208 protein-coding genes and 2 rRNA genes (2 of these 210 only partly in view) are annotated in these 230,686 nt (G+C 39.3%); 84 read left to right on the forward strand and 126 right to left on the reverse strand.

Features of this window, described 5'->3' with window-relative positions; translation table 11 throughout:
* The 6 genes in view from LEP1GSC195_RS09830 to LEP1GSC195_RS09855 are tightly spaced (at most 7 nt apart) and all read left to right on the forward strand, a layout consistent with a single transcriptional unit that may run on beyond the window.
* Positions 1 to 1,812: the 3' portion of a chemotaxis protein CheA gene (locus LEP1GSC195_RS09830; RefSeq protein ID WP_015682525.1), read on the forward strand. 69 nt of this gene lie to the left of the window's left edge; only the last 1,812 of its 1,881 coding nucleotides appear in the window; its start codon lies beyond the left edge, outside the window; its stop codon occupies positions 1,810 to 1,812.
* The gene (locus tag LEP1GSC195_RS09835; protein ID WP_015680720.1) at positions 1,809 to 2,852 is read left to right on the forward strand and encodes a protein-glutamate methylesterase/protein-glutamine glutaminase; all 1,044 of its coding nucleotides are present in this window, start codon (positions 1,809 to 1,811) and stop codon (positions 2,850 to 2,852) included. Before LEP1GSC195_RS09830 ends, LEP1GSC195_RS09835 begins: the two co-directional genes overlap by 4 nt.
* Positions 2,849 to 4,105 (forward strand): sensor histidine kinase, encoded by a 1,257-nt coding sequence (locus LEP1GSC195_RS09840; protein ID WP_015682229.1) that lies wholly within the window; start codon positions 2,849 to 2,851, stop codon positions 4,103 to 4,105. The genes LEP1GSC195_RS09835 and LEP1GSC195_RS09840 overlap by 4 nt, the downstream gene beginning before the upstream one ends.
* A 1-nt stretch (position 4,106) precedes the next feature.
* Positions 4,107 to 4,466: a response regulator gene (locus LEP1GSC195_RS09845; RefSeq protein WP_015682684.1), complete on the forward strand. Its 360-nt coding sequence runs from the start codon at positions 4,107 to 4,109 to the stop codon at positions 4,464 to 4,466.
* A 7-nt stretch (positions 4,467 to 4,473) separates the two neighbouring features.
* Positions 4,474 to 4,854: a response regulator gene (locus LEP1GSC195_RS09850; RefSeq protein WP_015682172.1), complete on the forward strand. Its 381-nt coding sequence runs from the start codon at positions 4,474 to 4,476 to the stop codon at positions 4,852 to 4,854.
* Positions 4,841 to 7,327: a PAS domain-containing sensor histidine kinase gene (locus LEP1GSC195_RS09855; RefSeq protein ID WP_015680894.1), complete on the forward strand. Its 2,487-nt coding sequence runs from the start codon at positions 4,841 to 4,843 to the stop codon at positions 7,325 to 7,327. The genes LEP1GSC195_RS09850 and LEP1GSC195_RS09855 overlap by 14 nt, the downstream gene beginning before the upstream one ends.
* Here LEP1GSC195_RS09855 and purM read toward each other — a convergent pair.
* The 4 genes from purM to LEP1GSC195_RS09875 are packed head-to-tail and all read right to left on the reverse strand — an operon-like array spanning position 7,320 to position 11,582.
* Positions 7,320 to 8,345, reverse strand: coding sequence for a phosphoribosylformylglycinamidine cyclo-ligase (gene purM / locus LEP1GSC195_RS09860; RefSeq protein WP_015681372.1), 1,026 nt, complete (start codon positions 8,343 to 8,345; stop codon positions 7,320 to 7,322). The genes LEP1GSC195_RS09855 and purM overlap by 8 nt on opposite strands.
* Positions 8,338 to 9,147: a glutamate racemase gene (murI, locus tag LEP1GSC195_RS09865; RefSeq protein WP_015682421.1), complete on the reverse strand. Its 810-nt coding sequence runs from the start codon at positions 9,145 to 9,147 to the stop codon at positions 8,338 to 8,340. The genes purM and murI overlap by 8 nt, the downstream gene beginning before the upstream one ends.
* Positions 9,148 to 10,449 carry a pyridoxal phosphate-dependent aminotransferase gene (locus LEP1GSC195_RS09870; protein WP_015681906.1) on the reverse strand — a complete coding sequence of 434 codons (1,302 nt, stop codon included), beginning with the start codon at positions 10,447 to 10,449 and terminating at the stop codon, positions 9,148 to 9,150.
* Between the two features lie 5 nt (positions 10,450 to 10,454).
* Positions 10,455 to 11,582, reverse strand: a complete 1,128-nt coding sequence (locus LEP1GSC195_RS09875) for a S1C family serine protease (RefSeq protein WP_002989378.1) — start codon at positions 11,580 to 11,582, stop codon at positions 10,455 to 10,457.
* Between the two features lie 3 nt (positions 11,583 to 11,585).
* Between LEP1GSC195_RS09875 and LEP1GSC195_RS09880 the strand changes: the two genes are divergently transcribed.
* Positions 11,586 to 12,671 (forward strand): aminopeptidase, encoded by a 1,086-nt coding sequence (locus LEP1GSC195_RS09880; RefSeq protein WP_015681833.1) that lies wholly within the window; start codon positions 11,586 to 11,588, stop codon positions 12,669 to 12,671.
* Here the strand turns inward: LEP1GSC195_RS09880 and LEP1GSC195_RS09885 are convergent.
* The 17 genes from LEP1GSC195_RS09885 to LEP1GSC195_RS09960 form a co-directional block, all read right to left on the reverse strand.
* Entirely contained in the window at positions 12,668 to 20,617 is a 7,950-nt protein-coding gene (locus LEP1GSC195_RS09885) for a PD40 domain-containing protein (protein WP_015682171.1), read from the reverse strand. The two genes, LEP1GSC195_RS09880 and LEP1GSC195_RS09885, sit on opposite strands and share 4 nt — an antisense overlap.
* On the reverse strand, positions 20,614 to 21,201 hold the full coding sequence (locus LEP1GSC195_RS09890) for a DUF1318 domain-containing protein (protein ID WP_015682133.1): 588 nt from the start codon (positions 21,199 to 21,201) through the stop codon (positions 20,614 to 20,616). Before LEP1GSC195_RS09890 ends, LEP1GSC195_RS09885 begins: the two co-directional genes overlap by 4 nt.
* Before the next feature lie 7 nt (positions 21,202 to 21,208).
* Positions 21,209 to 24,241 (reverse strand): LIC_11026 family protein, encoded by a 3,033-nt coding sequence (locus LEP1GSC195_RS09895; RefSeq protein ID WP_015681311.1) that lies wholly within the window; start codon positions 24,239 to 24,241, stop codon positions 21,209 to 21,211.
* Between the two features lie 21 nt (positions 24,242 to 24,262).
* The gene (locus tag LEP1GSC195_RS09900) at positions 24,263 to 24,604 is read right to left on the reverse strand and encodes an STAS domain-containing protein (protein WP_002989181.1); all 342 of its coding nucleotides are present in this window, start codon (positions 24,602 to 24,604) and stop codon (positions 24,263 to 24,265) included.
* 63 nt (positions 24,605 to 24,667) lie between these two features.
* The gene (locus tag LEP1GSC195_RS09905) at positions 24,668 to 25,486 is read right to left on the reverse strand and encodes a DNA-directed RNA polymerase sigma-70 factor (RefSeq protein WP_015682239.1); all 819 of its coding nucleotides are present in this window, start codon (positions 25,484 to 25,486) and stop codon (positions 24,668 to 24,670) included.
* A gap of 85 nt (positions 25,487 to 25,571) precedes the next feature.
* Complete coding sequence (locus LEP1GSC195_RS09910) at positions 25,572 to 26,957, reverse strand: Na+/H+ antiporter NhaC family protein (RefSeq protein ID WP_015681088.1); 1,386 nt, start codon at positions 26,955 to 26,957, stop codon at positions 25,572 to 25,574.
* A gap of 81 nt (positions 26,958 to 27,038) precedes the next feature.
* A complete protein-coding gene (locus LEP1GSC195_RS09915) occupies positions 27,039 to 28,208 on the reverse strand; it encodes an NRAMP family divalent metal transporter (protein ID WP_232227755.1) in 1,170 nt (389 codons plus the stop codon).
* A gap of 50 nt (positions 28,209 to 28,258) precedes the next feature.
* On the reverse strand, positions 28,259 to 30,217 hold the full coding sequence (locus tag LEP1GSC195_RS09920) for a PAS domain-containing hybrid sensor histidine kinase/response regulator (RefSeq protein ID WP_015682406.1): 1,959 nt from the start codon (positions 30,215 to 30,217) through the stop codon (positions 28,259 to 28,261).
* Between the two features lie 159 nt (positions 30,218 to 30,376).
* Positions 30,377 to 33,553, reverse strand: a complete 3,177-nt coding sequence (locus tag LEP1GSC195_RS09925) for an efflux RND transporter permease subunit (protein WP_015682195.1) — start codon at positions 33,551 to 33,553, stop codon at positions 30,377 to 30,379.
* The gene (locus tag LEP1GSC195_RS09930; RefSeq protein ID WP_015682328.1) at positions 33,534 to 34,532 is read right to left on the reverse strand and encodes an efflux RND transporter periplasmic adaptor subunit; all 999 of its coding nucleotides are present in this window, start codon (positions 34,530 to 34,532) and stop codon (positions 33,534 to 33,536) included. The genes LEP1GSC195_RS09925 and LEP1GSC195_RS09930 overlap by 20 nt, the downstream gene beginning before the upstream one ends.
* Complete coding sequence (locus LEP1GSC195_RS09935) at positions 34,522 to 35,433, reverse strand: TolC family protein (RefSeq protein WP_015680496.1); 912 nt, start codon at positions 35,431 to 35,433, stop codon at positions 34,522 to 34,524. The genes LEP1GSC195_RS09930 and LEP1GSC195_RS09935 overlap by 11 nt, the downstream gene beginning before the upstream one ends.
* Before the next feature lie 54 nt (positions 35,434 to 35,487).
* Positions 35,488 to 35,901, reverse strand: coding sequence for a hypothetical protein (locus tag LEP1GSC195_RS19535; RefSeq protein WP_015681343.1), 414 nt, complete (start codon positions 35,899 to 35,901; stop codon positions 35,488 to 35,490).
* Between the two features lie 36 nt (positions 35,902 to 35,937).
* Positions 35,938 to 36,339 carry a hypothetical protein gene (locus tag LEP1GSC195_RS09940; RefSeq protein ID WP_040506634.1) on the reverse strand — a complete coding sequence of 134 codons (402 nt, stop codon included), beginning with the start codon at positions 36,337 to 36,339 and terminating at the stop codon, positions 35,938 to 35,940.
* A gap of 331 nt (positions 36,340 to 36,670) precedes the next feature.
* Positions 36,671 to 36,787: ribosomal RNA gene (gene rrf, locus LEP1GSC195_RS09945) — 5S ribosomal RNA — on the reverse strand.
* A 56-nt stretch (positions 36,788 to 36,843) separates the two neighbouring features.
* The gene (locus tag LEP1GSC195_RS09950) at positions 36,844 to 37,791 is read right to left on the reverse strand and encodes a hypothetical protein (protein WP_015680696.1); all 948 of its coding nucleotides are present in this window, start codon (positions 37,789 to 37,791) and stop codon (positions 36,844 to 36,846) included.
* Positions 37,792 to 37,941: 150 nt separating this feature from the next.
* Positions 37,942 to 39,123: an FAD-binding oxidoreductase gene (locus LEP1GSC195_RS09955; protein ID WP_015680950.1), complete on the reverse strand. Its 1,182-nt coding sequence runs from the start codon at positions 39,121 to 39,123 to the stop codon at positions 37,942 to 37,944.
* A gap of 61 nt (positions 39,124 to 39,184) precedes the next feature.
* Positions 39,185 to 40,714: a phytoene desaturase family protein gene (locus LEP1GSC195_RS09960; RefSeq protein WP_015681597.1), complete on the reverse strand. Its 1,530-nt coding sequence runs from the start codon at positions 40,712 to 40,714 to the stop codon at positions 39,185 to 39,187.
* Between the two features lie 186 nt (positions 40,715 to 40,900).
* Here LEP1GSC195_RS09960 and LEP1GSC195_RS09965 point away from each other — a divergent pair, with 186 nt between their 5' ends.
* The 4 genes from LEP1GSC195_RS09965 (at position 40,901) to vapC (ending at position 42,871) form a co-directional block, all read left to right on the forward strand.
* On the forward strand, positions 40,901 to 41,530 hold the full coding sequence (locus tag LEP1GSC195_RS09965) for a TetR/AcrR family transcriptional regulator (RefSeq protein WP_015681700.1): 630 nt from the start codon (positions 40,901 to 40,903) through the stop codon (positions 41,528 to 41,530).
* 135 nt (positions 41,531 to 41,665) lie between these two features.
* Complete coding sequence (locus LEP1GSC195_RS09970) at positions 41,666 to 42,145, forward strand: VOC family protein (protein ID WP_015681017.1); 480 nt, start codon at positions 41,666 to 41,668, stop codon at positions 42,143 to 42,145.
* A gap of 97 nt (positions 42,146 to 42,242) precedes the next feature.
* Positions 42,243 to 42,473, forward strand: coding sequence for a type II toxin-antitoxin system antitoxin VapB (vapB, locus tag LEP1GSC195_RS09975; RefSeq protein ID WP_015682617.1), 231 nt, complete (start codon positions 42,243 to 42,245; stop codon positions 42,471 to 42,473).
* Positions 42,473 to 42,871 carry a type II toxin-antitoxin system tRNA(fMet)-specific endonuclease VapC gene (gene vapC, locus LEP1GSC195_RS09980; RefSeq protein ID WP_015681953.1) on the forward strand — a complete coding sequence of 133 codons (399 nt, stop codon included), beginning with the start codon at positions 42,473 to 42,475 and terminating at the stop codon, positions 42,869 to 42,871. Before vapB ends, vapC begins: the two co-directional genes overlap by 1 nt.
* A gap of 157 nt (positions 42,872 to 43,028) precedes the next feature.
* Here the strand turns inward: vapC and LEP1GSC195_RS19370 are convergent, their stop codons facing one another.
* On the reverse strand, positions 43,029 to 43,724 hold the full coding sequence (locus tag LEP1GSC195_RS19370; RefSeq protein WP_015681328.1) for a toxin-antitoxin system YwqK family antitoxin: 696 nt from the start codon (positions 43,722 to 43,724) through the stop codon (positions 43,029 to 43,031).
* 561 nt (positions 43,725 to 44,285) lie between these two features.
* Positions 44,286 to 44,402: ribosomal RNA gene (rrf, locus tag LEP1GSC195_RS09990) — 5S ribosomal RNA — on the reverse strand.
* Between the two features lie 91 nt (positions 44,403 to 44,493).
* Between rrf (LEP1GSC195_RS09990) and LEP1GSC195_RS09995 the strand changes: the two genes are divergently transcribed.
* Entirely contained in the window at positions 44,494 to 44,958 is a 465-nt protein-coding gene (locus LEP1GSC195_RS09995; RefSeq protein WP_015682339.1) for a GyrI-like domain-containing protein, read from the forward strand.
* 41 nt (positions 44,959 to 44,999) lie between these two features.
* Here the strand turns inward: LEP1GSC195_RS09995 and LEP1GSC195_RS10000 are convergent, their stop codons facing one another.
* Positions 45,000 to 45,758 carry a PrsW family glutamic-type intramembrane protease gene (locus LEP1GSC195_RS10000; protein WP_015681710.1) on the reverse strand — a complete coding sequence of 253 codons (759 nt, stop codon included), beginning with the start codon at positions 45,756 to 45,758 and terminating at the stop codon, positions 45,000 to 45,002.
* Positions 45,755 to 47,563, reverse strand: a complete 1,809-nt coding sequence (locus LEP1GSC195_RS10005; RefSeq protein WP_015682130.1) for an energy transducer TonB family protein — start codon at positions 47,561 to 47,563, stop codon at positions 45,755 to 45,757. Before LEP1GSC195_RS10005 ends, LEP1GSC195_RS10000 begins: the two co-directional genes overlap by 4 nt.
* Before the next feature lie 63 nt (positions 47,564 to 47,626).
* On the opposite strand from LEP1GSC195_RS10005, the gene LEP1GSC195_RS10010 reads away from it, so the two are divergent.
* Together LEP1GSC195_RS10010 and LEP1GSC195_RS10015 are read left to right on the forward strand one after the other, a co-directional pair.
* On the forward strand, positions 47,627 to 49,027 hold the full coding sequence (locus tag LEP1GSC195_RS10010) for a glycine--tRNA ligase (RefSeq protein ID WP_040507071.1): 1,401 nt from the start codon (positions 47,627 to 47,629) through the stop codon (positions 49,025 to 49,027).
* Positions 49,028 to 49,495, forward strand: coding sequence for a hypothetical protein (locus LEP1GSC195_RS10015; protein ID WP_015680877.1), 468 nt, complete (start codon positions 49,028 to 49,030; stop codon positions 49,493 to 49,495).
* A gap of 114 nt (positions 49,496 to 49,609) precedes the next feature.
* Here the strand turns inward: LEP1GSC195_RS10015 and LEP1GSC195_RS10020 are convergent, their stop codons facing one another.
* On the reverse strand, positions 49,610 to 50,323 hold the full coding sequence (locus tag LEP1GSC195_RS10020) for a TetR/AcrR family transcriptional regulator (RefSeq protein ID WP_015682786.1): 714 nt from the start codon (positions 50,321 to 50,323) through the stop codon (positions 49,610 to 49,612).
* Positions 50,324 to 50,510: 187 nt separating this feature from the next.
* Here LEP1GSC195_RS10020 and LEP1GSC195_RS10025 point away from each other — a divergent pair, with 187 nt between their 5' ends.
* The 4 genes from LEP1GSC195_RS10025 (at position 50,511) to LEP1GSC195_RS10040 (ending at position 54,496) form a co-directional block, all read left to right on the forward strand.
* A complete protein-coding gene (locus tag LEP1GSC195_RS10025; RefSeq protein WP_456297492.1) occupies positions 50,511 to 51,437 on the forward strand; it encodes an esterase/lipase family protein in 927 nt (308 codons plus the stop codon).
* Between the two features lie 96 nt (positions 51,438 to 51,533).
* Entirely contained in the window at positions 51,534 to 52,583 is a 1,050-nt protein-coding gene (locus tag LEP1GSC195_RS10030) for a lipase secretion chaperone (protein ID WP_015681441.1), read from the forward strand.
* Positions 52,552 to 54,174, forward strand: coding sequence for an apolipoprotein N-acyltransferase (gene lnt, locus LEP1GSC195_RS10035; protein ID WP_015682040.1), 1,623 nt, complete (start codon positions 52,552 to 52,554; stop codon positions 54,172 to 54,174). Before LEP1GSC195_RS10030 ends, lnt begins: the two co-directional genes overlap by 32 nt.
* A gap of 25 nt (positions 54,175 to 54,199) precedes the next feature.
* A complete protein-coding gene (locus LEP1GSC195_RS10040) occupies positions 54,200 to 54,496 on the forward strand; it encodes a hypothetical protein (protein ID WP_002984046.1) in 297 nt (98 codons plus the stop codon).
* 82 nt (positions 54,497 to 54,578) lie between these two features.
* On the opposite strand, the gene LEP1GSC195_RS10045 is transcribed toward LEP1GSC195_RS10040, so the two are convergent.
* Positions 54,579 to 56,579: a hypothetical protein gene (locus tag LEP1GSC195_RS10045; RefSeq protein WP_002975144.1), complete on the reverse strand. Its 2,001-nt coding sequence runs from the start codon at positions 56,577 to 56,579 to the stop codon at positions 54,579 to 54,581.
* A gap of 115 nt (positions 56,580 to 56,694) precedes the next feature.
* Here LEP1GSC195_RS10045 and LEP1GSC195_RS10050 point away from each other — a divergent pair, with 115 nt between their 5' ends.
* Genes LEP1GSC195_RS10050 through LEP1GSC195_RS10065 form a run of 4 tightly spaced genes read left to right on the forward strand, consistent with a single transcriptional unit; the run spans position 56,695 to position 61,331 of the window.
* Positions 56,695 to 57,993, forward strand: a complete 1,299-nt coding sequence (locus LEP1GSC195_RS10050) for an ABC1 kinase family protein (protein WP_015681781.1) — start codon at positions 56,695 to 56,697, stop codon at positions 57,991 to 57,993.
* A gap of 9 nt (positions 57,994 to 58,002) precedes the next feature.
* Entirely contained in the window at positions 58,003 to 58,242 is a 240-nt protein-coding gene (locus LEP1GSC195_RS10055) for a FeoA family protein (RefSeq protein WP_015681780.1), read from the forward strand.
* A complete protein-coding gene (feoB, locus tag LEP1GSC195_RS10060) occupies positions 58,239 to 60,308 on the forward strand; it encodes a ferrous iron transport protein B (RefSeq protein ID WP_015681216.1) in 2,070 nt (689 codons plus the stop codon). The genes LEP1GSC195_RS10055 and feoB overlap by 4 nt, the downstream gene beginning before the upstream one ends.
* Positions 60,309 to 60,338: 30 nt before the next feature.
* On the forward strand, positions 60,339 to 61,331 hold the full coding sequence (locus LEP1GSC195_RS10065) for an N-acetylneuraminate synthase family protein (RefSeq protein WP_015680707.1): 993 nt from the start codon (positions 60,339 to 60,341) through the stop codon (positions 61,329 to 61,331).
* Between the two features lie 14 nt (positions 61,332 to 61,345).
* Here the strand turns inward: LEP1GSC195_RS10065 and LEP1GSC195_RS10070 are convergent, their stop codons facing one another.
* The 9 genes from LEP1GSC195_RS10070 to LEP1GSC195_RS10110 all read right to left on the reverse strand — a co-directional run bounded on the left by LEP1GSC195_RS10070 (position 61,346) and on the right by LEP1GSC195_RS10110 (position 68,534).
* Entirely contained in the window at positions 61,346 to 62,578 is a 1,233-nt protein-coding gene (locus tag LEP1GSC195_RS10070) for a vitamin K epoxide reductase/DsbA family protein (RefSeq protein ID WP_015682477.1), read from the reverse strand.
* Positions 62,578 to 63,324, reverse strand: coding sequence for a 1-(5-phosphoribosyl)-5-[(5-phosphoribosylamino)methylideneamino]imidazole-4-carboxamide isomerase (gene hisA, locus LEP1GSC195_RS10075; RefSeq protein WP_015682157.1), 747 nt, complete (start codon positions 63,322 to 63,324; stop codon positions 62,578 to 62,580). The genes LEP1GSC195_RS10070 and hisA overlap by 1 nt, the downstream gene beginning before the upstream one ends.
* A 1-nt stretch (position 63,325) precedes the next feature.
* A complete protein-coding gene (hisH, locus tag LEP1GSC195_RS10080) occupies positions 63,326 to 63,952 on the reverse strand; it encodes an imidazole glycerol phosphate synthase subunit HisH (protein ID WP_015681124.1) in 627 nt (208 codons plus the stop codon).
* Complete coding sequence (hisB, locus tag LEP1GSC195_RS10085; protein ID WP_040506636.1) at positions 63,949 to 64,530, reverse strand: imidazoleglycerol-phosphate dehydratase HisB; 582 nt, start codon at positions 64,528 to 64,530, stop codon at positions 63,949 to 63,951. The genes hisH and hisB overlap by 4 nt, the downstream gene beginning before the upstream one ends.
* A gap of 261 nt (positions 64,531 to 64,791) precedes the next feature.
* Positions 64,792 to 65,259 (reverse strand): LIC11177 family protein, encoded by a 468-nt coding sequence (locus tag LEP1GSC195_RS10090; RefSeq protein WP_015681339.1) that lies wholly within the window; start codon positions 65,257 to 65,259, stop codon positions 64,792 to 64,794.
* Between the two features lie 50 nt (positions 65,260 to 65,309).
* A complete protein-coding gene (locus tag LEP1GSC195_RS10095) occupies positions 65,310 to 66,257 on the reverse strand; it encodes a rhomboid family intramembrane serine protease (RefSeq protein WP_015680530.1) in 948 nt (315 codons plus the stop codon).
* A gap of 182 nt (positions 66,258 to 66,439) precedes the next feature.
* Complete coding sequence (locus tag LEP1GSC195_RS10100; RefSeq protein WP_002984204.1) at positions 66,440 to 67,138, reverse strand: Crp/Fnr family transcriptional regulator; 699 nt, start codon at positions 67,136 to 67,138, stop codon at positions 66,440 to 66,442.
* 66 nt (positions 67,139 to 67,204) lie between these two features.
* The gene (locus tag LEP1GSC195_RS10105) at positions 67,205 to 68,023 is read right to left on the reverse strand and encodes an enoyl-CoA hydratase/isomerase family protein (protein WP_015681796.1); all 819 of its coding nucleotides are present in this window, start codon (positions 68,021 to 68,023) and stop codon (positions 67,205 to 67,207) included.
* On the reverse strand, positions 68,007 to 68,534 hold the full coding sequence (locus LEP1GSC195_RS10110; protein WP_015681557.1) for a hypothetical protein: 528 nt from the start codon (positions 68,532 to 68,534) through the stop codon (positions 68,007 to 68,009). Before LEP1GSC195_RS10110 ends, LEP1GSC195_RS10105 begins: the two co-directional genes overlap by 17 nt.
* A 92-nt stretch (positions 68,535 to 68,626) precedes the next feature.
* Here LEP1GSC195_RS10110 and LEP1GSC195_RS10115 point away from each other — a divergent pair, with 92 nt between their 5' ends.
* On the forward strand, positions 68,627 to 69,916 hold the full coding sequence (locus LEP1GSC195_RS10115) for a PilZ domain-containing protein (RefSeq protein WP_015682576.1): 1,290 nt from the start codon (positions 68,627 to 68,629) through the stop codon (positions 69,914 to 69,916).
* Here LEP1GSC195_RS10115 and LEP1GSC195_RS10120 read toward each other — a convergent pair.
* The 4 genes from LEP1GSC195_RS10120 to LEP1GSC195_RS10135 all read right to left on the reverse strand — a co-directional run bounded on the left by LEP1GSC195_RS10120 (position 69,908) and on the right by LEP1GSC195_RS10135 (position 75,566).
* Positions 69,908 to 71,071: a tetratricopeptide repeat protein gene (locus tag LEP1GSC195_RS10120; RefSeq protein ID WP_015681705.1), complete on the reverse strand. Its 1,164-nt coding sequence runs from the start codon at positions 71,069 to 71,071 to the stop codon at positions 69,908 to 69,910. The genes LEP1GSC195_RS10115 and LEP1GSC195_RS10120 overlap by 9 nt on opposite strands.
* A gap of 84 nt (positions 71,072 to 71,155) precedes the next feature.
* Positions 71,156 to 73,633 carry a penicillin acylase family protein gene (locus LEP1GSC195_RS10125; RefSeq protein WP_015680914.1) on the reverse strand — a complete coding sequence of 826 codons (2,478 nt, stop codon included), beginning with the start codon at positions 73,631 to 73,633 and terminating at the stop codon, positions 71,156 to 71,158.
* Between the two features lie 3 nt (positions 73,634 to 73,636).
* Positions 73,637 to 74,839: a hypothetical protein gene (locus LEP1GSC195_RS10130; protein ID WP_015682799.1), complete on the reverse strand. Its 1,203-nt coding sequence runs from the start codon at positions 74,837 to 74,839 to the stop codon at positions 73,637 to 73,639.
* A 70-nt stretch (positions 74,840 to 74,909) separates the two neighbouring features.
* Positions 74,910 to 75,566, reverse strand: coding sequence for a transglycosylase SLT domain-containing protein (locus tag LEP1GSC195_RS10135; protein WP_015680566.1), 657 nt, complete (start codon positions 75,564 to 75,566; stop codon positions 74,910 to 74,912).
* 163 nt (positions 75,567 to 75,729) lie between these two features.
* On the opposite strand from LEP1GSC195_RS10135, the gene LEP1GSC195_RS10140 reads away from it, so the two are divergent.
* The 4 genes from LEP1GSC195_RS10140 (at position 75,730) to LEP1GSC195_RS10155 (ending at position 80,848) form a co-directional block, all read left to right on the forward strand.
* The gene (locus tag LEP1GSC195_RS10140) at positions 75,730 to 78,111 is read left to right on the forward strand and encodes a HAMP domain-containing sensor histidine kinase (protein WP_015681461.1); all 2,382 of its coding nucleotides are present in this window, start codon (positions 75,730 to 75,732) and stop codon (positions 78,109 to 78,111) included.
* Positions 78,112 to 78,257: 146 nt separating this feature from the next.
* Complete coding sequence (locus LEP1GSC195_RS10145) at positions 78,258 to 79,064, forward strand: hypothetical protein (RefSeq protein ID WP_015682087.1); 807 nt, start codon at positions 78,258 to 78,260, stop codon at positions 79,062 to 79,064.
* 39 nt (positions 79,065 to 79,103) lie between these two features.
* On the forward strand, positions 79,104 to 79,910 hold the full coding sequence (locus tag LEP1GSC195_RS10150; protein WP_015682648.1) for a hypothetical protein: 807 nt from the start codon (positions 79,104 to 79,106) through the stop codon (positions 79,908 to 79,910).
* A 155-nt stretch (positions 79,911 to 80,065) separates the two neighbouring features.
* A complete protein-coding gene (locus tag LEP1GSC195_RS10155; RefSeq protein WP_015681333.1) occupies positions 80,066 to 80,848 on the forward strand; it encodes a hypothetical protein in 783 nt (260 codons plus the stop codon).
* A 116-nt stretch (positions 80,849 to 80,964) separates the two neighbouring features.
* Here LEP1GSC195_RS10155 and LEP1GSC195_RS10160 read toward each other — a convergent pair whose 3' ends face one another.
* From LEP1GSC195_RS10160 to LEP1GSC195_RS10175, 4 genes are all read right to left on the reverse strand, one after another.
* Positions 80,965 to 84,144, reverse strand: a complete 3,180-nt coding sequence (locus LEP1GSC195_RS10160) for an efflux RND transporter permease subunit (protein ID WP_015682028.1) — start codon at positions 84,142 to 84,144, stop codon at positions 80,965 to 80,967.
* A complete protein-coding gene (locus tag LEP1GSC195_RS10165) occupies positions 84,122 to 85,534 on the reverse strand; it encodes a TolC family protein (protein WP_015681502.1) in 1,413 nt (470 codons plus the stop codon). The genes LEP1GSC195_RS10160 and LEP1GSC195_RS10165 overlap by 23 nt, the downstream gene beginning before the upstream one ends.
* 4 nt (positions 85,535 to 85,538) lie before the next feature.
* On the reverse strand, positions 85,539 to 85,763 hold the full coding sequence (locus LEP1GSC195_RS10170; RefSeq protein ID WP_015681008.1) for a YgaP-like transmembrane domain: 225 nt from the start codon (positions 85,761 to 85,763) through the stop codon (positions 85,539 to 85,541).
* A gap of 99 nt (positions 85,764 to 85,862) precedes the next feature.
* On the reverse strand, positions 85,863 to 86,129 hold the full coding sequence (locus LEP1GSC195_RS10175; protein ID WP_015681013.1) for a metal-sensitive transcriptional regulator: 267 nt from the start codon (positions 86,127 to 86,129) through the stop codon (positions 85,863 to 85,865).
* Between the two features lie 42 nt (positions 86,130 to 86,171).
* On the opposite strand from LEP1GSC195_RS10175, the gene LEP1GSC195_RS10180 reads away from it, so the two are divergent.
* Positions 86,172 to 86,927: an SAM-dependent methyltransferase gene (locus tag LEP1GSC195_RS10180; RefSeq protein WP_015681674.1), complete on the forward strand. Its 756-nt coding sequence runs from the start codon at positions 86,172 to 86,174 to the stop codon at positions 86,925 to 86,927.
* 13 nt (positions 86,928 to 86,940) lie between these two features.
* Here the strand turns inward: LEP1GSC195_RS10180 and LEP1GSC195_RS10185 are convergent, their stop codons facing one another.
* A complete protein-coding gene (locus LEP1GSC195_RS10185) occupies positions 86,941 to 88,194 on the reverse strand; it encodes an FAD-dependent oxidoreductase (protein ID WP_015681158.1) in 1,254 nt (417 codons plus the stop codon).
* The gene (locus LEP1GSC195_RS10190; protein ID WP_040507073.1) at positions 88,191 to 89,693 is read right to left on the reverse strand and encodes a succinate CoA transferase; all 1,503 of its coding nucleotides are present in this window, start codon (positions 89,691 to 89,693) and stop codon (positions 88,191 to 88,193) included. The genes LEP1GSC195_RS10185 and LEP1GSC195_RS10190 overlap by 4 nt, the downstream gene beginning before the upstream one ends.
* Before the next feature lie 71 nt (positions 89,694 to 89,764).
* On the opposite strand from LEP1GSC195_RS10190, the gene LEP1GSC195_RS10195 reads away from it, so the two are divergent.
* Complete coding sequence (locus LEP1GSC195_RS10195) at positions 89,765 to 90,175, forward strand: zinc ribbon domain-containing protein (protein WP_015681657.1); 411 nt, start codon at positions 89,765 to 89,767, stop codon at positions 90,173 to 90,175.
* Between the two features lie 10 nt (positions 90,176 to 90,185).
* On the opposite strand, the gene LEP1GSC195_RS10200 is transcribed toward LEP1GSC195_RS10195, so the two are convergent.
* The gene (locus LEP1GSC195_RS10200; RefSeq protein ID WP_040506638.1) at positions 90,186 to 92,069 is read right to left on the reverse strand and encodes an ABC transporter ATP-binding protein; all 1,884 of its coding nucleotides are present in this window, start codon (positions 92,067 to 92,069) and stop codon (positions 90,186 to 90,188) included.
* A 2-nt stretch (positions 92,070 to 92,071) separates the two neighbouring features.
* On the opposite strand from LEP1GSC195_RS10200, the gene LEP1GSC195_RS10205 reads away from it, so the two are divergent.
* Positions 92,072 to 93,496, forward strand: a complete 1,425-nt coding sequence (locus LEP1GSC195_RS10205; protein WP_015681346.1) for an ABC transporter substrate-binding protein — start codon at positions 92,072 to 92,074, stop codon at positions 93,494 to 93,496.
* Here the strand turns inward: LEP1GSC195_RS10205 and LEP1GSC195_RS10210 are convergent.
* The 7 genes from LEP1GSC195_RS10210 to LEP1GSC195_RS10240 are packed head-to-tail and all read right to left on the reverse strand — an operon-like array spanning position 93,453 to position 104,046.
* Complete coding sequence (locus LEP1GSC195_RS10210) at positions 93,453 to 95,936, reverse strand: transglycosylase domain-containing protein (protein WP_015680761.1); 2,484 nt, start codon at positions 95,934 to 95,936, stop codon at positions 93,453 to 93,455. The genes LEP1GSC195_RS10205 and LEP1GSC195_RS10210 overlap by 44 nt on opposite strands.
* Positions 95,933 to 98,305, reverse strand: coding sequence for an endopeptidase La (gene lon / locus LEP1GSC195_RS10215; RefSeq protein ID WP_015680684.1), 2,373 nt, complete (start codon positions 98,303 to 98,305; stop codon positions 95,933 to 95,935). The genes LEP1GSC195_RS10210 and lon overlap by 4 nt, the downstream gene beginning before the upstream one ends.
* Positions 98,306 to 98,318: 13 nt before the next feature.
* Complete coding sequence (uvrB, locus tag LEP1GSC195_RS10220; RefSeq protein WP_040506639.1) at positions 98,319 to 100,313, reverse strand: excinuclease ABC subunit UvrB; 1,995 nt, start codon at positions 100,311 to 100,313, stop codon at positions 98,319 to 98,321.
* 6 nt (positions 100,314 to 100,319) lie between these two features.
* Complete coding sequence (locus LEP1GSC195_RS10225; protein WP_015681125.1) at positions 100,320 to 100,988, reverse strand: ATP-binding protein; 669 nt, start codon at positions 100,986 to 100,988, stop codon at positions 100,320 to 100,322.
* Between the two features lie 48 nt (positions 100,989 to 101,036).
* Positions 101,037 to 101,504, reverse strand: a complete 468-nt coding sequence (locus tag LEP1GSC195_RS10230; protein ID WP_015681048.1) for a tRNA (cytidine(34)-2'-O)-methyltransferase — start codon at positions 101,502 to 101,504, stop codon at positions 101,037 to 101,039.
* 8 nt (positions 101,505 to 101,512) lie between these two features.
* Entirely contained in the window at positions 101,513 to 102,667 is a 1,155-nt protein-coding gene (locus LEP1GSC195_RS10235) for a S1 RNA-binding domain-containing protein (RefSeq protein WP_015682733.1), read from the reverse strand.
* Positions 102,664 to 104,046: a hypothetical protein gene (locus LEP1GSC195_RS10240; RefSeq protein WP_015682068.1), complete on the reverse strand. Its 1,383-nt coding sequence runs from the start codon at positions 104,044 to 104,046 to the stop codon at positions 102,664 to 102,666. Before LEP1GSC195_RS10240 ends, LEP1GSC195_RS10235 begins: the two co-directional genes overlap by 4 nt.
* 37 nt (positions 104,047 to 104,083) lie before the next feature.
* Here LEP1GSC195_RS10240 and LEP1GSC195_RS10245 point away from each other — a divergent pair, with 37 nt between their 5' ends.
* Together LEP1GSC195_RS10245 and LEP1GSC195_RS10250 are read left to right on the forward strand one after the other, a co-directional pair.
* Complete coding sequence (locus tag LEP1GSC195_RS10245) at positions 104,084 to 104,788, forward strand: hypothetical protein (protein WP_015682269.1); 705 nt, start codon at positions 104,084 to 104,086, stop codon at positions 104,786 to 104,788.
* 2 nt (positions 104,789 to 104,790) lie between these two features.
* Positions 104,791 to 105,633, forward strand: coding sequence for a glycosyltransferase family 2 protein (locus LEP1GSC195_RS10250; protein ID WP_015681931.1), 843 nt, complete (start codon positions 104,791 to 104,793; stop codon positions 105,631 to 105,633).
* Here LEP1GSC195_RS10250 and LEP1GSC195_RS19540 read toward each other — a convergent pair.
* Complete coding sequence (locus tag LEP1GSC195_RS19540) at positions 105,538 to 105,882, reverse strand: hypothetical protein (protein WP_084597405.1); 345 nt, start codon at positions 105,880 to 105,882, stop codon at positions 105,538 to 105,540. The two genes, LEP1GSC195_RS10250 and LEP1GSC195_RS19540, sit on opposite strands and share 96 nt — an antisense overlap.
* Before the next feature lie 74 nt (positions 105,883 to 105,956).
* Here LEP1GSC195_RS19540 and LEP1GSC195_RS10255 point away from each other — a divergent pair, with 74 nt between their 5' ends.
* The 5 genes from LEP1GSC195_RS10255 to mutS all read left to right on the forward strand — a co-directional run bounded on the left by LEP1GSC195_RS10255 (position 105,957) and on the right by mutS (position 111,900).
* Positions 105,957 to 106,847 (forward strand): shikimate dehydrogenase family protein, encoded by an 891-nt coding sequence (locus tag LEP1GSC195_RS10255; protein WP_015681282.1) that lies wholly within the window; start codon positions 105,957 to 105,959, stop codon positions 106,845 to 106,847.
* A 6-nt stretch (positions 106,848 to 106,853) separates the two neighbouring features.
* The gene (locus LEP1GSC195_RS10260) at positions 106,854 to 108,053 is read left to right on the forward strand and encodes a Mur ligase family protein (RefSeq protein WP_015682375.1); all 1,200 of its coding nucleotides are present in this window, start codon (positions 106,854 to 106,856) and stop codon (positions 108,051 to 108,053) included.
* Between the two features lie 62 nt (positions 108,054 to 108,115).
* Positions 108,116 to 108,736, forward strand: a complete 621-nt coding sequence (locus LEP1GSC195_RS10265) for a TetR/AcrR family transcriptional regulator (RefSeq protein WP_015680596.1) — start codon at positions 108,116 to 108,118, stop codon at positions 108,734 to 108,736.
* Positions 108,737 to 108,752: 16 nt separating this feature from the next.
* Positions 108,753 to 109,385, forward strand: coding sequence for a phosphoribosylanthranilate isomerase (locus tag LEP1GSC195_RS10270; protein ID WP_015681205.1), 633 nt, complete (start codon positions 108,753 to 108,755; stop codon positions 109,383 to 109,385).
* A complete protein-coding gene (mutS, locus tag LEP1GSC195_RS10275; protein ID WP_015682380.1) occupies positions 109,369 to 111,900 on the forward strand; it encodes a DNA mismatch repair protein MutS in 2,532 nt (843 codons plus the stop codon). The genes LEP1GSC195_RS10270 and mutS overlap by 17 nt, the downstream gene beginning before the upstream one ends.
* Here the strand turns inward: mutS and serB are convergent.
* From serB to bioD, 7 genes are all read right to left on the reverse strand, one after another.
* On the reverse strand, positions 111,862 to 112,779 hold the full coding sequence (gene serB / locus LEP1GSC195_RS10280; protein ID WP_015681926.1) for a phosphoserine phosphatase SerB: 918 nt from the start codon (positions 112,777 to 112,779) through the stop codon (positions 111,862 to 111,864). The genes mutS and serB overlap by 39 nt on opposite strands.
* 2 nt (positions 112,780 to 112,781) lie before the next feature.
* The gene (locus tag LEP1GSC195_RS10285; protein ID WP_015680607.1) at positions 112,782 to 113,507 is read right to left on the reverse strand and encodes a GDSL-type esterase/lipase family protein; all 726 of its coding nucleotides are present in this window, start codon (positions 113,505 to 113,507) and stop codon (positions 112,782 to 112,784) included.
* A gap of 19 nt (positions 113,508 to 113,526) precedes the next feature.
* On the reverse strand, positions 113,527 to 113,706 hold the full coding sequence (locus tag LEP1GSC195_RS10290; protein WP_002984132.1) for a hypothetical protein: 180 nt from the start codon (positions 113,704 to 113,706) through the stop codon (positions 113,527 to 113,529).
* A 24-nt stretch (positions 113,707 to 113,730) separates the two neighbouring features.
* On the reverse strand, positions 113,731 to 115,245 hold the full coding sequence (locus LEP1GSC195_RS10295; protein ID WP_015682098.1) for an MFS transporter: 1,515 nt from the start codon (positions 115,243 to 115,245) through the stop codon (positions 113,731 to 113,733).
* Positions 115,246 to 115,337: 92 nt separating this feature from the next.
* Positions 115,338 to 116,393 (reverse strand): biotin synthase BioB, encoded by a 1,056-nt coding sequence (gene bioB, locus LEP1GSC195_RS10300; protein ID WP_015681753.1) that lies wholly within the window; start codon positions 116,391 to 116,393, stop codon positions 115,338 to 115,340.
* 63 nt (positions 116,394 to 116,456) lie between these two features.
* Positions 116,457 to 117,779 carry an adenosylmethionine--8-amino-7-oxononanoate transaminase gene (bioA, locus tag LEP1GSC195_RS10305; RefSeq protein WP_040506640.1) on the reverse strand — a complete coding sequence of 441 codons (1,323 nt, stop codon included), beginning with the start codon at positions 117,777 to 117,779 and terminating at the stop codon, positions 116,457 to 116,459.
* On the reverse strand, positions 117,769 to 118,461 hold the full coding sequence (gene bioD / locus LEP1GSC195_RS10310; protein ID WP_015681880.1) for a dethiobiotin synthase: 693 nt from the start codon (positions 118,459 to 118,461) through the stop codon (positions 117,769 to 117,771). Before bioD ends, bioA begins: the two co-directional genes overlap by 11 nt.
* 59 nt (positions 118,462 to 118,520) lie before the next feature.
* Between bioD and LEP1GSC195_RS20285 the strand changes: the two genes are divergently transcribed.
* From LEP1GSC195_RS20285 to LEP1GSC195_RS10320, 3 genes are all read left to right on the forward strand, one after another.
* Complete coding sequence (locus LEP1GSC195_RS20285) at positions 118,521 to 118,652, forward strand: hypothetical protein (RefSeq protein ID WP_015682052.1); 132 nt, start codon at positions 118,521 to 118,523, stop codon at positions 118,650 to 118,652.
* A gap of 62 nt (positions 118,653 to 118,714) precedes the next feature.
* Positions 118,715 to 119,041 carry a cyclic nucleotide-binding domain-containing protein gene (locus tag LEP1GSC195_RS20290; protein WP_015680687.1) on the forward strand — a complete coding sequence of 109 codons (327 nt, stop codon included), beginning with the start codon at positions 118,715 to 118,717 and terminating at the stop codon, positions 119,039 to 119,041.
* Positions 119,038 to 120,096 carry an AI-2E family transporter gene (locus LEP1GSC195_RS10320; RefSeq protein WP_015680623.1) on the forward strand — a complete coding sequence of 353 codons (1,059 nt, stop codon included), beginning with the start codon at positions 119,038 to 119,040 and terminating at the stop codon, positions 120,094 to 120,096. Before LEP1GSC195_RS20290 ends, LEP1GSC195_RS10320 begins: the two co-directional genes overlap by 4 nt.
* A 38-nt stretch (positions 120,097 to 120,134) precedes the next feature.
* Here the strand turns inward: LEP1GSC195_RS10320 and LEP1GSC195_RS10325 are convergent, their stop codons facing one another.
* Entirely contained in the window at positions 120,135 to 121,049 is a 915-nt protein-coding gene (locus LEP1GSC195_RS10325) for a DMT family transporter (RefSeq protein WP_015681114.1), read from the reverse strand.
* 42 nt (positions 121,050 to 121,091) lie between these two features.
* Between LEP1GSC195_RS10325 and LEP1GSC195_RS10330 the strand changes: the two genes are divergently transcribed.
* From LEP1GSC195_RS10330 to LEP1GSC195_RS10345, 4 genes are read left to right on the forward strand one after another with little or no spacing between them, the layout of a single operon-like run.
* Positions 121,092 to 122,303 (forward strand): hypothetical protein, encoded by a 1,212-nt coding sequence (locus LEP1GSC195_RS10330; RefSeq protein WP_015681392.1) that lies wholly within the window; start codon positions 121,092 to 121,094, stop codon positions 122,301 to 122,303.
* The gene (gene ung, locus LEP1GSC195_RS10335) at positions 122,284 to 122,949 is read left to right on the forward strand and encodes a uracil-DNA glycosylase (protein WP_015682213.1); all 666 of its coding nucleotides are present in this window, start codon (positions 122,284 to 122,286) and stop codon (positions 122,947 to 122,949) included. The genes LEP1GSC195_RS10330 and ung overlap by 20 nt, the downstream gene beginning before the upstream one ends.
* The gene (locus tag LEP1GSC195_RS10340) at positions 122,939 to 123,826 is read left to right on the forward strand and encodes a DMT family transporter (protein WP_015682399.1); all 888 of its coding nucleotides are present in this window, start codon (positions 122,939 to 122,941) and stop codon (positions 123,824 to 123,826) included. The genes ung and LEP1GSC195_RS10340 overlap by 11 nt, the downstream gene beginning before the upstream one ends.
* The gene (locus LEP1GSC195_RS10345) at positions 123,823 to 124,203 is read left to right on the forward strand and encodes a 4a-hydroxytetrahydrobiopterin dehydratase (RefSeq protein WP_015680855.1); all 381 of its coding nucleotides are present in this window, start codon (positions 123,823 to 123,825) and stop codon (positions 124,201 to 124,203) included. Before LEP1GSC195_RS10340 ends, LEP1GSC195_RS10345 begins: the two co-directional genes overlap by 4 nt.
* Here LEP1GSC195_RS10345 and LEP1GSC195_RS10350 read toward each other — a convergent pair whose 3' ends face one another.
* Entirely contained in the window at positions 124,204 to 125,127 is a 924-nt protein-coding gene (locus LEP1GSC195_RS10350; RefSeq protein ID WP_015681089.1) for a porin OmpL1, read from the reverse strand.
* A 224-nt stretch (positions 125,128 to 125,351) separates the two neighbouring features.
* Here LEP1GSC195_RS10350 and LEP1GSC195_RS10355 point away from each other — a divergent pair, with 224 nt between their 5' ends.
* The 3 genes from LEP1GSC195_RS10355 (at position 125,352) to LEP1GSC195_RS10365 (ending at position 127,218) form a co-directional block, all read left to right on the forward strand.
* Positions 125,352 to 125,873 carry a hypothetical protein gene (locus tag LEP1GSC195_RS10355; protein WP_015682284.1) on the forward strand — a complete coding sequence of 174 codons (522 nt, stop codon included), beginning with the start codon at positions 125,352 to 125,354 and terminating at the stop codon, positions 125,871 to 125,873.
* A 7-nt stretch (positions 125,874 to 125,880) separates the two neighbouring features.
* The gene (gene carA / locus LEP1GSC195_RS10360; RefSeq protein WP_269571289.1) at positions 125,881 to 126,885 is read left to right on the forward strand and encodes a glutamine-hydrolyzing carbamoyl-phosphate synthase small subunit; all 1,005 of its coding nucleotides are present in this window, start codon (positions 125,881 to 125,883) and stop codon (positions 126,883 to 126,885) included.
* A gap of 147 nt (positions 126,886 to 127,032) precedes the next feature.
* On the forward strand, positions 127,033 to 127,218 hold the full coding sequence (locus LEP1GSC195_RS10365) for a DUF5808 domain-containing protein (protein WP_002984314.1): 186 nt from the start codon (positions 127,033 to 127,035) through the stop codon (positions 127,216 to 127,218).
* On the opposite strand, the gene LEP1GSC195_RS10370 is transcribed toward LEP1GSC195_RS10365, so the two are convergent.
* From LEP1GSC195_RS10370 to LEP1GSC195_RS10450, 17 genes are all read right to left on the reverse strand, one after another.
* Positions 127,180 to 128,223, reverse strand: a complete 1,044-nt coding sequence (locus tag LEP1GSC195_RS10370) for a hypothetical protein (protein ID WP_015681244.1) — start codon at positions 128,221 to 128,223, stop codon at positions 127,180 to 127,182. The two genes, LEP1GSC195_RS10365 and LEP1GSC195_RS10370, sit on opposite strands and share 39 nt — an antisense overlap.
* Positions 128,224 to 128,232: 9 nt before the next feature.
* On the reverse strand, positions 128,233 to 129,630 hold the full coding sequence (locus tag LEP1GSC195_RS10375) for an MBOAT family O-acyltransferase (protein WP_015682627.1): 1,398 nt from the start codon (positions 129,628 to 129,630) through the stop codon (positions 128,233 to 128,235).
* Between the two features lie 10 nt (positions 129,631 to 129,640).
* Positions 129,641 to 131,878: a GAF domain-containing protein gene (locus LEP1GSC195_RS10380; RefSeq protein WP_015680973.1), complete on the reverse strand. Its 2,238-nt coding sequence runs from the start codon at positions 131,876 to 131,878 to the stop codon at positions 129,641 to 129,643.
* Between the two features lies 1 nt (position 131,879).
* Positions 131,880 to 134,123, reverse strand: coding sequence for a hypothetical protein (locus LEP1GSC195_RS10385; RefSeq protein WP_015681507.1), 2,244 nt, complete (start codon positions 134,121 to 134,123; stop codon positions 131,880 to 131,882).
* A 9-nt stretch (positions 134,124 to 134,132) separates the two neighbouring features.
* The gene (locus tag LEP1GSC195_RS10390; protein ID WP_015682127.1) at positions 134,133 to 134,429 is read right to left on the reverse strand and encodes an SLBB domain protein; all 297 of its coding nucleotides are present in this window, start codon (positions 134,427 to 134,429) and stop codon (positions 134,133 to 134,135) included.
* A 47-nt stretch (positions 134,430 to 134,476) separates the two neighbouring features.
* A complete protein-coding gene (gene atpC / locus LEP1GSC195_RS10395) occupies positions 134,477 to 134,857 on the reverse strand; it encodes an ATP synthase F1 subunit epsilon (RefSeq protein ID WP_015682541.1) in 381 nt (126 codons plus the stop codon).
* Positions 134,858 to 134,862: 5 nt separating this feature from the next.
* Positions 134,863 to 136,269 carry a F0F1 ATP synthase subunit beta gene (atpD, locus tag LEP1GSC195_RS10400; RefSeq protein ID WP_015682268.1) on the reverse strand — a complete coding sequence of 469 codons (1,407 nt, stop codon included), beginning with the start codon at positions 136,267 to 136,269 and terminating at the stop codon, positions 134,863 to 134,865.
* Positions 136,270 to 136,291: 22 nt separating this feature from the next.
* Positions 136,292 to 137,161, reverse strand: a complete 870-nt coding sequence (gene atpG, locus LEP1GSC195_RS10405; protein WP_040506641.1) for an ATP synthase F1 subunit gamma — start codon at positions 137,159 to 137,161, stop codon at positions 136,292 to 136,294.
* Positions 137,162 to 137,172: 11 nt separating this feature from the next.
* Entirely contained in the window at positions 137,173 to 138,687 is a 1,515-nt protein-coding gene (gene atpA / locus LEP1GSC195_RS10410) for a F0F1 ATP synthase subunit alpha (protein WP_015681961.1), read from the reverse strand.
* Positions 138,684 to 139,247 carry an ATP synthase F1 subunit delta gene (gene atpH, locus LEP1GSC195_RS10415; RefSeq protein WP_015682655.1) on the reverse strand — a complete coding sequence of 188 codons (564 nt, stop codon included), beginning with the start codon at positions 139,245 to 139,247 and terminating at the stop codon, positions 138,684 to 138,686. Before atpH ends, atpA begins: the two co-directional genes overlap by 4 nt.
* Positions 139,244 to 139,768 carry a F0F1 ATP synthase subunit B gene (locus LEP1GSC195_RS10420; RefSeq protein ID WP_015680809.1) on the reverse strand — a complete coding sequence of 175 codons (525 nt, stop codon included), beginning with the start codon at positions 139,766 to 139,768 and terminating at the stop codon, positions 139,244 to 139,246. The genes atpH and LEP1GSC195_RS10420 overlap by 4 nt, the downstream gene beginning before the upstream one ends.
* Before the next feature lie 2 nt (positions 139,769 to 139,770).
* Positions 139,771 to 140,055, reverse strand: coding sequence for an ATP synthase F0 subunit C (gene atpE / locus LEP1GSC195_RS10425; protein WP_002975055.1), 285 nt, complete (start codon positions 140,053 to 140,055; stop codon positions 139,771 to 139,773).
* Between the two features lie 48 nt (positions 140,056 to 140,103).
* Positions 140,104 to 141,183 (reverse strand): F0F1 ATP synthase subunit A, encoded by a 1,080-nt coding sequence (gene atpB, locus LEP1GSC195_RS10430; protein WP_408605939.1) that lies wholly within the window; start codon positions 141,181 to 141,183, stop codon positions 140,104 to 140,106.
* Positions 141,152 to 141,532: a hypothetical protein gene (locus tag LEP1GSC195_RS10435; protein WP_015681232.1), complete on the reverse strand. Its 381-nt coding sequence runs from the start codon at positions 141,530 to 141,532 to the stop codon at positions 141,152 to 141,154. Before LEP1GSC195_RS10435 ends, atpB begins: the two co-directional genes overlap by 32 nt.
* Positions 141,533 to 141,770: 238 nt before the next feature.
* Positions 141,771 to 142,784: a DUF5018 domain-containing protein gene (locus LEP1GSC195_RS10440; RefSeq protein ID WP_040506645.1), complete on the reverse strand. Its 1,014-nt coding sequence runs from the start codon at positions 142,782 to 142,784 to the stop codon at positions 141,771 to 141,773.
* A 246-nt stretch (positions 142,785 to 143,030) separates the two neighbouring features.
* The gene (locus LEP1GSC195_RS10445) at positions 143,031 to 143,384 is read right to left on the reverse strand and encodes a MarR family winged helix-turn-helix transcriptional regulator (protein WP_015680804.1); all 354 of its coding nucleotides are present in this window, start codon (positions 143,382 to 143,384) and stop codon (positions 143,031 to 143,033) included.
* A gap of 73 nt (positions 143,385 to 143,457) precedes the next feature.
* Entirely contained in the window at positions 143,458 to 143,943 is a 486-nt protein-coding gene (locus LEP1GSC195_RS10450; protein WP_015680651.1) for a glutathione peroxidase, read from the reverse strand.
* A 326-nt stretch (positions 143,944 to 144,269) separates the two neighbouring features.
* Between LEP1GSC195_RS10450 and LEP1GSC195_RS10455 the strand changes: the two genes are divergently transcribed.
* Positions 144,270 to 145,559, forward strand: coding sequence for an ammonium transporter (locus tag LEP1GSC195_RS10455; RefSeq protein WP_040506649.1), 1,290 nt, complete (start codon positions 144,270 to 144,272; stop codon positions 145,557 to 145,559).
* A 5-nt stretch (positions 145,560 to 145,564) separates the two neighbouring features.
* A complete protein-coding gene (locus LEP1GSC195_RS10460) occupies positions 145,565 to 145,912 on the forward strand; it encodes a P-II family nitrogen regulator (RefSeq protein ID WP_015681402.1) in 348 nt (115 codons plus the stop codon).
* 44 nt (positions 145,913 to 145,956) lie between these two features.
* Here the strand turns inward: LEP1GSC195_RS10460 and ilvB are convergent, their stop codons facing one another.
* The 3 genes from ilvB to lepB all read right to left on the reverse strand — a co-directional run bounded on the left by ilvB (position 145,957) and on the right by lepB (position 149,240).
* Positions 145,957 to 147,648 (reverse strand): biosynthetic-type acetolactate synthase large subunit, encoded by a 1,692-nt coding sequence (gene ilvB / locus LEP1GSC195_RS10465; RefSeq protein ID WP_015680749.1) that lies wholly within the window; start codon positions 147,646 to 147,648, stop codon positions 145,957 to 145,959.
* Positions 147,649 to 147,978: 330 nt separating this feature from the next.
* Positions 147,979 to 148,206 (reverse strand): AtpZ/AtpI family protein, encoded by a 228-nt coding sequence (locus LEP1GSC195_RS10470; protein ID WP_015682438.1) that lies wholly within the window; start codon positions 148,204 to 148,206, stop codon positions 147,979 to 147,981.
* Positions 148,203 to 149,240 (reverse strand): signal peptidase I, encoded by a 1,038-nt coding sequence (gene lepB / locus LEP1GSC195_RS10475; protein WP_040506651.1) that lies wholly within the window; start codon positions 149,238 to 149,240, stop codon positions 148,203 to 148,205. The genes LEP1GSC195_RS10470 and lepB overlap by 4 nt, the downstream gene beginning before the upstream one ends.
* A 112-nt stretch (positions 149,241 to 149,352) precedes the next feature.
* Here lepB and LEP1GSC195_RS10480 point away from each other — a divergent pair, with 112 nt between their 5' ends.
* A complete protein-coding gene (locus LEP1GSC195_RS10480) occupies positions 149,353 to 150,144 on the forward strand; it encodes a hypothetical protein (RefSeq protein WP_015681664.1) in 792 nt (263 codons plus the stop codon).
* Entirely contained in the window at positions 150,145 to 151,938 is a 1,794-nt protein-coding gene (locus LEP1GSC195_RS10485) for a DUF2079 domain-containing protein (protein WP_015681047.1), read from the forward strand.
* 2 nt (positions 151,939 to 151,940) lie between these two features.
* On the opposite strand, the gene LEP1GSC195_RS10490 is transcribed toward LEP1GSC195_RS10485, so the two are convergent.
* The 3 genes from LEP1GSC195_RS10490 to LEP1GSC195_RS10500 form a co-directional block, all read right to left on the reverse strand.
* Entirely contained in the window at positions 151,941 to 152,963 is a 1,023-nt protein-coding gene (locus tag LEP1GSC195_RS10490; RefSeq protein ID WP_015682729.1) for an MBL fold metallo-hydrolase, read from the reverse strand.
* Between the two features lie 9 nt (positions 152,964 to 152,972).
* On the reverse strand, positions 152,973 to 154,151 hold the full coding sequence (locus LEP1GSC195_RS10495) for a MaoC family dehydratase (RefSeq protein ID WP_015681082.1): 1,179 nt from the start codon (positions 154,149 to 154,151) through the stop codon (positions 152,973 to 152,975).
* Positions 154,152 to 154,222: 71 nt separating this feature from the next.
* Positions 154,223 to 154,405 carry a hypothetical protein gene (locus LEP1GSC195_RS10500; RefSeq protein ID WP_002984288.1) on the reverse strand — a complete coding sequence of 61 codons (183 nt, stop codon included), beginning with the start codon at positions 154,403 to 154,405 and terminating at the stop codon, positions 154,223 to 154,225.
* An 83-nt stretch (positions 154,406 to 154,488) separates the two neighbouring features.
* On the opposite strand from LEP1GSC195_RS10500, the gene LEP1GSC195_RS10505 reads away from it, so the two are divergent.
* The 3 genes from LEP1GSC195_RS10505 (at position 154,489) to LEP1GSC195_RS10515 (ending at position 158,810) form a co-directional block, all read left to right on the forward strand.
* A complete protein-coding gene (locus tag LEP1GSC195_RS10505; protein ID WP_015681815.1) occupies positions 154,489 to 156,093 on the forward strand; it encodes an NADP-dependent glyceraldehyde-3-phosphate dehydrogenase in 1,605 nt (534 codons plus the stop codon).
* 71 nt (positions 156,094 to 156,164) lie between these two features.
* Positions 156,165 to 157,430, forward strand: a complete 1,266-nt coding sequence (locus tag LEP1GSC195_RS10510) for a DUF1554 domain-containing protein (RefSeq protein ID WP_015682485.1) — start codon at positions 156,165 to 156,167, stop codon at positions 157,428 to 157,430.
* Positions 157,431 to 157,532: 102 nt separating this feature from the next.
* Positions 157,533 to 158,810, forward strand: coding sequence for an esterase/lipase family protein (locus LEP1GSC195_RS10515; RefSeq protein ID WP_015682670.1), 1,278 nt, complete (start codon positions 157,533 to 157,535; stop codon positions 158,808 to 158,810).
* 9 nt (positions 158,811 to 158,819) lie between these two features.
* Here LEP1GSC195_RS10515 and LEP1GSC195_RS10520 read toward each other — a convergent pair whose 3' ends face one another.
* Positions 158,820 to 159,761 (reverse strand): histone deacetylase family protein, encoded by a 942-nt coding sequence (locus LEP1GSC195_RS10520; RefSeq protein WP_015680970.1) that lies wholly within the window; start codon positions 159,759 to 159,761, stop codon positions 158,820 to 158,822.
* A gap of 19 nt (positions 159,762 to 159,780) precedes the next feature.
* Complete coding sequence (locus LEP1GSC195_RS10525) at positions 159,781 to 160,344, reverse strand: hypothetical protein (RefSeq protein WP_015682131.1); 564 nt, start codon at positions 160,342 to 160,344, stop codon at positions 159,781 to 159,783.
* A gap of 86 nt (positions 160,345 to 160,430) precedes the next feature.
* Here LEP1GSC195_RS10525 and LEP1GSC195_RS10530 point away from each other — a divergent pair, with 86 nt between their 5' ends.
* The gene (locus tag LEP1GSC195_RS10530; RefSeq protein ID WP_015682796.1) at positions 160,431 to 161,393 is read left to right on the forward strand and encodes a putative glycoside hydrolase; all 963 of its coding nucleotides are present in this window, start codon (positions 160,431 to 160,433) and stop codon (positions 161,391 to 161,393) included.
* A 46-nt stretch (positions 161,394 to 161,439) separates the two neighbouring features.
* Here LEP1GSC195_RS10530 and LEP1GSC195_RS10535 read toward each other — a convergent pair whose 3' ends face one another.
* The 4 genes from LEP1GSC195_RS10535 to LEP1GSC195_RS10550 form a co-directional block, all read right to left on the reverse strand.
* On the reverse strand, positions 161,440 to 162,462 hold the full coding sequence (locus LEP1GSC195_RS10535; protein ID WP_015680533.1) for a lipase secretion chaperone: 1,023 nt from the start codon (positions 162,460 to 162,462) through the stop codon (positions 161,440 to 161,442).
* A gap of 93 nt (positions 162,463 to 162,555) precedes the next feature.
* Positions 162,556 to 163,467: an esterase/lipase family protein gene (locus tag LEP1GSC195_RS10540; RefSeq protein WP_015681173.1), complete on the reverse strand. Its 912-nt coding sequence runs from the start codon at positions 163,465 to 163,467 to the stop codon at positions 162,556 to 162,558.
* A 223-nt stretch (positions 163,468 to 163,690) separates the two neighbouring features.
* Positions 163,691 to 165,058, reverse strand: a complete 1,368-nt coding sequence (gene radA, locus LEP1GSC195_RS10545) for a DNA repair protein RadA (RefSeq protein WP_015681080.1) — start codon at positions 165,056 to 165,058, stop codon at positions 163,691 to 163,693.
* Positions 165,058 to 165,696 (reverse strand): ribonuclease D, encoded by a 639-nt coding sequence (locus tag LEP1GSC195_RS10550; protein WP_015680921.1) that lies wholly within the window; start codon positions 165,694 to 165,696, stop codon positions 165,058 to 165,060. The genes radA and LEP1GSC195_RS10550 overlap by 1 nt, the downstream gene beginning before the upstream one ends.
* A 54-nt stretch (positions 165,697 to 165,750) precedes the next feature.
* Between LEP1GSC195_RS10550 and LEP1GSC195_RS10555 the strand changes: the two genes are divergently transcribed.
* The 4 genes from LEP1GSC195_RS10555 to LEP1GSC195_RS10570 all read left to right on the forward strand — a co-directional run bounded on the left by LEP1GSC195_RS10555 (position 165,751) and on the right by LEP1GSC195_RS10570 (position 171,631).
* On the forward strand, positions 165,751 to 167,637 hold the full coding sequence (locus tag LEP1GSC195_RS10555) for a glycoside hydrolase family 36 protein (RefSeq protein ID WP_015682331.1): 1,887 nt from the start codon (positions 165,751 to 165,753) through the stop codon (positions 167,635 to 167,637).
* 75 nt (positions 167,638 to 167,712) lie between these two features.
* Positions 167,713 to 168,171: a putative lipoprotein gene (locus LEP1GSC195_RS10560; protein WP_015681716.1), complete on the forward strand. Its 459-nt coding sequence runs from the start codon at positions 167,713 to 167,715 to the stop codon at positions 168,169 to 168,171.
* A gap of 35 nt (positions 168,172 to 168,206) precedes the next feature.
* Positions 168,207 to 170,012: a hypothetical protein gene (locus LEP1GSC195_RS10565; RefSeq protein ID WP_015680782.1), complete on the forward strand. Its 1,806-nt coding sequence runs from the start codon at positions 168,207 to 168,209 to the stop codon at positions 170,010 to 170,012.
* Positions 170,009 to 171,631, forward strand: coding sequence for a glycosyltransferase family 39 protein (locus LEP1GSC195_RS10570; RefSeq protein ID WP_015682101.1), 1,623 nt, complete (start codon positions 170,009 to 170,011; stop codon positions 171,629 to 171,631). Before LEP1GSC195_RS10565 ends, LEP1GSC195_RS10570 begins: the two co-directional genes overlap by 4 nt.
* Here the strand turns inward: LEP1GSC195_RS10570 and LEP1GSC195_RS10575 are convergent.
* From LEP1GSC195_RS10575 to LEP1GSC195_RS10585, 3 genes are read right to left on the reverse strand one after another with little or no spacing between them, the layout of a single operon-like run.
* The gene (locus LEP1GSC195_RS10575) at positions 171,588 to 172,700 is read right to left on the reverse strand and encodes a SpoIIE family protein phosphatase (protein ID WP_015680706.1); all 1,113 of its coding nucleotides are present in this window, start codon (positions 172,698 to 172,700) and stop codon (positions 171,588 to 171,590) included. The two genes, LEP1GSC195_RS10570 and LEP1GSC195_RS10575, sit on opposite strands and share 44 nt — an antisense overlap.
* A gap of 28 nt (positions 172,701 to 172,728) precedes the next feature.
* On the reverse strand, positions 172,729 to 173,544 hold the full coding sequence (locus tag LEP1GSC195_RS10580; protein ID WP_015681460.1) for a hypothetical protein: 816 nt from the start codon (positions 173,542 to 173,544) through the stop codon (positions 172,729 to 172,731).
* Positions 173,544 to 174,443 carry a histone deacetylase family protein gene (locus LEP1GSC195_RS10585; RefSeq protein WP_015680532.1) on the reverse strand — a complete coding sequence of 300 codons (900 nt, stop codon included), beginning with the start codon at positions 174,441 to 174,443 and terminating at the stop codon, positions 173,544 to 173,546. The genes LEP1GSC195_RS10580 and LEP1GSC195_RS10585 overlap by 1 nt, the downstream gene beginning before the upstream one ends.
* Positions 174,444 to 174,534: 91 nt before the next feature.
* Between LEP1GSC195_RS10585 and pyk the strand changes: the two genes are divergently transcribed.
* On the forward strand, positions 174,535 to 175,971 hold the full coding sequence (gene pyk / locus LEP1GSC195_RS10590) for a pyruvate kinase (RefSeq protein WP_015682652.1): 1,437 nt from the start codon (positions 174,535 to 174,537) through the stop codon (positions 175,969 to 175,971).
* On the opposite strand, the gene LEP1GSC195_RS10595 is transcribed toward pyk, so the two are convergent.
* The 7 genes from LEP1GSC195_RS10595 to LEP1GSC195_RS10625 form a co-directional block, all read right to left on the reverse strand.
* Positions 175,964 to 177,214, reverse strand: a complete 1,251-nt coding sequence (locus LEP1GSC195_RS10595) for an aminoacetone oxidase family FAD-binding enzyme (protein WP_015682344.1) — start codon at positions 177,212 to 177,214, stop codon at positions 175,964 to 175,966. The two genes, pyk and LEP1GSC195_RS10595, sit on opposite strands and share 8 nt — an antisense overlap.
* A 3-nt stretch (positions 177,215 to 177,217) precedes the next feature.
* Positions 177,218 to 177,640, reverse strand: a complete 423-nt coding sequence (locus LEP1GSC195_RS10600; RefSeq protein WP_040507081.1) for a VOC family protein — start codon at positions 177,638 to 177,640, stop codon at positions 177,218 to 177,220.
* A gap of 8 nt (positions 177,641 to 177,648) precedes the next feature.
* Positions 177,649 to 178,833 carry a sterol desaturase family protein gene (locus tag LEP1GSC195_RS10605; protein ID WP_015681972.1) on the reverse strand — a complete coding sequence of 395 codons (1,185 nt, stop codon included), beginning with the start codon at positions 178,831 to 178,833 and terminating at the stop codon, positions 177,649 to 177,651.
* A gap of 141 nt (positions 178,834 to 178,974) precedes the next feature.
* A complete protein-coding gene (locus tag LEP1GSC195_RS10610; protein WP_015682659.1) occupies positions 178,975 to 179,586 on the reverse strand; it encodes an ABC-type transport auxiliary lipoprotein, LBF_0736 family in 612 nt (203 codons plus the stop codon).
* 5 nt (positions 179,587 to 179,591) lie between these two features.
* Positions 179,592 to 180,539, reverse strand: coding sequence for an MlaD family protein (locus tag LEP1GSC195_RS10615; RefSeq protein WP_015682640.1), 948 nt, complete (start codon positions 180,537 to 180,539; stop codon positions 179,592 to 179,594).
* A complete protein-coding gene (locus LEP1GSC195_RS10620) occupies positions 180,536 to 181,303 on the reverse strand; it encodes an ABC transporter ATP-binding protein (RefSeq protein ID WP_015681967.1) in 768 nt (255 codons plus the stop codon). Before LEP1GSC195_RS10620 ends, LEP1GSC195_RS10615 begins: the two co-directional genes overlap by 4 nt.
* Positions 181,300 to 182,424 carry an MlaE family ABC transporter permease gene (locus LEP1GSC195_RS10625; RefSeq protein ID WP_015682308.1) on the reverse strand — a complete coding sequence of 375 codons (1,125 nt, stop codon included), beginning with the start codon at positions 182,422 to 182,424 and terminating at the stop codon, positions 181,300 to 181,302. Before LEP1GSC195_RS10625 ends, LEP1GSC195_RS10620 begins: the two co-directional genes overlap by 4 nt.
* Before the next feature lie 87 nt (positions 182,425 to 182,511).
* Here LEP1GSC195_RS10625 and LEP1GSC195_RS10630 point away from each other — a divergent pair, with 87 nt between their 5' ends.
* From LEP1GSC195_RS10630 to fliE, 8 genes are all read left to right on the forward strand, one after another.
* The gene (locus tag LEP1GSC195_RS10630; protein WP_015680647.1) at positions 182,512 to 183,600 is read left to right on the forward strand and encodes an AraC family transcriptional regulator; all 1,089 of its coding nucleotides are present in this window, start codon (positions 182,512 to 182,514) and stop codon (positions 183,598 to 183,600) included.
* A 115-nt stretch (positions 183,601 to 183,715) separates the two neighbouring features.
* The gene (locus LEP1GSC195_RS10635) at positions 183,716 to 184,579 is read left to right on the forward strand and encodes a sterol desaturase family protein (RefSeq protein ID WP_015680939.1); all 864 of its coding nucleotides are present in this window, start codon (positions 183,716 to 183,718) and stop codon (positions 184,577 to 184,579) included.
* A gap of 142 nt (positions 184,580 to 184,721) precedes the next feature.
* The gene (locus LEP1GSC195_RS10640) at positions 184,722 to 185,078 is read left to right on the forward strand and encodes a YciI family protein (RefSeq protein ID WP_040507083.1); all 357 of its coding nucleotides are present in this window, start codon (positions 184,722 to 184,724) and stop codon (positions 185,076 to 185,078) included.
* Positions 185,065 to 186,309, forward strand: a complete 1,245-nt coding sequence (locus tag LEP1GSC195_RS10645) for an RNA polymerase sigma factor (RefSeq protein ID WP_015680539.1) — start codon at positions 185,065 to 185,067, stop codon at positions 186,307 to 186,309. The genes LEP1GSC195_RS10640 and LEP1GSC195_RS10645 overlap by 14 nt, the downstream gene beginning before the upstream one ends.
* A gap of 179 nt (positions 186,310 to 186,488) precedes the next feature.
* Positions 186,489 to 187,340, forward strand: a complete 852-nt coding sequence (locus LEP1GSC195_RS10650; protein WP_015681996.1) for an SDR family NAD(P)-dependent oxidoreductase — start codon at positions 186,489 to 186,491, stop codon at positions 187,338 to 187,340.
* Between the two features lie 264 nt (positions 187,341 to 187,604).
* Positions 187,605 to 188,036 carry a flagellar basal body rod protein FlgB gene (flgB, locus tag LEP1GSC195_RS10655; protein ID WP_015680998.1) on the forward strand — a complete coding sequence of 144 codons (432 nt, stop codon included), beginning with the start codon at positions 187,605 to 187,607 and terminating at the stop codon, positions 188,034 to 188,036.
* Positions 188,037 to 188,046: 10 nt separating this feature from the next.
* Positions 188,047 to 188,508: a flagellar basal body rod protein FlgC gene (gene flgC, locus LEP1GSC195_RS10660; protein ID WP_002975027.1), complete on the forward strand. Its 462-nt coding sequence runs from the start codon at positions 188,047 to 188,049 to the stop codon at positions 188,506 to 188,508.
* A 102-nt stretch (positions 188,509 to 188,610) separates the two neighbouring features.
* Positions 188,611 to 188,976 (forward strand): flagellar hook-basal body complex protein FliE, encoded by a 366-nt coding sequence (gene fliE, locus LEP1GSC195_RS10665; protein WP_015682354.1) that lies wholly within the window; start codon positions 188,611 to 188,613, stop codon positions 188,974 to 188,976.
* A 72-nt stretch (positions 188,977 to 189,048) separates the two neighbouring features.
* On the opposite strand, the gene LEP1GSC195_RS10670 is transcribed toward fliE, so the two are convergent.
* From LEP1GSC195_RS10670 to LEP1GSC195_RS10690, 5 genes are all read right to left on the reverse strand, one after another.
* Entirely contained in the window at positions 189,049 to 189,495 is a 447-nt protein-coding gene (locus LEP1GSC195_RS10670) for a hypothetical protein (RefSeq protein WP_156827674.1), read from the reverse strand.
* A gap of 13 nt (positions 189,496 to 189,508) precedes the next feature.
* On the reverse strand, positions 189,509 to 190,441 hold the full coding sequence (locus LEP1GSC195_RS10675) for an MBL fold metallo-hydrolase (RefSeq protein ID WP_015681284.1): 933 nt from the start codon (positions 190,439 to 190,441) through the stop codon (positions 189,509 to 189,511).
* A 62-nt stretch (positions 190,442 to 190,503) separates the two neighbouring features.
* Positions 190,504 to 192,108 (reverse strand): glycerol-3-phosphate dehydrogenase/oxidase, encoded by a 1,605-nt coding sequence (locus LEP1GSC195_RS10680; RefSeq protein WP_015681954.1) that lies wholly within the window; start codon positions 192,106 to 192,108, stop codon positions 190,504 to 190,506.
* A complete protein-coding gene (locus LEP1GSC195_RS10685; RefSeq protein ID WP_015682180.1) occupies positions 192,105 to 192,956 on the reverse strand; it encodes an aminoglycoside phosphotransferase family protein in 852 nt (283 codons plus the stop codon). The genes LEP1GSC195_RS10680 and LEP1GSC195_RS10685 overlap by 4 nt, the downstream gene beginning before the upstream one ends.
* A 15-nt stretch (positions 192,957 to 192,971) precedes the next feature.
* On the reverse strand, positions 192,972 to 194,570 hold the full coding sequence (locus LEP1GSC195_RS10690; RefSeq protein WP_015682696.1) for a xylulokinase: 1,599 nt from the start codon (positions 194,568 to 194,570) through the stop codon (positions 192,972 to 192,974).
* Positions 194,571 to 194,666: 96 nt separating this feature from the next.
* On the opposite strand from LEP1GSC195_RS10690, the gene LEP1GSC195_RS19735 reads away from it, so the two are divergent.
* Positions 194,667 to 194,804, forward strand: coding sequence for a hypothetical protein (locus tag LEP1GSC195_RS19735; RefSeq protein WP_015681253.1), 138 nt, complete (start codon positions 194,667 to 194,669; stop codon positions 194,802 to 194,804).
* Complete coding sequence (locus LEP1GSC195_RS10695; protein ID WP_015680803.1) at positions 194,801 to 196,006, forward strand: MFS transporter; 1,206 nt, start codon at positions 194,801 to 194,803, stop codon at positions 196,004 to 196,006. The genes LEP1GSC195_RS19735 and LEP1GSC195_RS10695 overlap by 4 nt, the downstream gene beginning before the upstream one ends.
* 97 nt (positions 196,007 to 196,103) lie before the next feature.
* Here LEP1GSC195_RS10695 and LEP1GSC195_RS10700 read toward each other — a convergent pair whose 3' ends face one another.
* The 5 genes from LEP1GSC195_RS10700 to LEP1GSC195_RS10720 form a co-directional block, all read right to left on the reverse strand.
* The gene (locus tag LEP1GSC195_RS10700; protein ID WP_015682614.1) at positions 196,104 to 196,532 is read right to left on the reverse strand and encodes a hypothetical protein; all 429 of its coding nucleotides are present in this window, start codon (positions 196,530 to 196,532) and stop codon (positions 196,104 to 196,106) included.
* 32 nt (positions 196,533 to 196,564) lie between these two features.
* A complete protein-coding gene (locus LEP1GSC195_RS10705; RefSeq protein ID WP_015682094.1) occupies positions 196,565 to 196,759 on the reverse strand; it encodes an AbrB/MazE/SpoVT family DNA-binding domain-containing protein in 195 nt (64 codons plus the stop codon).
* Between the two features lie 139 nt (positions 196,760 to 196,898).
* Positions 196,899 to 197,393: a DUF7000 family protein gene (locus LEP1GSC195_RS10710; protein ID WP_015681556.1), complete on the reverse strand. Its 495-nt coding sequence runs from the start codon at positions 197,391 to 197,393 to the stop codon at positions 196,899 to 196,901.
* A gap of 3 nt (positions 197,394 to 197,396) precedes the next feature.
* Complete coding sequence (locus LEP1GSC195_RS10715) at positions 197,397 to 198,044, reverse strand: HAD family hydrolase (RefSeq protein ID WP_015681026.1); 648 nt, start codon at positions 198,042 to 198,044, stop codon at positions 197,397 to 197,399.
* A gap of 72 nt (positions 198,045 to 198,116) precedes the next feature.
* Positions 198,117 to 198,767: a TetR/AcrR family transcriptional regulator gene (locus LEP1GSC195_RS10720; protein ID WP_015681704.1), complete on the reverse strand. Its 651-nt coding sequence runs from the start codon at positions 198,765 to 198,767 to the stop codon at positions 198,117 to 198,119.
* A 162-nt stretch (positions 198,768 to 198,929) separates the two neighbouring features.
* On the opposite strand from LEP1GSC195_RS10720, the gene LEP1GSC195_RS10725 reads away from it, so the two are divergent.
* On the forward strand, positions 198,930 to 200,399 hold the full coding sequence (locus tag LEP1GSC195_RS10725) for an aspartate aminotransferase family protein (RefSeq protein ID WP_015681218.1): 1,470 nt from the start codon (positions 198,930 to 198,932) through the stop codon (positions 200,397 to 200,399).
* Between the two features lie 56 nt (positions 200,400 to 200,455).
* On the opposite strand, the gene LEP1GSC195_RS10730 is transcribed toward LEP1GSC195_RS10725, so the two are convergent.
* Both LEP1GSC195_RS10730 and LEP1GSC195_RS10735 read right to left on the reverse strand, forming a co-directional pair.
* Positions 200,456 to 200,779: a type II toxin-antitoxin system PemK/MazF family toxin gene (locus LEP1GSC195_RS10730; protein ID WP_015681123.1), complete on the reverse strand. Its 324-nt coding sequence runs from the start codon at positions 200,777 to 200,779 to the stop codon at positions 200,456 to 200,458.
* On the reverse strand, positions 200,773 to 201,021 hold the full coding sequence (locus tag LEP1GSC195_RS10735) for an AbrB/MazE/SpoVT family DNA-binding domain-containing protein (protein ID WP_015680639.1): 249 nt from the start codon (positions 201,019 to 201,021) through the stop codon (positions 200,773 to 200,775). The genes LEP1GSC195_RS10730 and LEP1GSC195_RS10735 overlap by 7 nt, the downstream gene beginning before the upstream one ends.
* Before the next feature lie 146 nt (positions 201,022 to 201,167).
* Between LEP1GSC195_RS10735 and fliF the strand changes: the two genes are divergently transcribed.
* Complete coding sequence (gene fliF, locus LEP1GSC195_RS10740; protein WP_002975108.1) at positions 201,168 to 202,868, forward strand: flagellar basal-body MS-ring/collar protein FliF; 1,701 nt, start codon at positions 201,168 to 201,170, stop codon at positions 202,866 to 202,868.
* Position 202,869: 1 nt separating this feature from the next.
* Here the strand turns inward: fliF and LEP1GSC195_RS10745 are convergent, their stop codons facing one another.
* Positions 202,870 to 205,431, reverse strand: a complete 2,562-nt coding sequence (locus LEP1GSC195_RS10745; protein WP_015681112.1) for an adenylate/guanylate cyclase domain-containing protein — start codon at positions 205,429 to 205,431, stop codon at positions 202,870 to 202,872.
* An 86-nt stretch (positions 205,432 to 205,517) separates the two neighbouring features.
* On the opposite strand from LEP1GSC195_RS10745, the gene LEP1GSC195_RS10750 reads away from it, so the two are divergent.
* The gene (locus LEP1GSC195_RS10750) at positions 205,518 to 206,405 is read left to right on the forward strand and encodes an alpha/beta fold hydrolase (RefSeq protein WP_232227760.1); all 888 of its coding nucleotides are present in this window, start codon (positions 205,518 to 205,520) and stop codon (positions 206,403 to 206,405) included.
* Between the two features lie 99 nt (positions 206,406 to 206,504).
* Here LEP1GSC195_RS10750 and LEP1GSC195_RS10755 read toward each other — a convergent pair whose 3' ends face one another.
* From LEP1GSC195_RS10755 to dapA, 4 genes are read right to left on the reverse strand one after another with little or no spacing between them, the layout of a single operon-like run.
* The gene (locus LEP1GSC195_RS10755) at positions 206,505 to 207,551 is read right to left on the reverse strand and encodes a CdaR family protein (protein WP_015680884.1); all 1,047 of its coding nucleotides are present in this window, start codon (positions 207,549 to 207,551) and stop codon (positions 206,505 to 206,507) included.
* Complete coding sequence (gene cdaA / locus LEP1GSC195_RS10760) at positions 207,548 to 208,378, reverse strand: diadenylate cyclase CdaA (RefSeq protein WP_015682571.1); 831 nt, start codon at positions 208,376 to 208,378, stop codon at positions 207,548 to 207,550. The genes LEP1GSC195_RS10755 and cdaA overlap by 4 nt, the downstream gene beginning before the upstream one ends.
* Before the next feature lies 1 nt (position 208,379).
* Positions 208,380 to 209,183, reverse strand: a complete 804-nt coding sequence (dapB, locus tag LEP1GSC195_RS10765) for a 4-hydroxy-tetrahydrodipicolinate reductase (protein WP_015680728.1) — start codon at positions 209,181 to 209,183, stop codon at positions 208,380 to 208,382.
* On the reverse strand, positions 209,176 to 210,060 hold the full coding sequence (dapA, locus tag LEP1GSC195_RS10770; RefSeq protein WP_015681567.1) for a 4-hydroxy-tetrahydrodipicolinate synthase: 885 nt from the start codon (positions 210,058 to 210,060) through the stop codon (positions 209,176 to 209,178). Before dapA ends, dapB begins: the two co-directional genes overlap by 8 nt.
* A gap of 77 nt (positions 210,061 to 210,137) precedes the next feature.
* On the opposite strand from dapA, the gene LEP1GSC195_RS10775 reads away from it, so the two are divergent.
* On the forward strand, positions 210,138 to 211,205 hold the full coding sequence (locus tag LEP1GSC195_RS10775) for an MraY family glycosyltransferase (RefSeq protein ID WP_015682056.1): 1,068 nt from the start codon (positions 210,138 to 210,140) through the stop codon (positions 211,203 to 211,205).
* 27 nt (positions 211,206 to 211,232) lie between these two features.
* Complete coding sequence (locus tag LEP1GSC195_RS10780; RefSeq protein WP_015681345.1) at positions 211,233 to 212,216, forward strand: DUF368 domain-containing protein; 984 nt, start codon at positions 211,233 to 211,235, stop codon at positions 212,214 to 212,216.
* Positions 212,217 to 212,426: 210 nt separating this feature from the next.
* Here the strand turns inward: LEP1GSC195_RS10780 and LEP1GSC195_RS10785 are convergent, their stop codons facing one another.
* Positions 212,427 to 213,893, reverse strand: coding sequence for a sodium:proton antiporter (locus LEP1GSC195_RS10785; RefSeq protein ID WP_198012797.1), 1,467 nt, complete (start codon positions 213,891 to 213,893; stop codon positions 212,427 to 212,429).
* 339 nt (positions 213,894 to 214,232) lie between these two features.
* Here LEP1GSC195_RS10785 and LEP1GSC195_RS10790 point away from each other — a divergent pair, with 339 nt between their 5' ends.
* The 5 genes from LEP1GSC195_RS10790 (at position 214,233) to LEP1GSC195_RS10810 (ending at position 218,752) form a co-directional block, all read left to right on the forward strand.
* Entirely contained in the window at positions 214,233 to 214,634 is a 402-nt protein-coding gene (locus LEP1GSC195_RS10790; RefSeq protein WP_015681612.1) for a hypothetical protein, read from the forward strand.
* 29 nt (positions 214,635 to 214,663) lie between these two features.
* Complete coding sequence (locus tag LEP1GSC195_RS10795; RefSeq protein WP_015681722.1) at positions 214,664 to 215,440, forward strand: YdcF family protein; 777 nt, start codon at positions 214,664 to 214,666, stop codon at positions 215,438 to 215,440.
* Positions 215,441 to 215,540: 100 nt separating this feature from the next.
* Positions 215,541 to 215,933, forward strand: coding sequence for a cytochrome c maturation protein CcmE domain-containing protein (locus tag LEP1GSC195_RS10800; RefSeq protein WP_002975114.1), 393 nt, complete (start codon positions 215,541 to 215,543; stop codon positions 215,931 to 215,933).
* Entirely contained in the window at positions 215,930 to 218,128 is a 2,199-nt protein-coding gene (locus LEP1GSC195_RS10805; RefSeq protein WP_015680770.1) for a heme lyase CcmF/NrfE family subunit, read from the forward strand. Before LEP1GSC195_RS10800 ends, LEP1GSC195_RS10805 begins: the two co-directional genes overlap by 4 nt.
* Before the next feature lie 72 nt (positions 218,129 to 218,200).
* Entirely contained in the window at positions 218,201 to 218,752 is a 552-nt protein-coding gene (locus LEP1GSC195_RS10810) for a cytochrome c-type biogenesis protein CcmH (protein ID WP_015681291.1), read from the forward strand.
* Positions 218,753 to 218,823: 71 nt separating this feature from the next.
* Here LEP1GSC195_RS10810 and LEP1GSC195_RS10815 read toward each other — a convergent pair whose 3' ends face one another.
* Positions 218,824 to 219,981 carry an aminotransferase class I/II-fold pyridoxal phosphate-dependent enzyme gene (locus LEP1GSC195_RS10815; protein WP_015682695.1) on the reverse strand — a complete coding sequence of 386 codons (1,158 nt, stop codon included), beginning with the start codon at positions 219,979 to 219,981 and terminating at the stop codon, positions 218,824 to 218,826.
* A gap of 73 nt (positions 219,982 to 220,054) precedes the next feature.
* On the opposite strand from LEP1GSC195_RS10815, the gene LEP1GSC195_RS10820 reads away from it, so the two are divergent.
* Both LEP1GSC195_RS10820 and LEP1GSC195_RS10825 read left to right on the forward strand, forming a co-directional pair.
* Positions 220,055 to 220,810 (forward strand): SIR2 family NAD-dependent protein deacylase, encoded by a 756-nt coding sequence (locus LEP1GSC195_RS10820; RefSeq protein ID WP_015680858.1) that lies wholly within the window; start codon positions 220,055 to 220,057, stop codon positions 220,808 to 220,810.
* Between the two features lie 79 nt (positions 220,811 to 220,889).
* On the forward strand, positions 220,890 to 221,246 hold the full coding sequence (locus LEP1GSC195_RS10825; protein WP_015680593.1) for a DMT family protein: 357 nt from the start codon (positions 220,890 to 220,892) through the stop codon (positions 221,244 to 221,246).
* Here the strand turns inward: LEP1GSC195_RS10825 and LEP1GSC195_RS10830 are convergent.
* From LEP1GSC195_RS10830 to LEP1GSC195_RS10845, 4 genes are all read right to left on the reverse strand, one after another.
* Positions 221,232 to 221,909: a phosphopantothenoylcysteine decarboxylase domain-containing protein gene (locus LEP1GSC195_RS10830; RefSeq protein WP_015681074.1), complete on the reverse strand. Its 678-nt coding sequence runs from the start codon at positions 221,907 to 221,909 to the stop codon at positions 221,232 to 221,234. The genes LEP1GSC195_RS10825 and LEP1GSC195_RS10830 overlap by 15 nt on opposite strands.
* A complete protein-coding gene (locus LEP1GSC195_RS10835) occupies positions 221,906 to 222,436 on the reverse strand; it encodes a phosphopantothenoylcysteine decarboxylase (protein WP_015682066.1) in 531 nt (176 codons plus the stop codon). The genes LEP1GSC195_RS10830 and LEP1GSC195_RS10835 overlap by 4 nt, the downstream gene beginning before the upstream one ends.
* Positions 222,437 to 223,807, reverse strand: a complete 1,371-nt coding sequence (locus LEP1GSC195_RS10840) for a hemolysin family protein (RefSeq protein WP_002978997.1) — start codon at positions 223,805 to 223,807, stop codon at positions 222,437 to 222,439.
* 172 nt (positions 223,808 to 223,979) lie between these two features.
* Positions 223,980 to 226,589, reverse strand: coding sequence for a hypothetical protein (locus tag LEP1GSC195_RS10845; protein WP_015681046.1), 2,610 nt, complete (start codon positions 226,587 to 226,589; stop codon positions 223,980 to 223,982).
* Between the two features lie 56 nt (positions 226,590 to 226,645).
* Here LEP1GSC195_RS10845 and LEP1GSC195_RS10850 point away from each other — a divergent pair, with 56 nt between their 5' ends.
* Positions 226,646 to 230,140 (forward strand): PAS domain-containing hybrid sensor histidine kinase/response regulator, encoded by a 3,495-nt coding sequence (locus tag LEP1GSC195_RS10850; protein WP_015681535.1) that lies wholly within the window; start codon positions 226,646 to 226,648, stop codon positions 230,138 to 230,140.
* A 136-nt stretch (positions 230,141 to 230,276) separates the two neighbouring features.
* Positions 230,277 to 230,686, forward strand: the beginning of a protein-coding gene (locus LEP1GSC195_RS10855; protein WP_015681727.1) for a family 2A encapsulin nanocompartment shell protein. Its footprint extends 526 nt past the window's final position; only the first 410 of its 936 coding nucleotides appear in the window; its start codon is at positions 230,277 to 230,279; its stop codon lies beyond the right edge, outside the window.

A 230,686-nucleotide genomic window follows, 5' to 3' on the forward strand; every position in this document is an offset into this window, starting at 1 on the left:
TTACTTCATTTCGAGAAATCAACATTAGATGGTAGTCGAGTAGACAGAGATCTCCTTGATACCCTATTTAGACATTTCCATACCATCAAAGGAAGTTCTGGTTTTTTTGGACTTACTGCCATTGTAAAAATGGCACATGCAGCAGAAAATCTTCTGGATTATTTACGAAAAAACCCAGAAGACCAAGATGAAGATACTCTTGAATTTCTAATCACTGCCCTTGATTATTTAAATGAATTAGTGGAACATGAAGAATCCTCTCCATCGGGTGGGGATTTTTTTTCCGAAGAACAAATCCTTTTTCTGAATAAGTTAAATCAAAAGAATGATTCCATCCGATTACGGTATATGCAAACGCCTGAAGAAGTGCCCGCCTCACAAGCAAATGCCGAATTTGGTTTGTTTGGTGATGATTCAGCCAATGAAAATCCTAAAGAAGAATTTGGTTTGTTTACGAATATAGATGAACCCACAATAGCAAAGGAATTCGGTCTATTTATAAACGACTCCCCTCCAAAACCAAACGAAGAATTCGGTTTGTTTCTAAAACCAGATCTTAATACAACAAAAGAAAGAATTCCAAAACCAGAAGAGAACCTAAAAAACGAAAAGAAAACCATCACAAAAAAAGACATACGAATCGATACTGATAAGTTAGATTCGCTTTTAGATATTGTGGGAGAAATTGTTATCACTGAACCTATGGTTACTGACCATCCGGATATCAGTAAACTTAAGTTAGAGAGTTTTCAAAAAACTGCATTACAATTAAAAAAGCTAATCAGAAATCTCCAAGAAATCACCCTCAGCCTTCGAATGGTTCCTATTGCGGGAGTCTTTTCCCGAATGGAACGCCTTGTGAGAGACACAGCAAAAAAAACAGGAAAACAAGTAAAACTTATCATCTCTGGCGAAGACACAGAAATTGATAAGTCCATCATCGAAGAAATGTATGATCCTCTTGTGCACATCATTCGAAATGCGATCGATCATGGATTAGAAACTCTCGAAGAAAGAAAAGAAGCCGGGAAACAACCGCAAGGAACCATCCAACTAACAGCAACTCAGTCGGGGAAAGAAGTTTGGATTGAAGTGCGTGATGATGGCAAAGGACTCAGTCGAGAGAGAATCTCAAACAAAGCAATTTCTCTTGGCCTCATTGGTCATTCTGATGCAGAAACTCTTGAGGACAAAGAGGTTTGGGAATTTTTATTCTATCCAGGATTTTCTACAGCGAAAGAAGTAACCGATCTTTCTGGAAGGGGTGTGGGATTGGATGTTGTGAGAAAAAATGTTACAACTCTAAAAGGTTTTGTGGATGTATTTTCTGTTTTTGGGCAAGGAACTACCTTTCTGATTCGTGTTCCCTTAACTCTAGCCATCATCGAAGGACTAGTGGTTCGCAAAGCAGATACTTATTTTATTTTGCCTTCTATAGATGTAAAAGAATCTATATATATCTCAAATGAGCCAATTAATGAATTGTACAAAAACAATCATAGTATACAATACAGAACCAACCAAATTTCTCTTGTTGATATTAATTTGTTATTTGGAAAAGATTCTGATTTAAATGATCAGAGAACATTAAAAGAAAAATACGTCATCGTCACTGAGTCACACGAAAAACAAATGGGGATTGTCTTTGACGAAATTCTTGGTAGCCAATCGATTGTGATTAAACCTATTTCTCCCATTTTTAAAAACATCAATGGACTTGCTGGTTGTACTATTTTAGGGAATGGTCATGCAGGTTTAATTCTTGATGTTAGAAAATTGATCAGCCAACATCTATCCTCGGTTACAATATGAAAAAACATACAGTAATTGTTGTCGATGACCAAAGGTCTGTGAGAAGTATGATCAAACGTTGGATTGAATCCGATCCGAACTGGGAAGTGATTGGTGAAGCAGCAAATCCTTATGAAGCTAGGGATTTAATTATAGAAAAACTTCCAGAAGTGATGACATTAGATGTTCACATGCCAGGTATGGACGGGATTGTTTTCCTAAAAAAACTCCTCCCTCAATATCCAATGCCAGTTATCATGTTTAGTTCTTCCACAACAGAAGGTGCCAATATCACTTTAGAGGCTTTAGAAGCTGGTGCCTTTGACTATGTAACAAAACCCATCGGTACTCCCGAAAGTTTAGTCGAAGCAAAAGAAGATTTACTTTCCAAACTATATGAAAGTTTAAATTACAATCTCGCAAAACTAAGTTTTCCTTCGAAGTCGGAAGCACTATCCCCTAAAAAGACAAATGCAAAAACAACGTTCAAACGAAAATTTATTTTGATTGGATCTTCAACGGGAGGAACTACCGCCTTGCGAATGTTACTCAATGACGTAGACGAGACTTTTCCGCCTATTCTCATCGCACAACATATGCCAGAGAACTTCACCACCTTGTTTGCACAAAGACTCAATTCTGATCTCAAAATCCATGTAAAAGAAGCAAAAGATAAAGAAATATTACAATCCGGGCATGTCTACATTGCTCCAGGGAATTACCATTTAGGAATTCAAAAAATTGGCTCAGAATACTATACACAAATCCTACAAACTGATAAAAAAAATGGACATAGGCCGTCAGTGGATGTATTGTTTGAATCTGCAATCGAACAAGATATAGGTGGGAGCAGCATAGGCATTATACTTACAGGTATGGGAAGCGATGGGGCTTCTGGACTTCTAAAACTTAAAAATCAAGGTTGCCTTACGATTGGCCAAGACAAGGAAACTAGCGTTGTTTACGGAATGCCAAAAGTAGCCCACGAATTAGGAGCTGTAACCTACCAAGTCCCTTTAAATGGGATGGTAGATAAAATTAAGGAAATTGCATCATTATGATTCCGCACTGTTTGATACTCGAAAGTGATAGCACAAGATTAATAGCAGATCTATTGAAAGATATTGGTTATACATTTGAAAGAGTAAACCTTTTGGATGAGATATCTCCAAGATTAGAAGAAGGAAAATTTCATTTCTTAATCTTTCACGTAAATGATGTAGAACAAATTGTTTCCAGGGAAAAACTTTCCGAATTTACGAAGCATTTTCCACAAACACTTATAATCTTAATTACTGACACTTCAAAATGGGATATCACCGCTTCTCTATTAAAACAACATTCCGTTTACGATTATATCCAAACACCACTTTCTTCAAGCCATATCCAATTCACATTGGACCGATCACTTCAATTCTTATTAACAAAACTTAAGTCTCAGTTCATCCATGAAGCAGAAAACCATTTATACAAACGTATGGTGGAAATCTTCGATTGGAAAAAGTCCCTTTCACATAAAGAAAACGAAAACATTGCCGCCGACATCATCCATCAAATGAACATCAACTTATTCCAAGGAAGTGGAATAGGCACACTCATGAGTGTTGTCAGCATATTGATTTCAAAAAGTAAATTAGACCAAGAAGGAAAAAATTATTCTATACCCAAACCCGTAATGGATCTGCTATCAGAGAACTATGAAGCTGCAAAAAGTATGTTCGACAGTATGTCTATTTCGCAATCAGTAATAGACGACGAAAGTATAATTGATAACAAAGAATCTCCAAAAAAATTACTTACCATCATAAATCAAGAAATGGAAACCTTGAGCGAAGCTCTTGCAATCAAATCCCAAAAAATCAATCTAAGCCAGATTCCGATATCTGCTATCGGGAAAAAAATCCGTCTTGATGAAACAAAACTGTCTTACGTAATTCGTGAAATATTCTTAAATGCAATCAAGTATTCAAAGGAAAAAGATGTAATTTATCTAATCTTCTTTCATAAAGAAAATTTTTTAGAATTAAAAGTCATTAATCCTGCTTATCAAAATAGCGACGGAACGAGTGGTATCCCCGAAAAATTTGAATCCTTTGTATTCGAACCTTTTTTTCGGATTTCCTCCGTTGTAGATGATAGTTATGCGAAATTCGAACAATTTAGATTTGGACTCGGCTTATCACTTGTCAAAAAGATTATGGACCAACACCAATCCAATGTTCAAATCTATAATATTGAAAATAATTTTAGAAATGAAAATACAAAAGATATATGTTTAACAATTCGGTTCCCATTACTAGACGAGGAGAAATAAAATGGCAAGAATATTAACGGTAGATGATGCACCCGCAGTTTTAAAAATACTAAACTTGGTATTAACAACAGAAGGTCACGAAGTGACTTCGGCGACAAATGGAATGGAAGCGCTCCAAAAATTAGAAACCTCAAGTTTTGATATTGGTATCTTTGATGTAAATATGCCAGGGATGACTGGGATTGAGTTAACTGAGAAAACATTAAAATCAGAAAATGGCAAATCTATGAAAATTGTCATGTTGACCACAGAATCAAGCGATGAAATGAAAAACAAGGGTAAGGCTGCTGGTGCCGTTGGATGGCTCGTAAAACCATTTGCAAACGAGTCACTTATCAAATTGATCTCTCAGCTAGTTTAAAAACAATATGGCTTCGATTCTTGTAGTAGATGATTCTTCTGCTGTTTTAAAAATTGTTAGGTTAGCCTTAAGCAGCCAGGGCCATACGGTGATTACTTGTAATACGGGTGACAAGGCCCTAGAAATACTAAAATCAGATCAATCCGTTCATTTAGGAATTTTTGATTTTAATATGCCTGGAATTAGTGGAATCAACTTAATCCGAGAAACAAAGAAGATCATACAAAATAAAAAATTTAAACTACTCGTTCTCTCGGTTGAAGATAAACCCGAAATCATTTCTAACGCATTATTCAACGGCGCAGACGCATGGATGATAAAACCGTTTAACAACGAACAATTAATCAAACAGGTAACGGAGCTTCTCGACACCGATGCTTCCCTTTGAAGTAAATGTAATTTTTGCAATCACTGTTATTTCCGTAGTTTTTAACGCTACGATGGCATTCATTATTTACTTTCTATCTAAACATTCCAAATCAGAAGTTAAACTTGGTTATACGGCAATTTTTCTAACGATTCTGGTATTTCGCAACTTAGCCCTTTATATGTTTGGGACAGAGAACGAAAAAATCTTTTTTTTCTTTTCTGAAAGTTGTGCTATTTTTGGTTCTTTCCTTTTGATTGCGGCTGTTTCTCCCATCATCACAAAGAGAATTAGTTTACCTTTTTTATTTTCTCTTTGTATCTTTATATATGTTTTATTTGTATCTCTACTCTTAACAGAAATTCCTTTTTTTTGGATGGCTTTACCCTCTTCCATTTTTAACGCAGGAGCCCTCGTTCTATTTGGGCTTATAGTATTTAAATTAAATACTTACCCTCGGGCGTTTAGATTATATTTTTTGGCAATCTGTTTAATCATAGCTCTCCAAAGGATCACCTTTCCCTACCTGTTTGGTTTAGAATGGTATAGACCTCTGGGTTATATCATCAATACACTATTTATGTTTTTATTTGGAGTCGGATGTATTCTCTTCAACTTTAACATACAAACCAAAAAGCTAAACTTATCCCTAGAAGAACTGGAACTATTACAAAAAACAATCAAAGATGTAAACGTTCGCTTACTTATCATGTACAACCAACTTCCAGCGATTATTTATAATATCGAATTCTTACCAGAGCCAAGAATTTCTTATATAAGTCCAAAAATGGAAGAAATTACTGGTTACGGATTGAATTTCTTTTATGAGAATTCTGAATTTTTCAAAGATATTGTGATTCCAGAAGATCAACATAAAATTTCTGAATTATATGCTGGCCATTCCCCTATTATACTTAGGATGATTCATGCCAATGGATGGTTAATTTGGACAGAACATTATGTGAATGTTTCTTTTGATATACTGGGCATTGAAAAACGGATCGATGTAGTTGCACTGGATATTACAAAATCAAAAAAAACCGAAATCTCATTATTACAGGAAAAAAATCTAAACACTACTGTTTTTGATAATGCTGCGAACTTAATTTTGTTAACAGATGCAAATGGAATGATCGAAAGTATCAATTCTGCTGCGCAAGCAATTTTAGGCCTTAGAAAAAATGAAGTCATCGGGAAATACATTCAGGATGTCATTCTACTTCCAGAAGATAGGGAATACTTGAAAGATGTTTTGGACGACGTAACCGAAATTCAAAAAATTGCCGAGAGCCTAATTTTACGATGTGTTACAAATTCCAATCAGGTCCTTTTTTTAGAATGGCGACTTGGCATCATTCGTGATAACAAAAACGAACCGTTAAAGATTATTTGGATTGGTATCGACCAAACATCAAAACGAGCTGCCGAAATTGAACTCAAAGAGTTAAACAAATCTTTGGAAGAAAAAGTAAAAGCAAGAACCAAAGAACTCCAATCCAGTAACTTTGAACTCAACTCTGCACTTTATGCTTTGAGAGAAGCACAACAGAAGTTAATTCAAAATGAAAAGATGGTTTCTTTGGGACAGCTTGTATCTGGCCTTGCACATGAAATCAACAATCCGATTGGAATGATCAAATCATCTGTGGAAACACTAATTTCCGAATGGGACGAAGAAAAAATTCATGAATCAAACAGTCGAATTAGTGAATTAATCCAATCTATCCTTGAGACAGATTCAGGTGGCCTGCGGATCTTAACTGGACTATCCAATAGGCAAGCCCGTAAATCTCTGACTGAAAGTCTCAAACAGCATTCAGTTCCATTTGAAGAAGAACTTGCTGAACTTTTTGTTGATTCGGGGATACGGAATCTCACACACCCAATCATTTCTAAAATTAAATCAGTAATTCGAAACAAAGAAAACTTTCAAACATTACGTAGATTATTACTCGTTAAACAGTCATCCGAACATATATTATACTCAGTAAGAAGGCTTTCAAAAATTACTTACACGCTTAAAAACTTTGCTGGTTTACAATCCAATTTAGAACTCACCGATTATTCATTAACCGATACAATTCATTCTGCAATTTCACTTTATAAGGAGCATTTTTTAAGAGATATAAACTTGATTCTTAATTTAGAATATAGTGGCAATGTTCGGTGCATACAAGGCGATCTTATCCAACTATGGAGTCAAATCATTTGGAATTCCATCCAGGCGGTTGCTTCCAAAGGAACTATACAGATTAGAAGTTATAAAAAATTGGATACTGTGTATGTAGAAATTGAAGACTCGGGGGGCGGAATACCACCTGACAATCATTCAAAAATCTTTATGCCCTTTTTCTCAACAAAAACAACAGGAGATGGTTTAGGACTTGGCCTTTATCTAGTAAAAGAAATCGCAAATCGGCACAATGCAAACGTTGATTTTGAATCTAACCAAGGAAGGACAATTTTTAAGGTCGGGTTCCCTTTAACTACTTAATTAAAATTTTTCCAGTAGAATCAGTTTTACCAATCAAATGCGCTTCTTCACCTAGAGATTGTAGTTCACTCATCACAACATCGACTTGAGAAGGTTCTACCACGAGTATGTAACCAATCCCCATATTGAAGGTTCCATACATATCATGACGATCCAAAGAATGGTCCTTTTCTAGTTTAGAAAAAACATAATTTTCCGGCAGATTACTTATCTCTGCACCAATCCCCGAAGGTAAAACTCGAGGAATGTTTTCATAAAACCCACCTCCAGTAATATGAACCATCCCCTTGATAGAAAACTTTTCGATTAAAGATAATATCGTTTTTACATAAATTCTAGTCGGTTGAAACACATGATTTTTCAAAAATTCTAAATCACTTGAGGAAGAAGGTAATTTGCCATCTTTTAATAACAATTTGCGAATGAGCGAAAAACCGTTGCTATGTGGACCAGAGGAACCAAGTCCAATAATAGAATCGCCAGCTTTTATAGTACGTCCATCAATCATCTTTTGTTTTTCAACAACACCCACCACAAATCCAGCCAAATCGTATTCATCATCAGGCATTACTCCTGGATGTTCAGCGGTTTCTCCACCAACAAGGGCACAATCAGCTAATGTACAACCTTTCACAATACCTGAAACGATAGCTTCCATTCTTGGCAAAAAGAGTTTACCACAAGCAATGTAATCTTGAAAGAACAAAGGTTTTCCACCGTTCACAAGAATATCATTCACACACATGGCGACCAAATCAATACCAACTGTATCATGAATGTCTAACAAACGAGCTATTTGAAGTTTGGTTCCAACACCATCAGTTCCAGACAAAAGAATTGGTTCGTTATATGATTTCAAAAAACTAACATCGTAACAGGCCGCAAAACCACCAAGCCCACCCAAAACATTTTTGTTATGAGTTGATGCTACATTAGATTTGATTCTTTGTACAAACTCTTGTCCTTTTTCGGTATCAACACCTGCTTCTTTGTATGTAACTTTGTTTGAATCAGACATGGAGTTTTCCTGTGGTAGTATTGATAAGAGAAAGAGTATGGTTCGGCGTGATTGTTTTGGCAATCCTGCCTGCTAAATGAACGTAATCAGAGTCAGAAGTGTTTAGAAGTATATCTAATTGGTTTTTGTTTTCTTGGAAGTCAGGCAAATTTAAAACTCGTTTTATATGCTGTGTAGTTCCCAAATTCCCATCATATACTTTTACCTTGGGATAATTATAAAGTATTCTTTCTTTGAGAAATACATAATGTGTACAACCTAAAACAAAAACATCGCAGTCTTTAACTACAGTTCTGATCTTAGAATCAAATAAATTCCAGGCATCTTCCCAAAGATCTTTATCAATGAGTTTGGCTAAACCTTCGCAAGCAACAGGAAGAATCTCTGTACCTATAGGAAAACCAGATACTAAATTTTTAAATTTATCTTCTTTTAAAGTAAGCTCTGTGGCAAACACCGCAATTTTGACTCCAGGATTTTGATTTACCGCTGGTTTCAATGCAGGTTCCATTCCGAAAATCGGGATAGAATGTTTTGCGCGAAGAAAATCGGCAGCCGCTGATGTTGCCGTATTACAAGCAAACAAAACAGCTTCGCAATCTTTCTCTAATAAATACTCAAAAGCATTTTTAGAAAGCTCCAAAACTTCCGCTTTAGATTTTTGGCCATAAGGAGAATTTACTAAATCACCAAAATAGATATAATCGATATTAGATGTTTCTTTCCAAAGCGTTCGAAGAACCGATAGTCCCCCAAGACCCGAATCAAAAATCCCGATTTTATACCTTCCACGAGAATTCATTTAGGATGCTAAATACTTCCTGATATTTTCTGCGAGAGTTTTATAAATCCATTCAAACTTTGTTTCGTCTTCTTCGAGTAAGGTGACTCGGAATCCATTCCGATTACAACAGAAGGAACTGAGTGGAACCACACAGATCCCAGCGGAAGCTAACAGGTGCAAAACGAATCTTCTATCAAGAGCCGCTTTTTCCATTAGTGGGGCCACGAAGTCGCGAACTTTCGTATTGGAGATGGGAAGTGTCATCTGTGGCTTCAAGGCACCATCTTCAAACAGAACGGTTAAATAAAACGCACCCTTTGGTTGTATGACTTTCACTCCAGGAATTCCTGTAAGTATAGAAGTAGCTTTCTCTGCACGTTTTTTGAATTTCTCGTTTCTAAATTTTAGATGATTTAAAAACTCAGGATGAGAGTAAACCAGTGGAATGGAAAGTTGAGGAAGAGTAGTAGAACAAACTTCCAACATTTTTGCATCTAACAAAGACTTGATGTATCTTTCGAAAGTTGGATCATTTTTACGATTAAAAACTTCAAGCCAACCACAACGAGCACCGGGCCATGGAAATTCTTTGGAGATTGATCTTAAAGCAAACCCACAAACTTTATCACCAATGACTTCAGATAAATGAATGCTACCCCATTCCGAATAATTTACATGCGCATAAGTTTCATCACAAATTAAGATGATATCATATTTTTCGCAGATTTTGACAATCTCTCGCATCACTTCCTTAGGATATACAGCTCCTGTAGGATTGTCTGGATTGATAAGAAGAATTCCTGCAATGGAATCGTTGTATTTTACTTTATTCTCAATGTCTTCTAAATCGGGCATCCAATCATTGTCGGGATTTAGTTCATAAGTTAGGTGTTCGTAACCTGAATGGGCAGCTTCTGCAGAAGATAACGTAGAGTAGGCGGGAGATGGTCCAAGTATCCTTGCTTCTCGTCTCATAAATCCAAATATTTTTGCAACCGCATCCCCAAGACCATTGAAAAAAAGGATGTCCTCAGAAGTGATTTGTGCCCCACCTCTTTCATTCACTTTGGAGGCTAAAAATTTGCGAGTGGTTTCATCCCCTTGGGTTGCCGTATAGGCCCAAGATTTGTTTTGGGCGACAAGTCCACTAACAATATCCTTCATCCAATTAGGGACGGATTCTCCCTTCTGGATGGGATCACCAATATTTTCCCAGGTGATCGCAATTCCCATTGCCTCAATCTGTTTGGCAAGGGCGACAATCTGGCGGATTTCATAAATGAGTGCATCAGCACCCGAGTGGACTATATTTCTTCTCATAAAATTTACTGGCCTTTTTTATAGGCGGCCTCGACCAAAGGGATCGATAATTCCATCTCTTGGGTATCCCGTAATATCTTCAACCGTAAGACGCCTCCCAGACCAACAAGTCCCACTTGTTCGCGTAAATCGTTGATATGGCGGATTTGTAGGCCGTTTGCCCCCTCAATAAAGTCATAACGACGCAGTCCCCCTTTTTCCGCAGAGGAATTGGGTTCGATATCATAGACCAAAACACCCACAGTTTCCCCGGGAATTCCAAGTGATTTCCTGTGGTCTGGGAGGGGTGCTGTCGCCATCACACCGAGGGTCGCAGGACGAATGTTTTGGCCGACATTTTGTTCGATTTGGCGAAGCACCCGTTTGGCATAATTGATGGGAATGGCAAACCCGATTCCAGCACTGGCGCCAGAAGACGAACGGATCATACGGTTGATCCCCACCACTTCCCCGTAAATATTGAGCAGCGGACCACCACTAGATCCAGGATTGATGGCTGTATCCGTTTGGATATGAGTTTGGCCCGTTTCATCCAAATCCTCCCGAGACTTGGCGGAGACCACACCCACAGTAAATGTTTTTTCTAGTCCATAAGGCGAACCTACAGCAATCGCCCAATCCCCCACTTCAATTTCATCGGAGTTACCAAGAAAGGCAGGAGTAAAACGGTCGTTACTTGGGATTTTTAAAAGAGCAATGTCTGCGCGCTCATGGCTTCCTACGTAACGTGCCGGGAAAATGCGACCATCTGACATGATGATTTCAATGATCTCTGCATTTTTGATAACGTGGTAGTTTGTGACAACAAATCCCCTTTCATCAATGATGAATCCACTCCCAATGGAAGAAATCCGATCTTCTCTACTTTCTCCAAATGCATAAGGATGGAAAATCATCTCAGTTTTTTTCGTACGAATAGAAACTACAAATTGTTGTGCCTCTCGGTAAACGTTGCGAAAACTAGTTTGGATTTGAATGGCTTGGCTTTGTTTGCTGGAAGAAATAGGTTTTGGGGAAGCAAACAATTTTGTTACAGCCGATCGAATCTCCGGAAAGAAGATCGCAAACAAAAGTACAAAAACTAAAGCAAAGTTAATGTAGACGACTGGCGGAATCGAAGTTTTTCTTTCCATAGAATGCCAAAACCCCTTCCACTTTTGTCGATTCCCCTTCCTTGTCTAACCAAAAAGATTCCAAGAATATTTACGGTTTTACTGTTTCCCATTATTCTTTCTGGGTGTTTGCCGTATTTATTTCACTTAGGCAAGGAACAATCTTCCATTATCTTGGGTCGCGAAAAAATCGAAGATATTCTAAACCTACCAGGCTTGGATTTAAAAACAAAACAAAAATTAAATTTAATTCAAGATGCCAGAAATTTCGCCATCGGGGAACTAGCGCTAAATGAAAAAGGAGGATTTGAATACTATACAAAATTAGATAGGGAAGAAATCGGTTGGAATGTCAGTGCTTCAGAAGCATTAGAATTAAAATCCTATACCTGGTGGTTTCCCATAGCAGGTACGGTTCCCTACAAAGGATTCTTTGATAAACAAATGGCAATCGCATTGGAAAAAGAATTACAATCAGAAGGATATGATACTCGCATCCGTGCTATTGGCGGATACTCGACACTTGGTTGGTTTTCTGATCCAGTATTATCACCTCAGCTCAGTTGGCCTGATCATAGACTTGTTGGTCTCGTCTTCCACGAAATGGCCCACGCCACAGCCTATTTACCTGGAGATTCTACACTAAATGAATCTTATGCAAGTTATGTGGAAGAAAAAGGTATAGAAATTTATTATATAAAAAAAGAGGGCGAAGCCAGCATCCATTTGCAAAAATTTAAAAAAGAAAAAGTTCGTAGAGAAGTAACATTAAATCTTTTGAAAAAATATGCAGAGGAACTAAAAACTCTCTATTCATCTGCATTGGATAAAGAACAGAAATGGATTCAAAAAAAATCCATTACGGCTAAATTCAAAGAAGAAGTGATTGAGAAAAAATTAGTTCCAGAAGAAAAATCTAAAGAGTTTTTGGCACGCGAATGGAATAACGAAGATTTTTTAGGGGCTCTTCGTTACCATTCTGGAGAGGTCAGCTTTGAGTCTTTGTTTATAAAATCGGGAAAAAACTTCCGGCAGTTTCATAAAGAAGTAAAAAATCTCTTTGATTTACCAGAAGAAGACCGTAAACAATTCTTAAATAAAAATCTTTAATCTTCGATCATTGCAGATGTATAAAGTTTATACCCAATCCAAAAGCGATCATCGATTGCAGAGTTTCTCGCTGCTTCTTTTCCTTCTACCAAACGAACATGTAAAGGTTTTGGTAAATCATAGCCTTGCAAAAATTGTTTCAAAAAGAATAAATTATGAACCCCTGTTTGAACTCCAGAGTGTAACACGAAGAGTCCAGTGTTCTCCCTTGCTAGATAATAGGCTACTCCGCTAAAATCATTGGTATATTGAGCCGAATTGCCGATCCTTTGGTTTGCATAAATTTTGGTAGTATTTACACCCTTACTTGCTGCATCAAATAAAGGAACCTCTGAACTACATAAATAATTATTTTGACACCATCCAATTTCCGTAAAATCAACATTAAACGGCGCATAACCATCTTTTTTTCCATTCGTTTCCCAAACCATGAGACCTGCATTTATTTCGTTTTCCAATGAAGAATTCCAACCCACTACGGAAACATCTGGTTTTTTAGGTGTTATCGAATTAAACTTTAAAGCAGGATTCGAAAGAAAATCGGAAACAGAAGCTACCGAATAGTATTCCGTATCTGGTAAAACAATAGGAACAACCGCATGTAAACCTGAGCTATAAATATAATGTCTATTTGTTTTATTTAATCTGAAACTAGTTCGGTATTTATCGGCTAGCGACTCTCTCAAAATTACTTCTTGGCTACCTGATTCTGCAGAACGGAAGTATTTCACAGACTCTCTATAAATGGATTTATTATCAGAAAACATCTCTCGACCCAGCGACTTCCCAGAAGCAAAACTTAATAAATATGTTTTTTTTCCAAGATCAAATAGACCGTGAAATTCCTGTTTACCAACCATCTTCTTTTTCAATCGATCTGAATAAATTTCAAAATTGGGAATATGTTTCACATATAGTTCGTTATTTGAAAATCGACTGGAAGTAAAACGAAAGATTTCCCTTGCAACTGCTAAGTCAAAAAAACTCTCGGAACTATTCTTTTCCAAGCTCTGTTGCAAAAGAAAATGGAACAGAAACTCATACTCTTCCCGAAGTTCTGGACTCAAGAACTCTCCGCGGTATTTTTTATTAAATTCATTCAAAAGCGAAATATATTCATCCGGTTTTTTGGACTTAGCTATCTGAAAGAATTTTAAAAACGGATTTGAAAGAGATGCAGTCGAAGATTGATTTTTAAGATAATCGCGCTTCCATTTAAAATCATTCCATCTTTCCTGCCAAAAGCGATTCCCGTCACCTAACTCTTTGTCCATGGATTGTATTTTTGACACTAATGAATCTGCCATTTCCCATTCCCCGCGAAGTAACAATGCTTTTGCGAGTTCCAATCTAAAGAATAAAGTGCGGTAATTACGTCCCTCTTTCAATTCTTCAGAAACCAAAAGTTCAATCAAAGAATTTACTTCTTGGTTTTTTTGAAAAGGAACAGAACTCAATAGTAAATGAAAGAACAATGTCCGATTTAAGTGAGATAGTTTTGTAAGCACCGACTCACCACTTGTCAAGTATTCAGGAGTTAATGACATTGACTCAAAGTAACCAGTTTGGAGTTGCTCTTTCCAGGCGGAGTACAATCTCAATCGATAGGAATCATAAATAGAATCCGAATACCCAAATTTCGTAAAATCGCGCGAAAGCACTTTATCATCGAAATTTTTCCAATCTTTTTTAAACCCATAATTGTATGCAGAAGTAGAGGTAAGTGGCGTTAAGTAAATCTCCTTATCACCTAATAAAAATCCTTTATGAAAGTACAATTCCAAAACACGATTTTTAACGACAGTTTTCTCTTTCGGAGTTTTTGCGAGTCGAGTGAGTTTATTTGTTTCCGCTTCTGCTTCATAAAACAAATAATTCTGAATGTACAAAGAACCCAATCGATATGCTTGCAAAAAAGGATCTTCCTTTGTTTCCACTTTGGATCGGAGATCGTTTTTTGCGGCGATATCTTTTACATTTCCATTACGTAGTTGGAAATAAAAATCCAATGCACCTAAATAAGAATCTCCATCGTCGCCGATAAAATCAGAAGAATTATATTTACAATCCTCTCTGTCCTTTGAAGAAAGACAGGAAACCAAATACTCATAACGGATTTGATTTTGAAAAGAAGACTTCGCATACTTTGTCCAAAGCGGTTTAAAAATAGATTTCCGTGGAACATTTGGGAATATTTCCGTTTTTAACTTTGCTAACTTCAACTCAAGGGCTGGCAATGGATCATCTTCATCATCTAACAAAGTCGATGCTGTATAATAATTTTCGTATGCATCTATAAATTCTTTGGATTTTTCCTTTTGAAAACCAACACTAATAAACTCGTTTGCTTTTTCCCTTAATCCATTTTTTGAAACAGAAAACTCTTTCCAATTACCAATCAACAAACGATCCTGATCCCCTGCAAAAAGATCTAATCGCATCGAAGAATAATCTTCCTTTTTTTGGGATTGATAAGAAACAATATTCTGGATTCGTTTAGATCGCAGAACTTCATACAATTTGCTGATCAAATTCCATTGTTTTTGTGTATTGAAGTTGGAATCTTCCAACCCTATCACTGAAATTTCAGATCCGCTTCCTTGAAAAATTTCTCGAAGTGGGAAAATATAAGATTTTTCATCCCCAAACAAACTGGTTTGTTTGTCGAGAGAACGATTCGTTACCAAATAATCTGTATCATACAGATAAACACCCAAGTTTCCAGCAGGTAGTGTGCGAACATTTTTATCTTGTTTATTTTTCTCATTTTCTCCATAAACCGTTACCCACTTTAACCGGCGTTCATTTCTTTCGGGAAACAACTCATTATGGTTTCTATCAAAAAGAAGGACAGGCGAAGAATTTTTTTTATGATATTCTTTAACAACAGATCTAACCAAACCGCCGCTAACTTTAGGCCCGATGATTTGTATTGTAGGGGAAAGTCCGGTAAGTTTCGGTATACAATCACTAATTTCATTAATGGATTTACAAGTTGCTGTTTGAAGTTTACCTTGTTGGAGATGAAAGAAAAATAAAGATTCATTGGTCGGGTATAACCCAATCCATCCATCGGAAAACTCATCTTTTGTAGGTCTTTTAGGTTCTAAAAAAGCCGAACGTTCCGGTGATACATTCTTAAGTTTCTCTATAATTCCATCCAAATTCTGAATCTCATTTATCTGCTGTTTTAGTGAAGTAGTTACTGGCTCACGTTTCAAAGCTTTTTCAGAAATAACGTTTGTCAGTTTACGATACCCCTTTACCCACTTCATTAAATCCTGGTAATATAAATTTGATTTCGAATCTTCAAATTCAAACTGAGCAGATATCAAATCACGAAACAGCTCCAAACTTCTGAAATTTTCCCAATGATTGACAAGATTCTTTGTCTGATTGGATGTTAAGTGGACTTCCGAATACGATTCTAAAAAATCAACCAATCGATGTTTCGGAGAAAAAAGTCGGACACTAAGATTAGTTTGATAGGTTTGAATTGCCTCTTTACCGTAAGTTAAGTAATTTGCATTTTTTTCTGACCTACTTTGAAGTTGTCCCCATTTAAATCTCTGCGCATTGGCCCAGAACATCTCTTCATCCAAACGGAATTCATAAGCAAGTTCCGATGCTTCTTTCCATTTTTTTTCAGCCATGTAACTGTCGCCTAGCTTCATATAAACGGTATACAAATTCAGCTGGATTCTAACTCTCATTTGGCGAGAAATCGGGTCACTAGAAAGACCAATAACTCGGGGATCGACAAGACCTGGGTTTTCCAATATTTCAGCCGCTTTTGCTAGAGTTAAGTGATAGTCTTTCTCTTCTTTTTCCAAAAGAAGAGAGGAATAATACAGGGCTGTTCCGTAGACAATATCAAACTTTGGATTTTCGATTCTAAAACGATTATCACAAGAATCTTTAGTTTCGGAGCAATTAGATGTTCCCTTTTTTTTCCAAAGGTCTAACTGCTCGAAAAATTGTTTCAATAAGATTTGTTTGGTATCAAATTGAAATTCAGAAGACTCTTGCAGCGAAAATATAGAATATGCATAGTTTTGAAATAAATTTTCAAGACCTTTGTTTGAAGGGTTTTCCAAAAGAATGTCAGCTAATTCTTTATAATGGTTAACTGCTTCCACTGGTAATAGGCTTCTTTGGTAAATTTGTGCTTCTACTTGTCTGGACTTTGCTAGAATGTTTTTACCAATGATGGTATCATCCAAATCTTTCGAGGTGATCAATTTATTTCTTGCCTGTATCTCAGATAATGCTGCCGAATACTCTTCTTGTTCAATATGGTTTTCAATCCGTATTCCCAATGTTAGGAGGTATTTAAAATCATTTGGAAACTCACCAGGGAATCGACCGTCTCCAATAACCCGTAAATTATCTCCAAAAATAATGTTCCAAAAACTCCATTTTCTGTATCGTTGCAAAATCGAATCTGGGTTGGACTTATATTCTGCTTCTGCCGAATTTAGCATTTGATAGGAATCGCGGAAACGACCACTTTTCTGAAATGCAATCGCTAGATAATTTGCTAAATTCACAGGACTTATAAATTTTACATCTTTGTTGTAAGCTATTGCCGTTTGAAAAGACGAAATTGCTTCTTCAAAATTTCCAAATTCTAATTCCGAAAGGCCTTTCAAAGAGAACAATAATGCCAATTTAGAACGTATTTCATTCAACTTACTCGAAGAAATCGAATTCGGATCAGAAGCATATTCATTTACAGATTGGTAATATTCATTTTTAAAATATATATCGATGGATTTTGAAAATTGTTCTGATGCCTTTTTATATTGGCCTTGATAAATCAAAGATTTACCATAATTAAAACGATAGATAGCTTCCTGTTTATATCCTTCAAATTGATTTTTAACGGAAAGATAAACTGAAACATCTTCTACTTTACGATAACTTTCATTGGCTTTCGGGAAATTACTTAATAGGAAGTAGTTATTTCCTAAATTCAGATTCAAATCAGATATTACTTTACGATCTCGGTAATCTTCTCCTAAAAATACCAGGATTTGATTATAAAGCTCAATATTAGCCTCTAAGTTTTTATCAGGAAAATATTTTTTATAAAGATCTTCATAAACTTCAGAATCAATTTTTCCAGATTTTGTATTTTTCTGCATTTTGATTAAATCAACATACTGATACAACCATCCAAGTAACTGATAAGCATCGTAATGAGTTGGATCAGCATAAATAATCCAACGAAGTTCCAATTCGGCTCTCTTAAAATTTTCTAAAATTTCTGTCTTACGTGCATCTGTCATTGTGCCTGTAGAATAATAATAAGACTCGAAAGTTACATATTTATTGATGAGATAATAAGAGTATCCATAGAGTGTTGCAAGGTCCAAATATGGCCTCGCACGAGGAACTGCTTGTTTATAATAAAGTTCGGTCCAACTAAGAGCTTTTTCAGACAACACTTCGATTTTTTCAAAATCTTTAATATCAACGACACCACGGAGAAGTTCGTTGTCAGTGATGATAGAAGTTACACCTGATAAATTTCCAACAACATTCAATTTATCCTTACTCAAGATGTTTAGTTGATTTAAAAGTGCACGTTCTTCCTCTTCACGAATCTTTTTTCCAAAACGAAAAATTGTATCAACCATCTTACGTTGGTAGTAGATTGCGTATTCTTTATAAAGAGAGTCTAAATATAAGTTCCTTGTTTTCACTAGGAACATGTTTTGGTTGTTAAAAAAATAATGAAAAGACGATTGTAACAAGTCGCCAATCCGTTCAAACTCAACCGCTTTATTTTCAAAATAAAAAAATGCGCTCTGGATATCTTCTTCACCCAAATCAACACCGAGTATGGGATCATAAAATTCCAAATAGATTTTTAAATTACGAAGTGCATCTGTAGTATTGCCAGTTGACTTTTGATTATAATACTTCAATAAATTTGCACGTAACAAAATGGGAGTTTTATATTCCGCAATAAACGTTGGAGTTTCGAAAACTGAAGGTTTTCCAGGAGGTTCCAAATCGATGTTAATCGGGATAGGGATTATTGAATCGAGGATTTCATTGGATTCGTTAAATTTGCGTAGGTCTGATAGCGCCTTTGCTTTCAGGTACTTCAAAGTGATTGTAAACTGTGGAACCTGCTTAGCAGCCGAATCTGACAAGATAACGTTTAAGTGCGAAACAAGAGTTTCGCTATTCCGGTTTTCTGAGACTTTTTGAATTACATCTTCCAAAAGGTAGCGAAGATCTCTTTTGTGATCATTTGAAAATGTAACAGACGGATTAGACAAATATCTACTTTTTTCCTTTTCCCATCCTTCAATCATTTCCTGGTATAATGATGATAGTTTCAAAGAATCCGACTTAAATTCATAGCCACCTAATCTTCGTTTAATTTCATCAATCTGGTGGTAGTCCGGAAACCTTTGGTAAATTAGCCTTAATGACTCAAAAGCAAGTGTATCTTTTTTTTCTTTTTCTAACTCATCCACATAGAGATGATACAACATTGCTTCTGCATCTTTTGTCCATTTGGTCGGTGGGACCGATTGTATTTCATATATAAAATTAAACTTTTTATCCGATCGTTTTGATTCTTCCCACTGCGCCAATAGCAGTGCAAAATAATTTTTATTACCTTCTGCTCTCAGTCGATTTCGATAGGATTCTAAAAATGTCCTTGCTTCCTCTCGTTTTCCAACTCGCAGAAGCGACGAATACTTCAAAACAGAAACTCTTGCAGAGTAAATCGGAAACAAAGGATCCTCCGAATAAAACAACTCTACTGAATCTAAAGCCAAAAAGTATGCCTCTAAACTTTGTCCACTAGTAAAGGTTTTTGCATATTGATACTGCTCTCGGATGTTTGGTTGTTTGGGGATAGCTCCGTTTTCGGGAATAAAATAGATATTAATTGCATTGAAATACGAGGCAGAAAAAAGTATTGAACCCCCGTTAAAGTGAGAGTAACGAACATCGAAATTAGACGTTTCACCAGAGGATAAAATCCTCTCCTCACCAGACTCCATATTCATCATAACAAGTATGCTATGATCCCTTTCATCTAATTTTCCATTTTGGTTTGTGTCTTTTCGGATCGAAGCATAATACAAATTCTTCGATTTTGAATCAACCGTAGGAGAATAATCAAGATAGGTATTTGTTGTTATCCTTTGAATTACGGAACTAGTGAGATTAATACTATAAATTTCTCCCTTGGGCTCTTCAAAGTAAGAAATAAAATATACTGTCTTCCCGTCTGAAGAAACATACGGTGACGTAGCACCCTTAGAAGTAATCTGAACCACTTGATTTGGATTTTCCAATTTCAATGCACAAAGATTTGGCAAACCCGGTGTAAACCTATCAGAAATAAAATAAATTGTTTCGCCGTCTGCAGACCAAACTGGATCAGTATCAATAATTCCTTTTGTATATTCACCTTTTTTATCTGGTTTGTTTGTCAAATTGATAAACTCATCATCAATAAAACGATTCCCTTTGAGTAACTCGCGAGTCCATTCCTCGATATCCATTGGCAAAAGAATCAAATCACCTTCTGAATCAAATTCTTCAGATACAAAAACCAAATATTTTCCATTAGGAGAAATGGAAGGTTTTGTTTCTGAAAATGGATGATTGGTTACCGGTACTACAACCGAACTTTTTAAATCACGAAACCAAATATCAAAATTTCCTTTTTGGTCAGTAGCATAAAATAAATACCTCCCATCTTTAGTCGTCGAGTTATAGATATTATTTCCACGTTGAACAGTTAGAGGAAAAGGCTTCGATTGAGTTGGAGAAAAATAATTTTTTGAAATTGCCGAATAGTCAAAATCGACATTCGTCATTTTAACATTTTTCTGAAACAAAACGCACTGGAAGAAAACAAATGGGAAGAGAATGATGAAGGAAAAAGGAAACCGCATGGAAGGTTTCATTGTAACTTCTCCCATCTGCCAGCGGTCGTTTCAAAATATTCTCCTGCGGATACCGATTTATAATATTCTTCAATTAAAGACTGTTTGTATTTGAGTATTTCTTCGTCTTTTTTACCTTTTTTCTTTTGATTCAAAGCCTCTTTTTCCCAAATTGTCTTTCTTGATTCATTCAAATAAACAATTACATCTTCCACCCGTTTTCGTTTGGCAGGGATTTCATACTGAGCAAAGGTAGGCAATCCAAATGCTAATGGATTTAGTTTAATAAAACCAACCGGAGTTTCTCCAACAATCCCGTGCATTTTGTACTGTTTAACTTCAGGCATTAAATAATTTAAACGAATTCTATGCGCCCTAATTTCAGGATCCTGATCATCTGATGCTGATTTTTCACGATTGGATCTTCCATTTGATGAAGACTGAATGGACGCGATCATCCAACCCTCTTTCTCCAACTCCCTATCTTCACCTACCATTTGTTTTTCGGCTGCTGTCTGCGCATTGGTAATTGTAATCGGCGGAACCTTTAAATCGACGATGGATTTACATCCCATTACTAGGAATAAAAATATAAGACGTTTCATAAATACCTCACTCTTGGTATGTTTGGATTTCGCTTTGCGCACGTTTCAAAAAATTGGCAAGTGGCATTCGTTGTTGTGAAATTTTACCATCTTCTAAGTTAATCAACAAAGACAATAATGATCGGTTAAAATATACATCTGCATAAACTAGACCCTTGGACAAAGAAACGTCTATTTTATTAATCGAGTAGCTATCTGTTATGCGATCAATTAGAAAGTTTTGAGGAGATATAACATTCAAAGCGCTTTTCCCAAAATCACGGCCTATCTGGAAGATCGAAAAGAAAAGATCCAAATTGGCAACAGGTTCACTCAAATCTCGAACGGAAATATTTAGATCCGCTTTTAATTTTCCATCATCAATTTTATCTCTGACTTTTGGAGCCATCAATTGTTTTAAATCAATATCTCTGATGAGAAAGTTTCCACGAAACTCCATAGATTTAGGATCCAAATTTCCTAAATTAAAAATCATATTTTTCCCTAAAACCAATCCATCCAAAGAATAAGATCGTAAGGATTCAATGTTCGCATAATTTTCTTTATACTCGATAAACGCAGTAAGACCCGGTGTGTCTTTTTGTCGTTTTACATACTCAAAAGGTAGGTTAGGAATATTAGGATGAGTTCCAAGGACTTGTCCAATGGTTAAGTTAGGCGGGTTGTTTCGGCCGTAGTTTTTTATAAATATGGATTTATCACCCACTATCAAACTATCTTCGCTTTCCCGCGCTAAATTGTGTTGGATGGGAATTTTTGCAATGACTTCCTCCAAAAGATATGCCTGGCAATGTTCCCCAGGACACTTCTGGTTGTTATACGATATCACGGGAACTTTTGAATGGAATTCACCATTGATATCATAATCACGAATTGATAAGTTTAAACCCAAGTCGCCTTGAAAACTAAGCCCCTTGGCCAAATACTGTTTCGTTGCAGATACCAAACCAAATGTTAGATCCAAATTTCCAAAATAAGGACCTAACGGTGGTTTCGGCTTTCCATTTTTATTCAACTGTCCATTTATTGCTAAGTTGAATATCCCACCAAAGGCATTCATTTTCAGAGTTCTGATTATAATTTCATTTGTCTCTGCACCGGATAACGAAAGATCTGCTGACAATTTTAGATCTTTCATTTCCAAACCAGGTAACTCGGCATTCACCTCTGCATTAATTTTTTTGGAATTGCCCGAAGCAGAATAACGAGCATTCAATTTTAATATTGGATGGTTCCCAAGAAGATTCTGGATTGGAGAAATTTTTTCTTTTAATACTAGAGGAAGCACAAGCAAAAGATTTGGAGTGTAAATATTTAAACCTAACGGTCGTACGTTTGCAACGAGGTTTGACCCTGGTTGAACATTCCCTTTTAAATCTAACTCTAATGCTTTATTTCCCGTAATTGTCTTTTGATCTAATTTCAGATCGGAAATTTTGACTTCTGAAAGTCCGAAGGGACGATCAAATAATAAAACAGCATTTAGATCCAACCCAAGCAAAGAGGAAGGTGACCTGGAACGATCCAATTGGTATCTGAACCCATCAATTTTTGCTTTTGTTTGCAGAGACAATGTTGCAAATGATTCACCCAATACCCCGAGATCCATCTGTAACTTTCCACCAAGTCCAGGAACATAATCACCTAATTGAAGCTTATCGACATTTAAATGAATATCCAAACCCTTGGATTCTAGATACTCACCTGATAAAGACAATGAAGCCCCATTATAATCAATATGTGAAGGCGAAATCGTTAGAGATTTTATATAAGGAAATGGTTTTTCCGCACTTAAAGGTTTAGTATCTGCTAAATTTAAATGAGAAGAGATGTCTAGTAAAGCAGAAGGAAGGGAATGGGCTTTCGATTTTCCCATCTTTAAATACAACTGCGAAGCCTTTAATTTTAAATTAGCATTTGCATTTTTCCAGTCTCCACTTACCCCCGTTCCTTCAAGAGAAAGATCACCTGATAACTTCATTTCAGGAACAATTCCATGAAGTTGATCGATCGACCTTTGAAATGAAGTCAACTGCATATTAGACTTTCCTACAACAATAGCAACCGTGGATGTATCTTTAGAAACATTTTGAATGGAACCGGCTAAACTCAGCCAAGATTGACCTAATACTCGAAGGTCTAGTTGATTGATACCAATTTGATCCAATTGATTATCATAATGGATATCAGATAACAGACGTAAGCCGAGTTGAACAGGTTTATCTCGAACTTCAAGCAGGATATCATCCTTTCCAATGTCCGTGGTAAACAAAAACATCTCTGGTGAAACAGTTCTATCCCATTCGAATCGTAAAGACATAGGAATCGTTTGTTTCCACCTTAGCTCCTTTGAATCCAAATCCAATGGAATTGGTTTGGTTGCGTTAAGAGAAAGAAGGATATGATCGATCTGGTTGACTGCTGAAAAATCAAAAGGGATGGATGTAAACCGGTTAGTCTCCAGTTCCGTTTGTAAGGATAGATCTTGGATGGAAAAAAAATGTAGGGAACCTGTATCACGTTTCAATTGAAACTCGACCGCATCCAAGTTGATATAAGCACTGGCCTGTAAGGGAAGGTAGGTTTTGATTTCCGTTAGTGGTGGTTTTGGCTCTGGAATTGGTTCCGGTATGGGGGGTTCTGACTTTTTTAAAAGGGAAGCAAAGTTCCACCGACCAGAACGTTCTTCGATTTGAAACTTAGCATTTTGGAGACCAATTTCAGAAATTTTGATTTTTCCGAAAACTAGGAGAGGAAGGTTGTAACGAAGACGAATCTGTTTTGCTTCTGCCAAAGGAACCTTTTCAAAAGGAAACCCTGGGTAGAGCCGAAAGTCATTGATCTCAATTCCAAAAAAAAGAGAGAAAGACCCAAAATTTCCCTCCATTCTTCCCATAGTAAAATGAGATACTAGTTTGGGAACCAGTAGGTCTGCGGTAAATGCATTGAATACAGATTTATAAAGTAGAAAAAGGACTAGGAGTCCGCGAAAGGTTTTTGTTTTGGCGACTCCTAAACTTACCTTCAGGATTGGATTCATTAGTAGAATCGCCTCGAGCGATTAATATTCGAAGGAGTCTTCAGCCTCTTCTAGAGTTTTATATATCTCGAAAACGCTAGAAAGTTTTGTGATTTCCATTAGGTTCTCGATATCGGAATTTAAGTTCGCAAATACAAGTCTACCATTCAGGCCATCAATATGTTTATAAATATTGAGAAACGTTCCTAAACCAGCTGAGTTGATGAAGGGAACCTTTTTCAAATCAATAATAAATTTAGGGACTTGGCCTTTTTTGATGTACTGTTCAATCTTTTCAGATAGCTCGAACTCATTTCCGGCTTTGATGGCACCTTCAATTTTAATGATGTGCACGTCGTTTTTACTAGTAACTTTGATTTTCATAACCCTTCGGAAGGTGGTGTTGCCATTAAAATCCTTCGATTTTGCCGAATGTAAAGCAAATTTTTATGCATAGTGCAATAAATCTTTGCCGACTCTACGAAGTTCATGTTTTCCCTGTGACAAATGGTTGCGAACTGCCTTTCTGGAAATACCTAAGAGTTTTGCGATCTCGCGTTCGGAAAAAAAACTTCGATCCGTGGCTCTTGTCCTTCGTAAAATCCAGATTTTCTTTTGTTTGAGATACCATTTCCTCCGATTCGGATCGCTAGCTTCATAAAGTTTTCTGGTATACCGAGTGATCATACCCGAGAGGCGCGATAACAATTGACGTTGGCGAAAACGTTTTTCTTCCCAGTCCCGAAAGAAACCTTCCACATCATGATTGGTTTCACGTAACTTCCATAGAAGGAGTTGGTTTAAATTCTGCTTCATCGGTAAATCAAACTGCAAGGACAAAACCAACGCGGTTAGAGTTGGTAGTTTTTCCAATTCTGCTTTCACTGGATTTATCTCTTCCCAAAGTTTAGTAGGAACCTCCTCGTTTGCTGGTTGGTCATAATTCCACAATTGCAAATACAGTTCACCGGACTCAGAAATCTCTGTTCGGCGAAAACGATTCCGATACTGGTTAAAAGCATAAGTGACAAAAAACCCAAGAACATTGGTTATATGATAATTCAGACTAAGTGCCCACATCTTTGAAAAAACTTCCAAAATAGTTACCACCATCTCACAACTTTCATCATCAGTAATTTTTCTTTTTTTAGCCAAACGATCCACCATCCAGATCGGCAAATGTTCTTTTACAATATTGGGATCATTATTGGAGCGAGCTTCTTCAATGAGAGGTAGAATTTTTTCATCTAGTATTTTTGGTAACATGGATGGAATTTATATTTCATCCAGAAAGGAAAGAAACTCTATTATCAATTACAGTCAGATCCGTTTTTCGATTCTATGAACTTGGTTAGTTCAAGTATGAACTTTTGGATTTATTTTTTGCAATCAGTAAGAGTGATACAGATAGGATGATATGAAATATATTAAAGAAGGCAAATGGAAAAAAGGATAACACTGAAACACCAAGCGATGTAGACATAAAGGCTCCACAACTATTCCAAGGAATCAGTGGGGAGGAAATTGTACCAGAGTCTTCTAAGGAACGAGAGATGTCTTTCTCGGGAATTCCTTTTTCTTCCGCAAGACTTCGAAAAGCCCGCGCTGGAATGACTAACGATAGATATTGGTCTGCCGTTACCAAATTAAGAAGAAACGAAGTCCCCATCGTGGAGAGTAAAATATCCCACCTGTCTTTAGCCCAATTTTTAACATGAATTAAAATTTCGTTTAGGTATCCATATCCCTCTACAACAGCACCAAACCAAACAGCTGCGAGAATAAGAATTTCTGTAGGTAAAATGGCAACTATTCCTCCTCCACTTAAAAAACGATCCAACACATCATTGCCAGAATGGGATTCAAACCCAAAAAACAAGGTCTTTCCAATCGCAAGTTGAAATCCTAATTCACTCACACTAAACCCAATGGCAGAAACAATCCCGAGTAACAAGGACAATCTGATATGTAGTTTAAATACAGAAGATCCAAATACCAAAATAACAGGGATGAATTTCATCCAAGAGATTTGATTAGTAGGACCAGACAAAAGAGCTCCCGATTGCAAAGACAAATCTGTGATTCTGTTAGAATCCCAAACATAAATATTTAAAATGTAAAATCCAAGGATGGCAACCCCGAAGCTAATACACGTTGTCTTTAACATATGTCGAATATGAGTCCATATAGGAACATGTGTTAAACTGGAAGCTAAGTTGGTTGTATCAGAAAGTGGCGAAAGTTTATCTCCAAAGTAACACCCACTGACAATGGCACCTGCAGCCATGGTTTGCGGAAAAGAAATCACTTCTGCAACACCCATAAGGGCCACACCGAGAGTTCCTGCAGTGGTCCAAGAAGAACCAGAAACCATAGCTGCGATGGCGGCGACAAGTGCCAAAGAAGGTAAAAAATAATCCGGCTGCAAAAACAAAATACCTGTTTGGATCATTGCCAAAAGTACTCCCGAATAAGCCCAAGAGGCGATGAGCATTCCTACAAAAAAAAGGATTTCCATCGCTGGTAATACAGAGAGAAAGTTTTTACGAAAGGACGATTTCAGAAATACAAACTTTCTATTCCTTCGTTGTAAAAACGAAAGAAGTCCTGCCACAAACAAAGCCACCGGATGCGGGTATGGAATCACCCAAACAAAACGAAAAAAAAGAATGGATAGGATTAAATAGAAAAGTGGAGAAAGAGAGAAAAAAATAGAGTGTGTTTTTTCTCTCTCCATACTTTAAAGAAATGTAATATTGATATAATAAATCGAAAATCCAAAAAGAAATAAAATACCAAACCAAGAAAGTAAATTCATTCAAGGTTTAGGCCTTTGTTCTTTCGGAATTTCTTTTCCAAATAAAATCAAATGATGAATGAGAGCAAGAACTGGCGCATTTAAAAACGAAACGGTGGTCGCAAAGTCTACCAAACTCTTCATATTAGTTCTAAAAAAAAGCAAAATGAGAATGGATCCCACACCTACAATGACAATCCAGTACCAATAGAGTTTTTCTGTCGGAATTTTTTCTAGTGGTTTGAACAAACGACGACTGGCATTGGAAACAACTCTTGGATAAGCATCAAAACATGTTAAAGTTGTGGAGAACATAGTAAAAAATGCAGCAATGAGAATGATAGGATAAGACCAAGACCCAATGGCAGATGTGTATAACTTAACTAGTTCAGATGCAAAACTCACTGCTTGTGAAGAAAACTCGGCTCCGGTATTGTACATCATATTAGCACCTAACGCCAAGAAACATACGGCAAGCAAAGTAGTTCCAATATAACCAATGTTAAAATCGATCATCGCGTATTTCATCGGTGGAAGTTTGCCATCGGGAGTTTTTTTTGCAAGTGTCCAATCCGATTGCCAAACAGCAGCTTCAATCGGGATGGGCATCCAACCCATAAGGGCTATTAGAAAAGCAACGTCACCCAAGTTGGAAATGGAAAAAGACTTCCCTTCGGTTTCTAATTTAGGAATGGCCGCGTAAAAAGAAAGGATCATAGCAACGATTGTTGAGACGGTTAACAAAACCACGATCCACTTCATCAGTCCGTCGAGGGCTGCAAATTTTCCAATTGCGAGTAAAAGAAAACAAAATACCAAAATAATCGCACAAAGTAACCATGGTTCCATAGTAATTCCCAGGAGATTGGAAAAGAGTCCTGAAGTGACAAGAGTTACTGTGGCCACGATAATACACATCGTTCCAATCGATATGAAGAAAAAAATCCATACAGGCAAACGGCCCAATGCCTCATAGCCATCTAACAATGATTTACCGGTAATGATTGTATACCTGGTTCCAACAACAAAAAATGGATATTTAATCAAATTGGCAAATAACACAACTAAGAGGAGTCCATAACCATAGACAGCTCCTGCGCGAGTCGATTGCACAAGATGAGAAACACCAACGGCGGCACCGGCATACAAAAGTCCAGGACCAAGATAAGCTAAAAAAGGAAATCGTCTCATTTTGGACAAAATGCATTCATTCGAAAGTTTTTGCTACTCTATTCGAAGGATTATCGATTCAAATAACGAAATAGAATTTGATTGAGTGCTAAAATATCGATCGGTTTGGTCAAAAATTGATCCATTCCTACATCAAAACATTTTTTTCGCTCTTCATATAAGGCACCTGCAGTGAGGGCAATAATCGGAACTTGATTGCCCGATGGTTGTTTGCGAATCTCCGTAGCTGCTTCCAATCCATCCATATTGGGCATTTGAACATCCATAAACACCAAATCAGGTTTCGATTCCCGAAAAAAACGAACGCCCTCTAACCCATCGACAGCTTCTTTAATTTTAGCTTTGGGAATATATTTTTGGATCATTCGTTTTAGGAGTTCACGGTTCATTTCATTATCTTCTACGACTAATATCTTGGGAGAGATCTTAGTCAATGTAGATTGACTGAAGTTTAATAACACTTCTTTTTGAATTTCATCTTCGTCTTGTGAGATTTGTTCTGAATGATCGCTTGCAGAGTTACATTCGATCATAAAACGAAACTCCGACCCAACACCCGCCTCGGATTCGACTTCTATTTTTCCTCCCATCAAATCTAACAATGATTTAGTGATTCTAAGCCCAAGTCCAGTACCTCCATACCTACGTGTGGAGTTGGATTCGCCTTGCCAAAACGATTGGAATAAATGCGATTTATGTTTTTCTGCGATTCCAATTCCAGTATCTTTGATAGTAAATTCTAGTTTAGTTTTTTGATGGAAGGACCCTAAAGTCTTTACCTTCAATACAACTCCCCCAACTTCCGTGAATTTTACTGCGTTCCCCAGTAGGTTGATGAGAATTTGACGAAGCCTAGTCGCATCTACCAAAATGATTTCCGGTATTCCGGGTTCCTCTTCAAGTCTGAGTTCGATTCCCTTCTCGTTTGCCTTCCATTTCAATACACCTAACGAATCGTTTATGATCTGTTTTAAATTGGAAGTGACTTCGTTTAATACTAGTTTCCCGGCTTCAATCTTGGAGATATCTAAAACATCATTAATAATACCAAGAAGTCCGTGCGCACTGCTAATGGCGTTTCGTACATATTCCCTTTGGTCAGAATCTAGGTTTGTAGTTAATAACAATTCATTAAAACCAATGACCCCATTCAGTGGAGTTCGAATTTCATGGCTCATATTGGCTACAAATTCTGATTTGGCCTGATTGGCTCTTTCGGCTTCTTTGATAGCATTGAGTAAATGAAACTCAGCATTTTTGCGACCAGTTATATCATTCATGTGGACTACAAAATACGAAGGACTGCCGTTTCTATCCTTGACCAAAGTATTGGATATTTCAACCCATAGAATGCTTTTGTCTTTTGAGAAAAATCGTTTCTCATATATCATATTTTCTTTCGAACCGCTAAGTGCTGACTCCCGGAACGAATCAAATAGTATTTTATCTTCCTCATAAGCGAACTCATTTGTTCGTCTTCCAGTGAGTTCAACTCCACTATACCCCAACATAGATTCTAGTTTTTTGTTAACTCGAATAAACCTTCCATCCAAGTCTAAAATACAAACTCCTACTCCTGCGTTATCAAAACTCATTCGAAAACGCTCTTCACTATCGGTAAGTTCTTCCTTGATTTTATTTTCTTCAGTAATATCGCGATTGATTGCGATGACGCCGATGGTGTTTCCTGATTTATCTTTCAGAAGACTGGCTGCTGATCGAATTTTTAACTTTTTGGATTCTTTATTGTATTGGAATACTTCTCCCTGCCAAATCCCTTTGCTCTGAAGTTCTGATATACGATTGTCTCTTGTTGAATTGTATTGTTCCGTTTTTAAAATGGAAATTGTGGACTCACCGATCACCTCTTCTGCGGTGAACCCATAAATACGTTCCGCCGCTAAATTCCAACTAGTGATTCGGAATTCCAGATCTGTAACGATCACCGCATCATATAAGTATTGTAGAATGAGAGAAGAATAAACTTCACTCGGGATCAAGTTTTGCATTACTTCCTAGAACTAAAACGGTTACAAAAAAAAGCGCAAGCGAATACCAATCGGCAGACCTGACTAAAAGTTTTCGCTATCGCCCCTTTTATGGCTTCATTTTCTATATTAGTGAATCTACTTATTTTCTGGAAATAAAATACAAAAAAAAATATTAGATTATTTTGATATACTAGTTTTTTGTTTCCAAAGCAAATAGATGGCGGGGTAAACTGCTAGTTCCATTACAAAACTTGTTCCAAGACCTCCCACCATAGGAGCTGCAATTCGTTTCATCAAATCGGCCCCAGATCCCGTTGCCCACATAATTGGCAATAATCCAATGAATCCAGACATCACTGTCATCATCTTGGGGCGAATCCTCTGAACAGCGCCCTCCATGATTGCTTGTTTCAAAATAGGGATTGTCATCACTTCGTTATCCTTTCGGTGTTTTTCATAAGACAGATCCAAATACATTAACATAAAAACACCCGTTTCTGCATCCAGACCTAACAAGGCAATCATCCCGACCCAAACAGCGATGGAGACTTGATACCCTAAAAAATAAATAAGCCAGATGGCACCAATTAAAGAAAAAGGAACTGCTGTTAGCACGATCAATGCCTTCACGATAGATCCTGTACTCCAATAAAGAAGTAGACATATCAATACGAGAGTGATAGGTAAAACGATCTTCATACGATTCCTAACACGGATTATATTCTCATACTGACCACTCCATTCGAGAAAAATCCCTTTCGGAATTTTCACATTCAACTCAACAATCTTTTGCATTCTCGATACAAATCCCAACAAGTCTGTTTCGGTAGTATCCAAATAAACGTATCCAGTTAGAAATCCATTTTCATCTCTGATCATTGCGGCGCCCGTCACAAATTCAACAGTAGCAATAGAACTTAATGGTATATGAGCCCCATTACTAATCGGAATCAAGACTTTCATAATTCGTTCTAAATTATCACGATATTCTCTTGGATACCGAATCTGAATGGAATACCTTTCTCTCTTCTCTATAGAAGTGGAAATTGTTTCTCCTCCCAATGCAGAAAGTATCGTCTTTTGGATTCCTTCAATGGTCAGCCCATATTTGGCAGCTAACTCCCTTTTAATGTTAATATCTAAATAATATCCACTAGAAGTCCTTTCTGCAAAAACCGAACGCACACCCGATTCATTCTTTAAAGTCTCCTCTATAGCGATTCCAATTTTTTGTATTTCTTCACTGCTCTCACCTTGCACCTTAATTCCAATAGGAGTTCTTATCCCTGTCGAAAGCATATCGATTCTTGCGCGGATGGGCTGAGTCCAAGCATTGGTAAACCCGGGAAAATCCAAGGAGAGATTCATTTCTTCTAATAACTTATCCTTCGTCATTCCCTCTCTCCACTCCGACTCAGGTTTTAAATTGATAATCACTTCAAACATGGAAAGTGGAGAAGGATCTGTTGACGATTCCGCACGACCAGCTTTCCCATATACGGACTCAACTTCCGGAAATTCTTTTAGTTTGATATCCATTAGGTTTAAGATACGTTCAGCTTCTCCAATGGACAATCCAGGAAGTGTTGTTGGCATATAAAGAATACTTCCTTCGTTCAAAGGAGGTAAAAACTCCGTGCCAATTTTATAAAACACTGGCAAAGTCAGAACAACTAGGACAAAGGCAGCCAAAACCGTACGACGAGGATATTCTAAAACCTTTTTTACTACCGGTTCATAAAAACCAAAGAGTCTTTTACTGATCGGATGTTTTTCTTCTGGTAAGTATTTACCAACAAACACAGAGGTTAGAATTTTATTTATAGACGGAGTAAATCCAACGATTGGATCCATTCTTGTAAACATCATACGAAATGCTGGATCTAAAGTGATGGCAAGGATTGCCGCAATGGCCATTGTTAGGTTCTTAGACAAAGCAAGTGGCCGAAAAAGTCGCCCTTCTTGATCCACCAAAGTAAATATTGGTAAAAATGCAACGGCGATGATGAGTAGAGAATAAAAGACGGAAGGTCCTACTTCCAAAAGAGCTTCTAACCTAACTGCATGAAAATCCCCGATCCTTCCCCCCGATTCCCATTCTTCCAATTTTTTATAGGCATTCTCTACTTCCACGATCGCTCCATCCACAAGAACTCCAATCGACAAAGCAATTCCTGCAAGTGACATCAAGTTAGAACCGATGTCCGCAAGATACATCGGTATAAAAGATAATAACACGGCAATAGGTATGGTCAAAATTGGCACAATCGCAGATGGGATATGCCAAAGAAAGATAAGGATGATGATAGAAACAACGATCATCTCTTCTAAGAGTTTCTCTTTTAATAGCTGAATTGTTTTGTGAATCAAAACAGACCTGTCGTATACTGGAATGATTTTGACTCCTTCCGGTAAAGAAGATTGAATGGATTCCATTTTTAATTTAACATCTTCGATCACTCGTAAGGCATTTTCTCCGTGTCGCATAACAACAATTCCAGAGACTCTATCTCCCGAACCATTATAATCGCCAACCCCTCGTCTTAAATTGGGACCAGTGATGACTTTCGCAATATTATATAGAAAAATGGGAGTTCCATTTCGATCCGAACCGATAGAAACTCTCTCTAGATCTTCAATCGATTTTGCATATCCCTTCACTCGAATCATAAATTCAGCGCCACCAATTTCTAATAGGCGCGCACCTACTTCATCGTTCGACTCACGAACACGATCAATCACCGTATCCATATCAATTCCGTAAATTTGCAACTTTAAGGGATCAATTTGTATCTGGTATTGTTTACGAAAACCGCCGATGCTCGCAACTTCGGAAACACCTGGAACAGAAGTAAATAGATACTTTAATTTAAAATCCTGTAACGATCTAAGTTCTGATAGATCCATTTTCCCAGTTTCATCCACAAGAACGTATTGAAACACCCAACCAACACCTGTTGCATCGGGACCAAGGTTCAAAGTCACATCCTTAGGAAGATTACTTTGCAATTGAGATAAAAATTCATTCACTCTAGATCTTGCCCAATACAAATCCGTTCCATCTTCAAAGATAACATAAACAAATGAATATCCAAAATCAGAAAACCCACGAACAGATTTAACTTTCGGTGCCCCAAGTAAAGAGGTAACAATCGGATAGGTTACTTGGTCTTCTATGATATCAGGACTACGGTCCCATTTCGAATAGATAATCACCTGAGTATCTGACATATCAGGTAAAGCATCCATTGCGATGTTCTTAACTGAAAAGTAAGATACAAATAAAAGCAATGCTGTGATAAAAAGGATTAAGTATTTATTTTCTGCTGAAAATTTAATGATTGTGCGTATCATGAATTCCACCTAACTTTAGTTTTGCCTCAGAATCTAATAGAAAGTTTGCTTTTGATACGATCTCTTCTCCTTCTATCAAACCTTCCAATACCTCAACCCATTCCGTAGAAACAAATCCCGTTTGAATACTTCTCGGACTAAAATGATTTTCCGATTGTTTCACATAAACAATCTCCCGTTTTCCTGTGGGGAAGACCGCTTCTCTTGGGATTCGAAGGACATTTTTCTTTTCTATCTTTGCGGATGATTGCACATACATTTGCGGTTTCAATCGATTGCCTGGATCTGTCACCTCGCACCAAACGGAAAGGGTTCTCGTTGTTTCATCCACTAAATTTCCAGAAGCAACAACTTTCCCTGGAAACGAAAAATTGGGAATCGAATCTGCTTTTATCTCCATTGCTGTTCCATTGACTATCTGATTGATTTCTCCCTCATATACTTGTACAAAAATCAAAACTTGATTTTTTGATCTTCCTGTAAGAAGGATATCTTCTGACTTACGATTCAGGTATTGGATCTGTGATTCGCTCAAACCTAATTTTGTTAATTTCAATCTCGCACTTTTTCGAATGAAGGCTTCCGGACCAACACTACCCGAAAGCGATCGGTATTCGCTGTAAGTGGAATACAAATCCGAATCATAAGAAACTTTCCCACTAAAGGAAACATTTCTGATAACATCTCCTTTAGCGACTGAACTCGTTTCTATACCGATTAACCTTTGTTTATCTTCCGAAAGTGAAAACGATTCCGCATTCTCCTTCTGTAGAATACTGCCAGTTTTTTCAGGAGGAATCCATGGCTCTTTTTTCACTAATGTCATTCCACAGATAGGGCACTCCCCTTCATGATCCATTTCGATCTGTGGGTGCATGGGGCAAGTGTATATATCTTTCGTTACTGTAGCCTTATCTGCACAAGAAAGTCCCAAAACAACGAATCCACAAATGATTGCATTTAATATTTTATTTTTCATGATTATTCTCCTCTGGTAGTATACTATTTGTGATCTCCAAGACTTTTAAGAGAGACAACCAACGATTCAAATTCACTTCATGAAATGTTGCTTTCATTTCAATGGACTCATTTAAAAACTGATAGGTGTCGACCAAACTAATATCGCCTTTTGTATAAGCCGAAGCAGAAGTGGTGATACTCCTACTCAGCGTAGGGAGCAAAGATGTTTGAAAATTTTCGACTCTTTGTTTGTTCCCCATCCAAGCCTGAATCGAAGTTTTCAGTTCTGTTTCCAATAAATAAGTTTGTTTTCTTTTCTCCAACTGCATCCGATTCACTTTGAGTAAGTTGGCTCGATTTAACTCTCCTGATTTTCCTAGTGACCAAACAGGAATTCGTAATGTAATTCCTGCACTCCACAAATCACCAGAAAACTCAGGGTTGTCCATAACCGATACATTCAGAGGTCCACTATCCAATAAAAAAGGTTTTCGCCTCCTTTGCATGTAACTGATAAAGACTTCTGTTTCAGGGTAATGTAATATTTCTTCTTTCTTTGCTTCGGCTACGGCTTTTTCAGTATTAACTTCCGCATACTTCAAGTAAGGTGAATTACCAATCAATTCATCAGAGTAACTTTTTATAAGGTCACCCTCTTTTACTTTTAAATAACTTAAAATTTCTTCTTCTGAAATCAAAAAAGAAGAATTATCTAAAGAGAAGTAGGATGTTTTTGCATTTAACTCCGATAGCTGAGTATTCCGAGTAAACAGACGATCCTTTATCTTTTCTTTAAGGTTTAAAGCTCGCAGTGTTCCCGTGATATTACTTTTACCCGCAGAATACTGACTCGACTCTAACTTACCGCCAGAAGTGATACTTTTTTCTAATGACTCAAGATCTCTGATCTCTCTGGACAAAGCAGATTTAATGAGGATAGTTTCAAAGTAATTGCGAATGAATTGGTTTTTGATTCACTCAGCATTCCACCTGTCTAATTCTGAATCTTTTTGGACTATTTGTTTTTCTAAATCGAGTTTGCCAGGGAAGGGAATCTCTTGCGAGATCGAATATTCATTCCCTGTCATTCCAGGTGTATCAGGCCGACTACGTTCACGGGTCACATCGCCACGATAGGGATAGGACCGATAGGCAAATCCGAATTTAGGATCTGGATAAACATCGGCATGTTCCGACCGATGGTGTTTCTCTTTTGATTCCAAATATTTCACAAGTAACTCGGGATGAGAACCGAGTAACATTTGTATTTTTGATTCCATCGATTCCGATTTTTCAATCGCAAACAAAATTTGCGGCAAAACAAAAATACAGACAGCCGCTATATTATTATATAATTTATTTCTAAAGTAATTTTTTCCTAAAAACATAAATACTCCTATTCGTAAGTTGAAACGAAGAGGAGTTTATATGAGTAGGCGTACGGAATCTGAAAAAAAATCGTTTGTATCGGTTACAAAAGAAAGATTACGACAGGTAACAAAGTCAATAATGGCATGAAGAGGAAGGTAAGATAAGTAAAACAACAAATCACTTTTTAATGGTGCCACACCCACGGAGTTTGAAAGATTATAGGAATCATTTCCCAATCCAATTTCGGAACAACGGCAATCCGTTTCTTCCTTAGTTTCACTGGTATGGCAAGGAAAAGATTCTAACTCATCCGAACTCAAATTCTGGTCACCGGAAAAAGATTTGGGACAGGAAATCAATCCCGCAGTACAAACAGTGGCAACCAGCAAAGAACAAATAACAGCCAAAGTAAAAAAACGGGCGGCCCTTTGATTAGTTCTGATACTATTACCCATACCACTTCTTAGACGAAAAAAAGAGCAAACGTTTTGGTTAAAAGCGGAATATTGAGAGTTTGACTAAAGGATTAAATTTTATATCAACCTTAACCCAGCAAAACAACGCGTTACAAATAAAAAAAGCCAACCTTTCGATTAGCTTTCCATTTCATAAATTCAAACCGGCAAAGCTGCGCAGTGACCCATAGGGAACGAGCAGGCGACATTCGCGGAGCAAACTTTGTTTGCCTAGCGAATAGTCGCGGACGGCAGCCGGCTCACACAAACCGTCCAGAAATAAAAAAAGCGTGAACCTAAGTCCACGCTTTCGTATGAGTTATTAGTGCTAACCCGGCAATGTCCTACTCTCCCATTGAGCGAACCCAATAGTACCATCGGCGATGAGAAGCTTGACTTCCGTGTTCGGAATGGGAACGGGTATGGCCTTCTCTCCATAATCACCAGGAGTAATTACCATTACTTCCAAGTGCATCGGATTTGCAAGTACTTTTAGTAGAAAAGTTACAAATTTAAATCGTAAGTAACTCCGAATTTGACACCCGACAATGAGATATCGTGTGCAGCGGTAGCGGAAACAAACTCCATCAAAGTTCCAACTCTATCTAAGTTGTCTCCAGCAAAACTGAGAGCAACAGGACTCTTCGATTTTGCAGTCATATTTTCTCTTTCAAAACTCACAAAAAGTCGAAGTTTAGGCAGCACAACAATACTTCCACCAACACTTATTTTTTCAGAATAGAAGGTGTAACCACCGTTAGCATAATTAAATCCTAAACCATTGTTATAAACTCTGAACTGTTCTGAGTTGTAAGTTCCTGAAGAATTCAAGAGGAAAGGTCCAAAGAGCAAGAAGTCTGCAAATAGTGTTGCTCGATCGTTCAGATCAAATTCAAAACCAACACCAACGAGCCCAGACGTACCAGAAGTAGTTTTTGTATCTTGCCCTAGGTAAGATGGGCCACCAATGCCGAGATAATTTCCTTCGAAGGACTGGCTCATACTCCTAATCACATATTTGGGAAGGATTCTAAAGTTGGAACTAGGCGAAAGAGTAAATCCTAAATTGATATCGGAATAGAGTAATCGATAATCGCCCTCTTTGATACCAAGGCCCGAAGCATAATAGGAATTCCATTCATAACCGCGAGTGAATCGATTTAAATGTAAACCTAAAAATACATTACTCAAGATTCCTGCGTTCAAAGAGTGGAAGTAATCAAACCCCAGATCATTGATGAGTGTCATTCCTCGATTGTTTTGCCAATCTTGATTGTATTCCAATCCAACAATATCGCCGTAAAAGTTTCTTTTTTCCAAGTCAGTGCGAAGGCTACCAGCGAACAAGGCACCCTTCAAGCGTAATGCGTTTCCTTCCACTTTACCTTGAGCATACACTGAGCTAGTAAACAGGGAGATGACGATCAGAAAAAAAACGAGACTACGTTTCATTATTTGAATTACCTCTACCATCCAATAACAAATGAAATAAGGTTGGCTCAAGGAAAATTTAAAAACTATTTGTTCTTTTTTAAGGTAAGGTATGTCCAAATCCCTGAAAGGAACGTAAAGAGGGAAAATCTATAGAATATATGCCAATACTTATAACTGAATTTCTACATCTGTTACTGGAAACGCAACACAGGAATGGATCCAACCAAACTTACGATCTGACTTGCGAATTTTGGCTTCCGGTGGACTAAATACTTCTCCTGATTTTAGTTTCACACGACAAAGGCTACACTCCCCCGAACGACAGGCATTCTCTGTAAAAAATCCATTCCGTTCTAAACTATTCAAAAGAGGTTCACCCACCTTGGCTTGAAAAGAAATGTTTCCTACTTTGATGTTCACGATATCCTCAGGACGAACTGTTTTGGGCCAATCGGACATACTTTCAGGCATTTTCGGTGGCCCATTACTTTCGATTAAAATACGACCTGGTTTAACACCAAGTTCGGAAAGTAGTGCCGCAGAATTTTCATTGAAGGGAGTGGGCCCACAAACATAATACATCTTAGAGGTAGCATCTGGAAGTAACTCTTGTAATACGGTTAGAGTGAGCCTTCCACGGTATCCTATGAAATTGGGACTGGACTCACGGGATAAAAACTCAGTCAAAAGAAAATTCTTATGAACCTCTGCAAGTTTACGGAGTTCTTCAATAAAAATAACATCCTCTTCAAAACTGTTCGAATAAATGATATGAAATCGAAATGGTTCGGATGATGCCAAAATGGATTTTAACATACTGATAGCGGGAGCAATACCAGAACCACCAGCAATAAAAACTAAATCATTACCATGGAATAATGGATTATGGTGAAAGGAACCCATGGGTCCAGAACTTTCGAACTCTTGGCCAATGTTTACATCATCGAGTAAATAAGGGCTCACAAACCCACCTTCAGCTCGTTTGATGGTCAACTCATAAGAGCTAAGATCTTTCGGTGAAGAGGAAATAGAATAAGGTCTCGCTGTGGAAACTCCAGAAAGGGACACAAACAAATTAATATACTGGCCTGCCTGAAACGGAGGCAAACTCCTCCCATCTACCGAAACCATCTCCAAAGTTTTTGTGGATGGGGTATCTACTCGAATGTTTTTTACTCGAAGACGAAGCCTTTTGGGATGGAGACTATCAATGGTTCGGCGGACATTCCCTTTCTGTTCCTGAAAGTTAGAACCCTTACTTTCCATCTCTTCTTTTTTTGTGACTGCTTCTCGAAATCCTACAACGGAATTGAAAACGTTTGATTCTACTTCTAAATTATTACCGGACATGTTTTTATTTTCCTTCCCTTGGGGGTGATCATTATTTGAGTAAAACACTTTGTTTGTTATTTTAATTAGAGCGACTTACTGATTTGCGCTGGGTTTTGAATCGTTTGAGAATCTTTCGTGCTGTATTATAACCATTCAAATAAGTAGGTTGGAATCCGCCCATACTTGTCCAACTACTTGCTGAGTAAAGGCAATCTATCGCATCAAGAGATTCACGCATAAGGGATCCATCTTGTAACGTCTGTTTGAATCCATAAATGGCACCTCCAGGAGTATTCAAATAGCGCATCATTGTCATAGGTGTTGCCACTTCTGCTTTTTCGATATGTTCTCTAATCTTCGGATAAGCTTTTTCCACAAGTGCAATAAGTTTGTCACCAAACTCATACTTGGTGGAAATGTAACCTTCCGGGGGAATCTCCTTCCAAGCTTCTCCATATTGTAAGGCAACAAGAGTGACAACTGCTTTCCCTTTTGGTGCAAGTTCCTCATCAATGAAGTTATAACAAGTGACCATTCCCCAATCTGGTGCATCCAGAGTATACATTCGATCTTCTGTGACTTCTGCATTGGAAGTGGTCATGACAAAGGTGGATGCTGTTGTAAACCCAAGTTCTTCGGGAGAACAATCTAATCCAAGATAAAGACAAACAGCAGATACACCCATCCTCCTAGATTTAAAATCCTGGAGAACCGATGGTGGTGGGGTATCCAAATCAAGCATTTCATGATAAGTAATGAGAGGACTTGCGTTAGAGACAACAGCATCACAAGTGACTGTTTCTCCAGTTTCCAGAAGAACCGCACGTACTGCACCATTCTCAGTTAAGATTTTTTCGGCTGCGCAGTGGAAACGCACCTCTCCCCCGGCTTCCTCAAAGGAAGAAAGAAGAGCGCTCGATAACATTTGAGACCCACCTTTAATATGCCAAGGTTTATATACACAGTAAAAATATAACATCCCGATAAATTCAGCAAAAACCAGATCAGTCGTCGGGATTCCCACATAACTCCAGTATGGTGTTATGACATTCATTAAGTCATCATTAGAAAAAAACTCATTCAAGACATCACTTGTAGAACGAAGACCATAAGCTGTAAAATTCGGACATTTGGTTCGGAGTTTTTCTTCATCGTTGGATAGCCGGATTCGGGGTAAAATAAAATAATACTCATTGACCACAGCTTCACTCAATGTGAAAAACCGATTTATCGAATCAGCTTCCTCAGGAAAAAGTTTTTTTAGATGCTCTTGTAATTCCACCCAGTCTGCAGGTAAGGTAACATCTAACCTACCTGGCATAATGATACGATATAGTTCTTCTTCTTGTACGAGCTCTATCTTATTTAAGACACCAAGTTCTTCAAAAACTCGGCGCATGATAAACGGACTGGATTCTGTGCCTACACCACTGAGTTGGTGGAGAGCGACTTCAAATTCAAAATCGCCGCGCACAAAGGAAGTAGCACACCCCCCAGGAACATTATGCCTTTCCAATAACAAAGTTTTTGAACCTTCGCGTTGTAGCCGAGTGGCCGCCATCAAACCAGCGTTACCAGCACCAATGACCACCGTGTCATAATGAGACATTCTGTTCTCCCAAAAGGAATTCCTTTGTTACCAAGCCAATCTTTACACTGTAAAGATTGCAATCACTTTTTCTACCGCTTTCTCTAAAAATAGGGCTTCTGTCATGTTGGTGGATTTAGGCCGGATCTTTTGGAATCTCTTTCGAAAAGGCTTTACCGGTTTGCTAAGCAGGTCTTATAGGTTGTAATGGCCGAGAAGAAACAGAGTCAGGAGAAAGAATCCAGTTCCTACCATCATGGGGACCTTCGTCCCGCACTCATAACCGCAGCACGCACCCTCTTACAAAACCAAGGAACAGAAGCACTTTCCCTTCGTTCCATTGCCTCTGCCATCGGTGTGACCCACATGGCACCTTATGCTCATTTCAAAGGAAAACAGGAATTACTCCAGGCAGTGGCGGCTTCCGGTTATGATGAGTTGGCAGACAACATGCTTGTCGCACAGAAGGAAAATCCGAAAACCCGTGGGCGTTCCCTCGCCTATCACTATGGTGTGGAATACATTCGTTTTGCGATGAAACATCCAAACCTTTACCGCTTGATGTTAAACCAAATCGATCTAGGTATAAAATCTGGTCCGGAAACAGCTAACAAAGAAATATGGATGAGTTCTCAACGTCCCTTTCGTTTGCTCTTTGCTGCCTTTGCCAGTGAACGAGTGAGTAAAGAGTTGGCTCATGCCAAAGCCCTTGGTGCTTGGGCAATTGTTCATGGAATTGCCTCTCTTGCCATTGACGGCCATTTGGTTCTTCCCGAAGGAATGGATGTGTATCAATTATTCAAAGTTACTGTGAGTTCCTCGGTGGATCTGGGGTGAACTTTTCCCCGAACATGCTCAGGCTTCTTATGAAAAGCCTCACCCATTCCGCAACCAATAAGCTATTTACATTTCCAAAATGGAAACACCAATAAATCATCTTGATCAAATTCAACTTCATTAGAAAAGAAGGCCATGGCAAAAAGTAAATTATTGGAAATGCACAATGTCGGAATCGTAGTTGAATCCCTCGATTCGGCAATTTCTTTTTTCGAAGAGATAGGGCTGACATTAGAAGGTCGCATGGCAGTGGAAGGAGAATGGGCGGGACGAGTTACAGGACTTGCAAATCAAAAAGTTGAGATTGCGATGATGGTGACTCCTGATGGACACACCCGACTTGAACTTTCGCAATTTCTTTCCCCTAATACGATAGCTGACCATAGAATCGCTCCTGTTAACTCACTTGGCTACCTTCGGATCCTGTTCCGAGTGGACAACCTTGACGAATTGTTATCTCGACTAACAAAGTTTGGTGCTGAACTTGTTGGTGAAGTCGTTAATTTTCAGAATATCTATCGGCTCTGTTACATTCGTGGGGTGGAAGGAATTCTGATTGGACTCGCAGAACAATTGGGAAGTCAAACAGCGACAGACATTCTCGAAAATGAATGAATTGGAAATTTCGCTAATAAGATGGTGATCTATAAAAATTTAAACATACTCAAAAAGAATATTGACCAGGAATATATCACGGTATATACCATAATTCATGCAAACAGCAAAAATATTTATTAACGGTAGAAGCCAAGCAGTCAGAATTCCAAAAGAATTTCAATTCAAGGGAGAAGAAGTTTTTATACAGAAAGTGGGAGATGCTGTTATTCTAGTTCCCAAAAACAAGGCATGGAATACCTTTCTTGATGGTTTGAATGGTTTCACTACAGACTTCCTTAAAGAAGGGAGAATTGATTTACCTGAATCAGAAAGAGAGAGTTTTTGATGTTCCTTCTCGATACAAATATTTGTATTTTTCTAATTAAAAAGAAAAACCAACTACTTTTAGATAAATTAAAAAGAAATCATAACAAAGGTATTTCTATCTCATCTTTAACATTAGCGGAGCTTGAATTTGGCGTCGAAAATAGTGCCCATAAGGAGAAAAATCGACTCTCTCTCATTGAATTCCTAACTATTTTTGAGATATTACCTTTCGAACAAAAAGACACTGAAGCTTTTGGAAAAATTAAAGCCGATTTAAAAAAATCAGGGAAAATCATTGGATCTATCGATGCTCTTTTAGCTGCTCAAGCGATTTCTCGAAACCTAATCTTTGTAACAAACAATACTAAAGAATTTGAAAGAGTCAAAAATTTAAGAATCGAAGACTGGACTTTATAAATCGATCACTTTGTATAAAATGAGTTAGTAGCTACGCGGCTTGGCTTACCTTCAACAACTTCGGAACAAGCACTCACTTTCTTGGATAAGAAATCTATCTCTTACAGTCCGTCTTCTGATTTATCGACTAGTTCAAGGTTCAAAATAAAGCAAACTACTACTTCGATTCATTTATGAATTTTCCCTTAATAAATTTATCAATATAGACCAAATTCCCTTTTTCATCATAAGTATTTCTAATACCATCAAGTTGACCATCCCGATACAGAGACTCCTGAAAAATGCTTCCATTTGGAAAGTAGCTTAAACAGACTCCGTTTCTTTTTCTGTTCAAATAGCTGCATTTAAGATGTTTCTTTCCATCTTCATATCCAATTTCTACATCACCATTTAAGTTATCATTGAGATAAACTGCATTTCCAGCAAATTCTCCATCTGCCCAGTATAAATTCCATATTCCCTCTTTTTTTCCTTCTATATAGTTACCGCTTTCCCATTTGGATAGCTCTAAGTTAAATACAGCATCTGCCGGAATTTTTTTAGGTTTATACTCTGGTGGTAGATATTTTTTTACTCTATTGGTCCTATTATTTTGGAATCTTTGATAAAATTTCCCGTGATAGTAAAGAGTATCATAACTAATACCTGAATGCTTTTTATCAATTTTACTTTCCGATTGAATAACTCCTTCTAGATCCCAAATTTTAATTAGTCGAAAATCATCATTTTCTTTTACAAGTTTGTAGCATTTTTCGTCAATACATCTCTCTGCATTAGTCGGTAAATTACTTGGTCTGGCAAATAATCCAACAACAATAAAAAATGAAATAAGAACTTTTAAGTTTCTTTTCATACACTATTACTTTTAGTCCTATTCCCTGTGGGATTGATGAAAAAAATTGTTATATCCTTCTTTAGTATTCACAAGCTGAATTTGTAGAGAAATTTTTATAACTCATCATTCTTTCTTTACCCCTAATACTTGTTATCAGATCCTTCTCTTCACTTAATCTTCAGAATACTACTTGATGATTATCAAAAATCAAATCTTCTAATATTTTCTGGAGCTAATATCAAATTTCATAAAACTATAAAACTCCTGGCTCTGAGGTCTGCTCCTTGAAGAATACCTCGCCCATTTCGCAAACCATTTGTTCCTTGCGGCTATTGACTTCCCTCATGGGGATTTAACACGTATATAAAAAAAGCCAACCTTTCGATTAGCTTTCCATTTCATAAAATTCAAACCGGCAAAGCTGCGCAGTGACCCGTAGGGAACGAGCAGGCGACATTCGCGGAGCAAACTATGTTTGCCTAGCGAATAGTCGCGGACGGCAGCCGGCTCACACAAACCGTCCAGAAATAAAAAAAGCGTGAACCTAAGTCCACGCTTTCGTATGAGTTATTAGTGCTAACCCGGCAATGTCCTACTCTCCCATTGAGCGAACCCAATAGTACCATCGGCGATGAGAAGCTTGACTTCCGTGTTCGGAATGGGAACGGGTATGGCCTTCTCTCCATAATCACCAGGAGTAATTACCATAAGTACAGGGAGGTGCAGTAAGTCAAACACTTCACCAAGAAAAGGTTGCGTTTTTTTGCGAAACTGAAACTTTTTCTATATGTCGGAAGTGACGGAACCACTAGTAAAAACGGAAAAATTCACGGTGATGGGACTTCGTATCCGAACTTCCAACGCGCCGGGGGATGCTGATATTAAAATACCTGCCGTATATTCTCGGTTTTATAAAGAAGACATTCCCAAACAAATGGAAATCTTGCGAAAATTTGATCCACTCTTTGGTGTGTATTTTAATTATGCATCGGATGAAAATGGGGCTTACGATTTTTTGTTAGGTTATGCTGTGGAACCAAACGCAGAAGTGCTCGCTGGAATGGAAAAGGTTCAGATCACTCCACAAAACGGTCGTTACTTTCAAATCCAACCAGGGGCTCCCGAGGAAGTTGTTCCGAAATTTTGGGCAGAAATTTGGAGCCATCCAGAAATTCCAAAAATCAGAACCTACCAGATGGATTGGGAAGAATATTCGGAAGCGGGTATCAGAGTTTTTTTATCTACAAAGTAGAAGTAGAAAGCTGTATGTAATCCACAATCCGAATCGATTGGTTATTCGGTGATTGCGGTGGCCAGATTCTTTGTTTCCTCTTTTCTTTCTTGCACTAGTTCTCGCCAATCATTGACAACCCAAACCCAAATTCCCACAAACAAAGATGTGGCGATCCAAAGCCCAATGGTGGAACCAGGAATCAAAAGAAAATCAACAACCCCATGTTGCATAACCGCTAACAAAAACCCAAAACCAATATAGAGTCTTTTATTTGCTGATTCCAATTTAGCATTACTCTTTAACAAAAACAAAGAGAAACAAAGATTAATGAGTAAATGGATATTGGAAGAATGAACGGTTCTAGCAAAAAACAGATCTAATTTTTTTTCCTCTGGTTCCCTGGCAATGTAATGTGTGTTTTCGATAAAGGAAAATCCCATGGCTACGAAAGAGCCAAACAAAACTACATTGGGAGAAAAAGTTTTTGTTTTTTTATCATAACCCAATACAAAAGATAAAATCATAATAAAAAATATTTTGAAAGTTTCTTCAGTGATTCCCGCTTGAATGAACGCTAGGTGGGCTGTTTGGGAAAGGAGACTAATTTTTTTCTTCGGCATAAAATCGGTTTCAGGCCAAAGGATGGGGTGGAGACGTAGAATAAGATCTGTAGACAACCACCCAAAAACCAAAGCCAAAAGAATTCCTAAAACTTCCTGCCATCCTTTCTTCGGTTTGTATGCTTTCCAAATGACTATGGCCCAAGGAAGAACCGTAAGTGATCCAATTAAATAATCAAAAAACCCAACTTCTTTCATTCTGATAACTCTTCCATATAACGGCCGTCAAATAAGTTGATCATTTCTTTTTGTAAAGGTGTGGGAACAAATTCAGGGTCAATGGGACCATTCCAGAATAACTCAGTTACTCGGATGTCATTTTTGGTTCCAGGTGGTGGCATGAGTGGACCCAAACTCTCTACAAGTTGTAAGGTTCGTAAATCTTGGTCCGGATAATCGGAGGCTTCGACAAGTTCCACATCGATCACATCCCCATCTTGAGTGATGGTATAAGCAACTACAGAAGAATAAGGATGAGGAGCTTTTGCCCAATAATCCATATAACTTTCAGGAATCCGCATCTTTGCTGAGATATAATTAGAGTAAGTGGGTGGGACTTTTTTCCCGCGAATTTTTTTTATATAACCTTTAACCGGGCCATTGTCCGCTACTTTTTCGTTGGAGATTTTTTCCCCTTTCTCTTTGTTTTCGGTTTCATTTCCTGTGACAATTCCACCATTGAGTCCCTTGGTATCGTCAGGAACATTTGGATCGATAAAATAGAATTCCATTTTTTCAGGCCGAAAATGTTCATTTTTTTGTGAAGACTGGTCTTTCTTTTTATTCCGCTGGAGTGTGATCGGAATAAGAAAAACAAGTGAAATCAAAATCAAATGAAAGAGTAACGACAGTGGCAAAACATTTCGAAATCCTTTGCGTAAACCCGGTTTAAAAAATGGTTCTGACTCACCAACTTTGTCTTCTTTAACTCCTAAGTTCTCCAAACTAAAAGATTTTTCGAGTAAGTAAGAGGAATAAAAGTATATTCCGACAAGGGCTAAAACGGAGAATCCCGCATAAGCTACGTTTTGTGCTGAGATAAAAAAATCTTTATCGGGAACTCCAGGTTTTAATCCAAACCCTGCTAAAAATTGAATTCCAAAGATAGGACTTAAATAAGAAAAAACCCAGACTGCTGAAAACAAAAACAAAAGGAGAGTTAAAAATAAAATCGGAAATCCGCGCCAGTATTCATAAACATAGACATGTCCAAAACCAGGAAGGATCCGATCTCGAAATTTTGCCTTTTCTTTTACCACTAGTTCCAACCGAAATGGGAAGCGACTTTGGGATACAACTGCTGCTTTCCATCTCTCTCGAATACGAATTCCTTCCATATAACGCAAATAAGGTTTTGCAATGAGGGAAGGGATTTTGTTTCGATTAAAACTAAAAAGCAAAATACAAAGGGAGATCGAATAATTAAATACAAATTGGTAAACATCCACAAGTGGGGCCAGTGGCGAAAGTGATTTGTTCGGATGTAATTTTTCGGAGAAGTATTGAAATCCCAAATTAAGAAGAAGAGCAAGGAATAAGACTAGTAGAAGTGTATCAAATTTTGCATCACGGATTCGCATCTCAGTACGAATTGTGGAATGGGGATTTTCTGTTTGTAGTTTTGTTTTTCGAACTGTCTCTCTTTTTTGGTTACGGCTTCGGCTGTGGAGATAGTTCGTTAGGAGTAATAAAAAACAAAGGATTACAAATCCAAACTTCAACTGAAGGCTTCTGGAATCTTTGGCAAGGAATTCGTTGATCACTCCTTCCCATTCCAATCCGGACCTATGGAGAAGTTCCACGGGATAGAATACAATCCAAGAAAGGATATAAACTGCAATGACGGCTAAGGCACGGAGGCGTAGCCTAAATTCACCTGGGAAGGCAAAGAGGATACCAAAGGCCAGAAATGGTCCCAAAGAAAACAAGGGGGACATCCAAAGGAAGAAGGTTAAGGATTTTTTAGCCCAGGGAGAGAGTGTTTTTACGTTTGCCGAATCCATTCTTTAGTCTTATCTCAAGGAAAATACTTTGAATTTTCATGGAAAACAAAAAATTTGGCGGATATGGCACAGCCGAAAGAGAAAGAAGAGCAGTCGCTCAAACCCATAGTAGCAGTCTCCAAACGAAGAGGCTTTGTTTTCCCAGGATCCGAAATTTACGGAGGCCTCTCCAACACATTTGACTATGGCCCGAACGGAATCGAAGTATTAAACAATCTAAAAAGACTTTGGTGGGAATACTTTGTTCATAGACGGGACGATGTTTTGGGGCTTGATTCCTCCATCCTCCTCCACCCACGCGTTTGGGAAGCATCTGGCCATATTTCCAACTTCAATGATCCCCTTATGGATTGTAAAAAATGCAAAACACGAATCCGAGTGGATAAGTTTTTGGAAGATAAAGAAGGGGAAGGTGCCGCTACCGGAAAAAGTTTAGAAGAACTCACAAATACCATAAGAGACAAAGCTTATGCCTGCCCTACCTGTGGGACGGTCGGAAGTTTTACGGATGCCCGCCAATTCAATTTGATGTTCAAAACATCCCACGGTGCCTCCGAAGAAGGAGCCACAGACATTTACCTTCGCCCGGAAACGGCCCAAGGGATTTTTATCAATTTTAAAAACGTAACCCAAATTGCTCGAAAGAAAGTTCCTTTTGGAATTGCCCAAATCGGGAAGTCCTTTCGAAACGAAATCATGGCTCGCCAATTTATCTTTCGTACTCGCGAGTTCGAACAAATGGAGATGGAATTTTTCTGCGAACCAGGAACCCAAAAAGAATGGTTTAAGTATTGGGTCGACTATTGCATGGACTGGCTCGTAAATGTAGTCGGACTTAAAAAAGAAAACCTACGTGTCCGCGAACATGAAAAGGAAGAACTTTCTTTTTATAGTGATTCCACAAGTGACATTGAATACAAATATCCCTTTGGTTGGGGAGAACTTTGGGGTGTTGCTTCCAGGACCGATTACGACCTTACCCAACATGAAACCTTTTCTTCTGAAGATTTGAAGTATCATGATCTGGATGCTAAGAAAAAATACCTTCCTTATGTGGTAGAACCAGCCCTTGGTCTCAACAGACTTTTCCTTGCCGTCCTTTGTGATGCGTATGAAGAAGAAAAATTAGAAAAGGATGAAATTCGCACCGTCCTTCGTTTTGGAAAACGAGTGAGCCCAATGAAGGTGGCGATCTTTCCTTTGATGAAAAAAGACGGACTGGATGCCAAAGCTAAAGAAATTTATGCGGACCTACGAAACCACTGGTATGTAGATTATGATGACAGTGGTGCTATTGGAAAAAGGTACCGCCGCCATGACGAAATTGGAACTCCGTTTTGTATCACTGTGGACTACGACACAATGAGTGATGGAACGGTCACCATTCGGGAAAGAGATTCGATGAAACAAGAGCGAATCCCAGTGGCTGAACTAAAAACTTACCTCATCAATCGAATGGTTTAGGTGATTAGAGACCTAAACGAATCCGATAGAAACCAGACCATCGAACTCGTAAATCAGTTTTATCGTAAGGTAAACGAACTCGAGTTAGATGGTCTTTTTCGCATCCGCCCACGGGCCGCAACCAAATTCACCGATATCTACTTCAAACTCATTGGAACTGGCAAAGTGTATATGCGTGGGTTCTTTGAAGAGGCGGAACTTGTATCTTTACTCATTGGTCGGGTGGAAGAAAAACCCCATTTAGAAGAAGAAAGAAGCCTATTTATCGATCTTGCCGTCACCAAACTCGGCAAAAAGAAAAAAGGATATATGTCTTCTCTTCTAGAAGATGTAGACCTTTGGTGCAAAGAAAAATGCATCCCGGCGATTGAGCTTAGGGCCATTTTACAAAACGAAGAAGCAGTGAAGTTCTGGGACAAATCTTCCTTTGAACGGTTTTATATTCGTTACCGCAAACGAGTTTTATAAAAAGATAAAATAGACCATTTGGTTTTGGACGCAAACCAAAGGGAAACCAATTCTTTCGGGCTATTTTCATGCGACAGATATTACCGAACTATTTTAGCTTTGGCAAGTATAGTTTTAGCGATTTTTTGTTAGAGGGTTTCCTTTTACCAAACGATACATCCGAAAGATAGGGCCCATTACGTTTTTAAACAAAGGAAAATTGGAAAGTTTGATGAGTTTGAATGTCAATTCTAAGGAATCATTCATTAGAAGTTTTGTATTGATATAAGACTTTGAAAAATCAGACAACCAAAAGTAAATTAACCCCATTTGTTCCATCCAAAGTAATTCTGGCAAAATCGCAGCAAGGTCATCTCGAATCTTTAAATTCGATGTCTCTAAGGCATCACGGATGAGGCCCACAGTCTCTTCTCGAATGAGTAATGTCTCAGGACTGAATGGGGAAAGGGAATGATTTGGATCTCCCGCATGTCTAGCCAATACTTGCAAAAAAATTTTATAATCAGAAAAACTTTCCAATTGAGTTAGAATGATGAATTTGAGTCTGGACTTAAAGTCCCTTGTTGTTTTAAAAAAATTTGTGGCTCGTTGTTTGACTTCAATTTGAGTCTCTCTATAAAAATGAAGAACTATCTCTTCTTTCGTTTTGAAATGGTAGTAAGTAAGGCCTAAAGAAACTCGAGCCTCTTTTGCAATCCGACGCATGGTAGCGAGTTCATAACCTTCTTTTCGAAACAAGGTAATCGCAGAATTATAAATCCTCTCCTTTGTCACTTCTCGTTTACTCAATGTTTGGTTGGATATTTTTTTTGGCAACGTGTTTGGCATAAAACTAAAAAACTACTTCCCTTCAAATGGAAACGAGAACCGATCGAACCACAAGTATTTTTTGAACGCGTTCAATTGTTACAAAAATACCGTTTTTTTTTCAAATCTGTAGCGAAATTATCCTTGCCTTAAGTAAGGCAAATTGACACAGTTTTATCTTAGAAAATTCAAAGGTGAAAATTTTATGATAAAGAAAGGTCTTTTAGCCATTTTTATAACAGTCGCTTTAGCAACTCCCGTTCTCGCTAGCTCCGGTTCTTCCTCGAAGCCACTTGCTGGTACCTACCCAATCATCCTATCCCATGGCCTTTTTGGTTGGGGCGAAAACTCTGGCGGAATCATCAGCATCGTAAACTATTGGGGTGGAACTGACGATTACCTCCGAAGCCAAGGAGCTACCGTATTTGCTCCAGGAAAAACTGCAGCAAACTCGAACGAAGTTCGCGCTCAGGAATTAAAGGCTGCCATTCTTACTTACTCGGCTGCCACAAACTACACGGGAAAATTCCACATCCTCGGTCACTCCCAAGGTGGACTCGATAGCCGTTATATGGTTTCGAACCTTGGACTTTCTGGACGCACAGCTTCCCTCACCACATTGAATACGCCACACTACGGTTCACCGATTGCAGACATTATCAAAACTGTGCTTCCTGGATGGATCCAACCATTTGTAGCAAGCGTTGTAGAAACTCTTGTAAAAGTAGTTTACGGTGGAACCAACCAACAAAACGCTTTAGCGGCTTTGTCTTCTTTGACCAAAGAAGGACTCACTTCTTTTAACTCTTACACTCCTAACAAATCAGGTGTGAAGTATTTCTCTTATGGATCTTACATCACACTTCCCGACCTCATCCAACACCCACTTATGGGAATTCTTCACCCGGCTTGTGCTGCTGGTGGGCTTTTCCAAGGACAAGGAGCTACTAACGATGGTCTCGTTCCGCTTTCTTCTCAAAAATGGGGAACTTGGAAAGGCGGACCTTCTTACGGAATCTTCACTACAGGTGTAGACCACTTACAAGCATCCAACACTCTTCGTTCTGGAAGTCTTTGGTATGATGTAGAAGGTTACTATTTGAATATGGCTTCCAACATGAAGGCTAATCAGTAATTCAATTCCGAAGTTTTTTCGAAAAACCCAAGCACACGCTTGGGTTTTTTTGTTTGCAGAAGTTTCTATCCATCCTTTACTACGATACCATCTCCCATGAATTTTAAATATTTACGTTACCTTAGTTACGGCATTGGAGTCTTACTCCTATTATACATTGCCTTTCGGATCCTCAGTCCCAACCAAATGGAAAACACAAACGATGAAAATCCAAATGACAAAGCCGAATCTTACTTTCGCACACAAAGTGATGGATTCTCAGTAGATCCATTTTATTTAGAATCAGCAAAGACCATCTTCACTGCTGATGGACAGTTTTTGCGTTTCGAGGAAATCCTTACCCGTGCAAAATCAGGAGAGCTAAATTTTATATCGGAACTTTGGAACTTACGTAGGCAATGTCCGGAAGGCAGCACACGCGAACAATGCCACGAATACATCAAAGCCTTCCTCCAAAATGAATACAATGGAGAAGATGCGAAACGATTGATTGGCATGTTATCCAATTATTTAAAGTATGAAGAAGCAATGGTTCAATTAGATCCTTCTAGCAAATCCTACACCAACCAAGAACGATACGAACAGATCAAACAACTCAGAAGGAAATATTTTGCCAAAGAAGATGCGGAACTCATTTTCGGATTAGAAGAAGCAACCGCTGATTTTAGTTTTAACCGAAAGAATTTTTTAGATGAAACCAAAAACTTAAAAGCAGACGAAAGAATTCGTTTATACGAAGACTACCGTAAAAAATCCTTTGGTTCCTTTTATAATGCAGTGGCTGCAAGAGAACCTAAGTTTGATAAGTTTGAAACAGAAATGGACCTAAGGCAAAACGAACTCTCTAAGTTATCTGGTTCAGAGAGAGAGGCCAAAGAAAAAGAAGTTAGGATTCGTTATTTTGGTAAAGATGGAAACGATCGGATGGAAAAAGTATTGAAAGAAATGAAGGAAGAAGAGGAAAAAATTTCAAAACTCCAAACAGAAGAAAAAAACTTACTAAAAAACTATCCCAACCTTTCGGAATCCGAACGTGAAAAAAAATTAATGGAAATTAGAATCCAAACCTTAGGCAGTAAGGAATTAGCAGAGGAATATTCAAGAAGAATGGAATATGAGAAAACACTCAAAAATTCCGAAAATTAAATATCCACTTTTATTACTCATACCAGCAGCAATTTTATTTGCGTTGGCCCTAGAACCCTTCGGATTCACTTCCGCAGGGTTTCTTTGTATCTTCCTACTTCTTTATTTCACCAAACAACTCACAACCACTTCCAATTGGAAACAAACGCTCACTTCGACTCTTCTTTTCTCCAGTCTTGTGACTCTTACCAGTTTCTATTGGATCTGGAATGCCATCCGAAATATTTCAGGACAGGGAGTGATCCTATCTTCACTCCTATTTTTGATTTATGCTCTTGTTTCATTTTACAAGATTGGAATTATTTTTTTTGGTTCTGTCTTTTTTACAAAACAACGAAAGATAAAAGACACCTATTTCTTTTTGCTTGTCCTCCCCTCTCTTTTTTTAATCTCCGATTGGATTTGCCCCATGGTTTTTCCAGTGTATTGGGGGGATTTATTTCGAAACAATATCATTTGGCGGCAGATGGCTCGATTGGGAACGGAAGTATTAGGGTTTGTTTCCGTTATCTCTGCCTCCCTTTTATATCTGATGATTCTTAAATCCGACAAAGGGATTCGTGGTTATCTTCCCTATCTTCTTCCAATCGTTTGTTTTTTCACCATTAACTTATACTTCCTAGCAGAAACCATCCCTCAAGGTCCAACCATACATCTAACATTACTACAACCAAATACAGAGTATGCGAAAAGGGAAGTTCAGGAAAACCAAGTATGGATGACTAAAACCATACAATCGGTTTATGATATTGGTCTAGAAGCCATTCGAAATTCTCCTAAACCTATTGATTTAATTGTAATTCCCGAATCAGCTATTCCGTTTCTTGGAACCCTCGATTCTAAGGATCAAAACTCAACGTATAGCAAAAGTTTTGTGGAAATTACAGAAAGTCTCGTGCGAAATAGCAATGCCCCTCTTGTATTTAATGAGCTCGTTTCAGACGAAGGTTCTAGAAATTCATTCACTCTTCTCCATCCCATCTCTATGTTGTCAGAAAGAAGGTACAAACAAATACTTCTACCTTTCGGAGAATATTTACCGGGAGAAAAGCAAATGCCCTGGCTACGTTCCCTCTTTCCGGAAACGAGTCGCCACATGCCAGGAAAACTAACAGATGCTTTGAGGTTCCAAACCAAAACAGGAGAGACTGTTACATTTAGTCCACTGATCTGTTATGAAATTCTCTATCCCGACTTAGTTCGTAAGATGATTGAACATTCTCCGCCGGAATTCATTCTCAATCTCACTAATGATTCTTGGTTTGAAAGCCAAACAGAAACCATGCAACATGCAGGTGCTGGTAGACTAAGGTCAATAGAATCGGGAAGACCCATTGTTCGAGTTGCAGTCACTGGCCTTACCACGGCCTTTGATCCATGGGGACGTGAAATGATGGGTGAATTACAAACATTCCAAAAAGGCATTGGGTATTTGGATTTACCGACGGTATTAGAGGAAAGAACAACTCCGTATATCCAATTCGGCCCAAGTCCATGGCGATTCATGGCTGTTTTTCTTATATTTTTTGTTTTTTTCCGTAGTCCACGTCGTATACTCTCGAATAAAATGAAAAATGAAATTGAAATTTAGGTAAGGAAAGAAAGGCTATTCGAATATGGAATGGGAAAAAATACTTCGCGACGCAGTAAAAGAAAACTCGATTAAGGAATTGTATCTCCGAAAGGTACCTTCTTTAAAGACCTGCGAAGATTGGAATAAGGTCGTAGAAGTGGGAATGGTAGACCATAAGACGAAGTATGCTTATTATAAGGGTGGGCTTGTTAAATACGGAGAAAGGTTATTCTTTGTAAGCCAAGAACGTTTGGATGCAGTCTCTCCCTTTCGTAAATGGGATTTTAAAAACAAAATCAAAGTTACAGATCCGGAACTTACAGTCGGCGAAAAAAAATAAGCCTATCTCTTCGAATCGGCTCGTTTCAAAAAAAAGACCAACAGTTGTTGGTCTTTTTTCATTTAAGGGTGTTTTTTACAAACTAACGATTCAACCGGATGATCATATTTAATTTTTCTGAGATGGCTATCACTTCCATCACCTTCGATTTTTCAATGATGATACCTGTGGGACTCACCTCTTCTAATACAAACTTTTTGCCTTTAATTTGACCGAGAAGGAGTTCCATCACTTGTGAGTCTTTGGTTCTAAGAAGAACCGAATCTTCGGTAATGGTTACGATTGGTAAGTTATTACCCCAATCATCCAATAAGAAGAGTAAGTTTTGTGCCAGTTCCGCTTTCGATGATTCACGAAGGAAATGAATGAAGGTTTCTTTGTCGTAACCAAGTAGGATACCCAATTGGAAACTATCTTTTGTGAGTAAAAAAGTGTAAACTCTGTCGTAATCTTTCAATTCGCAGAATGCTTTTAATAAATGAATACCATGTAAAGACACTCGATCGGGGAAAGCAATGATCGAGAAGTCAGGGTTAATGGTGATTCCACCTTTTTCTGTCACTGTAACAAGGGCTTCGTGGTTGAAGTAATGGGCACCAAGTTCAGAAAGGCTCAAGTTTCGTTGTGGGTATTCCACTTCGATGAGCCCAAAAAGTTGTAAGTAGAAAATAGCAGAAATGATTTCTTTTCGTAAGTCTGCCAGATCTTCTTCGTAAGTTTTGATTTGGAAGGTTGGTGAAAAAACCAAATGATCACGAATGATATGAGAAAAGATAACGGATGTGTTGATCTTTCCATGTGCCATAATGAGTTTTACAGTTTTGTCCAAAATTCCTTTTTCATAGAAAGGAACTTCTGTTGCCGTAAATACTTCCGCTGGATTCAAACGACGAGTTCTTGCTTCATTCACTTCATGAATGACAAGTTTCATGATTTCAAAAATATCTTTCTTTAGAAATTCATCTGTATCCTGAACAAGAATTACATTCTCACCTTTGATATCTACATAACCCAAAAGTTTTAAGATGGGAAGAATGAGCTCAATTTGGTAAACCTGGCTCTTTTCAGGGAAAATTTCAATATCAGGAGATAAAAGTTCAGTTTCTGTTCTTTTATGATCTGCTTGTTTGATTTTTCCTGATTTTGCAAGGTTCAAACCTTTACGTGAAATATACGAAATGAGTTTTTTTACGTTTAAGAAAAAATCGAGACCATTGGCAGAAATTTTTTCCTGACGAACTCGAGTTCCTTTTTTTACCGGAGGTAAAATAGGAGAAAATTGTAAGTGATCTAAAATCTCTTTCGGAATGACAATGACCCGAATAAATTTATCTTCTACATAATATAAATCACGTACAAGATAAAGAGAAGTTAGATGAGGAATGGTTTGTTCAAACCTACCTCGGTTCACAGTGATATAGTTTCGGATTGTATCCGCTTCTATCACACCACCGTGGATATAAATTTGATGAAGGACGTCTTTGTCAAAATCAGAAAGTTCATCGATTAACTTTTGGAGGAATTCTGCATCGAGAGCATTCTTTAAGAATGTTTCAATGTGTTCGCCTTTTTTAGCACCAACCGCTTCTTTCCATTCCTCTGGGAGTTCAGCAAGAGTAGCTTTGTGTAAAGCCTTCTCAATCGAGAATTTAAACTTCTCACCTTTTGGATTTGTCTCTACCTTGATGAGTCTTAAGTATTCATCATAAGTATGGTATTTGTCTAAATTGTTTGTTAGGCGTTCGCGATTTTTTCTTTGGTAAAGAAGGTAGTATTTGCGGAGAACGTTGAGTTCCATCTCCACGTTGATTGGTGGAATGTTGACCTTTCTCGAAATTTCTCCGAGTGTCATCACTCCTTTGTTCTTTAAAATGGATGTGAGAATATTGACTTGTAAAGGGGTGAACTTTTCCAGGATCCCTTTTAGGTAAAACTCGTTCTGGAAAGTCTCCATGAGGCCCAAAATTGTCGATTTTTTGTCCTTTCCCGGGATCTTTTGGATGTTCCAAAGGCTTGCGATTTTTTTGATCTCGTTGAGATCGAGTTTCTCTAACTCTTGGTACAGGACAGTTTCTTGGCTCATGGGTGCGATTTGATAAGTTTTTGTTTGAGACCTATTCCTGCAACTCTATTTCAATTGCAGAAGCGAAGGGGATTTTCTCGTTTCCAATCCGGATTTAGGTCTCAAACTAGGGCGTATGGATTCCCTTTCTGAACTAGTTTCTTTTGGTTGGCAATCAAGCCTTCGAGTCGCTCATTCCAGTTTTGTGTTTACCTCCAAGGCAATCGGGATTCTCGCCCAACTGGCAAAGGGACATCCCAACCACCGAGAAATCGCCATCACCCTCAGAGAAGCGTTTTCTAACCTCGGAGCCACCTATATCAAACTCGGCCAGTTCATTGCGAGCGCCCCTTCCCTCTTCCCCAAAGAATATGTAGAGGAAATGCAGGCCTGTTTGGATTCCGTCCGCCCCGTCGCCTTCCGAGACATTCGTTCCTCCGTAGAACGAGAATTGGGTGGGAAACTAGAATCGTTATTCCATAGTTTCGAAGAAACTCCCTTAGCCTCAGCTTCAATAGCACAAGTCCATGCTGCCGTAACCAAAGAAGGATTGGATGTGGTTGTCAAAGTCCAAAGGCCGGACGTCCACCTAACATTAAAAACCGACATGCAGATTTTAGGAATCCTAACTAAAATTTTAGAGTTCATAGCTCCTGAATTTAAAAAATCAGGACTCACTGCTATGTTTGATGAATTTCAAATTTCTATCTTACAGGAAATCGATTTTATCCAAGAAGCAAAAAACATAGAAGAGTTCGAAGAGTATCTTTTACGTGTGAAAGAATCAAGAGCCAGAGTTCCCAGAGTTTACCACACTCTCTCCTCAAAAAAGGTTTTAACTATGGAACGATTCTATGGTGTTCCCATTACCGATGAAGTTGGGCTTCGTAAGTTCACAAACAATCCAAGAAAGGTTTTAAGTGATGCTTTAGAGATTTGGTTCTCTTCCTTAGCCAACCAAGGATTTTTCCATGCAGATGTCCATGCTGGAAACTTAATGATTCTAAAAGATGGAACTATCGGTTTTATTGATTTTGGAATTGTAGGAAGGATCTCTCCTAAAATCTGGAAGGGGCTTATGTTATTTACCCAAGGGATTGGAATTGGTGAACCTACGTTAGTTGCACAAGGTTTGGTTGAAATGGATTCCACTGATAGTGGAGTAAATCCTACCCTCCTTGCAAAAGAATTAGATGCAGTTTTTAATGAATTAGAATCAGTTTATGTTCATTTAACCGATAATGAGATGTTTGACGAATCTAGGGTAAATCGAATCATGTACGACATGAAGGAAATTGCCGAAAAAAATGGATTAAAAATTCCAAGGGAGTTTGCACTTCTAATGAAACAAATGTTATACTTTGATCGCTATGTTAAATCAATGGCTCCAGAAATCAACTTATTCCGTGATACACAAAAATTTGCAATTTCATAAACCAAACAAATGACAATACAAGATTTAAAAATTGGAGAAACGGCAGAGATTGTTTCTTTAGATTCCGAACAACTTCCGAAACCCATGTTAACCGAATTATTGGAACTTGGTTTTTTCCCCGGTGCAGAAATTACGTTAAAAGATAAATCTCTATTACTCGGGAAAATGATCTGCAATTTGAGTGGAACCACAATTGCTCTAAGGATCCATGATGGGAATGCCATAAAAATTAAATTAAGACAAACATGAAAGAAAAACGAATTTATTTAGTTGGAAATCCCAATTGTGGGAAGTCAACACTCTTCAATCAACTCACCGGCCTTAAACAAAAAACAGGAAACTTCAGCGGGGTCACTGTAGAAAAAAGAGAAGGAACCCTTACTTTAGATGATTCCGAATGGATCATCACCGACTTACCGGGAACATACGGTCTTGGTGGCATTGCAGAAGACAAAAAAATTGCTTACGAAGTGTTACTTTCTAGAAAACCAGAGGAACAAGTCATTTATGTTTTGGACGCTCTAAACTTGGAACGGGGTCTTCAATTTTTACTTCAAATCATTGATATGGGAGTTCCCACTCTTGTGGTCCTTACCATGAAAGATGTGCTCGAGAAAAAAAGAATCCAACTGAATTTAGAAAAACTAAAAAAATCCATTGGTCTCCAGTTTGTTTTAGTTAACGCAAAATCGGGAGAAGGAATCGATACTCTAAAAGAAGTTCTAAAAAACCCAAATAGTTTTCAAAAACGTCCGCGGATCTGGACTTGGGGAACAAAAGAAGAGTCTTTTTTAACCACTGCAAAACGAAAACTGGGAATCACCACAAACGAAGCCGAATTCTTTTTATCACAATCTTTGAAGTATTTAAACAAAGATCCCCATTTGAGTGAAGAACGTTATTTCGCTAAGTTTCCAGAGGAAACAAAAACCTGGTTACGATCTGCTGTAGAGGGGAAAGGATATCATTTTTATTACCAAGAAGAAATGATCTACCGATCCTTCTTGATTAAAAAAGTTTTGGCTGATGTAATCACTTACCCAAAATCCGTTCCTGGCAGTTGGGAAGAAAAGTTAGATCGGATCTTATTACACCCTATTCTGGGGTTTGTATGTTTTTTTCTTTTGATGGGGCTTCTTTTCCAGAGTTTATTTAGTTTTGCCGAACTCCCTATGGACCTAATTGAATCAGGAATTGCAAACTTACAATCGTTTGTTGAGTCTTTCTTAAGTGAAGGTCTCTTTAAATCCTTAGTTACAGAAGGGATCATTGGTGGAGTGGGCAGTGTAATTGTTTTTATTCCACAGATTGCCCTTCTATTTTTATTCATTGGAATTTTAGAAGAATCTGGGTATTTAGCACGTGCTAGTTTTTTAATGGATCGCATTATGGGAAAATTTGGGCTCTCTGGAAAATCTTTTATCCCCCTACTATCCTCTGCGGCCTGCGCCGTTCCTGCAATCCTTGGAACAAGGACCATCGAAAACAAATCCGATCGTTTTACAACGATTATGGTGTCACCCCTTGTTATGTGTTCTGCCAGGTATCCGGTTTACATTCTCATTGTAGGAACTGTTTTTAGTTTTCCCCCTATCTTTGGGATTTTTAATGTCCAAGGATTTGTATTATTTTCTATGTTTTTTCTCGGGATGATTGCCAGTTTCGGATTTGCATTACTCTTTCGCAAAACAGTATTTAAAGAAGACGCATCGTATTTCGTGATGGAACTTCCAAGATACAATGTCCCTTCTATAAAAAGTTTATTTCATACAGTGTATGGAAAGGTAAAATCGTTTTTATCCACCGCCGGTCAGATCATTTTGTATATTTCTGTCCTTCTTTGGTTTCTAAGTCACTTTCCAGCAGAGTATAAAAATAACGAATGGAAAACAAGTCCCATTGAAAGCTCTTATATTGGAACCATAGGAAAGGTCATGGAACCCGCCATTGAACCACTCGGTTTTGATTGGAAAATTGGTATTTCTATTCTCACTTCCTTTGCCGCAAGAGAAGTGATGGTTTCCACCTTAGCAGTATTATACGGCTCGGAGGAAAACGAGGAAGGGGAATCCTTACGATCCACACTTCGCACAGAAACAAGGGCCGACGGAAGTCTTGTTTGGACTCCACTTTCTGGGTTATCGCTCCTGGTATTTTTTGCCTTTGCAAGCCAATGTATGTCAACCCTTGCCGTTACCAAAAAAGAAACGGGAACTATCTTTTGGCCGATTGTACAGTTTTTATATATGACAATCCTTGCCATTACCTCCTCCTTTCTCATTTTCCAATTGGGAAAAATTTTAGGATTTTCTTAATTTGCCGACAATGAAGGAAACGAGGGCAACTTGGATTTTAAAATTGGAAGAAAAACTCTAACTAGAAAATCAGAGCCATATTTGGTCGCTGAAATTGGCCTAAACCACAATGCTGATTTAGAAATAGGCAAAAGAACTATCGCGAAGGCCAAAGAGGCAGGAGCGCACGCAGTCAAATTCCAAACCTATAGAACCGAAGAGTTTGTTGATAAGTCCAATCCCGATGTGAAGTTTCTTTTCGATATATTTAAACAATACGAATTGAATGAAACTCAACATCGAGAATTTCAGAAAACTGCTTTAGATTTAGGCCTCGATTTTTTTTCGACTCCACTTTGTGAATCCGCCGTAGATTTGTTATGTGGACTAAATGTTCCTGTTTTAAAAATTGCCTCTGGTGATATAGTCAATCTCCCGTTGCTCAAAAAATCTGTCCAATCGGGAAAACCACTGATTGTATCCACCGGTGCAGCTTTACCAGAAGAAGTAACAAGAGCCATTTCCTTTTTTGAAACCAACCAAACAGAGGTTTGTTTACTTCATTGCGTTTCTATGTATCCCACTCCCCTAAATAAAGTAAACCTTCAGTCCATTCCCTTTTATTTGGATACAACAGATTATGTGGTGGGGTTTAGCGACCATTCGGATGGAACTCTGGCATCCTCTGTCGCTTGTGCGTTAGGAGCTGTTGTCTTTGAAAAACATTTCACCTTAGATCGAAATTTAGAAGGCCCAGATCATGGAATTTCTATGGATCCTATAATGTTTTCGAAACTTGCCAATGACTTAAAACAAAGTTTTGAAATGAGTGGGAAGTATGGGAAAAACACACATCCGGAAGAGACCAGTGGTTGGTTCTATGGTAGACGTTCTTTATACAAAAAAGGAAATTCCGTTCTTAGTCTACGGCCCGCAGTTCACACAAAAGATAAAAATGTTTTGGATTCTTGGGAGATCGAAAGAGTGGGAGATCCTTCTGGATTCCCAGAAGGACCGGTCCGATTATCACCTACTGTCAAGTAGGTGATAAAATTAAATTACATCTTTTGGATGATTTGTTCCAGAAGTGTTTTTAGAAAGATTGGATTCGGTGTTCCACTCTCTATTTTTCTATCATTGATATAGAGGGAAGGTGTAGATTGGATATTTAACTTTTCTGCTTCATCAATTTCAGCATTTAATTGATTTTGGGCTTCTTTTGAGGCCATACATGCTTTTAAAGAATTAACATTAAGCCCAATCGCATTTCCTAAATTCACAACACTTGATCCTGAGTGCGCCACGCCCTTTTCTAAATTATCATAAAGTCCGCGATACATAGGTTCAAACTTTCCTTGTTTGTCTGCACATATTGCAGCAATGGCAGCCACACAAGAAGTGGCTCCTGGCCTCGGTTGTTGCATCAGACGATTACAAGTTCCATCGAGAGGAAAGTTTTTATAAACCACACGAACCATTCCATCGTATTCAGAAAGAACAGTATGTAAAATATGGCTTGTATGCAAACAATGCCCGCAGTTATAGTCTGCGTATTTAACGATTGTTATTGGGGCATCTTTTTTACCAATAAATGGGGAGCCGGCTACTTGGATTCCAAGTGTTGGTTCTTGGAAGTACGCTGCAATTTTGGATTGCATTTCTGCGGAATCCATACCTTTAGAAGTAGCTAAAGTATTGGAATTGGATCCACTCACCCACATTTTGCTTGAGGCATATCCTAAAGAAAAACTGAAAAAATAAACAAGCGCTAAAGTTGTAATTCCTTCTTTGATGGCCACAGGAAAATTGAGAGTTGGTTTTCCTTCTGTTTTCCAAAGTAGAAATAAAATACCAAGAAGCGCAATGGTAACGATGTAAGTAACAAAACAAAGTTGGCAAATGGTTCCGATAATCCCCACAGAAATTCCAAAAAGAACCAAATCAAAAATCAGTCCCAAGGCCAAAACAGGAAACAGGAGAGAAATAAACTTTGAGACTTCTTCGTTTGATCGGGCTCTCGTTATCAAAAAGAAAGAATACGTAAGTAATCCATAAAAACCAAATCCAAGTAAGGCGATCGGGACATTGCCCAGAAAAGGAACTCCTGGAATTGCCGAATAAGAACTCTCTGCTACTTTTAAGCAGGAATCACCACCACCTAATGCGGAACATGCGGAATTGGCTATGTTTTCTGTACCAAGGCCAAAGTATTCAATTGCCAATAGGAAAGAGACAATGAGTCCAATAACTCCACCGACCACTCCTGCTAATGCTAAATTCTTACGATTCATCAATTTTCATTCCTCTTCTTACTTAGAATCCTGATACTTTCTTTTAGGTCTAATTTTCCTTCATAAATGGCTTTCCCGGTAATAGCTCCAAAGAGTTTTCCATGGGAGGCGTCATACAAATCCACTAAATCTTGCATTGAGGAGACCCCACCCGATGCCACAAGTTGTAAATCGGGAAACAAAGATAACAGCTCCAAATACACAGCAGTGTTTGGCCCTGCCATCATTCCATCTTTAGATATGTCTGTAAAGATCACATGGCGGATCCCCATTCCATACATAGTTTTTAAAAATTCAGTGTATTTGATTCCGGAATTCGTTTCCCAACCTTTAGTGCGGACATAACCGTCTTTGGCATCCACACCAATCACAATGCGATCTGGGCCATACTTTTTTAAGCCCTCTTCCACAACTTTTGAGTCTTCGACGGCAACAGTCCCCAGAATAAACCGAGATACACCGAGTCCGTCATAGAATTTCATATTTTCCAAGGAACGAATTCCACCACCTAACTCTAGTTCCACAGAACAATTATCCTTGATTTTACGGATGGCTTTTTCGTTTTCTGACTTGCCTGTTTTGGCAGCGTTTAAGTCCACAATGTGGATGAGAGTGGCACCTTGTTCTTCAAATACTCGGATCATCTTCTCCGGTTCAGAAGAATACACAGTTTTTTTAGAATAATCCCCTTGGAGTAATCGTACAGCTTCGTTGTCTAAAAGATCAATGGCAGGTAAAACTAACATATTAAAGCTCTATAAAATTTTTAAGGATTCCAAGGCCCGTAGTATCTGATTTTTCAGGATGGAACTGGGTTCCAAACACAGTTTCTTTTTCCACAACCGCAGGAAAAGATTCCCCGTAATAATGACAGTTAGCTGTGATATCCAACCTGTCGACACCCACGGGTCTGTAGGAATGGATAAAATACATATAGGATTCGTTTGGAATCCCTTTGAGTATTTTTGTATTTTTAGATTTGATATCAAAGAGTTTGTTCCAACCCATGTGGGGAACTTTGAGGTTTTGTTTCCCCTCAAACTTTCTGATTTTTCCACGAATGAGACCAAGACCGGGAATGGTTGTTCCTGTTTTAGAAGTTTCATCCGAATCTTCAAATAACACTTGATATCCGATGCAAATTCCTAGTAGTGATTTTTTAGCATCCACATGTTCTTTCAAAACAGAAGAAAATCCAGCTTCGTTTAAATTCTGCATGGCTTTATCAAAATGCCCGTCTCCAGGCAAAATGATTTTATCTGCTTTTTTGACTGTTTCTATATCACTTGTAAATTGGAAATCACTTGTGTATAAAGAAACTGCCTTGAGTAAGGAATGGATATTCCCCATTCCAAAATCTAAAACTGCAATCACTCGAGCATTCCTTTGGTAGAAGGAATTTGGTCTTTGGCAAGAGAGTCGATGGCTATTGCTTGACGCAAAGCTTTACCCAGTCCTTTGAATATAGACTCGTGAATGTGGTGGCGGTTTTCACCGTAGTGCACCACTACATGTAAATTCATCTTGGCATTGAGCGCAAATTTTTGAAGGAACTCGAGAGTGAGTTCGGCATCATAAATTCCAAACTTCCCATCGATGGGAGGGCCGGTGTATTTAAAATAAAACCTTCCCCCTAAATCCACAGCAACTGTAGTCAGAACTTCATCCATTGGCAAAGTAAAATGACCATACCGAAAGATACCTTTTTTGTCACCTAACTGGGTGTGGATCATTTGTCCCATAAGGATGGCGGTGTCTTCCACCGAGTGGTGGCAATCGATCCCAATATCCCCCCGAAGTTTGAGGTCCATATCAATCAGACCATGTTTGGAGATATGGGAGAGCATGTGCTCAAAAAACGGGATTTCTGTATCAAACTGGTAGACCCCGGTTCCTCGGACGTTTAGGTCGAGTCGGATGTCTGTTTCGGATGTCTTTCTTGATTCCACCATATTCCTAGCATGTTTGGTAGAAAACCCAGGTGTCAAGAGAGAATGTGGGGAACCTTAGGATGCGAGACTGAGAACCCCTGCTAAATCATACCCAACAAAAACCCAAAAAAGATAAACCATGGCAATCAGCGAAAAGATAAGAATGCGTTTCCAATGTTCCTTCAAAAAAAATCCCTCTATGGGAACCAACAAGTGGTAGGGAAATTCTTCTCAGTTTTTTAGGGAAATCCCATGTTTTTTTCAGGAACCCGCCCAGCTGGATTATTTCCCGAAACGCTGGTTGAACATACGTACAAGCTCCAAAATGGAATCTTCCACATACTTATAGTGTTTGGGCTTCATTGGGTCTAGAGGCAACATATCATGGATTTTTTTATAACGATCAAAAGACTCTCGAACGTATTCCAAATATTTTTGGTTCGTGATCCCATACCGTTTGAATATAGATTCGTTCTCTTCGAACATCCTCTTAAAATCATCAGCATAGGTTCCATCATTTAGGAAATAGAAACGAATGTCGGTTTTTGCCTGCGAAAACGCAATATCGATATTGGTTATGAATTTAGAAGTTTTGGCTGTATCTGTTGTTTCTGGGCTCTGGGCGGATAACTTAGCTGCTGCTTGTTCGATCGCTTTTTGCTCCGAAGTACGTTTTTCTCTTTCGAATTCTTTTGCTAATTTTTCGCGTTTTAAAACCTCTTCTACTGAGGATTTCTTTTCTACAGGCATGGTTTTCATTATCCCCATCTTAAGAGACTGTCAAGGAATTAGACGAAAAATTATTCTTTTGCCTTTCGTAACGCACAATTTGCTAACCATTCACAACGCAAACAAATCGGATCCTCGGTGTTATACGTAGGTGGAGGACAAATATTGGCATCCGCCACTTGCAATCCTTGTAAATAATTTATTACTGAGGTCTTGTCTTTTTTAGAATGAATCTGATTTAGAAGGTTTTCGTTGATTTTCTTTTGGTTTAAGAAGAGGTCTTCTACTTCTGTTGGTTTGGCTTTGGATTGGATTTTTGTTTCCTTCGGACCTTCCCATTCCAAACCAGGGATGTAGGGAAGACTTCCTGGTTTGATTTGTTTTTGGAAAATTTTGTAGAGGAGCAAAGCTGTGAGTGCCCCACCCAAATGGCAGGTATTGGAGATGGCTCCATTTCCGATTTGAGAGATTAGGTATCCAATCACTAGAGAAACCCAAACCGCATTTTTTGCCTTCACGGGAAAAATAAATAGAAGCAGTTCTGCGTTGGGATAAAAGATTCCAAAGAGAGCAAGGAGTCCAAAAAGTGCACCGGAAGCACCGATGGTTTGGGTAGTCATAGATTCTAAAAATGGAATATTCCCACCTAACACTTCGTTCAGATAGGCAGAGAGAACCACAAAGATTCCTGCCCCAATTTGGGAGGCAAAATACAAAATGGTAAATTTAGTTTTTCCAATGATAGGAATGATATTTGTTCCCAACATGTACATACCATACATATTCACTAGTAAGTGAAATGGAATGAGTTCAACAGCATGTAAAAAACCATAAGTGAAAACTTGCCAAACAGCACCACCTAACACGAAGTCAGGTGTTAAACCAAATCGATAAATTAACTGTTGGTTGGCAAAGTATTGGAGAAAAAAAATAAGACAATTAATGATGAGAATTACATTCAGGGGATGAAGGATGGGATTCCCAAATAAACTAGGACTCTGGCCTCGATTTCTAGACATGTAACCTCCAGATTTTAGATGGCTTGGAAAGAAACAAGGGAAATAAAAAAAGGGGGAATCCTTTCGGAAGCCCCCCCGGGAGTGACTTAAGGTAAAATCAGGCAACAGACCCTACCTTGATTATCAATCATTTCTACCATCGGAATTCCGAAGCAGGGGCTTAATAGACCTGTGAAAAAAATTTAGGCGATTTTTGAAAGGGAATACAAAGCTTCCCTGTTCAGAATATCAATGCGGTTTTTGTCTACGGAAATGAATTCCCTGGCTTTGAGGTCAGAGAGAGCACGAACCAATGTTTCAGTTTTGGTTCCAATGAAAGTAGCTAGGACATCACGTGTCACTTTTAGTTCCACTTGATTTTTACGACCTTGGGCATTGTCTAAAACGATGAGAATTTCTGCTAATTTTTCATGGACCTGTTTGGTTCCTAGAGAAACAACATGTTCCTCCATTTCCTGCCATTCCTTTGCCATTTGCCGGAAAACTTCTTTTTGGAAGTTGATATCATCATTCACTAAGGCTTCGATGAGGGCACCTGTGATGTAACATGCATGGGTGTCTTCTACCGCGACTACATTGTGATGAGATGTGGAATCGGAAATACAATCCCGAAAGCCAACCCAGTCTCCCGGCCCACTCAGACGTAAGGTTTGTTCCTTTCCGCTAGCAAGTTGGACATAACTGCGAACAAGGCCTGATTTGATGAAGAAAAAACCCGCTGCTTTAACCCCGGAAGTTACTAAGTGTTTTCCCCTAGGAAAGATAGTGAAGTCCTTACCCTCATTAATCCTTTCGATGGTTTCATGTGCAGCGCAGTGCAGAACATTGTGATTTTTATAATCACAGGCAAAACAATCAGGATTGAGAGGAAGATCCGCCATTCAGTTTTGATGTAACCTCTTAAAGAATCCTTGTCGAGTCATAAATTTAGAAACCTTCTAAATTTTTCATTTGCCAGTAAACTTTGGTTCCCGCTTTTCTAAGATACTTTTTATCGTCTCCTTAAAGTCGTCCGAAATAAAGTTTCGGGCTTGAGATTCTGCTTCTTTTTTTAGGGCTCCATCGAGCTGTTTCCAAGAGTATAAATTCCTCTTTAATTCCTGTAAGGCGAGTGGTGCGGCTTTAGATAAAGATAAAGCAAGTTCCATAGCACGAGAATACACTTCCGTTTTGGGAACACTGTCAAGAGCTAAGCCAATTGTTTTTGCAAACTTACCATCAAAGGTTTCCCCAGTAAGTAAAAGTCTACCGCCTAAACTTTTTCCAAGTAGTTCCGGAGAAAGAAAACTAGAACCCATTCCAGGATGAATCCCTAGTCTTACAAAATTAAAGGAATACTTACCCTCTTCTGCAAAAATTCTGAGATCACAACCAAAGGTTAAGGAAAGACCGGCTCCAATGGCATGTCCATTGACGGCAGCAATAACAGGAATAGGGAGTTTACGAACGGATAAAAAGAAACCGTAGAATTTTCTCATATCACGCCTGTTTTGCGAGAATGATTTTTCAGAAAAAGATCGCAACAGATTTAAATCGCCACCAGCGCAAAACACATCTTTACGACCAGAGATGATAACTGCTCTTGGTAGGACTTTTTCTTTTTTAATGGAATGGATTACATCTGCAAACTCTTCCCCCATTTTCCAGGTCATGGAGTTGCGGGAAGTAGGATTGTTTAAGAAGATGGAAACGATTTTTCCATCTTCGGTTTCACGGGATTCAATTTCTAGGAATTCATACTCTTTGGATTCAAATCGCGATTTCATCTATCTGAAAGGATTCGTACCAGGCTTTATCTTGTAAAGATAAAGGTTTGTTTCCGATCTCCATATTTTCAAAGTAGTTGAGTAGTATTTCTAGGTGTTGAGATTCCAAATCTTGATTGGGAAGAGCTGCATCAATCCCTTTACTCACCAAAACTTCAGCTCTAATTTTGTCTTTGTAATGGTCTGGTTTTCCGCTGAAGATCAAATGAGCAGAGATTAGGTCAAAACGGATGGTATCTATGATTCTCTGAAGAGACTCCTCAGATTCTAAGAAATAACGCGAGGCCACTTCGGTTTGGAAATAATCTCCCCAAGTGATGAGATCTGGAATAGATCCTGTGCGTTCCAAAATTTTCTTTTGGGTTTCCTCATCCGTATACAGAGAACCCGCAAATCGTTCCACAATGGCATGCAATTCGGTTAGGATGGCTAATTTCTCCGGACTGAGAAGGCCTTGTCGGATCATTGGCATAAGTTCAGGATTTACATGTTTTGGGAGAGTTAGTTCCATATACTTCCCATTTCGGCGAATTCTGGCATTTCCTAGCACATTTTCCTCACTTGAAAATCGATTTTCGCCTTTCAAAAATCGATAATTTTAGTATGGCGATCGGCAGAACAGATTCGATGCAGGAACTCATAACGATCTTAGAATCGTTATTTGAAGAAACCATCATTGGGTCGGATGTCAATATCGTAAAACATCTCTTTTACTACCTAAAAGCCGATAACAGAGAATTTGAATTTATCTACGAAGAAGAGACACTCGTTGCTGCCGTAGAAGAAATCGAATCTCATACAGTCACTCTCATGATTCCCGATTTAGTGGAACAAGGGTCAAGGCGAGCTCGGGTTCGTTTTGAAGTCATGAATATCAACTACCAATTTGAGGTAGTGATTCTCGATATCCAAAAAGAAAAAACAGTCATTAAAACTCCTACCGAGTTACAGTCCTACCAATTAAGGACAAACAAACGTATTCCCGTAGATGATTTGTTTATGAACTTTATCATTTTGTTCAGGAGTTTGACAGGTGGATCTCGTGAGGTAGGAAAAAATCTCTACGCAGAAAGCCGGTTCCCTCACCTAATGAAAGAAGTACGAAAGGATAGACCCGATAGCAAACTCATTAACGTAATGTTAACAGAAGCTATTGAACGTATTTCCAAAGACTATGAGATTCATTTTTTTCAACCAGAGGAAAAACTAAATGAATATGAAGACTTTGTAAAAAAAACTATCCTCCGAACTGGTAAATCAATTTATATCCCTGATTGCAATCGAATCACTTCTTATATCAATGATCCGCAAGATGAGGTTCTCTTCAACTACCATAATGAACACAAAGAAATGACAAAGGAATTTGGGGCAGAGTTTGCTTTGGATTTTTTTGAATCCATGCGTAAACACGAATCTCGCGACTTTTATGTTTCTTATGTAATCACACCCATTCGATTGTATGAGGATGTGGTAGGATACATCAAAGTATATTCTACGGCCATGGAACGGTTTACCATCTCACAAAACCAAGCGGTATATATTTTTGAACTAGCAGAGATTATTAGTTATGTGTTTACAAAAATTGCTATCCAACATGGAAGTTATGAAACCATGCAATCGACTACAAAGGTTGTGGATATATCTCTCGATGGTCTTCTTTTTGAAATCTACGACAAACGTCTGTTTCAATATCTAAAACGACACAATATCATTAAAATGTTTATTCCATTAAATAAGGAACGTACCATGATCATCAGAGGAGAAATCATTCGATTTTTAGATAGAGGAGATCATTACCATCTAGGGGTAAACTATTTCAGTTCGGCCCCAGATGATATGTTACATTTAGAATCTTATCTTTTCGAAAAGAGTATGAAAATTCTCTCAGAATGATCCCGATTGTTTTTCTGCGAGTCGGATGGCATTCAATAAATCTTCTGATAAAGTAGTTTCCCCAGTATAGTAGAGGCGTAATAATTTCCCGTGTTCTACAAGTTTGTCTCTATATTCTGTTTCTTTGATAGAACCACGTGTTTCTTTCCATTTTAAGTGATAAAACTCACAAGCAAGTTTATGAAGGTAATAATCGGATTTTCTTAAAGAGTAGGCTTTCTTTAAATATTCCTCAGAACGTTCGGCCCACTCCTCTCTTTTTTTCCTTCCATCAACGCCGGTATCTGCCATATTCGAATGAAGAAGATTTAAAAAGGAAGTTTCAAAACTATACAACCAAACTTCATAATTTTTTGGATAAAGATTACGTGCCTCTTTGGCAACTTGCGGCATCAGATCCAATTGTTTTTTATTTTCTTTACCTTCTACTTTGAAATAGAAAGTCAAAAATCGCAAATAATCTACTAGGAATAACAATCGTTCTTGGGCATTTGAAAATCGTTCTCTGTTTTTCCAAGCCATAGAATATTCAAAGGCAGTAGACACATACCCTTCTCCATCTTTCCAGTGGGCCTTCCCAAGTGCATAATGAGAATCAGGGGAACCTTGATCAAGAGATACCGAATGTTTGTACATTCGAAGTGCTTCTTCCATTTGACCTTTCGCAAAATAATGATCACCTTGTTTTTTTGCCATAAAGGCTTCATCGTATTTGGTTGTATCAAGTAGTCTTGCAGCTGTTACTGGACGGTCTTCAATCAACCTTAGATATCCTTCTCCCCGGACTTGCCACCCAAAAAAAGTGGTTTGGTATACGGACTTCACAGTGATCATCCCCACAATGTTCCCATCTCGGAATGTTTTGTGGTCTTGGTTCTTTTCTAGTAGATATAAAATTTGTCCAACGCGAATTCCCTTAGGATCGGCGACTTTGATTGTGACCGTATCCGGTCTTGTATCCACTTCTAATTCTTGGGAAAGTGTATCCACTTCATAATAACTAGCTTTTTCGATTCCCACAACCTCACCTACAACAATCATACGCAGTGGGTCAAGAGAGGCTTGACTACGGAAGGCAAAGGCCATTCGATCCGACGAGGACTGAGCCAGGATTGCCGTTACAAAAAATATACTGAGCAGAAAGGATCGGAACATCTGGTTTAAAGATCGACCAAAAGAGATTGTCTCGTAGCAGAAAAAAGGAAAATCCCCACCGAGGAGGTGGGGAAATTTAGAAATTTAACGTGGTCGAAATTCCAATCGGAACCTACCCTCTCCCACTTGTTCTTTCGAATAGAGAATTTTTCTATGAACCCCATTGATATAATCGTCTACCAAGTTTCCATAAAAAGGACTGGCTAGGTTTCCACTATTGCCAATGGGAAGTTGAGTGACAGACTCTTCAAAACGACCATAATCTATCACACGTCTTTTGGAAGGTCCAGAAAAGGCAGTCCAATCTTCCTTCATCAATTTGTATTTCAAATTGTTCACAACCTCAGCTCCCCCAGAAGAAGGAAGAGGACCGATATCAAATATCCCACCTATCACTGGCAATACGCCAAGTGGATGTGGGTGTTTGATTTTATACAAATTTTTCCAAGTCCAAAGACTTGGGGAGGCAGATAGATGTTTTTCCAAATACCTTCCCGTTTCTTCGATCGATCTTTTCAAAATATCTTCCCTTGATTCAGTGATCCCTTCTGTTCGTAGGTCGTCCCAAAAAGTCGAGTCAGGGTTCCGCACAAAACGACGGTAAGCATTCCAATATTCAGCAATATCTCCGTATAACTCAAAATTGGTGGGTCCCATTTCGTCGATTAATAACTCACGAAGAGTGATGTAAAAAAATACATCGTAAACAGCAGCACCTTGCGATTCTGGGAAATGTTCAAAGTTCCAAGTTTTTAAGATCCCTAATACTTTTTTTCCATTCGGCGTTTTGGCATCCTTTACAGAGGACAAAATAAGATCCAAATATTCTGGTGCAAAGGAAGATACGGTATCGTTCTGAATGGCCGCAAGTTCCTCCATACTCCACTTTTCTTTGGTTTCTAAAATCCCAACTAACCTCTGGAAACGATCCGGTGGTTGCCAGTTCCCTTCTGGTTTTCCAAGGCCAGGAAGAGCCTTATTCGTAACTTGGTTATTGGCAGTGACAATGATTCCATTTTTAGGATTGATAATCTTTGGATTGTTTTTTGCTGGAACATATCCAATTACATCGTTTTCTCCCGTAGAACCTTCTAAAATTTTACGTGGGTTTCCGGACTTTAGAATCGGGAACCTTCCTACAGCATAGTAAGCAATGTTTCCACTTTTGTCCGCATAACTAAAATTAAGACCAGGAGCACCAATCATGGAAGATGCGGCATCTAGTTCTGTGAATGATTTTGATTTTCCCATTTGAAAGAGAACATCAAGGAGTGGGTTTTGTAAATGGTGGTGGGCCCAATACAAACTGACAGGCCGACCTTTGTATCCTACGATATGTTCTGTGATGAGTGGGCCATGGTTTGTGATTCCTACTTCAAATGGAATTTCTGCTCCATCTTTTTTTCGAATGGAGTCACGATAATAAGTCAGATCCTTCCAGCCAGTTCCAGTTTTGAATTTGTTCCCATCAATAGTTTCCATGTACAAATTCACATCGTCTTGTTCCAACATAGTCAGTCCCCATGCCTTGTCCCTGTTATGTGCAATTAGGGGGAAGGGAATGATGGACAAAAAGTATCCGTAGTTTTCATATCCTGGATACTCGATATAAGCTTCGTACCAAGCACCGGGATTGGATAGCGCGATGTGTGGGTCATTGGCAAGAACGGCCCCACCACTTTCGGATCGACTCGGACCCACAAGCCAAGAATTACTTCCCTCCAAAGGTTCAATTGGCAACTGGAGTTGATTAACAAAAGAGACAAGTTGTTTAAGATTGAGAACATCGGATCCACCGGAATGATTTTGAATTGGATTTAATTTTTCAAAATTCCGGTTTTCTGCCAACTTTTGAACACCAGGTTGTGTTTCCAAAATGGTGGCATTCGTTTCAAAATCATACCGAGGGAAAAGTTCGTTTGCCGAACGACCCTTTAACTCTGATTCCATGATGCTGTACAAACTGTCCGATTTAATTCCTTCGGCAAAGGAAAAACCCATATAAAATAGGAAGGAAATGGCATCGATCCTATCAAATGGTTTGGGTTTGATTCCAAGAATTGTGTATTCGATTGGTAGATTGTCTTCAGAAAGAAAATGATTCACACCATCCAAAAACCAATCTAACTGATTCCATGCTTCTGGATAAATATGTTCCTTTTGGTCGGCATATTCTTCTGCCGTTTTTTTCAAAAGAAGAGACTTTAGAAACTGATCGGTAGGAATCAGTTTATCACCAAAAATTTCCGTGAGTTCTCCTTTTCCTATCCGCCTTTGTAATTCCATTTGGAAAATCCGATCTTGCGCCATGGTATAACCTAATGCAAAGTAGGCGGATTTGGCATCACCAGCAACAATATGAGGAATCCCAGCACCGTCCCGGATCACAGTCACTTTGGATGTAAGTTTGTCTGAAACAATCTCACCTTGGTAGTTCGGAGCTTTTAAGGATACAAGTCCCCAAAACAAAAGATGTAGGGTGACAGGAAGGGTTAGGATAAAAAGTAGAAAGAGACTTAAAATAGGTCTCTTTCTTATAAAGGTTTTGGTTTTTTCTAACATAGTTTACTGCAATGATTTAATTTGACGAATGCGATTTTGTTTGTCGGCCGAATCCCAAGCTGCATTCGAGAAGGATTCCACTTTATAAAACTTTGTTTTGTATTCATCCTTATAAGGGATGACAAGCTCTCGGTCCGGTTCTGTTGTTTTTGCCGCCTGGATTTTACGAAGCCCTTCGGCACCTTGATTGAACCACTCTGGATCAATTGGTAAATTCACACGGTGGCCTCTAAAAGATGTGGCGAGAAATGGACCGTCCAAATCTTTATCACGAAGGATTTTACCATAAAAAGTAAATTCTACTTCATTGGAACCAGAAACTAAATCACCATCATACATAGCATAGGCGACGTATTCTCCGTTCTTTTCGTCCTTTAAATTCGCCTCCAAATGGTATTTCCCTTTTTTATACACATTCACAACAGCACGTACAATGAGGGAACCATCTTGTAAGGAATCAGAAAAAACTCCGTTAAATTCAGCAGGGATAGATGGACTGGAAAAAAAACTAGAGGTGAGAGTGGTTTTAAGATTCTCAGGTCCATAGGTAATTTCTGCAACGAGAGACATTTGGCCCCAATCTGGTTTTTGCGGCTTCCAAGAAAAAGTAAAAATATTATCTCCTCTTGTTTGGTCTCCATCTGTTCCATTGTCATTGACTGATGCACTAACAACTCCAAACCTTTGGCCTTCCCATTCTTTAAATACTTGGTGAGAATCGATGGATACTTTCACACGATTCCTTGCTTTGTCGCGACATTCTAAAGTCACGTACATCATGTCTTTATTTCCAATGACGGCCCAAGTTTTTGGTTGGAATAAACATACGTAACCAGTTGGTTCGTTCGTTTTTGGATCAATGGAATAATCAGGTGAGGTTTCAATGATAAAGGGAAATGCTAAGTCATGATTTAAAATAGACATAGGCCTGGAAAACGGAGGGTATTCTGACCATTCTAAATACTTTTCGAGAATATATTCGGGAGTGGCTCCATCATCGGGAATCCCACTGGATCCATCAGAACCACTTCCAGAAGTATCATCACCTTGCGTTGGATCAGAGCTGCTTGCCATCCGTTCTTGTCTGGCTTTTTCTCTAGCATCTTGATCAGAACCCGCATTATCCTTAAATAAAAAGAAGATAAGGCCAATCACAACCAATATAACAACTGCTAGATACACACCGTATCTACGAATTAAATCCATACGCTCCCATCCTTTTGTTTTGTAAAACGGATAAGAGCCTTGTCGGTTTTGGAACTATGTAAAGTAAAATTTAAATAGAAAGAAGACTGGCAACGGTTTCAGAAATCATACTTTGTGTTGGGACTGGCATAGATTTCCAATCTTCATAGTAACGGTACACTGATCGTGAATACTCTGGAATGCCTCCAAACCGTTTATAACCACCCAGTCCTGCGTTATAAGATAATAGTGCCGCCTCCACCGAATCAGTTCTTTCCAAAAGATAATTCATATACAAAACACCGAGATACAAATTAGTTTCTGGATCATATAAATCTTTTTCAGAGGAAAAAGGAATTCCTTCTTTTTTAGCCAACCACTTTGCTGTGGCCGGCATCACTTGCATCAGGCCGAGAGCTCCTTTATGAGACTTGGCTCGTTTGTGAAATTGAGATTCTGTATGCACAAGACCTACCAAAAATCCTAATTTATCATAACGTTCTTGTTTTTTCCCTGCCGGAAAACGCAGGTTCAGAGAGGCCCGCTCCATAAGAGAAACAAGTTCCGATCTCTCCTGGGAAGAAAGGTTTGGGCGGTATTTGGAAATATAAACTTCCAATTTTCTTTTGGAAGATTCGTTTCGAACCGTGAGTCCTGCCGAACTAATCTTTCCATAAGATTCTGTAAGAAAGACTAAGACCAGAAGGCTGGTTCCTAGGATTTGGATGAGTGGGTTTCTTTTTCGCATTGGGTCCTCTTGGGGGAGACTTTTATTTGTGCATCGCACAATAAGTCCAGAATTTCCCAGCGACCTGCACAGGCAAGCCAAATTTTGTGCATCGCACCAAAGGGAAACGACAGAAAAAACGAAATGCTTGCCTAAAGTCAAACATCAAGGATTTCTGGATTGCTTGGTCCCCTTACTGAATCTCTATAGTTTTTTCTATTTTGGGCTCTGTTTGGTGAGTGGGATTGCCTTTGTCTATTTTATATCCCGTAAAGAGGACCTAACTCCTACCTTTCGCGGACTACTCATCCCTTTAATCTGTCTTTTTTTCTGGTCTGTGGCCTGGTCGATTTGTAATTCGTTTGTGGCACCCTGGACCGCCTATATATTTGTTTTTTTGAAAAACCCATTCATTTTGATTTTGGGAGTAGCGTCTTCGAACCTTGCCTTCGGATTTCAGGAAAATAGTTTTCCCAGGTGGAAAAAGTGGAGCCTTCGGATCCACATCGCACTGGCAACCGCTGCCATCCTCGCCAATGGGACAGGATTCTTTTACAGGGAGATCCATTTTGATCCTAAAATGGAATTTTACGTTCCCGATCAAAATTCACCCTCAACGATTGTTCAACTTTCAATACTTTCGATTGCAGGTGTGTTGTGTTTGGTTCTTGGGAATACGATCACAGTGCTAACAGCTAAGTTCCTTCGTTTCCAGGGATCTCAAAAACGAAATACAGGCGGATTTCTTTTAGCCATACTCGGAATACTCTTGTTAGCATTTGCAGATATTTTAGTTGATCTAAACTACTTTAGTAAACCCACTTTTTTATTTTTGCTCACCAACCTAACAATCATTATCATGACCATCCTTGTGTTGGTGTCACTCAACCAAGAGACAATCCCCTCCACTGTTGGATTCAAAATCATGACATTCAACTTAACAGTTTTGTATTTGATACTTTCCATTGTTGCAAATTTCCTCTTCAATCGATTTCGAATTGACTTTCAAAATGAAATGAGTCGGGAAAAACATAGTGTCAAAACACAATTGGAATTAGGGGTAACTTTTCCTTTTGTATATCTATCCGATCTTGTCATCGATATGCAGAACCAATCTTTTCGTATCAACAAAATTAATTTCACAAAGGAAAACATAAACCAAATCCAAAACAGGCCGAATTCTTTTGAATCCTTTACCGTTGAGTCATTTTCTAATGACCCCAAAGGGATTTACTGGACATCGGAATTCTATGCAAAAAACCATCACTTTCTAATCGCAATTCCATATATCGAATATAGAAACACAGTCCACCAAACTGTAGTTTGGCTAATCGTAACCCTATTATTTTCGCTATTTACAATCTTTATGTTATATCCAGTTTTACATAAAACTAGTATTGTATATCCACTAACAAGATTACTTGCTGGAATCCGAAAGATGCATTCTGGTGATTTGTTTGTTACTGTAAAAGTATCGAGTCGAGATGAAATCGGAGAGTTATCGAATAGTTTTAATGAAATGATCTCGATTGTTCGGGATGCAAGGCTTCAATTGGAACAAAAAATTGAAGAACGAACAGAATCACTAAACCAAACTATCTTGGAACTAAGAGAAACCCAAGAACAACTTTTACAAGCAGAAAGGATGTCTACTCTTGGGAAAATTGCAGCAAGTGTTGCCCACGAAATCAACAACCCACTAGCAGCCATTAAAGGAAGCATTCAGTTTATTAAAGATGGACAAACCAATGTTCCCAATCCTGACAAATCAGAAAATTTTCTTTTAGCGGAACAGTTTATCGCAGAATTCAAAAATCAAAAACGTTCCGATGTTACCTCTCGGTTTAAAAGAAAAAAAGAACTCATTGCTTTCTTCAAAGCAAAATCCATTCCCGATCCCATTTCCCTGGCAGATACCTGTTTTGATTTTAAGATCGAAGTGGTTCCCGAAGAATACCAAAAACTTTTCGAAACAGAAGAAGGAAGAACCATTTTCCAATCTCAACTCAATGACTTTGTCATTGGATTTCATTTGGGGATTATTGAAACCGCTGTGGAACGAGCTTCCAAAATTGTCTTCGCCCTCAAACACCATTCCTACTCCGGCCCAAGAGAGTCTCAAAAACTCCTCTCCCTCAAAGAAGGAATCGATTCGGTTCTCTCCATGTATTCTACCAGTTGGAAACAAAACATTGAAATCGATTGGAAGGTAAGTGGGGATCCCGTGATCCTCGGCCATGCAGACGAACTCGTCCAAGTATGGACCAACCTCATCTACAATTCCATCCAGGCCTGCCCCAAGGAGGGAGGGAAAATCCGGATCTTTTTGAAAGAAGAATCAACAGAGGCCCTCATTACCATTGAAGACAACGGAAAAGGAATCCCGGAAGACATCCTTCCCCGTATTTTTGAACCCTTCTTCACCACAAAAGAACTGGGTATGGGAACGGGACTTGGCCTTTCCATCGTTCAAAAGATCATCCAAAACCACAACGGAAGCATCCAAGTCGAAAGCCAACCAGGGAAAACCCTCTTTTCCATCCACATCCCCCTAGCAAAATCCTAGGAACCTCTCCTAAACATTGTCAGAGAATCCCTGACAGTGGCAAAAATATGTTAAAATTTTGTCTAAATTTGGAAAAAAATTTCTTGTCAATCTTTTGCCAAACTTATAAAACAAAGAGAACATACCTTCAGAAATAGGAAAACCAAATGCGAACCATACTAGCCACGATTACAGCCTTTCTCTTAGCGGGATCCCTAAGCGCTCAAACATACACAGTCTTCATTCATGGAAAATCAGACAAAAACCACAACGGTGTCGGAACTACTGACGTAAATGGCTACTGGGGTTCCTCAGTAAACTCTGTTGGTGGAACAAGAATCTTCATCGGTTACGATGGAACCTCTGATCCTAGAAGTTACGGATCATCTCGTGCACAAACAAATATTGCCACAGGGCTCACAAACTACTGCAAGGGATCTAACTCTTGTAAAATTGTCTGCCATTCTGCGGGATGTTATGCTATTGAATATTGGTTGTCTAACCTCGGTTCTACGGCTTCGGCGAAGGGTTTTAACCTTACAAAAGTAACTGCTCTCGCAGCGGCTTCTGGTGGATCGGAACTTGCAAACGCACTTAATGGAATCACTTTTGGTTTCGGTGGAAACGCAATGGACAAGTCACTCATTGTAACCACAGCTCGCGGTGCTTTCAATCATAACAACACAGCAGGAGTTGCTGTAAACCATGTCCCTGGTTACAAAGGAATGTTTGGTGCTTCTGTGATTCTTCCTGGGGAAGATGATTATGCTGTTGCTTACCACTCTTCTTGCGGATACAACCGTGCCGGTGGACTTAACAAATGCCAGTCTTCTCTCACTCAGTATGAAGGTCTTTGGCCTTTTGGATCCAATAAAACATACAACCAATACAGTGGTCACTACCGTGCTCCTTCTGTATCATCCACAGGACTCTATCTAGACCACGGTCAAATCAAAACCGAAGGTTGGAGATAGGTAGTCGGAATCATTTAAAGAAAGGAAAAGGAAAAAGAGATGCGTAGCTCAATCACAACAATACTTGCGATGCTGTTTGCAGGATCGCTCAGTGCCCAAACTTACACTGTGTTCATTCACGGTAAGTCAGACAAAAACCACAATGGTGTGGGAACAACAGATGTAAACGGATACTGGGGATCTTCCACTAACACCGTTTCTGGATCTAAAATTTTCATCGGTTACGATGGAACTTCTGATCCTAGAACTTACGGAACTTCCCGTGCACAAACAAACATTGCCACAGGACTAACAAACTATTGCAAAGGAACAAACACTTGCAAGGTAGTTTGTCACTCGGCAGGATGTTATGCAATCGAGTATTGGCTGTCTAACCTTGGTTCTACGGCTTCGGCAAAAGGGTTTAACCTTACAAAAGTAACTGCTCTCGCAGCGGCTTCTGGTGGATCGGAACTTGCTTCTGCATTGAACGGAATTAGCTTTGGGTTTGCTGGAAATGCGATGGACAAATCTCTTATCGTAGGAACTGCTCGTGGTGCCTTCAACCATAACAACACTGCTGGCGTTTCTGTGAATCATGTGCCAGGATACAAAGGAATGTTCGGAGCTTCTGCCATCCTTCCTGGTGAAGATGATTATGCTGTTGCCTACCACTCTTCTTGTGGTTACAACAAAGCGGGTGGTTTAAACAAATGCCAATCTTCTCTCACACAAAGTGAAGGAATCTGGCCATTCAATTCCAACGTAACTTACACACAATACAGCGGACACTACCGTGCTCCTTCCGTAACTTCTACTGGTCTTTACCTAGACCACAGTGAAATCAAATCAGAAGGATACCGATAGGATTCAAAAGACTCCGAACCTTCTCTAGAAGGAAAAGGACAAAGGTCAGCCCAAACGGCTGGCCTTTTTTTTGCCTTCACTATATATAATTTGACACATTTGACTTAATTATGTAATTTGTGCCGTAATATAGAAAATCAGGAAAGGGAAAAAAAATGCGAAAGACCACCACTACTGTACTTGCGATGCTATTTGCGGGATCGCTCAGTGCACAAACATACACCGTGTTCATTCACGGAAAATCAGACAAAAACCACAACGGTGTGGGAACGACAGACGTAAATTCGTATTGGGGAACCTCTGCGAATACAGTTTCTGGATCTAAAATTTTCATCGGTTACGATGGGACTTCGGATCCTAGAACTTACGGAACCGCACGTGCACAAACAAATATTGCGACAGGACTTACAAACTATTGTAAAGGGGCAAACTCTTGCAAAATCGTTTGTCACTCTGCAGGATGTTATGCGATCGAATTTTGGTTGTCAAACCTGGGTTCGACTGCATCAGCGAAAGGTTTTAATCTAACAAAAGTTACGGCTCTTGCTGCAGCTTCTGGTGGATCGGAACTGGCTTCGGCTCTCAACGGCGCAACATTTGGATTTGGCGGTAACGCGATGGACAAATCTCTCATCGTATCTACGGCACGTGGGGCATTCAATCACAACAATACGGGCGGAATTCAGATCCACCATGTACCTGGTTATAAAGGTGCATTTGGAGCTTCTGCAATTCTACCAGGAGAAGATGACTATGCAGTGGCATACCATTCTTCTTGTGGATACAACCGTTCTGGTGGGCTTGACAAATGCCAATCCTCTATCGTGAGTGGTAGCACTACTTATACACAATACACAGGTCATGTGAGAGCACCTTCTCTTACAGCAACTGGATTGTATAAGAATCATAGTGAAATTAAAAACGAGGGAACTCGTTAATTAGACGTTTGATAAAAAATACCCCTTGGTATTTTACACCAAAGGGTATTTAGCTTAAAGGCTGAAATGTTTTCAGCCTTTTTTATTTTAGAATCCAATCCAAAAATTATATTCTTTTATCCATGTTTGATCACACCCTGTCTTGATTTTCCGATAAACCAGTAGTATAAAACGGGAACGGCAAACCGGCTAAGAATTGTTGCGGCAATTTCACCAAACATCAGTGAGATGGCAAGCCCCTGAAAAATTGGATCGAATAACATCACAAAGGATCCTACCACAACCGCAGAGGCTGTGAGTAACATAGGTCGAAATCGAACTACCCCCGCATGAACTACTGCTTCTTTCAGTGGAACACCCTTCCTAATTTCCCCTTCGATAAAATCGACTAGGATAATCGAGTTTCGCACTATGATCCCAGCTCCTGCAATAAACCCAATCATGGATGTGGCGGTGAAGTAAGCTCCCATCACAAAATGGCCAGGCAAAATTCCAATAAGTGAAATAGGAATGGGTGCCATGATGATAAGAGGAACTGTATAACTTTTAAACCAACCCAAAACCAAAACATAAATCAGTAAAATCACAACAGCAAATGCACCTCCAAGATCACGGAACACCTCATAGGTAATAAACCATTCCCCGTCCCATTTAATCACAGGTTCTCTTGTATTCCAAGGAACTTCGGCTGTTTGTGTTTGGTATTTGATTTTCGGTGCGAGTTTCAGCATTCCATAAACGGGAGCTTCTTCGGCCCCGGAAAGTTCACTCATCACATAGTTCACTGGTTTTAGATTTTTACGAAATAAAGCCCTATCTTCTTCCTTGTATGGATTTCCTAAAACCCGTTCTGAAGAAACAACACCCGATTCCATAGACATGATGTTTTGGTTTTGGAATGGATTTTTGGAACCACGAGCACTTTGGATCATTGAAAGATTCACTGTCACTTCCTCTGGTTCCAGAGCCGTTGCTAAACTGACCAAAGGAGATTCAGAGAAGAGAATCGAACCTGTATAAGCCAAGGCAGAAGTTTTAATTCCATAGAGTCCAGATTTTTCAAAATCAATCGGATATACCATCTTTGGACGGCCATTCCGAAGTGATGTATCTAAATCCACAACACTTGGTTCTTCCCGAAATACGTTGTAGATATCCTCGGTGACTTGTTTTCGCACTGAAGCGGAAGGACCATACACTTCTGCTACCATGGTTGCCATCACCGGTGGGCCTGGAGGAATTTCTAACACCTTGGTTACAACTCCATAACGATCACCAAACTTTCGTATGTCGGCTCTAAGTGATTCGATAATTTCATGACTTGATTCTTTACGGTCGTTTTTGTTCTTTAGAATGACTTGTAAATCATTCATAGAATCTAGATTTCGAAGAAAGGAATGTTTTACCATACCAGAGAAGGAAAAAGGAGCTGCCTCACCGGCAAAGATTTGAATTTTTTCAACATTGGGATTTTTTAGAAGAATCTTTGTCAGTTCTTCGGAGTGGGCCATACTTTGGGCCAGTGTTGTCTTTGATTCGTAATCAAGTAAAATCTGAAACTCTTCTTTGTTGTCAAAAGGTAACATCTTTACCTTTACCCACTTAAATCCCACAAAGGCCATGGAAACAAACAACAAACCGATCGTAACGGCTCCAAAGATCGTTGCATTCTTTTTGAAACCAAGTAACCAATTCATAAATCGAATATAAATTTGGTCTAGTTTGGAAATTTTAGGTTCACTGGTTCCACTCTCCGCATGAGCATGATTTTCTTTCAAAAGTCGAATGGAAGCCCAAGGAGTGATGACAAAAGCAACGATGAGAGAAAGGATCATTGCGAGACTTGCCCCAACAGGAATGGGTTTCATATAAGGACCCATAAGTCCCCTAACAAAAGCCATAGGCAAAATAGCTGCAATCACAGTAAAGGTAGCAAGGATGGTCGGATTTCCTACTTCGGATACAGCAACTAGCGTGGCACGAATGATTCCTAACTTTGGATTCTCCTCCAAATGCCTTTCAATGTTTTCTACCACCACAATCGCATCATCCACTAAGATCCCAATAGAAAAAATCAAAGCAAACAAAGTCACACGGTTGAGTGTATAACCTAAAAAATAGTAGATTGCTAACGTAAGTGCCAAAGTGACAGGGATAGCAATGGCCACAACCAGTGCGGAACGCCAACCCATCCATAATGCGATAAGAACTGTTACAGAGATGGTCGCAATGAGAAGGTGTTCAATCAATTCATGTGATTTGTCTTCAGCTGTACTTCCATAATCACGGATCACACTCAACGGAATTTCCTTAGGTAAATCTTTTTGGAAAAGGTTGGCCCTCTCCAATAAATCCTTAGATAAATTGACAACGTTTGTGCCTTTGCGTTTGGCAAATACAATGGTTACAGCATTTCGTTTTGTTTCCCCAAGTGATTTGTCAAAGAGAGCAGAAGAGCGAGTTCTTTCTTCAGGCCCCTCTTCTACTACAGCTAGGTCTTGGATACGAACCACTCGCCCCCCGCGTTGTGCTACAGGGAGGCGTTTGACATCCGAGTTTTTTTTAAGCACACCACCTACTTCGATATCCATCACAGAATCACTGGACCAATTTTTCCCAGCAGGGATAAGGGCATCGTTTTGTTTTAAACTCATCGCCACTTCCATGGCTGTAACTCCATAACGGTTGAGAAGGTTTGGATCCACTTTGACTCGAACCACTTTCTTAAGACCGCCTAACATTTGCACACTGGCTAAATCAGGAGTGGAGGACAGTTCACGAGCTAGCGGGGCGACCAGTTGGCGTAATTCATAATCGTTCATCGTTTCTGCACTGAAACTCAAGGCTAAGAACGGAACATCATCAATGGAATATGACTTAACAATGGGACTTAAGGTGGTCTGAGGAAGGGAATTCTTTACCTCCATCAATTTATGGTGGATTTTTACAAGCGATGGTTCAATGGGTTCTCCCACTTTGAATCGAACCGTGATATAACTTCCATGCCACTTACTTGTGGAATAAACATATTCAACTCCTTCCAAACCCCATACGGCTCGTTCTACAAACTCTGTGACTTTACGTTCCGTTTCTTCCGGAGAAAATCCAGGTGCAGGAATTTGGATATCAATCATTGGAACAGAAATTTGAGGTTCTTCTTCTTTTGGTGTTAGGTAGACAGCAAACAAACCGAGAACCAGACTCGCAACTGCAATGACGGGAGTGAGACGCGAATGCAGGAAGGTTTCAGCAAGCCTTCCTGCAAATCCTTTTCTAATTTCTTCCAATGGATTCATTTGATTCTTCCTTATTTGAAAATAATGATGTTTCAGTTCTGACTTGTAAAAGAGCGATCTCCGTTTCCATCAAAACACGAGAGAGGTCTAAAGATTTATTGAGTGTTTCTGCAAATTGGATAGCATTGATCGCACCACTTTGAAACAATCTCTGCATATTCAAAATCTGTTCGTCTTGGTATTTGACTGTTTCCTTTACCAGCTCAAGACTTTCCTTAAGAGAGGTTTCTTTTTGGAAAAGAGATTTTACATGAGCTTCTTCTTCTTTTGTTTTCTCTTCTATTTTTTTTAAGGCTGCTTCCGCATTGAGTTTTGATTCTTCCACAACTCCCATATCTTTGGGATTATAAAGATTCATTTGTAAATATACTCCCGCCTGGTAGGCGTTAGCTGTATTACGACTTCCCTGATACCCGTAAGCTTCCGAATACGCACCGACCTTTGGTAAAAACTTAGCCATTTCCATTTCGCTTTTGAGTTTTTCCCCTTCGGCATATTTGATTTGGGCATTCATTTGATTGGATCTTTCATATCCAATGGGGCGTTTGAAATGAGTATCCAAAAAGACATTCAAATCCGATTCGATAATCTCTATATCAGAAGGAGGAAGGTCTGATAGAACATATAAGGTTTCTTTGTAATCACTGATTTGCAAATCTGATTGTTTTTCAAGGACTGCAATTTGATTTTTTATAGATTTTAATGCCAAATAACCTGCATACCCAACTGGATTTCCTTTGTTCCCAAGGGAGTAGTTGGATTGAAATTTAGACTCAATTTTTCTAATCTGTTCCAACCTACGTTTGTATTCGTTTAATGTTTGGATGGCCCTGTAATAAAATCCTGATTGTGCAAATTCTCTATCGCGAACAGCGAGCCATTCAAACTTAAGACCCACAGATCTTTTTTCATTCATTGCCGCAAGTGTCTTTCCAGAGCCACCTTCATAGAGTGGCAAATCCATACCGAGGGTTCCACGAGAATAGGTATGACTTCCTGGATAGTTGAGTGTATCTTTGGCAAATAGATTCATTGTATCTGAGTTCAACGTAGAATAAGGTTGGTTATTCGAATCTAAAAAGTTTCCTGGTCTGTATCTTGTCGATGCTGTAGAAAAATCAGAGTCGGTAGCACTTCTTTGGCTTAGTTTTCCCATAAAGTTGAGAGTGGGGTCATTTGTTTGGAAGGTACGTAAGTCTGTGTAAACTCTAGGTAACCAGTGTTTGTCGGACCTGTCTTTTGCAATTTCGCCAGCTTTCCATTCTAAATATTTGGATTTTCTTGCTGAGGAATTTTCTTCAATTCGTTTCCACAAGTTATCAAATCCGACGCCCTCCGCAAAGAGAGCCATCGGACCGACCAAAAGCAGAATGCTAATGATGGATTTCATATTCTTAATCCTTAACCTTAGGTTGAAAACCAAGTTTGTTCAAAAGAATTGCCATCGGACAAAAACCTATGGTAGAAAAAACAACCAAGTTCACACCCACAAGCAGGTTCAAAAGATACCCCCAAGGTGAGACAAAGAATCCGAGCGAAACTCCCACCAAACTAAATAGTCCAGCGACGAAATAAACCACTCGTTCCAAATACCAAGTTTTTGTTGAAGCTAAAAACATTACCATACCCCCTATAGTATGCAGATTCTGAATCCACATATACCCTGCGGGGTATATGTGGCAAGCGATTTTATAGATTTTTTTAAAGGAAAAGTGGGATTAAAGAGAGAAGGCAGCAGTAATGGCTTTTTTTACGTCAGTTTCGATGCTTTGGGTGGATTTTTTTTCTTTAAAACATGTGTCCATATATTCGTGAATGTATGCCTCTCCAAATTTTTTCATAGCTTGGTGGGCAGCTTTTAAGAGTAGGATTGCTTTTTCGCAGTCTTTTTCTTCGGTTGTGATCGTATTCTTGATTGCTTCCAGCTGCCCCTGGATTCGATTGATACGGTGGATCAGTTTGGTTTGGTTTTCCGAAAGGCTCATACTACATACCCGGCAGGGTATAAAGAATCCATCAAGTAAAAAATGACCCCCTTCCCCTTTTCTAAATCCCCCGTATCCGTCCTACCCCAATCGCCTCCCTACTATGTTTCCAACTTTGGCTATTGGGATGGAGAAACCTCGTATCAAACTGCGGGACTTCGGTTTGTCTCTGAGTTTGCCAAGGAATGCCAACTGTTTCCCCAGGCAAAGATTTTGGAGGTAGGGTCTGGGCTCGGAGGAAGTTTGGTTTATTGGAAAGAGAAGTTTCATCCAAAACTTCTTTCGGCAATCAATCTTCCTGGCGAACAATCAGATTTCGCAGAACAGTTGTTTGTTTCCACTCAAGTCACGGTCCAACCCTTTTTAAAAGGAAGTTGGGAAATAATGGAATCGTTACCGAATGTAAAGTATGATTATGTATTCTCTTTAGATGCTGCTTATCACTTCCAAAACCTTCCTGCCTTTTATCGAGAAAGTTACCGCGTTTTAAGACCCGGAGGCAGGTTTGTATTTACTCAATTCCAAGTTAGCGATAAAAAGTTTAAAAACTATTGGTGGCTTTATCTGCCCTTCCTCATTCCGAAAGGAAATCTAAAACAAACCGAAGAGACTATTGCCGATTTAGAAACCATTGGTTTCAAATTAGTTCAAAATCTAGATTGGACAAAACCTGTCCTCCAAGGGTTTACCAATGATTCCAAAAACTTACCATCTTCCTTAAGAACATTCGCCAAGGTTTTAAATTGGTTTGTGAATCGGTTGGGACTTACTTACCATTATTACGTTTTTGAAAAGTAAAACCGGTAACCGATTAATGTTGAATCAAATCATCAATACTCTGATTGGTTAACTTTGAGGCAACTAGGAGTCCTGACTTTGCGCCTGCTTCCAAAAGAGGAATCCCATATAAAGAGTAGGAACCGCATAACCAAAGATTACATTCGGGGTTAGAGTGTAATGTTGCAATTCTCCCAATAGCTTTGGCGGTTCTTTCATCCATCACAGGTCTTTCAAACTTTGCCAATTTTAAGGTGTCACTTTCTTTGGGAAGTTTGTGAGGATTCCATGTTTGAAAGATTTTTTTACCTTTTAGCTCTGGGATGATTCTACCCAAGTCCAAAGTCACTTCTGGTTTGTCATAAGTATTTCTAATTTTAAAAACTAACGAAACCGATGGATTCGAAAAATAGGATTCATCCGTATGTAAGACCACGTCACTTGATTCGTAACGGAACTCATTTAGAATTTCTTTTTCTAAATCGAATCCTTCACCTAACAAATCTTTTGCTTGATTTGCTTGTGTCGAAAGGATTACATGTTCAAACTCTTTTTCTTGGTTTGCAAATTGAATGATGGTTTTACCGGCTTTTTTATAAATCTTTTGGATCCCAGCATTCAATTGTAAATTATCTAAACCAGTAGTAAGACGATTCACGATATCTCTTGTTCCAAAACTAGCTGTTTCTTGCGGAGTATAGGAATAACCTCTGGAATGGTATCCGATGATGGTTTCTGCAGGATAAGCCCCCACAGTCTCCGTCTTACAAGTGTTTACGAGGGCAAAGGTTGGGAGCAGAAAATCATAAATAAATTCCCTGGAGTATCCATACTTTATAAGAAAATCTAAAATAGAAATGGAGGGGTTCTCTCGTTTCCAATCTTCTTTTGCATTGGCATAAAACTTTAATAAGTCGGAAAAAATCCTCCGACCTTTCGACGATACAAAAGAATCCATCGTGGGAACACCAAAAGGAATTCCAAACAATTGGTGGGAACGAAATCCAAAAATTGCCTCTTCATTCGATTCTACTCGAAAAGAATAATCAACGGCCCTTGTTTGGATCCCAGCCTTATCATAAATCTGAAAAAGAGTGGGATAGTAGTCACGTTTGATAGTTCTAAATGGAATATCAAATTCCACTTCTACCCCATTTACTATTTGTTTGGCGCCAAAGGCAGCCATCCCTATCTCCGGGTATTTTTCAAATAAAGTTACATCTTTAAATTTCTTTAAAACCCATGCTGCGGTAAGTCCAGTAATTCCAGAGCCGACAATTGCGATCACTTCATACTTCCGGTTTTTAAGAACTGGACATGCCAAGAAAGTGCTTTTTCTAAATCATGGGGAGTATGTTTTCCCTTGGAAACACGAAGAGCATTTTCATAGTATTCCCGGAGTTTGTCTCGATAAATAGGATGAGCACAATTGTTAATGATGAGTTCAGCTCGTTTTTTTGGAGGACATCCCCTTAGATCAGCTAACCCTTGTTCGGTAACAAAAATCATTGTGGAATGTTCATTATGATCTGTATGAGATACCATTGGAACCACTGCAGAAATATTCCCTTCTTTTGCAAGAGAAGGAGTCATAAAAATACACAAATGAGAGTTCCTTGTAAAGTCACCCGAACCACCGATTCCATTCATCATGGAAGTTCCCATCACATGTGTAGAATTTACGTTTCCATAAATATCCACTTCGATAGCGGTATTCATAGCAATAAGTCCCATACGCCTGATGACTTCTGGATGGTTTGAAATCTCTTGTGGACGAATGACAAACTTCGATTTCCATTCGCTAATGTTCTCATGAAAACGTTTCAGTCCCTTTTCAGAAAATGTTAAAGCGGATGTAGATGCAATCTCTAGTTTTCCGGCGTCAATCAAATCAAATACAGAGTCTTGGACCACTTCGGTATACATTTGAATGGAATGGAAGTTTGGATCTTTGGCCATACTCGCAAGCACGGCATTAGCAATATTCCCAACTCCATTTTGAAACGGGAGGTACTCTTTTGGAATCCTGCCCATTTTGATTTCATGTTGGATAAAAGACAATACATGGGCTGCAATGTTTTGGCAGTCTTCATCAGGAGTTTTGAAAACAGTGGCTGCATCAGGTCTATTCGAACGCACGATTCCTTTGATTTTATCAGGAGGAACTTGGATATAAGGAAGGCCTATTCTGTCGCCTGGCGTGAGAATATTGATCGGTAGTCCCTTTTCATGATGATTCGGAAGATAAATGTCGTGATAGCCTTTTAACTCCAAAGGATGGGTATCGGTTAACTCAGTATAGACGGAATCCGCATTTTGAATGTAAGTGGCACTCATTCCAGAAGAAGTGGAAAGATAGATTTTACCATCGGTGGTAACGTCAATGGCTTCCACAATGGCAGCATCAATTTTTGGTAATATTCCGTGTTCGATGTATTTCACAACATGCGATAAATGCATATCGATGAAATCCGTTTCTCCTTGGTTGATCAGGTTACGAAGGTGGGAGTTTGATTGGTACGGAATTCTTAGTTTAAGAGCGCCCGTTTTTGCCAAAGCTCCATCCAATTCTTCGCCTGTAGAGGCGCCGGCATACAGATTGATTGAGAATTCTTTTCCCAACTTTTTTTCATCTTCGATTCGTTTGGCAAATGCAACAGGAATGAGTTTTGGGTAGCCAGCAGGTGTAAATCCAGAACATCCTAGAGTCACATGTCTAGGCAATAATGCTGCCACTTCTTCTGCTGTTTTAATTTTTTGTTCAATTAATGAGTTGGTAACGGCCATAAGTGTAAATTCTCTTCTTTGACCAAAGATAAAGAGATTGCCTAAAAATAAAAAGTCCAAATTCTGAACGTATGGATTTTCTCTTATATCTGTATTGCCTGCTCTTTGGAATCATTCTGATCGCTCCTTTTGTCTTATTTTATTACCGATTTCGACTGGATGAATCCCCTTTTGGAAAGGAAGAAGGCGCTTACCTTAAACCCATTACTGAAAAGAAAAGTAACCTCCTCGATTCACTCAAAGACATCCGATCTGATTTTGATTCAGGAAAATTAACAGAAGAAGAATTCCAAACCCAATCTCTTCCTTACATAGAAGCTTTGGATTCCGTTGAAGCAGAACTAAAAGAAAAGAAAGCCAACATTGCGATTCTTCCTTCTCCAAAAATTAACGAAAACTGGACCTGTGCCAACTGTGGTTCGTTTGTTGCTGTTCCTAATGCAAAGTTCTGCCCCAATTGTGGAACAGGTCGCCTAGCTTAAATATTCTTTTTTAAGTAGAACTAGAAAACTGCATATCATACAAACGTTTGTATTTGGAATTTTGATTTTTTAATAAATCTGTGTGACTTCCACTTTCAACGATTTCGCCATTTTCTAAATAATAAATTGTATCAGCAATTTTTACTGTGGATAAACGGTGAGCAATGATGATTACAGTTTTGTTTTCATACAACCGAACAAACGCTTGTTGGATGAGCCGTTCGGACTCTGTATCCAAAGCAGATGTGGCTTCATCCAAAATCAATACTTCTGGATTGGCGAGCAGTGTCCGAGCAATGGAGATTCTTTGCCTTTGCCCGCCGGACAACATGACTCCACGTTCACCAACGATGGTATCATAACCTTCCTCAAAAGCTTCAATGAATTCGGATGCAAAGGCATCTTCAGCAGCACGGCGAATTTCTTCTTCGGAGGCATCGGGTTTCCCAAAAGCAATGTTTTCTCGAACAGAGCCATTAAATAGAAAAATATTTTGAGAAACAACACCGATTCTTTTTCGCAAGTTGTCCAAACTCAAATCTTTTGCATTCACATCATCCCAAAAAATCCCACCTTCGCTGGGGTCAATCAGTCTTGGCAAAAGATCAACTAACGTAGATTTGCCTGCCCCAGAAGATCCAACGATGGCGATAGTTCCACCGCGAGGTAATGTCAGATTGATATTTTTAAGTGCATAAATATCTGTATTAGGATATAAGTAAGATACACCTTTGTATTCAATTGCTTTTGATAATTGGCCAAGTGGGTTCGGGACTTTTGGTTCCTTAATATCCACATCTCTACCTAAAATTTCAAATACACGATCGCTTGCAATCACAGAGGCTTGGATTAGGTTCACAAGAATACTCATCTGCTTTAAGGGACGCATAAGAAAAATTAAGGTAAGAAAAAAAGCAATGAACATCCCTTTAGAAAAGCTAGCATCTTCTAATAAATAAGCCCCTATCCCTAAAAAAACCATAGTCACAACGGAACCAGATAACTCGGTTAAGGCGGGACCTATTTGGTGATAAAAATGTGTTTTGAATGTTTTATCTGAGAGGTTTTGATTTACTTTAAAAAAACGATCAGCTTCTTTGTCTTCCATCGAAAAAGCACGTATAACCCGAATTCCAGAAATCACTTCCTGAAGGTCTCCATTCAATTCCGACAATTGTTCTTGTTGGTTTTTGGTGGTTCGCCTGATTCGATCGGCAAATGTACTCACAGGCCCCACAATCAATGGAATCACAATAAATAATAAAAAGAATAATTTCCAGCTTAACACGAGTAAAATGATCAAATGTGTAACAATATAAAAGAAATCATTAATGGCATCTTTTAGATCATTCGAGACAACTTTTCCCATAATATCGACATCGTTAATGACACGACTCATAAGAACGCCTGTCTTTTCACGATAGAACTCGTTTAACGGTAACACTTGGAGTTTTTTATATAGGGCTTGCCTAAGATCACTGACAGCAAGTAGACCTGCCGAGTTCACAAAATACACAGTACCTGCCAGGCAGATGAGTTTTAAAAAGTAGATAGGAAGGATGATGAGACAAAACAGATACACCAAATCATCGGGTTTTTTATCTGCTAGTTCCTCGTTTGTATTTTGTTTGAGGTTAGCAAATTGCCATTCCCAATAAGTCAGTCCTTGTAGGTGGTCAGGTTTTTTGTGTTCGGTAAGAAGTGTTTGGTCTTTTTTTGTCAGAGCAATTTGGAACTTGTAATTTTCACCAGTCCCCAAAGAATCAAAGATAGGAATGAGAGACGTGAGGGATGCCCCATTGAAAATGGAAACAAATATAGACAAGAAAACACCGAGGCTAAGTCTGTATTTGTATTTTGCCAAGTATGGCCAGAGTTTTCGGTAAATCTTCACGTATGAGAACCTTATCCCTTATTTTCTTTCTCTTGTCCCTCACTTTTTGCCGGAAGGAAAGTCCCGATTTTGACTTAAAAATGGCCCTTCCCTCGGATCCTGCCCATTTGGATCCCCTCTACATTACTGATTTGTCTGGCCAGAAATTGGCTAAATTTCTTCACCAAGGTCTCTTTATTTCAAATGGACAAGGGTTCCATTCTCCTTGGATCCTCTCTTACAAAAAAATCCCCCATCCGAAAAACGAACTTTGGCGGTTCCAGCTGGATTCCTCGGCCCCGTCGGTTCATGATATAGAATATAGTTTATCCCGTTTGCTCTTAGAGACTTATCCCAGAAAGGGAGATTACCAGTTTTTACTTGGAGTTCGGTCCCTATCCGAAACTCAATTAGAATTAGAATTCAAACAAGGCACGAGGGAAACGGAATGGAAAGAGAAACTCAGTTTACCTTTTGCATCCATCATCGGAAAAGAAGAATGGAAACAGAATGTCTTAAAGCCTTATGGAAAGTACAGTCTAGTCTCTTGGAAAAAAAATGAATACATCGACTTGAACTTCCAGAGGGAAGCAGATCCAAATTATCCAAAAAAAATTCGGTTTCTCATTTTACCTCAATCTTCGACCTCTTTATTTTTATACCGCAAACACCAGTTAGATGCTTTTAAGTTAACAGACTTCCTTCTTTCTCTGCCGGAAGCAAATTCAGAATTCACCCTCACTAAAAAAGGAAGGTCGGTTCAATATGTGGCAATCAACCAAAACAATCCTTGTTTCGACAAACACTTTCGAAATGCACTCAACCTATCGATCCCGCGTGATTTGATCATTCGTAAATTACTAGAAAATCATGCAGACCTTACCTACGGACCTATTCCTTTGAACTATATGGAAAAAATGACAAAAGGAAAAAATGGGGATGGGAAATTATACAATAAAGAATTAGCGATAGAAGAATTGAAACATTCTACTTGTTACCCGAAAATCTTAATCACAAGTTTAGAATTTCGGATGCGAGGTGATGATGAAAACCAAACCAAGGGACGAGCCATCAAACAAGCATTAGAAGAAATTGGACTTACTATTAAACTTCGGCCAATGGAAAAAGCTCCTTTATATAAAGAGAACGGAGAAGGAAAAGGAGATCTTACACTTCTCACTTGGTATTCTGATTTTGATTCTGTTTGGAATTTTTTAGACCCACTCTTTCATCCAGAGAAAGTCGGCAACGGGGGAAATCGTTCTTTCTATAGAAACACTGAGGTGGGAAAAATTTTAAATAAACCTTTTAAAAACGATCAAGATGCCCTTCAAGTCATTGAAAAAGTCAGAGAAGATAAACCCTGGATTTTTCTTTGGTCCATCCAGGAGAATTATTTAGTCTCTAAGGATTTTCTTCGTTATAACGCGCTCGCCGATTTTCTATAAGTGGTGGTTCCAATTCCACTGAGTCTACGGCTGTTGGTTGGATCCGACTACCTTGTGCATCATAAGTGGAAATTTCAGAATCATCATCGATGAGTTCCGGTTTAGGCATTGTATTTTGAATGGGAGGTTCTTGTTTCACAAAGCCAGCACGTTTGGGTGGTAAGTCACCTATATAATAATACTGAGCGTAAAGTGGCACCTTACAAACGTAATCTGGCGTAGTTTCAATAATGGTTCCATCGTCTGCACAAACATCCACCTTTACAAAATCTCCCACAAAATTAGAAATCAACTGATTCCCCATTCCCAATTTTGATTTTACATTCTGTGTATATCTGTACCAAATCCCACCAGAAACACCGGATCCCGAACCGGGGAAGGGAGCTCCTTCGTCATGACCTACCCAAACTACTGTTACGTTTCTTGGAGTAAGTCCTGCAAACCAGACATCACGCACACCCTTCAGGCCTTTCCATCTTGATGCTTTTAATTTCGGTGATTGAACCGTTCCTGTTTTTCCAGCATACAAAAATGGTTCTCCTTCCTTCTTCTTTAGAGTCATGGTTCCTTCTTCTGTAAGAACAGACTGCAAAGTATTGATCGCCATAGCACAAGCCACTGGATCTAATATTTGTTCGGCGGCCTCATTGGCAACAGTGCTATAAAATTCGTTCCCGTCTAAATCGGTTACTTTTATAATCTTTCTTGGTGTCACTCGCCTTCCCCCATTCATAAGGGTAGCATAAATGACGGAAAGTTCCATTGGGCTTAGTTCCCCAGAACCAAGAGCTAAAGATAAATTTCTTTGGAACCGGATCTCCGCTTCTTCTTCGGGAATGGAAAGGATAGCACTTAACTTTTGGATAAAGAACGAAATTCCAATTTCATGTAATAACTTTACAGAAACGGTATTTACTGACTGGGCAAGAGCTTGCCTAACAGTGATATCACCTTTATATCCCTTATACCAATTTTTTGGTGAATAACCAGAAATGTCTAATTTTTCATCTTTGATTTTGGAAGAAGGATTTACGATTCGCTTTTCAAAGGCAAGAGCATAAACAAGAGCTTTGATCGTGGATCCGGGTTGGCGTCTGGCATCTTCTGCACGATTGAATCGAAATACATTGGATATTTTATATCCACCCACCATGGCCTCAATATCACCTGTTTCAGGATCAAGTGAAATCATAGACCCACTAAGTTGTGGCAAAATGGCTCGAGTGACCTCTGCTAAATCCGCCTTACCTTTGTTTTGGTATTCGGCTTCTTGTTTAGTCAAATCGGCTCTGACAGAATCCACTCCAACACGTAACGCCTCTTCGGCGAGCCTTTGTTTTTCTAAATCCAAAGTAGTGTAAACGAGCAAACCCCTCTCTTCTAAGTCTTCGTTAGAAAATCGTTCTAAAATGAATCTTCGAATTTCCGAATTAAAATCAGGAGCTAAGTTGACCCGGAAATCCTTATCTGCCCCATATTTTCCAATTTCGCTAGAGTATTTGGGATTTCCTTCTTCATCTTTGGATTCTTTCACTTTATAAATGGTTCGGAATTTTTTTAAGTTCAGTTCGATCGAGTCAGAAAACTTATGTGGAATTTCCTTTTGGGAGGGATGTAGCTCCGGATTTCTTGCCATGTCATATAACACGCGTTTTTGTCTAGAAAGAGAAATTCCTAAATTACGAACTGGGTTGTACACACTAGGTGCCGGAATGATTCCTACAAGAAGGGCAGCTTCCTCTGGGCTAAGTTCCGAGGCGGGTTTACGAAAATAATATCTTGCGGCCTCTTCTACACCGGTATTGCCTTCACCTAAAAAAATTTGGTTTAAATACATAGCCAAAATTTCTTCTTTCGAATATTGGCTTTCTATATAAAAAGTACAATAGAGTTCTGTTAGTTTGTTAAATAAATTACGTTTTCCTAAATTCAAAGTGAGTTTGGCTAACTGCTGTGAGATGGTAGATCCACCTTGCGACAAACGAAATTGTATTAAATTAGTCACAACCGCCCGACCAATAGCAGTATAATTCAATCCGGAATGAGCAAAAAACTCACGATCTTCAGAAGATAATACTGCCCAAACGATCACATTATGTTTAGCTAAATTGTCTGTACGGATGGGCCGAAAGTTTCGGCGATAGAACTCTCCCATCACCTTTCCACTGCGATCTAAGATTTTTACAGACTTCGGTTGGAAACTGTCATAAAAATTGGAGACTTCGGATCGGTATTTTTCGAGTGATTTATGGACACGAGCTTCCTCACCCGACCAAACCACATAGGCCCCACCCAAAAAGAAAAACGACAAGAAGATTCCAAGAAAAATTCCAAGTGTTAAAAATCGCACACGGCGGATCCAAAAAAAACGCAAAAGATCCGTTAGGTGACCGTACAACACTTCCAGAATGAGGACAAAGGAATTGGTTTGTTGATTCATTTCTTTTTACCTTTGGATTTTGGAAAAACAAGATTTTCCACTTCTTCAAAACGAGTGACTGGATAAAATGTGACCCCACGTTTTACATAGTCAGGAATTTCTTGGAATGCCTTTTCATTGTCTTTAGGGAAAATGATTTTTTTCACCCCAACTCGTTTCGCAGCTACAATTTTTTCTCGAAGTCCCCCAATGGCAAGGACTTCACCAGTTAACGTAAGTTCACCGGTCATACCAAAACCTGGAGCAATCACTTGATTGGTTACAAGAGACAAAATAGCCGTAGCCATCGTAATTCCCGCACTTGGACCATCCTTGGGAGTCGCACCGTCGGGAACATGTAAGTGGATGGCTTTCTTTTCAAATAAAACATCATTGTTTATATAATTTTTTACAAAGGAGAGGGCAATGTTCGCGGACTCTTCCATCATCTTTCCCATTTGTCCCGTAAGAGTAAGCCCACCTTTTCCTGGAATGAGCACAGCTTCGATAAGGAGAGTGGATCCTCCCGCATTGGTCCAAGCAAGACCAAGTGCTGTACCTGGAACTTTAGGAATAGTCATTCGATCATCGACAAACGGAGGTGGACCTAAATATTCCACCAAATCCTTTTCTCTGATTTCTTTGGAATATTTTTCCTTTAACACTTGTTTTAAGGCAATCTTTCTGACTAGTTTATCAAACGTTTTTTCTAGTCCACGTAACCCCGACTCCCTTGAATACGAATTGATGAGAATGGTTACTGTTTCTTTTTTCATAGAAAAGGAATTAGGATTTAATCCATTTTTTTCAAAAATCTTTTTCCAAAGATATTTTTGAAAGATCTGCACTTTTTCTTCTGTGATGTATCCAGAAAGTTGAATCACTTCCATACGATCCAATAACACACGAGGGATCGGCTCAAACGTGTTAGCTGTTGCAATGAACAAAACATCAGACAAATCAAAAGGTAAATCTAGGTAGTGGTCTCTAAAATTGGAATTCTGTTCGGGATCTAAAACTTCGAGCAGTGCTGCTTGCGGGTCCCCTTGGTATCCTTGCGACATTTTATCAATTTCATCCAATAAAATCACTGTGTCTCGTTCTTTAGTGATCTTCAAGGCACTGATGAGTTTTCCAGGCATAGCACCGATGTAGGTTCGTCTATGGCCTTTGATTTCTGCTTCATCCCTCACTCCACCAACGGAGAACCGGTAGAACTTTCTCCCCAATGCTTCTGCCACAGATTTTGCAATCGAAGTTTTACCCACACCCGGCGGTCCCACCAAACAAAGGATTGAGCCTTTACTTTTTGGATTCAGTTTATGAACTGCTAAAAATTCTAAAATCCTTTCCTTTACATCTTCTAGTTTGTGATGGTCCCGGTTGAGTATTTTTTTGGCATGAAGAAGATTGACATCTTTCTCTTCTGGTTTTTCCCAAGGAAGTGCATCGACCAAATCTAAATAATTTCGAATGACATTGTAATCGCTGGAAATTGGATCCGAGTTTTTAAATTTATCAATCTCCCTTTCTACTTCCACGATGATTTCATCACTCACAGGAACCGCTTTCAATCGTTCCAAAAGTTTTTCGTATTTGAGTTCTGTTTTATCTTCACCAACACCTAACTCTTGCTGAATGGCCTTCAATTGTTCACGTAGAAAAAATTGGCGTTGTTGGTTATCAATTTTATCGTTGATTTGCTCTTGGATCTTCTTTTGGAGAACCACTAACTCAATTTCTTTTTTAAGAAACAATAATACCTTTTCTAAACGATCATTGATTTGGACCGCTTCAATGACAGACTGGTATTCCTCTTTTTCTAAGTTCAGAATAGAACAAACAAAATCAGCCATTTTCGCTGGTTCATTCACATTCATCATTGTGAGTTTCATATCTTCTGTGAACAGAGGATTGTTTTGCGCGAGTTCCTTAGTTAAAATCAGTAAGGTTCTCATAAGAGCTTTAATATTATTTTTACTGGTACCTAGTTCCTCTTCCGGATACCTTACATTGGCTACAAGAACAGGCTCTTTTGTGTGAATGGAATGAATTTTGAATCTTTGGATGGTGTTTACCAAAATATTCATCCCACCATCGGGCAAATTGATTCGTTTTAAAATACGAGCAACGACTCCGATTTGAAATATATTGTCTTCTGAGGGAAGGTCGGACTCATCTTCTTTTAAAAGGATAAGACCTAAAAATCCTGCTCCCTTTGATGACTCTTCAATGGATTGAATGAACCGACCCGGGGGAACGATTAAGGGAGTGATGATTCCCGGGAATACAGGCCGCACCTTAATCGGGAGAAGGAAAATTTGTTTCGGGAGAGAATCTTCCAATCTCGCCAATTTTGTTGGGTTTTCCCAAAATTCATTTGTTTCCAATCCGTATCCTACCTTATGATTCTATTTTATCGGGCCCGAGTGCTAACATTTTATCGCGAAACATAGCAGCTTTTTCAAAATCCAAATCTGATGCGAAACGTAACATTTCTCGTTTTAATGCATCACGTAACTTGTCTTTGGTTTTGTATTTCTTCAAGGTAAATTCTTTTTCCATTTCCTTGAGAGCTTCTTCCTTACTATCTTCTTCCGCCATCTCTCGTGGTAAAATATCATGAATTTCTTTAATGATACTTTGCGGAGTGATCCCCATCTTCGTGTTGTGAGCTTCCTGGATTAGACGGCGGCGTTCGGTTTCGCTGATTGCTTTTTTAATCGAATCCGTCATTCGATCTGCATACAAAATGGCCTTACCATTTACATTCCTTGCGGCACGTCCAATGGTCTGAACAAGAGATTTATAATTTCGAAGGAAACCTTCTTTGTCCGCATCCAAAATGGCAACGAGCGAGACCTCTGGAATATCTAGTCCTTCCCGAAGTAAATTGATCCCCACAATACAATCATAAACTCCCTTTCGTAAGTCTCTGATGATTTCCGTTCTCTCTATGGTATCTATTTCGGAATGGAGGTAGGCGATCTTCAATCCCACTTCTTTATAATAATCGGTTAAGTCTTCTGACATCTTTTTTGTCAGAGTGGTGATTAGAATTCTTTCCTTTTGTTCAATTCGAAGTCTGATTTCGTTTAACAAATCTTCAATTTGGTTTGTGGTGGGACGAACCTCCACCACCGGATCCAGAAGTCCCGTAGGGCGAATGATTTGTTCAATCACCGCCTCACTTTTGTTAATTTCGTTTTGGTCAGGTGTTGCCGAAACATACAAAGTCATTGGCGTGAGCGTTTCGAATTCTTGAAAATTCAAAGGCCTGTTGTCAAGGGCACTGGGAAGTCTAAATCCAAAATCAACTAACGTTAGTTTTCTGGATCTATCCCCGGCATACATACCACCAATTTGCGGTAATGTTACGTGAGATTCGTCAATAATGAGTAAAAAATCCATGTTGGGAAAATAATCGAGTAAACAAGCGGGCCTTTCGCCTTCCTCTCTTCCCGTTAGGTGGCGGGAATAATTTTCAATCCCGCTACAGTACCCAAGTTCCACAAGCATTTCCATATCGTAATTGGTTCTGGATTCAATGCGTTCTGCTTCTAAATGTTTCCCTTGTTTGAGAAATTTTTCCTTCTGCTCTGCCATCTCACTCTTAATTTTTTCGATGGCGTCTTTGATTTTAGGACCAGAGGTGATAAAGTGTTTTGCAGGATAAACAACCACCCGATCAAGTTTGGTTTTTACCTTTCCTGTGAGTGGATCAATTTTGGATAGTCCATCAATTTCATCGCCAAAAAGTTCAATTCGGATTCCTTCCTCTTGGTAAGAAGGCATAATCTCAATCGTATCCCCACGAACCCGGAAATTTCCCCGACTAAAATCGATATCATTACGAGCATATTGGATATGTAAAAACTTTCGGATGATTTGGTCTCGATCGATTTTATCCCCGACATGCAACATCACTACAGAGTTCATATAGTCTTCGGGAGATCCCAAACCATAAATACAGGAAACAGAACTCACAATGATCACATCGTCGCGTTCGAGTAAACTCGATGTGGCACGTAACCTAAGTTTATCGATTTCTTCATTCATTGACATATCTTTTTCAATGAATGTATCGGATGAGGGAACGTAAGCTTCTGGTTGGTAATAGTCGTAATACGAAACAAAGTATTCAACGGCATTTTCTGGGAAAAAATCTTTAAACTCTCGAAAGAGCTGAGCTGCGAGTGTTTTGTTATGCGATAAAATGAGCGTTGGTTTTTTAACTCGAGTGATGACCTCGGCCATGGTAAAGGTTTTTCCAGAACCCGTGACACCAACTAAAGTAATTTTATTTTTACCCTCGCCGAAGGACTTCGCAATATTTTCGATTGCTTCGACCTGGTCTCCGGCAGCCTTAAAAGGAGAAACCATTTTGAAATTTGCCATAGGGACCTATGTTAGTTTACGAGTTGCTTTCAGTATAGCTTGTTTTCGATTGTCGCTGATCTCTAGATCCACAGAATCGAAAAGTTTTTGCATGACCATCATACCACGCATGAGTGTTGCTGTGGAAGAAAACTTACCTCTCTGAATATCATCTTCTAGATTAAAGTCTTTTACTGTATTGATCATTTCTATGGTAAAGGTTTTGTGTTTGTCGATTTGGAAAATGACTTCCACACCACCACCGTCACCATACTTGGCTGCATTCTCCACTGCTTCTACAGTGGCAATACAAAGGTCCATTCGCAATTCTCCTGCTATCCCATTCCGTTTCAGAAAATAATCAAGCCTGGCTCTGACATACTGCATGGGGTTGTAAGGAAGTGCACCGAGAATTACAAACTGTTCGTTTGTTCCCATCTTACGAATGATAGGAGAAGTATCGGGAAGTAAGTACTCACGCGGATCGATTGGGTTTGTAATGATGATTCCGTCTTTGATTAAATCTTCAAGGAGAGAAGTGATCCCTTCCAAAGTGGTATTGGGATGGTCCTTAAATTTCCTTTGGGTTTCCATAAACACCCAAGAGTAAAAATCGTTCACATTCCCCGAGAGGCCATTGGAGAACAAAGTTTTCACTTCTTTCTCTAACTCAGTTCTGGAGAGAGGGAACGGCATATATTCCCATTTCAATGGGAACGGACGAGTTGTAAATTGTTTTATCCTTTAGGGATTAGTCCGTGTTTTCTCTTGGCGCAGTGCTTCATAAAGTACTATGGCCACAGCGTTGGAAAGATTGATGGAACGACTCACCTCTGCCATAGGTAAGGAAATAATATGTTCGGGAGGGCAAGACTTGTGAATTTCTTCCGGTAGGCCCGAGGTTTCCCGCCCAAATAAGAAGACATCGGTTGTCTGAAAGTCCACATCCCAGTACACTTTGGTCCCAAATTTGGAAACCAGAAAAATTCGGCTCCCTTCGGCTTCTTTTTGGGATCGAAATTCTTCGAAGTCCGCAAACCGCCGAAGATCCAAATCCTTCCAATAGTCAAGACCCGCACGCCGGACCGCCTTTTCCGAAAGGTCAAAAGACGGCTCCCCCACAATAGAAAGGGGGACTCCGACATTCACACAAAGCCTAGCAATATTACCCGTGTTAGGCGGGATTTCTGGTCTAAAAAGTGCGATTTCCAAATCGTGAATTACTTTTTATTCTTTTTTTCCAAAGATTTTTGAAGTGCCAGTCCAAAACTAGAGACGGATCCAGAAGTTTCTTCCTTGGACATATACTCTTGGTATTCCATTCGATCTTTCGCTTCGGATGCTTTGGATATCGACACAGCAATTTGTCTTTTTTCTGGATTGATCTCCATGACAAAAACTTCCAACTTCTGGCCCGGGTTAAATACCGTATTTAAAGGAGTGCGCGAAGGAACTCCCGTTTCTTTATTCGGAACAAGGCCCGAAAAATCATCACCTAACCGAACAAAGAGACCAAACGGTTTGATAGACTCTAAAGTTCCAGTGACAATGTCAGATTCTTTAAAAGGAAGTTTTCCAGACCATGGGTCTGACAAAAAATCTTTTACACTGAGTGAGATTTTGTTTGTGGACCAATCCAAAGTGAGGATTTTTGCACGAAGGGTTTCACCCACTCTAAATTCTGTTGTGAGATCAGCATTTTTTTTGTAAGTTGCTTCCGACTGCGGAACCAAGGCATCAAATCCGTCCATGTCGACAATGAGCCCAAATTTATGAATGCTTTTGACAGTACAGGAAACAAAGATTCCCACTTTCAACTCTTCACGTAACAGTTGTTTTTTGGTTTCTCTTTCTTTATCAGCAATTTTTTTCTGAGATAAAACAATTTTATTTTGTTTTTTGCCAATTTCCGAAATCACAAATCTGATTCGTTTTCCAGCGATGTTTGTTCCTTTTAGAGAACCATCCAATTGGCTAAAGGGAACAAACGCTGCGTGACTACCCAGTTTGACATCCCAACCGCCGTTTGCTTCTACAAGCATTTGACCGAGGACAGGAATTTCATACTGTGCCGCCAGCTCTATATGTTCTTCTGTTAGGTTGTCTCCAGAAAGACAGGTAGTAAAATAAAAATCTCCCGAGTTTTCTTTTAAAAAATAAACAACAAGAGTATCACCAACCTTCGGCAATACTTCTTCTCTCCATTCTTCAATAGGGATATTTCCAGTGATTTTATTTTCTACTGTGCGAATGAATACGTAATCATTCTTAACAGCTGTTACCTTGGCTTCATGGCGGGAACCAGGTTCGATGGATTGTCTTTTTTTAAAACTTTCTTCTAATAAACGTTCAAATTCTGAGGATGGGCCTTTCATTTTGCGGTTCCTTCCTTGGTGGGTTTGGGGGTATAGACCAATTTTCCTCCTAATACCATGGATTCAATTGGAAATATTCCGGAAGCGCGTTTCAAAGGATTTTCGTCATGTACGGAAAAATGGGCGGGACCACCGATTCGGATCTTTCCCTCATGGTCGGCCCCCATAAAGGAACAAGTCCTTAGGGTCAAAGTTTGGATAATATCTCGGCGTATTTGCGGTAAGGTCTCTGGGTCCGCATTTGTGGAAAGTAGCTCCAAGGAAAAGGAACCAAAAAGCGAGGCCCAAAACCCCGTTCTGCCAGAAGGAGAGTCTGCCTTCCTTGCCCTTGGTTTTGCCAAAAGGGTTTCCCAAAGCTGCACTTCCACAATGGCCGCCTGCCCTGGAAAAAGTCCCCAGTGCCCAGACCCACTGGCAAAAAGGAGATTCTTTCTAGCCTCGGCTTCCGATTGGAAGGTGGACTTGTACTGCGAAAAAGAGCCTCCCGAAAGGCTCCCCCCCTCTTCTCCACCTTCCGACTCCAGAGATAAAGAATCCTTCCAACGGGAGCCAAAGACGGAATGGAGGCGAGACCAGATTTGGATTTGTTCTTTCCAAAGTTCTGGTTTTGTCTTTAGGTCCTGGAGATACAAAATCGATAACATGGGGGCCCAACGAAAGTCTCGTTTTTGGGCTCGGTAGAGGTTTGTTCCTTCGGGCATAGGATGAAAAATCACTGGAAAACCGGTATCCAAAGCATCTTCCCAACTGGTTTTGTCGGCAAAGGTATAAGCAACAGGAAGATAACCCTTTTCCTCTCCTTCTCTCCGTTTGGCAAAAAGTTCTGTTTGAGAAAACCCTCGGTTTTCCACTTCTTTTAAGAAAATGGGAAGGTGGCGATTTCGTTTGGAGTCGGGTGTGAGGCTAAGCCCCGAAGCATAAAGCACCTCTTTTCCCGAAGCGAGTTCCGAATACAAAGCAGGTTTTTGGGATTGGGTGAGGATGGGGGCAAGCCACTTCGATTTTAAAATTTCATTTTGTAAGTGTGTAAGATTCGGATCCCCCACTGATTCAATGTGGCTAAATCCCGCTGCTAAATACCCGGAAAGATAAGTAGGAATTTCCTCGCGACTTGTCTTCCCCCCGCGTGCATTGGATCCCAAAGTGACAGAAGCATCACAAAATCCAGGCAATAAGTACTTAGGATGTACAGTTGGTGTTCCTTCTTTTAAGGAAATGATTTTCCCTTGCACCACCTCTAAATCGACAAATCCGCCAAAATTGGCTTTTTCACTCTCCCAGATCCGAACCGATTTCATTTTCAAATTTTGAGACAAAAGGTTGGAGGGGGCAAAAGCCGATAAAAATAAGGAGAGGAATAGAAGCCTGCGGTTTTTCATACTAGCGGTCTTAGTTACCTTGACAGTAAGGACTAGAATGGAAAAGATTTCGGGTATGGGAAAGGAAACAAGCGAGATTTCTGATCACATCAAATTACACATCGAAAATGGGAAAATTCTCTCGCTAAAGACTCACCGGGTCTCCAAATCCGTTGAGGAACACATCAAGGAAGCCGTAGGCCTTATCTTAGATCGTCTCACCTATCCCACTCTTGTCCCTACACTCTATACCATCATCAAAGAACTGGCGATCAATGCCTGTAAAGCCAACCAAAAACGTGTCTTTTTTGAAGAACGCGGATACAGTATGTTAAACCCTTCCGAATATGCGAGGGGAGTCAGAGAGTATCGTGAAATGTTTTCCGAAGAGATGTCCAACGAATTTGGAATGAAAGCCAAAAAGAAAGGATACTATTGTTTAATTAACTTCCAATTCAATGACGATGGAATCACCATCGAAGTCATCAACAACACACCCATTGCCAAAGAAGAAGAAAAAGCAATCAGAGAACGATTGGAGAAAGGAATGGTGTATGATGACATCGCTCAATTCTATATGGACAATGCCGACACCACAGAAGGTGCAGGCCTTGGACTTGCCCTCATTCTCATTATGCTCAAAGGGGAAGGTATTGATCCCAATTTCTTTCGCATCATCATCGGAGAAGATTCCACCATCGCAAGATTGGAAATTCCTCTCTCCGATAAGTTTATCTCTGTCCGAGATCCCAATCAAATTTAAATATGCCGCTTCCTTTATCCTGTGCCATCATTACCCTCAACGAAGAGGATAATATTTCCCGCACTCTCGTTGCCCTCTCTTTTATTGAAGATATCGTAGTGATTGATTCTGGTTCCACAGACAAAACAGTAACCATTGCGAAGTCATTCGGTGCCCGAGTATTTTATCGTAAATTTGCCAACTACGCAGATCAAAAAAACTATGCCATCGAACAAACTAAGTTTGATTGGGTACTTGCCATTGATGCCGACGAAGTGGTATCCAGTGGTCTACAATCTGAAATTTCCGATTTATTTACGAACCACAAACTAAACTCCGTAGGTTATCTTGTTCCACGTTTGACTTATTATTTAGGAAAGTGGATTCGTTTTGGCGGATACTATCCCAACTACCAAATCCGATTGTTCAAAAAAACTGCTGGGGAATTTAGCGGTGGTTTGGTGCATGAAAGAGTAAAACTCTCGGGCAAACCGATCAAACTTAAAAATCCACTCTATCATTATTCTTATAAAAATATATCCGACCATTTACAATTCATTGATCGTTATTCCAGTTTGTTTGCAGAAGAAGAATTTAGAAAAGGAAAAACCAGTTCTGTATTTTGGGCGTTTTTAAAAGCGTGTTTTAAAGGATTTTATATGTATTGGATTCGGTTGGGGATCCTAGATGGGAAACAAGGATTTGTTCTCGCCCTTCTAGGGTTTTATTATAACTTTCTTAAGTATTTAAAGTTATATGAAAAATCGAATTCAATCTCTTCTTTCTTTGTTATGGTTGATTCGGTTCATGATGTAAAGAGCAATAAATCCACCAAGAAAGATAGCAACCAAGTTCACATTGGATAGTTGTGTGGATCCAATTTTTGGGGACATGAGCCACATAATGATATCACGAATGTAAGTTTGGAAAGTGGCAAACACGATGAGAGCGCCGATCCCTGCAACAAAAGTGGAACCCCAAAATTTCCCAAGTAAGTCTTTACGTTTATAATAATAAAAATAATAGGCACAGGCTGCGGATGCGAGAAAAAAGAATAAAATATCTACTAGAATTGTCCATGGTTCCGATGGTGCGGCAAGCGGTAATGAAATCATTGTTCTTGTACCTGTCTAATACCTATTTTCGGTAAGCCATTGTTTAGTCCATAAGATAAAAAAAGAGGTTTTCCTTGTATTCAAAACACACCGAGATATTTGGGATCTTGGGATATCCCTTAGGCCATACCCTATCCCCTTGGATTCATAATACACTATTCCAACTCTCCGGATATGATGGAGTTTATTTGGTCTTTGAAAACGAAAAGTGGAAAGAGATCGGTCTAAGCCCTCTCCTTGATTTAGGTGTAAAGGGTGTATCTGTTACCATCCCCTTTAAAGAATGGGCCTATTCACAAGCGGATACGGTTTGTAATGCATCCAAGACTATGGGCTCTTCCAATACCCTACTCTTTCGTGACGGAATCCAAGCAGTCAATACGGATGGAACTGGGGCTGTCCTTGCGATCACCAAATCCAACCCCGATCTTTTAGATCCTATGTTTGAAAAACAAATTTTAATCCTCGGAAGTGGAGGCAGTGCCAAAGGAATCGTTTTTTCATTGGCGGAGACTCTTAAAAATAACGCCGGTGATAAAAAGATCCAAAGAAAGATAAAGATCCTCGCAAGAAATGAAACCGCATCAAGAGAAATCCAGACAGCATTAGGAAATCCTGATTGGTTGGCTGTCACGCCGAAAGAAGAGTGCCTAAAAGAAGCAGAGTTGTATGACCTTATCATTCACACAACTCCCGTGGGAATGAAGGGATACGGCGGTGAACCGCTACTGGACTCCCAATTCTTTACCAAAAAACACACGTTATTCGATATTGTGTATAATCCTTTGGAAACTGATTTGGTAAAACAAGCAAAGAAAAAAAAAGCAGAAATCATTCCTGGGTATTCTATGTTACTCTACCAAGGAATCAGACAATTTGAGTTGTTTACAAATTCAAAAGCAAAATCGAAATGGATCGAAAAAGTAGAATCTTTACTTTTAAAACAACTGAAAAGTAGATCCTAAATAAACATGCAGTTTTTAGATTTTTTACATAGCCTACAAAATATAGAAAAAACAAGAAACTTCAATGTCTTCCAAACATATTCTCTTGATGCACTCAGAGAACTTTTCGAATTTGTAATCACCAAACACAGCATTCACAAACCCATTCGAATCAGCGTTGTAGGAACCAATGGGAAAGGCTCCACCTCACATTACTTAGCCTCTCTCCTATCAACTTTGGGATATAAAACTGGGCTTTATACTTCTCCCCACCTACTTAGCCCCTTGGAACGATTCCAAGTTTTTGAAAAAGGCAAGGCCAATCTTCCCAAAGAAGAGGAAGTAGAAAACTTCTTCACAAAAATGATTCTTCCCGATCTCCAACGATTTTCCTCTCTTTCTTATTTTGAATTTTTAACGGTTTTTTCGTATCTCTTCTTTGTATCTCAAAAAACAGAATTTGAAATTTGGGAAGCAGGGCTTGGGGGAAGGCTCGATGCCACAAAACTTGTGCAAGCCGACTATGTTGTATTAACAAAGCTAGGAATGGATCATTCTGAAATTTTAGGGGATACCAAAGAAAAAATCTGTTTAGAGAAGCTCGGAATCCTAACCGATGTTTGCCGAAAACTTTTGGTGATGGATCCAAACGACACCTCACTTCGAAGCATCATCGAAAATTTTCCAAAAAACCAAATCCCCGTTCGGATCCTCCCTCTCGAGGATAAGCCAAGTTATTTAGAAACTAACTTTCTTTTTGCAAAGGTTACACTCGCAGAGTTTGTTCCCGACAAAAAAGGCGAGATTGAATCCATTTCCTGGGACAGAACCGAGCGTCCCCGTGGAAGGATGGAAGTCTTAAAATCCTCTCCTGAAATTGTTTTTGATCCTGCCCACAATCCAGAAGCGATTGCCACCACTACAGATGAGTTCGGGAGGACCCATACTTCTTTCTCTTTGGTTTTGGGAAGCCTTCCCGACAAAGACCGTGAAGGAATTCTAAAAGAACTGGTTGGCTTACCGCTTGTGTCTCTCTTTCTTTGGGAAGGAGCCGGATTTGGAACCTTTCCTGAACTACCTAGTCCTTTAAAACCCATCACAAGAAGGCTCCAAAACGAAGAGGAGCTGAAAGCCCTATTCCAAGGCAGATTTCCGGTATTGGTGTTAGGAAGTTTTCGCCTCTATGGAATTGTGGCAAAATTAATACAAAATACAACAAACATGTAAAATTGGACTTTACAAATGAATCCTGAACGACATTGTTCTTTTAGGAAACATCGTTCAGGACCATGCAAACTCCCAAAGAACATACACGAAAAGAAATCTTACAAGCGGCTCGAGAGGAATTCATCCAACTCGGTTTTGAGAAGGCAAGTATGCGAACCATTGCAAAAAAAGCAAAGGTCTCGACGAGTAATATCTACAATTACTTCGAAAACAAAGAACACCTGCTCACAGAAATCCTACAGCCAGTTCTATCTGGAATGGAGAAAGCCTTTGCTTACGTTTCTCATCCCGATTACTTTGAAAAAAGATTTAACGACAGTTATGAGGCCTGGCAGGAAAGATTTCATATTGCTCTTGAATATGTAGATGCAAATCGAGATGACTTTATCCTTTTGCTTACCAAGTCACAAGGTTCACATCTAGAAGAATTCCCTGATACAGTTCTCACTCGCCTTACAAAAATCAACTTCGACCAATACAGCACTTTCAAAGAAAAAAACCCTTCTTACAAAGGGGAAGTAAGTGAATTTGTAGTGAGAAACATCCTTTCTTTCTTTCTCAACATTTTCGTCCAGATGGTGAGGCAAGGAATCTCCAAACAAGATATGTTGGTATATCAGGATAGTTTCCTTAAATTTTTGCACTTCGGATACAAAGGATCGATTGCCTCTGATCTGAGTTGAATCAATCTGGTTCTCGATGGGAACTGGATACAAAATTAAAATCTGCGGAATCAAAGACCTGGCGACACTCGAACTCTGTGTGGATCTCCAGGTCGATTTTGTAGGACTAAACTTCTCCCCTCGTTCTCCACGTTGTATTACGGCAGAAATCGCTGAAAACTTACTCCAATTAAGGAAGAGAGACGGATTTCCCAAACTTGTATTTTTATTCTTTGAAAACTCTGTTTCCGAAATTCAAAACCTAAACACACGATTCCAACCAGATCTTGTCCAACTGATTCGCGGGGACAGGTTTCTCACAAAAGAACTATGGGACAACCTGACAGAAAAAAAATCACTCCTTCCTGCCATTCGGATCCAAGAGAAAGTTGTTTCTGACGCAGACTTAGAACCAAAATCAGATTTAGTAATTTTAGATAGTTATAATAAAAATTTGGGTGGCGGGACTGGGCATAGTTTCCCCTGGGAGTATGTAACATCCGTAAAACGACCTTTTTTACTCGCTGGTGGAATCACTCCTGAAAATGTAAAAACTGCCTTAGAAACTGTCCATCCTTATGGTATTGATGTGGCCAGCGGTGTGGAAACAGGCGGCAAAAAAGATCCAAAGAAAATACAAGAATTGGTACAAAATGTCCGAACACTATGAAGCATTAAATACTCCCGTGATGCGGCAGTACATGGAAGTGAAAGAACAACATCCCGATGGAATTGTATTTTTTCGTATGGGTGACTTTTACGAAATGTTTTTGGACGATGCAAAAATTGCCGCACAAATTTTAGACATTACTCTCACCAAACGCCAAAACCAAATTCCAATGGCGGGGATCCCTTACCATGCCACAGAAAGTTATATATCAAGACTGATTGCCGCCGGAAAAAAAGTTGTGGTTTGTGAACAAACAAAACCGGACGATCCCAAGGCAAAAATTATGTCAAGGGAAGTGGTGCGAATCATCACCCCAGGAACTGTGGTAGAAGACAATTTACTCGGTGGATACCAAAACAATTATTTATCTTTGTATTATAAAGAAAAAACTTCCGTATATCTAGCGTTTGCTGACGTTTCCACTTCCGAACTTTTATATTTCTTTTTTTCCGAAAACGAAACAGAAAGAATCAATGATACCATCAAACGATTCTCACCAAAGGAAATCATATTTACAGATGAAGTTCCCCCTTTAGCCAAAGAGTCCAAAATCATTCTATCAAAAATTCCCCCAGACTATCTCCCCAAAAAAAAGGGAGCAGGAATTGATACAGTAGTTCATGTATTAGATGCCTACCTCCAATACAATTACCGCAAACAAAACTTTGTATTCCAATCACCAAGACGAATCGATGAAAGCGAATATTTAGTGTTAGATGAACAAACCGTATCCCATTTAGAACTCGTTGAAAATACCAATGACAAAAACCATACTCTCTTTGGTGTTTTAAATCGTTGTATCACTGCCACGGGCAAACGGTATCTAAAACAAAGAATTCTTTTCCCCACAAGGGATGAAAATAAAATCAAAGCCCATTGGGATAAAATTGAAATACTCTCCGCCAATAAAAAAGAAAGATTCCAAATCAAAGAACTCTTAGGTGATCTAATTGATTTAGAACGAGTGCTCACTCGGTTTCGTGTAGGAAAAGCCCTACCCCGGGACTTTCGTGGAATCGATAAAAGTTTAGAATCCACAGCCAATACCAAAACCATTTTAGATGGAATTGGTTATGACTTTTCAAAACTACCCAAAGAACTAACCAACCTTTCCCAATTATTTTTCGATACTCTCTACGAAGGAGAGTTACCCGTTTTCCTTGGAAATTCTCCCTTTTTAAAATCGGGATTCAATAAAGAATACGATGATGCCATCCTTGCCCGCGAAAAGGGGAAGGATTGGATTTTGGAATTAGAAGAGAAGGAAAAAAAAGCATCTGGTATTTCCTCACTCAAAATTCGTTACAACAAAATCCTTGGTTACTTTATTGAAATTTCTAAAGCGCAAGCTAAAGAAGTGCCGGCCCATTTTCTAAAAAAACAAACTTTGGTTACAGGAGAAAGATTCACATCTCCAGAGTTGGAAGAATTAGAGAGAGCCATCTTACAGGCTGATGAAATCATCGAACGAATTGAAAAAGAAAAATTTGAAGAGTTAGTGGTCCATTGCATTTCTCTCTATGAAGAATTTCTAACTCTCTCCAATGAAGTGGCCTCACTAGATTATCATTTATCACTTACAGAAACCAAAGAAGAATACCAATGGACAAGACCTGAAATTCGTAATGATGGAATCTTAAACTATTCCGAATCGCGTCATCCCGTTGTTGAGACATTTTTGCCCATTGGCGAACGTTTTGTACCTAACAGTTTAGAACTGAATCCCAAAGACAATGCCATCGCGGTGTTAACTGGTCCCAATATGGCCGGTAAATCCACCTTTATGCGCCAAATTGCTATCAACCAAATTCTATTCCAAATGGGCTCTTATGTTCCTGCAAAAAAAGCATCGCTTTCTGTTGTGGATCGGATCTTCACGCGAATTGGTTCCGGAGACAACCTAACCAAAGGAGAGTCTACTTTTTTTGTAGAGATGAAAGAAACCGCAACCATTCTGAATCAATTTTCAGAGAACAGTCTCATTCTATTTGATGAAGTGGGTAGAGGAACTTCCACCTATGATGGGTTATCGATTGCATGGGCGATTTTAGAATTTTTAACAGTCAAATTTCCGAAACCTAAAACCATCTTTGCGACTCACTACCATGAACTCACGGAACTCGAAAAAGGAAATGGAATCTTTAATTTGTATTTGGATACTTTTGAAAAAGAAGGTGAAATTCTATTTCTAAAAAAAGTCAAACGTGGGAAATCCAAACAATCTTTTGGAATTTATGTAGCAAAACTAGCAGGGATTCCCGAAGCCGTTTCCGATCGTGCCAAAGAAATTCTTTCCGGTTTGGAATCAAAAAAAAGGGAAATTAAAATCAAAAACGAAGAACCAAGTCTGTTTACAGGTCTTATGGACAATCATACATCCAATATGACACCAAACGAAGAAAAGGTTTTAAAAAGACTCAAACAAATAGATCCGAACCAGATCCCACCACTGGAAGCCTTGTCAATTTTAGATGAATTAAAACGAATCCTCAAAGAGAAAGACGAGAGCCGATAAATCTGTAAAATCAATCCAATTGGTAATTTTGTCTTTTAACCCTTGTTTGGCGTGAATTCCAATTCCTATTCCTGCGGCATTTAACATTAAAGCATCGTTGGCTCCGTCCCCTACTGCTACCACTTGTTCTAGGGGAATCGAAAGATCCTTTGCATACTTTTTTAGATAAAATTCTTTTTTTTCTCTGTTGATGATCTCACCAAAAATCTCGCCGGTGAAGTTTCCATTCACCTCTTCCAATCCATTGGCCCTATAAAAACTCACAGGATACTTTTCAGAAAATAATTGCAAAACAGGTGTAAACCCGCCACTTAGGATTCCCAATTTAGATCCGTTAGCCTGCACAAACTGAAAGACCTTTTCCATTCCCTCATTCAATGTTAGTAGATCATACACTTCTCTGAAACTCTCTTTAGAAAGCCCAGCCAAGTGTTTCACTCGCAAACGGAGGGCTTCATCAAACCCCATTCCACCTTCCATCGCTTGTTTGGTAACAGTGGCAACTTCTTCATAGACTCCATGTTTTCTTGCCAATTCATCAATGACCTCTTCTTTGATGACTGTGGAATCCATATCAAATACAAAAAGAGATTCTTTCTTCTTAGGTAACAAAGAACCAATAGACAAAAAGTCTATTTGGTGATTTGCCAAGTGGTTACGAATTGTCACCACTTGGTCCCTAGTTAAAGATTCCTTTTGTAGAATTTGAACACAGTATAACCCAAATTTTTCTCTGCGGAATAGTTGGGATTGAGAACCAGAAACATCAAAAGTTTTGTCGATTGATGGATTTACACCATCAGACTTTAGGTTTGGGAAGTTTTTTGAGAGAAGAGAATCAGCAATAGGAGAACGAGAAATTAAAAGCGAAGAATTCATTTTTACTTTTGCAGATAGGGCCTTAATTTTTTACCCCAAACTTCATATCCTTTTTCATTAAAATGCAGGCTGTCTCCATTAGGGCGGATTAATTCTTCACGAAGAGTGGGTGAATCGATTTTTCTCATGCTATCCCAAACTTCAATGTATTCTACGTTGGTTGTCGTCCTTGCCACTTGGTTCAAAAACAAATTGAATACAGGCACAATTTGATTCAGTTCCTTAACTCTTGTTGGGGGAACCGCAATGAGAAAGATCTTTGTGTTTCTATTTTTGGATTGGATTTTTTGGATGATAGCGAGTAGGTTATTTTGAACCAAACTCAAACACTTTCCTTGGATAAAATCGTTTCCACCAATTTCGATTACGATTTTTTCTGGATGGAGGACGAGAATATCTTCTTCCATTCTTGTGAGAAGAGTTTCTGTCATATCCCCACCAATCCCACGATTGGTGACCGACTGACCTGGAAATTCTTTAGCCATAAGGTCCGGTAAAAACAAATGTACCAAACTATCACCGGCAAAAACAACATTAGATCTTTTGATTTTCAAATTGTCTTGTGCGTATAACAAGCGTGTGGGGAGCCAAGCCTTCTCTATATACTTTTTGAAGTTAGAGTCATCTCGCCATCCCGGCTCTGCAAAACATTGGAAACTGGTATCGAAATAGTCACGTTTCGAGGAGGATTTACAATCGGTAACACTCAAAACCAGGGCAAGAACCATGCCCCAACGGAGGAGGAATTTATTCCTGTTCTTGCGGTTCATTCATTCGGAAGCGCTTTTGCCAATCTTTGATTTGGGCCTGCGCATATTCTTCCGTGTCACAAATCCGAAACTCGATCGGGTTATTTGTGGTTGTCTCGATGAGTTTGGCTTCGATATACCCGTTCTTTAACTTGGTTGTCTCAATGCGATATCTCATCTGAATAGCTCCAAAAACCAGGATTTAATTTCCACGTATCTTTGCAATCTCTTCTAAAGTTTCATCTTCTTTGTATTTTCCAAAGAGAATGATGGCGAGTAGACAGAATGCAGAAGCCAGAGGACCAGTCAAGCGAACACCTAGCTCCCCTCCCGCTTCTACTTCTTCGACTTTACAAATGGTAGATTCCATACTTATTTTTGTCTCTCCCTTTAGATTTTTTTCAGATTCGGACTTCGGTTCGGACACAGAAGGAGCAAGGATTCCTGTCACAGTGGGTGACACATTTTTCTTTGTTTCACGATCAAGTCCGAGAAGAATGACCGTACTAAAGATAAGAACGGCCAGTGTTTGCCCCAGCTTTTGCATAAAGGTTCTGCCGGCATAAAACAATCCTTCCCGTTTGGAACCTGTTTTTAAAGAATCAAGTTCAGCAATATCAGCTAAGATAGCATTTGGCAAGATACCTAGGATTGCAATCGGAATGGCTGCCACAGCAACGATCAAATAACCTTGAATATACGGTGGCAATGGTAATTCATCTTTTCCGATAAAATAGAGAGAAAGAAACAAGGCCAGAAATACATAGAATCCAAATAAAACTGTCTTTTTCTTACCGATCTTTCTTGCGATCCAGTTGACAACGGGATAAAAAGCAAAAGAAACAAGCAACATCACTGTGAGTAGTTGTGTTACAAACTCGCGTTCCAATTCCAAAAGGACCGTTACATAGTAAGAGATCCCCGTTGTGAGTATGGTGAGGGCAAGAAAGTAACAAAGATCCGATAAAGCAAAGTATAGAAAATTCTTATTTTTGAATGTAAGGAAGATCGCCTCTTTAAAAGGAACACTCGATGCTTCTGACTCACAATAGGTTTTTTCATGGATAGAAATAACAGGGAAATACATACAAATCGCAGCGAATACACAGAGAATTCCTATAGCATATTGACGAGAGACTAAAGTCTGAACGGACAAGTCAGTATCAAAAACAAAGTTCGATTGCAACACATTAGCAATCATCGGTTCTGTCGATGCCACAATGATCCCCAAAGCGTAAGTAACGGAGATATAAGTAGAAAGATTCAATCGTTCTTCAGGAGAATGTCCAAGCTCAGGAATGAGAGCAAAGAAAGGAGTCACATACACCGTTAAAAATAGATAAAAAAGCAACATACACCCTGTCATCCAAACTAGGTTTGTAGAAGAGACAAAGTTGTGAGGAGGCACAAAAATTAGCCAACAAAAGACGGCTGCTGGCACACCACCAAGAAAAAGAAAGGGAATGCGCCGACCAAACCGAGAAGAAAACCGATCCGAAGAATTAGCAATGATAGGATCTGTAAATGCATCCCACAAACGACCGACCGCAGCAACAACACCAATCGTAGAAAGGCCCCAAAAGGCCATTTTTTCAATGAGGTCAGGAAAACAATCCTGACCAGGTTTCGGTGCAGGAGGAAGATAAAAATAAACTTGATGGAGACCAATGATATTGATGAGAGTCGACCAACCTAATTGGCCGATCGCATAACTCATCTGCTTTCGAAATGGTAAAGACGGTTTTCGCATGTTTTTCACTAGAGGCGGTAAAGTAGAAGCATGATACCGCCAAAAGTAAAAAAGGCAAACTACTTTTTATGTTTGTAGAGTTCCGGAAAATTTTTCTCGTCGTAGAGGGATTGTGTTTCGTATTCATCCCAACCTTCTGGTACTCCTTCAGTAAATTCAGGTACCATAGAACAATCCCGAATCAAGTTCATTGTTTGAACCATCTCACTCCCTTTTACGTTTAAGTACCCTTCAGCAAACAATGAATTGGCTACAAATAAAGCCATGGACTGTAAAGAACCCAAGTGTCCTTCTCTTCCTGCACCAATACGAATTTCTGAATCTGGATTGACCAAACGGAATACAGACAAAACACGAATACAAAACTCAGGTGTGAGTGATGACTTCTGAATGGCGTGGCCTTTGATCGGAATAAAAAAGTTAATGGGGATAGAAATCACACCTAGTCGTTTGAGTTCAAATGCAACTTGAATTAGATCTTTAAGCTCTTCTCCCATCCCAACGATGATTCCAGAACATAATCCAATATCGGCCTCTCTTGCCGCCTCAAGCGTTGTTAGTCGGTCTTTGAAAGTATGTGTGGAACAGATTTCATTGTATTTGGATTCAGATGTATTGAGGTTATGATTGTATCTGTCAAGACCTGCATCTTTAAGAACTCTGGCTTTTTTTGCATCCAAAATTCCAGCAGACAAACAAACCTTCATCCCCAACTCTCCGTTGATTTTGGCGATAGTCTCTGCAAGTTTATCCACAGCTTTGTCAGTAGGACCTCGACCTGAGGTTACCATACAAAACCGGTAAGCACCGTTGTCTTTTGCACGTTTGGCATCATCCCAAATCTCTTCGGGAGTCTTCAAAGAATACTCTTGGATTCCCGAATCTCCGCCTTTTCTTTGGGCACAATATCCACAATCTTCAGGGCAATAACCATTTTTGATATTATCTAATATATGAATGCGAACACGATTGGTATAATAACGACTTCTTTCCTCTGACGCCCGAGCGACAACCGACAGCAAAGGAATTTTTCCTTCTAGGATTTCAAGGGCTTCCGCTTCCGTAATTAAGGATGGAGCTGAAGATACTGTTTTTTCTTGGACTTCTGCAATCATGAGAACAGGTTTCGGCGTGCGGGAACCTGTGTAAACGAAGAAAATCTCTTCGTATATTTAGTCTCAATCTGATTCTGGAATACTAAGGAGAGTCTGTTCCAAAGCCAAAAAAATTTGATCGAGAGAGTTCTCTGAAATGGTATAGGGTGGAGTGATATAAATAGTTCTGCCGAGGGGTCGAAGGAGAACACGAAATTCTTTCATTTTTTCACGAATCTGTTTTCCGATTGGGTTCAAATATTCATCCTCGGCGATGGTTTCCTTATATTCGAAGGCAAAGATTCCACCCATCACTCGAACATTTTCAATTCGGTTTCCCAAGATTTTTTGGAATGGTTCTACTCGTTTCTGTAAGGAGTCTTCCAGTTTTTTGACTTGAGTAAGTCCCATCTCTTGCAAAAGTTTAACAGACGCATAACCAACGCTACACGCCAGTGGATTCCCCGTCATCGTGTGTGCATGAAAAAAAGCACGATAAGGATCTTTGGATAAAAACTGTTTGTAAATGAATTCAGAAACTAGAGTGGCCCCAAGGGGCAACATTCCTCCTGTTAGTCCCTTTGCCATCACAAGAAGGTCCGGTTTTGTTTCTGCCATTTGGTAAGCAAATGCGGAACCAAGCCGTCCCATCCCCGTAAAAACTTCATCGAAGATGAGAAGGGTATGAGTTTTTGTTGCAAGCTCTCTTAATTTAACGAGAACCTTTTTATCATAAAACAACATTCCATTGGCTCCAAAGACTAATGGTTCAATCACAATTCCCACATAGTCCTTTTGTTTGATTTCCAACTCTAAATTATCTAAACATTCCGTAGAACAAGTATTTGGTTTTTTTCCCCAAGGACAATGGTTACAATTTGGAGCTGGAAATTCTTTGGTAGGGAATCTTAGATCAGAAAAGATCCGATTGAAGTAATTTTTTCCAGATACGTTCATAGCACCAATGCTATCGCCATGATAGGAATTGGAAAAAACAAGAAATTCTGATCTAGAGGTTAGGTCTGGATGGTTTTGGTAGTATTGGATTGCAAGTTTCAAAGCAATCTCAATCGCATTCGATCCATTATCCGAATAAAACACTTTATGAAAGTCGAAATTTGTTAGTTCTAATAAAGATTTAGACAATGACTCGGCTGCTGGATGGATATGACCCGCGAGCATGATATGATCGAGTTCTGCTATTTGTGTTTTGAGTGCAGCAACTAACGCAGGATGGCGGTGGCCAAAAATTATAGTCCACCAACTAGCGATGGCATCAATCCAAGTTTTTCCTTCGGAATCGGTAACAAACTCTCCTTCCGCTTTAACAATATGGATCAAGTCCTCCCCTTCTTCTTGGAGAGTCAAGGGAACCCATGTAAAAGTTTGGAGTGGATTAAATTTCATCTTCAGGGTTGAGTAAAGTATCGATCACATTTCGATGGGTATCAAAATGTTCGTTAGCAAACGAAATAAATGCTCCCGGTGATAATTTCTGTTCTGGAAAATTGGTAATTCCCAAACAAGGAGCACCACCTAACCTTTGAATGATTTCCGCATTATCCTTTTGTAATGAATTGTTTGGTCCAACTAAATAAAATCCAATTACGGGAATAAAACGTGCTGTCAGCACATCTAAAGTTAACAATGTATGATTGATCGTTCCAAGTTCTGTGGATCCAATCACAACCACAGGTAAGTTACTTTCTTGGATCCCTTTGATGGCAAGGTAATCCTCTGTCCAAGGGACAAAAACCCCACCTGCCCCTTCGATCAATGTGTTGGTTTTTCTTTCTTTAGCAATGACGCCGAGAAGAGATTTGGGATCCAAATTTTTCCCTTCCTGTTTGGAGGCATAATGCGGACTTGCAGGAGTCAAAAACTCGTAAACAGGTTTTAGAAAGAATAAATCAGATAAATTCGTTGTTTTCTGGACAAACTCGGTATCACTCGCACTAGAAAGCCCGGTTTGGATGGGTTTCCAATACCGGAACCCAAAGCTCTCAGCATATTTAGCCATAAATAGACAGGAAAAAAATGTTTTCCCGATATCCGTTCCGGTTCCCGCTACATAAAAAGCTTGGCCCATACGGATCAAGTTTTATCAATTCTTGACCCCGTCTATCCGATTTATATAGGAGAGGCTCTATGCAACTTCCCCTTTGGAAATCCATTCTCAAACGTGACGAAAACCCGATAACGGAGATTTCACATTTTTTACGCGAAACCGCTATCTTCGAAGGTATGTCTCGTAGGACCTTACGTGAAGTCGCAAGCTGATTCACAAACGTAAGTATTATGCTGGGGAAACCATCTTCTACCAAGGCCAAGCAGGAACCGGTGTGTATTTGATCTTACAAGGGAAGGTGGAAATTTTTTCAGAAAGAGAAGGTGTCACTTTAAAGCTCGCAGAACTAGAGAAAGGTGCTTTTTTTGGAGAACTTGCACTGTTTCAAGATTTTCCTAGATCTGCCACTGCAGTTGCTCTTGTGGATTCCATTCTACTGGGATTTTTTCAACCAGAACTAAAAACTCTTTTAGAAACTAAACCAAGAGTGGGAAACGATCTACTTCTCAGTTTTGCGTCAATCATTGCCGATAGACTTCGCAAAACAAATGATACATTAGAAGCGGCCTACTTCAAAAGCAAAAAAAATAAAGCCAAATGAATTTAAAAGAATTCAATATATCATCGCTTATCTTACGAAGTGCTTTTTTTGGGCTGATTGCACTTACCATTTTGATTGGGATAGTGGGAGTTAAGTTCTTAGCCATTCCACTTCTCATTTCAGGAATCCATTTTTATATTTTCCATGGAATTGTAGATTATTTTGAATCAAGGGGAGTTCATAGAGCGATTACAACCATCCTTATCTTCTCGGTTTTGATTGCCGTGGCTTATTGGTTTTTAGCTTTTTACCTGCCAAATCTTTTCGAAAAGGTGCAACCAATCGTTTCCGAATGGTCAACCAAGATGGATGATCCCAATTTTCAGTTACTAGATTTTAATAAACTTCCTGTTGTTTCCCAAAATCCTGAGTTGTGGAAAAAAATCATTAACCCGGAAGAAGTTGCAAAAATGGCAACAACCAATTTGGAAGAATTTTTACGCAGTCTTGTTGTAATGATCCCAACGTTTATCAGTTGGATGATTATCATTCCCATCATTAGTTTCTTTTTATTATTGGATGCAAATCTAATCTATAAAACTGTGATCAGTTTTATCCCCAATCGATTTTTCGAGATGTTCCTGATGGTATTCTATCGAATGAACCAGCAGATCACTAGTTACTTAAAGAGTTTGGTAATCCAATGTGGAATTATGGCAATCGTTGCTTCCATTGGTTTTTATATTGTAGGAGTTAAGTTTTTTATTCTCTTTGGAGTGTTTTTGGGTATCGCCAATTCCATTCCTTACCTTGGGCCCCTGATAGGTGCAGTTCCTCCCATTTTATTCTCTATCATCTTCCCAGAAATGTCACCTTCTATTGGTTCCATTGCTTCTGTAGTCGTGGTAGCTCAATTAGTGGATAATGCCATTGTCCAACCAGTGGTGATTGCTAATGCAGTTTCTCTCCATCCGCTTGCGATTATGATTGGAATTGCTGTAGGAGGAAACTTCTTTGGAATCTTTGGAATGTTACTCGCTATTCCAGTGTTATCCATTCTTAAAGTAACGATTGGAATTTTATACCATGCGTTAAAAGAACACCAAATCATCTAATTGAATTCGTTCATTAAAGGTTAGGCTGTTTTTTCGATTTATTCTTCGCGTTTATTCCACTTACCCATTTCGGAAAACACAATACCGAATAGGGTAAGGCCGGAGCCAATCATTCCCACCGTTTCCAATCGCTCACCTAATACTAAATAAGCGAGAAAGAAAGAAAAAACTGGTTCCATACTGTAAAGCAGTCCGGCTCTCGCAGGCGGAACTGCTTTCTGGTACCTGGTTTGGATCTGTGTTGTGAATATTGTCGCAAAGATAGAAGTATAAATGATCCCAATCCAGAATTTCAAATCAAATTGAATAGAGACAGATTGGTTTAAAAATATGGATTCAACCGGAAACAAAGTGGTGGAAACGATCGCAATCAGAAGAATCTCAAAAGAAACAAGTATTTGAGCAGGAATTTTTTTACTAAAGATATCGATGAGTATGATGTAGATAGCAAAGAAAAAAGCACCGATCAGTGTCAGTCCGTCACCTAATCCAAAACCCGTGGACTGAAGGATTTCTTCATACGTTTTTCCGTTTTGTGAAATCAAAAATAATCCTGCAACCACAATCAAAACAGCAACCCATGTGCGTAAGGATGGCAACTTTCGTTCGATTATAATTTGTAACAAAGGTACAAAAATAACATAAGCACCGGTCATAAACCCAGACTGTGTAGCTGTCGTATAAACAAGGCCAATGGTTTGGAAGGCATAACCTAATAGAGCAGAACATGCCACTAAAAATGCGGGAAAAATATAGTCCCACCTGCGATTTGCTTTTGCAAACAAAGTCTTTCGGTAGAGCAGTAAGGTGACAATTCCTGCGAGCCAAAATCGAACGGCTAAAAATAGGAAGGGGGGCACCGAATCCAGTGCAAGTTTGATGACCACAAAGGTTCCACCCCAAAGAATGGCCGCAATCACCAAAAAGAGTTCCGGAGTTAAGATCCTGGACATATAAGTCAATCTCTTGAATGAAAGGTCCAGAGCAAGGAAAAGATGAATTGGAAATTTAGAATCCGAAAACCGCAGACCGGAACCACTTTAAGTTGGGAAGTGTATTTCCCGCCCGGCACGGCAACACAAGTTGGGGAAAAAATCAAAGAAATTCTGAGTTCTGTACCCTTACCAAACCAACCAGAACCGAATGTTCGAATTTTTTCGGAAAAAATCAAATTAGAAAATACCAATTCACACCAAATCACCTATCTCTTGTTTCATGGGCTTTGTTTTCGAGACATCCGACTAGTGATCGCACGAACAACGGATTGGGATAGTTCGGCCGAGGTGAGAGAAGAAGAATGGGATCGCATTTTAACAGAAGCAGTTGGAATCGCAAAACCATTGTTTACTGAACCGAATATAAAGTTTTATGAAATTAAAGAAAATCTCCATATCAGTTACTTCGAAGATGAAATTACAGTTTCTCTCTCGGTCATGGGAGAACCTGGATACAAACGGGGCATCAAAGCCACCTTCCCAACCAGTGCCCCAGTCCCCGAGGACTTGAGCCAAATTTTAATCCAACAATGTTTTGAAATCTTTTTAGTTTCTAAAGAGGATGTGGCAGCGTTATACATTCCATTTGCTGGCACTTTGACTTTTGCCACCGAATGGGCGTTACAATCAGAAAAAATCCCTCTCTTATCTTTACCAAGAGAATTTCTCTTCAAACGAATGGTTTTGTTCCCAGAAAAATCTTTAGATCATTATAAGAAAAAACTCAAAAGTTCATTACCTTCCACTTCTTACTCCACACCCATTGTCATCCAAGACACCGACCCCGCTTTAGAAAGTTATTGGTTAGAAGAATTCAATCGATGGAGACAATTAATACAAGTGAAGAATTGGGATCATAGTATCTCAGATTTTTTTAGGACCTTTCCTGTTTTGCCAGAAGCAGAATCAGAAACTTCTCATTACTTTTTACCACTAAACCCACCTTATGGACTTCGGAAAAATGAAAGAACAGAAACCGAAGAAAAACTCTATCAAAAAATCGGCAAACGATTAGAAGATCTTTTAAAACTCACGAAAAATCGCCCCAAACTCATTGGATTTATACTATGCCCTACAGAAGAAAAATGGAGCGATTGTATGCGAGAGCTAAGAAATTTTTCTAAAAAAACAATCCATGTCACACATGGAGGAATCGACTTACGAGTATTATACTTTCATTCGGAGGGAAGAGTTGAAAGACGTACAAATTGAACCTGGATGGAAGGAAGTCCTACAATCAGAGTTTGAGAAACCGTATTTTTCTAACTTACGGGAATGGGTAAGGGAAGAATACAAATCCAAAACTGTTTATCCTCCGGCAAAATTAATTTTCAATACCTTCGACTCTTGTCCCTTTGAGAAAGTAAAAGTCGTTATCCTCGGCCAAGACCCTTACCATGGTCCGGGACAAGCCCATGGCCTTTGTTTTTCTGTAAATGATGGTGTTCCTTTCCCACCTTCCTTACAGAATATTTTCAAAGAAATTGCGGATGATCTGAAAAAACCAATCCCAAAATCGGGAGACTTAACTCGTTTGGCAAACCAAGGAGTCCTTCTTCTAAATGCCACACTCACTGTCCAAAAAGACAAAGCAGGATCCCATCAGAACAAAGGTTGGGAAGAGTTTACCGATGCTGCTATTCATATTTTGGCAGAGAAAAAATCCAATATTGTTTTTTTATTATGGGGATCATTTGCTGGAAAAAAAGAATCCTTAATTCCACCAAACAAACATTTGGTTTTAAAATCAGCGCATCCTTCCCCCCTCTCCGCCTACCGAGGCTTTTTAGGAAACAAACATTTTTCCAAAACCAATGAATACTTAGTCTCTCAAGGAAAAGAGCCCATTGACTGGTAATGAAAAAAAGGGATATTTCTTTGTTTTTTTGACAGGAGTTTTTTTTGCCCTTGAAGTCATTGGATTTAAAGAAATTTTCCGAAACTATAATACAGAACCAGAGATTGCCGCACTCTTTGGAGTAGGTTTTGCTTTTTTCATCGTAACTCCCTATTTTCTCATCTCAAAAAAACGAAGGATAAAAGTTGTAACAACAATAAAGCGAGATGGAATTATCCTTACCTTAGGAACCATCTCTAATGCGATTGGAATTGTTTTGTATTACTATGCTCTCAAACAAACAGATTTGGGTCCAGCAGCGATTCTAATCAAAACAACAGTTTTGTATAATGTAATGCTCGGAGTTTTGTTTCTGGGAGAACGCCTAAAGAGGATGGAAGTTTTTGGCATCGCCATGGCAATTTTGGGAATTTATATGATCTCCACATTAGAAGGACAAATCAAGATTGTATCTGCCTTTTGTATTTTACTTAGTGCCTTTCTCTTTGCGATCCAAAGTTATATGATTAAAAAATATGTGCCTGAAATATTAGGCCTGGAATATGCTTACCTCCGACTTTTACTTTTGAGTATATTTTTCTTTCTCTATTCGGTTTCTATTGGCTCGTTTCAAATTCCAAAATTATCAATCATAATCATCCTTGGGTTATTCTCCCTGCTCGGCTATTTTTTAGGGAGGGCATTTTATTTCGAAGCACACAACTATTTACCCATCAGCAAACTGAATGCGACACTTCTAATCGAACCCATTTTCCTAATGTTTGTGGGGATTTTGTTTATGAATGAACCCATTGACAGTCAAAAACTGGTTGGTGCAGGACTCATTCTCGCAGGATTGTATCTGATTGTATTTCACAAACAAAAGGTAAAACAATGAGAGAACTTCCGAAAAACCTCAATGATTCAGAAATCCAAGATATCCTTCAATCCTACAAAGACTGGAAATTCGAGACCAAGGATGGTATTTCTTTTTTTATATTTATCAGGGAATTCAAAAATTTTAAAGAGGCATTTGGATTTCTCACAAAACTAGCGTTAGTTTCTGAAAAACTAGATCACCATGCGGAAATTTGGAATGAATACAATAAAGTGCGATTAAAACTTTTTACCCATGAAACAAATTCCATCACCACAAGAGATAAGGATTTCATCACAAAGCTGATGGATAATCAAAATAGGTTTCGATCTGTGAGTATAAAAAAAGCCGGGGTTGGAAACCAACTCCGGCTTTTTGATTTTTCAGTAAAGAACTGATTAAATCTCGATTTTGTAACCTACGCGGTAAGTTTGTCCACCCACTACTACTGGGTAAGCAGACCAAGGAGCAAGTGCAGTAGCACCACCAACAGATGTTACACCGGCAACACCCATTCCTGCAGAAAGGATAGTTTCCAATTCGAAGAAAACGTGACCTTTATCAGTTACTTTTGTTTGAGCTCCCACGATCCAGTTGAAACCGAATCCACTAGCACCAAATTTTGCATTTTCTTTTGCAACACCAGGGCTTGGAACATCACCCAAAAGAGCACCACCACGACCAAGTAGTGGAGATCCGCCTGAACCAAGTCCAGCAGTCATTAACTCTAAACCAGGAGCGTTGATAGTTCCTGATACGTTCCACATACCTTTAAAGTAGTTCACACCACCACCGATATAAACAGCAGTGTCGTTAGCTGCATTGTACAATTTAACCCCAATGTAAGTGGGAACAGTTACAGCAGTATAATTCCACTCTTGGTCTAACCATTTGTAACCCATGACAGTGGAAGTAGTATCCCCACCAGCAATTTTAGTTGTATAGTTAGCATTGATACGGAAGAAAAGATTATTGAATCCGAAGATTCCTTCTTTTTCGTAACCGATGTTGATGTTACCACCAGTCATAGCTCCGCTGTTTTTCCCACCAATGACTCCACCAGTAGTTCTTTTTAAGCTGAGCAATGTGTTTTCAGCATAAATCGCTTTTTGTTGTCCACCAGTCAAAACCCCTGCATTGTTAGTTACAGGAAGGCGAGAATCGAGACCATCTTTTGTGATGGTTCCACCGAGTTGAGCTAGGTCGAATTGCATACCTAGACCGACCATAAAATACGAACGAGGACCAGTTTGTGCGCTTAAGCTACCTGCTAAGCACAAAAGTAAGAACCCCATCATTCCAAAGCGAAGAGATTTAAGCATGTGATGATTACTCCTTAGTGAGTGTTTCCTGAATTTTTTTTCGTACCTGTGGACAAACGAATGCAAGTGAGCAGCCATTCATACCGACAATTGCAATGAAACTAGTCGTTCTTCTAGGATTTGTCAAATAAAATTGTTAAATCTAAACGAAAATTGTGTTAAATGTGGTATTTCGAATGAGTCTAATGCCGTCTAAACAACTTTTCCTTATTTGCAGATTGTTCTTGCTTTTTGTTCTGTTTTCGAGCGATCGCTTTGCAACAGAACGCAAAATCATTCGTTTTTCAGGCGAATTGGTGCATTGGGATGCAAAAGGACCAGAACCACAGTTTCGTTACCTCGATCCTACCAATCTCCGGGAAAAAACCATCTATTGCGATGCGGAGACCATGCGATTGGTCCTTGGAAACCAATCCTTCGAAAAACACCATATCGAAGGAAAAGCCACCCAACTGAATCCCACTTCCGATGTTTGGCTTTGTGTCGGAAGGCCCCATGTTTTTCAAAAGTTCCAGGTTTCCGTGAGTTCAACGACTCCTCAGTCCAAAAATATCCAAGGACAGGTGGTAGAAGCCGACGGGAAAACAGGGCAAATTGTCTACTTAGTCCGAGGGAAACGTTCCTATCTAACCATCGAACCCGCTTTGGCTAAGGAGATGGAGGAATCCCTTTCCCAACTGCAAACTGTTGAAATCAACGGGGATTACCGTTATGATAGGATAAAACGCTATTACATAAAAGATTGATGAATTTTTGTTCGTCATTAGCGCTCGATTCTTTGGAATGGATTTGATGCAGGCTTTTTTGGTTTTAGCAAACGGAACGGTCATGAAGGGCCGATCCTTCGGTGCAAATAAGAATTCGATAGGCGAGGTAGTATTTAACACCTCTATGGCGGGCTATCAGGAAATCATCACTGACCCCTCCTACAAAGGCCAACTCGTGACCCTAACTTACCCCATGATTGGGAACTATGGAATCAATCCAGACGATATGGAATCCGACCGGATCCAGGCGTCAGGGCTGATCGTCAAAGAATACGTAAAACGACCTTCCAATTTTCAATCCAAAGAAACTCTCAGTGAGTTTCTCATCCGATTTGGTGTCCCTGCCATTGAAGGAATCGACACACGCAAACTAACACGTATGATCCGAAATTCGGGCGCCATGTCTTGCGGTATTTTTATCAGTGAAACTTATGAAGATTCCTTCTTAGAAGCAGTCAAAAATGCCCCTTCCATGGAAGGCCAAGACCTGGCCCAAGTTGTCACTTGCGAAAAACCCTACGTGTTTGGAGCCCACTCTCCAAGTAAGTTCAAACTAGCAGTCTACGACTTTGGAATCAAACGCAATATTCTCAAACTCCTAGATACAGCTGGGTTCAATGTCCATGTTTTTCCTGCAAAAACAAAGGCTGAAGATTTATTGAACGATGGATATGATGCCTACTTCCTATCTAATGGTCCAGGGGATCCAGCTCCGTTAGATTATGCGATTGCTTCGGCGAAAACAATTATGGATGCCAAAAAACCTCTCTTTGGGATTTGTTTAGGCCATCAAATCATAGGCCTTGCCCTTGGGAAAAAGACAGCCAAACTCAAGTTTGGTCACCGTGGTGGAAACCATCCGGTTGTAACGAAGAAACAGGTAAAATCGAAATCACATCACAAAACCATGGTTTCCATGTTCTTGGTGAATCATCTAGTGAGATGCCGATTACAAGGATCAACCTGTTTGACAATACCGTGGCTGGACTGAAAGTCGCGAGCCTTCCTGTTTGGAGGCATAATGCGGACTCCGGAAGCCTGTCCTGGTCCTCATGACTCGGCCTATCATTTCAAAGAATTTTATACTATGGTAGAATCCTCTAAATCGTAAGCTTTGGTAAATTACGGAGGTTAGTTTATGCCATACAATGAAGATAAAAATTTCTGGGGTATTCCTTACGGAACCGAAATCACAGCAGAAGCATTTGTGAAAGATATTTGGGATCCTAGCACTGAGGAAATCCTCACACCAAAACAATTTTTTGGTCTTGGTTGGGGAATCAACCTACATGCCCTCGGACGACGAGTGGGTGTGATCAAATAATTTCTTCTTCAAAATCTTTGACAACGCATCTCTTCCTTTTTGGTTGAGGTGTGTCAAATCTCCAAAATACTGATAATCCTCTAAAAACACCGATTTAAAATCAAACACTGTCACTTTCGTCTGGTTTGTATCAGATGTGATTGTTTTGAAAAACTCATCTGCAACTAAGTTAGCCTTTGTTTTCAAAATATCTTTTTCCATCTTTGGAGAAAAAGGAATCCGGAGAAAAATTACTTCTACATTCTGCTGATTCCACAATTGAAGAAAATCTAACCATATCCGAATCGAAAGATCTCGTCTCCCAGCAAGGATTTGAGAACTGTTACTTGGAAATTCCTCCAGCTCATCTAAAGTGGGATCATCACCTATTGATTTCCAAACCCAAGAACCCTGACTTGTTTCCATACTTTCTTTTATATATCGAAACTCTTGTTTCCTTCGCGGGATATCCGATTGTGCAATGGGATCGTAAACTAAACGGTTTAGATTAGAACTGAGCCCAAAAAAAGGAAATATCTCAATGATCCATTTCCAACTTAAATCTGTTAGGTTAGAAAAGTATGCTTTGCGTAATAACGGATGAGTAAGAGTATTTAAGGAAAAGTTTCCAAAGGAAAAGAACAATTGCCGGTTAGCATCAGTCACCGAATTTTTGCTGGTATTCAAAGGAGAAAGGTTTACGTATACCCTATTCAATTTCGGGAACTCACGAACAACTTCTAATGAATCGGCAAGAATCCCCTCCGGTTGTTGGCTGGGTTTAGGAAAATATAAAACCTCATCCGCTTTTACACCTTCTATTTCCGCAATTAAGTCAGGAGTAACTCCGCTAACAATTTGACTATCACCTAACACCAGAACCTTCGCATTAGAGGAAATTTTTCGTTTGTTTGCAAAATACCAATACGAAGAAGTAGTTTCACAAAATGGAATGATCCACTGCACAGAGAGGTGCATAAAAAGGGAAAGAAGTAGAATTGTGGATAAAAAATATCGTATTTTCATAAGCAAAATTCAAAATTGAAAATAAAAAAAATCCTGTTTCCCAAATGGAGAAAATAACGAAAACCAAAGGAAAAAAAAGAAAAACATAATCATAAAGGAAAAAGGTTTTGTAGATATAAAAAAGTTAGGACGATCTGTGTCTTTCCATTCCTGCCATAAATCAAATACCAATAAAGGTAAGGTGGTGATGAGTATCATCAGCGGAATAGAAGACAGGTTTGGCAAATGAGATAAATTCCTTAAAATCAAATATGTTTCAGAAGGAGACTGGATACGAAACAATAGGAGGCCCAAAGAAAAACTATAAAAGGTTAAAAAAGTTCCGAGTAGGGATTGGAAACGGCTCTTAGTTTTTACCAAACCATAGTGTTTCAAACATCGATATAAAACCAAACAAAGTCCTAAATACACTCCCCAAATCACAAATCCGTAACCTGCACCATGCCAAATCCCTGCGAGAAACCAAACAACCATTAAGTTTGCATTCTCGCGGAAAAAACCATGCCGATTACCGCCTAACTTAATGTAAACATAATCGCGCAACCAAGTGGAAAGGGAAATATGCCATTTAGACCAAAACTCCGATGGATTAGAAGAAAAGAAAGGTCGTTTGAAATTATTCATTAACCGAAACCCCATCATTTCCGCAAGACCCATGGCACAGAGAGAATAACCAAAAAAGTCCGCATAAACTTGAAAGGCAATTACCGGGGCAACGATCCACAAAATTCCTGGTTCTAACGATTCGAAGGATTGGGCATGAATTTCTACATACCGAGAGAATGGATCGGCAATCGTAGATTTAATAAAAACACCCCAGATAAAAAGAGAAATTCCATTCCAAATATTTTCTCTCGTTATTATTTGTTTGGATTCGATTTGTGGAATGAGGTTTCCCGGCCTTTCGATCGGGCCTAGTAACAATAAAGGAAAAAACAAATCATAGATGGCAAAAGTAAAAAAGTTTTTACAAGGACGAATCCTTTCATCATATACTTCGATCAAATAACTGATATTATGGAATGTATAAAAAGAAATTCCAATGGGCAAAAGGATTTCTGGTTTCCAAACCAAGCCGGGAAATCCGAAACCCATCTTTAAATCAGAAAACAATTCCCAAACAAAGATAAAATATTTAAACACACCAAGGTAAAGTAAATTGGAAGTAATTCCGAAAATAAAAAGGGTCCTTCGAGTTTTCCCAGAGAGATGAGGGATGTACCTCGCCAAACTATAATTAAATATCACAGAAAAGAGTAGTAAAACCGTAGCATTAATATTCCATTGCGAATAAAAATAAATACCGAATGATAAAAGTAGGTACTTCCGAATTCGATCCGATACATGATAATAGATTAAATAGAAAAATAGGAAATGCGACAGAAAGGAAATAGAGTTAAATAACACCAGTCGTTACTTAGGCTTCTTCAACCATTTCCAAAAATTGATTTTTGTCCTTGGTATCATGAGGATAAGATAAATTTAACACTCTATAAGTTGCCCGAAAAGATCCAATGATCGCATCTTCCTTTTTCGCAAATGAAGATTTGATTTTTTTAATCACAACATCTGTTTCTTCTTTATCCTTTCCATGAAGGACCATAGCAAACTTTCCCTGCCCAACTCTTGTAAAAAAATCCAATTCTCCAATATGATCCATCATAGTTTTACGGAGAGCATCCGCATAACGAGCGAAAGTTCCAGTTCCTACTAAATGGACCATTCTGGAAACATTTTGAATTTTGAACAAGGAAACTGTGAAGTTAGTATTCATCTGAGATGCTTTTTCAATTTCTGCTAAGATTCTAGTTTCTAATGGATTGAATGGATTTCTAAACAAAGCCTCTTTCTCTTGTAAGATAAGAAGATTGGCAAATACAGGGGCCGAAGTTTCAAGAAGAGTTACAGCTACATCCCGAGTTGTATCCGTCCATGCAGAACCGGTGGAATGGACAATGACCATACCTACAAGCCAATTCAAATTGATGATCGGTAGAATTGTAAACTCACTCATAATTCCCAATTCATCATTGGTAAAAATGGATTTAAGTTCTGCATCCTCTCTAAAGTTTTCTAACTTATAAACTCCAGCTACGTTAGAAACCATCCCAACGATATCGGAATCTTTACTGAGCCTAAAGTCTTTTGCGCGTTCTGGTAGTATAAAATTAGAACCGAATACAATGTAATCAGAGCGAGTTTCAGAATCTAACACTAAAAAGGAAAATTGTTTTACACCTAACTTCTGCTTAATGTTATCAATAAGAAGATCGTAAGCTTCGTCCATTTTGCGAACACGAGCAAATTCACGAGCAAATCGCAAAACAGATTCATTGATTTCAATGACATCTTTCGCCTGAACCAAATGATCATTCATCGATTCAAATTCAGATACTCTTTCAAAAACAGAACCAGCAATATCACCAACGATTTTTGCAAATTCCAAATCATCGGTGATGTATTCTTCCCCATTGATTAGTTTTCCAAGGGATAATACCCCGAAACATTTTTCGCCGTGACGAATGGGGACGAGGATTTCAGATCCCATTTCATTTAATAATCTGAGTTCTCGATCAGGCAACCTTGAGGATTTAAATTCACCGGCATAGATGACTGTTTCTGAATCGGAAATACGAGAATAAATTTCATCACTTGGAGAAAGATACCAGGAATCTTTGGATTGAATTCCTTGAGCCGCCACTGCTTCCCATTTTGGATTTTTTGGATTCGTAGAAGTGAGAACCACAACAGAGTTACATCCCACTTGTCCAATTAAACTATAAACTAAGTTGTCGAAATAATCAGAAAATTCTTTGGAAGATGCAATTTCTTTTGTAATTTCAAAAATAGCTTGGTAGTTTTCGATCCGTTTCTTTGAAGCGAGATGGTAAGACATGGGAGCTGTGCCAAAATCTGATTCATCATCAAAGAGCACATCTTCGCCTATAGGTGCTGGATCCTCTTTTGTAGGCCTAAGTGGTTGTTTTGCTGCTTCTTTTTTAGCATCGTTCTCCCACTCGTCAAATATATTGACTTCAGGTAGAGGGGCATCTGGCTCAGATGTATCCTCATGATAATCCCGATCTATTAGATCATCACCAAAGTCTGGTTCGCTTGCAGGAGTGGGTTTGGATTCAGCTACTGGTTCTGAATTAGATTCTTGTGGTTCCGTCTCTTCTTCGATTAAATTGGAAGAAGGCTCTTCATCGAAAGAGGGCAAATCAAAATCTAACTCAGGTTCTGCCTGAGTTTCTGGGTCCGAATCTTCATCCGAGATGGGTTGGTAGTCGCTCGGGCCATCATCTAAATCATTCTCTAATTGTGGAAGTGGATCTTCATTCCAGACTTCATCAGCTAACTCACCAAAGTCGGCGTCTGAAAGTTCTGGTATATCGCTTAAATCAAATTCTTCTTCTCCGTCCGGACTCGGGAGGTCTCCAATTTCTGTGGCAAGGGTATCAGAAAAACTATCGTCTAACCATTCCGAGTCGGAATCTGCTATAGGTACTGAGTCTTTTTTTACGGGATCTGTTCCTTCCCGAAACAACTCTGCCTTTTTTAATAAAGACGGCTTTTCCTGAATTTTTGAAGGAGGTTTTGGAGTTGAGGCCCCCGAAGCTTTTTTGATCTCTTCGGCTCTATCGAGGAGTCCCACTTTATAACTCCAATTCTTTCATCATTTTTTTGTATAATTCGAAGTATTGAGATTTTGAAAATTCCTGAATTACATCATCAGGAAGATTTCCAAGGAGGTTATCTAAATAACCCAAAACTTTTTTGCGTTCGCCAACTGATAGATTTTCTTCGCCTATATTTGCAAATGCTTCGGTTGAGGATTGTTTTGCATCTGGAGCAGATACGTCTGATTTACGAAGCTCTTCCAATGGAGAGAGTTTTCCTTCCATTGCATACTCGTCTAAATCAACTTCGTATTCTTCTGAATCATCGGATGCTAAGGTTGGGACTCTTGTATCTTTAGATTCCTTTGTTGTAAGATCAAAACTATCGTCAGCTGCGGAATCGGAAGTTAAATCTCCAAAATCCATCTCATGTTCATGTTCAACTAAGTCATGTTCATCGATAGAAGTTAAATCAAAATCAGATGGTTCTTCGTCACCTGTTTGTTCCGATAAAGAGAACTCCTCTTCAAGAGGAAGATCAGCAATATCCTCTAAACCTTCACCCGGAAGTTCCTCACCCAAAATTTCATCCAGGCTTTCAGGAGATAAAGTCACATCTTCTTGTTCAATGTCCTCTTCCTCAGAAGCAGTGATGTTTTCTAACTCTTCCATTGACAAGGCAATGGATTCATCTTCTTCCTCTTCAGCCAGCACGTCCGATTTAGGAGTTAGTTCCTCTTCGTAAGGGAGTGGAGCACGATCAAAACTATCCACCAATTCTTCTTCAGAACTTTCTTCCGCATCTGAGGCAATGGATTCTAATTCTTCCATGGAAAGGGCAATAGGACCTTCGTCTTCTTCATCCGAAGATTCAAAACCTTCCATTTGACCTTCGAGACCTTCTTCAGAATTTTCAGATTCTTCCAGATCTGATTCAGCTTCTCCCAAATCAAAACCAAAGTCATCACCCAAATCTGTTTCTAGTTCGTGAGTTTCTTCCAGTTCGGAATCTTCAGATTCTTCAATTGGATCGCCTGCAATGATATTACCAAGTTCGTCAGGGCTTAAGGTAATGGACTCATCTTCCAATTCCTCATTTAAGATATCAGCAGTTGGCTCTTCAAAGTCTTCTTCGATTGCTCCACCAGAGATATTTTCCAATTCTTCTAAAGATAGAGTGAGAGGACCCTCGTCCTCTTCTTCATTTGAAGGTTCTTCTTCTGGCAATTCAAGATTACCACCTAACAAATCGAAAGAGTTATCTTCTTCATCAGAAAAACTAGGGAGGTCAGATTCATCATCAGATGTTAAAAATTCTTCTTCAGAGCCAAGAGTTTCTTCTAAACTTGCTTCGCCACCAGCACCAAGAATACTTCCCAGCTCTTCATCGGAAAGTGTGAGGTTCTCATCTTCTTTGGTTTTGCCAAAAAGTTCTTCTTCTTCAGGATCCACAAGCGGTTTAAAACCAGTGTCTTCTTCTGCTGTCCCAGGTCCTAAATCATCTTTAGGTATAAAAGAATCTTCTGCATCATGATCTGTTAAATCAAATTGAGGTTTTCCTTCTTCATCGAAGGCAAGGTTTGTATCAATTTCGGAATCATCCAAATCTAAATCAAGATCGGAATCCTCATCGATAAGAGCATGTTCTTCTTCATCAAAATGAGAACGTTCAACTTCTCCTGAATGGTCTTCCTCTTCTAAATCACCGGTTATATTCTCGAGCTCTTCCAAAGAGAGAGAAATTGGACCTTCCTCTTCTTCTTCTAAATCTTGTTTTGATTTTTTAGAAGTCAAAATTCCATCTTCGCCGTTTAGAATCGATTCGATTTCTTTATCAAGATCGATCAGATCATCATCAAATTCTAATTCAAGATCATCGTCATCAGCATCGTTAGATTTGTTATAAGATTGTTTGGTTTTATTAGGAGTTTTGTTTTGTTCTTTTTCTGATTCTTCTTCGTAATCAGAAAAATCTGCATGAATGTCTTCATCATGTAAAATGGGATCTTCTTCCCCAAGTAAATTAAGATCAGAATCTAAATCTATATCTAATAAATCATCATAAGTATCATCGGAGGAGGCAACCATATCCGAAATAGAATCATCTTCGTCATCAAAAGCAGAGATATCTTCTAGGTTTGGGGCTTCAATCCCTGGCGATACATCCATATCATCATCGCCCATATCAAAATCATCCAAATCCAAGGAAAACGAGTCTTCATCGAGCACAGGTTCGATGTTTTCTAGATCTTCGTTTTTATTCTTTTCTTGATCCGCCATTCGCCTCGATTACCGTTTTCCCAAATTTAGCACCTGGCCATCCTCTAACGGCTGTTCCAAGATACTGTCCTCCGTTTTGATTTGCGCTCCGGGTAAGTATCCACCCGCCAATTCAATCAAATCCTTCCCATTCGAACCCGCATCCAATGAATAAAATCCGGGATTCAATACTGGCCCCTCAATTTTAACACGAATCGGTTCTTCAGAATAGATTCTTTTTCGCAAATCAGGGTTTTCCTTTAAGTAATAGAATCCGGCAAAAAGTATCGATACCAATACAAAACGTCGAATCCAATCTACAGCCAAAGGAAATCCCCCTCTGGTATATTTTCGGCAAGAAGGGGGGAAAAAAATTAACGTTCGTGCAGTAAAATGCGAACTTTTGCTTTCTTTAGAAGAATTTCTTTGTCTTTGGAGACAGGAAGGGCTTCTGCTTCCTCAAGGAGTTCCACTGCGTGGTCATGGGACAAATCATCCTCGGAATCCCCACCTTCGGTAAGGACACGGATTTGGTCATTTCTCACTTCGCAGAATCCCCCATCGATCGCAATCCGGAACTCTTTCCCTGCGGTATGCAATTTGATAAGCCCAAAATCCAGCTGGGACACAAGGGTTGCGTGCCCCGGTAAAATTCCAAAATATCCCACAGCACCAGGCAGAATCACAGACTCTGCCTTACCTTGGTAAAGGATTTTGTCAGGAGAGATGACTGTTAAAGTCAGTTCTTTACTCATCCTGATTAACCTTTGAGTTGTTTCGCCGCTTCGATTACTTCGTCAATCGATCCGACCATGTAGAATGCTTGCTCTGGAAGTGTGTCATATTTACCTTCAATGATTCCTTTGAAGGATCGGATGGTATCTTCCAATTTCACATACTTTCCAGGTCGACCAGTAAACTGCTCTGCTACGTGGAACGGTTGAGAGAGGAACTTCTCTAAACGACGAGCGCGAGACACAAGAATTTTGTCGTCTTCAGAAAGTTCGTCCATACCAAGGATCGCAATGATATCTTGAAGGTCTTTGTATCTTTGAAGGATTCTTTGTACTTCACGCGCGGTGTTGTAATGTTCTTCTCCCACGATTTGCGGGTTCATGATTCGAGAAGTAGAATCCAGTGGATCTACCGCAGGATAAATTCCTTTTTCTGAAATCGCACGAGAGAGTGTAGTCGTTGCATCTAAGTGAGCAAAGGCTGTCGCAGGTGCCGGGTCAGTTAAGTCGTCGGCAGGAACGTAGATCGCTTGCACCGAAGTGATGGATCCGCGAACTGTTGATGTAATACGCTCTTGTAATCCACCCATTTCAGTAGAAAGAGTTGGTTGGTAACCTACCGCAGAAGGCATACGACCAAGGAGAGCTGATACTTCAGAACCCGCTTGAGAGAAACGGAAGATGTTATCTACGAAAAGAAGGATGTCAGATCCGGATTCATCACGGAAGTTTTCCGCCATAGTGAGTGCCGAAAGTGCAATACGAAGACGAGCACCAGGAGGTTCGTTCATCTGGCCAAAACAAAGAACTGTTTTGTCAATAACTCCCGATTCCTTCATCTCATTCCAAAGGTCATTTCCTTCACGAGTTCTTTCACCCACACCAGCGAACACAGAGTAACCACCATGTTGTTTTGCGATGTTGTTGATAAGCTCTTGGATAAGAACGGTTTTTCCTACTCCGGCACCACCGAATAGTCCCGTTTTTCCCCCTTTGATATAAGGAGCAAGTAAGTCGATGACCTTGATCCCTGTTTCAAAGATTTCCGTTTTAGGTTTAATTTCATCATAAGAAGGTGCGTTTCTGTGGATTGGCATTCTTTTTACGTCTTTTGGAAGGTCACCTAACTCATCGATAACCTCACCTAACACGTTAAAAATACGGCCAAGCGTTTTTGTTCCTACTGGAACAGAGATCGGTATTCCTGTATCAATTACTTCGAGTCCTCTTTTTAATCCGTCTGTGGATTGAAGGGAGATGGCACGAACTGTGTTGTCTCCGATGTGCTGTTGCACTTCGGCAGTAATCGTAACATCTTTGCCGTTTACTTTAGATTGAATCTCTACGGCATTGTAGATTTCAGGCATATTCCCGGAATCAAAACTGATGTCCAATACCGAACCGATGATTTGTTTAATTTTACCTTTATTCATATATACTCCGAAAGACCTTTTGTTAGGAGATGGCTTCCGCTCCCCCTACGATTTCTGAAATTTCCTGCGTGATTTTTGCCTGACGAACTCGGTTGTAACCGCGGGTAAGAAGTTTAATCATCTCACCGGCTGCATCAGTTGCCGCCTTCATAGCAACTCTACGTGCAATGTGTTCGGATGCTACCGACTCCAAAATGATCTTAACAAAAGTTGTTTTGATCACCATAGGAAGAAGGTTTTCCAAAATTGTTTTTGGATCTGGCTCATACAATACATCAGGCCCGGTAGAACCTTTTGACCCAGTTTCTTCCATTTTCAAAGGAAGAACCGTAGTGATCTCAGGTTTTTGGTTGGCTGCCGAATAGTAATGAGTGGAAATAATTTCAACAGAATCCACTGATTCATTTGCAAAACGTTCCATAAAATACGAAGCAAGATCATTCGCTTCTTTGCTTCCCGCTTTATCATCGATATTGGTATGTGTTGTTACCAAATCTACTTTTGCAAATTTAAAGAAGGCGATCGCTTTTTTTCCAGCTGCATGGACTTCTACTTCCACACCTTTGGACTTCAACTCTTCGATACGATTTTTTACCATACGAAGAAGGTTGGAGTTAAAACCACCGCATAACCCACGGTTAGCGGCAATTGCAAGGATAGCAACTTTACGGATTTTGTCCGGCTTCCTTAAGTAAGGGCTGTGGATGATCGACGCAAGGCTAGACAAAGAAGAAACTAACTGACGAGTTAAGTCGGCGTATGGTTTCGCCGCGTTAACTTTGTTAGTCGCTTTTTTTGCCTTTGCCGTGGAGACCATCTCCATGGTTCGAGTGATTTTTCTCGTGTTTTTAACCGAGTTAATCCTCTTTTTTATCTCACGCGGTGTCGCCAAGATCTTTCCCCTTAATTATTCTTTGTCAGAAAATGTTCGACAATCGATTTGATTGTTTTTTGCAGAGCTGCTTCTTGTTTTACTTCTTTTGCAGTTCTGATTTCTTCTAAAATTTCTGGGTGTTGTTCTCTCATGGTTCTTAGCAGGAAAGTTTCGAATTCACGAACCTTTGCTGTTGGGATTGTATCCATAAAACCTTTAGAAACCGCAAAAATAGAGATTACTTGTTCTTCTACTGGAGTCGGTGAGTTGTTTGGTTGTTTAAGAATTTCAAGAACTCGGTAACCGCGATCAAGCTGTGCTTGAGTCACTGGATCGAGTTCTGTTCCTAACTGCGCAAATGCTTCCAAGTCACGGAACTGAGCCAAATCTGACTTCAAAGTTCCTGCTACTTTTTTCATCGCTTTGATTTGCGCTGCCGATCCCACCCTTGATACAGAAATTCCCACGTCCACCGCAGGGCGAAGGCCCGATGCAAAAAGGTTGGACTGGAGGTAGATCTGACCATCAGTGATGGAGATTACGTTAGTAGGAATGTAAGCTGATACTTCCCCTTCTTGTGTTTCGATGATCGGAAGTGCAGTCATTGACCCACCACCAAATTTATCATCGAGTTTCGCTGCTCTTTCAAGAAGGCGAGAGTGAAGGTAGAATACGTCCCCAGGATATGCTTCACGACCTGGTGGGCGGCGAAGTAAAAGGCACATTTGTCTGTAAGCTACAGCTTGTTTGGAAAGGTCATCATACACTACAAGTGTTGCTTTTCCTTCTTCATACATAAAGTATTCAGCCATAGTTGCGCCGGAATACGGAGCAATGAATAACATGGGAGCAGGTTCTGATGCGTTTGCCGATACGATGATAGTATACTCAAGAGCACCTTTTTCACGTAACATTTCGATAGTGGAAGCAACAGTAGATGCTTTTTGTCCAATCGCTACGTAAACACAGATCACACCTTTTCCTTTTTGGTTGATGATGGTATCGATCGCGATGGAAGTTTTTCCCGTTCCGCGGTCACCAATGATAAGTTCTCGTTGTCCACGACCAATTGGGATCATGGCATCGATTGCTTTGATTCCTGTTTGCATTGGTTCATGAACGGACTTTCTCATCGCAATCCCTGGAGCTGGTGACTCAACAGGTCTTGTTTTTTTTGCGTTCAGTGGTCCTTTCCCGTCGATCACTTCCCCAAGAGGGTTCAGCACTCGGCCAAGGAGCTCCGGTCCTACCGGAACTTCGAAGATCTTTCCTACACGTTTAACGGAAAAACCTTCTTCAATTTTAATATAATCACCAAAGATTACAACCCCTACGGAGTTTTCTTCTAAGTTGAAGGCCTGTCCTCGAACTCCGTTTTGGAATTCAACAAGCTCTCCTGACATTACGTTAGTGAGTCCGTAAACTCTCGCAATCCCGTCCCCTACTTCGAGAACCGTTCCAACTTCTTCAACTTGAAGGTCTTTTTTGAAGTTTTTAATTTCTTGTTTTAGTACCGACGTTACTTCGTCTGTTTTAATTTTCATTCAAATGCTCCGACTGGGATTTTCTTTTGGAGGAGAGCCTCTTCAATTCCGGCAAGTTTTGCACGGATCGAGGCGTCGATTAAAAAGTCGTCTATATAGATTTTGAATCCACCGATGAGGTTAAGATCCGTATGTTCAGTGACACGAACTTCGCGTCCGAACTTGGAAGAGATAGACTTGATGATTCGATCTACAGCTTCTTTGCCAAGAGAATCTTTGGAAACAATGCGGAGAGAACTACGATTTTTAAGTCGGTCCACTCCTGTTCTATAATCTTCCAAAATATCCTTGAGGTATAGAAATCGATTCTTACGAACCACAAGTGTAATGAAGTTGGCAACGATTTCCGATGCCTTCCCTTGAACTGACTTTTCAGCAGTTCTTACTTTCTCAGAAGGATCAACTAACGGAGAAAGGAAATAATGGCGGATTGACTCATCGGAAAAGAAAATATCAACTAAAGTTGAAAGTTCCTCTTCCGTTGACTCAAGCGAGTTAGCTTCCTGAGCTAACTCCAAAAGTGCCGTTGCGTAAACCTTTGAAATTTGGTTCAGACTCATTTGATTTTAAGTTTATCGAGTTTTGCGATCTCTTTTTCGACAAAGGAAGCATAGTCTTCCTTCTTTAATTGTTTCTCCAAGATCTCACTCGCGATGAGAACGGACATTTCCACAATTTGGTTTTGCATTTCTGATAAGGCTCTGCCTTTCGCTAGTTCGATTTCTCGAATTGCGCTATCTTTAATGCCTTTTACTTCGTTGTGTGCTTCATCCGTCAAACGAGTGCGGAGAGCAACTGCATCCTTTTTAGCTTCATCTACAATTTTATGCGCTTCTTCCGTTGCTTTGAAGAGTTGGTCTTTGTATTCTTTTAAAGACTTTTCTGCTTCAACACGAAGGGTTTCTGCTTTGTTGATATCGCCTTGAATGCCGGAAGCACGTTCTTCGAGAGCATGAAGGATCTTGTCCCATGCAAATTTTTTAAGAACTAAGACAACAACCCCGAAAGTGACCAGGGTCCAGATGACCAGACCCGGATTGACTTTCAGCAAATTGAAGCCGGAAGCCGCGAGGATAGCCAAGACTATTGTCCTTGTTCTACTTTAGTGGCACCAGCACCAATTGTTTTATCAATTGAGCCATTGAGTTTGAGCGCGATAAGAAGAGCGATCACCACTGCGAAAAGTGCTGCCCCTTCAATCATACCTGCTGCTACGTAAAGAACGAGTTGGATCTTTCCCGCTGCTTCTGGTTGGCGGCTAATGCTTTCTGCCACTGATCCACCAATTCTACCAATACCGATTCCTGCACCAAGTAATGCAAGTCCTGCTGCGAGTCCTACTGCGATGTATCCTAAACCGAATTCCATTGTTTTCGTTTCACTCCTGTGTGTTTTATAATATAAATAAAACCAATGTTAATGTCTATGCATCACAGTCCCGATGAAGACGGACGTGAGCAGAGAGAAAATGAACGCTTGTAAAAAGGCTACAAGAAGTTCTAAAAAGTAAATGAGCACCGAACTGAGTACAGAGACTGGTGCAATGAACCAACTTTCACTCATAAAGATAAACCCAAGTAATGCAAGGATCATAACGTGTCCCGCAGTCATGTTAGCAAGTAACCTCATGGTTAACGCAAAAGAGCGCGCAACGTGAGTGACTACAAACTCTAAAACCCACATGAGTGGCCAGAGTGGGAGGGGAACTCCCTTGGGTACGGCATGTGCTACGAAGGAAATTCCTTGGTAGGAGAATGCGGTTCCATAAATAGTAAGTAAAGTTAAAGATGCTAAGGAAAGTGTGACACTGATGTCACCTGTAGGAGTGATTCCTGACCATACTTGACCGAAAGTATGGAGTGCATGCGGAGTGTGTTCAAACAATCCTACAGCAACTAGTGCATCCGATGCTGCGACCGTAAGCTCACCCACAGAAGGAACGAGTCCAAAGAGGTTACAAAAAAGGATAAAGAAAAACAAAGAGAAGATGTAATGGTAGTAAGAATGTCCGTGGTGATCGAGAGATGCATCCACAACATTTTCTTTTAGGTAAGAAACAAAAGCCTCTACACCAGAAGTGAATTTGTTATGAACCTTTTTTGGATTCCTGGAAATCAAATTGGCTGCGGGAATAAAAACGATGAACATAAAAAAACAAGCGATCCACATCATGGTCACTCGTTTGGTAATGTGAAGGTCGAGTCCACCTAAGTAATGATACTTCACGCCATCATGGTTGATGAAGACATCATGGTTTTCTGCATCAAAGCCAGGTTGACCTTCCGTGACGATGGTTCCACCAAAGTTCAGCGGGAACACAGGGGCATCACCTAAGTGGTGCGCCATGACCTCGCTGAAATCGAAGCCCTCATCAGAGCTGTGCCCTTCCGAATCATTGGCAAAAAGATTCGTAAAACTAAGGGAAAAAACTAATAAAAAAGATAAAAAAAACCGATATTTAGACTTATTTTCCACTGAAATAGCTCGCAAATACAAGGAAAAGAAGGTGGACGAAATAGGCAATTAAAAATCCAGAAGTTGCCTCAAAAGGGTACTCTAGGACCTGTAAAGCAGTCAAAATACCCAGATTTAGAAAAAAGGAGAGGAATACTGTGAAAAAGGGGAAGCCAGAATCCGACAAAGCAGGGATTTTTCTCGGAAGAAAGCGAAGTTGCAAGATTGCCATTTGGATGGCAAAGGACATCGCACCACCGAAATAGAAGATCACACGATATCCATCTGCCACCAAACCAGCAGTTAACGGAAGACTTAGAATGAATATAACAATTAAGTAAGTAAAGTAATGTAAATGGAATCGTTTTAGATTGATGGTATTTAGATCCATTAGTTGCAGTTTACTTGGATGGGGAAATGGGGGCAAGTAGGATTGGGGTTTGGGTGGGGATAGAATGGTATAGTTCCCCGCCCTAATCGAATTGGGTGGGGTTATCCACCCGCCACCCAATGACTTCCATATATCACATGTTTGTTGGCAAATAAAGAAAGATTTCTAACTTACAAATTTTTTATAAAAATAAGTTCATATTTTGTATACATTTGGAGGCTCAAGCTGACTGCATTCTCTACAACGGCGAAAGCCCATACTTCGTATTCAGATAAAAAAACAATTTCTGAACATCCGTTTCCGTCAGATCAGTATTGAAGAATAAAACTTCTGCGATATCGGCATCGAGATTTCCATTTCCTAAATAAAGAGTATTAGCGGGACTACCACCGGAATAATCATGAACAACGGGGACCTGTCCTTTCACAATTCCATTCCAGTATTCGCTTACAGTCGAAGACAATACCTGAACAGAGCCAATTGCTAAAAAATGTGATTTTAGGATTGGTAATGCTGATACTGTAATGCAACTATAGCCATTTCTACAAACCAAATATTCTGGATTTGGATGTTCGATACTAATTTCACGTCCCTGCCCGCCGTGAAGGTTTAACAACGTTATTCCACCTGTAACTGTATTCACTAATCTCATCACAAAAAAAACACTTCCGCTATTAGTTACATACAACCCAACCGCTCCAGATGATAAATCCATACGCGATGTATTTGAACTTCTGAATTCGGCTACCGGATATCCCTTGACCTGGTTCATTCGAAACACAGGTCTTTGGATGGTATTTGCTTGAACAATATGATTCCCATACCCACTAACATCAGTCCAAGTTGCTATTCCATCCCCATCATTTAATGTTAGCTGGTCAGCCTTAAACCAAAGTCGTAGGGAACCACCACCGAGAACACGTGGTGCAACCATTTGGACAGTATATTCGTTGGTACTACCATCGACCGCTTTGACAGTGTATCTCAACGGTATTGCATAAGAGTTTGAAGTAACTCCGCTAATTTGTTCGACGCCATTTACTGTTACAGAGACTCCATTTGTTTTGAATTGAGCAACATAGGAAGCAATCGAAGTAATGGTTTCGGAAGTAATAACAATTTGATTATCGCGAATCAATCCCTTGGTACCAAGACTGGGAATGGAATACTCTAAAATCTCCTTTGGGAGCGAAGGTAAATAGGTTTTGCCACAAGTTTGGCTATAATCGGAGGTTGCCCACTTTAACAGCAAGTTGTTACGGAAAGTAGCTTGGTTAGGATCACAGGGATTATCAGTAATTGTATTTTTACAGGAGATGAAAAAGAAAATTACACAAAAACAAAATGGTAATGTGAATCTAAACAAGTGAACTGTTGGCCTCAATTTCATTAACTCAAAAGACAAACTAACATCGAATAATGTTTAATGGTTCAGAGATTTAGGTTTTATCGTCAAGTATAAAAGAGGAAATTAAATGCCGAAATCAAAATCCTCTCTTTAGATAGAAGCAAATTGATCCAAAATTTCTTTTAGTTGAAATGCTTGCTTTTCCTCAATACCAGATAAACAAAAAATTTGCTCCGGGATGGCTTTTGCTTTTTCTCGCAATTGTTTTCCATTTTTTGTGAGACTAACAATCACAACACGTTCATCATCAGGATTTCTCTTTCGTTGGATCAACCCACTTTGTTCCAATCGTTTTAATAATGGTGTCAATGTTCCCGAATCTAATTGTAATCGTTCTCCAAGCCCGCTAACAGTGTTTTCCTCTTCTTCCCAAAGAACCAACATAACAAGGTATTGTGGATACGTGAGTCCCACCGCCGCAAGTAGCGGACGGTAGATTTTCATCAACCTGTGCATCGAAGAATACAAAGAAAAGCAAATTTGGTTCTTCAAAAGAAGAACCTCATCTGTGGGATTCTTAACCTTTGACAAGTTTTTCGATATCCTTTTCAATATCTTCCGGTTTTGTGATGGGTGCGTATCGTTTAACAACGTTTCCATTTTTATCAATTAAGAATTTTGTGAAATTCCATTTGATGTCCAAGGAGCCAAAAATTCCTGGTGCTTGTTTTTTTAAATGCAAGTAGAGTGGATCTGTGTTTGGTCCATTCACTTCTAGTTTAGAAAAGATAGGAAAAGTTGTAGAAAACGTTCTCTCGCAAAACAATTTGATTTCTGCGTCAGATCCAGGTTCTTGTTGTCCGAACTGGTTGCACGGAAATGCCAATACTTCCAAACCTTTTCCTTTCCAGCGATCGTAAGTCTCTTGAAGGCCTTTGTACTGAGGAGTGAAGCCACACTCGCTAGCCGTATTCACTATCAAAAGCACTTTATCTTTAAACTGCTCCAACGGAACTTCCTCGGAACCTCGTTTCACCTTGATATTATAAAATTCATCTGACATGTTTGGTCTCCCTAATTACCAATTAGATTGTGCACAATTTAATTTTGTTCAATCTTTTTATTAAAATTTTGAGAAATCGTGAGCTGTGGCTCAAATGGGTCGTGAATCTATATATCCCCGCCCTGACTTGGGTGGGGAACTGAACCCGCCTCCCAATACCATCGCCTTACCACAACCCGACGAAACTGGCCACCACCATCCAAATTCCGCCCGATTTTTTACAAAAAAGTTCTTAGTTTTGCAGAATTTACTCGCTTTCAGAGACAAATCGTTCGTAATGATACGAATTTTATTTCTCATTTCAAAAAAGATATTTGGAGCAAACAATGAAAATACAATTGGTCTTACGACCTTTGTTGGTATGTCTACTCTTCCTTTTACCGGGATTCCTAGCCGCAGAAGGGGAAATTCCAGCACCCGCTGCCATCGATAAATCAGACACGGCATGGATGTTGGTTTCGTCTGCATTTGTGTTTTTTATGATCCCAGGACTTGCCTTGTTCTATGGAGGTATCGTCCGATCCAAAAATGTTCTCTCCACTATGATGCATAGTTTTGTTGCCATCATCGTAATGACCTTGCAATGGACGATCTTCGGATATAGTTTTGCTTTTTCTGGAGATAACCCGTATATCGGAAATTTTGATTTAGTATTCTTGAATGGAATTGATATCGATTCGGTAAAAGGTTCGATCCCTACCTATGTACACTTTTTATTCCAAGGTATGTTTGCGATCATCACACCGGCCCTCATCTCAGGTGCGATAGCTGAAAGAATTAAACTCTCTGCCTATGTAGTTTTTATCATCGTCTGGTCAACGTTAGTTTATGACCCAGTGGCACATTGGGTTTGGTCTGATTCTGGTTGGTTATTAAAAATGAATGCTCTTGATTTTGCGGGAGGAACTGTTGTCCATTTGATCTCAGGGATTGCCGGACTTGCTGCAGCAATTGTCATCGGGAAACGAAAAGGTGATGTGGGGTTATTAACACATCCAAATAACATGACTTATACTCTACTGGGATCAGGTCTATTGTGGTTTGGTTGGTTTGGTTTCAACGCAGGTTCTGGTCTTGCTGTCAATGGGCTTGCTGCTAGAGCATTTTTAGTAACACTCATTGCACCTGCTGCTGCAGGCGCAAGTTGGTTACTCATCGAATGGTTACATACAAAAAAAGCAACTGCACTAGGTGCTGCTTCTGGAATCGTAGCTGGACTTGTAGTCATTACACCTGCTTCCGGTTATGTGGGTGTCCAAGGAGCAATGATAATGGGAGTTCTGGTTTCACCCATCTGTTATATGGCAATTCTACTAAAAGGAAAAATTAAATATGACGATACTCTCGATGCTTTCGGTATCCACGGTGTTGGTGGAGCCTTCGGTGCCATTCTCACTGGACTTTTTGCTTTAGAGTTAGCAGAAGGAATGACCTTAGGAAACCAAATGACTGCACAAATAATCAGCGTGGTTGCCACAGGTTTTTATTCCTTTGTAGTTTCTTACATACTTGCACTCGTAATCGAAAAGACAATTGGCTTTAGAATTGAAGAAGATAAAGAAATCACCGGACTCGACCAAGAAATCCATGGTGAAAAAGGATATGACATTAGGTAATTATTATGAAATTAGTCATCGCAATCATCCAACCACACAAACTGGAAGAAGTTAAAAATGAACTTACCAAAAACGAAATTTATCGTTTAACAGTAAGTGATGTCCAAGGTTACGGCCAACAAAAAGGAAAAACAGAAGTATTCCGCGGGCATGAATACCAAGTCAATCTTCTTAGGAAAGTGCGTTTAGAAATCGCAGTAAACGATGAGTTTGTCAAACCTACTGTCGATGCGATTTTGAAAGCAGCAAAAACTGGGTCGGAAGGTAAAATCGGAGATGGAAAGATCTTCGTCATGCCTCTAGAAGAAGTAATCCGCATTCGTAGTGGAGAACGCGGAAGTAAAGCGATCTAGCAAATGTTCGGTGTCCGAGGGAATCAAATCCCTCGGATGGACATTTACATTGTAACCTTCTCTAAAACATATTCCTGATTCGACTTTCCCCCTGGAACAAAGGGATACACTCCCCAACTGGAAGGGATCCTCACTTCAATCATTGCAGGTCCTTTTTTTTCCAAAAACCTTTGCAGTTCCGCAGTCCCTAAACTCCAATCCCATTCCGAATATCCGATCCCAAACGATTGGCATAACAACGAAAAGTCGGGATGAAAATGAAATTTAGAACCAGAATGTTTACTTCCGTAAAACAAATCCTGTTGTTGTTTCACTAAACCCAAATGTTCGTTATTGACGAGGATCACCTTTACATTGAGATTCTGTTCCTTTAGAGTGGATAACTCTTGTAAGTTCATCATGATCGAACCATCACCCGAAAAACAAAACACTTGTGCCTCTTTGTTGCTTAACGCCACACCGATAGCGGTAGGAAGGCCAAATCCCATTGTCCCTTGTCCCCCAGAAGTGATCCAAGACTTAGGTGTTATGAAGGGAAAGTACTGTGCTACCCACATCTGGTGTTGGCCTACATCCGTAAGAATATAGTGATCTCCGCCGGGCATTGCAGAAGCAAAATCCAAAAGTATATTTTTCATCGGATGTTGTTCTGGAATCTGCCTCCATACATCAATTTGTTCCAATGCGTTTGAGTTTTGAATGCAAAAATCTTCTTCGATCAGAAAGGGAAGAACCTCAGAGATATCTTTGTGTAAACTTAAATTGGCTGATTTATTTTTGCCAATTTCACGAGCATCAATATCAATATGAATGATCTTTGCTTGGTTACAAAACTTTTGGATGGCACCGGTTGCACGATCATCAAAACGAACACCAATGGCGATGAGAAGATCACAAACACCAAGTGCTTCATTGGCAACTATTGTTCCGTGCATACCCATCATCCCTAAATTCATAGGATCATCTTTTCCCAAAATACCTAAACCCATTAGAGTGGTTACTGCAGGAATTTGAAACCGTGAAACAAATTCTCGTAATCGCAAAAATTCTTTTTTAGCTCCACCACCTAAATAAAGTAAGGGGAACTGAGAACTTTCAAGCAGTGATTTAAATTCTTGTAAAAACAAATCCAAACTTTCATAGGTAGTATTTTCTTCTGATTCCTTGTTCGCAAGTGATCGTTCACTCTGCTGCAACTTTATCGCAAGATGATCATTCGAGATCTCAATCCTTTGGGTTTGGATATCTTTCGGTAGGTCGATCCACACAGGGCCCATTTTTCCAGAACCAGACAATTCGTAAGCTTCCTCTAGAATTTCAATGATTTGGTTTGGTTCTTCAATCTTATAAACTTTTTTAACAAGAGGAGATACGATACTTGCTGTGGGTAGTTCTTGGAAAGCATCTGTTCCAGTTAAGGCCAAGGGAACTTGTCCAGAAAATACCAATAGAGGGATTGAATCTCTTTGGGCATCGGCAACCGCTGTGATAAGATTGGAAACACCTGGCCCCGAAGAAACAAATACAGCACTTACCTCGCCTGTACTTCTTGCTCTCCCTTGTGCCATGAATCCTGCGCCTTGTTCGTGTCTCGCTAACACATGTTCAATGTTAGACGCAGCCAAACTTTCGTATAATGGCAAGATAGTTCCACCTGGGACACCCGGTATCCACTGGATTCCTTTTGATTCTAAAAAACTTATGATATATTGACTAACGGTAATTTGTTCCCGCATAAAGATCCTCTCCTGTGTGGTTTCCCCGTCGACCTTGCTTTCTGTCGACCGAGGAAACGATGGGAGATTATGACAGAAAGCTACGTATGTATGAGGAGACTACGACGACGACTAGGACGAGAGTAGAGAGGACATAGCTAGACAATCCAAGAACGGGCATGGAATCCATGATCTCGTATTGTTTGGTTGTCTCTAAAGCCATTACATCCAAGGTTTTTTATATTTCCTAGTGGAGTCAAGAATTTATTAAAAAGAAGGTGAAAACATTTTCCTGAATCAGATCTATTTGTAAGTGGTGAACTAGCCAAGGGAAAAAAGGAAAGGAGTTACCTATTCGTTTTCTTTGGCCCGCTTGATCAGCGAATAAAAAGCTAAAAAAAATCCAAAGAAAAAACCAATGAGAAGCCAGAGAGGTTCGGTTTTTAAATATTCATCCAGGTAGTATCCTCCCACCACAAAGAGTGCGATGGAAGATACAAATTCAAAACCGGCACCAGCCATCGCCATAGGCGACTTCTCCGGTTTTTTGTCAGATGGTTTCCCAGATTCTCCTGTCATTGGAGGATGCGACCGATTCGGTCCCACCGAACACCAAGTCTCCACAAACGATACCGCAAGGTTCTCTCAATCCATCCAAACCTAGATTCATCATCACGATAGCGAGCATTATGTGAAGAAAAGATTTCCGAATAGTGGCATCGATTGTCAAGAGCATCACCTTCATATCGTTCGGCGATTTCTGGCCCCTTTTCAGCCAACTCCTGGCCATCCTTGTATTCACAAGTGGAATCCTTCCAATCAATAGAAAAATAAATGATGAGTGCCTTACCTAAAATATCTTCCCGTTTGACAAATCCCCAGGCCCGCGAATCGTGAGAGTCATCACGATTGTCTCCCATCACCATATATTGACCTTCCGGGATCACACAACCATGTAAGAAGTCGCAATATTCAAAGATATGAGCACGACGATCATCTTCAAAACCCTCTAGAATAAAATGTTCGAAACCAGGTTTTACTTCTTTAAAGAGGGCTCTTTGTGTGGCTTCTAAGTTATCCAAATCAGAAAGTTCTTTTCCAATGGGCACTTCTTTTGGGGAGTAGGATTGGAAATCGGTTGCCCCTACTTCTTTATACTCAATGAGTGCAAAGTGTACTCTTCCTCTATCTTTTGTATCAATATACTTTCTTGTAATCCGGATTGTATCTCCAGGAAGTCCCACAACTCGTTTTACAAATCGTTTGGCAAAAATTCCTGTTCTCGATTCTTCTTGGGCAAGGGCCGTAGCCGGCGGGATAAAGGTTACAATATCTCCCCGTTTTGGATCATCAATTCGAAAGAGTTCTTTTTCTGTAAATGGCATACGGAAAGAGTAACGCATTTTATTTACAAATAAAAAGTCCCCAATTTTGAGTGTGGGAATCATAGAACCTGAGGGAATATTATTAGCATCTAATATAGATGATTTGAAGGCAAAAACGAGAACTACAATGATCCCGAAGGAAATTCCAGAAGCGGCGGCTCCCTCTTTTGGTAATTCCTTAGATTCTTGTTTTGGTTTGGATTGGAAGATAGAGGAGAATATTCCCATAGGTTCGAAGCTAGGGAATTGGAATTTTCTGTCAAGAAAGGGGGAAAAAAAGCGCAAAAGACTTGTACTATTTTCGGGAATCGACGATACCATACATGGAGATCTTCTGCTTATGGAAACATCAATCCACGTTTTACGAAAAACCTTACTGGAGATGAAAGAAAGTTACTCTTTTGTCTGCATCAAAACTGGGACGGAAACCGAGGATATGGGTGAAGAGGAAATCTCCCTCTTAAAAACGATCACCGCCGGCATTTTACCTCTCTATGTCAAAATTGGTGGTCCAGAAGCCAGAAACGATATTCGGATCTGCCAAAGGATCGGCGTTTCAGGTATTTCTGCACCTATGGTGGAGTCGGAATATGCGCTGAAAAACTTCATCCAAACTATGAAGAATCTCCTCACTCCATCGGAATACGAGTCTTATAACAAATCGATCAATATGGAAACCATTACTGGTTACAGAAACTTGATGGATATCTTTGATTCTGCTTCCTTTCAAGCCTTGGAACAAGTAACAGCCGCTAGGTCTGACTTAAGTGCCTCCATGGACAAAAAACCAGACGACAAAGAAGTCACAAGGGTTGCCAAAAAAATCATTTCCGAAGCAAAAAGCCGAGGGAAAAAAACATCAGTTGGTGGAACCATCACCAAAACAAATTTTGACCTCATTGCAAGCGAAATCGAACCAGATTATATCAACTCACGTCATGTCATGGTAGATACTAAAAAAGCAATGTCTATTGGCGCTATGGATGTTGCCGAATGTATGTTGTTATTCGAAATGGATTTATTTGAATTTTTCTCTAAAACATTTCCAGAAAAAGGTTACTACTACAGAAATCGAGTAGAAATCAATCGGGAGAGAATCGGTGAGAGGAAGGTTTTGTACTTCATTCGTTAAGTGGTTTTTCTATTTTTTTTATTCAGCTTAGTTTCTCCTTTTCTTTTTATTTCTCCTAAACACTTTCATGCCCCCTTCCAAAAGGGGGTATTTCTTTTTTTAATCCTAATTGCGATTACGAGTTTTTGGAAAGAAAGGAAGTCCAAAGATAAATCATTAGTTCTAGGAGTATTATCAGAAAAACAAAACAAAGCCCTTCCCTATTTACTTTGTATTAGTTGTGTTGTATTTTTATTGAGTAGCACATACCATGCATTCCACCTAACAAAAGCTATTGCTGATGTCTATTTGTTTCAAGATGCGGACTATATTGGTTTATCGGATATTCTCCTTTCTGTTTCGAAAGGAGAAGGTTTTGCAAGCGCCTATTATTCGGAATCAGGAGAAGGGAGTTACCTTCCCCATCACTTTGCTCCGGGAATGGTTTTTTTATCACCCTTTGTCAGTCTGATTCCAAACCGATGGGGTCTGGCCGTTGGTGTATTTTTTATTTACCAATTGGGAACCATTCTTTGGCTGTTGTGGGCTTATCGAATTACAAAAATAAATCCCAAAGAATTCGGCTTCAAATTTTTGGTTTTTTGGGTTCTTATTACCAACCAACTATATCTTTATCGACTTGGATCCAGTTTTCATTTTGAAGTTCTTGTTCTTCCCTTTGGACTTTTCTTCTTTTTTGTTTGGGAAAATAGGATAAAGATTCAGAGCTCTCGTTCTCATTTTCCCTGGATCTATTATAGTATATCCTTATCGCTTATGCTCTATCTAATCCAAAAGGAAGATATTGGAATCTATCTTCTTTTATTTTTCCTACCTATGTTAATCGGTTATTTTTACGAGTATGTAAAATCAAATAAAGAAACTAACTCATCGCAAAAAGACAAACTAATTTACCAGAATTACAAATTCCCGCCCGTTATATTAGTCTTCACAGTTACAATTATATGGCTAAGTTTCGTTTTTATCATATATCCAATGTTTGGTGATTTACAAAACTCCAATCCCTGGACAAAAGTATTAAGACAGGAATACCATTCTGCATTCAAACAAGTTACGGGATTTCAAAAATCATTCCAAATTTTCCTAGAGCTCATAGTCAGTGGGGGCCTCGGAATTTTCCAGATGATACCAGAAGTTTTAGGCATCGGACTCATATACGTTACACATATATTTTCCACTAGGCCCTGGCACCATGAGGTTTATACGTATTACAGTTATTCGCTTATTCCTTTTGTCCTCTACACTGGAATTTTATGGATTCAATCAGCAAAAAAAACTTCTACTTCATTTGCATTCTTGATTCTCGCTTGCCTATTCTGGAAAAACTCACTCGATCCAAATTTTCCTTTGGATACAAATATCAAAAGTCCTTGGGAACACCCTACGATCGAAAAGGAAGTCCAATCAGACTGGAAGGAAATCAATCCTATCCTTCTTTCCCATCATCAAGAGCGAATTTCTTTAGATCTAAAAAAAACAGAAAACTCTTCACAAACAATAAACCCTCCTGAAACTATGAATGCCAGGGACAAACGGGAAGGAATTTTTGTATTCTCGCAGTACAACTTATCATTTTTTGTCTCAGACAAAACAAAAACCTATCCGCTAGAACAAATTAAAAACTCCGAATCGATTTGTAAGATGTCAAATATTTGTTATGCGGTATTGGCACCGGAATTTACCGATGAAATCTTATGGCCTAAATCTAGAATTTTGGCATATAGAAAAGAATTAGAAGACCAAAAAAGGCAAATGATTTGGAAAGGAAAACAAATCGAAGTTTGGGAATGGTAAGTTTAGTTTACAATATGAAAGACTTCATATCCATTCTCGCGTTTTTCGATACGAATTTGTCCTTCCAACACTAGTTTTTGGATGATACTATACACAAGCCCGAGTGCTGTAGGTAAGTGGCCACCATTATGCACTTTTTTTCCAATGGCTGCTTCCATTAGGACTTTTAGATCGGATTCCCCTTCCCTAAGCCGACGAAGGACTCCTTTTTCCAATATACTCAGTGTTTTTTTCACAAGAGTGATTGTTTTTTTAGGATCTTCAATTTCACTCCCATGAGCAGGTAACATACGTTTGATGGGTTCTTCCAAAAGTTTTGATAGAGTAAAATAATAATCTCCCAAACTTCCATCCATTTCGGAATATATGGCTGTCAAGTTCGCTATGATGAGATCTCCAGAAAAATAAATACCCGTAGATGGATCCACAGGAGTGATATGATACAAGTTGTGTCCAGGAGTGTGCAAAAAACGAAACAATCGTCCGCCTAACTCTAAACTGTCGTTATGATCAATGGCTACATCAATCCGTAAAACAGGATCCCCTTTTTTGGTTTCACTAAATTTACTAAAAAACTGGCGCCAACCTTTACGTGATTCTTCCAAAATCCGATTTAGTTCTTCTTTATCACCGAAGGCCTTGTGGAATAGATCTTCTGTTGCTTCTTCAAAAAGCATCATCGATTCCAAATAATTACCCACTCCATCTGCCATCGAACGATACCCGTAGTAGGTCACATTTTTTGCGTAGGACTTAAGCACTAAAGAAGAAGAGATATGATCTAAGTGGTTATGTGTATAAATGATATGGCGGATGTCTTTGAAGGAGAATCCCTTTGTTTTAAGGGAAGCTTGTAACATAGGAATGGATTCAATATAACCCGAATCAATGAGGGTAAGCCCATCGTTTCCATGATACAAATAAATGTTGTTAGGAGCGTAGAATGGTTGGGGGAGGACAATTTTGAAGACACCGTCCCCGATGTCTTCCATGTCCGGAATTCTTTTGGGGACGGTAACTTTCATTGTTTCACCTTATGGTTGTTTTTTGATGATCAATCTTCTTTCAATTTCGAAGATTTTCTCAGGGATCTTTTCTTTTCCCAATTTCTTTTTATCATTTTCTTTCAGGAAAAGATCAGCACCGAATTTATCCAGAGCGTCATTTGCTTTGATATTTTTTAAACCAATGAACTGGATTTGTACTTCTCCCGCAGGGATTCCATACTCAGTTCCTTTGTCTTCCGTAGTAAGAATCCTAGAAATACAAGTTACTGTATCACCAGAGAAAGCAGGTTGTGTATGGTATCCTTCTGTGAAACCAAGTTCCCAAATTGCATTTTCTGAAATATCACGTGATGCCATACCAGCTAACCAACCAAATACGAGTCCACCGTATACCACTGGTTCTCCACCCATAGGGCCGGAAATTCCTGCGGAATACAATTTATCATAATGAAGTGGATGAGTATTTCCTACACGGAAAGTCCACTGAACATGTTCATCTGTAATGGTTCTTCCATTTTGGTGAACATAAATTTGACCTGGTTTGAAATTCTCAAAGTATGTATGTCCCCAAGTGACATCTTTCATTTCTTTTGGAAATTTGAGGTTTGGAAGTTTGAGTGCTGGAGTTTTTGACTCTGGAAAATAGGCAGACGCATCGCCCGGTTTTGGATTTCCTTTCGGTTTTCCATTAGATTGGTAAATCATGATTTTACGTTCGTATTGTAAAACCACTTCATTTTTTTGGTTGAGACAAAGAGTTCTTACATGAACGATCCCCGGTTTGTCTGGGCCTTTGTCATCGACTGCTAAAATTTTTGTACGAGAAGAGAGAGTGTCTCCCGGATATACTGGTAATAAAAATTGTGCGTTATAATAACCGAGGTTAGCAAGCGCCTTCTCACTGTTATTTTGAACACCTATCGAAAGTGCCAAATTGAAAACCATAAGTGGGTGAACGAGTAAGTCAGCAAATCCATGTGCCTTTGCATATTCCGCAGAAAGATACAATGGGTTTGCATCCATAAACACAGTCGCAAATTCTTGAGCAAAACTTCTGTCGACTGTGAATTGGCGCGGGTGGACGTAGATATCACCTACATTAAATTCTTCTAGGTATCGTCCGTAAATGTTCTTTTTGATATCAGAGAGAGAAGCTGGTGTGCTGGGAGCTAACTCACCAAAGGGGGACATAGGTTTTTCGGCCATGGGAATTCCTTTTTCGAATGGGATAGGACTAATTTTCCAAGAGAGGTCCTACAGAAAACGATTTTTCAGACTCATCCGGTTGCTCGTTTGGCGTATTCCTCCTTCCAAACGCTATGCCAATGGTACCATTCTTCACGGACTGCTCGGTAACGAACAAGATCACTGCGCACTTCTGACATCAGTGATTCCAATTCTTCCACACGGCGGAAAAGTCGTAAGGTCAATGCCTCCCACTCTTCTTTGTTTTGGTCCATCCATGGTTCCATAAATTTTATATCGGCCGATCTTTTCCGTAAAATGTTGCTTTTTTAGCCGGGTCGCAATTCGATTCTGGATCATGAGCTTTGTTTTTCCGACCGAAGATTCCATTCCAGAAAAGTACCGCACAAAACCCATCCACCAAAAAGAATACCTGCTCGATGGAGAAATCCGAATTTGGGAAGGAGAATCACAAATTGTAAAATCTCCAATTTTTCTGAACCGAAATGGAAAACTGGAACAGGTCATTTTAGGCTCCTACCCCAATTTTGATTCAAAACAAAGTTTACTTGCTTTAGACGCTGCGGTAAAAGCTTACGGCCACGGAACAGGCGTTTGGCCCATTGCCACACCCAAAGAAAGAATTGATGCGGTTCGAAAGTTTATTGAACTCATGAAAGGCAAAAGAGACCAAATCATTCTACTCCTTATGTGGGAAATAGGTAAAACAGAAAAGGATGCCACTAAAGAATTTGAGCGAACCATCGAATATTTAATCGATACTATTGAATCTTTGCAAGAATTAGAAACAAACTCTGCTAATTACATCAAAGAAGGTGGCCTTATTGCTCAAATCAAACGCTCCCCTTACGGTGTAGTTCTTTGTATGGGACCATTTAACTATCCGTTAAATGAAACTTTTTGCACTCTTATTCCCGCAATCCTTATGGGAAATACCGTTGTTTTCAAACCAGCCAAATACGGAGTTCTCCTCCTCCAACCTTTACTCGAATGTTTTCAAAAAGCATTCCCACCCGGGGTAATCAACACAGTGTATGGCGATGGAGCCAAAGTCATTTCTCCCATTATGGAATCGGGAAAGATCGATGTTTTTGCTTTTATTGGATCTAGTTCCACTGCCAATCTCATCACAAAAAAACATCCCAAACTCAACCGCCTAAGATCCGTTTTGGGACTCAATGCCAAAAACCCTGCGATTGTTCTACCAGATACAGACTTAAAAACTATGGTTCCTGAAATTCTTTCCGGATCCCTTGCTTACAATGGACAAAGGTGTACGGCATTAAAAATTCTTTTTGTTCACAAAGATATATTGGATGAGTTTACCAAACTTTACCTGGAAGAATTTTCGAAATGGAAAGCAGGGATGCCATGGGATAAGGACGTAAACTTTACACCACTTCCAGAAGAAGGAAAAACAAAATGGTTGAAGGAACTTTTGGATGATGCCACAACTCAAGGGGCAAAAATTCTAAACCCTGGTGGGGGTGAGGTTACAGAGTCCTTTATGTTTCCAGCCATCCTTTCGCCAGTATCACCAAACTCACGTTTGTATCACGAAGAACAATTTGGTCCGCTAGTTCCCATTGTTCCTTTTTCTTCCATCGATGAGCCGTTGAATTATATCTTCCAATCCAATATGGGACAACAAGCCAGTGTCTTCGGTAAAGATCCCAAAACCGTAGGCAAACTCATTGATATTCTCGTGAACCAAGTGGCACGTGTGAATTGGAATGCTCAGTGCCAACGTGGTCCCGATTCCTTTCCTTTCTCGGGACGCAAAGACTCAGCAGATGGAACACTTTCTGTTTCCGATGCGCTTCGTGTTTTTTCCATTCGAACCGTTGTGAGTTTCAAGGATAATGAAATGGGACGTAATCTTCTCGGGGAAGTACTGAAAGAACGGTCCTCTAACTATTTAAGCCAAGAATTTCACTTGTAACCGCTTATCTTTCGCCGATACTTGAAAAAGGTAAGTCGCTTACTTGTTTTATGTTGTGGGGGGAGGGAAACATGCGCTTCAGTCTATTTGTTTCCTTTCTTTCTGTGGGTTGGCTCTTTTCTTGTACCCAAGTCAACCCTCGTGATGAGCTTCTCTTCACTCTCGTAAATGGACTAAACCCAATTAGCACGACCACTTCTTCTGTTTCTGTCGTGTCCTCAGCAAAGATCAATGTTTCTAGCACCAGTATTCTATTGAAGTATGGAACACCGCAAAACTTTGGAATCTCACTGGTCAGACAACCAACTGCAAATGTGGATATCACTTTTACATTTACCAATACTAAATTAACTATAAATGGTTCTGGGACTTCTCCCACTCCTACGCCACTTACCTTTACTTCCGGAAACTACAACGTAGTACAAACTGTAAGTTTGGATTCAACGATTCAAACTTTAGATTCTTCTACGCTTACAATTACCGCAACGAGCGCTGATCCATTTTATAATACCAGTGGCACGGTTTCCATCAGCCATCAACGGATATATCTGGAATATACGGGGAATGCATTTATTTTTCAACAAAGTGTAGCGGCACCATCTCTCACTCCTTCGATTAGCTTTGTGATCACGAATTGTTCGGTGGCCCCATCTCTTCCTGCCGGCTTAAGTTTGAATTCGAGTAACTGTGTCATTTCTGGAACACCGACAAGTTCACAAGCAGGTTCTACCTATACTGTCACAGCAACGAACGGAACCGATTCGGATAGCCATAACATTACGATCCAAATAGAACCAACTGTTTATAAAGTTTTTGTCACTGCTGCCACATTCGATGGCAACTTATTAGGAATTACTGGTGCTGATGCGAAATGTGCGGCGGATACCAACAAGCCAGCAACAGGCACATATAAAGCCATGATTACTGACGGAACCAACCGAGTTGCCTGTACGACAGATAACTGCGGTGGCGGACCTGGGGAAAACTTTAATTGGGTTTTCCAACCAGGAGAGATTTATGTAAGATCGACTGACTCTGCCTCTCTCTTTACAGCGAATGCTTCTGGAATTATCCTTGCACCAGCAGCAAATATGTTAAACCATTCGTTTGATTCAGGAACTCCTGCCAAGGAATATTGGACAGGATTTGCTCAAACTAGCTATTGGCAGGAAGCATCTCCGAACGCTGAGTATACATGTTCCAATTGGACTTCTAATGCTTTTTCAGCTGATGGAGGTCGCGTAGGCGCATCCAATAGTACAACCTATAGTGCCATTCGTTCTGGAAGCGGAAGAAGTTGCGATGCAAACTACTACCTTCTTTGCGTAGAACAATAAAAATTCCAATCTTCGGGTTAAACACCCCGCCCCCGCTGGAAAAGAGAACCCACTTACTTTTTCTTCTCGCTTTCCAAAGAATCTGAGTTACAATCTTTCCCCGTGATCCAAATCCTAATCAATTCCCTTGCGGGAAAAACAGTTTCTCTCACACAAAAGACAACCGACTCCCTGCTCAAAGGCATACAATTTTTAGTGAAAGGCAGCCTAACGAGTACAGGCGGAGGATTAGATCTACTTTCGAATGCTTTTTTTTACAAACCTGAATGGAGAGAAGCCTTACAAAAGGCGGGAGTCCAAGTCAAAGAAACCGGGCACAAATCCAATGAAAGTTTACAAAAAACCATAGAACAAACCAACCAAGCCTTTGACAAAGCTCTCTTCAAAGTGGAACTTACTGCTCAAAAAAGTGATGATATGGTTTTTGATAACCGAATGGTATCAAGTATTCTTGGAAGTTCACACAATCAAAAATTCAAACTCACAAAAATTGATATGAGTTTTCGGACCATTGGCAAAGACATTACCGCTAAGGAAACCGTAACAGAGTTTAAAAATTCTAAAAAAACAAAATCCGTTCTTTTCCTTCCAGGTCTTTTTACAGATGAAACTGTTTGGCAGGAACAAACAGTCGAATACAAAGATAGAAAAATTGTATCACCTGGTCTTGCCACAGACTTACAAGAAGCAGGATATTACCCATTTTATTTACGATACAACCATGGACTCCCTATCCATGAAAATGGAAAAAAACTGATGCATCTACTAGATGTATTTTTTAATGAAGATCCGGACGCTAAACCGGATATTATTTGTTATAGTTTGGGATGTCTTATCTTTCGGTCTTGCCTCTACCATGCCAAATTAGAAAACAAAGAATGGATTCATAAGTTTGGGAAAATTGTCCTGATTGCTGCACCAAACAAAGGTTCGTATTTGGAAAAAATTGGATTCTGGCTCGGATTCTTATTTGAAAAAAGTCCAAACGTAGCGCTTAAAATCATTGGGATGATTGGCAACCTTCGTAGTGATGCCATCAAAGACTTATCTTTTGGACTCATTCGCAAAGAAGAAAAAGGTTGGATGGAAACCATCTCTGGTTACTTCGGAGAAACGTATTTTGGTGAATTGGAAGATATGGATGTGTACCAAGCTTATGCGCTGATGGAAGGCGCAGAGAATCCCTTACAAAATTTCCTCGGAGATGGGATTGTTGAGAAAAAAAGTCTCACCTACTTGACGGACAAAGTTTTTAACAAAAAAACTAATCCCGCCTTACGAACGCTTGAGCTAAATAAACAAAATCATTTTTCTATCATTAGTGCAAGACCTCTGATCCATTGGGTAAAGGTTGTCCTTGGTGTGGCACCCGCTGATTGAACAAGCCGTCTAAGTAGCCAAAGTTTCTAAATGCAACCTTACTGATTCTGCCAACGCCTGGAAATCATACCCTCCTTCCAAAAAGGAGATGAGTTTGCCATTTGAATAGGTATCTGCGATTTTCATCACTTCCTTAGTAAAGATTTCATAAGAGGAAGTGGGAAGATTCATTCCGCCAAGTGGATCGTCTCTATGGGCATCGAACCCGGCAGATACCAAAACAAACTCTGGTTGGAATTTTTCCATTTCACGATGGATGGATTCGAAACTAGGGAAGTATTCGGATTCCCCCGAACCACGAGCCAAAGGAAGATTCAGAGTGGTCCCAAGTCCTTTTCCCCTACCCCGCTCGGACAAAGCTCCTGTTCCTGGATAAAACGGATACTGATGAAGAGAAACAAAATAAACAGAATCATCTTCGTAAAACTGGTGTTGTGTGCCATTTCCATGATGAACATCCCAATCTAAAATCAAAATGCGTTTGATTCCTTGGGATTGTAAATACTTTGCCGTCACAGCAATGTTATTAAAAATACAAAAACCCATAGCATGGTCAGACTCAGCATGATGCCCGGGGGGACGAACGAGGGCCATTCCATTTTTTAAGTTCCCTAAAAGAACTTCATCCGCTAAGTAAAGACCAGCACCAACAGCAAGACTTGCAGCCGTAAAAGAATGGGAAGAAAAAACTGTATCTCCATCCAAATACCCAGACCCTTTTTCTTCGCAAGTGCGTCCCACCAAACGAATGTAATTTGGATCATGAATGGAAGAAATAATGGAAAGTGGGGCTTCTTTAAAATTTTTTTTCCAAAGAAAATTTTTGGAGGGTAAATCGCTCAAACGATCTAAGATTGATTCCAATCGGACGTGCGTTTCGGGATGACCCGGACCCGTATTGTGTTTTAGAAATTCTTCATGGAAAGTAATTCCTGTTTTTAAAGACCCCATTCATCCCCCAAAAATCATTTTATTGAAACAACATAAATCTTTCGATATACACGATCATCTCCACAATCTCTGCAATGATGCGGTCGATTTGTTTTGTGATCTGCACTTTTTCTTCAGGAGTTATAACTTTGTCCATACTCGCATTTCCATACACGGCATAGAAAGTTTTGATATCCGTGGAAAATGTAGTATTGAACCATTCTTTAAATAACCTTTGTTTCATCTTATACTCAGGTTTGATGGAACCAGTAAGTTCCCACACAGACCCTTCGGTAAACCGCAAACGAAGTTCGAATAAACCTCTATCCTTTCGAATGTAAGTTTCCTCATCGACCACTGAAAAATCGAGCTTCCGAAGCATCACAAAAACAAGTAAAATACCCTCCAAAAACTCGATGAGATTCTTTTTCTCTGATCCACTAATTTTGGAATCATCACCTAAATGTTGTAAATACGATTCACCCATTCCTTGGAAAAGGCGGGAAACTTCCACCATACGGTCTTTAAAATTTATCGGATCCGATAGTTCCTCTGGAAACCGGCCATAGGATTTCAAATTGAAGTCATTGGAAATTTCTAACATGCCCAAATTTTCTTGGGGTTGGTTATTTTCGTCAATCGATTCGATTTGAATTTTCCGAACCAAAACAAAATCTTGTCATTACTACCATGAAACAACTCACTCTTTTGGTCCTCCTTCTATTCTTCGTATCTTGTCAGTCGACATCTAAGATTGAAAAGAGACAAAATTCGGATTCCCCTGGAGCCACTCCCGATTTCATCGAAGGACTATATATCAATACCAAGACCATACGTGACAAAAAACGTTGGAGTTTGTTATTCCAAGTGATGAAGGAAGCTGGTATGAATACAGCTGTTGTGGATATGCAACCCTACCCGCCAACACCAGAACAAGTAGCAGAGGCAAAAGCCCTTGGTTTTTATATGGTGGCAAGAGTTGTCAATTTTGAAGGTGGACTGATCGAAAAAGCACCTAACACAAATTTAATGACCTCTATTCAAAAATCCATACGAAAAGCCTGTGAACTAGGTTTCCCAGAAATCCAGTTGGATTATATACGATATGCTGATGGCGGAACCAATTTCAGCATGAGTTATGAAAAACGTTACGAATCCATTCTTGGAATCATTAAAGATCATAAAGAAAAAACCAAAGACAGTTGTTCTAAAGACACTCGTTGGACTGCTGACGTATTTGGAAGAGTACCCTTTATCGAAAACGATGTGATTGGCCAAAAAGTGGAACCTTTCAGTGAAGAGCTAAATGGACTCTACCCCATGTTGTACCCGTCTCATTTTTATGGACTTACCAAACGAGTGGCTGATCCTTATGGGACCATCAAAGACGGACTCGACTTAACGGTCAAACGCGCCAAACAAGGTACAAAAGCCATCGCTTGGGTACAAGGGTTCAATATGATGGTAGGTCCGAGTAAACTAAGTTATACGGACTATATCAAAGTACAAATGCAAGGGGCAAAAGATTCTTTAGGACATGGGTTTATTGTTTGGAATGCTGGAAATGAATACATCGATACAATGAATGCATACGAAAAATACAAATCAGAACCCACTCCAAACAATCAAAAGGTAAGTCAAAACGACAAATAGTGATTTATCCTTTGCTTAACTAAGCCATTCTCAAAGAAGCAGGAATTTATTTTCCCGCTTCTTCTATGTTTTTACGCCTTAGATATGCATCTGCTTCTTCTTCAGAACCCAAAAATTGGATACGTAAGTCTTTCAGTTTCTTTTCTCTTTCAGCAACGGAAAGGTTGGGGTTCTCTCGTAAAAAATCTTTTTCTTTAGATTCATATTTAGAGATAGATTCTTTGAATTTAGATTCCTTGGATCTTTCTTCTGCTAAACTCCCTGCCCTTTCCTTTCCAAAGTATTTAATTTCAATTCGATTTAAATATTTTTCTTTTTCTTTTGGATCGGTAATGGCATTGAATTCTTTATCACGAAGACTCATTTCCACTTGGTAGTGATCAAACTTGTCCTCTCTCGATACTAAAGAATCGTAATAGGTTCCGTAAGTTTTTTTCTTTAAGTCTTCATACTGTTTTACCCGTTGTTCCGCAGGTAAGTTTGCTGATTGTTTAATGAAATTTTGTGTCCCTTCTAAAAAGGAAACTTGGGATTCTTCCATTCCAAAAATCAAATCTGCCTTATCGTTTAAGACATCCCTTCGTTTGGCTTTAATTTTTTCATACAATTCCACAAAGGATAAATCCGTTGGTTGTTCCCATTTTCTGTATTCTTCTTCATAACGAAAATAAGCGAGAAACAGATCTTTTACTTTTTCTTTATCGGGAGATTCGTATTCAGAATCAATATAAGCAAGGATTGTTGCATTACACTGGTCGGGAGTGTATTCGGCTTTGCACTTGCGGCGTAAGGCCCAAACTTCCCAAACAAAGTTGACCCTGCCCGTTTTTAAATCATCTAACAACTCTAAATAGGGTTTGGTTTTGTCTTCTCGAAAAGGAGAGATTGCCTCATCCCAAAAACCTTCGCCCGTTCCGAGGGGTGAGATTCTCTCCATAGCCATTTGTTCTTCGGGGCTGAGTGATTGTTTTGATTGGTTCGTAGCAGAGTCTTGTTTTAAGAAGTATAATAGACCCAAAAAGAAGATAAGAAATATAACAACGACGATAATAATTTTTTTAAAATCCATTCTGACTGTATTGAAACCTAATGAGGAGTTTAGATGAAAAGTTATTTAGAAATAAAAAAGCCGGATTTGGTGATCCGGCTTTTACACTGATTTTTATAAACCAGCTTTTGCGTTCTTTGCGATGTTCAAGTACCAACCTTGTACATCATAGTAGTTTTGTCCACTCCAAGCTAAGTTGGTTGCTTGTAGGTGGTCAATACCGGTTGCGAACCAATAAGAAGAAGGTGTTCCTTTCCAAGCTCCCCATTTTTGAGAGTTAAGTGGAACTACACCATCATTCGCACCACCGAGACCATAAAACAAACCACCAGCCCAAGTGATTGGGTGAGTGAGTGCCATGATTGGGTGTTGGATGAGGTCAGCCCAAGCCATTTGGCTTCCATAAGAGTAATATTTTATCCCAGAGTTATTTGGTGAATTTGCATTGAAAGTTTTCACATAACTTACAGTAAGTGATTTTCCCATGGCAATCACATCTTGTGGTCGTCCATCACGATATACCAACTGAGCAAGTAAACTAAGTGCAGAATTTGCGAATGGTTGTAACCAACTAGGAATCACTCCCAGAACGATGTCAGCCATAGGCGCCCCTTGGTGAAGGGAATTAATTGTTGTTACTGTTTGTGTTTTTCCAGAAAATCCCAAGTTAGAAACCATATAACGAATGACAAGCCCACCTTGGCTATGACCCATCAAGTGTACCTTAGAACAACCGTTTGCTGTCATCCAAGAGGAAACAGAGGATTGAATTTGGCTTGCACGGGTAGGAATGGAATTTGTGGCAGAACTTCCAGGAGTAGTGACTTTAGCACCTTGGCTACGAAGATAACCATCAAGGCCACCCCAATACTTTACGAGGCCACCAGCAAGTCCTTGAGTATCATCAAAACCAAGGATTCCATGAACGAGTGCAATGCACTGTCCATCAAGAGGACCGGCAAACAGACCGGAGGTGGGAACGGAGAGGAGGGTCGCTAAAACCCCAATCAAAATTTTCTTTTTCATATAGCACCTGAACTTTCTATGTTTTAACAATATAAGTTCACAAGAATGACATGAGTCAATTACTTATGGCAACTTTAAGTCAAATGTTTCGGAACGATGTTCTTAGCTAACGCTGTTTATTCTTATAGAAAACACCGACATAACTTCACAAGAGTCGTCAACTGTCGGCTAGCATAAAACCTTTTGGTGTTTTAAGTTTCTTCTTACAGCGTTAGGGTATTGATTAAAAACCTAACTCTTGTAAGTGTTTGACTGGACTGAGTTCTAAAGAAGTAAATACTCCTTCTACTTCTTTAAAGTTTCCTTGAGGAATATAAACTTTGGAAATTCCAATGCCTGCGAGTTCTTTCAATCGCAAAGTAATTTGGCCCACACTTCGCACTTCCCCAGAAAGTCCCACCTCACCGAGAAATCCAATCTCCCTAGAAACTGGTTTGTCCTTAAAGGAAGAAGCAATGGATGCCGCAATGGCTAAGTCAAGACTCGGTTCGTCAATGCTAAGTCCGCCAGCTAAGTTGCTGAAGATGTCTGATTCGGACAATGGAAATCCCAAATACTTTTCAAGAACGGCGGAAAGTAAAATCACACGGCGGTTGTCTAAACCTTCTGCCATTCGACGAGCTTGTCCGTAAGAAGATTTGGTAACTAACGCCTGTACTTCGACACTGATCGCACGTGATCCTTCCATAACGGACGATAATACACTACCAGAGCGCTCTTCCGATTCCGGAGAAATAAACAAACGATGGCGATCTAAAACTTGTTTTAACCCGCCAAATACCATTTCGAATATGGCGGTGTCTCCCACCGCGCCAAACCTGTTTTTGACAGCCCGTAAAATCCGATAATAATTAAACCGGTCCCCTTCAAAATACAAAACAGTATCCACCAAATGTTCTAAGACTTTGGGGCCAGCAATTTGTCCTTCTTTGGTGATATGACCAATGAGAAAAATAGGAACTGAGGTGCGTTTGGCAGTCTCTAAAAAGATTTGAGAAGACTCACGCAGTTGGGTGATGGTTCCCGCTTGGTTGACCAAACTTTCTTTCAGAATGGTTTGGATGGAATCGATAAAAACCACTTTGGGTTTTAAGTCAGAAATCATTTGCGAAATATTTTCTGCATACACTTCGGAAGAGAGTAAAATGTTTTCGGAAGTGACACCCATTCGTTTGGCCCGAAGCCCAATTTGAGAAGCTGACTCTTCCCCGGAAATGTACAAAACCTTTCCTTCATCGGCAATGTTTTTGGCAATCTCTAGAACAAGTGTGGACTTACCCACTCCTGGTTCCCCACCAACTAACACCAAACTGCCGGGAACAATCCCCCCACCCAGAACCAAATCCAATTCGCTAAATCCCGTAGTTGTGCGGATGTGAGCATCGCTCACCACAGAACCAATGGATTTGGGATCAGTATACCTTCTGTCTTTGGGTTTTTCAAATACAGGGGAATCAAACCGACCAGAGGAGGTAATTCCCACTTCATCAATTTGATTCCATTCCCCGCAGGAGGGACATTTTCCAGCCCAACGACTAAAGGTATCCCCGCAGGATTTACATTGGTATTGGGGAAGTTGCTTTTTTGCCATCAGTGTTCGAAAAGATTAGGCACTTCCAAAAGATCCAGCTCCACCTGTGTTTCCAAAAAGCCAAAACAACGTTCGGCAAGAGCAAACCTATTTTCTCGGATCATCATCTCCGTAAGAATAGACTCAAGCGCAATTAAAAACCGAACATCTGTCGATGCATAGTCCACTTGGTCTTTGGTAAGAATCTTTTTACCCCAATCAGAGCTTTGATTTTTTTTATCGATATTTTCTTCAAAAAATTCGCGGATGAGTTCCTTTAATCCGTGTTTGTCGGTATAAGTTCGAGCGAGTTTACTTCCGATTTTTGTGCAAAATACGTTTTGTACTTTGATCCCAAGCCTTGCCCGAAGAAAGGTCATATCCATTCTTGCAAAATGAAAAATCTTTGTGATGTCTTTGGATTCAAATAATTTTTGGATGTGAGGGGCTTCTTTTTGTCCAGGGAGAATTTGAACAAGAGCGACTTTATTTTTGGAATCGGAAATTTGTACGACACAGAGTCTGTCCCTTCTGGGATTGAGCCCCATCATTTCACAATCCACAGCCAACCGATCATCCTTTTTGAAGGCTTCAAAGAAATCCTCGTTCAGATCTCCTTGGAGGACGACTGGTTTTATAGTTGAACGTTTTTGGGTCATAATGGCTTACTATGGAAACCACCCTATCAAAATCATCAAATAGATTTTTCCAAGATGAAAATTCAATACAGAGTTCATAATTCCGTCACCATTTCGAACTTCCTTCCCGTTAAGGCAGGGGTTTACCAATCCGAATGTAAAAAATTCGAACTTTTACTTACGTCTACAACCGATGCCAAAACGGGCACGGTCCTCAGTCCAAAACTCATTTGGCGAGAATCCACAAGACCCGAAGTGGGATTTTCCGTAGACCACTTGGAGCTAGAGTTATCCCTCCTTCCCGATGGGGGAGGGTATTCCCTCTTCCAACATGGATACCAGTCTTGGTCCATCTCAAGGAAAGTGGAGAGTACAGCTGTAGACAGACCACCTTTTTTATCTTTTTTACAATACTCACAAGAAAATATATATTCGAAACACGAATCCAAAGTGGGTAAGTTTATTTCCGAATACCTAACTCTTGTTTATAACAAAGATACGGGGAATGGGGTCCTTTATGCTCCCATCGAACAGGGAGAATTTGGGACTAAGTTTGAAGTTGTTTTTGGAGAATCAGGAAATGTAACGTCCGTTAAGGTAATATACGATGTACATTGTTTGCCAGACCTTCGCCCGAATGCAAAACTCAGTATTGCAAAAGTCAAAGTCCAAATATTCAAAGGAAATCCAGAAGGAAAACTCGCTAAATACTTTGAAGAACTAGGAGCAAAAGAAGGCCCAGGAAACTTACCGAAAAAAGTTCCCACGGGTTGGTGTTCTTGGTACTATTATTATACAAAAATCGATCAGAAAACCATTCTTGACAACCTAGCAAAAGTTAGGGAATTAAACCTGCCTTTTGAATTTTTCCAAATTGATGATGGATACCAAAAGGAAATTGGAGACTGGCTTGTACCGAACGATAAATTTCCAGGAGGGATGAGAATCCTTGCTGATGAAATCAAACGAGTAGGACTAAAACCAGGGATCTGGCTTGCCCCATTTCTTGTACGAAAAAAATCAGAGTTCTTTCGTAAGTATCCAGAAGCCATTCTCAAAGACCAAAATGGAAAACCGGTTCCTGCCATCTACCAACCACTTTGGGGAAGAGGGTATACCTATGCTCTCGACATCACCCACCCCACCGCCCTTGCTTATATAGAAAAAGTTTTTACTACACTCGTCAAAGAATGGGGATACCCTTATCTAAAACTGGACTTTCTCTATGCGGGTCTGCTTCCAGGTGATGTGTATAACAAAAGTTTATCACCACAAGCTCGTTATCGAAATGTATTGGAACTCATCCGAAAAGTGGTCGGTAAAAATACTTTTTTACTCGGATGCGGGGCACCTATGTTGCCTTCGGTTGGGATCTTTGATGGGATGCGAATCTCCTGTGATGTGGCGCCGTTTTGGTATCCGGAAAGACTCCGTGTTTTCTTAAAAGACAGAGACGCACTTTGCACAAGAACCGCCCTCATCAACGACATCACTCGTTCCTCTATGCACAGACATCTTTGGTTGAATGATCCAGATTGTTTGCTTGTTCGCAAAAAAAGAAACAAAATGAACGAAGCTCAGACAAAACTAATGGCTTCCGTCATGGCGGTGTCAGGTGGGATGTTACTTGTTTCTGATGATTTAACTAAGTTAGAAACCGATCGTTTGGATCTTTTGAAAAAGGCCTTCCAATTGAACCGAGAATGCCAAGCTTATACACCTATTCCTATTGGAATCTTTGAAGAAGAATTTCCACCGGCTCTATACAATCCTGCTGGATATCTTGGAATTTGGAATCCCAGAGAAGAAGAACATACGATTCGTTTTGCCATCCCGCAAGGCCTAAAAACAAAAGCGCCATTTTTAGATTTTTGGACAGGAACGATGGTAGACCTTCGCGTAGTGGATGGTCATTTTGAAACCACTTTACCAGCTTTTGGTTCTGTTGTTGTATCCGTTTGAGTGAGAAAATTAATTGACGGTTTTTAAAAAAGACTTAGAATCTTTGCAATTCGTCGTAAGAGGTTTTTTATGCGTATGATCAAACATTTGAGTGTAGTTTCCGTAATTGCGGTACTAATATCATTTAACAACTGTTCTTTCTTGGATTCTGCTTCTGGTAGTGCTAGCCGTTTAGGTGTCTCTGTATCTGATTCGGCATCTGCCCTTGTAAAATCAGTATCTAACAGTATTTCTTCTATTTCTGATGAAGGAAAAGAAAAGGCAATGAAAGAGTACAAAGAAGATGTAATTGCCAGTGTTGCATTACAAATTCGTTACGAAAACCAAAAACAAGAATTAGAAAACCAACTCTCTGCAATCGCAAAATCACACGGTGTTGTGGCATGGAGATCCAATAGCTCAACTTACATAGCCATTGGACAAGGACTCAAACAAGCAAACCTCTCTCCTTCGGAAATGAAAGCGGTAACAACAGACGTAGCAAAACAAAACGTTAAGGTCGCAAAACTGATCTTAAACGGGTACAATCTATAATCCAGATCGTCTTTGGGCGGAATCACGCCGCCCATTTGTTCCTTTTCTTACTTACCTATCTTTTTTTATTTTTCCCCCTACATTCGCAGTCGAACTCAAATCCTTACGGTTTTCTATACATAGATTCGAATTCGGGCCAATCTAGTGGCGGACATTCAGCACTCCGGTTTGGCGATAGGGTTTACCACCTCCAATATTCCTTCGAAGACAAAATCTTTCATATAATTCGGGAATCCTGGGTAGACTTTCGGTTCCAGTATGGGGTGGTCCAAAATCGAAATATAGAATTTTACGAGTGGGAAATTTCTGATCTAGCAAAACATACGTTACGTCAAAAATGGAATGAACTTTACTTAGTTCAGCAAACCCATATCCAAAACCAAAAAAAATTGGAGGAGGAATGGGAAACCTCGGAACTCAACGTCGATGGACACAGGTTTTCTTTACCCATCTCTGGATTTGGATATTTTACAAATATACCTGATCCCCATTCTCCAATTCCAAAGTTGTTTTCCTTTTCCAAAAAAGAAAAAGATATTCTAAAAAGTTCGAGTATACATTGGAAAGAGACTGCTAAAAAAATTCATCTTACAAAAACAGAAGTCTCTTTACCGGATACGGATTCTCCTTACCGCCTTATCCATTCTATCCAAACCAAAAGAGATCTACTCACAAATGCAGAGAAAAAAAGGTTTATTCGTAACTACCTTTTAGATCCCGTCCTAGTTTATGAATCTGCTTTTTTTCATTTAAATGGATCTGAATTCCGCTTAAGCGAACAAGAGATAAAGGTATGGAGAAGTTATCTTACTGGATTGGTACACGACCTACGCTACTGTGTATTAGAATCAGAATGTAATGACTGGGAAGAAATGACATTACTTATCCGGATTCTTTACACACAAAAATCCATTGCAGAAGGAATCATAGTATTTCCTAAAAAAAACTTAGATGGATTTCAATACCTTCCCGTAGTCGAACTACCCGATTCAGTCTTGGCCACCAAACAGGAAGAATACGCTAAATTATTTACGCTGCAAAAAAAAATCTTCGCTTCGGGATATGATTCCATCCAGTTTTTTAATTGGGAATCTTTCTTAGTTCGTTACCAAAGTTTTTTGGAACAAGGAGTGCCACCAGAAGGAATTGAATTCAATTGGGTGGGGTATAATCCTTATAAAGAAAATTCCCAAAACTTGGTAATTTCAGACGAAGCAGAAAAACAAACCAGACTAAAAAATTATGAATCCTATACCAATGGAATCCAAAACCTTTACGCCTATCACCTAACGCATCAAAATTGTACAACAGAACTATTCCGTTATATGAATGAAATGTTTCCAGAAGGTCAGATTGGAAACGAAACCTTTTGGGATCCACTCTCAAGCACTGTGAGTAGCCTTAATTTTATACCATCAGTGGCAGCATTAAAACTGGGATCAAATTCTGGCACCAAACAAAGAAAACTTTATCCTTCCTACCGAAATCTAAAGAGAAAAAAAATAGCAAACTTTACAGAAAAACATTTCAAAGAAAGTTTTGTTCCCACTTCGAAAATTTATAAACAAAATCCAATCGATCACCCCTTTTTATTTTTTACGGAAGAAACAGTTTGGAACCGTCCCCTTCTGGGTCTGGCGAATACAATCTATGGGGTTGGGTATACGGGAATGGGAATACTCAGTGCCCCCTTCGACAAAGGAAGCCGATTTTCCAAAGGAACAGAGTCTGTATTTTATAGCCTTCCTGAACTTGTGTTTTTTAATATCCGTAAAGGGCATTTCCCTTTTATCGCTGCAGAAGAAATCCCAAAAGAGTATTATCTAAAAGAATCCTTATGAAAACAGCATTTTTATACCTACCCTACCTCTTCCTTTTGGGTTGCCAATTTTTCCCCACAAAACCTTGGTTCCTTCCTGGAGAAAGAATTGTTTATATAACCTTTTCTATCTTTTTTATCCTACTCCAATCCATCATCATTTACGGAAAAAAAACTAACAATCGTTTATTGGTAGGATGGGAGAGATACTCCCCACCTAACTGGATACTCGCATCACTTTTTTTTGTTTTTTTGGTGTTATTTCCCATTCGAAATATGGATTGGGGAGACGGACTTTTGCTGCTCGAAACCAATCTTCTGGAAACAAAACTTTTTGGTTTCCAATTCACCTTGGATGAAATTCTAGAAACTGTTCTACATAGTCTGGTCTCTAACCTACTTTCTGGTTTTGGTTTTTCGGAAGACCCAAGAGTTGCTTACACATTTCTATCTCAACTCGCTGGGATCGGAATGCTTTCTGGTTTTTTATGGACAGCGAAAAAAAATCAAAAATCTAATAGAGCATCCATTCTCGTCTTACTTTCTTCAGGTGGAATTTTACTCACCTTTGGTTATGCCGAAAACTACACACTCGTCACTGTGTGCCATCTTCTATTATATATTTTTGTTATTCGATTTGTGCAAAACCCAAAGGACAATGATCTCTTATTGTATGGAGCGACTGCACTTGTAGCTGTCTCTATGTTATTCCATTTGGTTTCTGGATATTTAGTAATCCTATTGGGTTATTTATGGTTTATACATTCACCAAAAGATAAAAAGTTCAAACACCTAATCGTTTCTACTATTATCGGTTTTAGCATTCTACTTCCTTGGTTTCTTTATTTTCTTTATTTCCATGACCCAGCGATTGATAGAAACAGTACCCACTTAATCCACCCTCCCTTTTATCCAAAAAACCGATTGGTATCACTCAATCATATAAAAGAAATCCTCGCAGTTTTGTATTGGAATACAGCCATTGCCACTTTGTTTTTATTCTATCAGTTTTTCTTTTTCAAAAAAGAATGGCAGGTCTTTGTCCAAAGGCCAGAAACAAAAACAATTTTTGTAGCTTGTTTTGCATTTTTTCTCCATGGATTTTTTCACAATCCCCAGTTAGGTTTCCCTGCAGACTGGGATCTCATGGGATTCTATTGGTTACCCATCACCGTTTTGGCCCATCAATTCTGGATCCAATCTAAAGAGATCTCTCTCGAATGGATTCCACCTTTTTTATTTGGAACAATGATTGTTATTTTTTCAGCGATCACTTTAAACAAAGAAAATTCCAACAAAGAAATTCTTTGGGAAGTTACAAAATCGACAATTCAAAGTTATGTTATAGAAAATAAATCATACATAGATAATTTACCAAAAGAAGATAAAAAGTTCTTTGCTAAAGGCGATTTTCTTTTTTACAAAGGAGAAATGATCACAAACAAACTTTGTGACTTTCCTGCAAAAAATGAAATCATTCGAAAAATGAACTTACACAGAAGGGAATGGAAACAGGGATTTGCAACAGGCAGTTTCAGGTCCAAAGAAGTGCTCGGTCAATTTTTGACCGAGGCCACAAAAACCAATGTGGAATATATCAAATCTCTAGAAGTAAATAAGATATGTCATCCGAAGCTTTAGAGGATGTTTCTAGATATTGGATATAGTTTGTTATCTCTGTTTTCATACCTTCCACCCGACTGGCACCACCAGGAAGTTGGATTAAGGTTTGAACCAAAGGATGGGTACTAGAAGCAAGTAATCCGTCCGAATACAAAAAGAGAATGTCCCCTTCTTCTACCTGGATTTCATTTTCTGCAAATTCCATATCCTTAAGAATACCTAAAATTTGACCGGATTGGTCATGTAAAATCAAAGGAGCACGCGACTCTTTTTGAAATACAATGGGAAAAGGATGACCACCCCGTGCATAAGTAATTTTTTTCTTAACATGGTCAACAACGATACTAATGGCTGTCATACTATGAGTTCCAATTTCATTACAAAGTTCTCTGTTCAAACGAGAAAGTAAATCAGAAGGTGCTATCGTTGTTGTTCGAACCAATTCTCTATGAATAGTAGTCATAAGAATTGCGATCAGTCCTGACGTAACTCCATGGCCTTCAATATCACCCATCAAAATCAAAGTCCGATCTTCATCCAAAGGTAGTACTTGGAAAAAATCACCTGATACAAAACTGACTGGTTTGATATCAGCAAATATTTTGTGATTTAATTGAGGCAGATTCATTGTTTTTGTTTGAATCTTAGCGGCAAGTCGTAGATCACGTTTAATGGACTCATCCATCGATTCTTTATCTTTTAGAAAATTATAATATTCAAATGCACGAGAAATTGCGGCCTCAATGGATTTCGTGTGAAAGGGTTTTAAAATAAAATCAGAAGCTCTATGGTAAAGTGAGGAAACAACCGTCTGAATATCGTGTTCCCCTGTCATCATTAGGACTTGGGTTTTGGAATCATAGGCTTTGATCTTCTGCAACAGATCCAGACCTGAAGTCTGTGGCATGTTGACATCTAGGAAAACAATCGGATTACGTTCTCCTTCGAAGTATTCCAAACCTTGAAGTGGGTTAGTAAAATACCTTACAAAATAACCTAATCCATTAATAATAAGTTCTAAGGTTTCGCAGATTTCTGTATCATCGTCTATGATTAGAATCTCGGGTTTAAAAGAATATTCGGACATCTACTATAGTTATCGGCTTCGGAGGTCCCTATTTTGAGACCAATGTGAATTTTAGTTTTCCTTTCACTTCCTCTACCTTCTTAAAGTAAGCCTCATGAAATACTTTTTTCTCCAAATAAATATCCGTACAGGAAATCATCTCTCCATACTTCCACTCATAAGGTTCCCCGTTTTCGTAACGAACTCTGTTCTGATGGATCTGAGAGGACAAATTCCGAAGGTTGGTCCCACGGAAATTTTTCACAAGAGCACGAAAGGTTCCCTCTTTTTCAGGATCTATGAAACGAAATTTACGAGAAAATAAAACTGCGTCATGAAAGTATTCAGGCACATTAAAGGCACCAGATGTGCCAAGTTTTTTGGAAAGATCACGTATAAAATCTGTGAATTCGTTTAGAACATTAAGGCCTGGATATTCTTGTCCAAAGTACAATTCCTTTTTAATATCTCCTGGCTCAAAATTAATATTTTGAGTGAGAAGCCAATCAATGTAAATCATAGGGAACTGTTCATCGTCACCCTTCAATTGAAATTGAGATACTTTTAAACGAGTATGAACTAAGATTTTTCTATTTTCAGACTTAACATAAATACGATTGTCGTAATCGTTAAGAATTTCTAATTCGATGGTCGAGTTATGGAAGCCACGTTTTTCCACAGCCGTAATTAAACCGGCATTTACTAACATTTGTTCTACTTCATAATGAGTGAACCTATTAAATAACTTAGGTTCCATATTTAATGAAGTATTTAATTCTTTGGATACATCTACTAAAGACAAATCATCCAAATCCAACCAATCAGATTGGTTTTTCTTTTTGTCTGTAGAGGAAAAAACTCCCATTACTTTTCACCAAATGCAGTGATAGTATTAAAATGAATTTCAACAGTGTCTCGAAAGTCACGAGCATAACCGCCCGCAAGAGTCACAACGCATGGGACACCCAGAGACTCAGCAAACTTACGAACCATCAAATCACGTTCTTTTAGACCTTTCATGGAAACTTTTAATTCTCCAAGAGAATCATCTTCATAAGGATCAGCTCCTGCAACATAATAAATTATATTGGAGTCAAAATCTTTCCGAATTTGATTCAGTGATGTTTCTAATGTAGTTAGATACTCATCATCCTTTGTATTTGGTTCTAAATTTACATCTAAGTTAGATACTTCTTTCTTTGGGTAAAGATTTCCTTGATGCATCGAAAATGTGAAAACTTTGTCATCATATTGGAAAATATACGAATTTCCATTCCCTTGGTGCAAATCCAAGTCAATGATAAGCGCATTTATATTGGGGTTTTCCTCTTTTTGTTTTCGTATAGCAATTGCTACATCATTCAAATAACAAAAACCTTCTGCTTTGTCAGGGAAACTATGGTGGTATCCGCCGCCCATATTAAAGGCAAATTGAAACTTTTTAGAAAGTTCTGCTGCCATAATCGTTCCACCAACACCATACATAAAACTTTCCACAATACTTCGATTAAGCGGAAGTTCAGAATACATGGTTCGCGAAGTATGTTCATAACTAAACAAATCATCCAAGTATTCTTTTGTGTGAACGAGTTCTAAATCTGCGTCTTCTGCTTTTTTAGGTAGCAAAATGTCCCAGGACGCATAAACAGGATCTCTTTTTACACGATTGTAAAGGTGAGAATACTTATGAGCAGGGAATACATGTCCCGGTAATTCGAGATTGTAGGAAGAATGGTAGATGAGAGCGAGTGCATTAGATGCCATTAAAATGATATTTTTGTGAAAAATGACACAAGTCAATTCAAACCGTACAATTTACTTGCAGGAAAAAACAAAAAAGCTAAGAATAGGGTCTATGCCGGTAGATGAAAAAATCCCCAACAAACGCACAAAAATTATCTGTACCATTGGTCCCGCCTCTGCTAACCGTGAAACTATCTTAAGTCTCATCTATTCGGGAATGGATTTGGCCCGGATGAATTTCTCTCATTCTACCCATGAATACCATAAAGAAATTTTTGAGTTATTAAGGGAATGTGAACAGGAATCCGGCAAGTCCATTGGAATCCTCGCTGACTTACAAGGTCCTAAAATTAGAACAGGAAAATTAGGAACGGGGCCCTTAGAATTAAAAACGGGTGATCAAATTGCAATCAATAACAAATCCGACTTCCTAGGAACAGCAGAAGAAATTGGCTGCACCTACCAATACATCTTAAATGATATAGATGTAGGACACAAACTCCTGATTGACGACGGTAAACTCTCTTTTGTCGTAAAATCCAAAACAAAAGAAAAAGCAGTTTTAGAAACCGTCATCGGAGGGACCTTAAAAGACAACAAAGGAATCAATCTTCCAGGCACTCCAATTTCAGCACCAGCTCTTTCGGAAAAAGACATTGAAGATTTACAATTTGCATTGTCATTAGGTGTAGATTATATCGCACTATCATTTGTTAGACGAGCGAGTGACCTAGAAATGGCACGTCAGTTTATGAAAGATAGTTACGCTGGCCTCATTGCAAAAATTGAAAGACCTGAAGCAATCCAAAATATTGAAGAGATCATTGACAATTGTGATGGAATCATGATTGCCCGTGGTGACTTAGGTGTGGAATTAGACACTCAGTATGTTCCTATTATCCAAAAAGAGATGATTACAAAGCTGAACCAACAAGGAAAACCAGTTATCACCGCCACACAGATGTTAGAGACTATGATCGACAATCCGCGTCCCACACGTGCGGAAGCAAGTGATGTTGCCAATGCTGTCATGGACGGAACCGATGCGGTAATGTTATCTGGAGAAACTGCCTCTGGAAAATATCCGATCGAAACTGTTCGGACCATGACAAGTATCATCCAGGCTGCTGAAGAATCTGAAATTTATTTGTCTCACCTAAGACATATGGATCGTTCCGAATTTGAAGTAGAACGAACAGCTCTTGGTAGCGCAGCAGAATCCATCTCCAGATCCATCAACGCAAAAGCCATCATCAACTTTACAAGATCTGGGTATTCCTCCCTTCTCTCCTCTGAGTTTCGTCCCTTAAAACCAATCTATTCTTTCACACCGTTCCTTGGTACAGCAAGGAAGATGCAATTGTATTGGGGTGTGGAAGCCTATGTGATGCCAATGATGGATAAGTTTCCTGATATGATTGCCTTTATGAGTAAAACTTTAAAGTCAGAAGGAAAATTAAAATCGGGAGATACAGTAGTGATTTTGTCTGGTGCACCAGGATCTGTGGCACAAACTGTGGACTTCATTCAAATCCATAAGATTAAGTAACAGTTGTTTTACGAATGCCTCGGGCTGCGATGGTTGCTGTAGTCCAGGCATTCTGAAAATTAAAACCTCCAGTAATTCCATCTACGTCGATCACCTCACCGGTAAAAAAAAGTCCGGGGCAAAGTTTACTTTCCATGGTTTGGAACTGAATGTCTTTTCTAGAAACACCACCCGCAGTCACAAACTCTTCCTTAAACACTCCTTTGGCCACCATTCGGAGTTTGGTCTGGGTTAAAGATAAACTTAAAACCCGAATTTCAGATTTCGAAATATCCGAGTAACGTTTGTTTATTTGTATTTTCGATTCTTTTAAAATCCAATCCCAAAACCGAGAAGGCAATTTCCATTCCGGATCGGGTGCTAATTTGTCTGCCGGTGTTTTTTCTTTTTTAGATAAATAATCCTCTTCTATACTTTGGGTCTGTTTTCCGAATACCCAGTTCACAGATAGATCCACTTTGTAATCGGCTTCAAATAAAGTGCGGGCCTCCCAAGCAGACAAACGAAGGGCACAAGGCCCACTGAGCCCCCAGTGTGTGATAAGCAATGGTCCCTTCTGCGGTTTTCCTTTTGGTAACACTTTGATTTCACAATTAGGTACAACAAGACCTGTCAGTTCCATAAGATCCGTATTTTCTAAAGTCAATGTAAAGAGTGACGGAACAGGTGTGATGATTTTATGCCCCAATTTTTCTGCAATACTCCAAATTTTTCGATTGGATCCAGTAGCAAGAACAACTATATCAAAGTGCTCTTCCACTCCTCCTTCCCATAAAACTCTAAATCCTTTTGTTTGGCCAGAGACCTGACTTGAATATATTCCAACTAACCCTTGTTCAAAGTGGATTGGAATTTTCTTTGTTTTTAACTCAGTTAAAAAACATTGGATGATAGTATCAGAACTGTCTGTTGTTGGAAACATTCTGCCATCGGCTTCGGCTTTGAGAGTTACTCCCCTTTTTTGAAACCAAAGAATTGTATCTTTTGGTGCAAAACTTTCAAACGCCCAACGTAGTTCTTTATTTCCTCGGGGATACTTCTCGGAAAGAAGTTCTGGATCAAAAAGATTATGGGTGACATTACATCTCCCACCACCAGATATCCGAAGTTTAGATAAAGGTTCTTTTGATTTTTCGAAGATTTGAATCTCGCACAAACCTTGTAATTCTTCGAAAATTTGTAAGGCTGCAAAACAACCAGAAGCCCCAGCGCCTATGATTGCAATTTTCGGTTTCTTTTGCAAGTCTTACCACTCACCTGTATTTGGCATAGAAAGCCAAGGTTCCGTTAGAGGTAGAGATTTTCCTTTCTGGAGAAGTTCAATAGAGATTAAATCTGGAGACCTAACAAATGCCATACGACCATCCCTTGGAGGCCGATTGATAGTAATTCCCATCTTTTGAATCTGCGCACAAGTTTCATAAATGTTATCTACTTCGTAAGCTAGATGTCCAAAATTCCTTCCAGTTGTATAAGGTTCGGTTTGTCCCCAGTTGTAAGTAAGTTCGATCTCTGGTGCATCTGCTTCGCCAGTAGATAAAAACACCAAAGTAAATTTACCTTCAGGATGTTCATTCCTTCGGGTTACTTTGAGTCCAAGGACCTCCACAAAAAAATGGAGAGCTCGGTCCAAATCCAAAACTCGAATCATTGTGTGTAAATATTTCATCTGTCTTACTATAAGAAAAAATAGACCAAAAGCACAAGCCAAGAAAAATATTTTGGAATCTCAAAACGAAGCCAATCCTTATTTCCTTCCAAAAGTCGGCCCAGAGAAATGAAGGAAAAAACCAGGAGGACAAAGACAGAAACAATCTCTCCTAAAGAAAATAAATGCATTCGTTTCAGAAAATACAAAGTCAAAGTTGTCGGAACTAGAAAAGAAAATAACAAAAAGGACCTGTACAAGAAACTCCCAGACTTACGTCTGTATTGCGGTTCCAGAGCCTTATAAGCAATCTCCCCTCTGTGATGACTTAACCACACCTTTGGATCTCTCACACCACGATCAATCGCATTCTGAAAATCATCGGGTCTTACCGATGGATAAGAGAAAAAGGAAACGAGTCCCTGCCATTTGTTTTTTGTATGAATTAAATCCGAAAACAAATCTCGAAACACATGTAATTCTGCAGTGACAGGATCATAAGTCTTCAATTGAGAAACAAGTCCATATCTGGGTTCTTTGGTTTCCTCGCAAAAGGTTCCAAAAATTCGATCCCAAAAGATAAATACCCCGCCATAATTTCTATCAATGTATTCTGGATTCATAGCATGATGAACTCTATGATGCGATGGAGTGACAAACACATACTCAAACCAAGTAGGAAGTTTTCCAATGGAACGAGTATGAACCCAAAATTGATACGTACGATTGAGTGCATCGATAATTAAATAAGATTCTACCGGGAATCCGAGAAGAGCCAAAGGCAAATAAAAAAGTCCAATCCCAATGTTCCGAACAAAGGATTGCCTAAGAGCCACCGATAGATTAAACTCTTCACTAGAATGATGAACTACATGAGAGGCCCACAAAACTTTGATTTCATGACTGTATCTATGAGCCCAGTAGAATAAAAAATCAAGTAGAACGAATAAAACAATCCAATGTGCAGCCGAACTGGGAGATAAAAAAACTTTGGAAAGAAACTCGGCACCCCAAGAGATTTGGTATAAGGCGTTATAAACAAAAACTAATGCGAGTAGAATGACACCATCAAAAATGCGACTAAGAACTCCTAAACTCAAATCAGCCAAAGAATCTTCGTAAAAATAATAATCCTGTTTCTTAAACCGAGTATAGATAACCTCAGCCAACATGAGTAGAATATAAATGGGGGCAATGGTTTCAATAAGTCTCATAGGGTGTCCTTAAGTCCTTACTATCTATACGAGTCTTGTTTGAAAAGCAACCTCGTTTCTAGCGGTGTACCTCTACTGAAAATCCAAAAGAAGACATTTCAAGGAGAGTGTTATTTTATAATATTATCTTTATCCTTAGAATTATTTTAATTTATTACTTAGATCAGCGTTCAACTCGTTGAATGCGTTGGTAAGGCCAAGATTCCAGCCAAGAACTAAAGCTTCCGGTTCTTTTTTCTCGATAGATTGAATTTGTTTATATGTCTTTCTAAAAACAGGAGTAGAGACAGAATCTTTATCTTCATAGACAACAACTTCAAACTCAATGACTGCTTTTGGTTCTTTGGTACGGAAATCGCCATACATTTGTGTGAGATTCAATTCAATATAATGAGTGATATTGACTCTTGTATGGATACTTGCATCCCACTCAAAGTTGCCTGACTTTAAAAGTGATCGAACTAACTCTTCCTTGAAGTTATGAGACGGTGGAATAAAAAATCCATTATAAAAATCAGATTCGTATACAGCATTTTCTTTACGATATACAAATTCTTTTCCTTCAAATTTCTGGGATATAAAAACCTTACGAACAATGAAAGTTCTCGGTTTTGCAGCAGGAAACAATTGTTTGGTTTCACCAGGTTCTATTAAATAAAATCTTTTTTCAGGAAAGGTTTTACTGACACCAAAACATTGGCTAAGAAAAAAAAGTAGTCCAGTAAAAAGTATAAAACGGATTAAGGCTTTCATTGTATTTATTTCCAGAGTTTAGACTTGTTTGGTGCTTCTCCGAAGAGAAACTGTGATGGATATTTTTTAGCATTTGCAGTGACTTCTTTTAGATCTTCTGAAGCAATTCGCAAATTTTCAATCGATGTAGAAATATCACCTTGGTTCGAAGCAAGTAATGTGTCCAATCGCCTTAGTGTTGTTTGCAATTGGGTTACGGATGTATCCAGTTTTTTTGGCAACCCTTGGGTCTCAGGACTTGCAATGAGGGCCTTTACTTCTGCGTTTGTCTTACGCAAATCCATAAGCAAACCCGTTGATTCACGAGCTAGTTCTCCGAGTTTGGCTTCCTGAATTGTTTGATTCAAATTTCGAATGAGTTCACCAACACCCAAAAGAATTTTATCCACATCCGCCTTTTCGACTTTATCAAAAAACTTATCCACGGAGGCAGTAAACCTAGAGATAGTACTTGGTGCGGAAGGAATATAAATTGTTTTTGGTTCCCACTCGATGGACAAAGGAGGATTCTTTTCCGGATTTAGGTAATCCACTTCCAAGTAAGCCGTTCCAGTTAACCCTTGTGAGGCGAGACGTACACGAAGACCACTTTGAATCATTCGTTGGACCGTTCTCTTCAAATCGTCGCCATATACTCCTTTCACAAAGTCAGGGACGGACATTTTTATCAAAACATATCTACCATATCTAAGTTCAGTGTCGTGGTTTAGTTTTTCGGAATATTCATTTTGAACGAAAGTAATTTCTTGGACTGTACCAACTTTTACACCACGGTGTTTAACTGGTGATCCAATATCCAAACCTTGTACGGATTCATCAAAATAGGTTTCTAAACTAACTGATCTTTGAAAGATATTTCCGGCAGTAAAAACGATCAGAAACAAAATGAGTGTAAAAAAACTAACTAGGACGAAGACCCCAACTTTAAAATAGATTTTACTTGATTGATTCATAACGGGGAACTCTCCTGTGGAATACGATTAAAGAATTGTTTTACAAATGGATCTTTGGATTTTTCTTTTAAATCTTTTGGTTTGCCTTCGGCGATAATCCCTTTTTTGGATTTATCTAAAACAATCACACGATCTGCCATTGTAAACACGGAAGGCAACTCATGTGTCACAATTACAAAAGTGACACCTAGAGTTCTCGACAAACGTATGATTAGATAATCTAACTCAACACTAGTGATCGGATCAAGCCCAGCACTAGGTTCATCTAAAAATAAAATTTCAGGATCCATCGCCATCGCACGCGCAATGGCCGCACGTTTTTTCATTCCACCAGAAAGTTCAGCGGGATAAAGATGAGCGAAAGGGAAAAGGCCTACCATTTTTAGTTTGGTCATAGCGATTTCGTTCATGATCGCAAGTGGCAATTTAGTAAACTCTTCCAAAGGCAATCGAATGTTTTCCAATAAAGTCATGGAACCAAAAAGGGCACTCTGTTGGTACATCACTCCAATTCGATTCCATATCCCGATTTTTTTCTTTCCTTCTGCTAAAACAATATCGTCTTCATCGATCCATATACGGCCGCTAAACGGAGATGTTAATCCAATCATATTTTTTAATACTGTAGACTTACCACAACCAGAGCCTCCGAGAATTCCAAAAATTTCTCCACGGTTCACTTCAAAAGAGATATCTTCCATAATCACAGTATGGCCATATCCAGTGGTTAGATGTTCTACTCGAATGATTGGATTTTCTTTCATATTCGTAGGTAAAAGTATAAGACTGAAAAAATTCCATCTAAGATGGACACAAGTATGATAGAACCAACCACTGCGGAAGTGGTGGATTCTCCAACGGCTCCTGCTCCTGATGCCGTTTTTAACCCTCGGTAACAACCAATGGAGGCAATGATCATTCCAAAAAAATAAGATTTTAATAGTCCACCCAAGATATCGGAGAGTCCCACCGCAAGATTCACTTGGTTGATAAAAGTGACGAGTGGAAATCCAAAACTAATCAACACAACTGCCCCACCGATAAGTCCAAACAAATTGAATACAATGGTTAGCAGTGGAGTCATAATTAGCGAGGCCACCAAACGAGGGATAATGAGAAATTGAACAGGAGGAAGACCCATAGTCGTAAGTGCATCAATTTCTTCGGAGACTTTCATCGTTCCAAGTTCTGCCGCAAACGCAGACCCAGACCTTCCCGATAAAATAAAAGCAGTCATCAGAGGACCAAGTTCTCGAAACAAAGACAAACCCACAAGGTTTGCCACAAAGATTTCGGCCCCAAACCTACGCATAGGAATTGCCGATTGAAAAGACATGATAAGACCAAGTAAAAATCCAATCATAGCAATGATGGGAAATGCATTCACACCCATTGATTCCGCAACTCGGAAGGTGTCCTTCCAACGAATTTTGGAGGGATGTAAAAAAGAACGCCAAAAGGAAACAGTAAGTTCCCCAGTAAAAGTGATTAAATATTTAAACTCTAACAACGAATCAATGGTTAGCTTCCCAATTTTTTCCGATCTGCGAAGAGAGTTTGTGAGAATTTCTTTGTTCTTCTTACTATCGTCTTCCGAAATACTTAATCTGTATTTAAACTGATCACCTAATCCATGCAATATGAACTGTATTCGCCGACCTTCACATTCCAGACGAATGAGTTTAATAAAAGAAATTCCTGAAGTATCTGATTCTTGTAAATTGCCTGCATGAACCAAGACGAACCGAGGTGGATTTTTTTTTAGGATTTCAATAAACGCAGTCCAATCTTTGCCTGTTTCCAAGGCAGTGAGGACTGCTGGGAGGTGGATTTCTAAGGTGCTACCTTCCCACAGAAAGGAGGATTGTCGATGAATGGTATCCACGTTTCAAACGTAATTCTAAATCGGAACGAACTCGAGGCAAGTGATTTTATTTTACAATCCAATCGATTGAATAAAAGATGAACAAGAATGTGGAATCTCACAAGTCATTTGATTGCCTTTTCTGCCGGTCTTTCTCTCCTCTTTGCCTGGGGAGAATTCCTGAGAAAAAATACAACAGGACAAACCCAAGTACAAGGATTGTTATTTCTCTTTGCTGCGATGTTCCAGGCCCATACCTTTTTTACATCCACAGGGTTATACGAATTTTTTCCTCATTTTTATCTTATCCATTTGCCCTTCACCGCATGTATTGGAGCACTTCTTAGGCGTTACTTTTCCGAACTTTGGGATGAAAGCCCCAATAGAAATCAGTTTTCTTATTGGGAATTAGTTCCCGCAGGAATTGTGACTCTCTTACTGATCCCCTTTTATATATCGCCAGCAGAAGAAAAAATTGCCCTCCACACTCGCTATTTGAAAGAAGGTGTTCCACTGATCTTTCAAATCACAATCCTCATTGCTGTTTCGCCCATATTTTATGCGGCTTTTTACGTCTTCACTAACATGGTTAAATACATTCGCCTAGAAAGATTTAAAAAGTCAGCTCACCTTCGTTTGGTGGGAATTGTTATAGGAATTGGTGCTTTTTCTAGTTTGATTGGTATTTATACTTTATTTTTCCACCAAAGGCACGGTTTAGAGATTGTCTCTACATTCATCGCCTTACTACTCATTGGTGTTTATCTCTTACGACAGAAAAGTCCCGAATTATGGGGTGAAGTCCAAAGGATTGTCATCGAAGAAAAGAAGTACCAAACTTCTCAACTGGGTGGATTCAATTTAGAAACTCTACAAAACCAATTAAGACACCTAATGGAAGGAGAAAAGATCTACAGAGATGAAAGTATCAATTTAGAAAAGTTGGCCATTGAGATGAATCTTTCTGAACACCAACTCTCTGAATATTTGAACCTTCACCAAAAGAAAAATTTTTTTCATTTGGTCAATCACTACCGCATTAAAGAGGCGAAAGAACTGTTTGCTTTACACCCAGAAAGGAACATCCTTACCATCGCCTATGATGTAGGTTTTCCTTCCAAATCTACATTCTACGACGCCTTCAAGCGAGAGGTAGGTACAAGTCCTAGCGAATTCAGGAAGTCTCTGGGAAGCTGATCCGGATGGACCCGTTCGGAATCTTTTTTTATTCCGGCTTTACCGATCCGGTCGATTTGGATTTTAATTTTTGTTAGAATGAAATCATCCTCAAAGGTTTGTTCAGGAGAGTTGTATGTTTGGTGGACCGGTTCAGTGTGAATTAGTATTCGATTGTGTTACCAAAATTGGTTTTGCACAAGGGGTTTTGAATTTCCTACGTTATTATCCTATTGCGGGGTTGACTTTTCTTTTATTCTATGTTTGGCGAAAGGATTTTTTCGAAACCTATCGTATCCAAAAAGTGTACCCTAAAGCCGAAAAGGTTTGGAAGGAATTCCGCCAATCGGCTGTGACACTGATTGTCTTTACGCTCGTAGCTGTTACGAACATCACTTCAATGAAGGCAAAAATAGTTCCGAGTGCTGTTTACTTCGGACCTGTCTCGGGTTGGTCTGGGGCCGGTTATATCCTTCTCAGTTTTCTTCTCATCACCATCTGGCACGAAACTTGGTTCTATTGGATGCACAGGTTCGCTCATCTAAAAAAGGTTTACCCACATGTCCATTCGGAACACCACCAATCAGTAAACCCTTCTCCTCTCGCAGCTTACAGGTTCCAAGCAACGGAAGCATTTTTAGAAGCCATCTACATTGTTCCCTTTGTGATGTTTGTTCCCATTCATTTCTATGTACTTCTCTTTCATACCTTCTATGCAATGGTTTTAAATATTTGGTGGCATTTAGGTTATGAATTTTTTCCTAAGGGTTGGGCGTCTCACTCGATCACCAAATGGATCAACACCTCCACACACCACAACCTTCACCACCAAAAGTTCCAAGGAAACTATTCACTTTATTTCAATGTTTGGGATCGTTTGATGGGAACTAACTTTCCTTATTACGAATCTTATTATGAACAAGTGACCGAAGAAAGGGACAAAAAACGAAAAGAGAAGGCGACAAAACCTAACGTCGATATGGAAGTTCTGGTTTCGTAAAAGTTTCTGAATGTGTTAGCAAACTTCGACCACTCACCCGTAGCGAAATTTGCTAACAAAAAAATCAGGATTATCTAAACAATTATTATCTTCTTTGTCCCCATTTGCCCAGGTGAAACGTTACTTTCATACGAGGAAAAAAATGAAAGAATTCACTTTAATTTTTAGAAATAGTAATCATGAAGGCGAAAGACCTTCCCCTGACCAAATGCAAAAAGTTATGCAAGAATGGATGTCTTGGATGGCAAACATATCCGCCAAGGACCAGTTAGCGGATAAAGGAAACCGACTTGCTGTGACAGATTCAAAAACTGTTCACCCTGGAAATTTAGTCACGGATGGACCTTACACAGAGATCAAAGAATTTATCAATGGTTACATTGTTGTCAAAACAGAAACTCTTGCTGGTGCAGTTGAAATTGCCAAAGATTGCCCCATTTTGAAAATAGGAGGGAACGTCGAAGTTAGAAAGGTCGTTACTCCTGATGACAATAGCTGAGAAAGGAACCACTATACTTTCTGATTTGTTTCGAAGGGAACAAGTTAAAATGACGGCAGTTTTATGCCGTCATTTTGGAATCAAAGACCTGGATTTGGTTGAGGATGTGATTGCTGAAACTTTTTTGAAAGCTACAGAGTTATGGCCACAATCGGGAATTCCAGAAAATCCTTCGGCCTGGCTTTATGTAGTCGCAAAAAATATTGCAAAAGATACTTTCAGAAAAAAAACATCTGAAATTAAAAAATTCAAAAATCTACTAGATTCGAATCCAAAAGAAAGTTTAGAAGTTAGTTTTGAAGACACTATCATAGCGGATAGTCACCTAACAATGATTTTTACCGTCTGTGATAATACACTTTCACCCAAAGGTAAAATCTGTTTAAGTCTACAAATTCTCTGTGGACTTAGTGTTGAAGAAATTGCTTTTGCACTCCATTCTAATAAAGAAACTGTAAAAAAAATTCTCTTTCGCGCACGTGAACAATTGCGTGAATCCAACTTTGAGATCAAAAACCTAACGCTGGAAGATATCAGGCTTCGAATGGATACGGTTCTTTTAACTATTTATCTTCTTTTTAATGAAGGTTATTCTTCAAAAACAAAAGATTCCGTGATTCGCATGGATTTAATTAAACAAGCTCTGAACCTTGGCCTCTCTCTTTTAGAAACAAAGTTAACAAGAACTCCCGAGTTATTGGCACTCATGTCACTCTTTTGTTTTCAGGCATCGCGGCTTGATTCCAGAATGAATCCAGAAGGTTCTGTAGTTATATTTACAGACCAAGATAAATCAAAATGGGATCAAAACTTAATTCAAAAAGGAAATGAATATTTTTTAGAAGCTTTCAATCCTGATTCGCAATCAAGATACCATTATGAAGCAGCAATTGCTTACTGGCATACACAGGAAGAATCCTTAGAAAAATGGAAATACGTCTTGATGATTTATGATCGATTCTTGGGAGTTTATGACTCTCCCTCTGTTTTTTTAAATCGAGTGTTTGCCTATTCGAAAGTTTATGGAAAACAAAAAGCACTGGAAGAAGTAAAAAATTTTAACGATAATAAAAATCGTGATTACCATTCTCTTCTCGGTTATTTATATACTAACTCAAATACAGAACTAGCTTCCCAACATTACCAAAAGGCCATCCAAATGACCAAATCTAACAAAGAAATTTCTCTCTTACAAATGAAGATCAAAGAATTAGATTTAGTAAATGGATAAAAACAAGTCCTTTACCTTACCTTCCATGTTTTACCCTTTCAACTCGTGGATCTAAGGGAAATGTAAACTTCACACCTGGATTCATCCAATAAAGAAACAAAATCCAAAACTGGTTCCTTTTGAATTTCCGTTTGACCAATCTCTGTTCATGATTCCTAACAGATATAAGGGGAGAAGTTATGACCTATGATATCAAAGATAAGGTAGTTCTCATTACGGGGGCAACCGGTGGGATTGGAGCCGCTTGTGCGAGGGAATTCTATCGACATGGCGCAAAACTGGTACTAACTGATATTTCCCAAACTTCTGTGGACAAATTAGCTTCTGAATTTGCAAAAGAAAGAGTTTTAGCAAAGGCTATGGATGTTACCAATTGGAATTCCATTAAGAAAGTAATCAAACAAACTGTCGCCAGCTTTGGTAGACTTGATATCACTCTTGCCAATGCAGGAATTTCCTGGAAAGAATCTGCTTATACTGTTTTTAATTGTGATGAAACTGAATTCGAAAAAATTTTAGATGTAGATTTATTAGGTGTTTGGCGGACGATCAAAACCTCGTTACCAGAAGTAGTCAAAAACCAAGGACAAATTGTAGTCACTTCCTCAATCTATGCATTTACAAACGGAATGTGTAATGCACCTTATGCAACATCCAAAGCAGGAATCGAAATGTTATCTCGCTCCCTTCGCGCGGAACTTGCTGGCAAAGGAGCCAGTGCCTCGGTCTTATACCCAGGTTGGATTACAACCCCACTCACCGAAGGTGTTTTTGGCGGAGATAACCTAACAACAAAGATGCGAGAAATTGGTTTTCCTCCTTTTTTAAGAAGAGCCATTCCTCCAGAAAAAGTAGCGACGGCACTCATAAAAGGAATCATCAAAAGAAGTCCTAGAATCATTGTCCCCGCAAGATGGATTCCTATCCAAATTCTCCGAGGGATTGTGGGAATTTTTTCAGATTGGTTTCTCGCAAATCATTCTCGCATCCAATCCATGCTTCTCGAATTGGAAGGTAGGACTAAGAGATAGAAGCTCATAAAAAATGGTAAAAAGCTGATTCCATAGCCCGCGGCAGGGATCGAGCGGAAATCCCTCCCCTTTGTTTTGTTTCCAGATATCTTACAACGGAAAAACCCTGGGGAGGATTGGAGGGAGAGCCCGGCCCTGTATGCGTATCATTTTGGTTTTAGAATCCACTTGGGGCCGCCCCAAAAAAAATCATACAAAGGTGACATAAAATGCTTTAGGGGGAAGAAAAACCGGTCGAAGGGGAATGTAGAGAGGAAGAGAAATATGTTTGAAGCAACACATTTCATGAAAACTCAAGACCTTTTGGAACGGGGCCTCAGTGCATCCACCCAAAGGCGGAAAGTGATTACTGATAATATCGCCAATGCGGACGTTCCTAATTTCAAACGTTCTGAAGTGGTGTTCGAATCTATGCTAAAACGTGCCATAGAATCGGAAAAAATTGAAAAGGACAAAGCGGTTCCAACAAAGATCACTAACGACCGTCATATTGAATTTTTTAAACCTTTAGATTACCGGGATGCCAAACCCAAAACCAATTTGGATTATCTGACTACGATGAGACCCGATGGAAACAACGTAGACATTGAAAAAGAAGTGGTCGATGCCAATCAAAACCAAATGAGTTACAGCCTCATGGTGGATCGACTCAACCAAAACAACCGCCTTCTCAACATTGTGATGAGAACCAACTAAGGAGTAAGTTATGGGAATGTTTGATTCCATTAATATATCAGCTACAGGGCTTTCGGCTCAAAGACTCCGAATGGATGTCATTTCGAATAACATTGCTAACTCGACGACAACGAGAAATACCAATGGAGACGGCCCTTTTCGTAGGGATCGTGTCATCCTAACACCGATTAATCTCCGAACCAATTGGAAAAGTCCTGTTTATCCTTTTGGTGTGGCTCCCGGCGAAGGCAAAGGGGTAAAGGTGATGAAAATCGAGAAGGATATGAGCCCTCTTCGTTTGACTTATGATCCGACCCATCCCGACGCCATCCAAACGGGCCCCAAAAAAGGTTACGTCGAACTTCCGAATATAAATATCGTTACCGAGATGACGGATATGATTTCGGCTTCTCGGTCTTATGAGGCGAATGTCCAACTCATCAATGGATCCAAAGCGATGATGAACAAAGCGATGGAAATCGGTCGGGCTTAAAGCTCCGGCCTTTTCCGGTTTCTTTTCGCTTTTTTTAATGTGACATAATTTTTTTCTTTAGGTTTTCCAGATTTGGCCGATGTTTAGAATGAGGAAACACCCATGGCCATTGATCGCATTTCCAATATGAGTTCCCAAACCTACAAACCCCATTCCCTTCTCCCCCAAGGTGACAAGGTAGGTATCTTTCGTTCCGATGAACGCCACTATGGAAAAACCAATGAAGCCAAGTCCCCTGATGAAGTCGCAGGCACTTTTGGAGATGCTTTGAAAAAAGCTTTCGAACAAGTGAACGACCAACAAGTAGAAGCAGATGAGCTCACACAAAAGATTGTTTTTGATCCAAACTCCGTGGAACTTCACGATGTCATGATTGCTGCGGAAAAAGCTAGGATCTCTTTGACATTTGCAAAAACAATGTCTGATGGATTTGTAAGAGCTTACAGAGAATTAACAACTCTTAGATAAAAACTAAATCATTGGATCGGAAGGTTTCAAAAGATAATTTTTCTATGAAATCATTTCGATTCCATCATTGGGTTATGACGTAGGGCGACCAAATACGCGCTCTACGGTCTCATACCGAATTTCAATTTTGTCACTGGGGCTCACGCGAACACCCCGCTTCATTTGCACTCCGTCAATTCTTTCTTCATTCACATAGACCACCCAACCCGCAGTCCAGGAATTTGATTTTCCATTCACTTCCATAATCTCTTCTGTGCGGGTTGTTGAAATAAAACGCATAGGAGGATCTTCCTTTTTAGATAATTCCGCAAGGATCAGAAGTAAATCTTTGGATTCAAAGAGAGATGATGGAATGGATTTGGTTTCTTCAAAGTCTAGTGAGAGAAAATGAATTTGGATTTGAGGGTCTTTGGATTTTTTAGATTTGGATAGATGCGAACATTGCAAGATGAATCCGAATCCTATAATCCCGAGTGCAAATACAAACCGTATCACAAAAGAGAGGAGCTTTTGATGCAAAGAAATTTTTCCCTTATCCTTTGGAATTCGTTTTTTCAAAGGCATACACTAACCCTTGTGCATTTAGATTTACATCCAAACTTAATAACTTCCAATCAGAATTTGTCAGAGTAATCGAATGTTTGCTAGCGAGTGTTTGGATCATAGCTTTCACTTTTGATTCCATAAAAGGCAACCTTTCTTCTTTGGTGACACTTCCCAACTCGGAGATAGCTTTCTCGCAAAGTGTGAGTCCTTCTTTTAAGTCGGAAGCATTCTTTTTTAAGTCTCCGATCGGGCCGAAATGGGTTAAGTAGGCTACCTCTGCCCCCGTATCTAAAATGCGATCGAGGGAACGAATGGCTTCCGTAGAATCAAAGTCAGTGGGTGTGGTTGTAGGAAAAATAAATCGTTTTCCATTTTCTAACTGCGGATACGAAATTCCAAAGGAGTCTCCCGTATAGATTCCATTTGTTTTCCTATCATAAATACAGAAGTGATGGTTGGCATGTCCCTTGGTGTATATAAATTGGAAAGAATGGCCTTTCCATTCTAACCACTCCCCATCTTCCATAATCCGAATTTTTTCTTTAGGAATGGGTTTGATTTCGCCATACAAGGAATCAAAATTTTCTTTTCCATAAACAGAGGTGGCACTTTTGATGAGTAAACTCGGATCCACCAGATGTTTTGCGGTTTTTGGATGGGCGAGTAGAATTGCATTGGGGCAGGCTTCGAGGAGTGCCCAAGCACCGCCAGCGTGATCCAAGTGGACATGAGTTACAATCACATAGTCTAAGTTTGGTGGTTTGACTCCATGTGATTCCATTGCGTTTAGAATTTTTGGAATGGCATGAGTTGTATTGGTTTCAACTACAACACCACGGCCCTCTTCTTCTATAAGATAGGCCGAGGCCACCTGATGGATGTTTGCATATTCGGTATCAATGGTTTGGACTGTACCCATAACCAAAGATAAAACTAAAAAGAAAGTTTTGTCAGCCGAAATTCCTTACGAAAAAAAAGAATTCAAACAGGTAATTTTAAAACTTTGTATATGGCTTCTGTTTCTTTTCTTTTTGTTTCCTCTGTCCACTTCCATTCCGCTGCGGCTACATCAATGATAGCTTTCATAATTTCATCAGAAAGGATCCCCAAAGTCCCAAGCCCTGTCCTTCTCAGAAAGATATCGGAAAGAGATTTCGCCATTTCATAACGAATTGCGTAAACAACTTCAGCCAATATCTCCCCGTCTTGGTTGAGAACGGCACTTAAGTTTTTGGTCTTTTTTGCCAGATCTAAAATAATTTCATATTGTAATCCATAATGACGAACCAAATAATCTATTGTTTTTTCAGAGAAATCCGCATTTTGTTTGATCGCACCTTGGATGAAAATTTCTACATTCGGAATTTGCGATGCATATAAGTATTGTTTTGCGGAGATATTGTCTGAAGATTTTTTTGTTAGTTTCTTTTTGATCCTTTTGAAAATCGATTCTGCGAAATTTCTACTCGTTGTATACTTTCCACCGGCCGCTGTAATAAGACCTTGGACCCCGTCCCTGGCATGGTCATATAATTCTGATCTTCTCGATGCAGAGTAAGTATCATCAGAGCTTTCAATTAACGGACGAAGCCCACCATAAGCAAAAATCACATCATCAATCGATAACTTTTCTTTTACATGTGAAGTTTCGTTGATATAGTCAATAAATTCTAAAATACTTTCGCGAGTAAGTTTCCAATCCTCCACCTTACCAAAGTATGACTTTTCTGTTGGCCCAATCATGGAATAACCTCTCCACGGAGCAAAACTGAAATGGCCTTTGTCTCCTACATAGAGAGTCATTAAGTTGGTTAATTTCTTTGTAATGATATAAATCCCTTCCGATCTTTTTTTAGGAAGAGGTTGTTCGGTTTTGGGAGATTTAGAAAGTATATTATGAGTCCAGGGCCCTGAGGCATTGATGGTAACCTTAGAACGAATTTGGAATTCCCCATTCGTAAGCGCATCACGAACACGAATTCCCACGACGGCATTTTCTTTCCAAAGTAAATCTTCAACAACAGTGTAGTTGGAAACTTTGGCTCCATAAGCTGCTGCTGATTTTAAAAAACTAAGTGTTAATCTTTCGGGACTCAAACAAATCGCATCATAAAAATAAGCTGCATCTTCGAAGTCTCCTAAATTCTTTTCTAAAAGTTCCTTTCGTTTAAGGTATTTATGGTTAGGAATTTGTTTGGATTCGTCCCATGTCCAGCGGCTATCAAAAGATAAAAGGTCATAAACATAAAGTCCAATTCTTGCAATAATTCCAGGTTTTGGAAGCACCATAGGATAAGGATAAACTAAGTTAGGGGCAATGTTGGAAAGGATCCTACGTTCTTTTAATGCTTCTCTGACTAAACCTATTTCAAATTGTTTGAGATAACGAAGGCCCCCATGAATGAGTTTCCCTGTGGCCGCGGAAGTAGCTCCACCAAAGTCTTTTTTTTCCACAAGAGCTACTGTATAACCACGACTTGCACATTCATAAGCTAAAGTGGCACCCGTAATTCCTCCACCGATGATGGTCACATCAAATTCTTCTCCATCATAGGATTCTATAAAACGATCGAGTTTCAAATTCATACCTTACCTCCAAGAGCCACCAAACGACTGATTTGTGATTTTAAACTTTCTCTTTCGCTTTCAATATTCCAAAGTCCCAAACGAAGAATGAGGGAAGACAATCTCCAAGCCGCAATTTCAGCATCGGTGATTCCACTAAGTTGTTTATAGACTTTGAGATAACCTTTCAGAATGAATTTTCGAATGAAGGTATAAAAAATAATTTTTAGTTTGGGAGTTCCTGGCCAAAGTTCTGCATCAGTAAAAAGTAAAAAAGTAAAAGCTACATCAGCAGCAGGATTTCCTTTTGCCGCAGTCATCCAATCGATGATGATCTCGTCTTTACCTTGTACGATTACATTTTCAGGATGAAAGTCTAAATGGAGAATGGAATTTCCATTGGGTAATCCATTAATATACGATTTTACTTTTGCTTTTTCATCCGAACTCAAAAAGGAAAGTGGTTCCAAGGACAAACATGAATTTAAGATTACTTTTACATCTTTGTATTGGTCGGATTTGATTTGATGGATTCCGTAGTGCAAACGAGCGAGTGTTCCTGCAATCCGAAAAAGCTCCAATGGATTTTTATCAGGAAGTTTTGTAAGAGAAATTCCTGTGATTCGATCAAAAATAATGCCTAATCGATTCTCTACTTTTGCCTTCCCAAAACATCTCATCTTCGAAGCACTTTTTCGATTTGCTTCTATAGTATTTTCAACCTCTAAATCTATTTCTGATTCCTTTGCATCAGGGAAAAAAAGTTTGAGAATTTTATTCTCTGGTAAAAGAAATAAATCAGCTGACCTTCCAATGGCGAAAGGTTTCCCTAAACTCTCTTTAGTAAATTGAATGTTTTGTTTGTCCATACTGTGTTCCTGATTTTATGTATTTAAAATTGCGAAATTGTTTTGATTGGTATTATAAAGATTTTTAAAAACTTTAAAATTTCTATCATAGATTTTTTTATGATTTGGATTGGGGATCCATTTGTCTTGGATCGGAATCATGGATTTGATATCTTCAAATTTTGGAATCATTCCAAGACCGTAAGCTACAATGGCTGCTGCTCCCATCGCGCCAACGTTTTCTGGATGAACTACCCTTTCAATGGTTTTTCCAGTAATGTCAGCTAACAACTGACAGATAAATCCAGATCTTGCCACGCCACCCACAAAACGAATTGTATCAGATGTAGGCATCTTCCCATCTGATAGTTCCAAAATCCAACGTTTATGAAAAAGAATTCCTTCTACAACCGAACGAATAAGAGTTCTTTTTCCAGTATTCAAACTTATGTTAAAGAATATTCCTCTGGCTTTTGGATCTTCAAAAGGACAACGGTTTCCATGAAGCCATGGAGTAAAGATCACTCCATGAGAACCAGGTTCTGTATCTTTAATCGAATCAAACATAAATTCAAATAAACTTTCATAAATGGCATCTGGCCCATCTGTGATTTTCTTTTTTTCTAAGTACAGATCAATTTCATCTAAAGCCAAATGGTCCTTGACCCATTGTAAACATTTACCTGATGTTTCTTGTTCCCCAAAGTAATTATAATATCCTTCTCTTGCACCTACGATGGAAGCTATCCTTGCCCCTATATCCACAGTCCTCTTTTTGGTAACTGTGGATATCCAACCAGAAGTACCTGCATAAATATGGGTATCACCTTCCTTAACGGCACCAGCACCCACGCCAATCAGAGAGGCGTCACCACCACCACCAAACACGGATATGTTTTCTTTTAGACCTAAAAATTCTGCAGCTTCCTTTGTCAAACCACCTACCCTGTCTGAAGAATTGACAATCTTTGGCAAATGATCCAAGCGAACACCGAATAACTTACATAAGATGGGGCTCCAACTTCCTTTTCCTACGCGAGAGTTGTATAAAAAAGTAGCGAAAGCAGAATCTCTTGTCATCACTGCTTCTTTTGTACAACGAGCGATGAGAAACTCTTTTACATCCAACCACCACTTTACTTTAGAAAATACTTCTGGTTCATTTTTTTCGACCCATTTGTATTTCCAAATAGGATCTTTAACACTGGCGGCCACAGCCCCCGTGATCCAAAGAGATAACAATAGTTTTATGGCGTTAATCCCTTCGATTTTAAATCCATGCACAATTCCTTCTTTCATTTCCAGAGTGGCTCTTTGGTCCATATAACTCATCGCAGGGCGAACTACTTGGAACTGGGAATCCACAAGCACAAGACCTTGCATCTGCGAACAAAAAGAAATCCCTTGGATGGAATCTGGATTGGTTTTGGATAAGTCGAGAACCTGGGCTGTTGTTTTTTTTAAGGCCACCCACCAATCCTCGGGGTTTTGTTCGGCTCCCCCATTTTCTAGAAGTTGGATAGAATATTCCAAACTTGCTGATTGGACAAGCTCCAAAGCCTGTGAGATCCGGAAGAGGCAAGTTTTGACTCCAGTAGTGCCAATATCATAAGTTAGTATGTAACCTGATTCCATTTATACTCCATCAGCCCGCTTGTTTGTTTGCCTCACCCAAAGAAAAATTCCTTCAAAGAAGTATGTCGTTTTTCTTTTAGGAAAGGAAAAAAGTGAGTGATCACTCATAAAGATTTAGGATCATCGGCTCGGATGGCAAATCATTTTCCTTCAGGACCAGTCCCTTATGGAATTTATTCCGAACGATTGGTTTCCATTCAAATCCATAGATCGCCAAAAAGGGGACAGAAATGAACCAAATCCCAACAAAAATCTATCCGTATCGCTGGGTCGTGCTTTTCGCCTATATTGTCATCACTGCAACGATTTGTTTGCAATGGTTGACCTATGCTCCCATTGCCCGTGACGCTAAAGAGTTTTATAAGGTAAGTCCCATCCAAATCGATTTACTCTCGCTCGTCTTTCTCGGAGTTTTTGTTATTATAGCCATTCCTGCCTCTTACGTGATTGATACCTATGGAATCAAAAAAGGAGTGGGATTTGGTGCCATATTAACAGGTGTTTGTGGACTAATGAAAGGAATTTATGCGGCCGATTATACCATTGTTTTATTTTGCCAAATGGGACTTGCCGTGGCCCAACCCTTCCTTCTCAATGCAGTAACAAAAATTAGCGTTTTGTGGTTTCCCATCCAAGAGAGAGCCACAGCTGTAGCACTCGGAACTCTAGCTCAATTTTTAGGAATCATCCTTGTGATGATCCTCACTCCCATTTTACTCCAAAGAGGAAACACGATTCCTGATGTGATGATGATTTACGGTTTTGTCTCTGTGGTCTCTGCGATTCTTTTTCTTCTACTCATCAAAGAAAAACCACCTACCTCTCCCAGCACACATGGGGAAGATCATGAACTCCCTTTTTTAGAAGGGCTTCGTTTTTTATGGAAACAGAAAGATATGAGAAAGATCCTGTTTTTATTTCTAATAGGTCTCGGTGTTTTTAATGCAGTGAGTACTTGTATTGATCAAATCTGTGAAATCAAAGGACTCAATATCGACGAATCAGGACTCGTTGGTGGTGTGATGTTAATTTCTGGAATCATCGGTGGGATCATCATCCCTCCCATCTCTGACAAATTACAAAAAAGAAAAATATTCCTTATCATTGCCATGGCAGGATTTTTAGTCGGCCTCAGTTTATTTGTTTTGTTCCAAGGTTTTATTTTCTTACTTATTGGTTCGATTGTGATTGGATTTTTTCTTTTGGGAATTGGAGCCCCGATTGGATTTCAATACTGTGCAGAAATTACTTCTCCCGCACCAGAATCCACTTCCCAAGGTTTACTCCTACTTGTAGGACAGGTCTCAGGAATTCTCTTTATCTTAGGACTCAACTTTTTTGGGATGGTATCTTTTTTATACATCCTTCTCTTTCTATCGATAGTGAATTTTATAATGGTATTTTGGTTAAAAGAATCTCCGTTTATGGAATCTTAGGCGAGGGAATTACAAGATTGACCTAAGTTTTTACTTAATTACGTTAACTCTGGTTACCGCAGAAAAAATAACACTAGTGTTAACGTACCTTGAACCGTTACAATTTCAAACTGGCAGCTATCGACATATATCTAGAAAGATGTTTAGCTGTTAGAAAGACAAAACAACCAAATGGAATCTGCGTGGTTAATCCGAGAAGGATGTTTCGATTTCCGACAGAAACCCCAAATAATAAATTGATTAATATATCAAGAATCATAATGATAACGGCGAGATAAATCGCATAGCGGAAACGAACAAAAAGCAAAACAATCACTAGAGGATCGAGAACGAGTAAAGAAGTCCAAAAAAAATTCAATAGTAATGGTGCAAAAGTATAACCGAAAAAACTTAACTTCACCATATCCATTGTATGTGAGAATGTTCCAATACCAAACCCAATCACATAAATTGCTATGATTAATAGATTTTTTTTGTTCCAATGATTGTTTAACATGTTTTGTGATGGTTCAAAAAAAATAGCCAATCAAAGTTTCACCAATTCAATAAGTATATTTTTTACTTTCCAAAACTCATTACCAACGGAAGATCCAGAATCAACTTCATTATGGAGGTTTTCTCAGTTATTTTTTTTAATTTTTGATCCAAAGTTTCATTAATGTAAGGGGAAATGATAATTCGATTCCCTTCTTGAATCAGTTCCACTTGGCTTCCATCATTAAGATCTAATTGTTTTGCAAATAGTTTACGCATTCTAAATCCGAGACTGTTTCTCAATTTTTGGATTCTTGATATCATTTATTATGAATTGTTTATATTACCAGAAATAACCAAATCTTTTTCTACAAATCGCAGCTCTTTCATCACATAAATCTCTGTTTTGTTAAGGTTTTTATTTCAACTGACTCACTTTGATCTCCTGTATAATTTCTGCAGTCACCTGAACCAAACTCTCTTCAATTTGTTTAGAGAGTTTATCCAAATCATTAAAATTCGGATTCGCAAGCAAAACCGTTTCCAGAATGGAATATTGTGGTTTGGTGGTTCTGTTTTTGTTCCACTTCGTATTCTTAAAATACTCCCAATACCTTTCTTGAATGGGAATGGTCTGACCCAAAAGCCAAACTTCAAATTGCATTTTTGGATGGTTTAAAACTAACCCCATTTTTAATTTTCTATCTTTCAAAAACTGGTTAGAGTAATAGAAATAAGTATAATCCATGTATCCCTGGAAAAGACTTCCAAACGAATAACTTTTAGAAAGGTTTTTGGATAGAGTGGTACTAAGTTTCGTTACATATTTCACGAGCCCTGCATAGGCTTCCTGGATGTCACCAATTTTAAGCTGCTCTTTGTACGAATTTACATAATCATTCAAGTCTTTCATGGTTCAAATGTATTTCTTCAGATAATTTTCCAATTCCAAAAAATTTCTAACAAATGGAATTTCTCCTCTTTGGAAATAATCGACATGCCTATTGTCATGTGCTATTCCTAGAAAATGAAACCCAAATTTACTCGCGGATTCAAAATCAGCGGGGGAATCACCGATATAAAAAATTTCCTTTTTATCTATATTTTCATTTTTTAATAATACAAAAATTGGCTCAAAAACATCTGGATTCGGTTTGTGAACATTAGTGTGATCAGAGGTTTGAATTTGAAAGAATAAGTCTGTGTTTATTTGTAGTTCGTTTAATTCACGATGAACAACTTTTTCACTGGATGAAGTGACGATTCCAAACTTATAGATATTTTGGTATTTACTTATATACTCAAAGGCATTTGGGTGTGGGATGTTTAAATCTTTCTTCGAGAATTCTATATAAATATTCCAAAGATAATTAATATCTGAAGAAAAACGTCCAAAAAGTTTCAGTAAAAATACTTCGGCAGGGAGTCCCCAAGCCTCATCAATTTCTCTTTCAGTAATTTCAGTATCAAATAATTGTTTAGATAGTTTATAGATTGTATTGTATCGTGTTTTTCTCGTTTGAACTAAAGTATCATCGTAATCAAAAATAATAGCTTTTATCATATCATTCTAGTGATGGTTTCAAAATATTTCAAACATCGATCAGTATTCCAGAAAAACCCATACGGTAGTTTTTTATCCACCCAGTGCCCTGCGAATCACTTTCATGACCCCAGCGACTACTTCTTCATCCTTTTCAAACACATCATCGCCTAAATAGATTTTCATTCGTTCTTTATAATATACTGTAGAATAGGAAAACTGTAAGGTCATAAAGATACTATCCAGTAAAAATGCAGAAAGATTGCTATCCACTTCTGAGGAGATGTTTCCTTCTTTTTTAGCTAGGTTAATCATTTCAATATAACATTTTGCCGACAAAGATTCTAACTCACCTGACAAACGAGTGATGAGTTCATAATTACTTTCTGTAGTCATTTCATTGTAAAGGCGGATGATGTCTTGGTTGATACGAGAGTGGGTTTGGATGATCCGAATGATCTTTTCAATTTTTCCAAACAAATCCAAGTCCATGGCAAGGACAGACTCCAAAGTTTTTTCCAACTGTGTGATTCCATGGTCCACGACGGTGAGAAAAAAATCTTCTTTGGTTTCAAAGTATTTATAGAGAGAGCCAACACTGATCCCCGCTTTTTGGGCGATGGTATTGGTATTGGCACTCGTGAATCCACGATTGGCAAATTCGGAAATGGCTATGGTTAAAATCCGGTTTCTCTTTTCTTCAGAAATCCGCTCAAAACTATCATTAAAATGCTTTGTTACCATACTCTACCCTGTCCAATAAACGAAAAAGGCTGGATTTCTCCAGGAAATTTATGCGAATTTCCAAAGAATCCGACTTTCTCGTTTTATTTTGTGAATTCCTTCTTGACAATGAGTGATGACTCACTCATTGTCAAGAAAAAAGATCGGAAGAGGAAAGATTATATGGCCCAAGGCTTTTCCATGAACGAATACCCCAATGTAGACCAAATCTACAAAGACCTAAGGAAATTAATTTCCCTTCCTATACGCTCCATTCGCAAACAAGAAATGGACAGTATCCTTCACAACTACTTCGAAAAAAAATGCAGTAAGTCCAAGGCGATGATCACCAAGGCTTCGGAATACATCCCCGGCGGTGTCCAACACAACCTTTCCTTCAATCATCCCTTCCCTCTTGTTTTTACAAAAGCTTCCGGTGCTTATTTGTATGATTTAGATGGAAACAAATACATCGATTTTTTACAAGCAGGTGGACCCACAGTTCTTGGTAGCAATCCACCCAGTGTCCGCAAAAAAGTCATTGAACTTCTCGATACTACAGGACCGGTTACAGGTCTTTTTCATGAATACGAATATAAGTTAGCCGAGAAAATTGTAGAGTTAGTTCCCTCTGTCGAAATGTTCCGCATGTTAGGTTCGGGAACAGAAGCTTGTATGGCTTCGATTCGCGTTGCAAGACTTGCGACCAAGAAAAAAAATATCGTGAAGATGGGCGGGGCTTACCACGGTTGGAGTGACCAACTCGCTTATGGACTTCGCATTCCAGGCACAAGACATTTCGAAGCCAATGGAGTTCCTAAATCCATTTTCAAATACACACAAGAATTTTACCCGAACGATTTGAACTCTCTTGAATCCGTACTCAAACGAAATCGTTTCTGCGGTGGCACTGCGGCAGTTCTTATCGAACCAGTAGGTCCCGAAAGTGGAACAAGACCTCTTGACTTTGATTTCAACAAAGGAGTCAGAGAACTTTGTAACAAATATGGAGCTCTTCTTATCTTTGATGAAGTGGTGACAGCTTTCCGCATTGGTCTTAGCGGTGCCCAAGGATACTTTGGTGTGGATCCTGACCTAACTATTTTTGGTAAGGTAGTTGCGGGAGGATATCCATCAGCTGGTGGACTTGGTGGTAAAAAAGAATACATGAAATATGTTTCTGCAGGACTTCAAACCGGCACCAAAAAGGCGTTAATCGGTGGAACGATGGCAGCCAATCCACTCAGTTCTGCTGCAGGTTACTTTACCCTTTGTGAAATGGAAAAAAACAATGCCTGTGAAAAATCAGGAAGAGCGGGCGACAGACTCACCAAAGGTTTACAAAAACTAATCAAAAAATACGACCTCCCATTTGTTGCCTTCAACCAAGGTTCCATTTGCCATTTGGAGACCGTCGGTACGATGTTACTCGATATCAACATTAAGAAGTTCTGGACCATTAAAAAAACCATAGCCGAAGCTCATAAAAGAAAACACGCGATGGAAGAAATGGGGGCCGCTTATATGTCAGAAGGTCTTGTGACACTCGCGGGAAGTAGGCTTTATACAAGTGCATCCGATACAGATGCTGTGATTGATGATGCCCTCAAACGATTTGATCGAGTGTTCCAAAAAGTGGAAGGTGTGGCTTAATTAAAGATTAAGCCGATCCAAGGAAATTGAATCAGAAGTCATAAAAGAAAATAAAATCAGTCGACTAACATTTCTTTTATGACTTTCTTAATTTTTTGAATTGTTTTAGGATCAGACGAACCCAGTTTTTGAATCAACCGCGACCTACCAACAGTTCGTATCTGATCCAAAACGATAGAACCTTTTTTTCCCTGAAATGTTAAATCTACCCTTGTTGGGTAACTCCTAGAACGAGTGGTCATAGGTGCTATCATCACTGTTCCGATAAACTGATTCATTTCATTCGGAGAAATGACAATACAAGGTCTAGATTTTTTAATCTCAAAACCAATCGTTGGATCCAAATTGATTAGATAGATGTCATATTGATGGATTACCATTCCCAATCCTTTGTTTCCAAATCAATGGAATCTGGAATGAGTAACTGATCCTCTTTTCTTTCCGCCATCGCTTTGAATTGGTCTTCCCAACCCACGCGCGGTTTGTTTTTATAAGGAGTGATGATGATTTTATTGTCCTCTACCAATAGATCGACTTCATCTTCAATCTGACATTCCGCTAAAACAGTTTTAGGAATTCGGATCCCTTTTGAATTTCCGATTTGTATGACGGCAGCCTTCATTGTAATTACAATGTAATCACATCAAAAAACAGGTCAATTCCAATTCCGAGTCCAAACCCCTCGAATTTCCTTCCCTCCCCGAAAAGTACTTGTACGTTTCAGGAGAATCATGGCATTATGTCTCAAATCTCGACGAGGCCCGAACTATGCCTGAACCACTGCAAAAAATCATCGATAATCTCAAAGAGTTATTCAACAAACTCGATAAAACCAAAAAAATGATTTTGGGTGGTGTGCTCGCCGTTGTGGTGGTGGCAGTCATCATCCTCTCCAACGTCTCGTCCCAAAGAAACCGCGTGGTTCTCTTTAAGGATTTGGATTCCAAAGATTTCTCTGAGGTCACAAAGAAACTAGATGCCCTTGGTTACTCTTATGGATCCAGTGAAACAAGTCTCATCACAGTGGACCCCGAACAAAGACAAGAGATCGTCACCAAACTCGCACAAGAGAATTTGATTCCTGCAGGTGTGACTGGTTGGGAACTTTTTGATATCGAAAAGTTTACAGAAACCCAGTTCGACAAAGACATTAAAAAATATAGAGCCCTCAAAGGTGCGATTGAAAAATCACTCAATACCTTAAGACCGATCGAAAGATCCGATGTCAACATTGCGATCCCCGAAGGTGATCTTTTTGAATCCAACTCCTATCCTGTAAAGGCAAGCGTTATCCTCCACTTCAAACCGGGTGTTGAGGGAATGAGTAAAAAAGAAATCAAAGGGATTGTGAACTTAGTCGCTCGTGCTGTTCCCAAATTAAAACCGGAAAACGTAAGTGTGGCCGATCCCGATGGAAAGATCATTTCTGATTTTGAAGAAGATTTAGAAAAAGAAAGATTAGAACTTCGTATCGTCCAAGAAAAACTTAGAATCGAAGAAGAAGAACGTGTCAAACGACTCATCGACATTCGGAATACCCTTCGTTGGTATTTGGGTGGAGAAGACCGAGTGGACATCACTCGTTTCGAATATTCATTCAATTGGGACCAAGAGTCCTTAACTGAAAATGAAGTATTACCAGTAGTTGCCGAAGAAGATAACCCAGATACACCGTATAACGAAAGAAAGTTGGTCGATGGTTATTCACTGAAAGTATCTTCTAAAGAAACCAAAGAATCTTTTAAAGGACGCGGGTTCACTCCCGATGGTCCCGCAGGCACAGAGCCAAACCTTCCTCCTGGATACAAAGACACAGACTACCAAAAAGCAGAGTATTCTAAAGACGAAAATATCAATAACTACGAATTCAACAAACGTGTAAAAGATATCAAACGCCAACCTTGGAAGATTGAAAAGATTGGTCTTTCTGTCGTAGTTGATGGTGTTTGGGAAAGAAAAGAACGTGAAGATGGTCTTGGATACGATAGAAAATACATTCCCGTTGCTGAAAATGATTTAAAACTCGTTCGTAAAAACTTAGAAGCTGCGATCGGTTACACAAGATCACGTGGTGACCAGATCAGTGTCATTACGATTCCCAAAGATAGAACCGAACAGTTCCGTGCCGAAGATGAAGAGTTTCAAAAACAAAGAGCCATTCGGAATATGGTCATTGCTTCTCTCGTAATTTTAATTTTACTGATCCTTGCAATCCTCGTGTATCGTGCGATCAAAAAAGAAATCGCAAGAAGAAGAAGACTCAGAGAAGAAGAACTTGCTGCCCAACAACAAATGATGCGGGAAGCTGCTCTTCGAGTGATGGACGAAGGGGGAGCCGAAGTCGAACTCTCCCTCGACGAAAAACTCAGACGCGAGTTACTCGAAAACGCAATCAACCTGGCAAAAGAAAAACCGGAAGATGTGGCGCAGTTACTTCGCACTTGGCTTGCTGAGGAAGAGCAGACTTAAATTAAGATTCGTTCTTCCAACGAATGTTAGCACCGTTTGAAATCCGGGAATAAACCTCCCGGAAGTATTGATTAGGCGCCTTACCGTCTGGGTCTTGCGAATAACGAGGCCTTAGGCGACTTACAAAATACATATCCAAGTCCCCTTTGTTTTTCCCATGAATTTTCCCTCGGTACTCTGTGATAAAAAAATACTTCACAAGTTCATAGGTTTCTTTGGAGACATTGATTTTTCCGGTTTCTCCACCGGACTCCATTCTTGAAGCCGTATTAACAGTATCTCCCCAAATATCATAAGCAAATTTAAATCGTCCCACTACTCCCGCAACCACAGGTCCTGTATGAAGACCAAGCCGCAGTTCCCAAAAAGGCAAATTCAGCGCAGTTTTGATTTCTTTTAATTGGTTCATAAAACTTTGAATCTCGAGAGCCGCCAAACAAGCGTCAATGGCACTGGTTCGATTTTCTACAGGAAGGCCACCCGCACACATATAACTATCGCCAATGGTTTTTAATTTTTCTAAGTTGTTCCTTAGAATGATTTCATCGAACTGAGTAAAACAAGCATCTAGTTCTTCGATTAGACTTTGTTCATCCATACCTTCCGCAACTTTAGTAAAACCTTTGAAGTCCGTGAATAAAACCGTTACATTCTCAATTCGAGAAGGTGTGACACTCCCCTTTTGTTTTAATTCTTGAGCTACTTTATAAGGTAAGATGTTAAGAAGTAATTTTTCCGATTCTTCTCTTGCCTCTTCCGCTTTATCTTGTGCAATGAGAGCTTTTTCTCTTTCTTCATCCGCTTTTTGTTTCTCTAAATCCAATAGAAAATAACTAATATCGAGTTCTTCCGCCAAGGGACGAGACATGATGTAGACAACAAGGTAATTAAACAATACCAGAGGTAACACAATCATTGTTAAATGAAATGCCGATTCCCCCACTCCGTATTGTTCACGGATGAGTGGGAAATATAAAATGGCAGCAATGGCCATGGTAATGAGTCCTAAGTTTGCCAAACGTTGGCTCAATTGGATGGTTCTTCCCTCCAAAGACAAAGCGCCATGACGAAGCACCGCATAACCGAGTAAAAACGCAGGCACAAATTGGAAGTCCGCTAAAGGATAAATGGGAATTCCATGACTAGGAAGTAGTGCCGCTAAAAGTAAAATCGCAGATAACAAAAAAGAGCCAATGATCCATTTAGAGGCAAAGTTAATGTAACCTTTATTTCGCAAAAAAGTAATAAGCACCAAAATTAAAGCAATGGCACCATTGGCTCCCACAAGTAATTCCGCAGGACCTCCATGGTGGACTCTTGACCATGGATAATCAAAATAACCTACAAATAAATAAGGAGAGGGCGCAAGTACTGCTGCTGTCACACAAAGAAAATCAATTCCTTGAATCCAGAACGGTGATTTTTGTCCAATCGCTTCGAATACCAAACGCACCATAATACTCGGCGCAAAGGCAAATGCCACAAAGGTCATTTGTGAGATTCGCAGTTGTACCACATAAGATATATTTAACTTTAAAGGAACGGATTGGATGACATAAAAACCCGTGAGGATGAGTGCAAAGGCACAAAGTTGGTTGATCCTTGCCGATGGATTGGCGCCTGCCACAATGATGGAAAGAAATACTGCACCAAACACGGATACTACGGGAGGAATTCCCCATGGATACCATTTTGCTGACTCATAAGCATCCGGTGATAATCCAAAAGAAACTCCAAAAGAAATAAAAATCAAAACGAAAGATAAAAGTGCAAAAAGAAAATAAAACATTCCATTCTTTTGGAAAAGAAGTTCGTTCACATCAAAAAAATCAGATCGAAACACTCCATAAGCCACAAGTAACATAGGAATGAATAAAAAGAACCCTCCCGGATACACTTTGAAACCAAGAATACTCGGTGCATTCATAGTTGTGAGTAAAAATAATAAATTCACCCCATGAAACAAAGTGAGATGGTAATGTTTACGAATGTATTGGTAGTGTTTGATGAAAGAAGGTAAAATCAGGAAAAAATAACCCAGTGGTGCCAAAATTCCCCATGGTCGAACAAAGGAACTTCCTCTCGGATACTTTCCAAAAGTGAATTCAAATACAGTGGTTTCGAATCCCTTACCGATAAGGATTCCGAAATACAATACAAAACTGGCAAACCAACAAAGATAAGAATAATACAACAATAACTTACTTTGTTTTCCCGTCATATAGTAGGCCAAATAAAAGGCTGTTGGAGCCAGAGGAGCAACCAAGAAGTATAGTAGATTATTCCAAAAAACTAATGTTTCAACGTTTTGAATCCAGGCTCTCGTGGTTAAAACAAGCCCGATGGATCCAAAACTAATGAAGGAAACCGCTAGGTTTAAATGAAAGGTTCGATTCTCATCTTTTGATTTCCGAAATTTTTGAAAGGCAAAGTAGCTGAGGAATACACCAACAAAAAAAGTTAGGATTCCTGGGGCCCCATAAGGAATCTGATACCAGAAATATTCCCAGTCCGAAATAATCCCTTCTGGTTTTACAAAATAAATAAGAGGGTATGACTCCATCCTTTTAAAGATCGGCTTTCGGGAAAAGAGAAAGTAGCAAATTCTTCTATTTGACTCACTTCCTCTTTTGTTGTGCTATGTCGGATATGGTTGATCTAAACTTTCCAAAAAAGAACGCTACTGAATGGCTGGCTGGTGGTAAATTTTTCGAATATAAGAAGTTTCAAATTTTCTTTATACAAGAAGGAAGAGGACAGAATCTAATTTTACTTCATGGGTTTCCCACATCCTCTTGGGACTACTCTAAAATTTTTAATGGCCTTTCTCGTTACTTCAATACAATCGCCATTGATTTTTTAGGATTTGGATATTCTTCGAAACCAAAAAAGCATAAATACACACTGATAGAACAAACGGATATCATAGAAAACTTTATCGAAAAAAATGCACTTCGAAGAGTGAAGTTTGTTTTTCATGATTATGCTGTGAGTGTGGGTCAAGAAATCTTAGCTAGGCATTTAGAACGTAAAGAAAGAAAGTATGAAATCGATGGAGCCGTTTTTTTGAATGGAGGACTTTTTCCTCACCTACATAGACCCACATTCAAACAGAAACTCCTCGCCACACCAATCTTAGGTGCTTTTCTTTCTCGTTTTTATAATGAGAGAAAATTTGGAATTGCATTTAGCCAAGTTTTTGGGAAAAATACGAAACCGACTGACAAAGAAATTTCTGTTCTTTGGAAATTGATTACCTATCCCAACAAAGTTTTAATTCCACACAAACTACTCAAATACATTTCAGAAAGAAGAATCCATGGAGAACGTTGGAAAAATGCTCTTCTCCAAACGGAGGTGCCACTCCTCTTTATCAATGGAGGAGAAGATCCAGTCAGCGGAAGCCACCTAGCAGATGAATTAGAAAAACTTCCGATCAAAAACAAAAAGTTAATCCGTTGGGACTCGATTGGTCATTATCCTCAATGGGAAAATCCAGAAGAAAGTTTTAAAGAAATCTACGAATTCCTTAAATAGAATTAGAGTTTTTTTGTTTTGATTGAATTTGATATTAAATTCTGAAAAGAAACCTAGACAAAAAGGTACGAATCCATCCTTGAATTCGTGCCTTAAAACTTAAGATCGATTTGAGGGGATTGCACCAGGAACTTCCATTCCTGTGCCATCATCAGTTGGATCTGCTTCTGGATTTTGTTCTTTGACTTTGTAACGAATCTCAATTTTTTCAGGACTGATTTGTAAAATTTCAATTCCTTTAAGATCTTTATTCTTAATGATTCGAACTTTTGCAACTTGGGGCTGTAACTCGGGAATGATTTTGTTTTTGATCGGATCAAAGATATAGTTACAAGGAACTTGGGCAGTAATTCCTGTTAGAATCTGGGCCGAACGAATTGGTTTTAAAGAAAAATATCTGATAGCCACTTGTTCTTCAGAAAGTTCTGCATCTAACTTGCCATCTAGCCCCGAACAAACAATGGGAATTCCTGCTGCTGTTTGTTCTCCGGTTTTATAAGAAAGAGGAATGATGTTTACATTCACAGTGACATCCCTGGAACCAAGGACATTCACTCCCTTTGGTAAATCTGGTATCCGAACTGTTTTTGCAAAAGGTTCCTTTTTATCCGTTAGAGAAATTTCTGGAAGTAGAACTTTGGTAATTTTTTCCAAGTCTTGTGGTTTTCCACTTAAAGTCACCTTGGGAGGACTTACAATTTGTGTCAGCTTTTCAAAGTTAGCTGGAGGGGCCCCTTCGAACGCAACTTCTAGCGGAACTACTTTTAATCCACGCGATTCAATTTCAACCGGAACCGTTTTTTTAAGTTTGGTGACCTTAACACCGCTAGGAACACCTACTATTTTCTTAATTGGGACTTCTGTAACACCAAGTTGGACATCTTCTGGATCAATCACCGCTTTCATAAACTGTGAGTAGTAATTCACAACATCTTTTAAACCTTCCACACGAACAGGGATTGTTTTTTCCGGATTTTTGGAATAGTTTAAATTACCAGATAACTTTGGATAGTCGACAGGAACATTGATTGTTTTAATCAATACTTTTGAATTTTGAAGATTGACATAAAAAATACTGGCGATGATTAACGAAACTAGTTTTGCTTTCCAGTTTCGAACAAGTTTTCCGAGTAACTTCAGAATCATATACTGACTCCAGTATCTTTCTCTTTAGTTTTACGAAGAGAATCATCCTTTGACCTACGATTTCCCGTCATAAGGCCACTAACAAGCGCTTTTAGTTCGAGTGGTTTGACTGGATGCAACATTTCCCCTTCATAACAAATGGTAATGTCCCCTGTCTCTTCTGATGTAACGATAATGATGGCGTCTGTTTCTTCGGAGAGTCCGAGTGCCGAACGATGTCTAGCACCGAGTGTGGCTATTTCCACAGAACTACTCATAGGCAAATAGGAAGCAGCACAAACAATTCTATTTTGTTCAATGATAACAGCTCCATCATGAAGAGGAGAATTCTTAAAGAAAATAGTTTGTAATACTTCCGAAGATACTTGTGCATCCATAGGAACTGCATTTTCTGAAATATCTTTCAAACTAATGTCTTTGACGAGAACAATAATGGATCCGGTTTTTTCCTGAGACATGATCCGAACTGCTTCCACAATAGGATCTAAATCAAATGTGGGTTTAAGAAAAAACAATCGGAGTAAACGAATGCGAGCCAAATCCCCAGTCAAACGTCGTAACTCTGGCTGCAAAAGAACAATGATAGCAAACACAAGAGCTGGCCTGATGTTTGTGAGAATCCATTCCAGAAGTTCAAACCCTAAGTATTCGGCAAGACTTCCAGAAATCCAAATGATTCCTACACCAAGTAGAAGTTGGATCCCTCGTGTTCTTCTAAGTGTGGTATAAGTTTTATAAATTAGAAAAGCGACGATTAAGACATCCAAAGATATGGAGATATAATTTTTACTCCATGGTATGATGTATAATCCTCGAAAAAAATCCAATTTAGATTCCTAACACATCAAACATATTATAGAGGCCTTTGGATTTGCCATGTAAAAACTCGGCGGCTTTCACTGCCCCAGTAGCAAACGTTTTGCGGTCCTGGGCTTTGTGAGTGATTTCAATTCGTTCTTCCGAACTTAAAAAATATACAGTATGTTCCCCAACCACTTCACCGGCTCTCATTGTATGCATGGCAATTTCTTTTTGATCCCTTTCTGGATACATTCCATGCCGACCATAAATAACATTGTCTTCAGAACGTTTGGTGGCATTTAAAAGAACTTCTTTTAAATACATGGCTGTTCCCGAAGGAGCATCTTTTTTATGACGATGGTGGATGTCTAAAACTTCTACATCAAAGTCTTCGGCTAAAACCTTCGCTGCGATTTCTGTTAATTTGAACAATAGATTTACACCCACAGACATATTGGGTGAAAAAACAATGGGGATGGAGTTTGCTGCGGTTTGGATGAGGGTTTTATCAGAATCAGTAAGACCTGTCGTTCCAATCACCAAAGGTTTTTTATTGATGAGGGCCGCATTCAAAATAGATTCAAATCCAGTATGTGTACTGAAATCAATCAAAACATCAGAAGATTCGCATGCTTTTTGTAAGTCGGTGGAAAGTAAAATTCCCGTTTCTTTGATTCCCGTATGATTTCCCGAATCAAAACCAGAATAGATGGCCCCTTCTCTTACGATAGCGGCACTTAACTCTGATTTTTTGGAAATAGAAAGCACTTGGATGATGGCTTTCCCCATCCGTCCCCCTGCACCAATCACACCAACTTTGATTTTAGACAATGCCTTCCTCTTTTAACTGGAATACGGTTTTTTTGAAAGCATCTGCTGGAGATCCTTCCGAGAGAGCAGTCATTGGTAAACGAAGTTCATTTTCACAATACCCAAACCAACTCATAGCAGCTTTGATAGGAATAGGATTTGTTTCAATAAACGCATTGATAAACACGGGAAGGAGTTTGTAATAAATCTTTTTGGATGCTTCCAGATCTCCCCGTAAATATAAGGACACCATATCAACACAAGCTCGCGGAAAAAGATTGGATACTACAGATACAACTCCTTTACCACCGATCGATAATACGGGAAGTGTTAGGTTGTCGTCTCCTGACAACAAATCAAAGTCAGGTGGTGTTGCTGCAATCACCTTTGCCATTTGTCCCAAATCCCCAGTAGCTTCTTTGATCGCTGCAATTTTTGAGTGAGCTGCAAGCCTTGCTACGGTTTCAGGAAGTAAATTGACATTGGTTCTCCCAGGAATATTATACAACATCACTGGTTTGGAAGATACATTGGCAATTTCTGTAAAATGGCGATACATCCCTTCTTGTGTGGGTTTATTGTAATAAGGATTCACAGAAAGAATCCCATCCACTCCATCGGCACATGCGGACTCTGTAAGCTCAATGGCTTCTTTGGTAGAATTGGACCCAGTGCCTGCAATGACCTGGATTTTCCCTGCCACAATCTGAACTGTCTTTTGGATGAGTTCCTTATGTTCTTCGTAAGAAAGGGTGGGAGATTCTCCCGTTGTCCCACAGGGAACCACACCCGCCACGCCGGAACGGATTTGGTTTTCTAGGATTTTAAAATAACTATCATAATCGATTTTCCCCTGGCGGAAGGGGGTGATGACCGCAGTATAAACGCCCTGAAACATAAATTAAACATCGAAGAGGGACGGAATTTTGCAATAAAAAACTGCCAAAAGACCCCGTACCGATAAACTTTGCGAAAATGGTCTCTTTTTTCCCACCAATGTTTGCCATTCTCGCCCTTCTTAGCCTATTTTTGCATTCATTCTATGTTTATTCCCGCTTTGGCGTCAAAGATGTGCCAAACGAACGAAGCCTTCACGACGTAGTCACCAAAAAATCCGGGGGAATGTTTTTCATTCCACTGTTCCTTCTCTCTGTCCTTGGGTTCCTTTTCTACCCACAATTGGGACAATCACTTCCCCTGCCCCAAGATTCCGCCCAAAGAATGGACATTTATCTTTTGTTAGCTGGGATACTTTTCTTTTGTATTTTAGGTTTCATTGATGATTTGTATCACCTTAGTCCAAAACTTCGATTGTTTTTAGAACTGTCGGTTGTGGCAGTATTTTTAGTTTGGACGAACCCTGAGATCACCTACTTTGGGGTGATTTCTCTTCCAAAACCCGTCCAGATTTTGGTCTTGACTGTCTTTCTTGTTTTTGCCGTCAACTTGGTGAACTTCATGGATGGAATGGATTGGTATTTAGTGACTACCCTTTTTCTTTCCTATTTTTCTTTGGTTAGTGCCTCTCCCCATTTCTATGTTGTGAATCAATTTGGATATAGTTTTTATCTGGTTTTACTACTCTCTATGTTTGGGTTTATCATTTATAATTTCCCAAAAGCAAAATTGTTTATGGGAGACAGTGGGTCCTTAGCCTTAGGTTTTTTAGTCATGGCATTACCTTTGTTTGTTGGGAAGTGGGGAAAGACAAATTCCAATCCTTGGGATGTGGCTTATTATTTTTATTTGTTTCCATATTTTTGGTTGGATGGAATTTTTATCCTCATCAAACGATTCTTCCAAAAGAAACATTTGTTCTCAGCGCACAGAGAACATCTCTACCAACGAATCACAGAAACCAAATTAGGAAAAATCGGATCTTTGGTTATTTTTTCTTTCTTAAACCTCACCGTTGTTTGTGTCCATTTTGTATTAAAGTTCATGGGAATTTCTAACCTAATGACACTCTCAATCCTTTTCCTTTTTTCAGTGATCAGTTATGGACTTCTATGGACTTTTATACCTAGAAAAAACCTTGCATAAAGTCTTCGCACTCACATCCTTTCCTTTATGCCTCTATCGAAAAAAGAAATTCTATTCTGCCTTCTCAATGGTTTTCTCATCGGGATAGCCAATCTCATCCCCGGTGTTTCCGGAGGAACCTTTGCACTCATTCTCGGCCTTTACGACAGGCTGATCACTGCCATCACATCCCTAAACTTAGATACCATCAAAACATCGTTAGCTTTAGTAGTTGGGTTTTGGAAAGAAGACGTAAGAAAACGTTTTGCAGTAGAGATGAAACGAATTGATTTCTGGTTCCTTGTATTTCTTGGGATTGGTCTTTTGTTGTCAGTGATCTCTGGTGCTAAACTCATTCAGTTTTTACTCCAAAATTATCCGCAAGCCACTCTTGCTCTGTTTATTGGTCTCATCTTCCCATCACTTGCAGTTCCTTACAAACTCATCGAAAAACATAGTTTAGTTGTATGGTTATTTTTAATTCCAGGAATCCTACTCACGATTGTTCCCAGTTTCTTTATGGGTGATACAACAGGTTCCGAAAATCCACTGATTGCATTTCTTACAGGAGCTGTTGCCATTTCTGCTATGATTCTTCCAGGGATCTCTGGTTCTTACATCATGCTTGTTCTCGGTGAATACCAAATTGTGATTGGAAAACTCTCCACAATCCTCGAACCAAGTTCCATTGTATTTCTCGGAGCTTTTGGGATTGGATGCCTACTTGGACTTCTTATTTTTACTCATTTTGTAAAATGGTTATTTTTGAAATATAAATCGCATACGATGACATTTTTACTTGGTCTTATTCTTGGATCTTTCTTTATCCTATGGCCGTTCAAAGACTATGCCAATGGTCAAGCGATTGTAGGAAGATCAGGTGAAGTAAAACGAGACATTCAAATTGCTACAGCAAAAAATATTTTGCCTAAAGATTTTGCAGATGCGCAAGTTCCACTGGCAGCCCTAGTACTCGGACTGGTTCTTGGGTTTGGTCTGAACCGATTGGAATCTTTACAAGAAAAGAAGTAGAATCACCCAACTCTATCCTACCTTACAGTCTGGATTTCAAAATCCAGACTTCTGTTTTAGAAAATCACCGCACACGAATCTCTTAACTTATTTTATAAATCGCAAATAACAGTTAGATGGAAGGACCGATCCAGCTTTGGATCATAATAAAAGCTAGGAATGTTACGAAGTGAGTGAAAACCGGGGAGAATCCCCGGTTTGTCCAAAAGTTTAGACGAAGAATACGAAAGTGATGAGTATAAACACAGGAACTAAAATTCCCATAGAGTATGCTAAGTATCCACCAAAAGATGGCATCTTTACTTTGTTTTCTTCTGCAACAGACTTCACCATAAAGTTAGGAGCGTTACCGATATAGGTATTTGCACCCATAAAGACCGCACCCACAGAAATGGCTTTTAGAATCTCTTCCGCTTGGACGTTTCCAATGAACTGACCGAGAGTAAGAGGAGCAGCTGCACCCACTGGAGTGAGAAGGCCAGAAGCTAACGAACCAAAGGTGAGGTAAGTTGGCGCATTGTCTAGAACAGAAGAGAAAGCCCCTGTTGCCCAGAAAAACTGCCAGTTTTGAGTAATTCCAAGTTCTTTACCATGTGCTTCGAGAAGTACAAGAGCAGGAATCATGGTAATGAAAATTCCAATGAAAAGGTAGGCTACTTCTTGGATGGGGTGGAGAGTGAAGTTATTGAACTTACGATTTTCTTCTTTGGAAGTAAACTTAGAAAGACCAATAAGAACAAGTAAAACTGCTTCACGGATAAATCCTAGAGTTGGTGTTTCGTTGATTTGTGGAATGTAGTTACTGTTTAAAAAAGCAACAGCTAAAATCACACCGAGTAACCAGATGAAGTTGACTTGACCACCGATAGAGAATGGAGTTGCAAGTTTGTCGTCTTTTTTAATATCTTTTTTGGTTTCCTTTTTGTAAGCAAGAGTATCCCAAACAAAATAAACAGTAAGCAAAATCACAGTTGCAAACAACATCTCTGGTAATAGTTTGAATGTCCAAGTGAAAGGAACTCCTTTCAAATAACCAAGAAACAGTGGAGGATCCCCAAGAGGTGTTAAAGAACCACCAATGTTGGAAACAAGAAAGATAAAAAACACAACCGTGTGAACCACGTGTTTTCTTTCGCTATTTGTTTTTAACAAAGGACGGATAAGTAACATCGAAGCACCTGTCGTTCCAATGAAGGATGCAAGGCCCGCACCAATTAACAGGTACAATGTGTTGTTGAGTGGTGTTGCATGGATGTCTCCCTTGATGACAATCCCACCGGAAATATAAAATAAAGATCCAAGCAAAATGATAAAGGGAACGTAATCGAAAAAAACTGTGTGAACAATATTATGGCTGTAACCATAAACAAGAAGAACCACAAAAGAAATGGCTCCGAGTCCAACAGCAAGGATCAATTTGTTATTATTGTCTTCCCACCAATGAGAAGTTTTGTGAGAAGCAACCGGTAAGATTGCAATGGAGAGTAAAATGGCAACAAAAGGTAATACTGACCAATACGGTAATTCCTGATGTACTGATTCGCCGTGAGACGAATGTCCTGTTTCTTCCTGAGTGGTTGATTGCGTTGGAACCGGAGTCGGTTCTTCCGCAAATAAACCTGCTGTTGTCACAGACAAACAAACCAGGAATACTATCGTTGTGAGAAGCTTCTTCAACATGCTCACCATCCTATTTTTTTAGACAGCTTACCTGAAATCGAAACCTCGTGGAACTAAAAAAAGCATGATTCTCCAATTTTTAGGGATTCTTCGCTCCCTCCCGCAAAATAACTATGTAAATCGTTGCAAAGTCCAACCATCATAAGTAGATAAATTTCTCTCAAATTGTCCCTATATGGTTCATTGCAGAATCGAATGACTGAGAAATTCACACCCGTGAAACTGCCTTCTTGCAGCCAAAAGATAGGGACTTCACGAGGATTAGGCCCAAACAAACTTCGTATGTTAGGAATTTTCGATTGCGTTTTTCGAGACTAGAACAATCGTTTTGTTACCATGTTTAGGCATAAAGAAACAAAGGATTTGATGATTGCCTATGCAAAATGGAGAGATACGGTGGATCGGACCGAGGGGAGTGAAACCGTCTTCGGGGCCAATGCGGAGGTTTCTGAAATTGCTCGTGACCTTCGAGAAGACGCCGAATTCGCACTAAGAATTTTAATCCAAGATTTGAAAAAACAAAATCCTTTAGCCATCAAAGAATGGGTAGAAATGACAAAAGTGTATTTAAACACAATCGAAAACTCTGTTCCCGAGGAACAAATCCAACAGCGAAAACAAATTGCACGGGATTGGAAGTATTCACGTTCTCCCTTAGGAATTTCTGTGCGTTACCCACACCCTTCCCAATATTGGGGAAGTGGAATTGGAGTTTTAGGCCCGGATTTAGACTGGTAGGATTCCTTTACTTTCAGAATCCTATTCACATGGATTCAATCTTTTTTACACTTTCCAAATTCGGAACCGTTCTACTCTACCCACTGCCTGTTTTTTTTCTTTTATCCTTCTTACTCATCCTAAAAACAAAATCGGGGCACGGAAAATTTCGACTCTTCCAAATCATTTTGTTTTTATATCTGGCATCTAACGCTTATATTGCGAACTTTCTACTCCAATCTCTCGAAAAAGATTACCCACCAATAGCCATTTCTAATATTCCCAAATCGGATGTAGCGATTGTGTTAGGTGGAATGATCCAAACCATATCTTTTCATCCAGGGAGGCCCGAACTCACAGACTCCGCAGACCGATTGACTGATGCCATCAGACTTTATAAGGCAGGGAAGGTAAAAAAGATTCTTTTTACTGGTGGATCGGGGCTTCTTTTTGCAAATACCTACAAGGAAGCGGACTTAGCAAAAGAATTATTTTTAGGGCTCGGGGTTCCTGAAAAAGATTTAATTTGGGAAAACAAGTCACGAAATACGTATGAAAATGCTGTTGAAACTAAGAAGTTAATGGCCGAAAATAAACTAGAGTCCGCCGTTCTTATCACTTCTGCCTTCCATTTCAAACGTGCTGCTGGTTGTTTCGAAAAACAAAACATCCGGTTTGTTTCCTTTCCCACAGACTATCGTGCTACCAATTTACAATCAGGGGCCTTCGAACTTTACATCCCCTCCGCAGGGTTTTTGGACCAAACCACTCTCGCCATCAAAGAATGGGTGGGTTATTTTGTGTATCGTGCCAAATCCTATTTATAAAGCTCCCAATTCTGCCGTTTTTTTAAGACCTTTTTGTTTGACCGAAACTTGCAATCAGAGAGGTTAGAGGAAAGACGGGAATCCGTCTAAAGAATGGATTATGAATCGTAAGTTTTTAACTCTTTTGTTTCTCATTGGACTTTCACTCGGCGGGATTGCTTATTTTTCCTCGCAGGAAACTTCCTATCTCCTTCTGGATGCCTCAGAACTGGCAGCAAACCAAACCAAATACTCAGATCAAAATCTTCGTGTGCGCGGGTTTGTGCGTGTTGGGAGCCTTGTCCGGGAAGGGAAAAAAGCCAAATTTGATTTGGAACTGAATGATCAAATCATCCCTGTATTTTTTACAGGAGCCACTCTTTTGCCAGACGCTTTTAAAGAAGGAGCGAGGGCCAGAGTGGACGGAAAGTTAGATCACGGAGTTCTAGTTGCCTCCCATGTGGAAGCAAAATGTGCCTCCAAATATGAAGCGGGATACGCTGAGGAAAAATGAACAACTTAGGAACCATCCTTTTATCTGCCTCTCTCGCCATTTTAGTTTTTTCCGCATTACAAACCATCTACGGAATTTATAAACAAGAACGAAAAGCCATTGAACTTGGCCGTCTTGCTTTAATGACAAATCCATTTGTCATTGTATTAACATTTACAGTTCTATTAACACAACTCGCCAGATCCGACTATAGCAACTATTATGTGGTCATGCACTCCAGCGAACATCTACCTTTGTTCTATAAAATGACATCGATATGGTCAGGTTCTTCTGGAAGTTTGTTGTTTTGGAATTTAATTCTTAACGTTTTCACTTTCATCGTGTTATGGCAAACTCGTAAGTCCATTGAAGATAGAATCCCCATGATGAATCTCATCCTTGCGGTTTTATCTGGATTTTTTTCTTTCCTAGCTGTTTTTTATGGAGATGCCCAACCATTCCGCGAGTTTGTTCCAGAAGCGGCTGCGGGCCGGGGCCTCAATCCCCTACTCCAACACTGGGCGATGATCATCCATCCACCCATTCTTTATATTGGTTATGTAAGTATATCGATTCCTTTTGCCATTGCTATGTCAGCCCTTGTGTCTGGCCAACTTTCTGAAGATTGGATGAAGTTCATTCGTAAATGGACTTTGTTTTCTTGGTTCTTTCTCGGAACAGGAATTTTACTCGGGTCTAAATGGGCCTATGAAGAGTTAGGTTGGGGTGGTTATTGGGCATGGGATCCAGTAGAGAATGCCTCACTTATGCCATGGCTTCTGACCAGTGCCTTTGTCCACTCGGTTGTGATCCAAGAACGTAGAGGGATGTTAAAGTTCTGGAATATGTTACTTGTGATCCTTGCTTTCCATTTCAGTTTGCTCGGAACCTGGATCACTCGTTCGGGAGTTTTGGAAGGTCCTCATAGTTTTTCTAAGTCTACGATTGGAACTCCTTTTATCATCTACATCATTGTCAGTTTTCTTTTCTTTACCGGCTTTGTAATTTATAGGAGAAAAAATCTCACTCCAGAAAGAAACTTAGAAGCCATCACTTCGAAAGAAGGTAGTTTTCTTTTAAATAACTTTTTACTCGTTCTCTCAACCGCAGCAATCCTGTTAGGTGTTTTTTCCCCTCTTTTGTATGGAAAAGAATTCAAGGCTCCTTGGTTTAATTCTTGGGGAGTTCCTGCAGGAATTTTTCTTTTACTCCTTATGGGTGCCGCACCACTTCTTGCTTGGCGAAAAGGGGCCGGAGCCGTATTTTTTTCTACTCTACTGAAACCTTTTATTGCGGGAATCATCGGTGGTGGATTGTACATCCTTTTCTATTCCCAAAATTTTACCAAACCAGACAGTAAGTATGGGGATGTACTTGCCGAAGTGTATTCGGTTCTAACGGTTACGATCGGTATCTTCACCATATCTGGGATCATCCAAGAATACTACCGCGGGATCAGAGCTCGTCTTGAAGAGTTTAAAAATGAGAATTTCTTTGTGGCCGGGTATCGGATGTTACTCAAAAACAAACGTAGGTATGGTGGGTATTTAGTTCACTTTTCACTTGTTCTAATCTTTATTGGTTATGCAGGAAACGCATTTAAAATCAATACTTCAGTTAGATTTTTTTATGAACTCCAACCACCTACTTCAGAAGAGATCGTCTACCAATCTATCGACAAAGCAATGATAGGTGGATATCAAATAGAAGCTTCCACTCTCAAATTAAAACCAGTCCTAATTTCAGGTCTTGGTGGAGAACCTAACATCCAAAATGTGATTGTTTCCCAAGAGGGCACTTATGGAATCTTTCGAGGGACAGACAAACTTTCGGATTTAGTTACCGAACGTAGGTTTTACCCACAGATCTCTCACCTAACGGGAGATTTTGAAACTCACATTCCCACCAGTGAACCAGCCATCCTTTCTATGGCAAAAGAAGATTTTTACATCCAACTTGGTGCCATTGAAACTTCTGATCTCAAATCAGAAAACCCAGACCTACCTTTGATGTTTATGCAGTATTACTTCACACCAGGGAGTGAAATGGACAAACTCAAACTCTTTCTCAACTTTCCAAAACAGATTGTGGCAAACTTAGAAGTTTGGGTGAACCCACTGGTAAAACTCATTTGGCTTGGGTCTCTTTTGTATTTCCTGACAGGAATCTTTTTGTTACTCCCAATTGGAGAAACCAAAAAGAAAACGGTAGATTAACTAATGAACAGCGAAATTCTTTTTCATACAAACCGCCAGCCCAGAAATGTTATTTCGAAATCAAAACTATGGATGGTTGGTTTCTGCATCCTCTTACCAAGTCTTCTATTCGCACAGAAAACGACTACCAATCTAAAAGAGGAAGGTCAAATCCAAACCTTTTTAAAAGTAACGGAACAAATTCGTTGTATCTGTTTGCCGAGCCTTCCTATCCAATCTTGTTCGTTCAATATGTGCGCGGCTTCCAGTTACCTCAAAACCTTTATTGAAAACCGGATCAAAGACGGAATGAAGGAAGAGGAAATCATTTCGAAAATGGAAAATGGTTTCGGTGACTCTGTTTTAAAAGACCCCATTGTGGTAATGTTTCAGGAAAATGGGAACCAGGGAATGGTGGATTCCATTGTATATGGATTTGGACCAAAAATTCTAGCCCAACCGGATGGAACCTGGATCAACTTCACCTTATTTGCATTAGGTGCTTTTGGACTTTTTGGAATTTATAAATTTGGGACCAGGAAAAAGAAAGAAACTCCAGAGGCAAATCCTAAGCCATCAAGTGATCAAAAGTCTACCACAGAACAAATCAAAAACAGAATTCGTAAATTCGAAGAAGAAACTTAAGTCGACTAAACTTTCACAAAGGACAGATCGATTGATTCAATCGGTTTTCTATTTGGTTGGTTGAAGATTGGTCAGAGAGAATTCCACTTCTCCCGTAAAAGAACGAGTTCCTTTACAAGATGATGGATATCCTCTAGTCTTAGTTTTGCATTCAAACTAAGACGTAACCGAGGTGTCGGAACTGTTGGAGGTCGGATGGCCCGCACATCCAAACCCGCATCTTGTAAATATGCAGCATAGAATAACGACTGTTTTTCAGTATCAAGTAAGATCGGGACAATATGAGACGTGGAGTTAGTAATCAAAAAACCATTTTGTTTCAGAGAATCCTTTAATTCCTTTGCCATCGCTAACAAATTCTCCCTTTCTTTGTCCATGGAACGGAGTAACGAAAGTGCAAAAGAGGCAAGTTTCGAAATCATGGGAAGCGGGGCAGTAGAAAAAATAAAAGACCGCATTACATTCACTAAGTGATCACGACCCATTTTTTTGGTAACGATGATCCCACCTTCAAGTCCTAAAGACTTTCCTAAGGTATAAACCCTGTAATCGATAGATTGAATTTCAGAGGAGGAAAGGTCTTGGAAAACAAGTCCCTTACCCATAGGGCCATAAACTCCGAAAGCATGAGCTTCATCCAATACGAGCACAAATCCAAATTCTTTCTTTAAAGAAAGTAGAGTTTTTAAATCGGGAGAATCTCCATCCATACTAAACAAAGATTCTGTGACCACGATCCGTTTTTTTTTGCCTGTTGAATCTTCCACATCTGCCTTCTCTAAAAGAGATCGTAAATGGTTTAGATCTAGATGGTTGTAGTATTTTTTTTGGGCACCGGAAATACGAATCCCATCTAAAATGGATGCATGATTGAGGCGATCGGTAAACACATAACAGTCGGGAGCCGCAATGGAATCCAAAAGACCAAAATTTGCGGTAAAACCCGTTGAAACAAGAAGTGCCGCCTCCCCCTCCACAAAACTTGCAAATTCAGATTCAAACTGCTCCATGGAAGTGGAATTTCCCCGAACCAATCGGGAAGCAGTCGAACCAAAGGGGTAAATCTCCTTCTTCGATTGGAAAAATTCCAACATACTTGGATTAGTTGCAAGACCCATGTAATCGTTGGAACAAAAGTCAATTCCTTGGTAGGAACGAGTTTCCCGAAACAATTGTTTTTCACGTATGGTATCTAGTTTCTTTTGGACTTCTTCCCAATGGTCTGCCACAACTACCAGTTTTCTTTTTCCGTAATATTTTCCGATTTAATTTTTTATCCATTTTGTTAGAATGATCCCACAGATGAGTCTCCTTCCTCCCGATGTAATCCATCGAATCCGTTCTGCCCGCAATATTTTGTTTCTTACGGGTGCGGGTGTTTCTAGCGAAAGTGGAATTCCTACCTTTCGTGGAGAGGGAGGCTATTGGAAAACGTACAAAGCAGAAGAATTGGCAACACCCGAAGCCTTCCTTAGACATCCTGATGTGGTCTGGGAATGGTATGACTGGCGACGTGGAATTTGCCGCGAAGCAAAACCCAACGAAGGACACCTAACGATTGCAAAATGGCAATCGTTTTCCCCATCCGTTAACCTCATCACACAAAATGTCGATGGCCTCCATCCAAAAGCTGGGAGCAAAAACCTTCTTGAAATTCATGGGAATATATTCCGTGCACGTTGTACGCATTGTCAGGCAAAATACCATCTGGAAGAGGATGGCCTAGACCAACCAGGAATCAAGTTCTGTACGACATGCGAATCTTTGTTACGGCCAGACATTGTTTGGTTTGGAGAAGGTTATGACAACCGCCTCCTCACAAAAGCTTGGGAACTAAGTAAAGTTGCCCATGTTGTGTTTGTGATCGGAACCAGCGCCAATGTTTCAGTTCCTGCAAATTTAGCTCTAACAGCCATCCGTAACGGTGCCCTGGGAATTGAAATCAATCCAGAAACCACGTCACTGACTCCGTCCATACAACTTCACTTTGGTGGGAAGTCCGGAGAAATCCTCCCAGAGATATTTAACGATGTCTTTCCTGATGGACAACCACAGTAAAGTATTGATCCAAATACTTAAACTTGCGCTTTCGTAAAATGAAGACTTACAAATCATTGAATATAACAAAGAGACTTATATGACCACCATTGCCTTACTTATCCTTTCCAATATATTTATGACCTTTGCTTGGTATGGACACCTAAAGTTTGCAAAATCCAGCAATATGTTTTATATCATTCTCTTTTCTTGGGGAATTGCATTTTTTGAATATGTACTAATGGTTCCGGCAAACCGAATTGGATATACTGTTTATAAATTTGAGGGGTTCCAATTAAAAATCATCCAAGAAGTGATCACTATCTTTGTGTTCATTCTGTTCGCGACCCTTTTCCTAGGAGAAAGGCTCAAATGGAATTATATCGTTAGTTTTGGATTGATTCTTCTTGCGGGTTACTTTGCGTTTGGTTTTGGAAACAAATCAAACGGACACTAAGAACTGCACGAGTGCTTCAGCAATTTTTTCTTTAGGTAATGGCCCAATTTCTTTTTCTAATCCATTGGCACTAAAGATACGAATGCTGGAATCCACTTCTCCAAAACCTTTGCCCGCACCCACATAATTTCCTACAATGAAGTGAAGACCTTTTCTTGTTAGTTTGTCTTTTGCATACCTTTCAAGTTCTCGAGTTTCGGCAGCAAACCCTACACGAATCGAATTTTCTATTTTGTGTTCCGTGACATACTCGGTGACTTGTTGTAATACATCAGGGTTTTCTTCTAACTCGAGGAGAAGACCTTTCGTTCCTTCAGAAGTTTTTTCTTTTTTGATTTTGTGTTCTGCTGTCATAATGGGGCGAAAATCCGCAGGAGCTGCGGCCATCACAAGCAAACTATCGTTAGTAATTTGAGACAAAACAGCATCTCGCAATTGGATGGTGGTTTCCACTTCGATATTGAGTTTGGCACCTGGCACATTTGTATATCGTTCCAATGTATTTCCATGGATATAAATCACTTCGACAGGGTATAACAAAAAGGATTTTGCAATCTCATAACCCATTTTTCCCGAAGAGGCATTAGAGATATAACGTACAGGATCAATCCATTCCCGAGTTGGGCCCGAAGTAACGATCACTCGTTTGAATTTTAAGTTCATGAATTTTTTGTATGGAGTTTTAAAATTTGTTCAGTGATGGATTCCACAGTAGCAAGTTTACCGTATCCTTCATCACCACAAACAACAATTCCCTTATCGGGAGAGACGATGGTCACACCATCAGCTTCCAAAGTTTTTAAATTTCTTTGGACCGCAGGGTGTAAATACATTCCCGGATTCATTGATGGGGCAACTAACACAGGAGAGGTGCAGGCCAAATAGGTAGAAGTAACTAGATCATCAGCAATCCCATTGGCCATTTTTCCAATGATATTGGCGGAGGCAGGAACCACGGCGAGAACTGAGGCAATGTTTTTGATTTCGATATGGGCCATACCCGTATCAAATTCGTCCACTCGGACGGGTTTTCCGGTTAAGGCTTCAAAGGTAATCTTTCCAACAAATTTTGTAGCATTGGAAGTCATGATCACGCGGACAGGGTATCCTTGTTTGGTAAGTCCTCTTACCAAATCACAAGCCTTGTAAGAAGCTATGGATCCAGAAACAGCAATCACAATTTCTTTCATCTACCTGTCCTCGTAAGAGAGCTCCCTCTCCATTTCAGAATCATTATCTTCTTCTAATTTCGGAGTAAACAAAATAGAAATGATTTTATTTCCTTCCATTTTTTTTACTTTAAGGCTTCCCTTTTTAATTTGAACGATGCTACCTTCTTTTGGCATATCTTCGTTCTTTTCCATAAAATAACCAGCGATGGTGCGAACTTCTTCCATATCCGAAGGTTCTTCCCCTTCCAAAATACCCGATAAACTGGAAAGCTCTGTTTCTCCATCAAGAGTAATGGCTTTTGTTTTTTTATTGGTTGAAGTCACATCAACTTCATCAGAGTCCGTTTCATCTCGGATTTCACCAAAAAATTCTTCAATGATATCTTCTAAGGTAAGTAAACCGGAAACTCCACCGTATTCATCAATGACAATCGCCATGTGTTGTTTCTTCTCACGAAGTTTAGTCATCACACGTTCAATAGACATCGATTCTGGAACCTTTACAAAATCCTTTTCCATGATCACAGTAATCTTTTCTTTTTTGCCTTTTGCAGAAAGATGGGCTGCTTGCCATTTTAAATATTTCTGTACATGGACAATTCCCACAATGCGATCCAAAGTTTGGTCATAAACCGGGTATCTTGAGAAACTATGTTCTGCAATGAGGGGAAGCATTTTATCTATCGTTGACTCTTGTGAAATGCCAATGATAGAAAGTCTATGTGTCATTACGTCTTTGGCAGTATGTTCGGAAAAATCAAAAGTCTTTTGGATGAGTTGCATTTCCGCATTATCAATCCGACCTTGTTTCCTTTGTTCTTCGATGATGATCATCAATTCTTCCGCAGAGTGAACATACTTATCACCCGTACGTTGTAACCGGAAAAGTGTAAGAACACCTCCCGCCAAACGATTCATAACGAATGTGACAGGAAAGAAAAGATAGTAAAACAACCACATAGGGCCAGACACTCCAAGAGCAATTGCTTCTGTGTTTTGAATGGCAAGGGTCTTCGGAACTAGTTCTCCCAAAATCACATGAAGGAGTGTGATGAGAGTGAAGGATACTCCTATAGAGATGCTATGGATGGTAACAAGATCCAATTCAATATGAAACATACGAAGGAATCCAGAAACGACACTCGCAAATAAAGCTTCGCCGATCCATCCAAGAAGTAGGCTTGCGACAGTGATTCCCACTTGGCAAACCGATAACATATCATCAATTTTAGAGACAGCCTTTTTGGTAAGATGAGCCATAGCTCTGTTTTCTTTGACAAGCTCCTCTAGGCGAGAGGGGCGGAGGGAGACCATAGCAAACTCTGCTGCTACAAAGAAACCATTGACAAAGACGAGGAGGAAGATGAGAAAGATGCCGATTATTTCCATAGAAACTCGAACACCACTAAAGTATTATGATCAGGGTCCATTGCGTATGAGGAATAGAATTAAGTATTTTGGACCGATCTTCCAGTGTCGCCTACATTTTGACTCATTTTTGCGGGAAATGCGAAAGCAGACGAAACTCCGAACCAAGGAATTTGGTCTGATTATGTCACTCTCACTGGGCGGTAGCCTGAATCCAAACCCCATCCTCACGATATCGGGAAGGATCGAGAAGGCCCGAAACCGATCCCGCATCCAAAACAGGCAGGGTGGGAAGGTATCCAATCTTTTTTGTTCCCGATCGAAACCAGAAATGCAACCAGTTGTAGTGCCAAGAGTAATCAGACCAGGACTTTCCAAGGACACGTTCGGTATAAACTATCATTTTAGGAACCGTACGGTAATCGATCCTACGAAATAATTTAAGGAAAGGAATTTCTTCGAATGACCCGGTATCGGATTTACAAGACCAAGACAGATTGGTGACAGAGCTCCCCGAACCGGCGTTTGCTGGGAAGTCCCAAAGATGTAACCTTTCCTTTTCTTTTAAAATACGAGAACCTTCAAAATAAGCAGTTTCCACAAGATTCATACCTTTCCCCTCCAAAGAACGCATGTTTTGTGGGCATTTCCAAGAAAAAGCATTCAGTGGCTTTTGCACCTCCGCTTGCGGAAGAAGAGAAAAGAAAAATACAAACTGAGTCTCTTTCATTTCTTTTTTGAGAGAACGCATTAAACTTGCACCCGATTCATTCAAATAAATTTGCACAGTGTCCGTATCTTTACTGGCACTCACCAGTTCTCGTACAGATTCAATCACATCTGAGGTATCTGGTCTTTGGGAACGAATCACCTTCCAACTAAGTTGGTTGCGTTTAGTTTCTCTCGGATTAAAGGTAAAAAGATAAAACTCATCCTTATAGGGTAACAAAAGGATGGTGGGAAGTTTAGCAGATTCTAAATTGCGAACCGACTCTTCTTCATTTTTTCTTTGGATTTGACTTTCGGTTTCACGACTGTCCGCATAAGTTGAGTCAAAAAATTTGGATTCTCTGGCGGTGGAAAAACCAGAGAGGTATTGAAATTGTTTATCAACAAATTGAATCTGCAACAATGAATGAGGACTTCCCTTACCTCCGCGAATCCACTTCACAGAATTATATTTGTATATAGAATCTAAAAGCCCCCAAACATCGTTATCATCACGCAGATGGCTGAGTGCATACTCAAAAAACAAATCGGTAGAAAAAGCAAGTGGCCGGTAGTTGCGAATATAATACAAATCTTCATACATATTGTTTTGCAAGTAGTCAGAGACACCATCCCGAATGTTTCCATTTACTGGTCCCTTTTTACCAGATGCTGTATGTGCAAATACAAACCCGAAATTTCTAAGAAACTCAGCTGCATAAAAAGAATTTTCTTCATCTAAAATTCCCCTACTCTTTGTTAGTTCAATCGTGGACTTTCGGAATTCTTTTCTATAAATTTGGTTATAGCCTTGTAAGATGGTGGCTGCGTATTCCAACCGCCTCCATTTTTTTTCCTGAGCCATATAAATGATTTCGTCAGTCATCCTTGATGACAACTCAGGATTTTGATCCATTAACATCTGTGAAATTCTAAGTTTGGGCCAAATATCTGCTTCTGTTAACTTTTCAGGATCTTTGATTTTTTGCAGAGCTTTGAGTGCAGCATCAGCACCATTCACTTTATACAGGGAAACGGAGATCAAATCCTTAACCCCACTGATGGACATTGGTTCATTCAAAAAAGGATGATGGATATCAGCTGACCAATTATTTAAATCCAACTTCAAATAATAATCTAAAGATTTTTTATAATCTTTCTGGAAATAGGCAAGTGCACCTAACTTCACATAGATTCGATTAAGGATAGATGCCTTTTTTCCTTTTGCCAATCTCAAAAAATTTAATAAAGATTCTTCAGCTCCAGGATAATCTCCAAGTAAAATTTGAAAAAATGCCATCCGTTCATTTGAGTTTTCACCAACGAAACCATCCGAGATTCTTTCCAGATCCATAATCATTTTTTGTAAATGAATTCCTTCTCTCACAAATCCGAGAAATGATAGTTTGGCGGGGAGATCTTCGTCAATTCGATCCAAAAGAGGGATCCATTCCAAGTAAGGATCTTCGAAAAAAGGGGAACTGACACGCATTATGTTCACAAAATGTTTATGCATGTCTTTCTCTTTTCCAGAAGGAAGATCTATGTAGTATTGTAAACGGAATACACGACATAAGGAATAGTAAGGTTTTGTTTTTTGGCAGTCCATTCTGATCATGGACTTTTTTTCATCTTCCCCTGTTTGGAAAAGATTGGTTCGCATATTTTTTGCTAGGTTACGAAAGTAGGTATTGGGTTCTTTTTGAATGTATGTATCCAGGATTTTGATCGCTTGAACCTCCTCGCCTTGAGACTGTTTCCATAAAGAGGTCAGTAAAAAATCGGCAAAAGCATACTCACCTTTTTTAGTTCGCAGATCGTAAAGGATATTGGCGATCCCTACTTTGTCTTTTTTACGAAGGTAATACTCCCCTAACATGAGATAGTAGTCGATCTCTTGGATTTGGGTCATCCCTTCCGGGTTTTTAAATCGGAATTCATCCCTGGCATTTAATATTTCTTTTCCTTGGATCAGGAGTTTTGAGGAGGTTCCCGCAACCACCCAACCGTGGTTTCTTTGAGATTGGCTCATCAGATTTCCCATTGGAAGTGCGGAAATACAACATAGAAAAATAGAAAGTGACAGGCGATTCATCATCGTATCCATTATTCTTTAGGACCAATCGTTTTGGTCAAGTGACATAACAATTCATGGCAGAAAGTTTCAACTACCAATCCATTGTGGAGAGTTTTGACGAATTTTTAATCTATGTAGATCCCTTCTTAGAAATTCAATTTTCGCGAACCTCTCCCAATCTTTATCTGCCACCTGACTCCATATCCACGGGAAAACATATCAACGACCTTCACATCACGCCGAGGGATGCACTCATCCTCACCAACTTATGCCAAGAAACCTTGGCAAGAAAAACTCCATTCCAATTCACAACAAATCTACTCGGAAATCCCTTTCGGATCTCTGGACGGTATTTAGAATTTAAAAACACACCAGGAGTCATCCTTCGAGGAGAACCAAACTTTAGCATTGAAAATGTAATTTTAGACAGTGGTCCCTATGTGATCTTTCGGTTCAAATTTGATACTGAGTTTTCAACAACTTACGTATCTCCGAATGTTTCACTCAACCTAGGGTATCAAACAGGTGAATTCAAAAAAGGGATGTTGAAACCAGATGACCTCATCCACCCTGATGATAAAGAAAGAGCACTTACCGAAGAAAAAGAATATATAAAAAATAAGTTGCGAACGTATCAAAGGGAATTCAGATTCCAAAAACAAGATGGGTCGTATATTTATGTATCCGATTATAGTGTCGTAAGTTATTTCAACTCAGTTCCCACAGAAAAAATTTGTTATTTCATCGATATTACTGAACGAAAAGACAAAGAAATAGAAATCCTAAAACAACGAGATGAACTTGCAAGACTCAAACTATTATTTGAAGAAACGAATGCAGCTGCAAATGTGGGCGGATGGGAAGTTGACCTCACAAACAATAAAATCTTTTGGGCTAAAGAAACAAAAAAAATTCATGAAGTTCCCGATAGTTACGAACCAAACCTAGAGACAGCTTTCAGCTTTTATCCTCTTGAAGCAGATAAACAAACTCTATTAAATGCCTTCCACCAAGCAGAAACAAATGGAACATCTTACGACTTAGTATTAAAAATCAAAACACTTCGAGGAAATTACAAATGGGTGCGCAGCATCGGACATTCCGTATTTGCGGAAGGAAAATGCATTCGGATTTTTGGAAGTTTTCAAGATATTACAAAAAATGTTGAATTGGATATTCAAAGAGAAGACGCTCTTGCCAATTTAGAAACCATTTTAGATGCAACGACTCATGTAACTATTATTGGAACTGATACAAACGGCATCATCACACACTTCAACAAGGGTGCAGAATTCCACTTACAATATGATGCAGAAGAAGTAGTTGGGAAAACCTCACCTGCGATTTTCCATATACCCGAAGAAATTCAATCACGTTCGACCAATCTTTCCAAAGAATTTGGAGTTCCCATATCCGGATTTGATACGTTTATATACAAAGCGAAGTTAGGTGAATTTGATTCCCATGAATGGACGTATGTTCGCAAAGATAAAACCGAATTTCCTGTCCAACTTGTAGTGACTGCTAGTAAAAACAAAAAAAACGAAATCACCGGTTACTTGGGGATTGGGATCGATATATCAGCTCACAAAGCCACCGAAGAAGCGTTACGCGCCAGTGAAAGCAGGTGGCAGTTTGCATTGGAAGGATCTGGAGATGGGATTTGGGATTGGAATGCTGTCACAAACAAAGTTTTCTTCTCCAATCAATGGAAGAACATGTTGGGATATTCGGAAGAAGAAATAGGATCAGATATTTCCGAATGGGAGTCTAGAGTTCATCCCGCCGACAAACCAAATTATTTTTCCGACTTAGATAAACATTTTAACGGGGAAACCTCTGTTTATGTGAATGAACATAGGATGTTGTGTAAAGACGGATCTTATAAATGGATCTTAGACCGAGGAAAAGTCATTGAATGGACGGAAGACGGAAAACCACTTCGAATGATAGGAACACACACTGATACCACCGAACGAAAGTTACTCGAAAATGACTTAATCGTTGCTCGCGAAAATGCAGAAAAAGCATCTCAAGCAAAATCTGACTTTCTTGCCAATATGAGCCATGAAATCAGAACTCCACTCAATGGTGTGATTGGATTTTCCGATCTTCTTATGCGGACCAATCTCAACCAGGTGCAAAAAAAATACATGGAAACCGTGTATCTTTCAGCTAGTTCTCTATTGGATCTCATCAATGACATCTTAGATTTTTCTAAAATTGAATCTGGAAAAATGGAACTCTACAAGGAAAGGGTCAATATTTACGATTTACTCCACCAAATTGCTGAGATCGTAAAACACAAAGCTTATGAAAAAGGCCTAGAACTCATTCTCAACATTTCACCAAAAGTTCCAAGAAACATATTTGTCGATTCTTTACGACTCAGGCAGATCCTTCTGAATTTAATCGGGAATGCTTTGAAGTTTACCTTAAAAGGCGAAATTCAAATCAAAATCTCTGCGGAGCCAAAAGGAAAAAACGAATACGAATTACTCTTTGAGGTGATTGATACAGGAATTGGCATTAGTCCCGAAAATAGAAATAAAATTTTCGAAGTGTTTTCACAAGCAGACACATCCACCACACGTCAGTTTGGTGGCACTGGTCTAGGACTATCCATCTCTAGTAAATTATTAAATTTATTTAATTCTAAAATGGAATTAGAATCGGAACGTGACAAAGGTTCTCGTTTCTTTTTTAAAATTGTTACCCTTGCTGACAACGAAAGAAACAACGAACCAGAATTAAATGAAATCAAAAAAGTAATGGTTTTGGATGACAACGAAACTAACTTACTCGTGATCCATGAAATGTTAACTTACAAAGGGATTCGGGTAGATAGTTTTAGATCAGCAAAAGAAGCACTTAACTCCATCTCATCAGGTGTTTTTTATGATGTTATCATCTCCGATTTTAATATGCCAGAAATGAATGGTTTGGATTTTATTGAAAAACTTTTAAAAACAGTAGAATCAAAAAATTTAAGAAAACCCTTCCTGTCGCTCCATACATCTTCCAATGACGAAAGTATTTATAAAAGAGGAAGAGAACTGGGTGTACAATCTATCCTTTTAAAACCCATTCAGACAAACATCTTGTATGAAAGTTTGGATAAATTAATCTCTGGCAAAAGTCCAGAAATCATTACAACCAATTACGAACCAGTTCACCCCATCCTAACAACTGAAAAAATTAAGATCATGATTGTTGAGGATAATCCTGTAAACATGATGTTAACCAAGGCAATTGTCCAAAAATCCCTACCAGGAACCATCATCATCGAGGCTGAGAATGGAGCATTAGCAGTAGAAAATTTCATCCAAACAGAACCACAGTTGGTATTAATGGATGTGCAAATGCCAGAAATGAATGGTTATGATGCTACAAAAGAAATCCGAAAATTAGCGAATGGGAAACTTGTGCCGATCATTGCACTTACCGCCGGGACTCTGTCAGGGGAGGAGGAACGTTGCCTCGAATGCGGGATGAATGATTATATTTCCAAACCCGTTGTTTTGAAAACCATCTCTGAAAAGATAAAACACTGGCTCCAGCTACATTAGGCCGCCAATCTACTAGTCAATTTCTACAATATTCCACACAAAACTCCCCTCTATTTTGATTTAAGGGAACGATTCTCGTTTTCTGTACACAAACAGAATCAGTCAATAAAGATCCATTTCAAATAAGAGGTCCTTTATGGCAGAACAAACCCAACACGCTTTGGGAGATTTAGCCGCACGCCAACTGGCAAATACGGTAAAGACGAATGCACAATACGGTGCGATCACCCCACGTTTTTTAGTTAGGTTACTTGACTGGAAACCTTTGGAAGCAGGTGTTCTTCGTGTCAACCGAGTCAAATCCAATACACAAGTTGATGTACTTTGTGGACAAAAGGGAGAACAAGAACTTCCTGAAACATTTGTTAACTACGAAGAAAAACCTCGCGAATACACTCTCAGTTTAATATCCACAATCCTTGATGTACAAACTAGAGTTTCTGATTTATACAGTTCTCCACATGAACAAATCAACGAACAACTTCGTTTGGCCATTGAAAGTGTAAAAGAAAAACAAGAACTCGAGTTAATCAATAATGAAGATTA

This window comes from Leptospira wolbachii serovar Codice str. CDC, assembly GCF_000332515.2.
In the GTDB taxonomy this organism is placed as follows: Bacteria; Spirochaetota; Leptospiria; order Leptospirales; family Leptospiraceae; genus Leptospira_A; species Leptospira_A wolbachii.

What these genes read in the sequence shown, in the direction of transcription:
- LEP1GSC195_RS09835 (WP_015680720.1), top strand. Translation starts at nt 1,809, where the DNA reads ATGAAAAAACATACAGTAATTGTTGTCGATGACCAAAGGTCTGTGAGA.
- LEP1GSC195_RS09840 (WP_015682229.1), top strand. Translation starts at nt 2,849, where the DNA reads ATGATTCCGCACTGTTTGATACTCGAAAGTGATAGCACAAGATTAATA.
- LEP1GSC195_RS09845 (WP_015682684.1), top strand. Translation starts at nt 4,107, where the DNA reads ATGGCAAGAATATTAACGGTAGATGATGCACCCGCAGTTTTAAAAATA.
- LEP1GSC195_RS09850 (WP_015682172.1), top strand. Translation starts at nt 4,474, where the DNA reads ATGGCTTCGATTCTTGTAGTAGATGATTCTTCTGCTGTTTTAAAAATT.
- LEP1GSC195_RS09855 (WP_015680894.1), top strand. Translation starts at nt 4,841, where the DNA reads ATGCTTCCCTTTGAAGTAAATGTAATTTTTGCAATCACTGTTATTTCC.
- purM (WP_015681372.1), bottom strand. Translation starts at nt 8,345, where the DNA reads ATGTCTGATTCAAACAAAGTTACATACAAAGAAGCAGGTGTTGATACC.
- murI (WP_015682421.1), bottom strand. Translation starts at nt 9,147, where the DNA reads ATGAATTCTCGTGGAAGGTATAAAATCGGGATTTTTGATTCGGGTCTT.
- LEP1GSC195_RS09870 (WP_015681906.1), bottom strand. Translation starts at nt 10,449, where the DNA reads ATGAGAAGAAATATAGTCCACTCGGGTGCTGATGCACTCATTTATGAA.
- LEP1GSC195_RS09875 (WP_002989378.1), bottom strand. Translation starts at nt 11,582, where the DNA reads ATGGAAAGAAAAACTTCGATTCCGCCAGTCGTCTACATTAACTTTGCT.
- LEP1GSC195_RS09880 (WP_015681833.1), top strand. Translation starts at nt 11,586, where the DNA reads ATGCCAAAACCCCTTCCACTTTTGTCGATTCCCCTTCCTTGTCTAACC.
- LEP1GSC195_RS09885 (WP_015682171.1), bottom strand. Translation starts at nt 20,617, where the DNA reads ATGAAACCTTCCATGCGGTTTCCTTTTTCCTTCATCATTCTCTTCCCA.
- LEP1GSC195_RS09890 (WP_015682133.1), bottom strand. Translation starts at nt 21,201, where the DNA reads ATGAAACGTCTTATATTTTTATTCCTAGTAATGGGATGTAAATCCATC.
- LEP1GSC195_RS09895 (WP_015681311.1), bottom strand. Translation starts at nt 24,241, where the DNA reads ATGAATCCAATCCTGAAGGTAAGTTTAGGAGTCGCCAAAACAAAAACC.
- LEP1GSC195_RS09900 (WP_002989181.1), bottom strand. Translation starts at nt 24,604, where the DNA reads ATGAAAATCAAAGTTACTAGTAAAAACGACGTGCACATCATTAAAATT.
- LEP1GSC195_RS09905 (WP_015682239.1), bottom strand. Translation starts at nt 25,486, where the DNA reads ATGTTACCAAAAATACTAGATGAAAAAATTCTACCTCTCATTGAAGAA.
- LEP1GSC195_RS09910 (WP_015681088.1), bottom strand. Translation starts at nt 26,957, where the DNA reads ATGGAGAGAGAAAAAACACACTCTATTTTTTTCTCTCTTTCTCCACTT.
- LEP1GSC195_RS09915 (WP_232227755.1), bottom strand. Translation starts at nt 28,208, where the DNA reads ATGAGACGATTTCCTTTTTTAGCTTATCTTGGTCCTGGACTTTTGTAT.
- LEP1GSC195_RS09920 (WP_015682406.1), bottom strand. Translation starts at nt 30,217, where the DNA reads ATGCAAAACTTGATCCCGAGTGAAGTTTATTCTTCTCTCATTCTACAA.
- LEP1GSC195_RS09925 (WP_015682195.1), bottom strand. Translation starts at nt 33,553, where the DNA reads ATGATACGCACAATCATTAAATTTTCAGCAGAAAATAAATACTTAATC.
- LEP1GSC195_RS09930 (WP_015682328.1), bottom strand. Translation starts at nt 34,532, where the DNA reads ATGAAAAATAAAATATTAAATGCAATCATTTGTGGATTCGTTGTTTTG.
- LEP1GSC195_RS19535 (WP_015681343.1), bottom strand. Translation starts at nt 35,901, where the DNA reads ATGTTTTTAGGAAAAAATTACTTTAGAAATAAATTATATAATAATATA.
- LEP1GSC195_RS09940 (WP_040506634.1), bottom strand. Translation starts at nt 36,339, where the DNA reads ATGGGTAATAGTATCAGAACTAATCAAAGGGCCGCCCGTTTTTTTACT.
- LEP1GSC195_RS09950 (WP_015680696.1), bottom strand. Translation starts at nt 37,791, where the DNA reads ATGAAACGTAGTCTCGTTTTTTTTCTGATCGTCATCTCCCTGTTTACT.
- LEP1GSC195_RS09955 (WP_015680950.1), bottom strand. Translation starts at nt 39,123, where the DNA reads ATGTCCGGTAATAATTTAGAAGTAGAATCAAACGTTTTCAATTCCGTT.
- LEP1GSC195_RS09960 (WP_015681597.1), bottom strand. Translation starts at nt 40,714, where the DNA reads ATGTCTCATTATGACACGGTGGTCATTGGTGCTGGTAACGCTGGTTTG.
- LEP1GSC195_RS09965 (WP_015681700.1), top strand. Translation starts at nt 40,901, where the DNA reads ATGGCCGAGAAGAAACAGAGTCAGGAGAAAGAATCCAGTTCCTACCAT.
- LEP1GSC195_RS09970 (WP_015681017.1), top strand. Translation starts at nt 41,666, where the DNA reads ATGGCAAAAAGTAAATTATTGGAAATGCACAATGTCGGAATCGTAGTT.
- vapB (WP_015682617.1), top strand. Translation starts at nt 42,243, where the DNA reads ATGCAAACAGCAAAAATATTTATTAACGGTAGAAGCCAAGCAGTCAGA.
- vapC (WP_015681953.1), top strand. Translation starts at nt 42,473, where the DNA reads ATGTTCCTTCTCGATACAAATATTTGTATTTTTCTAATTAAAAAGAAA.
- LEP1GSC195_RS19370 (WP_015681328.1), bottom strand. Translation starts at nt 43,724, where the DNA reads ATGAAAAGAAACTTAAAAGTTCTTATTTCATTTTTTATTGTTGTTGGA.
- LEP1GSC195_RS09995 (WP_015682339.1), top strand. Translation starts at nt 44,494, where the DNA reads ATGTCGGAAGTGACGGAACCACTAGTAAAAACGGAAAAATTCACGGTG.
- LEP1GSC195_RS10000 (WP_015681710.1), bottom strand. Translation starts at nt 45,758, where the DNA reads ATGAAAGAAGTTGGGTTTTTTGATTATTTAATTGGATCACTTACGGTT.
- LEP1GSC195_RS10005 (WP_015682130.1), bottom strand. Translation starts at nt 47,563, where the DNA reads ATGGATTCGGCAAACGTAAAAACACTCTCTCCCTGGGCTAAAAAATCC.
- LEP1GSC195_RS10010 (WP_040507071.1), top strand. Translation starts at nt 47,627, where the DNA reads ATGGCACAGCCGAAAGAGAAAGAAGAGCAGTCGCTCAAACCCATAGTA.
- LEP1GSC195_RS10020 (WP_015682786.1), bottom strand. Translation starts at nt 50,323, where the DNA reads ATGCCAAACACGTTGCCAAAAAAAATATCCAACCAAACATTGAGTAAA.
- LEP1GSC195_RS10030 (WP_015681441.1), top strand. Translation starts at nt 51,534, where the DNA reads ATGAATTTTAAATATTTACGTTACCTTAGTTACGGCATTGGAGTCTTA.
- lnt (WP_015682040.1), top strand. Translation starts at nt 52,552, where the DNA reads ATGAGAAAACACTCAAAAATTCCGAAAATTAAATATCCACTTTTATTA.
- LEP1GSC195_RS10040 (WP_002984046.1), top strand. Translation starts at nt 54,200, where the DNA reads ATGGAATGGGAAAAAATACTTCGCGACGCAGTAAAAGAAAACTCGATT.
- LEP1GSC195_RS10045 (WP_002975144.1), bottom strand. Translation starts at nt 56,579, where the DNA reads ATGAGCCAAGAAACTGTCCTGTACCAAGAGTTAGAGAAACTCGATCTC.
- LEP1GSC195_RS10050 (WP_015681781.1), top strand. Translation starts at nt 56,695, where the DNA reads ATGGATTCCCTTTCTGAACTAGTTTCTTTTGGTTGGCAATCAAGCCTT.
- LEP1GSC195_RS10055 (WP_015681780.1), top strand. Translation starts at nt 58,003, where the DNA reads ATGACAATACAAGATTTAAAAATTGGAGAAACGGCAGAGATTGTTTCT.
- feoB (WP_015681216.1), top strand. Translation starts at nt 58,239, where the DNA reads ATGAAAGAAAAACGAATTTATTTAGTTGGAAATCCCAATTGTGGGAAG.
- LEP1GSC195_RS10070 (WP_015682477.1), bottom strand. Translation starts at nt 62,578, where the DNA reads ATGAATCGTAAGAATTTAGCATTAGCAGGAGTGGTCGGTGGAGTTATT.
- hisA (WP_015682157.1), bottom strand. Translation starts at nt 63,324, where the DNA reads ATGTTAGTTTTACCTGCCATTGATCTTTTAGACAACGAAGCTGTACGA.
- hisB (WP_040506636.1), bottom strand. Translation starts at nt 64,530, where the DNA reads ATGGTGGAATCAAGAAAGACATCCGAAACAGACATCCGACTCGACCTA.
- LEP1GSC195_RS10090 (WP_015681339.1), bottom strand. Translation starts at nt 65,259, where the DNA reads ATGCCTGTAGAAAAGAAATCCTCAGTAGAAGAGGTTTTAAAACGCGAA.
- LEP1GSC195_RS10095 (WP_015680530.1), bottom strand. Translation starts at nt 66,257, where the DNA reads ATGTCTAGAAATCGAGGCCAGAGTCCTAGTTTATTTGGGAATCCCATC.
- LEP1GSC195_RS10100 (WP_002984204.1), bottom strand. Translation starts at nt 67,138, where the DNA reads ATGGCGGATCTTCCTCTCAATCCTGATTGTTTTGCCTGTGATTATAAA.
- LEP1GSC195_RS10105 (WP_015681796.1), bottom strand. Translation starts at nt 68,023, where the DNA reads ATGAAATCGCGATTTGAATCCAAAGAGTATGAATTCCTAGAAATTGAA.
- LEP1GSC195_RS10110 (WP_015681557.1), bottom strand. Translation starts at nt 68,534, where the DNA reads ATGGAACTAACTCTCCCAAAACATGTAAATCCTGAACTTATGCCAATG.
- LEP1GSC195_RS10115 (WP_015682576.1), top strand. Translation starts at nt 68,627, where the DNA reads ATGGCGATCGGCAGAACAGATTCGATGCAGGAACTCATAACGATCTTA.
- LEP1GSC195_RS10120 (WP_015681705.1), bottom strand. Translation starts at nt 71,071, where the DNA reads ATGTTCCGATCCTTTCTGCTCAGTATATTTTTTGTAACGGCAATCCTG.
- LEP1GSC195_RS10125 (WP_015680914.1), bottom strand. Translation starts at nt 73,633, where the DNA reads ATGTTAGAAAAAACCAAAACCTTTATAAGAAAGAGACCTATTTTAAGT.
- LEP1GSC195_RS10130 (WP_015682799.1), bottom strand. Translation starts at nt 74,839, where the DNA reads ATGGATTTAATTCGTAGATACGGTGTGTATCTAGCAGTTGTTATATTG.
- LEP1GSC195_RS10135 (WP_015680566.1), bottom strand. Translation starts at nt 75,566, where the DNA reads ATGCGAAAAAGAAACCCACTCATCCAAATCCTAGGAACCAGCCTTCTG.
- LEP1GSC195_RS10145 (WP_015682087.1), top strand. Translation starts at nt 78,258, where the DNA reads ATGCGAACCATACTAGCCACGATTACAGCCTTTCTCTTAGCGGGATCC.
- LEP1GSC195_RS10150 (WP_015682648.1), top strand. Translation starts at nt 79,104, where the DNA reads ATGCGTAGCTCAATCACAACAATACTTGCGATGCTGTTTGCAGGATCG.
- LEP1GSC195_RS10155 (WP_015681333.1), top strand. Translation starts at nt 80,066, where the DNA reads ATGCGAAAGACCACCACTACTGTACTTGCGATGCTATTTGCGGGATCG.
- LEP1GSC195_RS10160 (WP_015682028.1), bottom strand. Translation starts at nt 84,144, where the DNA reads ATGAATCCATTGGAAGAAATTAGAAAAGGATTTGCAGGAAGGCTTGCT.
- LEP1GSC195_RS10165 (WP_015681502.1), bottom strand. Translation starts at nt 85,534, where the DNA reads ATGAAATCCATCATTAGCATTCTGCTTTTGGTCGGTCCGATGGCTCTC.
- LEP1GSC195_RS10170 (WP_015681008.1), bottom strand. Translation starts at nt 85,763, where the DNA reads ATGTTTTTAGCTTCAACAAAAACTTGGTATTTGGAACGAGTGGTTTAT.
- LEP1GSC195_RS10175 (WP_015681013.1), bottom strand. Translation starts at nt 86,129, where the DNA reads ATGAGCCTTTCGGAAAACCAAACCAAACTGATCCACCGTATCAATCGA.
- LEP1GSC195_RS10180 (WP_015681674.1), top strand. Translation starts at nt 86,172, where the DNA reads ATGACCCCCTTCCCCTTTTCTAAATCCCCCGTATCCGTCCTACCCCAA.
- LEP1GSC195_RS10190 (WP_040507073.1), bottom strand. Translation starts at nt 89,693, where the DNA reads ATGGCCGTTACCAACTCATTAATTGAACAAAAAATTAAAACAGCAGAA.
- LEP1GSC195_RS10195 (WP_015681657.1), top strand. Translation starts at nt 89,765, where the DNA reads ATGGATTTTCTCTTATATCTGTATTGCCTGCTCTTTGGAATCATTCTG.
- LEP1GSC195_RS10205 (WP_015681346.1), top strand. Translation starts at nt 92,072, where the DNA reads ATGAGAACCTTATCCCTTATTTTCTTTCTCTTGTCCCTCACTTTTTGC.
- LEP1GSC195_RS10210 (WP_015680761.1), bottom strand. Translation starts at nt 95,936, where the DNA reads ATGAATCAACAAACCAATTCCTTTGTCCTCATTCTGGAAGTGTTGTAC.
- uvrB (WP_040506639.1), bottom strand. Translation starts at nt 100,313, where the DNA reads ATGGCAAATTTCAAAATGGTTTCTCCTTTTAAGGCTGCCGGAGACCAG.
- LEP1GSC195_RS10225 (WP_015681125.1), bottom strand. Translation starts at nt 100,988, where the DNA reads ATGCCGTTCCCTCTCTCCAGAACTGAGTTAGAGAAAGAAGTGAAAACT.
- LEP1GSC195_RS10235 (WP_015682733.1), bottom strand. Translation starts at nt 102,667, where the DNA reads ATGAAAGGCCCATCCTCAGAATTTGAACGTTTATTAGAAGAAAGTTTT.
- LEP1GSC195_RS10240 (WP_015682068.1), bottom strand. Translation starts at nt 104,046, where the DNA reads ATGAAAAACCGCAGGCTTCTATTCCTCTCCTTATTTTTATCGGCTTTT.
- LEP1GSC195_RS10245 (WP_015682269.1), top strand. Translation starts at nt 104,084, where the DNA reads ATGGAAAAGATTTCGGGTATGGGAAAGGAAACAAGCGAGATTTCTGAT.
- LEP1GSC195_RS10250 (WP_015681931.1), top strand. Translation starts at nt 104,791, where the DNA reads ATGCCGCTTCCTTTATCCTGTGCCATCATTACCCTCAACGAAGAGGAT.
- LEP1GSC195_RS19540 (WP_084597405.1), bottom strand. Translation starts at nt 105,882, where the DNA reads ATGATTTCATTACCGCTTGCCGCACCATCGGAACCATGGACAATTCTA.
- LEP1GSC195_RS10260 (WP_015682375.1), top strand. Translation starts at nt 106,854, where the DNA reads ATGCAGTTTTTAGATTTTTTACATAGCCTACAAAATATAGAAAAAACA.
- LEP1GSC195_RS10265 (WP_015680596.1), top strand. Translation starts at nt 108,116, where the DNA reads ATGCAAACTCCCAAAGAACATACACGAAAAGAAATCTTACAAGCGGCT.
- LEP1GSC195_RS10270 (WP_015681205.1), top strand. Translation starts at nt 108,753, where the DNA reads ATGGGAACTGGATACAAAATTAAAATCTGCGGAATCAAAGACCTGGCG.
- mutS (WP_015682380.1), top strand. Translation starts at nt 109,369, where the DNA reads ATGTCCGAACACTATGAAGCATTAAATACTCCCGTGATGCGGCAGTAC.
- serB (WP_015681926.1), bottom strand. Translation starts at nt 112,779, where the DNA reads ATGAATTCTTCGCTTTTAATTTCTCGTTCTCCTATTGCTGATTCTCTT.
- LEP1GSC195_RS10285 (WP_015680607.1), bottom strand. Translation starts at nt 113,507, where the DNA reads ATGGTTCTTGCCCTGGTTTTGAGTGTTACCGATTGTAAATCCTCCTCG.
- LEP1GSC195_RS10290 (WP_002984132.1), bottom strand. Translation starts at nt 113,706, where the DNA reads ATGAGATATCGCATTGAGACAACCAAGTTAAAGAACGGGTATATCGAA.
- LEP1GSC195_RS10295 (WP_015682098.1), bottom strand. Translation starts at nt 115,245, where the DNA reads ATGAGTTATGCGATCGGCCAATTAGGTTGGTCGACTCTCATCAATATC.
- bioB (WP_015681753.1), bottom strand. Translation starts at nt 116,393, where the DNA reads ATGATTGCAGAAGTCCAAGAAAAAACAGTATCTTCAGCTCCATCCTTA.
- bioA (WP_040506640.1), bottom strand. Translation starts at nt 117,779, where the DNA reads ATGAAATTTAATCCACTCCAAACTTTTACATGGGTTCCCTTGACTCTC.
- bioD (WP_015681880.1), bottom strand. Translation starts at nt 118,461, where the DNA reads ATGGGCCAAGCTTTTTATGTAGCGGGAACCGGAACGGATATCGGGAAA.
- LEP1GSC195_RS20285 (WP_015682052.1), top strand. Translation starts at nt 118,521, where the DNA reads ATGCAACTTCCCCTTTGGAAATCCATTCTCAAACGTGACGAAAACCCG.
- LEP1GSC195_RS10320 (WP_015680623.1), top strand. Translation starts at nt 119,038, where the DNA reads ATGAATTTAAAAGAATTCAATATATCATCGCTTATCTTACGAAGTGCT.
- LEP1GSC195_RS10325 (WP_015681114.1), bottom strand. Translation starts at nt 121,049, where the DNA reads ATGTCCAGGATCTTAACTCCGGAACTCTTTTTGGTGATTGCGGCCATT.
- LEP1GSC195_RS10330 (WP_015681392.1), top strand. Translation starts at nt 121,092, where the DNA reads ATGAATTGGAAATTTAGAATCCGAAAACCGCAGACCGGAACCACTTTA.
- LEP1GSC195_RS10345 (WP_015680855.1), top strand. Translation starts at nt 123,823, where the DNA reads ATGAGAGAACTTCCGAAAAACCTCAATGATTCAGAAATCCAAGATATC.
- LEP1GSC195_RS10350 (WP_015681089.1), bottom strand. Translation starts at nt 125,127, where the DNA reads ATGCTTAAATCTCTTCGCTTTGGAATGATGGGGTTCTTACTTTTGTGC.
- LEP1GSC195_RS10365 (WP_002984314.1), top strand. Translation starts at nt 127,033, where the DNA reads ATGCCATACAATGAAGATAAAAATTTCTGGGGTATTCCTTACGGAACC.
- LEP1GSC195_RS10370 (WP_015681244.1), bottom strand. Translation starts at nt 128,223, where the DNA reads ATGAAAATACGATATTTTTTATCCACAATTCTACTTCTTTCCCTTTTT.
- LEP1GSC195_RS10385 (WP_015681507.1), bottom strand. Translation starts at nt 134,123, where the DNA reads ATGGCGGATCAAGAAAAGAATAAAAACGAAGATCTAGAAAACATCGAA.
- atpC (WP_015682541.1), bottom strand. Translation starts at nt 134,857, where the DNA reads ATGAGTAAAGAACTGACTTTAACAGTCATCTCTCCTGACAAAATCCTT.
- atpD (WP_015682268.1), bottom strand. Translation starts at nt 136,269, where the DNA reads ATGAATAAAGGTAAAATTAAACAAATCATCGGTTCGGTATTGGACATC.
- atpA (WP_015681961.1), bottom strand. Translation starts at nt 138,687, where the DNA reads ATGAAAATTAAAACAGACGAAGTAACGTCGGTACTAAAACAAGAAATT.
- atpH (WP_015682655.1), bottom strand. Translation starts at nt 139,247, where the DNA reads ATGAGTCTGAACCAAATTTCAAAGGTTTACGCAACGGCACTTTTGGAG.
- atpE (WP_002975055.1), bottom strand. Translation starts at nt 140,055, where the DNA reads ATGGAATTCGGTTTAGGATACATCGCAGTAGGACTCGCAGCAGGACTT.
- LEP1GSC195_RS10435 (WP_015681232.1), bottom strand. Translation starts at nt 141,532, where the DNA reads ATGGATCTAAATACCATCAATCTAAAACGATTCCATTTACATTACTTT.
- LEP1GSC195_RS10445 (WP_015680804.1), bottom strand. Translation starts at nt 143,384, where the DNA reads ATGAAAATCTACCGTCCGCTACTTGCGGCGGTGGGACTCACGTATCCA.
- LEP1GSC195_RS10450 (WP_015680651.1), bottom strand. Translation starts at nt 143,943, where the DNA reads ATGTCAGATGAATTTTATAATATCAAGGTGAAACGAGGTTCCGAGGAA.
- LEP1GSC195_RS10455 (WP_040506649.1), top strand. Translation starts at nt 144,270, where the DNA reads ATGAAAATACAATTGGTCTTACGACCTTTGTTGGTATGTCTACTCTTC.
- LEP1GSC195_RS10460 (WP_015681402.1), top strand. Translation starts at nt 145,565, where the DNA reads ATGAAATTAGTCATCGCAATCATCCAACCACACAAACTGGAAGAAGTT.
- ilvB (WP_015680749.1), bottom strand. Translation starts at nt 147,648, where the DNA reads ATGCGGGAACAAATTACCGTTAGTCAATATATCATAAGTTTTTTAGAA.
- LEP1GSC195_RS10470 (WP_015682438.1), bottom strand. Translation starts at nt 148,206, where the DNA reads ATGACAGGAGAATCTGGGAAACCATCTGACAAAAAACCGGAGAAGTCG.
- lepB (WP_040506651.1), bottom strand. Translation starts at nt 149,240, where the DNA reads ATGGGAATATTCTCCTCTATCTTCCAATCCAAACCAAAACAAGAATCT.
- LEP1GSC195_RS10480 (WP_015681664.1), top strand. Translation starts at nt 149,353, where the DNA reads ATGGAAACATCAATCCACGTTTTACGAAAAACCTTACTGGAGATGAAA.
- LEP1GSC195_RS10490 (WP_015682729.1), bottom strand. Translation starts at nt 152,963, where the DNA reads ATGAAAGTTACCGTCCCCAAAAGAATTCCGGACATGGAAGACATCGGG.
- LEP1GSC195_RS10495 (WP_015681082.1), bottom strand. Translation starts at nt 154,151, where the DNA reads ATGGCCGAAAAACCTATGTCCCCCTTTGGTGAGTTAGCTCCCAGCACA.
- LEP1GSC195_RS10500 (WP_002984288.1), bottom strand. Translation starts at nt 154,405, where the DNA reads ATGGACCAAAACAAAGAAGAGTGGGAGGCATTGACCTTACGACTTTTC.
- LEP1GSC195_RS10505 (WP_015681815.1), top strand. Translation starts at nt 154,489, where the DNA reads ATGAGCTTTGTTTTTCCGACCGAAGATTCCATTCCAGAAAAGTACCGC.
- LEP1GSC195_RS10510 (WP_015682485.1), top strand. Translation starts at nt 156,165, where the DNA reads ATGCGCTTCAGTCTATTTGTTTCCTTTCTTTCTGTGGGTTGGCTCTTT.
- LEP1GSC195_RS10520 (WP_015680970.1), bottom strand. Translation starts at nt 159,761, where the DNA reads ATGGGGTCTTTAAAAACAGGAATTACTTTCCATGAAGAATTTCTAAAA.
- LEP1GSC195_RS10525 (WP_015682131.1), bottom strand. Translation starts at nt 160,344, where the DNA reads ATGTTAGAAATTTCCAATGACTTCAATTTGAAATCCTATGGCCGGTTT.
- LEP1GSC195_RS10530 (WP_015682796.1), top strand. Translation starts at nt 160,431, where the DNA reads ATGAAACAACTCACTCTTTTGGTCCTCCTTCTATTCTTCGTATCTTGT.
- LEP1GSC195_RS10535 (WP_015680533.1), bottom strand. Translation starts at nt 162,462, where the DNA reads ATGGATTTTAAAAAAATTATTATCGTCGTTGTTATATTTCTTATCTTC.
- LEP1GSC195_RS10540 (WP_015681173.1), bottom strand. Translation starts at nt 163,467, where the DNA reads ATGAAAAAGAAAATTTTGATTGGGGTTTTAGCGACCCTCCTCTCCGTT.
- radA (WP_015681080.1), bottom strand. Translation starts at nt 165,058, where the DNA reads ATGGCAAAAAAGCAACTTCCCCAATACCAATGTAAATCCTGCGGGGAT.
- LEP1GSC195_RS10550 (WP_015680921.1), bottom strand. Translation starts at nt 165,696, where the DNA reads ATGACCCAAAAACGTTCAACTATAAAACCAGTCGTCCTCCAAGGAGAT.
- LEP1GSC195_RS10555 (WP_015682331.1), top strand. Translation starts at nt 165,751, where the DNA reads ATGAAAATTCAATACAGAGTTCATAATTCCGTCACCATTTCGAACTTC.
- LEP1GSC195_RS10560 (WP_015681716.1), top strand. Translation starts at nt 167,713, where the DNA reads ATGATCAAACATTTGAGTGTAGTTTCCGTAATTGCGGTACTAATATCA.
- LEP1GSC195_RS10570 (WP_015682101.1), top strand. Translation starts at nt 170,009, where the DNA reads ATGAAAACAGCATTTTTATACCTACCCTACCTCTTCCTTTTGGGTTGC.
- LEP1GSC195_RS10575 (WP_015680706.1), bottom strand. Translation starts at nt 172,700, where the DNA reads ATGTCCGAATATTCTTTTAAACCCGAGATTCTAATCATAGACGATGAT.
- LEP1GSC195_RS10580 (WP_015681460.1), bottom strand. Translation starts at nt 173,544, where the DNA reads ATGGGAGTTTTTTCCTCTACAGACAAAAAGAAAAACCAATCTGATTGG.
- LEP1GSC195_RS10585 (WP_015680532.1), bottom strand. Translation starts at nt 174,443, where the DNA reads ATGGCATCTAATGCACTCGCTCTCATCTACCATTCTTCCTACAATCTC.
- pyk (WP_015682652.1), top strand. Translation starts at nt 174,535, where the DNA reads ATGCCGGTAGATGAAAAAATCCCCAACAAACGCACAAAAATTATCTGT.
- LEP1GSC195_RS10600 (WP_040507081.1), bottom strand. Translation starts at nt 177,640, where the DNA reads ATGAAATATTTACACACAATGATTCGAGTTTTGGATTTGGACCGAGCT.
- LEP1GSC195_RS10605 (WP_015681972.1), bottom strand. Translation starts at nt 178,833, where the DNA reads ATGAGACTTATTGAAACCATTGCCCCCATTTATATTCTACTCATGTTG.
- LEP1GSC195_RS10610 (WP_015682659.1), bottom strand. Translation starts at nt 179,586, where the DNA reads ATGAAAGCCTTAATCCGTTTTATACTTTTTACTGGACTACTTTTTTTT.
- LEP1GSC195_RS10615 (WP_015682640.1), bottom strand. Translation starts at nt 180,539, where the DNA reads ATGAATCAATCAAGTAAAATCTATTTTAAAGTTGGGGTCTTCGTCCTA.
- LEP1GSC195_RS10620 (WP_015681967.1), bottom strand. Translation starts at nt 181,303, where the DNA reads ATGAAAGAAAATCCAATCATTCGAGTAGAACATCTAACCACTGGATAT.
- LEP1GSC195_RS10630 (WP_015680647.1), top strand. Translation starts at nt 182,512, where the DNA reads ATGTGGAATCTCACAAGTCATTTGATTGCCTTTTCTGCCGGTCTTTCT.
- LEP1GSC195_RS10635 (WP_015680939.1), top strand. Translation starts at nt 183,716, where the DNA reads ATGTTTGGTGGACCGGTTCAGTGTGAATTAGTATTCGATTGTGTTACC.
- LEP1GSC195_RS10640 (WP_040507083.1), top strand. Translation starts at nt 184,722, where the DNA reads ATGAAAGAATTCACTTTAATTTTTAGAAATAGTAATCATGAAGGCGAA.
- LEP1GSC195_RS10645 (WP_015680539.1), top strand. Translation starts at nt 185,065, where the DNA reads ATGACAATAGCTGAGAAAGGAACCACTATACTTTCTGATTTGTTTCGA.
- LEP1GSC195_RS10650 (WP_015681996.1), top strand. Translation starts at nt 186,489, where the DNA reads ATGACCTATGATATCAAAGATAAGGTAGTTCTCATTACGGGGGCAACC.
- flgB (WP_015680998.1), top strand. Translation starts at nt 187,605, where the DNA reads ATGTTTGAAGCAACACATTTCATGAAAACTCAAGACCTTTTGGAACGG.
- flgC (WP_002975027.1), top strand. Translation starts at nt 188,047, where the DNA reads ATGGGAATGTTTGATTCCATTAATATATCAGCTACAGGGCTTTCGGCT.
- fliE (WP_015682354.1), top strand. Translation starts at nt 188,611, where the DNA reads ATGGCCATTGATCGCATTTCCAATATGAGTTCCCAAACCTACAAACCC.
- LEP1GSC195_RS10675 (WP_015681284.1), bottom strand. Translation starts at nt 190,441, where the DNA reads ATGGGTACAGTCCAAACCATTGATACCGAATATGCAAACATCCATCAG.
- LEP1GSC195_RS10680 (WP_015681954.1), bottom strand. Translation starts at nt 192,108, where the DNA reads ATGAATTTGAAACTCGATCGTTTTATAGAATCCTATGATGGAGAAGAA.
- LEP1GSC195_RS10685 (WP_015682180.1), bottom strand. Translation starts at nt 192,956, where the DNA reads ATGGACAAACAAAACATTCAATTTACTAAAGAGAGTTTAGGGAAACCT.
- LEP1GSC195_RS10690 (WP_015682696.1), bottom strand. Translation starts at nt 194,570, where the DNA reads ATGGAATCAGGTTACATACTAACTTATGATATTGGCACTACTGGAGTC.
- LEP1GSC195_RS10695 (WP_015680803.1), top strand. Translation starts at nt 194,801, where the DNA reads ATGAACCAAATCCCAACAAAAATCTATCCGTATCGCTGGGTCGTGCTT.
- LEP1GSC195_RS10705 (WP_015682094.1), bottom strand. Translation starts at nt 196,759, where the DNA reads ATGCGTAAACTATTTGCAAAACAATTAGATCTTAATGATGGAAGCCAA.
- LEP1GSC195_RS10710 (WP_015681556.1), bottom strand. Translation starts at nt 197,393, where the DNA reads ATGAAAGACTTGAATGATTATGTAAATTCGTACAAAGAGCAGCTTAAA.
- LEP1GSC195_RS10715 (WP_015681026.1), bottom strand. Translation starts at nt 198,044, where the DNA reads ATGATAAAAGCTATTATTTTTGATTACGATGATACTTTAGTTCAAACG.
- LEP1GSC195_RS10720 (WP_015681704.1), bottom strand. Translation starts at nt 198,767, where the DNA reads ATGGTAACAAAGCATTTTAATGATAGTTTTGAGCGGATTTCTGAAGAA.
- LEP1GSC195_RS10725 (WP_015681218.1), top strand. Translation starts at nt 198,930, where the DNA reads ATGGCCCAAGGCTTTTCCATGAACGAATACCCCAATGTAGACCAAATC.
- LEP1GSC195_RS10730 (WP_015681123.1), bottom strand. Translation starts at nt 200,779, where the DNA reads ATGGTAATCCATCAATATGACATCTATCTAATCAATTTGGATCCAACG.
- LEP1GSC195_RS10735 (WP_015680639.1), bottom strand. Translation starts at nt 201,021, where the DNA reads ATGAAGGCTGCCGTCATACAAATCGGAAATTCAAAAGGGATCCGAATT.
- fliF (WP_002975108.1), top strand. Translation starts at nt 201,168, where the DNA reads ATGCCTGAACCACTGCAAAAAATCATCGATAATCTCAAAGAGTTATTC.
- LEP1GSC195_RS10745 (WP_015681112.1), bottom strand. Translation starts at nt 205,431, where the DNA reads ATGGAGTCATACCCTCTTATTTATTTTGTAAAACCAGAAGGGATTATT.
- LEP1GSC195_RS10750 (WP_232227760.1), top strand. Translation starts at nt 205,518, where the DNA reads ATGGTTGATCTAAACTTTCCAAAAAAGAACGCTACTGAATGGCTGGCT.
- LEP1GSC195_RS10755 (WP_015680884.1), bottom strand. Translation starts at nt 207,551, where the DNA reads ATGATTCTGAAGTTACTCGGAAAACTTGTTCGAAACTGGAAAGCAAAA.
- dapA (WP_015681567.1), bottom strand. Translation starts at nt 210,060, where the DNA reads ATGTTTCAGGGCGTTTATACTGCGGTCATCACCCCCTTCCGCCAGGGG.
- LEP1GSC195_RS10775 (WP_015682056.1), top strand. Translation starts at nt 210,138, where the DNA reads ATGGTCTCTTTTTTCCCACCAATGTTTGCCATTCTCGCCCTTCTTAGC.
- LEP1GSC195_RS10780 (WP_015681345.1), top strand. Translation starts at nt 211,233, where the DNA reads ATGCCTCTATCGAAAAAAGAAATTCTATTCTGCCTTCTCAATGGTTTT.
- LEP1GSC195_RS10790 (WP_015681612.1), top strand. Translation starts at nt 214,233, where the DNA reads ATGTTTAGGCATAAAGAAACAAAGGATTTGATGATTGCCTATGCAAAA.
- LEP1GSC195_RS10795 (WP_015681722.1), top strand. Translation starts at nt 214,664, where the DNA reads ATGGATTCAATCTTTTTTACACTTTCCAAATTCGGAACCGTTCTACTC.
- LEP1GSC195_RS10800 (WP_002975114.1), top strand. Translation starts at nt 215,541, where the DNA reads ATGAATCGTAAGTTTTTAACTCTTTTGTTTCTCATTGGACTTTCACTC.
- LEP1GSC195_RS10805 (WP_015680770.1), top strand. Translation starts at nt 215,930, where the DNA reads ATGAACAACTTAGGAACCATCCTTTTATCTGCCTCTCTCGCCATTTTA.
- LEP1GSC195_RS10810 (WP_015681291.1), top strand. Translation starts at nt 218,201, where the DNA reads ATGGTTGGTTTCTGCATCCTCTTACCAAGTCTTCTATTCGCACAGAAA.
- LEP1GSC195_RS10820 (WP_015680858.1), top strand. Translation starts at nt 220,055, where the DNA reads ATGAGTCTCCTTCCTCCCGATGTAATCCATCGAATCCGTTCTGCCCGC.
- LEP1GSC195_RS10825 (WP_015680593.1), top strand. Translation starts at nt 220,890, where the DNA reads ATGACCACCATTGCCTTACTTATCCTTTCCAATATATTTATGACCTTT.
- LEP1GSC195_RS10830 (WP_015681074.1), bottom strand. Translation starts at nt 221,909, where the DNA reads ATGAACTTAAAATTCAAACGAGTGATCGTTACTTCGGGCCCAACTCGG.
- LEP1GSC195_RS10835 (WP_015682066.1), bottom strand. Translation starts at nt 222,436, where the DNA reads ATGAAAGAAATTGTGATTGCTGTTTCTGGATCCATAGCTTCTTACAAG.
- LEP1GSC195_RS10840 (WP_002978997.1), bottom strand. Translation starts at nt 223,807, where the DNA reads ATGGAAATAATCGGCATCTTTCTCATCTTCCTCCTCGTCTTTGTCAAT.
- LEP1GSC195_RS10845 (WP_015681046.1), bottom strand. Translation starts at nt 226,589, where the DNA reads ATGAATCGCCTGTCACTTTCTATTTTTCTATGTTGTATTTCCGCACTT.
- LEP1GSC195_RS10850 (WP_015681535.1), top strand. Translation starts at nt 226,646, where the DNA reads ATGGCAGAAAGTTTCAACTACCAATCCATTGTGGAGAGTTTTGACGAA.